The 230686-nt window shown below is 51.6% G+C and carries 218 protein-coding genes and 6 pseudogenes (2 of these 224 only partly in view); 45 read left to right on the forward strand and 179 right to left on the reverse strand.

Features of this window, described 5'->3' with window-relative positions:
* The 7 genes from FLT43_RS02490 to FLT43_RS02525 form a co-directional block, all read right to left on the reverse strand.
* A protein-coding gene (locus FLT43_RS02490) for a cobalamin adenosyltransferase (protein WP_087443492.1) crosses the window boundary here: on the reverse strand, window positions 1-221 show its 5' portion. It extends 484 nt beyond the left edge of the window; only the first 221 of its 705 coding nucleotides appear in the window; the start codon lies at window positions 219-221; its stop codon lies off the left edge, out of view.
* A 110-nt stretch (window positions 222-331) separates the two neighbouring features.
* On the reverse strand, window positions 332-685 hold the full coding sequence (locus FLT43_RS02500; RefSeq protein WP_087443491.1) for a BMC domain-containing protein: 354 nt from the start codon (window positions 683-685) through the stop codon (window positions 332-334).
* A 78-nt stretch (window positions 686-763) separates the two neighbouring features.
* A complete protein-coding gene (gene cutD, locus FLT43_RS02505; protein WP_087443490.1) occupies window positions 764-1726 on the reverse strand; it encodes a choline TMA-lyase-activating enzyme in 963 nt (320 codons plus the stop codon).
* Between the two features lie 88 nt (window positions 1727-1814).
* On the reverse strand, window positions 1815-4373 hold the full coding sequence (gene cutC, locus FLT43_RS02510) for a choline trimethylamine-lyase (RefSeq protein WP_244194257.1): 2559 nt from the start codon (window positions 4371-4373) through the stop codon (window positions 1815-1817).
* 30 nt (window positions 4374-4403) lie between these two features.
* Window positions 4404-5546, reverse strand: a complete 1143-nt coding sequence (locus FLT43_RS02515) for a 1-propanol dehydrogenase PduQ (RefSeq protein ID WP_087443489.1) — start codon at window positions 5544-5546, stop codon at window positions 4404-4406.
* Window positions 5547-5582: 36 nt separating this feature from the next.
* Window positions 5583-5876: a BMC domain-containing protein gene (locus FLT43_RS02520; protein WP_006677931.1), complete on the reverse strand. Its 294-nt coding sequence runs from the start codon at window positions 5874-5876 to the stop codon at window positions 5583-5585.
* A 23-nt stretch (window positions 5877-5899) separates the two neighbouring features.
* Window positions 5900-6196, reverse strand: a complete 297-nt coding sequence (locus FLT43_RS02525; protein ID WP_087443488.1) for a BMC domain-containing protein — start codon at window positions 6194-6196, stop codon at window positions 5900-5902.
* A 317-nt stretch (window positions 6197-6513) separates the two neighbouring features.
* Here FLT43_RS02525 and FLT43_RS02530 point away from each other — a divergent pair, with 317 nt between their 5' ends.
* Window positions 6514-7461 carry a choline kinase family protein gene (locus tag FLT43_RS02530; protein WP_087443928.1) on the forward strand — a complete coding sequence of 316 codons (948 nt, stop codon included), beginning with the start codon at window positions 6514-6516 and terminating at the stop codon, window positions 7459-7461.
* 557 nt (window positions 7462-8018) lie between these two features.
* Here FLT43_RS02530 and FLT43_RS02535 read toward each other — a convergent pair.
* The 13 genes from FLT43_RS02535 to FLT43_RS02595 form a co-directional block, all read right to left on the reverse strand.
* Entirely contained in the window at window positions 8019-9539 is a 1521-nt protein-coding gene (locus FLT43_RS02535; RefSeq protein WP_087443487.1) for a thiol-activated cytolysin family protein, read from the reverse strand.
* A gap of 432 nt (window positions 9540-9971) precedes the next feature.
* Entirely contained in the window at window positions 9972-11174 is a 1203-nt protein-coding gene (locus FLT43_RS02540; protein ID WP_087443486.1) for a macrolide family glycosyltransferase, read from the reverse strand.
* A gap of 177 nt (window positions 11175-11351) precedes the next feature.
* Entirely contained in the window at window positions 11352-12248 is an 897-nt protein-coding gene (locus FLT43_RS02545) for a LysR family transcriptional regulator (RefSeq protein WP_087443485.1), read from the reverse strand.
* Window positions 12249-12399: 151 nt separating this feature from the next.
* Complete coding sequence (locus FLT43_RS02550; RefSeq protein ID WP_087443484.1) at window positions 12400-13938, reverse strand: acyl-CoA carboxylase subunit beta; 1539 nt, start codon at window positions 13936-13938, stop codon at window positions 12400-12402.
* 31 nt (window positions 13939-13969) lie between these two features.
* Window positions 13970-14752 (reverse strand): enoyl-CoA hydratase, encoded by a 783-nt coding sequence (locus FLT43_RS02555; RefSeq protein ID WP_087443483.1) that lies wholly within the window; start codon window positions 14750-14752, stop codon window positions 13970-13972.
* 36 nt (window positions 14753-14788) lie between these two features.
* Entirely contained in the window at window positions 14789-15697 is a 909-nt protein-coding gene (locus FLT43_RS02560) for a hydroxymethylglutaryl-CoA lyase (protein WP_087443927.1), read from the reverse strand.
* 22 nt (window positions 15698-15719) lie between these two features.
* Window positions 15720-15932, reverse strand: a complete 213-nt coding sequence (locus tag FLT43_RS02565) for an acetyl-CoA carboxylase biotin carboxyl carrier protein subunit (RefSeq protein ID WP_087443482.1) — start codon at window positions 15930-15932, stop codon at window positions 15720-15722.
* A 58-nt stretch (window positions 15933-15990) separates the two neighbouring features.
* A complete protein-coding gene (locus FLT43_RS02570; RefSeq protein WP_087443481.1) occupies window positions 15991-17337 on the reverse strand; it encodes an acetyl-CoA carboxylase biotin carboxylase subunit in 1347 nt (448 codons plus the stop codon).
* Between the two features lie 13 nt (window positions 17338-17350).
* Window positions 17351-18490, reverse strand: coding sequence for an acyl-CoA dehydrogenase (locus tag FLT43_RS02575; RefSeq protein WP_087443480.1), 1140 nt, complete (start codon window positions 18488-18490; stop codon window positions 17351-17353).
* A gap of 17 nt (window positions 18491-18507) precedes the next feature.
* Entirely contained in the window at window positions 18508-19683 is a 1176-nt protein-coding gene (locus FLT43_RS02580) for a dihydrolipoamide acetyltransferase family protein (protein ID WP_087443479.1), read from the reverse strand.
* Window positions 19684-19701: 18 nt separating this feature from the next.
* Window positions 19702-20685, reverse strand: a complete 984-nt coding sequence (locus FLT43_RS02585) for an alpha-ketoacid dehydrogenase subunit beta (protein ID WP_087443478.1) — start codon at window positions 20683-20685, stop codon at window positions 19702-19704.
* Window positions 20686-20697: 12 nt separating this feature from the next.
* Window positions 20698-21711, reverse strand: a complete 1014-nt coding sequence (locus tag FLT43_RS02590; protein ID WP_087443477.1) for a thiamine pyrophosphate-dependent dehydrogenase E1 component subunit alpha — start codon at window positions 21709-21711, stop codon at window positions 20698-20700.
* A 254-nt stretch (window positions 21712-21965) separates the two neighbouring features.
* Window positions 21966-23093 (reverse strand): NAD(P)/FAD-dependent oxidoreductase, encoded by a 1128-nt coding sequence (locus FLT43_RS02595; protein ID WP_087443476.1) that lies wholly within the window; start codon window positions 23091-23093, stop codon window positions 21966-21968.
* A 134-nt stretch (window positions 23094-23227) separates the two neighbouring features.
* Here FLT43_RS02595 and FLT43_RS02600 point away from each other — a divergent pair, with 134 nt between their 5' ends.
* The gene (locus FLT43_RS02600) at window positions 23228-23872 is read left to right on the forward strand and encodes a hypothetical protein (protein WP_087443475.1); all 645 of its coding nucleotides are present in this window, start codon (window positions 23228-23230) and stop codon (window positions 23870-23872) included.
* A gap of 63 nt (window positions 23873-23935) precedes the next feature.
* On the opposite strand, the gene FLT43_RS02605 is transcribed toward FLT43_RS02600, so the two are convergent.
* From FLT43_RS02605 to FLT43_RS02650, 8 genes are all read right to left on the reverse strand, one after another.
* Window positions 23936-24379, reverse strand: a complete 444-nt coding sequence (locus tag FLT43_RS02605) for a hypothetical protein (protein ID WP_087443474.1) — start codon at window positions 24377-24379, stop codon at window positions 23936-23938.
* Between the two features lie 122 nt (window positions 24380-24501).
* On the reverse strand, window positions 24502-25065 hold the full coding sequence (locus FLT43_RS02610; protein WP_244194256.1) for a hypothetical protein: 564 nt from the start codon (window positions 25063-25065) through the stop codon (window positions 24502-24504).
* Between the two features lie 3504 nt (window positions 25066-28569).
* Complete coding sequence (locus tag FLT43_RS02625; protein WP_127510931.1) at window positions 28570-28779, reverse strand: hypothetical protein; 210 nt, start codon at window positions 28777-28779, stop codon at window positions 28570-28572.
* A gap of 38 nt (window positions 28780-28817) precedes the next feature.
* A complete protein-coding gene (locus FLT43_RS02630; protein WP_087443469.1) occupies window positions 28818-29042 on the reverse strand; it encodes a hypothetical protein in 225 nt (74 codons plus the stop codon).
* 73 nt (window positions 29043-29115) lie between these two features.
* Window positions 29116-30495: an XRE family transcriptional regulator gene (locus tag FLT43_RS02635; RefSeq protein ID WP_127510932.1), complete on the reverse strand. Its 1380-nt coding sequence runs from the start codon at window positions 30493-30495 to the stop codon at window positions 29116-29118.
* Between the two features lie 454 nt (window positions 30496-30949).
* Window positions 30950-31345: a nuclear transport factor 2 family protein gene (locus FLT43_RS02640; protein ID WP_087443468.1), complete on the reverse strand. Its 396-nt coding sequence runs from the start codon at window positions 31343-31345 to the stop codon at window positions 30950-30952.
* 35 nt (window positions 31346-31380) lie between these two features.
* Window positions 31381-31983 (reverse strand): nitroreductase family protein, encoded by a 603-nt coding sequence (locus FLT43_RS02645; RefSeq protein ID WP_087443467.1) that lies wholly within the window; start codon window positions 31981-31983, stop codon window positions 31381-31383.
* 56 nt (window positions 31984-32039) lie between these two features.
* Entirely contained in the window at window positions 32040-32690 is a 651-nt protein-coding gene (locus FLT43_RS02650) for a DsbA family oxidoreductase (RefSeq protein ID WP_087443466.1), read from the reverse strand.
* Between the two features lie 282 nt (window positions 32691-32972).
* Here FLT43_RS02650 and FLT43_RS02655 point away from each other — a divergent pair, with 282 nt between their 5' ends.
* The 3 genes from FLT43_RS02655 to FLT43_RS02665 all read left to right on the forward strand — a co-directional run bounded on the left by FLT43_RS02655 (window position 32973) and on the right by FLT43_RS02665 (window position 35542).
* On the forward strand, window positions 32973-33479 hold the full coding sequence (locus tag FLT43_RS02655) for a DoxX family protein (protein WP_087443465.1): 507 nt from the start codon (window positions 32973-32975) through the stop codon (window positions 33477-33479).
* A gap of 282 nt (window positions 33480-33761) precedes the next feature.
* The gene (locus FLT43_RS02660; protein WP_087443464.1) at window positions 33762-34379 is read left to right on the forward strand and encodes a winged helix-turn-helix domain-containing protein; all 618 of its coding nucleotides are present in this window, start codon (window positions 33762-33764) and stop codon (window positions 34377-34379) included.
* Window positions 34376-35542 (forward strand): MFS transporter, encoded by a 1167-nt coding sequence (locus FLT43_RS02665; protein ID WP_087443463.1) that lies wholly within the window; start codon window positions 34376-34378, stop codon window positions 35540-35542. The genes FLT43_RS02660 and FLT43_RS02665 overlap by 4 nt, the downstream gene beginning before the upstream one ends.
* A 63-nt stretch (window positions 35543-35605) precedes the next feature.
* Here FLT43_RS02665 and FLT43_RS02670 read toward each other — a convergent pair whose 3' ends face one another.
* Complete coding sequence (locus tag FLT43_RS02670; RefSeq protein WP_087443462.1) at window positions 35606-36217, reverse strand: YqaA family protein; 612 nt, start codon at window positions 36215-36217, stop codon at window positions 35606-35608.
* Between the two features lie 487 nt (window positions 36218-36704).
* On the opposite strand from FLT43_RS02670, the gene FLT43_RS02675 reads away from it, so the two are divergent.
* The 3 genes and pseudogenes from FLT43_RS02675 (at window position 36705) to FLT43_RS02685 (ending at window position 40979) form a co-directional block, all read left to right on the forward strand.
* Window positions 36705-37388, forward strand: coding sequence for a response regulator transcription factor (locus FLT43_RS02675; protein WP_164776449.1), 684 nt, complete (start codon window positions 36705-36707; stop codon window positions 37386-37388).
* Window positions 37385-38698 (forward strand): HAMP domain-containing sensor histidine kinase, encoded by a 1314-nt coding sequence (locus tag FLT43_RS02680; protein ID WP_087443460.1) that lies wholly within the window; start codon window positions 37385-37387, stop codon window positions 38696-38698. Before FLT43_RS02675 ends, FLT43_RS02680 begins: the two co-directional genes overlap by 4 nt.
* Before the next feature lie 1079 nt (window positions 38699-39777).
* Window positions 39778-40979: pseudogene (locus FLT43_RS02685) on the forward strand (IS256 family transposase).
* Window positions 40980-41517: 538 nt separating this feature from the next.
* Here FLT43_RS02685 and FLT43_RS02690 read toward each other — a convergent pair.
* The gene (locus FLT43_RS02690; protein ID WP_087440478.1) at window positions 41518-42756 is read right to left on the reverse strand and encodes an MFS transporter; all 1239 of its coding nucleotides are present in this window, start codon (window positions 42754-42756) and stop codon (window positions 41518-41520) included.
* A gap of 481 nt (window positions 42757-43237) precedes the next feature.
* Here FLT43_RS02690 and FLT43_RS02695 point away from each other — a divergent pair, with 481 nt between their 5' ends.
* The gene (locus tag FLT43_RS02695; RefSeq protein ID WP_087440479.1) at window positions 43238-44836 is read left to right on the forward strand and encodes a M2 family metallopeptidase; all 1599 of its coding nucleotides are present in this window, start codon (window positions 43238-43240) and stop codon (window positions 44834-44836) included.
* Between the two features lie 61 nt (window positions 44837-44897).
* Here FLT43_RS02695 and FLT43_RS30440 read toward each other — a convergent pair whose 3' ends face one another.
* The 8 genes from FLT43_RS30440 to FLT43_RS02730 form a co-directional block, all read right to left on the reverse strand.
* Window positions 44898-45029 (reverse strand): hypothetical protein, encoded by a 132-nt coding sequence (locus tag FLT43_RS30440; protein WP_255321644.1) that lies wholly within the window; start codon window positions 45027-45029, stop codon window positions 44898-44900.
* Between the two features lie 16 nt (window positions 45030-45045).
* Window positions 45046-45672 carry an FMN-dependent NADH-azoreductase gene (locus FLT43_RS02700; protein ID WP_087440480.1) on the reverse strand — a complete coding sequence of 209 codons (627 nt, stop codon included), beginning with the start codon at window positions 45670-45672 and terminating at the stop codon, window positions 45046-45048.
* 152 nt (window positions 45673-45824) lie between these two features.
* Window positions 45825-46478, reverse strand: a complete 654-nt coding sequence (locus FLT43_RS02705; protein WP_087440481.1) for a response regulator — start codon at window positions 46476-46478, stop codon at window positions 45825-45827.
* The gene (locus FLT43_RS02710; RefSeq protein WP_087440482.1) at window positions 46475-48121 is read right to left on the reverse strand and encodes a GAF domain-containing sensor histidine kinase; all 1647 of its coding nucleotides are present in this window, start codon (window positions 48119-48121) and stop codon (window positions 46475-46477) included. Before FLT43_RS02710 ends, FLT43_RS02705 begins: the two co-directional genes overlap by 4 nt.
* A gap of 187 nt (window positions 48122-48308) precedes the next feature.
* The gene (locus FLT43_RS02715) at window positions 48309-49169 is read right to left on the reverse strand and encodes an MSCRAMM family protein (protein WP_087440483.1); all 861 of its coding nucleotides are present in this window, start codon (window positions 49167-49169) and stop codon (window positions 48309-48311) included.
* Window positions 49170-49181: 12 nt separating this feature from the next.
* Entirely contained in the window at window positions 49182-50033 is an 852-nt protein-coding gene (locus FLT43_RS02720; RefSeq protein WP_164776648.1) for a carboxypeptidase-like regulatory domain-containing protein, read from the reverse strand.
* A 259-nt stretch (window positions 50034-50292) separates the two neighbouring features.
* The gene (locus FLT43_RS02725) at window positions 50293-51006 is read right to left on the reverse strand and encodes a VanW family protein (protein ID WP_087440485.1); all 714 of its coding nucleotides are present in this window, start codon (window positions 51004-51006) and stop codon (window positions 50293-50295) included.
* A gap of 595 nt (window positions 51007-51601) precedes the next feature.
* On the reverse strand, window positions 51602-51892 hold the full coding sequence (locus FLT43_RS02730) for a TFIIB-type zinc ribbon-containing protein (protein ID WP_087440486.1): 291 nt from the start codon (window positions 51890-51892) through the stop codon (window positions 51602-51604).
* Window positions 51893-52331: 439 nt separating this feature from the next.
* Here FLT43_RS02730 and FLT43_RS02735 point away from each other — a divergent pair, with 439 nt between their 5' ends.
* Window positions 52332-53552 carry a GNAT family N-acetyltransferase gene (locus FLT43_RS02735; RefSeq protein ID WP_087440487.1) on the forward strand — a complete coding sequence of 407 codons (1221 nt, stop codon included), beginning with the start codon at window positions 52332-52334 and terminating at the stop codon, window positions 53550-53552.
* 52 nt (window positions 53553-53604) lie between these two features.
* Here FLT43_RS02735 and FLT43_RS02740 read toward each other — a convergent pair whose 3' ends face one another.
* The 5 genes from FLT43_RS02740 to FLT43_RS02760 form a co-directional block, all read right to left on the reverse strand.
* Window positions 53605-54414, reverse strand: a complete 810-nt coding sequence (locus FLT43_RS02740; protein WP_244194017.1) for a M15 family metallopeptidase — start codon at window positions 54412-54414, stop codon at window positions 53605-53607.
* 173 nt (window positions 54415-54587) lie between these two features.
* Complete coding sequence (locus FLT43_RS02745) at window positions 54588-55193, reverse strand: 50S ribosomal protein L25 (protein ID WP_087440489.1); 606 nt, start codon at window positions 55191-55193, stop codon at window positions 54588-54590.
* Window positions 55194-55354: 161 nt separating this feature from the next.
* The gene (locus FLT43_RS02750) at window positions 55355-55597 is read right to left on the reverse strand and encodes a hypothetical protein (RefSeq protein WP_087440490.1); all 243 of its coding nucleotides are present in this window, start codon (window positions 55595-55597) and stop codon (window positions 55355-55357) included.
* Window positions 55591-55920, reverse strand: coding sequence for a heavy metal-binding domain-containing protein (locus FLT43_RS02755; protein ID WP_087440491.1), 330 nt, complete (start codon window positions 55918-55920; stop codon window positions 55591-55593). The genes FLT43_RS02750 and FLT43_RS02755 overlap by 7 nt, the downstream gene beginning before the upstream one ends.
* A gap of 214 nt (window positions 55921-56134) precedes the next feature.
* Window positions 56135-57595 (reverse strand): aminotransferase-like domain-containing protein, encoded by a 1461-nt coding sequence (locus FLT43_RS02760; RefSeq protein WP_087440492.1) that lies wholly within the window; start codon window positions 57593-57595, stop codon window positions 56135-56137.
* A gap of 176 nt (window positions 57596-57771) precedes the next feature.
* On the opposite strand from FLT43_RS02760, the gene FLT43_RS02765 reads away from it, so the two are divergent.
* Complete coding sequence (locus tag FLT43_RS02765; protein ID WP_115057882.1) at window positions 57772-58386, forward strand: LysE/ArgO family amino acid transporter; 615 nt, start codon at window positions 57772-57774, stop codon at window positions 58384-58386.
* 333 nt (window positions 58387-58719) lie between these two features.
* Window positions 58720-60468, forward strand: a complete 1749-nt coding sequence (locus FLT43_RS02770; RefSeq protein ID WP_087440493.1) for an alpha-L-fucosidase — start codon at window positions 58720-58722, stop codon at window positions 60466-60468.
* Window positions 60469-60513: 45 nt separating this feature from the next.
* On the opposite strand, the gene FLT43_RS02775 is transcribed toward FLT43_RS02770, so the two are convergent.
* The 3 genes from FLT43_RS02775 to FLT43_RS02785 are packed head-to-tail and all read right to left on the reverse strand — an operon-like array spanning window position 60514 to window position 63126.
* Window positions 60514-61410: a hypothetical protein gene (locus FLT43_RS02775; RefSeq protein WP_087440494.1), complete on the reverse strand. Its 897-nt coding sequence runs from the start codon at window positions 61408-61410 to the stop codon at window positions 60514-60516.
* A gap of 43 nt (window positions 61411-61453) precedes the next feature.
* On the reverse strand, window positions 61454-62131 hold the full coding sequence (locus FLT43_RS02780; protein WP_087440495.1) for an AlkZ-related protein: 678 nt from the start codon (window positions 62129-62131) through the stop codon (window positions 61454-61456).
* On the reverse strand, window positions 62128-63126 hold the full coding sequence (locus FLT43_RS02785) for a helix-turn-helix transcriptional regulator (protein WP_087440496.1): 999 nt from the start codon (window positions 63124-63126) through the stop codon (window positions 62128-62130). The genes FLT43_RS02780 and FLT43_RS02785 overlap by 4 nt, the downstream gene beginning before the upstream one ends.
* A 298-nt stretch (window positions 63127-63424) precedes the next feature.
* Here FLT43_RS02785 and FLT43_RS02790 point away from each other — a divergent pair, with 298 nt between their 5' ends.
* Complete coding sequence (locus FLT43_RS02790) at window positions 63425-64525, forward strand: nitric oxide synthase oxygenase (protein WP_087440497.1); 1101 nt, start codon at window positions 63425-63427, stop codon at window positions 64523-64525.
* 208 nt (window positions 64526-64733) lie between these two features.
* Here FLT43_RS02790 and FLT43_RS02795 read toward each other — a convergent pair whose 3' ends face one another.
* A complete protein-coding gene (locus tag FLT43_RS02795) occupies window positions 64734-65174 on the reverse strand; it encodes a VOC family protein (RefSeq protein WP_087440498.1) in 441 nt (146 codons plus the stop codon).
* 237 nt (window positions 65175-65411) lie between these two features.
* On the opposite strand from FLT43_RS02795, the gene FLT43_RS02800 reads away from it, so the two are divergent.
* A complete protein-coding gene (locus FLT43_RS02800; protein WP_087440499.1) occupies window positions 65412-65834 on the forward strand; it encodes an AbrB/MazE/SpoVT family DNA-binding domain-containing protein in 423 nt (140 codons plus the stop codon).
* A 144-nt stretch (window positions 65835-65978) separates the two neighbouring features.
* Here the strand turns inward: FLT43_RS02800 and FLT43_RS02805 are convergent, their stop codons facing one another.
* The 9 genes from FLT43_RS02805 to FLT43_RS02845 form a co-directional block, all read right to left on the reverse strand.
* Window positions 65979-66392, reverse strand: coding sequence for a thiol-disulfide oxidoreductase DCC family protein (locus FLT43_RS02805; protein WP_087440500.1), 414 nt, complete (start codon window positions 66390-66392; stop codon window positions 65979-65981).
* A 280-nt stretch (window positions 66393-66672) separates the two neighbouring features.
* The gene (locus FLT43_RS02810; RefSeq protein ID WP_140399026.1) at window positions 66673-67110 is read right to left on the reverse strand and encodes a hypothetical protein; all 438 of its coding nucleotides are present in this window, start codon (window positions 67108-67110) and stop codon (window positions 66673-66675) included.
* A gap of 234 nt (window positions 67111-67344) precedes the next feature.
* On the reverse strand, window positions 67345-67542 hold the full coding sequence (locus FLT43_RS02815; protein WP_087440502.1) for a hypothetical protein: 198 nt from the start codon (window positions 67540-67542) through the stop codon (window positions 67345-67347).
* A gap of 124 nt (window positions 67543-67666) precedes the next feature.
* A complete protein-coding gene (locus FLT43_RS02820) occupies window positions 67667-68068 on the reverse strand; it encodes a VOC family protein (RefSeq protein WP_087440503.1) in 402 nt (133 codons plus the stop codon).
* Between the two features lie 239 nt (window positions 68069-68307).
* A complete protein-coding gene (locus FLT43_RS02825) occupies window positions 68308-69447 on the reverse strand; it encodes a hypothetical protein (protein WP_087440504.1) in 1140 nt (379 codons plus the stop codon).
* A gap of 260 nt (window positions 69448-69707) precedes the next feature.
* Complete coding sequence (locus FLT43_RS02830; RefSeq protein WP_087440505.1) at window positions 69708-70397, reverse strand: LrgB family protein; 690 nt, start codon at window positions 70395-70397, stop codon at window positions 69708-69710.
* Window positions 70394-70768 (reverse strand): CidA/LrgA family protein, encoded by a 375-nt coding sequence (locus tag FLT43_RS02835; protein WP_087440506.1) that lies wholly within the window; start codon window positions 70766-70768, stop codon window positions 70394-70396. Before FLT43_RS02835 ends, FLT43_RS02830 begins: the two co-directional genes overlap by 4 nt.
* 174 nt (window positions 70769-70942) lie before the next feature.
* Window positions 70943-73522: a flippase-like domain-containing protein gene (locus FLT43_RS02840; protein WP_087440507.1), complete on the reverse strand. Its 2580-nt coding sequence runs from the start codon at window positions 73520-73522 to the stop codon at window positions 70943-70945.
* 100 nt (window positions 73523-73622) lie between these two features.
* Complete coding sequence (locus FLT43_RS02845; RefSeq protein ID WP_087440508.1) at window positions 73623-74591, reverse strand: tyrosine-type recombinase/integrase; 969 nt, start codon at window positions 74589-74591, stop codon at window positions 73623-73625.
* 282 nt (window positions 74592-74873) lie between these two features.
* Here FLT43_RS02845 and FLT43_RS02850 point away from each other — a divergent pair, with 282 nt between their 5' ends.
* From FLT43_RS02850 to FLT43_RS02865, 4 genes are all read left to right on the forward strand, one after another.
* Entirely contained in the window at window positions 74874-75410 is a 537-nt protein-coding gene (locus tag FLT43_RS02850) for a superoxide dismutase family protein (protein WP_087440509.1), read from the forward strand.
* Between the two features lie 401 nt (window positions 75411-75811).
* Window positions 75812-76459, forward strand: coding sequence for a phosphatase PAP2 family protein (locus FLT43_RS02855; RefSeq protein ID WP_087440510.1), 648 nt, complete (start codon window positions 75812-75814; stop codon window positions 76457-76459).
* Complete coding sequence (locus tag FLT43_RS02860) at window positions 76456-77028, forward strand: class I SAM-dependent methyltransferase (RefSeq protein ID WP_087440511.1); 573 nt, start codon at window positions 76456-76458, stop codon at window positions 77026-77028. Before FLT43_RS02855 ends, FLT43_RS02860 begins: the two co-directional genes overlap by 4 nt.
* Window positions 77018-77629: a DedA family protein gene (locus tag FLT43_RS02865; protein ID WP_087440512.1), complete on the forward strand. Its 612-nt coding sequence runs from the start codon at window positions 77018-77020 to the stop codon at window positions 77627-77629. Before FLT43_RS02860 ends, FLT43_RS02865 begins: the two co-directional genes overlap by 11 nt.
* Here the strand turns inward: FLT43_RS02865 and FLT43_RS02870 are convergent.
* Window positions 77609-77890: a hypothetical protein gene (locus FLT43_RS02870; RefSeq protein ID WP_115057881.1), complete on the reverse strand. Its 282-nt coding sequence runs from the start codon at window positions 77888-77890 to the stop codon at window positions 77609-77611. The genes FLT43_RS02865 and FLT43_RS02870 overlap by 21 nt on opposite strands.
* Window positions 77891-78082: 192 nt before the next feature.
* On the opposite strand from FLT43_RS02870, the gene FLT43_RS02875 reads away from it, so the two are divergent.
* The 3 genes from FLT43_RS02875 to FLT43_RS02885 are packed head-to-tail and all read left to right on the forward strand — an operon-like array spanning window position 78083 to window position 82586.
* The gene (locus FLT43_RS02875; RefSeq protein ID WP_087440513.1) at window positions 78083-81214 is read left to right on the forward strand and encodes a DNA polymerase III subunit alpha; all 3132 of its coding nucleotides are present in this window, start codon (window positions 78083-78085) and stop codon (window positions 81212-81214) included.
* Window positions 81215-81216: 2 nt separating this feature from the next.
* On the forward strand, window positions 81217-82002 hold the full coding sequence (locus FLT43_RS02880) for a DUF72 domain-containing protein (protein WP_087440514.1): 786 nt from the start codon (window positions 81217-81219) through the stop codon (window positions 82000-82002).
* Window positions 81999-82586 carry a uracil-DNA glycosylase gene (locus FLT43_RS02885; RefSeq protein WP_087440515.1) on the forward strand — a complete coding sequence of 196 codons (588 nt, stop codon included), beginning with the start codon at window positions 81999-82001 and terminating at the stop codon, window positions 82584-82586. Before FLT43_RS02880 ends, FLT43_RS02885 begins: the two co-directional genes overlap by 4 nt.
* Window positions 82587-82658: 72 nt before the next feature.
* Here the strand turns inward: FLT43_RS02885 and FLT43_RS02890 are convergent, their stop codons facing one another.
* From FLT43_RS02890 to FLT43_RS02935, 11 genes and pseudogenes are all read right to left on the reverse strand, one after another.
* Window positions 82659-83312: an HD domain-containing protein gene (locus FLT43_RS02890; protein WP_087440516.1), complete on the reverse strand. Its 654-nt coding sequence runs from the start codon at window positions 83310-83312 to the stop codon at window positions 82659-82661.
* A gap of 53 nt (window positions 83313-83365) precedes the next feature.
* Window positions 83366-84385, reverse strand: coding sequence for a Gfo/Idh/MocA family protein (locus FLT43_RS02895; protein ID WP_087440517.1), 1020 nt, complete (start codon window positions 84383-84385; stop codon window positions 83366-83368).
* Between the two features lie 32 nt (window positions 84386-84417).
* A complete protein-coding gene (locus FLT43_RS02900; protein WP_164776379.1) occupies window positions 84418-85512 on the reverse strand; it encodes a serine hydrolase domain-containing protein in 1095 nt (364 codons plus the stop codon).
* Window positions 85513-85641: 129 nt separating this feature from the next.
* Complete coding sequence (locus FLT43_RS02905) at window positions 85642-86151, reverse strand: tetratricopeptide repeat protein (protein WP_087440519.1); 510 nt, start codon at window positions 86149-86151, stop codon at window positions 85642-85644.
* A gap of 98 nt (window positions 86152-86249) precedes the next feature.
* Window positions 86250-87305 carry a serine hydrolase domain-containing protein gene (locus FLT43_RS02910; RefSeq protein ID WP_087440520.1) on the reverse strand — a complete coding sequence of 352 codons (1056 nt, stop codon included), beginning with the start codon at window positions 87303-87305 and terminating at the stop codon, window positions 86250-86252.
* Window positions 87306-87498: 193 nt separating this feature from the next.
* Window positions 87499-87771, reverse strand: a complete 273-nt coding sequence (locus FLT43_RS02915) for a CD3324 family protein (protein ID WP_087440521.1) — start codon at window positions 87769-87771, stop codon at window positions 87499-87501.
* A 719-nt stretch (window positions 87772-88490) separates the two neighbouring features.
* The gene (locus FLT43_RS02920; RefSeq protein WP_087440569.1) at window positions 88491-89360 is read right to left on the reverse strand and encodes a carbohydrate ABC transporter permease; all 870 of its coding nucleotides are present in this window, start codon (window positions 89358-89360) and stop codon (window positions 88491-88493) included.
* Between the two features lie 66 nt (window positions 89361-89426).
* Window positions 89427-90410, reverse strand: coding sequence for an ABC transporter permease (locus FLT43_RS02925; RefSeq protein ID WP_087440522.1), 984 nt, complete (start codon window positions 90408-90410; stop codon window positions 89427-89429).
* A 540-nt stretch (window positions 90411-90950) separates the two neighbouring features.
* Window positions 90951-92087, reverse strand: a pseudogene (locus tag FLT43_RS02930) (extracellular solute-binding protein); the annotation flags it as partial.
* A gap of 137 nt (window positions 92088-92224) precedes the next feature.
* A complete protein-coding gene (locus FLT43_RS29920) occupies window positions 92225-92740 on the reverse strand; it encodes a helix-turn-helix domain-containing protein (protein WP_244194018.1) in 516 nt (171 codons plus the stop codon).
* On the reverse strand, window positions 92709-94571 hold the full coding sequence (locus FLT43_RS02935) for a PDC sensor domain-containing protein (protein WP_244194019.1): 1863 nt from the start codon (window positions 94569-94571) through the stop codon (window positions 92709-92711). The genes FLT43_RS29920 and FLT43_RS02935 overlap by 32 nt, the downstream gene beginning before the upstream one ends.
* A 186-nt stretch (window positions 94572-94757) precedes the next feature.
* Between FLT43_RS02935 and FLT43_RS02940 the strand changes: the two genes are divergently transcribed.
* Window positions 94758-96833: a class I SAM-dependent methyltransferase gene (locus FLT43_RS02940; RefSeq protein ID WP_087440524.1), complete on the forward strand. Its 2076-nt coding sequence runs from the start codon at window positions 94758-94760 to the stop codon at window positions 96831-96833.
* Between the two features lie 167 nt (window positions 96834-97000).
* Here FLT43_RS02940 and FLT43_RS02945 read toward each other — a convergent pair whose 3' ends face one another.
* Window positions 97001-97873 carry an SDR family oxidoreductase gene (locus FLT43_RS02945; RefSeq protein ID WP_087440525.1) on the reverse strand — a complete coding sequence of 291 codons (873 nt, stop codon included), beginning with the start codon at window positions 97871-97873 and terminating at the stop codon, window positions 97001-97003.
* Between the two features lie 165 nt (window positions 97874-98038).
* On the opposite strand from FLT43_RS02945, the gene FLT43_RS02950 reads away from it, so the two are divergent.
* On the forward strand, window positions 98039-99001 hold the full coding sequence (locus FLT43_RS02950; protein ID WP_087440526.1) for a helix-turn-helix transcriptional regulator: 963 nt from the start codon (window positions 98039-98041) through the stop codon (window positions 98999-99001).
* 109 nt (window positions 99002-99110) lie between these two features.
* Entirely contained in the window at window positions 99111-99623 is a 513-nt protein-coding gene (locus FLT43_RS02955) for a DUF1572 family protein (RefSeq protein ID WP_087440527.1), read from the forward strand.
* A 118-nt stretch (window positions 99624-99741) separates the two neighbouring features.
* Here FLT43_RS02955 and FLT43_RS02960 read toward each other — a convergent pair whose 3' ends face one another.
* From FLT43_RS02960 to FLT43_RS03045, 20 genes and pseudogenes are all read right to left on the reverse strand, one after another.
* Window positions 99742-100821 carry an undecaprenyldiphospho-muramoylpentapeptide beta-N-acetylglucosaminyltransferase gene (locus FLT43_RS02960; RefSeq protein WP_087440528.1) on the reverse strand — a complete coding sequence of 360 codons (1080 nt, stop codon included), beginning with the start codon at window positions 100819-100821 and terminating at the stop codon, window positions 99742-99744.
* A 274-nt stretch (window positions 100822-101095) separates the two neighbouring features.
* A complete protein-coding gene (locus tag FLT43_RS29925) occupies window positions 101096-101386 on the reverse strand; it encodes an ATP-binding protein (protein ID WP_244194021.1) in 291 nt (96 codons plus the stop codon).
* 3 nt (window positions 101387-101389) lie between these two features.
* Window positions 101390-102073, reverse strand: a pseudogene (locus FLT43_RS02965) (response regulator transcription factor); the annotation flags it as partial.
* Window positions 102045-102176 carry a hypothetical protein gene (locus FLT43_RS30445; protein WP_255321579.1) on the reverse strand — a complete coding sequence of 44 codons (132 nt, stop codon included), beginning with the start codon at window positions 102174-102176 and terminating at the stop codon, window positions 102045-102047. The gene FLT43_RS30445 and the pseudogene FLT43_RS02965, both read right to left, overlap by 29 nt.
* Before the next feature lie 196 nt (window positions 102177-102372).
* Window positions 102373-102840, reverse strand: coding sequence for an NUDIX domain-containing protein (locus tag FLT43_RS02970; protein ID WP_087440530.1), 468 nt, complete (start codon window positions 102838-102840; stop codon window positions 102373-102375).
* Between the two features lie 142 nt (window positions 102841-102982).
* Window positions 102983-103884: pseudogene (locus tag FLT43_RS02975) on the reverse strand (pyridoxal phosphate-dependent aminotransferase).
* Between the two features lie 163 nt (window positions 103885-104047).
* Window positions 104048-104437, reverse strand: a complete 390-nt coding sequence (locus FLT43_RS02980; RefSeq protein WP_087440531.1) for a hypothetical protein — start codon at window positions 104435-104437, stop codon at window positions 104048-104050.
* Window positions 104438-104624: 187 nt separating this feature from the next.
* Window positions 104625-105278: pseudogene (locus FLT43_RS02985) on the reverse strand (metal ABC transporter permease); the annotation flags it as partial.
* 12 nt (window positions 105279-105290) lie between these two features.
* Window positions 105291-105578 (reverse strand): DUF5316 family protein, encoded by a 288-nt coding sequence (locus FLT43_RS02990; RefSeq protein WP_087440532.1) that lies wholly within the window; start codon window positions 105576-105578, stop codon window positions 105291-105293.
* Between the two features lie 115 nt (window positions 105579-105693).
* On the reverse strand, window positions 105694-106206 hold the full coding sequence (locus FLT43_RS02995; RefSeq protein ID WP_087440533.1) for a DUF6886 family protein: 513 nt from the start codon (window positions 106204-106206) through the stop codon (window positions 105694-105696).
* Between the two features lie 31 nt (window positions 106207-106237).
* Window positions 106238-107032 (reverse strand): arylamine N-acetyltransferase, encoded by a 795-nt coding sequence (locus tag FLT43_RS03000; RefSeq protein ID WP_087440534.1) that lies wholly within the window; start codon window positions 107030-107032, stop codon window positions 106238-106240.
* A 376-nt stretch (window positions 107033-107408) separates the two neighbouring features.
* Window positions 107409-107603 carry an immunity 22 family protein gene (locus FLT43_RS03005; protein WP_087440535.1) on the reverse strand — a complete coding sequence of 65 codons (195 nt, stop codon included), beginning with the start codon at window positions 107601-107603 and terminating at the stop codon, window positions 107409-107411.
* A 51-nt stretch (window positions 107604-107654) separates the two neighbouring features.
* Window positions 107655-108947, reverse strand: a complete 1293-nt coding sequence (gene murC / locus FLT43_RS03010; RefSeq protein WP_087440536.1) for a UDP-N-acetylmuramate--L-alanine ligase — start codon at window positions 108945-108947, stop codon at window positions 107655-107657.
* 223 nt (window positions 108948-109170) lie between these two features.
* Window positions 109171-109923, reverse strand: coding sequence for a class I SAM-dependent methyltransferase (locus FLT43_RS03015; RefSeq protein WP_087440537.1), 753 nt, complete (start codon window positions 109921-109923; stop codon window positions 109171-109173).
* Window positions 109924-109968: 45 nt separating this feature from the next.
* The gene (locus FLT43_RS03020; protein WP_087440538.1) at window positions 109969-111606 is read right to left on the reverse strand and encodes a nickel ABC transporter substrate-binding protein; all 1638 of its coding nucleotides are present in this window, start codon (window positions 111604-111606) and stop codon (window positions 109969-109971) included.
* Entirely contained in the window at window positions 111603-112418 is an 816-nt protein-coding gene (locus FLT43_RS03025) for an ATP-binding cassette domain-containing protein (RefSeq protein ID WP_087440539.1), read from the reverse strand. Before FLT43_RS03025 ends, FLT43_RS03020 begins: the two co-directional genes overlap by 4 nt.
* Complete coding sequence (locus FLT43_RS03030; RefSeq protein WP_087440570.1) at window positions 112394-113257, reverse strand: ABC transporter ATP-binding protein; 864 nt, start codon at window positions 113255-113257, stop codon at window positions 112394-112396. Before FLT43_RS03030 ends, FLT43_RS03025 begins: the two co-directional genes overlap by 25 nt.
* Window positions 113258-113283: 26 nt before the next feature.
* Complete coding sequence (nikC, locus tag FLT43_RS03035) at window positions 113284-114108, reverse strand: nickel transporter permease (RefSeq protein ID WP_087440540.1); 825 nt, start codon at window positions 114106-114108, stop codon at window positions 113284-113286.
* A gap of 52 nt (window positions 114109-114160) precedes the next feature.
* Window positions 114161-115099, reverse strand: coding sequence for a nickel ABC transporter permease (gene nikB, locus FLT43_RS03040; protein ID WP_087440541.1), 939 nt, complete (start codon window positions 115097-115099; stop codon window positions 114161-114163).
* A 530-nt stretch (window positions 115100-115629) separates the two neighbouring features.
* Window positions 115630-117069, reverse strand: a complete 1440-nt coding sequence (locus FLT43_RS03045; RefSeq protein ID WP_087440542.1) for a GNAT family N-acetyltransferase — start codon at window positions 117067-117069, stop codon at window positions 115630-115632.
* A gap of 203 nt (window positions 117070-117272) precedes the next feature.
* Between FLT43_RS03045 and FLT43_RS03050 the strand changes: the two genes are divergently transcribed.
* On the forward strand, window positions 117273-117503 hold the full coding sequence (locus FLT43_RS03050) for a hypothetical protein (protein ID WP_087440543.1): 231 nt from the start codon (window positions 117273-117275) through the stop codon (window positions 117501-117503).
* Window positions 117504-117594: 91 nt separating this feature from the next.
* Here FLT43_RS03050 and FLT43_RS03055 read toward each other — a convergent pair whose 3' ends face one another.
* Together FLT43_RS03055 and FLT43_RS03060 are read right to left on the reverse strand one after the other, a co-directional pair.
* Window positions 117595-118383 carry a class I SAM-dependent methyltransferase gene (locus tag FLT43_RS03055; RefSeq protein WP_087440544.1) on the reverse strand — a complete coding sequence of 263 codons (789 nt, stop codon included), beginning with the start codon at window positions 118381-118383 and terminating at the stop codon, window positions 117595-117597.
* 253 nt (window positions 118384-118636) lie between these two features.
* Window positions 118637-119215 carry a helix-turn-helix domain-containing protein gene (locus tag FLT43_RS03060; RefSeq protein WP_087440545.1) on the reverse strand — a complete coding sequence of 193 codons (579 nt, stop codon included), beginning with the start codon at window positions 119213-119215 and terminating at the stop codon, window positions 118637-118639.
* Between the two features lie 148 nt (window positions 119216-119363).
* Between FLT43_RS03060 and FLT43_RS03065 the strand changes: the two genes are divergently transcribed.
* Window positions 119364-120074, forward strand: coding sequence for an AzlC family ABC transporter permease (locus FLT43_RS03065; RefSeq protein ID WP_087440546.1), 711 nt, complete (start codon window positions 119364-119366; stop codon window positions 120072-120074).
* A complete protein-coding gene (locus FLT43_RS03070; protein ID WP_087440547.1) occupies window positions 120071-120388 on the forward strand; it encodes an AzlD domain-containing protein in 318 nt (105 codons plus the stop codon). The genes FLT43_RS03065 and FLT43_RS03070 overlap by 4 nt, the downstream gene beginning before the upstream one ends.
* Window positions 120389-120452: 64 nt before the next feature.
* Here the strand turns inward: FLT43_RS03070 and FLT43_RS03075 are convergent, their stop codons facing one another.
* The 3 genes from FLT43_RS03075 to FLT43_RS03090 form a co-directional block, all read right to left on the reverse strand.
* The gene (locus tag FLT43_RS03075; protein WP_087440548.1) at window positions 120453-121103 is read right to left on the reverse strand and encodes a Type 1 glutamine amidotransferase-like domain-containing protein; all 651 of its coding nucleotides are present in this window, start codon (window positions 121101-121103) and stop codon (window positions 120453-120455) included.
* Between the two features lie 324 nt (window positions 121104-121427).
* A complete protein-coding gene (locus FLT43_RS03080; protein ID WP_087440571.1) occupies window positions 121428-121826 on the reverse strand; it encodes a GNAT family N-acetyltransferase in 399 nt (132 codons plus the stop codon).
* 682 nt (window positions 121827-122508) lie between these two features.
* Entirely contained in the window at window positions 122509-123036 is a 528-nt protein-coding gene (locus FLT43_RS03090) for a GNAT family N-acetyltransferase (protein ID WP_087440549.1), read from the reverse strand.
* Window positions 123037-124006: 970 nt separating this feature from the next.
* On the opposite strand from FLT43_RS03090, the gene erm reads away from it, so the two are divergent.
* Complete coding sequence (erm, locus tag FLT43_RS03095) at window positions 124007-124861, forward strand: 23S ribosomal RNA methyltransferase Erm (protein ID WP_087440550.1); 855 nt, start codon at window positions 124007-124009, stop codon at window positions 124859-124861.
* A 75-nt stretch (window positions 124862-124936) separates the two neighbouring features.
* Here the strand turns inward: erm and FLT43_RS03100 are convergent, their stop codons facing one another.
* From FLT43_RS03100 to FLT43_RS03135, 8 genes are all read right to left on the reverse strand, one after another.
* Window positions 124937-125965: a LacI family DNA-binding transcriptional regulator gene (locus FLT43_RS03100; protein WP_087440551.1), complete on the reverse strand. Its 1029-nt coding sequence runs from the start codon at window positions 125963-125965 to the stop codon at window positions 124937-124939.
* Between the two features lie 105 nt (window positions 125966-126070).
* A complete protein-coding gene (locus tag FLT43_RS03105; RefSeq protein WP_164776375.1) occupies window positions 126071-127327 on the reverse strand; it encodes an ABC transporter substrate-binding protein in 1257 nt (418 codons plus the stop codon).
* A 65-nt stretch (window positions 127328-127392) separates the two neighbouring features.
* Window positions 127393-128226, reverse strand: coding sequence for a carbohydrate ABC transporter permease (locus FLT43_RS03110; protein ID WP_244194020.1), 834 nt, complete (start codon window positions 128224-128226; stop codon window positions 127393-127395).
* An 8-nt stretch (window positions 128227-128234) separates the two neighbouring features.
* On the reverse strand, window positions 128235-129137 hold the full coding sequence (locus FLT43_RS03115) for a carbohydrate ABC transporter permease (RefSeq protein ID WP_087440554.1): 903 nt from the start codon (window positions 129135-129137) through the stop codon (window positions 128235-128237).
* Window positions 129138-129658: 521 nt separating this feature from the next.
* A complete protein-coding gene (locus tag FLT43_RS03120; RefSeq protein ID WP_087440555.1) occupies window positions 129659-130882 on the reverse strand; it encodes an FAD-dependent oxidoreductase in 1224 nt (407 codons plus the stop codon).
* A 71-nt stretch (window positions 130883-130953) separates the two neighbouring features.
* The gene (locus FLT43_RS03125; protein WP_174818179.1) at window positions 130954-131502 is read right to left on the reverse strand and encodes a YeeE/YedE thiosulfate transporter family protein; all 549 of its coding nucleotides are present in this window, start codon (window positions 131500-131502) and stop codon (window positions 130954-130956) included.
* 34 nt (window positions 131503-131536) lie between these two features.
* On the reverse strand, window positions 131537-131764 hold the full coding sequence (locus FLT43_RS03130; RefSeq protein ID WP_087440556.1) for a sulfurtransferase TusA family protein: 228 nt from the start codon (window positions 131762-131764) through the stop codon (window positions 131537-131539).
* A 72-nt stretch (window positions 131765-131836) separates the two neighbouring features.
* Window positions 131837-132526 carry a YeeE/YedE thiosulfate transporter family protein gene (locus FLT43_RS03135; RefSeq protein ID WP_087440557.1) on the reverse strand — a complete coding sequence of 230 codons (690 nt, stop codon included), beginning with the start codon at window positions 132524-132526 and terminating at the stop codon, window positions 131837-131839.
* Window positions 132527-132697: 171 nt separating this feature from the next.
* Here FLT43_RS03135 and FLT43_RS03140 point away from each other — a divergent pair, with 171 nt between their 5' ends.
* Window positions 132698-133582 carry a LysR family transcriptional regulator gene (locus FLT43_RS03140; RefSeq protein ID WP_087440558.1) on the forward strand — a complete coding sequence of 295 codons (885 nt, stop codon included), beginning with the start codon at window positions 132698-132700 and terminating at the stop codon, window positions 133580-133582.
* A gap of 127 nt (window positions 133583-133709) precedes the next feature.
* On the opposite strand, the gene FLT43_RS03145 is transcribed toward FLT43_RS03140, so the two are convergent.
* Together FLT43_RS03145 and FLT43_RS29180 are read right to left on the reverse strand one after the other, a co-directional pair.
* Window positions 133710-135116: an S-layer homology domain-containing protein gene (locus FLT43_RS03145; RefSeq protein ID WP_115057880.1), complete on the reverse strand. Its 1407-nt coding sequence runs from the start codon at window positions 135114-135116 to the stop codon at window positions 133710-133712.
* Between the two features lie 84 nt (window positions 135117-135200).
* Entirely contained in the window at window positions 135201-135401 is a 201-nt protein-coding gene (locus FLT43_RS29180) for a hypothetical protein (RefSeq protein WP_143800445.1), read from the reverse strand.
* Between FLT43_RS29180 and FLT43_RS29185 the strand changes: the two genes are divergently transcribed.
* Window positions 135393-137114, forward strand: a complete 1722-nt coding sequence (locus tag FLT43_RS29185) for a hypothetical protein (RefSeq protein ID WP_185974558.1) — start codon at window positions 135393-135395, stop codon at window positions 137112-137114. The genes FLT43_RS29180 and FLT43_RS29185 overlap by 9 nt on opposite strands.
* A gap of 151 nt (window positions 137115-137265) precedes the next feature.
* On the opposite strand, the gene FLT43_RS03155 is transcribed toward FLT43_RS29185, so the two are convergent.
* Window positions 137266-137682 carry a hypothetical protein gene (locus FLT43_RS03155; RefSeq protein WP_087440561.1) on the reverse strand — a complete coding sequence of 139 codons (417 nt, stop codon included), beginning with the start codon at window positions 137680-137682 and terminating at the stop codon, window positions 137266-137268.
* Between the two features lie 11 nt (window positions 137683-137693).
* Window positions 137694-140057, reverse strand: a complete 2364-nt coding sequence (gene secA, locus FLT43_RS03160) for a preprotein translocase subunit SecA (RefSeq protein WP_087440562.1) — start codon at window positions 140055-140057, stop codon at window positions 137694-137696.
* Window positions 140058-140192: 135 nt separating this feature from the next.
* Here secA and FLT43_RS03165 point away from each other — a divergent pair, with 135 nt between their 5' ends.
* Window positions 140193-141128 (forward strand): tyrosine-type recombinase/integrase, encoded by a 936-nt coding sequence (locus FLT43_RS03165; protein WP_087440563.1) that lies wholly within the window; start codon window positions 140193-140195, stop codon window positions 141126-141128.
* Between the two features lie 352 nt (window positions 141129-141480).
* Here the strand turns inward: FLT43_RS03165 and FLT43_RS03170 are convergent, their stop codons facing one another.
* The 6 genes from FLT43_RS03170 to FLT43_RS03195 all read right to left on the reverse strand — a co-directional run bounded on the left by FLT43_RS03170 (window position 141481) and on the right by FLT43_RS03195 (window position 158485).
* Entirely contained in the window at window positions 141481-141696 is a 216-nt protein-coding gene (locus FLT43_RS03170) for a sulfurtransferase TusA family protein (protein WP_087440564.1), read from the reverse strand.
* A 152-nt stretch (window positions 141697-141848) separates the two neighbouring features.
* Entirely contained in the window at window positions 141849-142364 is a 516-nt protein-coding gene (locus FLT43_RS03175; RefSeq protein ID WP_087440565.1) for a C39 family peptidase, read from the reverse strand.
* A 63-nt stretch (window positions 142365-142427) separates the two neighbouring features.
* Window positions 142428-142982: a GNAT family N-acetyltransferase gene (locus tag FLT43_RS03180; protein ID WP_087440566.1), complete on the reverse strand. Its 555-nt coding sequence runs from the start codon at window positions 142980-142982 to the stop codon at window positions 142428-142430.
* Between the two features lie 355 nt (window positions 142983-143337).
* Window positions 143338-156765 carry a non-ribosomal peptide synthetase gene (locus FLT43_RS03185; protein WP_244951381.1) on the reverse strand — a complete coding sequence of 4476 codons (13428 nt, stop codon included), beginning with the start codon at window positions 156763-156765 and terminating at the stop codon, window positions 143338-143340.
* A 942-nt stretch (window positions 156766-157707) separates the two neighbouring features.
* Window positions 157708-158121: a hypothetical protein gene (locus tag FLT43_RS03190; RefSeq protein WP_087441222.1), complete on the reverse strand. Its 414-nt coding sequence runs from the start codon at window positions 158119-158121 to the stop codon at window positions 157708-157710.
* Between the two features lies 1 nt (window position 158122).
* On the reverse strand, window positions 158123-158485 hold the full coding sequence (locus FLT43_RS03195) for a YybH family protein (protein ID WP_087441221.1): 363 nt from the start codon (window positions 158483-158485) through the stop codon (window positions 158123-158125).
* A 130-nt stretch (window positions 158486-158615) separates the two neighbouring features.
* On the opposite strand from FLT43_RS03195, the gene FLT43_RS03200 reads away from it, so the two are divergent.
* Window positions 158616-159122, forward strand: a complete 507-nt coding sequence (locus FLT43_RS03200; protein ID WP_244194085.1) for a hypothetical protein — start codon at window positions 158616-158618, stop codon at window positions 159120-159122.
* A gap of 63 nt (window positions 159123-159185) precedes the next feature.
* A complete protein-coding gene (locus FLT43_RS03205; protein ID WP_087441220.1) occupies window positions 159186-159770 on the forward strand; it encodes a putative ABC transporter permease in 585 nt (194 codons plus the stop codon).
* Between the two features lie 95 nt (window positions 159771-159865).
* On the opposite strand, the gene FLT43_RS03210 is transcribed toward FLT43_RS03205, so the two are convergent.
* From FLT43_RS03210 to FLT43_RS03220, 3 genes are all read right to left on the reverse strand, one after another.
* Complete coding sequence (locus FLT43_RS03210) at window positions 159866-160711, reverse strand: DNA alkylation repair protein (protein WP_244194084.1); 846 nt, start codon at window positions 160709-160711, stop codon at window positions 159866-159868.
* Between the two features lie 94 nt (window positions 160712-160805).
* Entirely contained in the window at window positions 160806-161501 is a 696-nt protein-coding gene (locus FLT43_RS03215; protein WP_087441219.1) for a Crp/Fnr family transcriptional regulator, read from the reverse strand.
* A 51-nt stretch (window positions 161502-161552) separates the two neighbouring features.
* A complete protein-coding gene (locus FLT43_RS03220) occupies window positions 161553-161960 on the reverse strand; it encodes an Lrp/AsnC family transcriptional regulator (protein WP_087441218.1) in 408 nt (135 codons plus the stop codon).
* Window positions 161961-162118: 158 nt separating this feature from the next.
* Here FLT43_RS03220 and FLT43_RS03225 point away from each other — a divergent pair, with 158 nt between their 5' ends.
* Entirely contained in the window at window positions 162119-162874 is a 756-nt protein-coding gene (locus FLT43_RS03225; protein ID WP_087441217.1) for an MBL fold metallo-hydrolase, read from the forward strand.
* 142 nt (window positions 162875-163016) lie between these two features.
* Here FLT43_RS03225 and FLT43_RS03230 read toward each other — a convergent pair whose 3' ends face one another.
* The 5 genes from FLT43_RS03230 to FLT43_RS03250 all read right to left on the reverse strand — a co-directional run bounded on the left by FLT43_RS03230 (window position 163017) and on the right by FLT43_RS03250 (window position 167929).
* Window positions 163017-163799, reverse strand: coding sequence for an alpha/beta fold hydrolase (locus FLT43_RS03230; protein ID WP_087441216.1), 783 nt, complete (start codon window positions 163797-163799; stop codon window positions 163017-163019).
* Between the two features lie 123 nt (window positions 163800-163922).
* The gene (locus FLT43_RS03235) at window positions 163923-164126 is read right to left on the reverse strand and encodes a hypothetical protein (RefSeq protein WP_087441215.1); all 204 of its coding nucleotides are present in this window, start codon (window positions 164124-164126) and stop codon (window positions 163923-163925) included.
* Window positions 164123-165226 carry a GerAB/ArcD/ProY family transporter gene (locus FLT43_RS03240; protein WP_087441214.1) on the reverse strand — a complete coding sequence of 368 codons (1104 nt, stop codon included), beginning with the start codon at window positions 165224-165226 and terminating at the stop codon, window positions 164123-164125. The genes FLT43_RS03235 and FLT43_RS03240 overlap by 4 nt, the downstream gene beginning before the upstream one ends.
* On the reverse strand, window positions 165207-166424 hold the full coding sequence (locus tag FLT43_RS03245) for a Ger(x)C family spore germination protein (RefSeq protein ID WP_087441213.1): 1218 nt from the start codon (window positions 166422-166424) through the stop codon (window positions 165207-165209). The genes FLT43_RS03240 and FLT43_RS03245 overlap by 20 nt, the downstream gene beginning before the upstream one ends.
* Before the next feature lie 5 nt (window positions 166425-166429).
* The gene (locus FLT43_RS03250) at window positions 166430-167929 is read right to left on the reverse strand and encodes a spore germination protein (protein WP_087441212.1); all 1500 of its coding nucleotides are present in this window, start codon (window positions 167927-167929) and stop codon (window positions 166430-166432) included.
* 268 nt (window positions 167930-168197) lie between these two features.
* Here FLT43_RS03250 and FLT43_RS03255 point away from each other — a divergent pair, with 268 nt between their 5' ends.
* Window positions 168198-168920, forward strand: a complete 723-nt coding sequence (locus FLT43_RS03255; RefSeq protein WP_087441224.1) for an MBL fold metallo-hydrolase — start codon at window positions 168198-168200, stop codon at window positions 168918-168920.
* Between the two features lie 63 nt (window positions 168921-168983).
* On the opposite strand, the gene FLT43_RS03260 is transcribed toward FLT43_RS03255, so the two are convergent.
* From FLT43_RS03260 to FLT43_RS03290, 7 genes are all read right to left on the reverse strand, one after another.
* Window positions 168984-169439, reverse strand: coding sequence for an SgcJ/EcaC family oxidoreductase (locus tag FLT43_RS03260; RefSeq protein WP_087441223.1), 456 nt, complete (start codon window positions 169437-169439; stop codon window positions 168984-168986).
* A gap of 286 nt (window positions 169440-169725) precedes the next feature.
* Entirely contained in the window at window positions 169726-171186 is a 1461-nt protein-coding gene (locus tag FLT43_RS03265; RefSeq protein WP_087441211.1) for a sensor histidine kinase, read from the reverse strand.
* On the reverse strand, window positions 171183-171866 hold the full coding sequence (locus FLT43_RS03270) for a response regulator transcription factor (protein ID WP_164776659.1): 684 nt from the start codon (window positions 171864-171866) through the stop codon (window positions 171183-171185). The genes FLT43_RS03265 and FLT43_RS03270 overlap by 4 nt, the downstream gene beginning before the upstream one ends.
* Before the next feature lie 48 nt (window positions 171867-171914).
* Window positions 171915-173087 (reverse strand): ABC transporter permease, encoded by a 1173-nt coding sequence (locus tag FLT43_RS03275; RefSeq protein ID WP_087441209.1) that lies wholly within the window; start codon window positions 173085-173087, stop codon window positions 171915-171917.
* Window positions 173084-173779 (reverse strand): ABC transporter ATP-binding protein, encoded by a 696-nt coding sequence (locus FLT43_RS03280; RefSeq protein WP_087441208.1) that lies wholly within the window; start codon window positions 173777-173779, stop codon window positions 173084-173086. The genes FLT43_RS03275 and FLT43_RS03280 overlap by 4 nt, the downstream gene beginning before the upstream one ends.
* Window positions 173776-175113: an efflux RND transporter periplasmic adaptor subunit gene (locus FLT43_RS03285; RefSeq protein ID WP_244194083.1), complete on the reverse strand. Its 1338-nt coding sequence runs from the start codon at window positions 175111-175113 to the stop codon at window positions 173776-173778. The genes FLT43_RS03280 and FLT43_RS03285 overlap by 4 nt, the downstream gene beginning before the upstream one ends.
* Window positions 175114-175294: 181 nt before the next feature.
* The gene (locus FLT43_RS03290) at window positions 175295-176350 is read right to left on the reverse strand and encodes a phosphatidylinositol-specific phospholipase C (protein WP_087441207.1); all 1056 of its coding nucleotides are present in this window, start codon (window positions 176348-176350) and stop codon (window positions 175295-175297) included.
* Between the two features lie 431 nt (window positions 176351-176781).
* Between FLT43_RS03290 and FLT43_RS29650 the strand changes: the two genes are divergently transcribed.
* Both FLT43_RS29650 and FLT43_RS30450 read left to right on the forward strand, forming a co-directional pair.
* Window positions 176782-177543 carry a transposase gene (locus FLT43_RS29650; protein WP_221936173.1) on the forward strand — a complete coding sequence of 254 codons (762 nt, stop codon included), beginning with the start codon at window positions 176782-176784 and terminating at the stop codon, window positions 177541-177543.
* On the forward strand, window positions 177543-177947 hold the full coding sequence (locus FLT43_RS30450; protein ID WP_340162471.1) for a transposase: 405 nt from the start codon (window positions 177543-177545) through the stop codon (window positions 177945-177947). The genes FLT43_RS29650 and FLT43_RS30450 overlap by 1 nt, the downstream gene beginning before the upstream one ends.
* A gap of 187 nt (window positions 177948-178134) precedes the next feature.
* Here the strand turns inward: FLT43_RS30450 and FLT43_RS03300 are convergent, their stop codons facing one another.
* The 10 genes from FLT43_RS03300 to FLT43_RS03345 all read right to left on the reverse strand — a co-directional run bounded on the left by FLT43_RS03300 (window position 178135) and on the right by FLT43_RS03345 (window position 185435).
* Entirely contained in the window at window positions 178135-178380 is a 246-nt protein-coding gene (locus tag FLT43_RS03300; RefSeq protein WP_087440918.1) for a hypothetical protein, read from the reverse strand.
* A gap of 11 nt (window positions 178381-178391) precedes the next feature.
* Window positions 178392-178928 carry an RNA polymerase sigma factor gene (locus FLT43_RS03305; protein WP_087440919.1) on the reverse strand — a complete coding sequence of 179 codons (537 nt, stop codon included), beginning with the start codon at window positions 178926-178928 and terminating at the stop codon, window positions 178392-178394.
* A 593-nt stretch (window positions 178929-179521) separates the two neighbouring features.
* Window positions 179522-180520, reverse strand: coding sequence for a hypothetical protein (locus FLT43_RS03310; protein ID WP_087440920.1), 999 nt, complete (start codon window positions 180518-180520; stop codon window positions 179522-179524).
* 481 nt (window positions 180521-181001) lie between these two features.
* A complete protein-coding gene (locus FLT43_RS03315) occupies window positions 181002-181568 on the reverse strand; it encodes a GNAT family N-acetyltransferase (protein WP_087440921.1) in 567 nt (188 codons plus the stop codon).
* Between the two features lie 19 nt (window positions 181569-181587).
* The gene (locus FLT43_RS03320; protein WP_087440922.1) at window positions 181588-182349 is read right to left on the reverse strand and encodes a YfjL-like protein; all 762 of its coding nucleotides are present in this window, start codon (window positions 182347-182349) and stop codon (window positions 181588-181590) included.
* A 34-nt stretch (window positions 182350-182383) separates the two neighbouring features.
* On the reverse strand, window positions 182384-182848 hold the full coding sequence (locus tag FLT43_RS03325) for an aminoacyl-tRNA deacylase (RefSeq protein WP_087440923.1): 465 nt from the start codon (window positions 182846-182848) through the stop codon (window positions 182384-182386).
* Between the two features lie 25 nt (window positions 182849-182873).
* Window positions 182874-183236 carry a VOC family protein gene (locus FLT43_RS03330; RefSeq protein WP_087440924.1) on the reverse strand — a complete coding sequence of 121 codons (363 nt, stop codon included), beginning with the start codon at window positions 183234-183236 and terminating at the stop codon, window positions 182874-182876.
* Between the two features lie 347 nt (window positions 183237-183583).
* Complete coding sequence (locus FLT43_RS03335) at window positions 183584-184123, reverse strand: hypothetical protein (protein WP_087440925.1); 540 nt, start codon at window positions 184121-184123, stop codon at window positions 183584-183586.
* 81 nt (window positions 184124-184204) lie between these two features.
* A complete protein-coding gene (locus FLT43_RS03340) occupies window positions 184205-184696 on the reverse strand; it encodes a GNAT family N-acetyltransferase (protein ID WP_087440926.1) in 492 nt (163 codons plus the stop codon).
* A gap of 295 nt (window positions 184697-184991) precedes the next feature.
* Complete coding sequence (locus FLT43_RS03345) at window positions 184992-185435, reverse strand: Hsp20/alpha crystallin family protein (RefSeq protein ID WP_244194055.1); 444 nt, start codon at window positions 185433-185435, stop codon at window positions 184992-184994.
* A 197-nt stretch (window positions 185436-185632) separates the two neighbouring features.
* Between FLT43_RS03345 and FLT43_RS03350 the strand changes: the two genes are divergently transcribed.
* The 5 genes from FLT43_RS03350 to FLT43_RS03370 all read left to right on the forward strand — a co-directional run bounded on the left by FLT43_RS03350 (window position 185633) and on the right by FLT43_RS03370 (window position 187364).
* Entirely contained in the window at window positions 185633-185833 is a 201-nt protein-coding gene (locus FLT43_RS03350; RefSeq protein WP_087440927.1) for a spore germination protein GerPB, read from the forward strand.
* A 24-nt stretch (window positions 185834-185857) separates the two neighbouring features.
* Entirely contained in the window at window positions 185858-186487 is a 630-nt protein-coding gene (gene gerPC / locus FLT43_RS03355; RefSeq protein ID WP_244194056.1) for a spore germination protein GerPC, read from the forward strand.
* Window positions 186468-186650: a hypothetical protein gene (locus tag FLT43_RS03360; RefSeq protein WP_087440929.1), complete on the forward strand. Its 183-nt coding sequence runs from the start codon at window positions 186468-186470 to the stop codon at window positions 186648-186650. The genes gerPC and FLT43_RS03360 overlap by 20 nt, the downstream gene beginning before the upstream one ends.
* Before the next feature lie 5 nt (window positions 186651-186655).
* The gene (locus FLT43_RS30755; RefSeq protein WP_087440930.1) at window positions 186656-187009 is read left to right on the forward strand and encodes a spore germination protein GerPE; all 354 of its coding nucleotides are present in this window, start codon (window positions 186656-186658) and stop codon (window positions 187007-187009) included.
* Window positions 187010-187127: 118 nt separating this feature from the next.
* Window positions 187128-187364, forward strand: a complete 237-nt coding sequence (locus FLT43_RS03370) for a spore germination protein (RefSeq protein WP_087440931.1) — start codon at window positions 187128-187130, stop codon at window positions 187362-187364.
* Between the two features lie 76 nt (window positions 187365-187440).
* Here the strand turns inward: FLT43_RS03370 and FLT43_RS03375 are convergent, their stop codons facing one another.
* The 14 genes and pseudogenes from FLT43_RS03375 to FLT43_RS03435 all read right to left on the reverse strand — a co-directional run bounded on the left by FLT43_RS03375 (window position 187441) and on the right by FLT43_RS03435 (window position 201411).
* Window positions 187441-187917, reverse strand: a complete 477-nt coding sequence (locus tag FLT43_RS03375; protein WP_087440932.1) for a hydrogenase maturation protease — start codon at window positions 187915-187917, stop codon at window positions 187441-187443.
* On the reverse strand, window positions 187914-189320 hold the full coding sequence (locus tag FLT43_RS03380; RefSeq protein ID WP_087440933.1) for a nickel-dependent hydrogenase large subunit: 1407 nt from the start codon (window positions 189318-189320) through the stop codon (window positions 187914-187916). Before FLT43_RS03380 ends, FLT43_RS03375 begins: the two co-directional genes overlap by 4 nt.
* A 3-nt stretch (window positions 189321-189323) precedes the next feature.
* Window positions 189324-190220, reverse strand: coding sequence for a hydrogenase small subunit (locus FLT43_RS03385; protein ID WP_087440934.1), 897 nt, complete (start codon window positions 190218-190220; stop codon window positions 189324-189326).
* Complete coding sequence (locus tag FLT43_RS03390) at window positions 190217-190747, reverse strand: cytochrome b5 domain-containing protein (protein ID WP_244194057.1); 531 nt, start codon at window positions 190745-190747, stop codon at window positions 190217-190219. Before FLT43_RS03390 ends, FLT43_RS03385 begins: the two co-directional genes overlap by 4 nt.
* A 42-nt stretch (window positions 190748-190789) precedes the next feature.
* A complete protein-coding gene (locus tag FLT43_RS03395) occupies window positions 190790-191050 on the reverse strand; it encodes a hypothetical protein (RefSeq protein WP_087440935.1) in 261 nt (86 codons plus the stop codon).
* A gap of 19 nt (window positions 191051-191069) precedes the next feature.
* Window positions 191070-192071: a hydrogenase expression/formation protein HypE gene (hypE, locus tag FLT43_RS03400; protein ID WP_087440936.1), complete on the reverse strand. Its 1002-nt coding sequence runs from the start codon at window positions 192069-192071 to the stop codon at window positions 191070-191072.
* 15 nt (window positions 192072-192086) lie between these two features.
* Window positions 192087-193205, reverse strand: coding sequence for a hydrogenase formation protein HypD (gene hypD, locus FLT43_RS03405; RefSeq protein ID WP_087440937.1), 1119 nt, complete (start codon window positions 193203-193205; stop codon window positions 192087-192089).
* On the reverse strand, window positions 193202-193426 hold the full coding sequence (locus FLT43_RS29190; protein WP_164776275.1) for a HypC/HybG/HupF family hydrogenase formation chaperone: 225 nt from the start codon (window positions 193424-193426) through the stop codon (window positions 193202-193204). Before FLT43_RS29190 ends, hypD begins: the two co-directional genes overlap by 4 nt.
* 40 nt (window positions 193427-193466) lie before the next feature.
* Window positions 193467-195776, reverse strand: a pseudogene (gene hypF, locus FLT43_RS29930) (carbamoyltransferase HypF); the annotation flags it as partial.
* Window positions 195737-196393: a hydrogenase nickel incorporation protein HypB gene (gene hypB, locus FLT43_RS03415; protein WP_164776277.1), complete on the reverse strand. Its 657-nt coding sequence runs from the start codon at window positions 196391-196393 to the stop codon at window positions 195737-195739. The pseudogene hypF and the gene hypB, both read right to left, overlap by 40 nt.
* A 4-nt stretch (window positions 196394-196397) precedes the next feature.
* Window positions 196398-196640, reverse strand: a complete 243-nt coding sequence (locus FLT43_RS03420) for a hydrogenase maturation nickel metallochaperone HypA/HybF (protein WP_087440939.1) — start codon at window positions 196638-196640, stop codon at window positions 196398-196400.
* A gap of 157 nt (window positions 196641-196797) precedes the next feature.
* Entirely contained in the window at window positions 196798-198567 is a 1770-nt protein-coding gene (locus FLT43_RS03425; RefSeq protein ID WP_087440940.1) for a proline--tRNA ligase, read from the reverse strand.
* Window positions 198568-199093: 526 nt separating this feature from the next.
* Window positions 199094-200521, reverse strand: a complete 1428-nt coding sequence (locus tag FLT43_RS03430; RefSeq protein WP_174818153.1) for an MFS transporter — start codon at window positions 200519-200521, stop codon at window positions 199094-199096.
* Entirely contained in the window at window positions 200518-201411 is an 894-nt protein-coding gene (locus tag FLT43_RS03435) for a saccharopine dehydrogenase NADP-binding domain-containing protein (protein ID WP_244194058.1), read from the reverse strand. The genes FLT43_RS03430 and FLT43_RS03435 overlap by 4 nt, the downstream gene beginning before the upstream one ends.
* 501 nt (window positions 201412-201912) lie before the next feature.
* On the opposite strand from FLT43_RS03435, the gene FLT43_RS03440 reads away from it, so the two are divergent.
* Window positions 201913-202671, forward strand: coding sequence for a class I SAM-dependent methyltransferase (locus FLT43_RS03440; RefSeq protein ID WP_087440941.1), 759 nt, complete (start codon window positions 201913-201915; stop codon window positions 202669-202671).
* A 130-nt stretch (window positions 202672-202801) separates the two neighbouring features.
* Here the strand turns inward: FLT43_RS03440 and FLT43_RS03445 are convergent, their stop codons facing one another.
* From FLT43_RS03445 to FLT43_RS03480, 8 genes are all read right to left on the reverse strand, one after another.
* A complete protein-coding gene (locus FLT43_RS03445; protein ID WP_087440942.1) occupies window positions 202802-203197 on the reverse strand; it encodes a DUF6508 domain-containing protein in 396 nt (131 codons plus the stop codon).
* Between the two features lie 357 nt (window positions 203198-203554).
* On the reverse strand, window positions 203555-205300 hold the full coding sequence (locus FLT43_RS03450) for a CotH kinase family protein (RefSeq protein ID WP_244194059.1): 1746 nt from the start codon (window positions 205298-205300) through the stop codon (window positions 203555-203557).
* A 19-nt stretch (window positions 205301-205319) separates the two neighbouring features.
* Window positions 205320-206012: a DUF4956 domain-containing protein gene (locus FLT43_RS03455; RefSeq protein WP_087440944.1), complete on the reverse strand. Its 693-nt coding sequence runs from the start codon at window positions 206010-206012 to the stop codon at window positions 205320-205322.
* Complete coding sequence (locus FLT43_RS03460; protein ID WP_087440945.1) at window positions 206012-206725, reverse strand: polyphosphate polymerase domain-containing protein; 714 nt, start codon at window positions 206723-206725, stop codon at window positions 206012-206014. The genes FLT43_RS03455 and FLT43_RS03460 overlap by 1 nt, the downstream gene beginning before the upstream one ends.
* Before the next feature lie 113 nt (window positions 206726-206838).
* On the reverse strand, window positions 206839-208311 hold the full coding sequence (locus FLT43_RS03465) for a sensor histidine kinase (RefSeq protein WP_087440946.1): 1473 nt from the start codon (window positions 208309-208311) through the stop codon (window positions 206839-206841).
* Entirely contained in the window at window positions 208308-208991 is a 684-nt protein-coding gene (locus tag FLT43_RS03470; RefSeq protein ID WP_087440947.1) for a response regulator transcription factor, read from the reverse strand. The genes FLT43_RS03465 and FLT43_RS03470 overlap by 4 nt, the downstream gene beginning before the upstream one ends.
* A gap of 331 nt (window positions 208992-209322) precedes the next feature.
* Window positions 209323-209976: a helix-turn-helix transcriptional regulator gene (locus FLT43_RS03475; RefSeq protein WP_087440948.1), complete on the reverse strand. Its 654-nt coding sequence runs from the start codon at window positions 209974-209976 to the stop codon at window positions 209323-209325.
* A 25-nt stretch (window positions 209977-210001) separates the two neighbouring features.
* On the reverse strand, window positions 210002-210616 hold the full coding sequence (locus tag FLT43_RS03480; protein ID WP_087440949.1) for a superoxide dismutase: 615 nt from the start codon (window positions 210614-210616) through the stop codon (window positions 210002-210004).
* 228 nt (window positions 210617-210844) lie between these two features.
* Between FLT43_RS03480 and FLT43_RS03485 the strand changes: the two genes are divergently transcribed.
* Window positions 210845-211339 (forward strand): hypothetical protein, encoded by a 495-nt coding sequence (locus FLT43_RS03485; protein WP_087440950.1) that lies wholly within the window; start codon window positions 210845-210847, stop codon window positions 211337-211339.
* 20 nt (window positions 211340-211359) lie between these two features.
* Here the strand turns inward: FLT43_RS03485 and FLT43_RS03490 are convergent, their stop codons facing one another.
* Both FLT43_RS03490 and FLT43_RS29195 read right to left on the reverse strand, forming a co-directional pair.
* A complete protein-coding gene (locus FLT43_RS03490; RefSeq protein WP_087440951.1) occupies window positions 211360-211929 on the reverse strand; it encodes a YdcF family protein in 570 nt (189 codons plus the stop codon).
* 519 nt (window positions 211930-212448) lie between these two features.
* The gene (locus FLT43_RS29195; RefSeq protein WP_164776278.1) at window positions 212449-212604 is read right to left on the reverse strand and encodes a hypothetical protein; all 156 of its coding nucleotides are present in this window, start codon (window positions 212602-212604) and stop codon (window positions 212449-212451) included.
* Window positions 212605-213008: 404 nt separating this feature from the next.
* On the opposite strand from FLT43_RS29195, the gene FLT43_RS03495 reads away from it, so the two are divergent.
* Entirely contained in the window at window positions 213009-213611 is a 603-nt protein-coding gene (locus FLT43_RS03495; RefSeq protein WP_087440953.1) for a manganese efflux pump, read from the forward strand.
* 124 nt (window positions 213612-213735) lie between these two features.
* Here FLT43_RS03495 and FLT43_RS03500 read toward each other — a convergent pair whose 3' ends face one another.
* The 18 genes from FLT43_RS03500 to FLT43_RS03580 form a co-directional block, all read right to left on the reverse strand.
* Window positions 213736-214764, reverse strand: a complete 1029-nt coding sequence (locus FLT43_RS03500) for a Gfo/Idh/MocA family protein (RefSeq protein WP_087440954.1) — start codon at window positions 214762-214764, stop codon at window positions 213736-213738.
* Window positions 214765-214962: 198 nt separating this feature from the next.
* Window positions 214963-215460, reverse strand: a complete 498-nt coding sequence (locus FLT43_RS03505; protein WP_244194061.1) for a GNAT family N-acetyltransferase — start codon at window positions 215458-215460, stop codon at window positions 214963-214965.
* 2 nt (window positions 215461-215462) lie between these two features.
* Window positions 215463-216344, reverse strand: coding sequence for a GNAT family N-acetyltransferase (locus tag FLT43_RS03510; protein WP_087440955.1), 882 nt, complete (start codon window positions 216342-216344; stop codon window positions 215463-215465).
* 96 nt (window positions 216345-216440) lie between these two features.
* Complete coding sequence (locus tag FLT43_RS03515) at window positions 216441-216794, reverse strand: helix-hairpin-helix domain-containing protein (RefSeq protein ID WP_115057874.1); 354 nt, start codon at window positions 216792-216794, stop codon at window positions 216441-216443.
* A 738-nt stretch (window positions 216795-217532) separates the two neighbouring features.
* Window positions 217533-218300: a hypothetical protein gene (locus tag FLT43_RS03520; protein ID WP_087440957.1), complete on the reverse strand. Its 768-nt coding sequence runs from the start codon at window positions 218298-218300 to the stop codon at window positions 217533-217535.
* Window positions 218301-218336: 36 nt separating this feature from the next.
* Window positions 218337-219143, reverse strand: a complete 807-nt coding sequence (locus FLT43_RS03525; RefSeq protein WP_087440958.1) for a DUF2705 family protein — start codon at window positions 219141-219143, stop codon at window positions 218337-218339.
* Entirely contained in the window at window positions 219140-219868 is a 729-nt protein-coding gene (locus tag FLT43_RS03530; RefSeq protein ID WP_087440959.1) for an ABC transporter ATP-binding protein, read from the reverse strand. Before FLT43_RS03530 ends, FLT43_RS03525 begins: the two co-directional genes overlap by 4 nt.
* Window positions 219869-219888: 20 nt before the next feature.
* Window positions 219889-221259, reverse strand: coding sequence for a lanthionine synthetase C family protein (locus tag FLT43_RS03535; protein ID WP_087440960.1), 1371 nt, complete (start codon window positions 221257-221259; stop codon window positions 219889-219891).
* A 30-nt stretch (window positions 221260-221289) separates the two neighbouring features.
* A complete protein-coding gene (locus FLT43_RS03540; protein ID WP_087440961.1) occupies window positions 221290-223122 on the reverse strand; it encodes an ABC transporter ATP-binding protein in 1833 nt (610 codons plus the stop codon).
* The gene (locus FLT43_RS03545) at window positions 223119-226265 is read right to left on the reverse strand and encodes a lantibiotic dehydratase (protein WP_087440962.1); all 3147 of its coding nucleotides are present in this window, start codon (window positions 226263-226265) and stop codon (window positions 223119-223121) included. Before FLT43_RS03545 ends, FLT43_RS03540 begins: the two co-directional genes overlap by 4 nt.
* A gap of 594 nt (window positions 226266-226859) precedes the next feature.
* The gene (locus tag FLT43_RS29660) at window positions 226860-227039 is read right to left on the reverse strand and encodes a gallidermin family lantibiotic (protein ID WP_115057873.1); all 180 of its coding nucleotides are present in this window, start codon (window positions 227037-227039) and stop codon (window positions 226860-226862) included.
* A gap of 392 nt (window positions 227040-227431) precedes the next feature.
* Window positions 227432-227605 (reverse strand): CPBP family glutamic-type intramembrane protease, encoded by a 174-nt coding sequence (locus FLT43_RS30760; protein ID WP_369124657.1) that lies wholly within the window; start codon window positions 227603-227605, stop codon window positions 227432-227434.
* A complete protein-coding gene (locus tag FLT43_RS29935) occupies window positions 227548-227766 on the reverse strand; it encodes a hypothetical protein (RefSeq protein WP_087440963.1) in 219 nt (72 codons plus the stop codon). Before FLT43_RS29935 ends, FLT43_RS30760 begins: the two co-directional genes overlap by 58 nt.
* A gap of 34 nt (window positions 227767-227800) precedes the next feature.
* Entirely contained in the window at window positions 227801-228460 is a 660-nt protein-coding gene (locus FLT43_RS03560; RefSeq protein WP_087440964.1) for a VOC family protein, read from the reverse strand.
* Between the two features lie 215 nt (window positions 228461-228675).
* Entirely contained in the window at window positions 228676-229164 is a 489-nt protein-coding gene (locus FLT43_RS03565; RefSeq protein WP_087440965.1) for a CBS domain-containing protein, read from the reverse strand.
* Between the two features lie 19 nt (window positions 229165-229183).
* Window positions 229184-229687 (reverse strand): MarR family transcriptional regulator, encoded by a 504-nt coding sequence (locus FLT43_RS03570; RefSeq protein WP_087440966.1) that lies wholly within the window; start codon window positions 229685-229687, stop codon window positions 229184-229186.
* Window positions 229688-229992: 305 nt separating this feature from the next.
* A complete protein-coding gene (locus FLT43_RS03575; protein WP_087440967.1) occupies window positions 229993-230556 on the reverse strand; it encodes an NUDIX hydrolase in 564 nt (187 codons plus the stop codon).
* Window positions 230557-230568: 12 nt separating this feature from the next.
* A protein-coding gene (locus FLT43_RS03580) for an ABC transporter substrate-binding protein (protein WP_244194062.1) crosses the window boundary here: on the reverse strand, window positions 230569-230686 show its 3' portion. 473 nt of this gene lie beyond the right edge of the window; 118 of the gene's 591 nt are visible here — the last part of the coding sequence; its start codon lies off the right edge, out of view — the gene reads right to left on this strand; it ends in the stop codon at window positions 230569-230571.

The following is a 230686-nucleotide window of genomic DNA, read 5'->3' on the forward strand; positions in this document are numbered from 1 at the left end:
CGCCGCCAATCCCGCTTTTCCGCCTGTTGCTCCGGATTTGGGAGCGGCTCTTGCTTTTGTTCTTGATTTTGCTCTTGCGTACTATAGGACACGGCGATCTGGCGATCCGTCAAAAACTGGCGCGCCTCCGGCGTCAATCGGCTTCCATGCTCCACCATGTAGGATGTAAAAGGCTCTATCCTGTACACATTGCGCAATTCCATTTCGGTAATAAATTTCATGGTATCAACTCCACTCTTATTACCCGAACAAATAACGTTTCAATTCCCCGATTCCCCTTCCCACGGGAAGACTAATGCGGAAAAAGGGCCGATCAGCAAAATACGTTTTTTCATGTCCGTGTAATTTCCGCCGTCGCAAAACCCAGACTATTGCAGAACGTCTCAATAATGGCTCGCAGCGCTGTATCCACACTGGCTATATCTCCGGTGAGAAGCACCGAACCAGTAAAGCGATCCAGAAAGCCGATTTCCACATCTGCTACCTTGGTGGCGATATCGGCGGCAATAATGGAGGTTTCGCTGGGCGACAGTGTTAATATGCCAATAGCCCCCGCTTCATCGATGCCCAGTCTTTCATACATGTCAGGCACGGGTGAAGCAATCATATGGGCCAGCGTCACTTGTTTGCCCGGCACCGACTCCTGAATCATCCGACCGGGAGCTGGCCCAGCAGGCTGTTGCATATAAACGTCCTCCTAAAAGTTTTGCGAGTTTGAAAAGCGGCAGCTTTACCGAACATAACTGGCTTCGAAAGCATCCGCTTAATGTTTGACTACCCGAACCGGGAGATCGTATTGGCTGATCTGACGTTCAATACGCTCCAGATCGGCTTCATTCAGGCTTAAATCGCGGTCAACGCTGTAAACCATATCCAATTGTCTGTATTTGTTAATTCCAAGCTTGTGATACGGGAGCAAATCGATGCCTTGAAAATTCCGGTATTCCTTATAGGGAAGCAGAAACTCCACCGTTTTGCGAATGGTGTCCGCATCATCATTGAGCCCCTTCATCAGCGGCATCCGCACCATCACGTTATGTTTGCGGGTAATCAGTTCCCGCAAATTTTCGAGAATGCGCTCGTTGCGTACACCCGTCAATTGATAATGGCGGTATGAATCCATATGTTTCAGATCGTACAATATCAGATCGGTAAATTCGGCCATGGCCAGAATCGCTTCCGGTTTGGCATGCCCAGAGGTTTCAATGGCCGTATGGATTCCGGCGCGCTTGCACTCCTTGAGCAAATGGACCGCAAATTCGGATTGCGAGCATACTTCGCCCCCGCCCAAGGTGACGCCGCCGCCGGACGTCGTGTAGAACAGCATATCCTGCTCTACAATTTCCACAATTTCCGATACTGTCATATTCATCCCGGCGATAGAGAGCGCCCGCGCGGGACAAACCTTCTCACATTTCCGGCAGCCTATGCACTCGATTTTCCGGTCAACCACATGCTGCGGCTTGGACGGCTCCTGAGAGCCGGAAGTGTCCACACGGTGGATTTCCCGAGGACACGCCGCAACACATGCGCCGCAATCGTTGCACAGATCCCGTTGGTACATCACCTGATATTTCTTTTCCAGACCTTCCGGGTTCGCACACCACTGACAGCGCAGGGGACATCCCTTGAAGAAAATAAGCGTCCGGATACCGGGGCCGTCGTATATGGAATATTTTTGAATGTTGAAAATACGTGCCTGCCTTTCCGGCATACCTGACTCCATAGCTGTGGCTCCTTCCTTTGCCGCATATCTAAATACCAGTATGTCTCTTCCCCGGCGTGCACCGCCGGAGAAGAGGCACAGGGTTATTTTAGAAATGCTCAATCATCGTTCTGCTGATGATTTCATCCTGCACTTCTTTACACAATTCAACAAAGTATGCGCTATAGCCGGCGACCCGAATAATCAAATCACGGTATTGATCGGGATTTTGCTGCGCTTTAATCAGCGTTTCATTATCCACATAACTGAACTGCATTTGGCCGTTGCCGAGAATGGAGGCCGTCCGGAGCAGATTAATCAGTCCGTTCTCTCCTTCCGGTGTTTCCAGCAGACCGCGCAAAAGCTTGAAGTTATGCACCATGCCAATATTCATGGCCTCGACATCTATTTTGCTTATCGATTTGATGATAGCCGTCGGTCCCTTCTTGTCATGGCCCTGGGTAGGGCTGATACCGTCGGACAGCGGCAACCAAGCTTTACGCCCATTGGCTGTAGCACCGGTCATCTCGCCGAAAGGCGTATTGTTCGAAATAGAAAGCGTGCCATGGCTGAAGGTAGAGTACAGCGTTTTAAATTTGCGATGATAGTTCTCAGTCCATCCCGTGATATCGGCGGCGATACGATCGGCATAATCGTCGTCATTTCCGAATTTTGGCGCGTCCAGACAATCCCTGTGGATCTGCTCATAACCTTCGAAATCGGCCAGCAACGCGTCACGGATTTGCTCGAGCGAATATTTTTTGTCATCGTAAACCAGCTTCTTGATGGCAGCCATCGAATCGGCGTAAGTTGCCAGACCGGACCAAATCAAGCCAGGTCCCCAGTTATACATGGCGCCGCCGGCGGACACGTCGCGGCCGCTCTCCATCGTGCCTTCATACATGATCGACATAAGCGGCTTCGGCGCATAATCGCGGTGAACGCGCTGGCTGATTACCGTACCCACTGCGGACAGCTCGGTGATGTATTCTACCTGCTTCTTAACCGCCGCTTCAAATTCCTCATAGGTCTTGAAGTTGTTCAAATCGCCCATGTCCAATCCCGGCGTGCTTCCGTGCCAGAGCATTTTGCCGCGGTTAAGGACGAACTCAATGGCAATCGGCCACTGGGTGTATCCAGTGGAGGTCCACTGATACAAGCGTCCGGATTTTTGCGGCTCCACACAGCCCATCAGACAGTAATCGCGGGCATCTTCGATACTGCAGCCCTTCATCAGCATCATCTTGATGTGGGAATCGTCGAAATGGCAGGCCGGGAAGCCCAAACCCGCACGGACGACATCCACAATCTTCTTCAAGTATTTCTGAGGAGAACTATTGTGGATACGGCAAGCGAGTGAAGGCTGATAAACGCCGACATGACGTACTGCATCCATGAGCAGATAAGTCAAGTCGTTGCAGGCGTCGCCGCCCTCCCGTTTTTGCCCGCCGACACACATATTGACGAACGGCTGGTAGCCGGCGAAGAACTTGGAGCCGCCCGCGCTGGAAACCCACATCATTTCCGAGCATTTGATAAGGAAACAGCCTGCAATCTCGAATGCTTCAAACTCTGTTAGACGGCCGGCTTTTCTGTCCGCCTCATAGAAAGGATACATATATTGATCCACACGGCCGACAGACATGCCTGTCTGATTTTCTTCCACCACGAGCAAAGATTCTACGGTCCAGACCGATTGCATTGCCTCATGGAATGTAGTCGGCGCATGAGCCGGTACGCGTGCGTTGATCTCGCCGATTTTTTTCAACTCTGCCTTGCGCTTCGGATTTGTTTCTTTAGCGGCCAGCTGGTATGCGTATTCAGACATCCGTTTGGCATACGCCATCACGCCTTCCGTCGTATCCAGCACGGATTTATAGTAATAGATTTTGTCGATGTCTTCAGGGTTTTGCATGGACAGCTTCGCAAGATGCTCCTTGGCATCCCGCTGGATATCCAGCATCCCTTTCTTCATTAAAATGACATCGTAGCCTGGGTTGGAGTCGCCGCCGCCGTTGATCTGATGATAGGAAAGATCGCTGACGAATGCTTCGCCGGAAAACTCCCAAAGACCAGCATCCCGGTATTGCTGTTCACATATTTCATCCACCGATTTGCCTTCCCAGAACGGGAACAGCTCCTCGCGCATAATCCGCTTGTCTTCCTCGGAGATGTAGAACGGATCCTGAGGACGGTTGTGAATGGTATCGAGCTCATCCCGGGTCCAGCGCCAAGCTATGTCAGGCGAGAAAGCGCCCGCGCGCGGCGCGCCGCAAGGATGACCAACGATCAACTCGTTGTCCTGGATGAGCAGCGGAGCCTCTTCACACGCTTTGCGGAAAGCCTTGGCACGCAGCATAATCGCTGGCAGACCTGGATTTTCCTTGTATACCTGAGTAAAGGCTCTGGCACGATAGGTTGTAATGCTTGGCGTAGCGGTCAAATAATGTTCTTTCAAAGCCCGCAAACGCTCGGTCATTCCTTCCGGGTATGCGCATTCTTCCTTATGAAGCTGGCCGAGGCCGTTTTCAACCTGCGGCTTAGCCCCTTTATCCGAAAGCTCCTTTGAAATCCCCTGGAACAGCTTCATGATCGCTGCTCGTTCTTGGGGAGCCATGGCCTTCGTTGCTTCAGCAAATTTGCTTGAAAACTCGTGAATGTTCAACATTATTCCCTCGCAATCTTGTGAGATTATCATTTAAAAGCTTTTACGATAAATGTGCACCAACTCTTCTGCTGTTGGTTGACGAGGATTGGTTGGCGTACAGCGGTCAGCCATCGCGGTCTGTGCCATGCGGGACAACGCCTCGTCAAAAGCATCCTGGTCAACCCCAAGCTCACGAATTCCGTGTTCGATACCGATGGAACGCTTCAGCTTCCCAATTGCCTGGATCAAACTTACGGTTCCTTCACGGGCGGTCCGTGCCGGCAAGTGCAGCAGCGAAGCGAGCCTAGCATAGCGTTCGCAAACCCTGTCTATGACTTTTCCGCCCAGGTTGGCGTTATACTCCATTACCGCCTCTAGAAGCAGGGAATTCACCCGTCCGTGAGCAATGTGAAACGTTCCGCCAAAGGCGTGGGACATACTGTGAATGATACCAAGACCAGCGTTAGTAAATGCCATTCCCGCCATACAGGACGCATTCTGCACCCGATCCCGCGCCTCAGCATCTGCCGGATCATGGTAAAGCGTTTCCAGATGAGCAAATACCAATTGGACGGCTTTTTCGGCTAACGCATCGGTAAAGTCGGTCGCTTTGGCAGAGACATAAGCCTCCAGCGCATGGGTAAGAACGTCCATTCCGGTGTCCACCACTATTTTGTTTGGCACTTGCTTGGTAAGGGTGGAATCGAGAATCGCTATGTCCGGTGCGATATAATCGTCCACGATAACAATTTTGTCTCCATCCACAGTAATCACCGAAAAGTCGGTCACTTCCGATCCGGTGCCGCTGGTGGATGGAATGGCGACAAACGATGGTTTGACAAAAGGCTCGTCTTTCTCCTGCGCATATTGCCGGGCGAAGTACAGAACACCTTTCGCTGTATCAATGACGGAGCCGCCGCCCAGCGCCAGTAACACATCAGCGCCGCTTTCCCAATACACTTGAAGCGCTTCAGCCACAATACTCACGCTCGGATCGGGCTTAACACCGCTAAACACTGTAGTGGAGATTCCACCGCTTTGCAGCAGATCAACCACCTGACCCAGATACCCCAGCTTCTCCATCATCTGATCGGATACGATGCAGGCTTTCGTGCCTTGGATTTCCGCTAGTTTTTTAAGTGACTGTTCGCCTGAAAATACCTTCGATTTCATAACAAAGATGTCGTTTATCACGGGCACCTCCCTTGAATTTCTGCAGATAACCTGCCCCTAAGATGGAAGGGCATAGCGGGCAATGATCTTTTCGATGTCTGGGTGCGGGTTGGGAATAACGTTTGAAGAGTAAACCTCAGTCCCCATCGCCTGTACAGCGGCGACACCAGCATCTACTGCAGCCCTTACAGCCCCTACATCTCCACGAACAAGGACAGATATATAACCGGACGCCACGTTTTCGTAACCGATCAAATCTACATCGGCCGCTTTACACATGGCATCCGCCGCTTCCATGACGAATACAATTCCAAAGGTTTCAATGAAACCCAGTGCATCATGCTTGCTCATGAACCTATCTCCCCTCCCGGCAATTATGTGTTAATTGCATGCGCTTTCACGATTGCTGCAATAGAACTGAGCGGACGCGGCATCACATTATGGGCAGTGACTTTGCCAATCTTCGCTGCCGCTTCAGCGCCAGCCTCTACTGCCGAACGAACCGCCGCGACATCACCTTTTACCATTATCGTTACGAGCGTGGAACCAACATTCTCGTAGGATACCAGAACAACATCTGCTGCTTTAAGCATAGCGTCCGCCGCTTGGATGGCAGGAACCATGCCCAAAGTTTCCACAAGCCCGAGAGCTTCTTCTCCCCGGTATTCCATTCGAACCTCACCTCACCTGGGTAATTTTTATTTATGAATCCGCTGTAATATCAGATACTCAACTCCTACTTGCAGGTTAACATAGGTTCACCCCGTTATTATGGAAGATTCGGTAGCTGATTTTAGTATTCTAATGCCCCTTTTACCAACAATCTGGTACAAAAACGTCTTTCTTGCATCACAAGTACCAGAATACCCTCAAGCTCGTTCGTTTCATTGAATTTCTCCGCCTATCTTGCTATAATTGTGGCAAAATCTGTGCGGCGAATGTGTGCCATGTTTAACGCATGCATATGGAATGCCGAGAAAAGGTCATCATGAAACCTCTAAACGACTTTTTATCCAAACAAATGAATATGGAAGACCTGGTGCAGCAAAAACTACGTCTTTTTTTTGAAGATGATCGTATTGTTTTTGACAAATCTCGTTTTGCGGGCGGGTTGACCAATTATAACTACATTATGAATATCCACGGAACGGAGTATGTGATTCGTAAGCCCGGTAACCTGACGGATCAAATGATCGACCGCAGGATAGAACGTGTGAACAACGGCATCGCTTCGGAGTTTGGCGTGAATTCGGAATGTATATATTTTGATGAGGAAAGCGGCATTAAGATCAGCAAGTATATTCCCGATAGCAAAACGCTAGCCGCGGCAGGCCCCTTGGCTTTGCAAAGCTTGCAGGCCGTTTCTTCTTTACTGAAGAAGATTCATGGCAGTCCCAAGCACTTCCCTAACCAGTTCGATTGGCTCAGTGAACTTGCCAAATATGAAGCCATTGTCACGCAAATCAACGGAGAATTGTTTTTTGACTACGCCTCCTTAAAAGAGCAATTGCTTCGTTTTATGGAAGAGAATGTTAATAATGTCATTTCCGTACCTTGCCATAATGATACGGTTCCCGAGAATTTTCTCGTAGATGGGAATGGCAGTGTCTATTTGATAGATTGGGAATATTCCGGAATGAACGATCCGGCCTTTGATATTGCCGCGTATATCATCGAATCGCGTTTGACAGCAGAGGCGATTGACCAACTGTTTGAAGCCTATTACGGCAATGCGTTTACGCAGGATGATCTGATGAAGGTCAAATGTTATATGATGGCCCAGGATTTGTTATGGACGGTATGGGCCCTGCTGCGCCATTATACGGGGGATGATTACCTGGATTACTGCTCGCTGCGCTATAACCGCCTGCGTCGAAATATTCAAGTATTAAGCATGCAGCCGGATTACCCTATTGCCGACATGGTGATGCGTTAGCACTAGTCGTTGCTTGCTCTGGAATGAGAAACTTTCGGAGGTTTAACCAATCCCTTTCAAAACGAGGCGAAATCCGCATAACTGCGCGATCGTTCCAGACACGCCGATTCGGTAAGCTTGTTCGGTAGCTTGTTCGGTAGCTTGTTCGGTAGCTTGTTTGGTAAGCAAAATTCCTGCTAAAATACAGCAATTCGATATGGACGTCTTCAGCAGAAAGGGAATCCTGCACAACGGCAGCAATTTCACCCGTTTCCCTTTAACTTTGCTCAAAAGGGCCTAAATTGATGCAGCTGTGCAGCAATTTCTCCCAAGGTGGACTCATTGAGCTGAAATTCCTGTAAAATCGCATCAATTCCCTACCTTAGATGGCGAAAGACCCGCTTCCACCCCCGAAAACTTATAAATTGTATAATATTAAGAAAAAAACCGCTTAGCCGTGCTGCTAAGCGGTCCTTATGCTACATCCGAATCGTGTGCCGGTGTTCAGATACATTCGGGAACGATTTTTTTCCAAAAAGAAAATCTCCCCTAATGAATGGGAAGATTTTCTGAAATGACTAGTCATGAGTAATGGATGCTGATGGATGTAACGTTGTTCCCCAAATCGAAACTTTTATATTGCTGGTTAACGGAACGTTAGGTTCATCTAGAATTGTTCTCCACCATTCCCAGGCAAGACCTGTACATTCTCTTGCAAAAATTTTGATGTTCTTGGCATTAGGCGGAAGTGGAATCTCTGTCGAGAAATGCGCTGTTTTATCTTGCCAATTTCCTCCCCAATTTTTATGAGTAATGATTTCTTGGCCATTTTCATCAAAGGTAAACTCGTCCCAAGACACTTCAAACTGAGCTACATATGCACCGCTATGATCAAGCGTTATTTTACCTTTCGTATATTCAGTCGTCTTCGTCTCGATATAGTCTGTATTGTTGTGAACCGCAGCTATGGAATTGTCTTTCAAGAAGACACTGGTATAAGAAATAGGGTAACCTGGATTCTTACTGCTAAATTCTGCATTGTCCTTGATTACATTTTGGATGACATTGAAGTCTTTCGTGACGACCTGGTTATGTGTTTGTGCATCGCCGCCTAATACAACAGCCGTGAACGAGCTGTTTTCATAAATATCTTTGTACTGTCCGCTAGCTTGTATGCTCGGATTATTGAGCAATAATTTAAATGCGGTTTGTACATCGCTGCTCTTTGAGGTCGTCTCCAATTTCACGTAAATGGTTCTGCCATAAGCTACATTAGATACCATCAGTGGCGGAGCCTCATTACTTACCCCTTTACGGACTAATTCAGCAAACGTCACACTGTCATCAAACAAGTCAGATGGATTGTTAGGAAGCGCTGCGCTTACGGTATAAAAGATTTGCTTATAAGCGGCAACCATCACTTTTTTCTCGCCGCTTGCGACCGCGTTAAAGTCGATTCCGAGCGTACCGTTAAGCACTTTAGAATTCACATTCAGTGCAGTCGCAATTTGATTTTGACTGTAAACCATCGATTCTGCGTACTGTAATCTCGCAGGCAGTGTATGCGTGTCGGAATACTTCTCGCCCCATGTCGACACGAGCTGATCAACGGCGCTAGAAACACTGCTGTAAGTTGGATTTTCAACGGTAATTGTATTCTCACTCTTCAATCCAGGCAGATCAATTGTAATATCTAATGGTTTTCTCGCGGCCATAACCAGACCAGGCTGATTATCCGCAAAATCCTTATTTGCAAGCTGTATGGCGCCTGGATAAGTACGATTCGTGATCGAATCAATAATTGAAATATCTACGGGCGAGGTTGTGAGTGATTTTTTCTCCCGTTCAACCACGATAAATTTACCATTGGACTGGACGCCTTCTTTGGGAACATAACTACTGACTTGATCACCAGTTACGGCCAAAACTTCATTGCGATCATAATTTAGGCCTGCGATCCCGGCATCAATGTCATTCAGTTCACTTGTAGCAGCATAGGAAATACTTGAATAAGTAAACACTTGTAAACCAATTAATAGACTTAAGAGAACTTTTACTCCTTTCGCATGTTTTGTTTGCCTCTGTTTTGATTTCCTCATAAAGATCTCCTCCTTTTATGTAAAAATTGTATCGGTATTTTGGTATAAAATTATGAGATTTCTAGAATAATTACAATGCTCCGTAACTTTTATAACACTACTTATAATGTTTTGAGTCTAAATAAGAATCTTGTGTAATATATGCCTATTCTTGGGCTTTCCTAATAATTCTGATATCGTATATGCAACACGATATTTCCGAAAAATACTTAGACTGAATGGATTGCGAATTTCCATTTTTATAAATTAGAAATGGAAATTTACTCGGTAATCCATCCGATCCGACGTAATTCGGTATACCTTTCCCCTAGAAATCATAATGTCCAATTGGCGAGCCGGCCTCTTGTAAATGTAAAGCCGATTTTTCCTGCTCTAAGGAAGGAAGAATCGGCTTTTGTTCATTTCATATGCTATCGATGTAAGTTACTTCCATCAATTATTCAATCCTAGACTTCGTTTATATGCGAAGATCTCCTCGACGGCTTGATGATACCCGCCCGCAGCTCGGAACGAATCGCCAATTTCAACACATGCCCTTCGAATTGACGCATCTTGGAGCACACGTTGCGCCGCCTCTCTGAGATCTCCCGCGAGTAAGCCTTCTTGATTCAGGTAAATGCCTGTATTGCTTTCAGCCACACGCCGCGCCACAATCGGTTGGTCAGCGCTTTGAGGAAATACAATCAGCGGCACTCCATAATAAAGGCCCTCACTGGTGCTGTTCATGCCGCCGTGTGTGATAAACAATTTGGCATGTCGCAGTACTTCGAGTTGCGGTACGTAGTTCCGAACGATAAAATTCGCAGGAATGTCTCCCAATTCCGCAATCTGGGTTTGTCTGCCGACGGATAAAATCACGGTGTATTTCGTTTCGGCGAACGCCGCAAAACAGAGCTTGTAAAAATCATCTGCTTGATTGAAAACCGTACCGAGTGAGATGTAAATCAGGTGATCCGTGTCCACATCAGAGAAATCAAATGGACTGTGAGAACGCGGCACGATTGACGGTCCAACAAACTTATACGTCTCATCGAAGCTTTCTCCATCGGGTTGGAAGCGTTTCGACGTGTAGACGATGGTCAATGGCGCGGGATTGCAGAAAACCTCGTAGCCGGAGCTAATCTGCACCTTGTATCTTGATTGCACGTTACTGACCAGTTGTTGAAACTCTTGTTGTGAACGTTCATTCACGTCTGCTGGAAAATGGCGCGAGAGGTGATCTTGCAGATTGTCAAAGCTGTTTTGTTGAATTGCAAAACTCGTGCACGAGTTGATTGCTGGCAGGTCGAGTATTTGTGCAAGCAAACGCCCGCAGCCGAACATCGAGTCATGAATGATGTAGTCAAAGCGCTTTCCATTAATTTGCTCCAGGACACTGGGAATGACGATGTCGGCGGTACGCAAAAGTCCACCCACTCGTGCCCAAGGATCTCTTCCTCCGGCAAGGAACGCCTCTACAAATTTGCCGCCATCGAATGTGATTACCTCTGCGCCCGTTGGCTCGACGCGATCACGATATTGGTCGGCGATAAAGTAAACCACCTCTTCGCCACGACGGATAAGCTCTTGAACCACACCAAGGGTTGGATTGATATGTCCTTCGGAACCTCCATTGATTAGCAAAACACGTGCCATAGTCATCACCTTTCCTAACAAAGTACACCGCACTGTACACCCGGCAGTGACGGTTGATCGGAGCTTGTCCAACCGATGCCGAAGCCGGATCAGAATGTACTGCCTTTTAATTGTTTTTATTATATCAAAAGGATCATTTCGTTATAAAAAACATCACTGAGCAGATCGATCACATGTTCATAATCCCGGCTGATTCGGGGGATTGGCCTGGATATAGGCAATTAACTCCCGGGATGCATAAGACAGGTATTTATCCCGGGGATAAATAAGCGCCAACTCCCAAGCAATCTCCGGATGGGAAATCGAAACGGCATGAACGGCAAGATGATGCAAACGGTTCGCCATCGATCGGGGGATCAATGAAATTCCTAATTGAGACGCCACCATCTCACAGCAGAAATCCCACAGGGAGGTCATATGAGCGACCTCGGGTTCGAACCCGGCCTGCAAGCAGGCTTGCCACACGACGTCATGAAGGGCGAATTCCTTGGTGAACAGGATGAACGGCTCATTCTTTAATTCAACCAAACTGACGGATTTTCTTCCGGCAAGCCAGTGGCGGCTGCTTACAATCACAACCAGCTCTTCCGTTAACAATGGAACCGTTCGATACATTCGAGTGTTCACCGGCAGCACCGTAACCCCAAAATCGATCTTTCCTTGCTCCATCTGCGTCTCTACCTGTTTCGCGCTGTATTCTACCATTTGAATCTCAATCCGGGGATATCTTTTCTTGAAGCCGGCAATTATTTTTGGGAAAAGCAATGCGCTGATTGTAGGCATGATTCCCATCTTCACTTTTCCCCTTTGTACTTGGACCAGCTCATTAACAGAAGAAGACAACTCCTCTAGCTGTTGCAAAATTTTCAAAGCCTTCTCGTTAACCAGCTGTCCTGTATCCGTGAGTACAACCTCCCTTTCGGAACGATCAAGCAAAATAACTCCCAATTCGTCTTCGAGGCTTTTGATCATCTTGCTGATGGATGGCTGAGAAACAAACAGGACCTGCGAAGCTTTTGTAAAATTTTTATGTTTGGCCACTTCTGTGAAATAATGAAGCTGTCGAATATCCATCTGATCCGGATCTGCCTCCTTCCCCTATAGGCAAAGTGGTAATCCATCCAAACCATTCATCCTCTGGCTCAACATTATGATATGCTGTCAACGCAAAAAACAGCACCGGTGCGCCGCTAAACGCTTGGTGCTGTTCGGAAATGCCAGCCAATTAAACCGGATATACCGGATGCTTCCGCTCAGAGAAGACGACAACCTTTGATGAATAAGCCTCGAACCGATTCACTACCTCGTCACGCAACGAATTGGCCGGGATAATCCCGTCAATAATCATTTCGGAGGCCAGCCGGTAAATATCAATATCCTGCTTATATTTCTCCCGCTCTTGTGCAATAAAAGAGGCCCGCTCGTTTTCCGGAAGTTGAGCAATTTTATTCGCATAGACGGCGTTGACCGCAGCTTCCGGCCCCATCACCGCGATTTGAGCCGTAGGCAACGCGAGACAGCAATCCGGTTCAAACGCCGGACCAGCCATCGCATACAGGCCTGCTCCGTATGCTTTACGGACGATCACCGAGATTTTGGGCACGCTCGCTTCGGACATGGCCGAAATCATTTTCGCGCCATGGCGGATAATTCCTGCCCGCTCCACCTTGGTGCCGATCATAAAACCAGGAACGTCGGCGAGAAACAGAAGCGGGATATGAAACGCGTCGCAAAGAGTAATAAATCTGGCTGCCTTATCCGCCGAATCGTGAAACAGCACGCCTCCTTTCACCCGCGGCTGATTGGCAATGATCCCGACCGGCTTACCGTTCATTCGGGCCAATCCCGTAATCAGTTCGGCGGCAAACAGCTTCTTCATCTCAAAGAATGACCCCTCGTCAATAATCCGGTCAAGCAGGTCATACATATTAAACGGCGCATTCTGATTCGACGGGATGATTTCTTCTAATGATTGCTCAAAGGATTGTGGTGCCGCTGCTTCCACGACCGGCGGTTTTTCGGAAAAATTGGCGGGAAAATAGGAGAGATACTGTCGTGCCATCGAAATGGCTTCTTCTTCGTTGTTCGCCAGCACATCACCGCATCCAGATACCGAGCAGTGCATGCGCGCCCCGCCCATTTCTTCTAACGTCACCTTTTCTCCGATAACCATCTCCGCCATCCGCGGGGAACCGAGATACATGGATGCATTTCCGTCCACCATAATCACGATATCGCAAAATGCCGGAATGTATGCTCCGCCTGCAGCCGAAGGCCCAAAGAGCAGGCAGATTTGAGGAATTTTACCCGACAACTTGACCTGGTTGTAAAAAATACGGCCCGCCCCGCGCCTGCCGGGGAACATCTCGACCTGGTCCGTAATACGAGCGCCTGCAGAATCCACGAGGTAGATCAATGGCACTCTCATTTTCTCTGCCGTCTCTTGTATTCGAATGATCTTTTCAACCGTACGCGATCCCCAAGAACCGGCTTTTACGGTGGAATCATTGGCCATCACACAGACGATTCTCCCGTTAATCTTGCCAATCGCCGTAACCACGCCATCCGCCGGAAGGTCATCGGCCGCGCAGTTGGCAAATAACGCATCCTCCAGCTCGAAACCCGGATCAAACAATAGCTTCAGACGGTCGCGAACAAATCGTTTTCCTCGCTCCGCATTCTTTTGATGATAAGCCGGCGTCCCCCCTTGGCGGATCCGTGAAACACGTTCCTGCAGCTCCTCCCGATTTATTTCCATGGACATCCCCTATTCCTCCTTATCTCCAACATGCTTGTTAGTCGCCCTTGAATATGGGGGGACGCTTCTCTTTGAACGCCTGCAGTCCTTCCAAGCGATCCTTTGTCGGAATCGTGACGTCATAGGCATGCTGCTCAATCGCAAGCCCGGTGCTCAGATCCGCATCATATCCCTTATCGATGGCGAACTTGGCCTGCGCCACGGCAATAGGAGCATTTCGAACAATATGGCCCGCTATTTCCAGTGCTTTATCGAGAAGGGATTCAGGCGGCGTCACAACCTCTGCCAACCCCATGTCCCCTGCCTCGTTGGCATCGATTTTTCTTGCTGTGAAAATGAGTTCTTTGGCGCGCCCCTTCCCGATCAGCCTCGGCAACCGCTGCGTTCCGCCTGCCCCGGGAATAATTCCTAGCGAAGTCTCCGCAAGGGCGAATGTGGCCGTGTCGGAGGCGATCCGAAGGTCACATGCCAACGCCAATTCCATTCCCCCGCCCACAGCGGCTCCGTTCACGGCGGCAATGACCGGCTGGGGCAAGGCTTCTACATCATTGATAGTCTCGCGGATCATGGTCACCGTCCTCCGCACCCGGTTCATGTCCATTCCGGCGCGCTCTTTTAAATCGGCGCCTGCGCAAAAAGCTTTCTCTCCAGCCCCTGTGACTACGATACAGCGAACAGACCGGTCAAATTGACATGCCGCAGCCGCAGCCCGCAATTGTTCCAGCATCTGGATCGATAGCGCATTGGCAGCTTCCGGCCGGTTTAACGTCATGAGCACAATTCCATTTCCCATATTAGAGACCAATACGGCTTTTTCCATGCTCCCCCTCCTTCCCTGAACCGAATCATAAGCCGCCTATCCGTTCACGTTCGAACTGCCGACGTGCAGATTGCGGCTTGGCAGCTCTCTGCCTATCTTTTCCTGAATAAAACGGGCCGCGGAGAGCAGCTTTTCCTGATTTACCCCCGTGTGAATCCCCATCGCTTCGAGCATGTAAAGCAAATCGTCCGAAGCCACATTGCCCGAGGCCCCTGGCGCATATGGGCATCCGCCCAAGCCGCCGGCAGAGGCATCGAATGTCGTAATCCCCATATCCATGGACACCAGAATGTTTGCCAGAGCCGTCCCGCGCGTATCGTGAAAGTGGAGGGCCAATTTATTGGCATCAAAACGCTGCAAAAGAATATCCAATACCTCTTGCACTTGCTTCGGATTTGCAATGCCAATCGTATCCCCGAGAGATAACTCGCCAATCCCCATTTCGAACAACGTGTCCGACACCCGGATCACCTCGTCGATGGACACAGGACCTTCATAGGGACAACCGAAGACGGTTGACACATAACCGCGGACTGACTTTCCTGCAGCAAGCGCTTCTTGCGCCACTTCTCTTAGCATGGGTAAGGTAACGCGAATAGACTTGTTTATGTTCCTAAGATTATGGGTTTCGCTGGCAGACATAAAGACGGCTGCTTCATCCACATCGGCTTCCAGCGCTCGTTCCAGACCTTGACGATTCGGAACGAGAGCTGAATAACAGATGCCAGGCATCCGTTCAATTCCTGCCGCAACTTCGGCGGCATCGGCCAGCGCCGGGATCCACTTGGGATTCACGAACGAAGTGATTTCAATGGATTTGAGTCCGGTGCCGGACAATTGGTTGATCCAAGCGATTTTATCCTCTGTTGGCACGAAGACCTTCTCATTCTGTAATCCATCCCTCGGACCAACCTCTTTGATCGTCACACTTGCCGGCCAGTTCATCTCCCCAACCCCCAGCATACGTTTACTCGAGCTCGATCAATAGATCTCCTTCATTAACAAAGTCGCCTTCGCTCACGATTACATCTTTTACCGTCCCGCCGGAACCAACCGTAATCGCGATCTCCATTTTCATCGATTCCAACACGACCACATTTTGTCCCGCTTCGACTTGATCCCCAGGCTTGACAAGAATTTGATACACATTCCCCGCCATAACCGCCACGATTTTGCTCATCTGAATAACCTCCTGTTCTACAAATAGCCTTCCGGAAGCTCGCCGAGGCTCCGTAATGTCATGTCTTCTCTAGTACATACTTCGCAACGAAACTCGTTGTCGTATCGCCTGAACGGAATGCGGGATGCGCGATGACTTCTTGCAGCATCGGGATGTTTGTTTTGATGCCCTCCACCTGATAGTCGGCCAACGCCTGTTGAAGCCGGTCAATCGCTTCGTCGCGATCCTTCCCTTTGACTATGAGCTTAGCAATCATCGGATCATAGAAAGGAGTGACCATGGAACCGTCATGTACAGCCAACTCATGGCGGATTCCGTCTCCTTCAGGTATAGCCAACTTCGTAATCACTCCCGGAGATGGGAAGAACGTCTTCGGATCTTCCGCATAAATCCGCACTTCAATCGCATGACCGTCGCGTGTCACATCGGATTGACCAAAGTTCAAGGAATGTCCGGCCGCAATTCGCAATTGCTCTGCAACCAAGTCCAAGCCGGTAATCTCTTCTGTAATCGTATGCTCCACCTGTAGACGAGTATTCATTTCAAGGAAATAGAAATTTTTATTCCCGTCAACTAAAAACTCTATAGTTCCTGCATTCCGGTATCCGATGGATTGAGCCGCCCTTACCGCCGCTTCTCCCATTTTGCTTCTCGTGAGTTCATCCAAATAGGCAGAAGGGGCTTCCTCCACTACTTTTTGATGACGGCGTTGAATGGAGCATTCCCGCTCCCATAAGTGAACTGTATTTCCATAGGAATCGGCCAAAATCTGAATTTCGATGTGCCGGGGATTTTCCACAACCTTCTCTATATACATGGCCCCATCTCCGAAGAAATCAGAGGCGCGTTTCCGGTTCCCTTCAAATGCTTGCTTCATTTCCGATTCGTTATCAACGATCTGCATGCCGATCCCGCCGCCGCCGGCCGAAGCCTTGAGCATGACCGGATAGCCGATACGATGGGCTTCCCGTGCCGCTTCTTCCGCATCCGCTAACGGATAGGCAATGCCGGGGACGACAGGCACGCCCGCTTTTTCCATGCTGTTCCGGGATTCAATTTTACTGCCCATGCGGGAGATGACATCCGCGGATGGTCCGATGAATACGATGCCGGCCTCCTCACAGCGGCGGGCAAATTCGGCATTTTCCGAGAGAAGGCCGTATCCGGGGTGAATCGCATCTGCTTTTGAAAGACGGGCGATTTCTAAAATTTTGTCGATTTTCAAATAGCTATCTGTTACTCTGGGATTTCCGACCTCGTAGGCCTCATCCGCCATGTTGACATGAGGGGCTTCCTTATCCACTTTCGAGTATATGCTGACGGTGGCAATGCCGAGCGATTGGCAAGTACGAATCACTCGAGCCGCAATTTCGCCCCGGTTGGCGATTAGAATCTTCTTGAACATAGGTACAACCCCTTTAACAACCGATCTGGCGTGCAATCACCATTCGTTGCACTTCCGAAGTTCCTTCCCCGATCTCTAACAGCTTGGCGTCCCGGAAGAACCGCTCCACCTGGTATTCCTTCATATACCCATACCCGCCATGGATCTGAACGGCCTGATCGCACACCTTCATACCTATTTCCGAAGCAAATAATTTGGCCATCGCCGCTTCCTTCTTAAATCCTCTTCCTTGATCCTTAAGCCATGCCGCTTTATAAACCATGTTGCGTGCGAGTTCAATATTCATGGCCATGTCGGCCAGTTTAAATTGGATAGCTTGAAAGGCGGATAAGCTATGGCCAAATTGTTTTCTTACTTTGGCATATTGGAGCGATTTTTCGTAAGCGCCTTGGGCGATCCCGACCGCCATGGCCCCGATCCCGATTCTCCCTCCGTCAAGCGTCGCTAAAAATTGCTTGTATCCATTTCCTTCTTTCCCCAAGAGATTTTCTTTGGGAACGGTTACATTTTCCAACACTAACTCCGTTGTATTCGAAGCGTGAAGACCCATCTTTTCATAATTGCTAAGGACCGTAAATCCTGGCGCATCGGTAGGCACGATAAACGCACTGATTCCATCCGTCCCCTTGGAGCGATCCGTTACGGCCGTGAGCGCCAGGCTTTTGGCAAAACTTGCATTGGTAATAAAGCATTTGGAACCGGAAATGACCCACTGATCCCCATGCAGCTTCGCTGTCGTTCGGGTTCCGCCTGCATCGGAACCGGCATTCGGTTCCGTCAGCCCGAACGCCCCCAAGTATTCTCCTGTACACAAGGGAGTTAAGTATTTTTCCTTTTGCTCGTGCGTTCCGAACAAATGGATGGGCGCCCCGCCTAACGAAATATGGGCGGAATAGGTGATACCCGTGGATGCGCATACCCGGCTTAATTCTTCTACAGCGATAGCAAAGCTTATTGTATCTGCTCCCCCGCCGCCATATTGTTCGGGAAAAGGCAGACCCATGACTCCCAGCTTCGTTAATTTAGCGAATACCGCCTCCGGAAATTGCTTTGTGCGATCCCGTTCATCTGCGCCCGGGGCAACCTCGCCTTCCGCAAAATCACGCATCATCTTCTTGATCAACGCTTGTTCTTCGGTTAAATCAAAATGCATGATTATCCCCCTTTCCTTTAATCGAGTCCGGTGTCCGCGCTGTAACTCTCAATCTTGTGCTTGACTCTATTCAAGAACCGGCCGCACACCAGACCGTCCAACACCCGGTGATCCATGGAAAGACAGATGTTCACCATATCGCGAACAGCAATCATGTTATCGATGATGATCGGACGTTGTACGATGGCTTCCACACTTAAAATGGCCACTTGCGGAGGATTGATGATTGGGGCGGAAAGAACCGAGCCGAAAGAGCCTGTGTTATTAACGGTAAAAGTTCCTCCGGTTGTATCCTCTGGCGTTAACCTGCCCTCCCTCGTCTTCTTGACCAATTCATCCACTGCTTTGGCAAGGTCGAAAATGCTTTTTTGGCCGGCGTCCTTAATCACGGGAACGAATAACGCTTCATCCGTGGCCACGGCAACCGAGATATGAACTGCTTTTTTGACGATAATGCGATCATCTGCCCACTGCGAATTTAAGATGGGGAATTCCTTCAAGGCTTCTACAACCGATTTGATAAAGAATGGCAAATAAGTTAAATGGATTCCTTCTTTTTTTTGAAACTCCTCTTTGAGTTGGCCGCGATAACGTACCAGATTGGTGACATCGCATTCGACCATAAGCCAGGCGTGGGGGATTTCCTGCTTGCTTTTTCGCATTCGGTTCGCAATCGTTTTGCGGATGGCGGTAACCGGGATCGTCTCGTCGTCAACCGAACTCTTTCCTTGCAAAATCTCCAAAATGTCTTTTCTCGTGATACGTCCAGCAATGCCTGATCCTTCGATCCGGGAAAGATCCAGGTTGTTTTCTTGCGCCAGTTTTAGCACGGCCGGCGAATAGCGTTGGTTCGTAGCTGCTTGCGCTGTCAGATCATCGGTTCCCTGCGGTGCCGCATCATCGGCTTCCTGATATGGAGCGGAGGCCTTGGATTCAACCGGCGTGATCGCATTATCTTCCGCGGCAATACAGCAAATCAAAGCTCCTACCTCTACCGTTTCTCCTTCTTTAACGACAATTTCGGATACCGTGCCGCTAAAAGCAGATGGAACCTCCGCAATGACTTTATCGGTAATCACTTCGCATACGGGATCATACTTTTTGACTTTATCCCCGATGTTCACGAGCCACTTGGAGATGGTTCCTTCCGTTATACTTTCCCCTAACTGGGGCATGACGATTTTCTCAGCCATATTCTCCTCCCGATCGGATCATAATTGCGCCAATTCTTTCATCGCTTGGTATACTTTATCCGGATTGAGCATGAAGAATTTCTCCATTGGCAAGCTGTAAGGTATAGCGGGAACGTCTGGACCGCAAAGGCGTTTGATCGGAGCATCCAATTCGAAAAGGCATTCCTCTGCGAGCACAGCCGCTACTTCAGCCCCAACGCCTCCCTCTTTGTTGTCTTCATGAATAATCAGCACTTTACCGGTTTTACGAGCAGCCTCTACAATAGATTCCTTATCCAGAGGATAGAGGGTACGCAAATCGAGAATGTGAGCGCTGTAGCCTTCTTGGGAGAGTTTTTCGGCCGCTTCCAACGCAAAATGCAAGGCAAGTCCGTAAGAAATAACCGTGAGGTCTTCTCCTTGCCGCTTAATATCCGATTTCCCGATGGGAACAATGTAATCCGAGTCCGGCACTTCTCCTTTGATCAATCGATAGCATCGCTTGTGTTCAAAGAAAAGAACGGGATCTTCATCGCGAATGGCTGCTTTTAGCAGTCCTTTGGCATCATAAGGAGTGGAAGGTGTGACCACTTTTAGACCGGGTATGTTGCAAAACATGGCTTCGACGCATTGCGAATGATAGAGGGCGCCGCGAACTCCTCCTCCATAAGGAGCACGAATGACCAAGGGACAGTTCCAATCTCCGTTCGAGCGGTATCTCATTTTGGCTGCTTCATTCACAATTTGATTGACGGCCGGCATGATATACTCGGCGAACTGAATTTCTGCTACCGGCCTCATTCCATAAGCGGCTGCCCCAACCGATACACCTGCAATGGCCGCTTCGGATAGGGGCGTATCGATAACCCGTTGTTCCCCGAACTCCTCATAGAATCCCTGGGTAACCCGGAACACTCCCCCGCGTACCCCGACATCTTCTCCTAGTACAAATACCTTGGTATCCCGCTGCATTTCCTCCCGAAGAGCTTGGGTCACTGCATCAATATAAGAAATTACGGCCATTTCTCACTCCCCCTATTCTGCATACACGTGCTTAAGGGCATCTTCCGGAGCCGAATCCGGGGCAATCTCCGCATAGTCCGTGGCCTCATCGACCTCCCTGAGCATCCGGTCATGGATTTCCTTCTCTCTCGATTCATCTAATAGCCCCGCATCTTTCAGATAATTGCTGAAGGTTACTAGCGGATCCTTCTTCCTGGCTTCTTCCACTTCTTCCCGGGAACGGTAGGTTCGATCATCGTCGTCGCTGGAATGAGGGACTAAACGATAGACGACCGCCTCGATAAGCGTTGGCCCTTCTCCTCTTCTTGCCCGATCGGCCGCCTCTGTCGTGACCTTATATACTTCCAAGGGATCATTGCCATCCACACTGATGCCGGGAAACCCATAACCTTTTGCCCGATCCGCGATACTGTCACAAGCCGCCTGCTTAGAAAAGGGGACAGAAATGGCATACTTGTTATTCTCGCACAAGAAAATGACTGGAAGCTTGTGCACCCCCGCAAAGTTCGCCGCTTCGTGGAACTCCCCTTGATTGCTGCCCCCGTCCCCAAAGGCCGTTAACACGACAAGATTTTCCCCCTGCATTCTTCCAGATAAAGCGATTCCAACACCATGCGGAACTTGACTCGATACGACGCTGGAGCCCGAAAGAATATTCAGTCTTTTGCTCCCGTAATGCCCTGGCATTTGGCGTCCGCCACTGTTTGGATCTCCCGCCCTGGCAAAGGCGGACAGCATCAATTCCTTCGCCGTCATCCCGAACACGATGGCCATACCCATGTCCCGGTAATACGGACAAAGAAAATCTTTCGTTCGATCCAACGCATAAGCCGCTCCTACTTGTGCTGCTTCATGACCTTGGCAGGATACGAGAAAAGGGATCTTTCCCGCACGATTTAGAATCCACATTCGTTCATCTACTTTGCGCGCCAACACCATATGCTGATACATTTCAAGAACCTGCTGATCCGATAAACCTAGTGCTTGATGCCGGTTCTTAACTTGACCAATTTCGGCTTTATTCATATCGTATCCCTCCGACAATTGTACCGCTGCATACTGCGGCTTCCTTAATTTTACATACCCTCATTCCCATCGTGAAATATATATTGTGCATAGAAACTATGCCTAAAAAATATAGGCCGTATATCCATGCCGGCAGTCGTAAGCCTCGGATTGCTCCGAGGCTTCATATTGACAACAAACTCCCGCGATATACTGCATCCGCGGGAGTTCTGTATGGCAAGGTTCGGTTGAAGATGCTGCCGACATGCATTCATCTAGCATTCATCCATTGCTGTACGAATATCATAATCATGGATATCAATATCCAGATCCATTCCCAATGCCAGCTTTGCGAGCTGCAATCCAATAAATGGGCCCATCGTCAATCCGGACGCTCCAAGTCCGTTGGCCGCGATCAGGCCATCCCAGCCAGGAACAGCCCCTATCACCGGAAGAAAGCCGGGCGTAAAAGGACGAAAACCGACTCTTACCTCTTGAACCGTGCTGTTGGCTAAGCCCGGCGCCAATCCCAACCCTTTATTCAGGATTTCCTGGATTCCGCCTGCGGTTACCCTTGTATCGTAACCTTCGATGTCATCTTCGTGCGTCGCGCCCATCACGATCTTTTGTGCGTCAAAAGCAAGCAGATATTGATCAGACGGCGGCATCACCACAGGCCACGTCCCCGTGTCTAATCTACCCGGAACCTGCAAATGCATGATCTGCGCTTTTTGATAACTTACCTTAAAGTGAATGCCTACAGGCTGCAGCAGTTGATTGGCCCACGCCCCTGCACACACGATCACCTCGTCAGACGGGAAGCTTTCAGCTCCGACAGCTGCTCCGGTTACACGGTTCGCTTGATAGTGAAGCGCAGCATCCCCCTCGATCAGGACGGCTCCCTTTCTTTGTGCCGATCGGATCAGCGCATCGCGCAGCGCACGGCCATCGATACGGGCTGCCCCGCTAATATGTACTGAATGATACCCTTCCGCCAACAGAGGAAACATCTCCTGGGTTGCTTGTTCATTCAGCCGGGTAATGTCACCGATTTCCGGCGCACCCGCCTTTCGCAACTGTGCCCGCTCCTCAATCTTGCTGATTTTCTCCATATCGTCATGAATACAAAGTGCGCCAACTTGAGCATAGCCGGTTTCTGTCTCGCCCTCGCTGGTCAGTTCTTGAATCAATTCGGGGTAAAAACGTGCGCCCGCTGTAGCCAGCCGGTACCAAGCCTGATTGCGCCGCTGCGAGAGCCAGGGGCAGATAATGCCGGCCGCGGCATCCGTGGCCTGCCCTGTATCTTTGCGGTCTATGATAAGGACATCCGCACCCATTTTGGCCAACTGATAAGCTGTCGCTGCCCCAAGAATCCCTGCCCCGATTACGATGACTTTCTTCATAGTTACATTCCTTTCCTCAATCACTGTCTCCATTATAGCGAATCCTGCCTGCGTTCCTCTACTCCGAACGATGGACGGTATAAATCTCCCCATAATATGTAAACTAACAGCAAATCGAACAAGGAGCTGCACACATGAATACGAAGATTACATCGTTAATGTTGTTCGTCATGATTACATTTGCTGCTGTAACGCCTCCCTCTCTGTCCTATGCGCTTGCTCCAACTTGTACACAACAATTAGAAAACCTTGAACCGCCATCTCCCGTTACATTGCCTAATCCGCCCTTTCATCAGTCACCGGTACCCGGAAATTTACTGCCAATCTCTGATGTAATGAAGACAGGAACACCACTGGCCTATGACGTGATCGCAGATCTTCCCCAATGGACAAGACCGTCCTATTTGCCTTATTGGCATAGCACCTATGAACGCTGGTCGTATGTCCCCAATCGAATACACTTCGCCAAGCATCGGTTATTTACGTCCCCCACGAACGCTTCCGTTCTGTATGACTTCACTCATAATGTGGGCATAGTGAAAGAAATGGAGAACGCATATCACAGCTTAACTGCATTACAACTGGATAAAATCCTTGTCGTGATTATGAATACCGATGTGAAGAATATGAGATATCGCAACCAGCAGGTCGTCATTGAAGGGAAACCTGTGCATTCCGGCCTGAAAATCGTTACGATCGATAACCCGGCACCTGGGAAACCAATTTATTTTCAGCTGTCTACATCAGCCGGTGACGAGATTGACTACAGTATTTTTTAACGACAAACGCCGCTAGGCTTCCATACTTGGAAGTCAGCGGCGTTTGTAAGCATCTGAACTGCCTTAGTCAATTACAGTATAGCTAAATTTCTTCTTGCCGAATTGAATGGCAGCCTGATAATTGGCTGTAGAATACTTCCCGAAATACACATCCACCCATCTGTAGCTAAGCCCCTGAGTATTGTTCAGATCGCCTGTATCCTCCACAATAAACGTGTTCAAGGAGGAGCCGTCGGGAGTCACAATCCGGTTATTCCCGGTTAACACCAACATGGTCCCGAAGGGATAAATGGGTTTGTTCCAGTTGCTGCTCCCCCAGGAGTACGGATGCACGGCGACCCCTCCAATATAGGCAGAAGCGCCGCTGGCGAACACGGGCTTACTCACTCCGGACGGACCCAGATAAGCTGTGAAATCTTGATTCGTGTAAGTCGTAGCAGCAGAGGCTGAAGTTGGTGCTAAGGTTACAAGAGCAACGAGAAGAATGGCCATAAGACTTTTTTTCATTGGCTTACCTCCAAATAAAAATGAATATTGCACCCTGGTTCGATAACCTGTTCCTCTAGAGAGACAAATTCCTGTCGCTTCATTCGCCTTTTATGTAGACACCACCACCCTACAAGAAAATGTTAATTCATCGTTACGCTTGATGAAGATTCAAATACTATCTTTTGTTGATGTAACGCCTGATCCAAGCCAATCACCGTAATGGTTGATTTGCCGTCCAACACTTGCAAGACAAAGTGATACCCGTTAGCCCAATCCTTACCCGGCAGCAGATCATGCTCTGTCTTGCTCCTGGACAATAATTCGGGGCTATCGAACACAACCTCTTCCCTATTGATGACATGAGTTTCTACAAATGGTCCGACACCTGGATACAGTCCTTCAATAGCGCCCTTGCGAATCGCAATAACCGCCCGCTTGTTATCCGGAGTTCCTACTTGCAAATTCCATCGTTCTCTTTTACCCTGATGTCCGCTACTTGGGCCCGATTCATCGTCTACGCTGGTCAAATAAAATGGCACAGCGGACGAATCCCATTCCCATGCTGTCGCCATGCCAAGCTCAAGGGCCTCTTGTAAGGTTATCTCTTCCGAGCTAGAAGACGTGGGGCTGCTAGCTTGCAAGTATACCGTGGTGATAACTGCTGCGATGAAAAGAATGATCGGAACCATGATTTTTTTACTCAAGATCATCACCAACCTTATGATCTAGTAAATTTTACTAGTACTAGATTCAATTTACCATTTCTGTTCGCTAGATTCAATAGCTAAAAATGTTAGATTTCGTCGGATTTGATTTTTCTATATAGTGATCCTGGGCAATGGAATATCTAATAGACAAGGAAAATGGAAAGACGGGTTGGCTTGTGGCCGCATTCTTGGGATGGGGTAGTGCCCCGAAAGTGTTCCTTTTTTATGTTTGCCGAACCTAAGTCGTTGTATTAATGGTTTTTCGCCTATTTGGCTCCCGCGTAAAGAAGCAACCTGTCTACGCCACGCCCCAACATTAGGTTTAATTATGATTGCTCGATAGGCTCCGCAAGTTATAATAAAATACGCTCGCTGCCGCACTCCCTACGGAATAAGGAATAAGATTACGGACACAGTAAAGCAAATTGCAAAATTGATAAAGTTGCCCATGTCTTTAATTTCAATCATTCTTATGAAGAAAATGAGTGACACTAAAAGAAAAAACCAAGAAAACTGGAAACCATCAGGACTTGCAAATGAAATTACTATAAAAACAACCACGCCCACAGTTATGATTAATTCCAAGGTGAGATAAGATTTTTTTCGGTTTTTGTACGGGTTAAAAAACACGACACATCCCTCCTTCTTGAACATCTCTTAAAGGAACACTCAAAAGGTGCCAAGGACACCGGAGTATGGAGCAACTCTTCGCGGAGCGAAGAAAGAGAATCGGTTCGTTCCCCAACCTCCATAAGGCGGATTGTCTCCTTTTGCACGTCGTCTAGTGCTTCAGTGCACCAGGATACATTTTTACATCTCAGTCTGGAAATCAGCCCGGGTTTTTTGGTAGTTCACTTGTCATATTATCAACAAAGGTTTTTCGTATGCTTTGCCGGTATAAAAATAAATTGAACGCATGGACAGCCAATTTGTAGTACAAAGTGATTCTATCTTCGATGCTTAAGAAGTTCGTGTATTGTACAATATGCTTACCGCTTTCATAAATGTTCCGAAGCCGGGTGAAATCGTCCCGTTCACTTAGGTAGACCTGGCATAACCCTTTCGCTAAGAACGGCATAATGCCATGGTCGTGAGAATAGTCTACGTTCCGTTAGTCACAGACCCCTCAGGGGTCGAGGATTGCGAGTGTTTTAAAAATTTTCAGAAGGATAAATATAATATTTTTAATCAAATAAATATCCTAAAATAATCCAAACTATCAAAAGTAAAATGATAATTGAAATGATTTGTCGTAATTTCATTTGGATTCTCCTTTTCTACGTTTTCTATAACACCTGTTGATTATCAATATGTTTTCAATAATAAGCGAACCTTCTCTATTAATCTTTCAGAGAAGGTTCGATTATTATATTAATTAATTTAGTAAGTACTGAAGGAATCTCCATCGACTAATCCACCTGCAAAAACAACCACGCCCACAGTTACGATTAATTCCAAGGTGAGATAAGTTTTTTTTCGGTTTTTGTACGGGTTCATAAACACGACACATCCCTCCTTCTTGAACATCTCATCCCTAAAGTACGAGATTTCCTTCCTATGATTGTAGGAGAACTCGTGGATGCTTTACTGCCAATTATACCCTAAGCGGGCATCACTGAAAATGAAAAAGTCGAAATCACTTCCGTCAACAGAAGTGAATTGCGACACAAATATATTAGCCAAATACAATAAACGCAGGAGCGTTTGTTTTATAATTTAGACTTCCATCCATCAATCCACGCAGGCTCGGTAGTAGAAATAATTTTATTGTAACTAGGGCCATCGTAAAACATTAAGACTGGTTTTTCGCCTTTACTATTTTGATGCAATCAATAAAGGCCCGCAAGCTGATAGAGATGATTGGTTCCCGTGTAAAGAAGCAACCTGTCTACGCCACGCCCCACCAGGGTTTAATTATGATGCTCGATAGGCACCGCAAGTTATAATAAAGTACGGCTCGCTGCGATACCTCCTACGGTATAAGGACGCTTCATTCTAAGGATATTCACATCAAATCCGTTAGCCTCAAAGGTTTATCTAAGCATTTTCCCCTCTAAATAGGTTATCGATTTGTCACTTACCTTGAGTACATGCTTGTTCTTCGAGAGACAATCTCATTCTTTCTCGTTAAATCGTTTCTTACTCATATGAACTCCCCTTACTGCTTATCCCAGTATACAAAAAGGTACCCACAGCCTAAACACTTTTTTCAAAGTGCAGTCTATGGGTACCAGTTTACTGTTTAGCGTTTCTTTTTTGTTCGTGAAATAACTATAATCATGGCAAGAATAATCAGTGGATATACAGTCAAACTGTGTCGGACTTGAACTCCATATAGCAGGGACTGCATAATACCACCAATTGCTAAAGCTATTACAAGGTAGGCCAATTTGATTGCAGTGTGAGTTTTTTTAAAAAAGAATTTTGAAAGGAATAGGACGATAAACGTTATAGCAGTGATGGCAGTCAATATAATCAGATAGGGTATTAACATTTATTCGCCCCCACTTCGTTTATGAATTTGAAGTCACATTAACCCATGGCACAGGGAGCCAGTGAAAATTAAACGTAATTCCCTTGCCATCGTTTTTGTAGGACAAAACCATAAAGCACCGACCTGTAACCGCCGACCAAAATGATACGATGTGTCCTCCAGAAAGCAGTAATTACAAAGCAATTTAAAAGGAACACTTTTTTGGTTCCTTTTTGGTGTTCCTTTTTTATGTCTGTAAAACGCATGCTAGATAGTATTAAGACTAACATACCGGATTACATCACTTCTTACTCCACAAAAATGTTTTTAGTGCAACTAAGAACAAGACAACCGTCAGAGCAATCGAATAGTATAAGTTTCCGGGGTCATATGAGATTGTATAATTCCACGACATGATGACCAGAAGTACAAACAATACCATTACAGTTTGATCTGATTTAAAAATGTTCTTTTTGAAAACGAAGCTACCTACAAGAGCGGCTATTATAAAAACAGCAAATACAAGTAGTAAGATATTGTGCATAGCCCCTCCTTTCTGTTGGATCAACTATTTGAGGTTATAACAAAATATGTCCAAGGGAGCCAATGAAAATTAAACGTAATTCCCTTGCCCTTGTTTTTGTAGGACAGTTCATTCGAAGACCATGCTGCAATGATCATAATAATAAAAGGAGCACCCGTAGTAAGTACTCCTTTTATTCATTCATTTATTCTTCTTCCTGTAAATCAATTGTTTTCTGACAAGTCCAGCAAAAATACCCGTAAAGAGTATAGACTGATACAAATTTCTTCCGTCCTTGAAAATCGTATAGTAATACGTTATTCCTAACAAAACTGCCAAAAGCCCCAAAAAAACATAATTCCTTATCAATATGTTCTTTCTAAAGATGAAGTGAATTCCTAAAACGACTACTAATGTGTATAGAGTAAGAAAAGAAATGGTAATTAAGAACGCTTCAATTTGACTGCTCTCCATGACTCTCCTTCACTCCTCTGCGTTAAATCGCTTACTGGTTTGTTGTAACTTCGTAATAAATAACTGGCAACCAATGGACGTTAAGCGTTACGCCATTCCCGCGATTGTGGTAATCAAAATCATTAGCAATTGAGTTTCCTGCCCACGCCCAAAAATAACCTGGTACAGCTGCAAGCCATCCTCCCGGAATAAATTGAGCAATGGCTGCAAGCAAACCGGCTGTATTACCTGATTGTCTCATTGCAAGGGCATGCACTTTTGTTTCTGCATCGTCGAAAGTTATAGCGCCCCCCACCAATAAGTGTTGCTGAATGCGTTTGTGGTAAATTCATTAGCATTACCTCTTTTTTGCCCTTTTTCCATAATTATAAAGCCTTCATGTATTGCATTATTCAGTTTATCCACTCCAGCTTTAAAATGTTCGTAAATTTTAGGCTCAACAACATTCTTTGCCGTAGGATCAATAACGAACTTGTCTTCTATTATGCTGATGTAACTATTCATGGTTGGGACTGCATTTAACACTTCTTTTGAAAATTCATCTTTCCCTATTTCAATTGTGTCCCTTTGACTTAGCTCACCTTGTGCTATTATAGGACAATCTGTGTCTACTACTCACTTTAACTTCGTACTTTTGCAGTTCAAGTATGTAAATATCTAACTGTTGGCTAATCTGAACGACTTCGTCATCGGTAAGTTTGCCTTTTTGATTAGCAATGTGGATTAATTTTTGTTTAAGTTCCTTGACTTTGGCTAACAGTGTAGCATGTAAATTATCTATTTTTGTTATGCATTCTTTTTCATTGTCAATATCATTAACCTTAGAGAAGTACCATGCACTTTTTTGTAGATCTGATACTCCTTTTTGGATGTCGCAAACTGTAATAAAATATTCGGCTCTATGATAATAATATTCAGCCAGTTGTGAAATCAGGTTGGGATTGTTATGGTTGATCTGTTGGGGGTCGATAGGGTAAGAAAGAGTTTTTTCAGCTTCAAACAGTCGGCGTTCTTGCAGATAGATATCCATTAATTGATTCAAAGCTGACAGAGCTATACTCTGATCGCATGTTTCCAAAATTGAGGTAAGCTGGAGTTCTGCTATATCTGTCTTTCCCCTTTTTGCATTAAGCAATGCGTTCGTTAGTAGAACATTTTCTTTGATGTAAGGGCCATCATATTGCGAGTAGAGATGATTGTAATATTCACTTTTTTCGTAATGCCCAATACGAAAGTATGCCTCCCTTAATATACCAAGAGCGTGAGCGTAGTACTTATTGTCAGGCTTAGCTTCCTGAATCAATTGAAGGGCAAGCTCGATGCTCTTCGGATACAGAAATAAATTATAAGCGTGAATACCCAGCTTGTAGTAGAACGTAATGCGGTCTTCCGCACTCAAAAAATCTGCATACATTATGATATGCTTGTAACTATCGTATGTATCCCGCATCCGAGTAAAGTCGTCTCGCTCGATAAGATACACCTGGAATAACCCTCTAGCCAAAAAAGGCATGATTCCATGGTCGCGAGAATAGTCAACAATGACTTGGTACAGGGCTAATTTAATCTCCTTATTTTCCACGTGGCCCGCGAAGTCATAAAGCCTTTCCACTAAGGCGTGACTATCGTCACTGGGGGATTCTAAAAATTTTCTCCCTACTTTGGTCACCAACTCGGCAGTACCGGAATGCTGAATCACGTCCTGCAACACGAAGAGGAGGGTGTCTGCTCTCTTTTCCACAGTGATGTGCAGTTCGACCAAAGTCTCTAACGGTATCTGCAATGTGTCTGCAAGCGGACGGATGGTCTTATATTCCGGCCTTTTAACGTCCCCGATTTCGATTTTTGATATCGTACCTTTATGTATGCCTGTCAATTGAGCTAATTGAGATAAAGTCATGTCCCTATTGTGTCTGTAGCTTTGTATTAATTCCCCAATGGACAATACTTGTGCCACCCTATACGCACCTTCTCCCATTTTTCAATAATTTACCACCTAGATTTTACCACGTCCTTTGCAAGATGTACACATTCCATAACAAAACAACCATTTTACGTAAAATGGTCAACCAGCCATTTCCAACTTATCAATAACTTCCACAAGAACCTGCCCGCCGCGCCCCGAGACCTTTCTCTCGCACAACCCTAAGGCCACGAGACATTCCACATTATATAGTATCTCTAACGCATCAAAGTTCGCGAAAAATTCCCGTAGATGTCATGGCACCCTGCGCTGATTAAAAGATTGCAAATAAACCCGCGACACTGGGGAGGAGTACAAATTTAGAGCCTGAACAAAGAAAAAAGAATAAATACCTCTCGCCAAAAGGCTGGTAAACAGTTTGCATCGCAGTTTCTTGCGAATGCACAGCATGCCGCTCAATAAATGAGCGGCATGCTGCACACAAGAGTTATTCCGATGTCATCGCTTGAACGACGATGTGGCTGTCTACGTATTGCTTGAACCTCACGATCTTCCCGCTCTCCAGCTCCCATATATGGACGAAGTCAGCGCGGATGGATGTCCCCGTAGCCTTATAGACGCCGGTATAGATGCCTTCCGCAATGACGATTTCCTTGTCCTTCACCTCATGATACGTATGCACGGTGGCCGTAAAGCCATCCCATTCCGTACCGAGGCGTTCGAATACATTCGCCTTGATGCTGTCCACGCCATAGTAAGTGCCCCCATAGGGATACCCTGCGGCCTCGGTCCACTCCGTACGGTCGCTCAGAGCGGCCAGCAAATGCTCGGGCCCGTTATAGGTAACGCGAATAATATCAAGATTGTTCGGTTGATTAGACATATTCAATACTCCATGAATTCGGTATATTCTTGCCCTTATTGATGGAACTTCACGACATCTTCGAACGGCAGGAAGCTGCGCTCGCCCGGCTGTTCGTCCGGCTCGCCGAATGGCATTTGCGCGATCAAGCTCCATTCTTGCGGAATCCCCCAAGCGCGCTTCACTTCTTCATCGATAATCGGGTTGTAATGCTGCAGGGAGGCACCGATACCGTCGGCCTCCAACGACATCCATACCGCATATTGCAGCATGGCGCTGCCTTGATGGGACCAGAATGGGAATTGCTCCTTGTAGCTAGGCGCATTTTCCTGCATGCGCTGAATCGTAGCTTGATCCTCGAAGAACAAGATTGTTCCTGCACCATCGCGGAAGCCCTGCAGTCTTTGCGCCGTTGCTTCAAAATTCTCGGCCGGAACGCGGGGACGAAGCGTCTCCTTGACGATATCCCACAATTTCTCATGCTCGCCGTCCATCAGGACGGCCATGCGCCCGCTTTGCATATTGAACGAGGACGGAGCATGCAGCGATGTCTTCAAAATGTCAGCGATGCGCTCCGAAGTGATCGCGGCATTTTTCTTCACTTTGCGGATAGAACGGCGGTTGATAATAGCATCTTGTAACGTTGCAGCTGTTGTCATTGTGAATTCCTCCAATAGAATAGGTGTAAGTTTAATGCAGGCAAAAATTGATATGATTAACAATGTTCATCTAGATTGCATTGCAACCCCTCGCTGAATTGTGCCGGCTGCTTCGCTGCTTCCCGCTCAATGGCTTGAGCCAATCGCTCCTTGCTGGCGAGCCCTTGAATGACTTGGTCGCCGATAATGAAGGTCGGCACGGCCGAAATTCGGGCTTCCTCATAGGCATGCTTGATCGCTTCCTGGTGAGCTTCACGGTATTGGCGGGAGACGAGAGCCTCGCGGAATGCGTCGGTGTCCAACTCCACTTCCCCTGCCAGCTTCGTCAGCACATCGATATCTTCAATGTTTTGCTCCTCCCGGAAAAAGGCCGCGAACACGCGATTCATATAGGCGTTGCCTTTCCCCTGGTCTTTCGCAAATTGGTATCCTTCAAATGCCACGTAAGTATACGGATGCGGAGACACGCGAGGCAAGCGCATTTCAAGCCCAAGCTTCTCTGCGGTCGGCAAAATAAAGGCATCCCATGAGCCCAGCTTATCCGGCTCGTTCCAAGGATCGATCTTGGGATAAGGCGCCGGGCGCAGCTCGAATGGCATCCACTCTACCTCGACATCCTTCTCTTTCACGATTTCATCCAACGGGCCTTTTCCCAGATAACAAAATGGACATATAAAATCGGAATAAGCTTTGATTTTCACCGTCATTATCGTTCCTCACCTTCTGAGCATTCCATGGTGTAATGCAGATAGTTACAACGTACTGAAAAAGATTCTCCGTCATTCACGGCTTGATGTAACTATTATAGTTACAACGTGATGAAAAGTCAACCTCTGTGAATCATGTTCAGCAACGATGAATAAAAAATACATTTGGACGTATTTTTTTGCAAAAATAGCCTTCTTTAATCTTGAAATTTTGACACTTGCGCTTTAAAGTGTTTATGTAGCCTTATTATGGCATATTCCCACAAATTGAAGGAGGAATTATTGATGATCGACTTTTTAAGGAGGAACGTGTGGGCTTCCGTGCTGCTTTTGGTAATCCGCATATATGTGGGCTACACCTGGATATCGGCCGGCATTCACAAACTATTCGCCGGAGGCTTTGATGCGAGCGGATTTTTGAAGAGCGCCGTGGCCAAAGCCGGCGGAGAAAGCCCCGTCGTCCAAGGCTGGTGGGCGTCGTTCCTGGAGCATGTTGCGCTCCCCCATGCCAATATGTTCAGCCTCATGGTGCAATGGGGAGAGCTTCTCGTTGGCATCGGACTCATCCTGGGCGTTCTGACGCGAACCTCAGCATTCTTCGGTATCATGATGAATACGGCGTTTTTGCTAAGCGGTTCCATCAGTATCAACCCGGTCATGATGCTCCTAACCATGTTCATCCTGGTCGCCTATACGAACGCCGGCCGCTTCGGTCTTGATCGCTACTTGCTCAGCAAGCTCAAGCCGGCTCGAAGCCAATCACCTCATAGCGCCGCACCATCGGCATAACCCGGCCACGAATGTCCGTAACAGGCAATCGATCCACCTCAGACCTTTTTTCGGCGCATAAATTAAAGCGTATATACTCCTGTCAAACATAAGCCCATCATACCATACGCGGTTCACACTCATCCAGTCTTAACCGAACGACCCGTGAAGGAGCACTTTGATTCACCAAAGTGAGCTTCTTCACGGGTATTTTTATGAATGAAAGAAGCTTGCTTCCCATGTAGTTGTATGTTATTTTTGAATGGTCAAATAAATTTGAACGTTCAAGGAGGAGTGAATGCAATGCCCCAACAGGACCTGTTTATCATTGATTCGCTGGATAAGCTGAAGATCATTAGCGATCCGCTGCGCACCAAGATATTAATGAATCTGATCAAAAAAGAATACACCGGGCAGCAGCTGGCGGAGCTGCTTCAAATCCCAAAAACGAAAATTTATTTTCATCTCAAAGAATTGGAGAAGCATGGGATTATCGAAATCGTGAAAGAAGAAGAGAAAAACGGGATTATGCAGAAATTTTATCGTTCGATCGCCCGACGATTTATTCCAAGCGACGACCTGCTTCCGAGTCACGAGTTGATTGAGACGTCCCGTCAAGTGTTTTTGGAGACGGTGCTGACGACCCGCAATGAGATTGAGCAAGCGCCGCCCGAGACATTTCAATTGACTGCAAGCAATCAGGATGTCCGGAAAAATATCGCATCCACCTATCATTTCCATGCGACGGAAGCGCAATTCACCAGCTTTATTCAGGAATTTAAAGCACTGTATAAGAAGCATTTCAAGGAAAGTGAACAGATGCCAGAATCGGATGCGAAGCCGTACATGATGACGCTCCTTGCGTTTCAACGGCAAGACAGCAGTCCATCTGTGTTCGGAAAGGAAGAGGAAGATTCATGACATCCAGCAGAAACATGTGGCTCCTTCTCAGCGGCGTGTTCGTATCCGAATCAGCCGCTTGGATTGGCACCATCGGCAGCCTGCAGTTTTTAAGCGAAACGTTGGATTCGCGCTTTTACCAATCCGCAATCTTGGTGTCGGGAGCCATATTCGGGATCTTTCTGTCCCCCTACGCGGGCAAAATCATTGATAGCTTTCATCCCAAGCGAATCTTGCTGTTCAGCGGGATCATCCGAATGCTCGCCATCGCGTTTATGATGTGGGCCATTTGGAGCTCCAGCGTCTGGTTTATGGTTGCCTTTCAAATGATCATCGTCATCGCGTCAACGTTTTATTTTCCGACAATCAATGCCGTAATCCCCGCTCTCGTGCCGGAACGGCAGCTCATGCGAGCCAATATGCTCAATTTCAACTTGGCTACCGTGGCCAGAATACTCGGTACCGCTCTGGGTGGAGTTCTGATTACGTTCATTACGCTGGAGGATATCTTTATCCTGTCCGGCCTAATCTATCTATTATTAATTGCATTAACTTTGATGCTGCGCATGGAGCATGCTCCCCATCCGCTAACGAATAAAGACCGCCCAAAGCCTGCGTTCTCCGAGCTGTTTCAACTCATGCGGGCAGAGCCTGCTGTACCGAACTTATTAATTCTTACGTGCATTCCCTTTTTGTTCATCGGCGGCCTGAACTTGTTCACGATAGAGATCAGCGAACAGCATCAGATGGATAGCTTAAAAGGCATTATCTATGCGGTGGAAGGCGCTTCGATTCTCGTAGCGGGGTTATTTATGAAGAGGCTTACCGCAAAATGGGGAAAAAGCACTGTATTATTCGCCGGGGCCTTTGCGGTCATTGTCAGTATGCTTGCCCTGATTCCTGCGAATATGCCGCTTCAGCTGGCCGCGTTTTCGCTGTTTGGACTAGCCTCCGGGTTATTCATACCGCTGTCCAACATGGAAGCCCAGGTCCTGATCTCAAAAGAAGCGTTAGGCCGATTCTTCTCCTTCAAGCGCATGATCGAGACGACGACAATCCAAGTATCGCTCATCTTCACGGGGATGACATTGGATCTGCTGTCTCTGCCCGCTTTGATGGTCATCTATGCGGCCCTGAGCATGGCAGCCGTTCTGATCGCGCGCCGCCGCTTCCGGGCGGCCTAAGCCCTCCCCACACAGCACAAAAAACAAGCCGGCTTCCGATAGACATTCGGTGCCGGCTCTGTTTCATCCGATATTATTGCTCGATTGTTCGATATTTTGCGCTGTAGCCGCTTCCTTTCTTTTGAGATACCTTTTGCGAAGCAGCAAGAATACGACAATGATCGGGATGGCGATAAGGCAAATATAAAGGGAGACCTTGTGAACCATCCCTTCTGCCGAGCGGCCATAGAGGTAGAACAAGATGCCGATGGCATAGAACTTGACCGCTCTTCCCAGCGCAGCATAAGCGATAAGGCGCCATAAAGGGAACTTCAGGCAGCCGGACAAAATGGTGAACACTTTAAAAGGAATCGGCGTGAATGAACCGATGAGGATGGCCGCCTCTCCCCTCTTCTTGAACATCTCGGTGGCGGAATCGACCCATTCCTTTTTGAGAAATTTGTACATAATGGAATGGCCGAGCCCCTTGCCAATCAAATAGCCTAACGGCGTGCCGAGCAGACAGGCGATATAGCCGATCGTCGCCAGCCACAGTGCATTAGACGGATCGAGCAAGCTGAGCGACACCTGCAGGAAAAATGCGGGTATCGGAAAAATAACCGCATCGGCGAACGCGTGGATGAACAATCCCCAGGCCCCATAATCCATAAAGAAATCAATGATTTGCTGAAACATACTTTGCTCCTATCCGGAAACCCACTTATTTACGCTTGCATCCTTCCCCGCCCTTTCCTTCCTCTCTAAGCTCTATTCAGAATGAAAAGGAAACAACTTCAACCTAACGCGGATCCGGGGCGATCGAATGAATAGACGAATCCGAAAGACGGCTCCCCTTCACGATGACGATGACTTATCCCACCGATCCGATCGTCAGACTACCAGCATGCCAGTTCTATTTAAAAATAACATTAATGCAATCAGAAGAGAACCGTTTTTACGAGAAATGGTCAGGTGCCGCAGGGCAGTCGCTATCCCCTTCCCGTTGAGGTACAATACAACAATAACAACTTTTTCTGAAGCCCGAATAAAAGAAATGTGAAAAATTATGAAGGCTCGACCGCCTCCCGTTTCACAATTCTTCATTAACGCTTTATTGTTTTTATAGTTTTTTCGCTTACAGTAGAAGGGGAAAGGATAGCTGCAAAGTGAGGAATATCAAATGATGAAGCCATGCGTTTTAATTGCCGATGATGATAAGGAGATCGTCGATTTGATTGCCGACAGTCTGGAGGACGAAGGCTTCGCTGCCGTCAAGGCGTATTCCGGGCAGGACGTGTTGGAGCTGACGAGGGAGCGCTCCTACGCCCTGCTGCTGCTCGATATTATGATGCCGAACGGGAGCGGGATCGAGATATGCCGCACTATTCGGGACCGCGTGACGGCCCCGATCGTATTCATCACGGCCAAGAGCCGCGATCTGGATAAGGTCGTCGGGTTCGAGATCGGCGCGGATGACTATATAACGAAGCCGTTCAGCATCGATGAACTGGTCGCCCGGGTGAAGGCCCATATCCGAAGAGACCATCGCAGCCAGACGCGCCGTCAGGAGCGGATTTACGGAAATCTTATCATTGACAAGGATACCTACGAGGTGATCAAGGACGGCGTAAAGATCGATCTGTCGACCAAAGAGTTCCAAATCCTGTCTTACCTTGCGGACCATCACAATAAAGTGCTGTCCCGGGAGCAAATCTATGACGCCGTATGGGGACAGAGCGAATTGGGCGATATGAATACCGTCACTGTCCATATCAAAAATATCCGCAACAAAATCGATCCGGAGAACCGGCTCATCGTTACGGTCTGGGGTGTAGGCTATAAATTTACGGGAGGACTGGCTCCTTGAAATTCAGCATCAAAACCAAAATCGTTCTCGCCTTTTTCATTGTCGCCCTGCTTAACGGCGCTTTCGTCTTCGGCTATTATCAATTCTACTTGGCGGATAAGTTCATGGAGAGCACACAGGCCATCGGCAAGGAAAATGCCCAATATCGGCAGCAACTGATAGAGGAGATCGTGGCCCTCTACCCCGATGAGGGGGCCATCACCGCCTTAATCCGGACGGAAGCCGAGACTCAAGGCATCCAGATGACGGTGACCGATCTCGATGGCCATGAAGTAGCGGCAACGGCGGAACACAGGGAAGGCAGCGCCCTCTTGCAAACCAAGGAAGTCGTGCGGATTCAAGGCGAAGCCATTTATCTGATCGACTTCCAATACCCGGACTGGTACGAGCAGGTCAAGCCGATGAAGAGCCTGCTCCTGCTGGTCATTGCCGTACTTGTACTCTCGGTAATCGGGCTCATCTTTTATTTGCAGAGCCATATCGTGAAGCCGCTCACGTTGCTTCATACCTATATGAAGACGTTCCATTTCCAGAATATGAAGCTTCCCAAGCTGGAGCGGCGCCAAGACGAGATCGGAGAGCTGATGAAGGATTTCGCGGAAATGGGGCAACGATTGGAAACGTCGCATAACGAGCAGGTTGATATGATCGCAGCCGTCTCCCATGATATTAAGACGCCGCTCACCTCCATTATCGGTTACGTGGAGCGGCTGTCCGGAAGCAAGACGCTGACCGAGGCCAAAAAAGAGGACTATTACCGGATTATTCACCGGAAAGCGAAAGATATCGAAAAGCTGGTCGAGGATTTCTCCGCCTTCAGCGACATGGAGCATGATACGCTCAAAATCGCGACGGAGCGCGTCCATGTACGGAGCTTTATCCAGAGCATCTGCACGGAGTATGAGGAAGAGCTGCAAGCGCACCAAGCCCGGCTGGAATGGACCTGTCAGGTGCCTGAGGATGTCCATGTGGAATTGGATATGAAGAAAATAAGACGGGTGTTCGCGAACATCGTGCATAACGCGCTGGTCTATGTCAGTCCACCGGTCCATCTCCGGTTGAGCTGCGAGCTTGAGGACGGCAGCCTGTGCATCTCTTTCGAGGACAATGGCGAAGGCGTGCCGGACGAGGAGCTGGAACGGATATTCGACAAGCTGTATCGTGTGGATCCAGCCCGCTCCCGCGCTGGCGGCGGCAGCGGACTGGGCTTGGCGACATGCAAGAGCATGATCGAAGCTCACGGCGGCAGAATTCACGCGTACCGCAACCCGCTGGGAGGCTTAGGAATCTATTTCACCCTTCCGCTGTAGCGCCCCCTCCGACATGCCCGGACAAAGCAACAGCTCCCTGGATCCTTCCAGGGAGCTGTTTGTTGTTCTCGGCCACGTCGAATATCATATCTATCGGACGGACCGTATTTTGTTTTGTCACGCCTTGCGTTTAACCATTCTGGAGCGCAGCGCGGGCGTAGTTCCGGAATCCAAGCAGATTGGCGCGATTCCGGGCATGCCGCGACTTTCTCCAGCGAACCTGCGGCTGCGGTTATGCTGGCATCAACGAGCCTGCTTAGCAGCGCCAGCTGCCGCACCTCCCTCGGATGACGCCGATGGAAGGCTCCACCTGCACTTCGTAGGTATGATGCATCGCCGGCCGGCTTAATTGGGCCGCCGGCTTGAAGCGCTGCGGTGAGCCGGCAGAGCTGCCCCCAACCTCTGTAAAACAGGAACGACTTGTGCTGGACATACCCAAGTCTATATGATTTCAATTCTTTGATGTGGAAGGTAGGTTCGCTTTGCTCGTTCCGCTTGTCTGGTGCAATCGGCTTCCACGATGCTTCCTCCATTGCTCGACTTGCCGAAAGCTGCGAAAATGCAGTTTTCCCTTATGACGTTTATTCGTTTGGAGGAATTCCTGCAAAACACAGGCTGTTGAGAAAGTGCAGGGGAATTTTCAGCACTTCATTTTTTGTGTGGTGGATCTCGTCTCGCAGAAGAAAAAATCGATTTAAAACGCTCTGAGTACCAAGTTTTGAGTAGGAAAATGGACAATCTCCACCCCTTTGTAAAAAACAGGGGGGTTCCAACGGCCTGAAAACTGCACCATTTCCCTAGAGACGTCTATCCGGTAGTCGAAATCCGCAAAACGGCACAATTCCTCCAGATACGCCTATTCGGTAAGCGAAATCCTGCGAAAATACAGCAATTCGATATGGACGACTTCACCAGAAAGGGAATCCTGTAAAACTGCAGCAATTTTCACCCGTTCCTCTTTGACTTAAGCTAAGTCCATATAATTGTGTAAAAAGCAAATGGCAAAAAAGAAGAGCCATAGCAAGGATCCTCGTATAGAATGAGGTTGTCGAGACAACATTCCGAAGGAGGATCTAGCTATGACTCAATACCAGATTACCCTAGATTCACAACTTTTGCATCAACTGTTTTTATCCGAATCAAGAGATGCCGGGATTGCGGCCCTATTAGAGTCCATCTTGAATCAAGTGTTGCAGGCACAAGCAACGGAACAGCTGAAGGCGGGGCACTATGAGCGCTCAGAAGAACGTGCAGGTTACCGTAATGGATCATACCCTCATCGGCTGACAACACGGGTGGGCCAATTAACCCTGCAAGTACCGCGTTTCCGCAACGGTCAGTTCTCTATGGAACTTTTTCTCGGTACCAACGCAGTGAGCAAGCCCTTGTCTTAGCCATGATGGAGATGGTGCTCAATGGGGTGTCAACGCGAAAAGTAAGCAATATTACCGAAGAACTGTGCGGGACGGAGTTCTCTAAATCGACCGTTAGTGAGCTATGCAAACAACTGGATCCCCTCGTAGAGGAGTGGAATAACCGAAAACTGGACAAGGCCTATCCCTTTCTTATTGTCGACGCCCTGTACGTCAAAGTCCGGGAAGACGGTCGTGTGCGCTCACGTGGCGTAATGATTGCAACAGGGATTAATGCGGAGGGCTACCGGGAAGTGCTTGGACTTACCGTAGATGATACCGAGTCAGCTGCAACGTGGGGAGCTTTCTTTACGCACCTCAAAAGTCGCGGGTTGCACGGTGTTGATGTCATTACCAGCGACCATCACGGTGGTTTGGTAAGTGCGATACGGCAACATTTCCAAGGCGTAACCTGGCAACGGTGTCAAACCCACTTTATGCGTAATATTCTGGACGCTGCTCCTAAAGCATGCCGTGATGAATTGAAGGCCCATGTGAGGGCCATCTACGAAGCCGCGGACGAGACCAGTGCCCGTACACTGCTGAAGCGGACACAAGAAGCATTTGAAGACAAAGCTCCAAAGGCCATGAGGGTCTTGGAAGAGGGTTTTGACGATGCGACAGCGATCTTGGCACTTCCGGCTGCCTGTCGGATACGTACGCGCACCACAAATGCTGTAGAACGTCTAAATGGCGAGTTGCGGCGTCGAGAACGCGTCATTCGCATTTTTCCCAACCGAGCCTCTGTCCTTCGTCTTTTTGGAGCCTTGTTAATGGAGCAGGACGAAAAGTGGTCCGCCGGGAAAAAGTATATCGAGATGAAAGAGTACCATGAGTGGCGGAAGAAGCTCAACAGGCCTGCAGCTTAGGCATCTTTTTGCTCTGGCAATCTCATCGAGGATTTTACACATAAATTTGGACTTGACCTTGACTTAGCTCAAAAGGGCCTAAAATAATGTAGCTGTGCAGCAATTCCTCGAAATGTGGACTCATTGAGCCGAAATTCCTGTAAAATAGCAGCAATTCCCTCCACACGTTAAAACCCCAGGAGATTATGATGTCTCCAGAAGGCGATGACGCTCTGAATGCCAAGTTGCGATTAGGTAATCACCCCTCCGAAAAAAACAGGGGTTTTCCAACAGCCTGCGTTTACGCAGGATTCCGGCAGTTCTCGGGGATATTCAGCGCTCAGGGAGTCTTGGCCGGATCCGGTACAGTTCTTCGCACGCGCCGCGAAGAGCGGAATCAGGAGCATGGCGCCGAGGAGGACTAGCAAGACGCTGCAGGCCGCTTGCACGCTGCAAGGCGCGTCAAGACGGTGCCAGCGCTGCAGGCAAAGACGCCGAACAGCGACAGCAGCTGCTTCAACGGCCCGATACGGGCATCCCGATAAGAGCTGGACAGGATTCATATACCGCGCTTACTGCTCGTATTGCTGTCATGGCTCTGGACCTCTCCCCGCGTTTCCTCCTTTCTCAATACGATAGGAAGCAGCAACATCGCACCGGCCATAATCAGACCACCGCTGATCACATATACCGCCAGCAGGGAAAACGTATCCTTCAGATAGCCGGATATGAACAAGCCAATCACCATCATCCCCATAAAAACAGGCGTGATCGCCCCGGATACCCGGCCAATAAATGCCCCTTCCGTATTCCGTACAATGAGCGTCTGGATTCCGCCGTGAATACAAGGGTAAAACAAACCGCTGATCGCCAAAAGAACAATGGTCAGCCAAATCATCGTAGACGCGCCTATTCCAATCGTACAGACGGCAGCGACAAGCAAACCTAACATGAGCAGCAACTGCGGCTTCACCTTTTTGGCTATCCCCATTACGGCAACTCCGCCTGCCAACATCGCTGCCCCATTGGTCATAACAAACCATTGCAGGGATTGTTTTTCTAGTCCTAATTGCTCGATGACAATAAAGATCTGAAGCGGCTGAGTCAGTCCTGACGCCAAGCCGACAGCCGAGAAAGTCACGCTAAGTGTTCTTAAGATTGGATTGGACCCGATATAGCGCAGCCCGGCCATCAACTCCTGTATGAATCCGCCGGCATCGCCAGACCGTGGTTCCTCCGCGTCGCGGGGAAGCGACGACAATACAAGCGAAGACCCTAGGAACAGGGCGGCCGTCAGGATCAAAGAGACTTCGATTCCTAACTGTATGAAAATAAACGTACCGATGACCGGACCCAAAACCATAAAGACAGCGACAAGAGTTTGGGACATCGCCATCACGCCCTGCAGTTGTTCAACTGGTACATGCCGCTTGTACAATTTCATGGCCGAAGGCTGAGAAAATTGGGACAGGCTGGCGGACACAAAGGAGCCGATGAGAAGCGCAGTCCATCCGCCGTCCATGAGGGCAAGCAGCACAGCCACAACGGACAAGGCAGACAACAGATCGCTCCATACCATGGTCCGCTTCGGCCGCGAGCGGTCGGCAAAGGTACCGCCAATAAAGGCGAATAGAAAAATCGGAGCGAATTCCGCAACCGATATCAGTGATACATAAATCGGATTATTATTCGTCAATTCGGTCACATAAAGAAGGATCGCATAATTCCGGATCCAGATTCCCAACTGCAACAGCGCCCGGGAAAAGAGAATCGTTCGAACATAACGATTGGAAAACATTTTTACTACCCCATATCCATTAATATTTTGATAACGTCCTTAGACGTCCGTTAACCTGCTCATCGTTTTCTGACACGACAACAGACTTGTGTTTTAAAACAGCTGGTACATTTTCTTCCCCTCTCCTTATCAACCTCCCCCCTTACCAACTTTCTCGTTTACTTATTTACTGATTTACTAAATTACTAAATCACTGCTCCAGTTTAGCTTGCTTTTCACCGTTAGTCAATCCGTTTTTTTGACATAAGGCCCCAATCGGTTCTTGCGTACGCTATAGCCGGATTCCTTAGCATTCGGAAAATATCGATTAGAGACCTGTTCTCTTTCACACAAAAGTCAAGATTCAGCAGGCAGCCCTCGTCCTTCGTATGATATAAGGGAAATATTGTCGTTCTGATCATGTTTCGATCAGGATGCTTTTCTCCCCCGGATGTGCAACAAGGGAGGCACCCTGCTTATCGCTCGAATGGAGGTCTATTAGATGGAGTTAGAAGCTTTTTTAAGACGACAGAACGAAGCGGTGAAGGAGCGGCTTGCCAAGATTGACGAAATGGGCTGGAAAGTCACATCTACCGGCGAACAGGAATGGAATGACCGGCTGGGGCAAGCTCAGAATGAATGGAGCCGTTATTGTTCGGACACAGACCAATTCCAGGAAGTCAAGATGTACAGAGCCCTTCCGAGCCTGTCCCCGCTTCAGCGCCGCCAGCTCGACGAGCTGCTCGCCATGTTCGGCAAGCAGCAGCTGGATCCGGAGCTTGCCGCCCAATCGGCGGATATGACAAAAAAGCTCGTCGACGTATTCAATAACTACCGTCCCACAATGGACGGCAAGCCGGTCTCGAACAACGATCTGCGTTCGATACTGGAGAACGGCGCGGATACGGAACTGCGCAAGCGGGCCTGGCTGGCCACCAAGCAGATTGCGGTCCGGATTGAAGACCAGCTGCTTGCGCTCGTGGAGCAGCGCAATCGGGAAGCGCGCTCCCTTGGGTACGACAATTACTATCAGATGAGCTACGCGCTGCAGGATCTGGATGTGGAGGAATCGTTCGCGATCTTCAGCGAGCTGCTGGAGTTAAGCGAGGAGCCCTATAAGGAAGTGAAGCGGGAGATTGACGAAGACACCTGCCTCCGGTTCGGCATTCGCGGCGACCAGCTTCGGCCATGGCATTATACGGATCCTTTTTTCCAGATCGCCCCGCCCCAAGGCCAATGGAGCATGAACGAAGAACTGCAGGAGCGGCGGTTAGAGGATATCGTCCTGCACACTTTCCGCGATATGGGATTGGAGATCGCCGATATTATGGCCATAAGCGATCTGTATCCGCGGGACAAAAAATACCCGTTCGGCTATTGCACAAGCATGGGCCGGGAAGGCCAGCCCCGCATCATGATGAGCATCGATGCGAGTGAGTTCTGGCTGAGCGCGATGCTGCACGAGTTCGGGCATGCGGCGTATGACAAATATATCGATCCGTCGCTGCCGTTCCTGCTGCGCAAGCCTGCCCATACGCTGACGACCGAAGGGATCGCGATGCTGTTCGGCAGAATGACGAAGCAGTCCGAATGGATGCAGCGGTATATTTTCGCAAATCGTCCGCATGCTGCGTTCATGCAGGAGGAAGCTTCGGTTAAGCAGGCACTGCGCCGGAATATGCTGGTCAGCATGCGATGGTATCTCGTGTTCACCATGTTCGAGCGCGAGCTGTACGAGCATTCCGGCAGCGGGAAGGAGCTGAATGAGCGCTGGTGGCAGCTCGTCCGGCGGATTCAGCATCTCCAGCCGCCCGAGCATACCCATTATCCGGACTGGGCGGCGAAAATGCACTTCTCGCTCGCCCCGGTCAGCTATCAGAATTACATATTGGGAGAGCTGACTGCATCTCAATTGCAGCATTATATCGAGGCCAACATATCGCGGCCTATGTATACCCCGGAGACCGGCGCTTATTTGAAGGAGCGATTTTTCTCCTCCGGTGCGGCGCTATCCTGGAACGAGAAGCTGCGGGAGGCCACAGGAGAGCCGCTCCAGCCGCGTTACTTCGTGGAGCAGTTCGTCCGCCACTCCCGCGCGTAGCTCCCCCAACAGCAACAGAGCCTTCATGACGGATCATGAAGGCTCTTCTCCTTATTTCGGACTAATACATGCGATGATAGATTCCCATCTGTGCGACATCTCTTGCAGCCAGCATGTTTCGGGGCACCGGCTCATTTTCCCTGCCGAGCTTCAGCAGAAGCCAGAGCAGTGAATCGTCCAGGTATGCCATCATATTTCTACTCCTCCTCCTAGAAGGCTGCCGCCGTCTTCATCGCGGCCGCTATGCCTTGGTCAATCATGCGCTCCCGATGCTCCGGATATTGATCATGCCCTTCCACGATGACGGTGACGATGTCTTGAATACCCAACAGCTCCAGATTGTGCTTCATCCAGCTCACGGCCATTTCCTGCTCCGCCGCCGGACCGCTGGAATAGACTCCCCCGCGGGCATTCAGCAGCGCTGCCTTTTTGTTGCCGAGCATGCCGACAGGGCCACCGGGCGTGTAACGATAAGCGATGCCCGGCTGGCTCACATAGTCGATATACGTATGCAGAACGGCAGGAACCGTGAAATTCCACATCGGAAAAGCAAACACAATCTTGTCCGCCGTCACGAACGGATCCAGGAAACGCATGACTCGGCCGGCCGCTTCCTTTTCCGACGATGACAGCTCTGCTCCTGTACGCCGCTTGGCCATGCCGTCCAGCATCACATCGTTGTAATAAGGCAGATCCTCCTGGTATAAATCAAGCTCAATCACCCGATCGGACGGATTGGCTTTCCGGTACGTTTTCAAAAACGCATGATACAGTTTTACGCTTACCGATTGATCGAGGGAACGGCAGTTGGCTTTGACGAATAAGACTTGATTCATTTGACATTCTCCTTTTGCGCATCTCTGCTACTTGAACTTCCATCTTCAGCATAACAAGACTCCGGACGTAGCGCGTCGGCAGGAAGGCGCGGACGAGCATACCAAAAAAGCCCGATCAAAATCGGGCTTTTCTACGACTTTAGATGTAGTTGTCACTCGGCCAATCCCCGCTTGACCGCGTATACCGCCGCCTGCGTCCGGGCGTTCATTCCCAGTTTGCCCAACAGATTGCTGACATGCGTCTTCACGGTCTTCTCCTTGATATTAAAATGGGCCGCAATCTCCTTATTGGTGCGGCCCCGGGCAATCTGCCGCAGCACCTCCACCTCGCGGCCGGTCAGCAATTCCAGCGGCGGTTCGCCGTCCTCCGGCGCTTCGTTCGGCTGTGCCGAGAGATGCGACATCAGCTGCTCCGTCACATTCGGATGAAGCTTGACCTGCCCTCTATGAACCTCGATGATGGCTTGAACCAGCTCATTCGGCATAATATCCTTCATGACGTAGCCGTTCGCGCCAGCCTGGACGGCGGGCACGACGTAATCCTTGTCCACGAAGGACGTGAGGACGAGCACCCTCGTGTCCGGATGATGCCGGCGGATATGCCGGGTCGCTTCGATGCCGTTCATCTGCGGCAGCATCAGGTCCATCAGCACCACGTCGGGGTGCAGCGTCTCGACCATCCGGATCGCCTCGGCTCCGGTCATGGCTTCGCCGACGATGTCAATATCCGGCTGCATTTTCAGAAAAAATTGGAGCCCGCGCAGCACGACCGCATGATCATCCACGAGCAGCACCTTGATACTCATGCTCCCTCTCCTTCCTTCCCGCAGGGCAGTTGAACGCGAATGACCGTTCCCTTGCGCGGCACGCTCTCCAACTGGAACGTACCGCCGCATGTCCCTGCCCGCTCCCGCATCCCGATTATGCCCAGGCCGGCATTGTTCCGCACCTTCGCCATGCCGATGCCATCATCGGCTATCTCCATCCGCACGGACGCTTTTTCCTTGAACAGACGAATTCGGACGGCATCGGTCTTCGCATGCTTGCGGACATTGTTGATCGCCTCCTGTCCGATGCGGAACAGCGTCTCCTCCATGTGGCGGGGCAGATCCAGCAGACTGTCCGCCCCCGTCTCGACCGAGATCCCTTGTGTCATGCCGTAGCGGACGAGACCAGTCAGGAGGCCTTCTTCGAGGCCGGCCGGACGAAGCTGCCAGATGAGCGATTTCATCTCGCATACCGCATCCTTCGTCAGCTCCCGCATCTCGGACAGAGCGGCGAGCGCGTCCGCTGTCCGGGAAGAGGCCAGCAAGCTCTCCATGCCATGCGCGGTCAACTGCAGCGCGAACAGCTTCTGCGAGACCGAATCATGCAAGTCCTGGGCCAACCGGTTGCGCTCCTGCCACATGGCCAGCTTCAACTGCTGTTCACGGAACTGCGCAGCCTCAAGCCCCCGGGACAGCAGTTCTGCGGCGCGATGCAGCATGTCCATTATGACCGGGTCGAAATGCTTCGCCTCCGTGCTGTCTGCATACAGCACGCCAATCGCCCGATCCCGCAGCAGAATCGGAACGGCAGCAGCCGCCGCGATTCGATCCGCCTGGCCGGGGCGGTTCCGGCGCTTACCGGGAGCAGCGGCGGCTGGATTCCAGCGCTGGCCGGCCTTCTGCGCATAGACGCTCCCGATTCGCTGGCGCGTGAGTGCGCTCGTCCGCCGCATCGCTTTGCACGAGAGCCGGCCCTCCTCCCAATAAGCAATGCAGGCCAGTTCCCCGCCCTCCGCCATATGCACCGCCGCGCTGCGGCAGTTCAGCAGCTCGCCTGCGGCACGGGCAATCCGCTCGGGAATGTCCCGATAATCGGCGATTCCCGCCAGTTCGCCGGATAATTCCCCCATCCGCTGCAGCAGCTCGGCCTGCTTGAGGCGGGATTGGTACAGCAGCGTCCGCTCGATCGCCGTACCAATCTGATAAGCAACCGATTGCAGCAGCGTCAGCTCGTCCGGAGCGTAATGCGTCTTGCCCGGCGCCGCGACGTTCAGCACGCCGTACAGCCGATCGCCCGCATGCAGCGGAATCGTCGCATGATGCGTAATGCCGGCCGTATCTCCCCACGCATACTTCACGGCATCATCCAGCCGCTTGCAATGCATCGTGTTCTCGGCGCGGAAGTTTGCCCCTTGGCGGTACCATTCGATGCACCAGCAGCTTCCCTGCTTCAAGCGCCGCTTCTCCTCGGCCTCCAGGGCAGGCGGAAGATGGTAATCGGCCGCCAGGGTATAGTCCGGCATAGCTTCCACAAGGAAAATCCACCCGGTCTGAAGCCCGGTAATCTCCACCAGCGTGCGCAGCACATTGTTCAGCAGCTCCGGCAGATCGGTCGAGCGGTTGATCGTCTCGGCAATGACTTGAAACGCATGCCGCTCATCCACGTGAATCGGGTTCCTCACGTTCATTGCCTCCCTTGGTCTTGTCAACGTTATCCATATCATAACATGAATCCGAACCAGCAGGAGGCTTGGACCGAATACAGACCTCGCCCTGTGCCCAGAGTGAAGTCTGCATCTTGGTTATATCTATCCTATTCCGTTCGCTTGGAGCGGTCTCTCTCTAATCTCCTTCATACGTTCCCTCCCATTAGGGGCCTTCCTGCTGCAGCTTCGACTTCACGATATAACAGCCTTCCGGCAATCCAGTGAAGCAATAATCGCCCGAGCGGTTCGTATACTGTATCCGAACGATCTCTTCTTGTCCGTCTGCCCGGATATGATACAGAAATACCGGGATTCCAGGCTGCGGTTCGCCACGATAGACGATGGTTCCTGTCACGGCTCCCTCTTTGGGCCTGCTCACAGGCGTAAGCAATATATCCTGCAACACGCGGCTGCGGCAGGTTACACGCAGGGCGATGAAGTCGCTGCGGCGATATCCGATTCGTTCGGCAGACAGCAGATAAGCGCCCGGTTCCAGATCATAGATGAGGAACTGGCCGTTCCGGTTCGTCATCGTCTCGGCAACAAGACGGTGCGGCGAGGCATAGTACCGCAGCGTAACCGCGCAGTTCTCCAGCGGGCCGGCTTCTGTCTCATCGAATACTCGGCCATAAATCGTGCCGAGGCTATAATCCGCACACGGCGCCAACCGCAGCGCCACTCGCGTCTTGACCGCTGGCTTGACCTCGATGCGAAGCGGCTCGGATAAGCCATATCCTTCGGCAGCCGCCCTGATAAGGTAGCATCCCGGAGGCACAAGCCGCTCTAGCGTGAATCGTCCCTTGCGGTTCGTCTTGACCTCATAGCGCTTCTCTCCATCCCTCGAATAAATAATGACCTGCGCATGAGCCGCCCGGTGCCCGCATTCGTCGAATACTCTGCCTTTGATGCGGGTGTCCGGCCTGCAGGGGGACCGGACAAGCTCCAGATTAACGTTCGCCTCCTCCGCTAACTTCAGACAGAACGGAAAGCTGCTGGCCAACGCATACTTGTCCCGGATCGGCATCTCGGACTCCGGTTATACGTTCGACTGGACTGTTGCCTTGACACGATAATTGCCGGGTCCGACATTCCCGAACAAATATACGCCCAATGCATTCGTTCTCGTCATGTTGACGATTCTCTCCGTCTGACCGGTCATTAAATACAAGGCAACAATAGCATTGCCGACAGGCTGCCCTGTCAGATGATCCTTGACGACGCCGCTTACGGTTCCGGTATTACCATTCGGGTCGGGAGCGATAGCCAGGTCGACAGCTTGGAAGCCGGGTGGAGTCAACGCGCCCACCCAATTCTCTACCGGCAAATATCCGAATTTGCCGGCGACAATAATGTAGGTGCCCGCCCCAAGCTCCGTGAACAAATACTGGCCTTGCGAGTTCGTGATTACGGAACCGACCGCTACGCGGCCGCCATCGGTCTGCATGAACAGGTCAACGCTGGCTCCTTCGACCGGATTCCCGAATGTATCGCTGATAATGCCGTAGATCGTAAGGGTACTAACGTTGGGATCGGGCTGCATCGCAATATTGACCGTCGACTGCCGCTCGGCGATAACCCCAACCGGAATGTTGTTCGGAGTCAAATACCCTGTCATCGATGCGGTAATCGTGTAGTTGCCTGCCGGAATCTGATCGAATAAATAAACGCCGCTCGCATTCGTATTGGTATGCTCAAAAGGAACGTTATTCGCCGTGAACAGCTTGACGGTCGCATCCGCGATCGGATCGCCGTTGGCATCCGTTACCGTTCCGGTAACGGATCCGTAAGTGGGGGAACCATACAGCTCCAGGCCCTGATCCGCCTCTTGGCGTCCGTTGATATTGAACTGATTGCTCGGCTGAAGAATAAATTGATCCTGTATCGCCATTTCACATGCCTTCCTTTCTACCATTTTTCTACTATCTCTGCATTCTATGGGATGCGGCAATGGAGCGTGTCCGATGTTCGTCTAACGATATTCAATATCCGCGAACACTTTGCAGAGAATCGACCCCAGTCATTCGAACGCCAAAAAAGGCATAGGGTGTATTCCCTACGCCGCAAGAAGATTCCATCCTATTTTCCACTATGCGCTTCATATGCGCTCCATTCGCTTGCTCATTCTGTGCCGCAAGCCGCCGCACGGGTCACCCGCTATTGCCGCTGCGCGTCTCCGCATCAGCCAGCAAGGGAGAGTACATCATAAGCGCATGATTCTCGGCCACATCTTGTTCCGCGATCTTGTCCCCGTTCCCGTTGAACTGGTGCCGGCAGATCAGATTATGCCGGACGTAACCGCCCCAATGCTCCTGGGTAATCCGATGATCTTGCTCGACAATTTCGTACCGGTACGGATGAGGCGCCCCGCTTCGCCACCTTCCGACAAGCATATCCTTTTCCAGCGCAAGCTGGAGCTGATAGGGCTCTGTCGTCCGATTGTAGATTTGCAGGTCCAAATAATTATAGACACAGGTCGCACCGCTGCCGAACGGCTGTGTCCGGTTCGAATCGGGAAAGACATCGTAGCTGTGCCGATGCCTCTCCGTCACCTCGAGCGGCGTGTGCAGCGCAGTCCAATAGATGAGGTTGGACAACTGGCACAGACCGCCGCCCACACCGGTCTTGAATCCGCCATAGAACAGGACCATGCCGTCCACATATCCTTTTCTGCGGGTCGGCTTCCCGATGAGCCTCCAGTAAGAGAAGGTCTCGCCGGGTTGAATAACAATTCCGTTCAGCCCCGGAAATACATCATTCCCAACGTGATTCGCAGCTTCGATCTCGGCTTCGGCCGGGTTATCATCGATTCCCCTCCCGCTTCTGCATGGTTCCCGTATCGCCTGCTCAGGCAACACCCACATTTTAACATATAACCACTATCGGCGTAAAAATCTTATTAACCGGAGCGCCGTACAGGATACAATCTCCATGTACGAATGAGCACGGTTTATTAAAAACTACACGCCTCATTCCTTGTGGACGGATATCCATACCATCGTGTCTGAACAGCACAAAGGGGGTGTCCCAAAAGTAGTATTTCACTACAGTGAGACAGCCCCCTCATTCTCAAAGCTCGACTCGCGGAAAAACTCCAAAAATGCACTTTTCCTTTATGACATGTACTCCGTTACACAGAATCCTGCAAAACGGCATCAATTTATAACCATCCAATCAATAAAAGCAAAAATCGGATGAACATAACGTACTTTTGCAGGAATTTCATCAAATAGCGCCTTAAAGAGCAGAAATTGATGCATCCACGCAGCATTTCACTGCTTCATCCATCTTCCACCGTTGTGCGCGCCGCCATTTTTCGATCTGTACAGTCTCTATGCGAGCATTTCCGTTTTTCCCGCATCCACATTCTCTGTTGACTCGTTATCTCCATCATTTTGCAGTGCCTGTGAGACACTTCCTCTGCCGTTCCGGGACGATAAGCCGGAGCGAGGAAGCTGCTCAGTCGAACAAATCGCCCAACCGGTCGAGCACCGTTTTTTTCTTGTACGGCTTGTAGGATGGCGGGCGATGGCCCGAATCGTAATGGCCGTAATCTCCCTTATGCGGACGATGGTCGCGTTCGTCGTACCATTCCTGATATTCCTTGCGTTCTCTTCGCACGTCGGACATCAGCTTCTCCAGCTCTCCCCGATCCAGCCAGACGCCCTTGCAGCTCGGGCATACATCGATCGCTACGCCTTCCTTTTCCACTTCGCGCATCCGGACATCATTGCAGATTGGACAATTCATGTGTCATCCCTCCAACAGATTTTAGATAGGTATGTCGTGTATCTTCTGAGTTGACATTCATCAAGCTGATAAGCCATCGCCGTAAGCTGTGCGGATCACCCCCCAACAGAATCTAGAATGAAAAAAGACCTCTACCGATAGACGGTAAAGGCCTCAATGTGTACAAAAAAGACCTCTACCCTGCACATGCGGTAAAGGTCTTGCTTACAACGCTGGCGTTGCCAATAAAGCCGGGGCGATAAGCCCGAAATGACGACTTTATTGTAGTAGCTACTCCCCTTCAATGAAGAAAGCGCTATTCGGTTACTCCGATTATATAGGTACGCGGGAGGGCATGTCAACTAGCGTTCACGGCCGCAGTCCATTCCCGTTTGCATTCATAAGCATGCTTGGATACACTACATAATAACGGGAAAGACAAAATGTGGAGGGACATGCGATGAGCCGCCAGAAGCTCCAAGACAGACTGAAAATGAAAAAGGTCGAACCGAAGCATGGAGACCAATTCAATGACCTGCTTCGCTATGTATTTCAAGTCACCAACCATGATCTGCAGACGTTCGGCTGGGAGAACCGCGAGATTGCGCAGGCGAAGCTGCCTGTACTGAAGGAGGCCGATGTTCTCGGCTGGTTCGATGGCGACAAGCTGATCTCCCAGTTGGCCGTGTATCCGTTTCAGGTCAATATTTTCGGAGAGATCTATGATATGGGCGGCTTGACCGGCGTAGGCACTTATCCGGAATACGCCAATCTCGGCCTGATGAGCCAATTAATGCGCCAGGCGCTCGCGAACATGCGCGAACGTGAGCAATCGATATCGTATCTGTATCCGTATTCGATTCCGTTCTACCGCCGCAAGGGCTGGGAGATCATCTCCGACAAAATCTCGTTCGAGGTGAAGGATACACAGCTCCCGAAGCTCAAGACGGTGCCCGGCAGCGTGGAGCGTCTCTCGATTGATCACCCGGATATTCGCGACGTATACAGACGCTTCGCCATGGCCCATCACGGAGCGATGCTGCGGAGCGATCTCGCATGGGAAGAATATTTGCGCTGGGATCTAGACGATCTGACGGTGGCGGTCTATTATGACGAGGATCAGAAGCCGCAAGGCTATCTGCTCTATTGGATTGCGGAAGAAGTGTTCCACATGAAGGAAATGGTGTTCATTGACGGAGAGGCACGCGCGGGGCTGTGGAATTTCATCAGCGCCCATTTCTCGATGATTACACGGGTCAAAGGCCATATTTACACAACTGAGCCTCTCGCCTTCCTGCTCGAGGACAGCGACATCAAGGAGACGATCTCCCCATACTATATGGCGCGAATCGTCGATATTCACCGCTTCGTGAAGCAATATCCGTTCCTGCCCCAGGCGGCGGCATGCCAACTGACCTTCATGCTTCACGACCCGATGCTGGAATGGAATCAGGGCAAATTCACGCTGAAGGTGGATGAGCAGGGCCGCGGCCACTTGAATGAGGGCGGAGGCGTCCCGGCAGCGGCCTTCGATATTCAGACGCTGACGACGATGCTGATGGGCTACAAGCGTCCCGCTTATTTGGCGCGGGCAGGCCGCTTCCAGGCGCAGCAGGCGACGATTGAGCAGCTAGAGAAGCTGATCGATCGCCAGACGCCTTATTTTTCGGATTACTTTTGAACGGCTGCGCTATTGGCCCCCTGCCTTTCGGGTACGGGGCCAATGCTTTTCCTTATTCGCCTTCGCCGTTATCCACCCCATAATACTCTTCCAGCGTCATCCCCTCTGCCTCTAACCGTTCGGCCAGATCCCGGCCGACATAGCGGAGATGCCACGGTTCATACTGATACCCGGTTATCTCCTCCTTCCCGCGCGGATAGCGGATAATATAGCCGAAGCGGTGCGCATGCTTCGCCAGCCACTTCGCTTCCTTCGTATCCGCGAAGCAGTCCTGGACCGCGCACCGGCCGTCGCTGCCGGACAGATCGACCGCCAAGCCAGTCTCATGCTCGCTGTGGCCCGGGGCAGCGCTGTATGAGCTTGCCCGCCGGGAACCTTCGGTATGGACATATTGACCGTAGACCGCCGCCTGCGCGGCAGACGAGCGGTAAGCCGAGACGCTGGCCAGATATACATCTTCCCGCTCGGCCGCGGCGAACAGCCGCTCCAATGCCTGGGCCGCTTCCCGGCGCAGCAAATACCGCTTCGACTTCATTCCCGTAAGCGTCCGCACCTTCGGGAAGGTCAGATCGCGCGGCGCATAACCAGGGGGAAGTCCGTGCCGCTTATTGACGAGAACCCCCGGGCTGTCCGCCCCCGGAAGGGGGCGCCTGGCCTGCTTGCCGGCTAGCTTGTCCCGCTCTGCTGCGGATGGTGCAGCTTCCCGCGAAGGCGACGAAGGCGCCTCTCCTTCTCGAATGCCGGCTTGGCCGGCCGCAAGCTGCTCCGTTGCTTGCGGCAGAGCCGAGGGAGCCCTGCAGCCGAAGCATATTGTGCAGAACAGACTGCAACAGAGGATGCATATGAAAGCTCTACCAGTCACGTTCAAGGCTCCTTCCTGCTTTGGCAACGCTCTACCATACGAGCATAATGATGTCATTAGGTAGTGTGCACCATTTTGCCGGAACCATGAAATCTCTTATACAAAAAAAGCACCTAACAATAGCTGTCAGGTGCTGTGTTCTACTCAATATAGATAAGGGCTGATACGCTAACCTACTTCGCTGCGCCCTCGACGGAATCTTCTTCCGTCTCCGCCGCCCCGGCGCCGCGCGGAAGAATAATGGAAGCCAGCAGCTCGGTGCCCGTTCCGGTCAGCTGGATGCCTGCCGGCAGCTTCAATTCGCTGGCCGTCAGCTTGTCCCCCACTTTCAGATGAGAAATGTCGACGGGAATCGAGGTAGGCAGAGCGGAAGGAAGACCTTCGACTTCAAGCTCCACTTCCTGGGTCTGCAATACGCCGCCCACCTTCGTGCCGGCTGCGACCCCTTGATAATCCAGCGCGATCTTGACACGCAGCGGCTTGTTCTCGGACACCTCCTGGATATCGAGGTGGATCCAGTTGCCCCAGCGCTCTTGCACAGCTTTGATAACGGCAGGAATGGTCTTGCCTTCGACCTTCAGGTGGAACAATTCGGAACGACTCGTACGCGCGAACTTATAGACTTCCTTCGCATCCAGATGTATTGGAATTCCCTCCATGGACGGACCGTAGACAACGGCCGGAATCCGCCCGCCCTGGCGCAGGCTGCGGTTGGAGGAACGCTTGAAATCCGTTCTCCGTTCAGCGGTAAGTTGAGAAGTATTGCCCTGTGCACTCATGACATAACAACCTCCTTCAATGTTCCCTATGCTCACAGAAGATGTGAAGTATAATAGGGTTATAGATCAACTTACCCAATGCGGAACGGAGTGAAACAGCTTTTTTCTAAATTTTCTAAATATTTGATCCTTCCGTTATTTTCTCGAAGGGATGACCGCCTTCACAGCTTCGATTTCGCGGCCTCATGCAGGTAATACCGCTTCCCTGTCGCCGGATCATAGTACACGGTAACGATCTGCCCGGTCGTCGGATCGCGGGATACTTCCCGTGTCGGGATGCAGCCGTCCGGCACCTCCTCCGCCTGCTCCAGATGCAGTCTGCGGTCCTTCTTCCTGGCGACCAGCAGCAGGATCAGGAACAAAATGAGCTGGAAGCCGAAATACGCCAGTATCCACTTCAGCATGGCGTCTCCTCCACCAGGATCACCGCTGTACCATAGGCGACAATCTCGCTCATCCGGTTCCCCGCCTCCCCTGAATCGAAGCGCACCATCACGATGCCGTTGGCGCCCATCGTCCGGGCGTTCGCCACCATCCGATCCAGCGCCTGCTTGCGCGCGTCTTCCAGCATCTCGGTATATTGACGAATCTCCCCGCCGACCAGGCCTTTGACGGCGGCGGCTATATCTTTGCCGATGCCGCGCGATCGGACCGTCAGTCCGAAGACGGGGCCGATCGCCTCTTTCACTTTCCAGTTCGGGGGACACTCTGTAGTCACAATAATCATGGGTTAGCTCTCTCCTTATCTTCATGGCATGGTATAGATGATACGAGAGAGCCGGGGGAATCGTTCAATTCAACGGAGCGGATTATAATTAATGTCATTAATTAGTTGTAAATGCTTGCTATTTAGACTTTTAGGAGGAAATGTCGAATAGAACCACACTTAGTTTACATAATATATATTATGTCGTACTTAATGCGTTCCATTTACCGGTCGCTTACCGGCCGCGAATCAGCTGCGGAAGCAGCTTCAGCGCATGCTCCAGCTCAGGCACCGACGCATAGGCATAGGACAAGCGCAGCTGGCGGACCGCAGAACGGTCATACAGCACCCCGGGATTCAATAAGATGCCATGCTTCAACGCCTGATTGAACAGCCGCTGCACCGGAACCGGCGACCTCAGGCTGACCCAGACATAGAAGCCCCCCTCCGGCTTCGACCAGTCGGCAATATCCGGCCAGTAGACGTCCAGCAGCGCCAGCATGGCGTCGCGCCGCTCCCGCAGCCGTTGGCGTATCTCGTTCAGATGAGGCAGATGCATGCCGGAAGCGAACCACATTTTCGCGGCCTGCTGCGACAAAGAGCTGGAGCCGTAATCGGTTTGCATTTTAATATCGGCCAACCGCTCGATAACCGGCTCCGGGCCGGCAACCCAGCCGATCCGCAAGCCGGGACTGACCGATTTCGACATCGTGCCCACATGCAGGACGATGCCATGCTCATCGCGTGACTTCAACGGCGCCGGAGGCTCCCGATCAAGCCATAATTCCTGGTATGCGCCGTCTTCCAGCACTGGCAGCCCGATCGTCTCGCATAATGTCAGCAGCTGCTGACGGCGTAAGTCGCTCATCACCGTTCCGGTCGGATTGTGGAAGGTCGGAATCGTATAGAGCATCGAGGCGCGATAGGTCCGCCAGCACCGCTCGAGCTCGGACAGACGAAGCCCTTCCTCGTCCACCGGCAAGCCAATCAGCTTCATGCCGGCCGATTGGAACGCGTGAATCGAATATAAGTATGACGGCTTCTCCAGCAAGATGGCCGACTGGCGCCCCAGCAGCCCGGCCGAGATGAGCTGAAGCGCCTGCAGCGCTCCGGAGACGATGAGGATGGCCGACGGCGACGCCTGGATTCCTTGGCGGGCTAACTCCCGGCTCAGTAGCCGCCTTAGCTCTTCATCCCCTTGCGGGTGCTCGTAGCCAAGGGAGACGGGCCGCTCGGCCAAGGAAGCGAAGAGCTCCCGGATCTGTTCCTGTGGCAGAAGCTCGGGCGATAACTCGCCTGTGCCGAGCCGGATGATATCCGGATCGAATTCCAGCCGGTTAATGCGCTGGATCATCGGCAGATTCGGGTAATGCGCCCCTTCTTCGACGTATGCGTTCCAATCCGGCAGATTCATCGGGCGCCGGGCGCGCTGCTCATCGGGAATGCCGATGACCCGGGTGCCGCCTCGGCCCCGGCCTTCAATCCACCCTTCTGCCATCAGCGCTTCCATCGCGGTAACGACCGTGCTTCGATTGACGCCGAAGGCTTCGGCCAGCGTCCGCTGCGGCGGAAGCTTCATGCCGATGCTCCATTCGCCGCTGCGAATCCTCGCTTGAACATATTGCTCGATCTGTCTGTAGATGGGCAGCGGAAGCCGGAGATCCGGCTTCCAATCCGCCTTATATATATTCGGCATCGGCCGCTCTCCTTCCCTGACCGTCCGCAGGCCGGAAGCCTGCGCGTCGCAGTTCCATTATAGCTTTTGGTTGGGCTCGGACACAACCAAATGGTCGGTGACAACCCGAAGCCGGGCAGGTATGCTTGACCTTGTCCTGCGCAAGACGCAACAAGCAACAGGAAGGAAGAGAACAGATGTGGGAACCTTTTGTCCATGGAATATTGCTGGCATTCGGACTGATATTGCCGTTAGGAGTTCAGAACGTATTCATTTTCAATCAGGGAGCGCTGCATTCCCGGCTGTGGAAGGCGGCGCCGGCCGTCATCACCGCCTCCTTGTGCGATACGCTGCTCATCGTGCTCGCCGTTCAAGGCGTATCGCTGCTGCTTCTCCAATGGATCTGGCTGAAAAATGTGCTGTTCGCCGCCGGATTTCTGTTTCTCCTCTATATTGGGTATAGTCTGTGGAAATCGGCCGGAGACGGCGTTCAGCAGCACCATCGCGCGGATACGATCAAGCGGCAAATGATCTTTACGGCTTCGGTGTCGCTGTTGAACCCGCACGCGATTATGGACACGATCGGAGTCATCGGCACGAGCTCATTGCAGTATGCGGGAATGGACCGGGTTATATTTGCCGCCGCCGCCGTGCTCATATCCTGGTTATGGTTCATCTCCCTGGCGATCGCCGGCAGGGTGCTGCGCAAGCTGGATACGACGGGCCAACGCCTGGCTTGGCTGAACAAAGGATCGGCCGTCTTGATATGGGGAATGGCCGGATACATGCTGCTGACGTTGCTGAAGGGGTAGCGGACAGCTGCATCAGGGGAACCGTCGTCTGGAAGGAGCTGAATACGAGTCCGCGGCGCCGTGCCGTTCCGCGGTCCCGTCACCGGTCTGGCCAGATCGATGATTGACAGAATGCTTTCAGATGACCGCAGCCGATCGGTTTTGCCCCAATAAGCCAGCCGTTCAGAAGATGAACTGCGCAAAAATTGTGGAGGCAATCGAGCCAAATAGTCCGGGCATAGCGACGCAGCAGTGATGATACAGGCAAAGAGCGAATAATTATGAGGGAAAGAGGCATCACAACTCGCCATTCATGGCCATACGGTGCCTAATCCATGTCAAGGAGGCGGTGGAATGAATGTAGCAGGGGCGGTTCAACAAGCGAAACGCATGCAGGCAGAGCGGATGAGCTGGTGGACGGAAGCGAAGTTCGGCATGTTCATTCATTGGGGACTGTATGCCCTTCCCGGAGAAGGCGAATGGCATATGTACGGGTCGAAAATCCCGGTTGCCGAATATGAATCGCTGGCAGAGCAATTCAATCCCGTGCGCTTCAACGCGCGGGAATGGGTGCGGCTGGCACGGCAGGCGGGCATGAAATACATCGTGATTACCGCCAAGCATCACGACGGATTCGCGATGTATGGTTCCCAGGCCGAACCGTTCAATATCGTCGATGCGACGCCATTCCAGCGCGATCCGATGAAGGAGCTGGCGCAGGCCTGTCAGGAGGAAGGCATCCGCCTTTGCTTCTATTATTCACATGTCATCGACTGGCACCATCCGCACTCGGTGCATCAATCCGCCAACAACATATGGGATTACAAAATGGAAGAGAAGCAATTCGATCTGTATTGGAATGAGCTTGTGAAGCCGCAACTCAGGGAGCTGCTCACCGAATACGGTCCGATCGGCCTCATCTGGTTCGATACGGCGGGCGGGTTGTCGAAGGAAGACAGCGAGGATATCGTCGCCCATGTGCGCCGCCTTCAGCCGGATTGTCTCATTAACAGCCGGGTCAGCCATTACCGGGGAATGGGCGATTATCAATCCAAGGGTGACAATGAGACGCCAATGTACGGAGAGGAGTCCCAGCCGTGGGAGACGCCGATGACATTGAATGAGACATGGGGATATTGCCCGAAGGATCAAGTATGGAAGACGGCGGACTCCCTCATTCGCAAGCTCGTGAACATCGTGAGCAAGGGAGGTAACCTGCTGTTAAATGTCGGTCCGTCGCCAAAAGGAACGATACCGGAGCCGGCAGTGGAACGGCTGCGCGAGATCGGGACGTGGACGGAGCGGAATGCGGAAGCGATCTACGGCACTGCAGCGAGCCCCTTCCCATACGAGTTCGATTGGGGTGCCGTGACGGCGAAGCCGGGACGCCTCTTCCTTCATGTATTCAATGACAAGTGGCCGCGCGGCCACTTGAAGCTGCAAGGGATGCGCAGCCGCGTACTCAAGGCGTACCTGCTCGCCGATCCGTTGAAACGAGTGCTTCCCCTCACCCATACCTATCATGGCGGCACGGAACGCCATACTTTATCCGTCTCCCTGCCGGACACGGCCCCGGATCAGTCGGTATCTGTGATCGTGCTGGAAGTCGAGGATGTGAACGATCTCGATACCGGATTCACGGTGCTCCCGTCCGGCATGCTGAAGGTTGACGTAACGTCAGGAGAGGTGACGAAGGCGGACGGCCTCGGCGATGGAACCATGGCGGCGCGGCGTGCGGCCTGGGACATCGCGATCACCGAGCCTGGCACCTATTCGCTCTCACTGATTAGCTTCAAGCGCGCCGACGGGGCGCTCGCCGATTCCTATGCCGAAGGCATCCGGCTAACGTTCGCCGGCGAGACGATCGAGACGGTGCCGCAGGAAGATTCGATCATCGCCGAATCCCCGGCATGCCAGCATCCTTACAAGGAGGTCCATTCCCGGCTCGCGAACGTCTTCATTCCGGTACCCGGCACCTATGAGCTGACGCTTACCTCCACCCTCATCAAGGATCGCAATCCGAGATTCACCGAGATCTGGCAGGCGGACAAAGTAAAGCTCCGTTCCGTCATGCTGGAACGGGCCGATTCGCAGCAGCGATAGCATCGTTCGTCCCCTGCCCGTTCAAGGCAGGGGACGCCGTAATGATTAGGAGCGGGGCAATCTGCCGTAGCGGCGAAGCGTCAGCAGGCGGTCGACCGTGACGCCGCCGCGCCATTCGAGCTCGCAGGCGGGGCTCACTGCCGGCCAGCTGATCGTCCAGCCGCCGTCCTCTCGCTGCCCCTCCTCCAACGCATCCAGATGCCGGCGGATGTCTTCCGGGCTTATGAGCCGGGCGCAGTAGCTCTCCGGCGATGGAGCCCAATCCAATGCTTTGTGCACATAGCCTTCCGCATGCGGGTCCAGCTCGATGATGCCCGGCTGCTGCAGGACGCGGTTCAATTCCTCCAGCAGCGGCTCGGCCCTGTCCCGATCCGGGACATGTTCAAGGAAGGTGACACACTGAATCAGATCATGGAAACCGTGAAGATCGGGCTGTCCAATGCGACTCCATACGAACTCGGCCGCTTGACGGAACCATGCTTCTTCCTTGACCTCTTCCAGACCGGGCTGCTTCATGAGGAGGCCGATAATCCGTCCCGTCGGGTTCAGCGAAGCGCGGCTGTCATCCTCAATCGTCCACCACGGAGCATGCGGATAATCATTCACCGGAAGGAACGCCAGCGGGAAGCCGCCGGTGTCTGGAACGGCTATGCTCCGCAAGTACCGCACGATGCCCGCCATGATGTCCGCATCTACGACGCCGATCTCGTCCATCATCGCCAGCGCCATCTCCGTCGGCACCGGCTGGCTGTGCGGACAGCGGATATCGGGCTCCAACGCATGACCGAACCCGCCATCCTCATTCTGATAGGCCCGCAACGCGGCCAGCACATCCTCGGCGCGGCCGCCCGCAAAATGATACTCGAATCGGCGCTGGTCCAGCAGCCGGCCGTTGGCATAAAGGAATGAGGCGGCAGCTTCCAAGCGAGATTGTTTCTCCATCCTATTAAACCCCCTTAATATTTAATGTGATTAATAATATAAGTCAGAAGCCGAATAATTTCGCGAAGGAAGCCATCGCCTGCGGACTGCTGTTATGCTGCAGCCGGGCTTGCAGACGGCTTGCCGCCTCGTCCGCGGTCATTGATGCGAGCGGAATTCCTGCCTCCTCCATCCAATGCTCCAGCGTCTCGAAGCAGGTGCTGTTCCAGCCGTTCACCTCGCCGGCCTCGTTCCGTGGGGCCCTAACGCCGGAGATGACGATATCGAGTCCGGATTGCAACTCCGCCAATGCCTGATCGAATACCTTCTTGTTCTCCTTGGCCTTCATGCCAGCCGCCGCGCGCAGCGCGCGGGTCTCGATCCCCTGCTCCTCCTCAATCCTGCCGTATACCTCCTTGGCGGCCTTCGACAAGAGACCGTCGCCGTACCGCTCCGCGATACTGCGGTTGCTTCCGAGCAGCGCCTTCACCGAAGGAATCAGATCGCTGGCGACCAAGATCGCCTTCTTCTTCACGAACTTGCCGTACGCCGCGACGCCGTCGCCCGGGAACCGGACGCGCCAGCGCCAAGGATCCAGCTCGGTGTCGGAATGCCAGCGCTCAGGCAGCGTAATGCCGGAGAGAGAGGGATAATCCGGAATTAAGGGCGCCAGCGGCAGGATGCCGTAGGCGCGGACGACTTCGATCGCTTCTTCGTATGTATCAATCATTGGCTGCTTCATAGTTCATCCTCCTTCGATATCTGTCGAACACCGAGCTCCCCTGCCGGCTCATCCGCCGCATATCGTTCGCACATGCGTGCCGCCCGCTCACGGATTTCCCGGCGGAGCGCTGCCGGCGCAAGCACCTCTCCGTCGGGCCCCAGCCCGTAGAAGAAGCGGACCGCCCACGCCCATTCGCTTCGCGGACAAGCAAATTCGACCGCCCACTCCTCTTCCCCGATCTGGAGCACCTGATCGCCAATATGCTCGTCCTGCTCGGCCAGGAGCGCGCCGCGGTACGTCAAGCGGGCACGGACAGGTATCTCGTCCCCGCCGGCATCCCGCGTCTTCTTGGTGCGGCTGCGCTTCAGCCGGGCCGCTTCCAGCTCTGCGGCATCCTCAATCCGTTCAATCTCCTGGAACCGATCGACCCGGAAGGTGCGCTCTTCCTCATGATCGAGCGAGAATGCTTCGCAATACCAGAAGCCATGCGCGGTCACGATGCGCAGCGGGCGGAGACGCAGCCAGCGCGCCTGATTGGCGGAGCGGTAATGAGCCCGGATCCAGATGCCTTCCGCCGCACAATCCATGAGCCGGTTCAGCATCGGGACCCGGTAATTCCGCTTCGGCATCGACAAGATCAGCTTGTCCATTACCGGCTCGATTTCACTCCTCACCTGCTCGGGGAGCGCCTGCTTGATTTTGTCCAGGGCGCTCCACCGCTCCGCGTTGAACGGTGTATCGGCAAGCTGGGTCATGCCCTGGAGCGCGCACAAGACCGTCATCGCCTCCAACGGACTGAACTGCAATGGCGGGAGCTTATAGCCATCCATCAGCCGGTACCCTCCGACAGGCCCGCTCGATGCATAGAAGGGAACCCCTATCTCGCTCAGAGCCTGCATGTCGCGCAAAATCGTTCGCTTCGATACCTCGAACTTGTCGGCCAGCGACTGGGCGGTCTCCGTCCCCGTTTGCAGCGCCATCACAATGGCGGCCAGACGGTCCGAACGTTTCATGGCGGACTCCTCCTTCCGATTCTTGGTGTGCTCTTTTCAGTTCTGATGTCTGCATTATATCACGCTATTGGTGACAGCTTGCATGTCACCAATACGATGAATTCCTTGACTGCTGGGCCTATGTCCAGATGCGCCTGCCGGCGCCTTTCTCCCAATGGACTTGCCGTCTGGCCGCGGGCAGGCCATCTGCCGACTCAGAAGCCGTAAAGAAAATGTCGGAAACGGTCCCCGGATCGGGATTGCGGGTATGATATGCTGAAGGTATTGACGACGGATTGAAGGAAGGACAGCAATAGATATGACGGGAACAGATAGACAGGAAGACAAGCTTATCGCGGCTGCGGCCAGCTTCATCGCACGCTGCTATCACGAGCTCGGCAAAGACGGTGCCGCGGTGCAGCAGCGTATGAGCGAGATTGAGCGGGAGATCGCCGCCCGGGGCACCTATGCCCATACATTCGAGGAATTGGAGCACGGCGCCAAAATGGCCTGGCGCAACAGCAACCGGTGCATCGGCCGCCTGTTCTGGCCGTCCCTGCAGGTCATCGACGAGCGGGAGGCGTCCACGGCCGAGGAAGTGCTGCAGGCGCTGCGCAGGCATATCGCCTTCGCTACCAATGGCGGCAAGATTCGTCCGACAGTGACGGTGTTCCGGGCGGACGAGCCCGGCTGTGAGCCGATTCGGATTTGGAACCACCAGTTAATCCGCTATGCGGGCTATGACAGAGGCGGCCGCCGCTGGGGCGATCCGCATTCGCTCCCCTTCACCCGGATCTGCGAAGCGTTGGGCTGGCAGGGCGCCGGAACCTCATTCGACATCCTGCCTCTGGTCGTGCAAGTCGGCAGCGAGCCGCCGCAATGGGTGGAGCTCAAGCCCGAGGAAGTGCTGCAGGTCCCGCTGACGCATCCGGATTTCGGCTGGTTCGCAGAGTTGGATCTACGCTGGTATGCGGTTCCGATCATTGCGGATATGCGGCTTGAGATCGGAGGAATTGATTACAAGACGGCACCGTTCAACGGCTGGTACATGGGCACGGAGATCGGCGCCCGCAATCTGGCGGATGAGCAGCGCTATCATCAGCTGCCTGCCATCGCGGCGCGGATGGGGCTGAACACCGCTTCCAATACGACCCTATGGAAGGATCGGGCTCTGGTCGAGCTGAATGCGGCCGTGCTGCACTCTTTTAAGGAAGCCGGCGTCAGCATCGTCGACCATCATACCGCGGCCCAGCAGTTCAAGCGCTTCGAGCAGCAGGAAGCGGAGGCGAACCGTCCGCTTACCGGCGATTGGACGTGGCTGATTCCGCCGATGTCGCCTGCGGCGACCCATATTTTCCATCAATCGTACAGCAATGAACATGTATCCCCTCTATTCGCCTATCAGACGGCGCCATATTAAGCCTTTCCATGCGATATAACCATGAACAGGCCCGGAGAACCGTTCTCCGGGCTTGTGCGTGCCGGTAGGCCGGGCAAGCTTGACAACCCGGACATAGCCACGCATCTGGTTTACGTAATGTTTATTATGTAACCAATTCAACCGAACATGAGAAATTTTCATCCAAGCACAAATCACGCTTTATCAGCGTATGTACTATCCCCTTCGTTCAGGAAGCGGGATGCTGCGGCAGGTCCAACTGCCAGCGAATGCCGAATCGGTCCTCGACCACCGCGAATTTCGATTGCCAGAAGGTGAGCTGCAATGGCATCAGAACCCGCCCCCCTCCAGACAACCGTTCGTATAGCCGGGTTATCTCCTCCTCGCTGCCGCAGGCGATCGTCAGATGGACGCGATGCTCCTCCGCATGCTGCCCATGCCCGGGTCCCGTGCTGTCAGCGCAGTAGATCGTCTGGCCGCCGACGATGAACTCCCCGTGAATGAGCTTGTCGTAGTCCTCCTCCGCGATGCTCCACTCCACATTGCTCCTGGCATCGCCATAGCGGTTCATCCTCACGATCTCGCCGGAACCGAACGCATCGATATAATAGTTCATCGCTTCTTCCGCCTCCCCCCGGAACATAAGATAAGGGGTAATCTTTGCTTTCATGCACATAAGCCTCCCACTTGTTGTGAATAGGATTAATTTACCCGAACAGCCATCCTCTCATGCCCGCTCCCTGCCTTTCTCTGATACGCTTCTTGCACATGGAATCGGACTCTTTTAATACGCTCTATTGTTCTTTTTCCAAAATGGATCTTTTTGACAGGATAATAAGCCTTTTTTTTCCATCATTTATTTGTTATACTATTTAAAAATGATAGCCAGAAGCGAGAGGGGTGCACAATGAAGGATACGGGTATGATTCGTAGCTTAGATAGCCTTGGCCGCATTGTTATTCCGGTTGAAATTCGCAACGCGCGCAACATTGAGATTGGAGATGCAGTGGAGTTTTTTGTGCTTGATGATCATATCCTCGTGCTGCGAAAATATACTTCGACGGAATGCACCTTCTGCCGAAGTATGGAAAGTGTATCTTACTACAAGGACCAGTTCATTTGCTCTACCTGTCTGAAGGAACTCGCCGGAGCCCAAGACTTGGCACCTATTGCCCCTCAACCCCAGGCCAAGAAGCGAGCCAAAACGTCCGAACTGATTCAGCGTCTGCGAGAAGCATTCGAAGAACATCCTGGAGCAAGTCAGAAGGAACTGGCCAAACTTCTTGGCGTTAGCCAGGGAAGGATTAGCCAATTAAAAAAGGAAATGTAAGTTGCACTGAAAAGAAAGCGTTATCTTCCATTAATGACTTTACTGCGCGGCTCCATGCCTTCTCTATGCTTACGCAAGGAGTGCGTCTGGAGCCGCCGCCTTATCTCTCCGCTCACCATGGCCCTCCCGCCTGACGGCAGGGGCTTAAGGAGATATCCTCCGTTCCAGTTCACAGCCATCCTCCAGGCATCCGCCTGCAGGCACAATCATCCTGCGGGACGCGATCCAATCATACATTCGCTCGCCGAAGCCAAGCTTGATCGTCAACCAGATGCCCGGACATAGCATCATAAGCAGCGGCACGCGGGAGCATAACCGGAGTACCGCGGCGATTCCCGAATCGATCTCCCCGCTCCCGGTGCATCGGACATGCATTCGCGCCTCCAACGCATCCGGCGAGATTCCCCTTGAGCTCATCTCGGATACCGCCTGCCCGTCGCGTATCGACCGGAACCGGAGCGCATGCAGCCAGTCCCATCGTTCCAGCCGGCGCCGGATCGCGGCGCATAACGGACACCATTCATCGTAATATACTTCTAGCTGCTTCCGTTGGCGCATCGGAATCCTTCCTTTCGTTGCTCTTCTCCTTCTTTTATTCAGGCTGTTGAGAAGTCCAAGGGATTTTGTGGCACTTCATTTTTATGTGGTGGATCTCGTCTCTCCGTAGAAAAAATCGACGTAAAACGCTCTGAGTGCCAAGTTTTGATTGTGTAAATGGACATCTCCACCCCTTCGTAAAAAACAGGGGGATCCAACGGCCTGAAAACTGCACCATTTCCCTAGACACGCCTATTCGGTAGGCGAAATCCGCAAAACTGCACGATTTCTCCAGACACACCTATTCGGTAAGCGAAATCCTGCGCACATACAGCAATTCGATATGGACGACTTTCCCAGAAAGGGAATCCTGCAAAACTGCAGGAATTTCACCCGTTTCGCTTCGGCTTGAAGTAAAAGGGCCTAAAATGATGTAGATTTGCAGCAATTCCTCGGGATGCGGACTGATTGAGCCGAAATTCCTGTAAAATAACAGCAATTCCCTCCACACGTTCAAGCCCCAGGAGGCAACGATGCCTCCAAAAGCCAACGATGCTTCCTGAAGGCAACGATGCCACCAGGATCCGACGCGGTCTCTTGGATCCCGTAAAATCAGGCCGTTGAGAAGTATGTGGTAACTTTTGCCACCCCATTTTTTATATGGTGGATCTCGTCTCTCCGTAGAAAAAATCGACGTAAAACGCTCTGAGTGCCAAGTTTTGATTGTGTAAATGGACATCTCCACCCCTTCGTAAAAAACAGGGGGTTTTCCAACGTCCTGTTCTATTGTACCACTTTCTTCAATATGTTCGCCATGCCGCAGCCGCCCGCCCTTTCCCCATCACACGGTACAAGGCCAATCCTCTGGCGGAAGCGCAAAGGTTGGCCTTTAAAAGGGGTGAACCGCAATTGGAAAGTTATTCTTTTCACAAAGTTGGGTATTCAAAGCTATCATTTCTTGATTCAGCCTCGATTACGCATAGTAAGCTTGCAGCAAATCGCGAGTGTCGTCTTGTTGCTCTGGATCGGCTCCATTCTCTTCCCAACACTGTTTGCACTCGTTCTCCGTCGTGCAGCGATGATTGTCGTCGCACATATAGCACAGTTGGAGGTAGTTGCGGGTTACGTTATTGGTATGCTTATGAATGTCGAATGTTTTGAAGGTTCTCATCGTTCTCACTCCTTCTTCTTTATGGTTCTACTATAACATGAATTTGCATTATAATATGTGAAATAAATCACAATATGATTAAAAAGAGATCGGAGATAACCGCCCCTATCTCCGATCCCGCTTATTATCCGTTGTTGGCCAGGTTCAACTGCCAGGAGACGCCGAATTTGTCATTCACCCAACCGAATTTCTTGCTAAACGGTGAAGGACCCAGCGCCATCAGCACTTGCCCGCCATCCGACAGCTTGGCGTACAGCTCATCAATTTCCTGCTCGCTCTCGCAGTCCACGAACAGCGACATCGAAGGCGTGAAGGTGAACTCATGCATTATGCTGCTATCGATGCACATAAATGTCTGCCCATTCAGCGAAAAGACCGCGTGCAGCACCTTTCCTTCCTCGCCTCCCCCGCTGCCGTCATGGCGAACGAGACTCACAATCTTACCGTCAGCGAACAAAGAGGTGTATAAATTCATCGCCGCTTCAGCCTGTCCTTCGAACATAAGAAAAGTCGTAATTTTTTGCATTTCAAGTCATCTCCATTTCTGAATCGGGATTCATTCTAGCTTGCGAAAGGCCGGAGCAATTCATTCCTCCGCGGTTTTCATATCATTCTGCTGCGCTATTATCATACTGTAAAATGTCCCCGCCAGTAAAATTAAGCCTGACTGTTCCGGCATCGAGATCGCGAACATGCTGCCCTATGCCAAAACGCCCCAACCACGTTGAGGCGTTCGTTCATCCAATGTGCCGCTTCAATGCCCCTTCATAATGGAACTTCTTGAACCAGAACCGACTTGTAACCAATCTTGGCGATGATCTCCGGCGTAATATAAAGCGCTCCTTCCTGCAGCAGGCTGTTGCCGCTGTTCAGCACGATCGACTTGCTTCCATTTGTCAGCTTGTACCGGTAATCGGGAGCCTTCGCCGGCAGCTTCGCAATGCTCCAGCCGAGACTCTCCGCGAGCTCCTTCACCGGAATGCGCATCTGGCCCTGCTCCTCGAACGCGACAGGCACGCCGGCCTCCGCATCGTCAAGCTTCACCGTATAAGCCGCGCGGACCTTCACTGGCAGCTTCTCGACCGGAATCGCATCCAGATCGAAGTCTTCCGGCAGATCGGCCGTCGCATCTCTCGCTTCCGCCGGCTCAGGCAAATATGTCTCCGCTTCCGCCCAATCCTTGATCGGCTTCGATTCGCCCGTGTTCAAGTTGTACAGGAACAGCGGCCGCTCTGGCTTGTTCTCGGAGTATACGATCAGGCCGGAATCCGGATGAATTCCCTTCAGATTGCCGAGCACCGCTCGTTCCGTCTTGCCGTTCGCCGGGTTATAGACGAGAATTTCTTCCTGCTTCGCCTGATCGCTGATGCGGCTGTATACAATGCGGTTGTCATGCAGCCAGGTGGCCTGCGCGTCTTGATTCGTCTGCAGCCACTCCTTCGTCGCGCCGGTTTTATTGTTTTTCAAGAGATAGCTGTATACCGGTTTTCTTCCGCCCTGTTCGCCGGTCACGGTATATTTGCGCTGATGCAGGCCCCATGCGCCGTTCGGCGAAGGCTCGAACCATTTGCCCTTCACCACTTCCTGATCATTCGGATCGAACGCATACTGCATGCCGCCTTCGACATTGTCCTGATATGTAGTCTCCAGCAGCGGCTCGTTCCGTTCCGGCGCCATATACATGCGGCGAATCTTCTCGTCCCATTGCTTCCATTGTCCATCCGTCGTCTTGACGACGACGCGCTGATCGAAGCCCTTGACGTCCGCACGCGTTACATTATAATAAATCGCTCCGGTATTCGGGTCCCGGAACGCTTCTTCCGCAGAATAGGTGCCGGCTGCCCCGGCGATCGTAGGGAGACTTAATCCGAGCAGAATTCCCCATGCCCATAGCGTTGCTTTCATTCAGCTTCAGCTCCTTTATGTACCATAGTACGAATTACTTTCCGATCAGTTTCTGGTATTTTTTTATAAAAAGATGATAAACCACTTCCTATTTACCCTGCGCCGCCACGATAGAAACATCCGCCCTGACACAAGAGCAGCTTCTTCATGCGAGCGCATAGCTTCCCATCCAGGCGCACATAGCCTCCCGGTCATATAAAAAGAGAGCCCTCACAGGCTCTCTGCAATGTGAAGCGGTACGCGCTTCGGTCCTATTCGAATTACAAAAATAAATAGAGCGGAATGAACAGTACCGATGTAATCAGACCGGCCAGCCCCATTGCCAGGCCGCTGAATGTGCCCTGCATCTCCGATTCAGCCAGGCTGCGCGAGGTGCCGAAGCCGTGTGCGGCCGTTCCCATCGCCAAGCCGAGCGAGACATTGTCCTTGATCCCCGTCCGCCGGAGGAACAGCATCCCGAACATGCTGCCGATGACGCCCGTGAAGACGGTGAAGACGGCAGACAGCTCAGGCATGCCGCCGAGCGCTCGCGAGATCTCCACAGCGATAGGAGAGCTGACCGACTTCGGAAGCATACTCAGCACGACGTCGCGCGCCCCATCGAGACTGACCATCAGCGCCGCCACGCTGACGACGCCGACGAGAGAGCCGCATGTAATCGAGAGCACGATCGCCTTGAACTGCCGCTTCACGATATGCCGGTGCTTGTAAATAGGAACCCCAAGCGCGACGGTGGCCGGCCCGAGAAGAAGCGACAGCATATCGGCGCCCACCTGATAATCGGTCAGCGGAATGCCGCCGATCCAGAGGAATCCGATTAGGACGACGGAACAGAACAGAATCGGATGCACCCAGGATACCCGGGAGTGGATCAGCCGGGCCAGCGCATAGACGACGATCGTGGCGGCGATGCCGAACAACGGTTGCTGCGACCAGATCACATCGGTCATGCCGTCTCCTCCTTCCCATTCACTCGAACTTCCTGGCGGGTGGGCTTCTGCAGCTTCGCGGCGGTGAAGCCGGTCACCCACAGGACGAGCAGCGTACTGCCGACAATGCCTGCGGCAATGCTCCATCCATGCGATTCCAGCACGGGAAGGAAGGCGATGACACCTACGACATAAGGTATGAAGAATAAGAGCATATGGTCAAGCAGGAACTGGGCCGACTGCTCCACCCATTCAAGCTTCACCCAGCCGAAGCCGAGCGAGATCAAAAATAAGATGAGACCAATGACGTTCCCCGGAAGCGGCAGATGAAGCAGCGCATGCAATCCGGTCCCCACAAGATGAAAACCAAGCAAAATCGCAAATCCAAGCATACAAAACCACCCTTATTAAGTCTACCGATGATGTCTTTTCCTTACCATTGTAGCAAAGCAGCCCCGAACCGCCCAGAGGCAGATGCGGGTGGAAAGCGGCGTTGTAAGCGGTTTTCTCCATAAAAAAAGACCGGGAGGCGCTCCCAGTCCTTTTGAGTGATTTTCATAAAGGTTTCATTTCCTGATGCCGGACGGTCCCTTCCGCACCTGGCTAAGCGAGCGCGTGATGCGCCATATCGTCCAGTTCAACTGCCGCTGCTTCAGGAAAGCGATATACTGCGGCTCCCAGACGACCGGTCCGAACGCTTCCCACAAGGCGCGCTGCTGAGACAGCGGATACAGATCGCGAATGCGGCGGAATATCGCGGTCGCGGCCCGCTCGGACCAGAGACGCGGAGCCCGGTTCGTCTCCACATGGGAGAGCGGGATGAGACCGGATACGAGCCGGACGCAGTGATGGCGCTGCCCCTGCCACAGCAGCAGATCGCGCAGTTGGCCGAGCGGCTCCTCATGTTCCGGACGCGCCACGCTGAATCGGGTGCGGATATCCTCGACGATCATCGCCTTCCCGGCCGGGTGAATGCGGTAGACGGCATATCCGATGCAGCGATCCGGTTCACCATGCAGCAGAAGCAGCCGCAGATCCGGGTCCTCGGTCGACAGCAGGCGCCGAAGCGAAGCCAGGTAGCCCGGCGGCACCGCCTCATACTGATGCTGGACGACATGCGTCAGCTCCCGGAGGCGCTGCCCATCCAGCGGCAGCGGCAGCAGCTCATGCGGCGCATGGGGCAGGCTGATGCGTGTACCGGGAATCTCGAGGCGCGCGCTCTCCCCCATCTTGAAAAAATCATTGCCGAAATCATGCAGCATCGGCATCTCTTCGACGCCGGCCTGCAGGAAGACGATATCGAGGCCGTAGCGATCCGCCTGCTCGTACAGGTCGGCGAGCGATAGCTGCATCGCTTCCGGATGACGACGGGACGGCGGACATCCGTATAGAATCGCTCTCCGGTTCCGGATCAGGAACGGAAGCGGAAGCTTGCCAGTGCTGGCATTGAAGACCCGCTTGCCGGGCAAGCGGCGGTACAGCCAGCCGTTCGGCCCCTGGAGGAGCGCATCATCCTCCGGTATCCAAGCTCGCCCGAGCGGCTCCCGCTGATGGCGCTCGAAGGCGAAATACGCCATTGAATACAAAAGCAGCGCGGTCGCGATCCCCGTCAGCAGCGTCGTCGTAAATTCCGCATAGCTCAATGTCGAGCTCGCATACGCCGGCTCGAGATGGATCTCGCCGAGCAGATAGCCCATAAACGCATAGCTGAGCAGGAACAAGGTCATCAAGATGCTAGTGACAATGATCGTCGCCTTCGTGAGCGGGTAGCGGTAGCGGTTGAACTGTGAACGCAACAGCACGAGGACAAGGAGCATTCCGACCAGCCACAACGTATGCCGAATCGTCGTCCCGAGCAGGAACGTCATTATCGTGCATAGGCCGAGCGACAGCAATGTCACGATATAGGCGCGGATCGTCCGTTCGAACAGCCCCTTGAGCATGAGCATAATCAAGAGGCTCGCCCCCAGCACGATTCCGTTCACCAGCGGGTAGAAATCTCCGTGATCCCCGTAGATCAGCGGGAGCAAGAATGCGCTTCGCTCCCATTGCGGCACGGTGAGCGTGTAGAGCGTAAGAAAAAATGATGTCATGAACATCAGAATGACGACCGACCAGGCGGACAGCGAATTCCACAGCGAGCGCTGGATGAACCAGATGATGCTTCCGGTTTCTATGTAGGAGCCGATCGTCGGATGATCCTCGAATCGCTTGACCGCCACGCCGCCGAATTCGAAGGCGGCGAAGATCAGCCCCAAGGCAAAAGGAATGAAATAATAGACAATCCGGTACAACAGCAAGGCCGTAAAGACGGTGCTGTCGGCCACGCCAATCGCCTGGAGCCCGATGAGATAAGTAATATCGAAGGTCCCGAAGCCGCCGGGAACCATGCTGATCAGGCCGGCGATCGCGCTGACCGTGAACACGCCGATCACCTCGGGATACGTAACCTCGCTGCCCAGCATGTACAAGATCAGATAAGCGACCGAGCCCGCTGCCAGCCATTCAGCGAACGACACGATCGTATAGCCCAATGTAATCTTCGCATTGGCATGCCGCCGCCCCTTCCATTGTGAGAAGAGGATATACGCCGGGAAGAACAGCGCCACCCCGATCAAGGTGATCCAGAGCCATCCTTTGACGGCGAGCAGACTGAACGCGGGAAATACGCCGAACATTACGAGAATGCCGAGAATCGACAAGCCGCTAATCATCGACGGAGCCATCCAGGCGATCGCCAGCAGCAAGCGTCCTGCTTCTCCGACCGACTCACGATAGAGTATCGTCCGCACGCCGACCCCGGCAATGCCGCCGAAGCCGAAGATGCCGTTGAACGTATTGGCGATCCAGGAAACGCGGAACACTCTTCCCCAACGGAACGGTACCCGGATGGAGCGCAGCAGCAGCACATCATAGAAAAACATGCAGGAAACGGCCAAGCCGCCAGCAACAATTAATCCCGTAAAATAATCACCGGACAACAAACGGATCGCATGCAGCGATTTTTTGATCGAGAAATGCGCCAATTCCTTTTTACCCTGGAAAATAACAAAAACAATAACGGCGATCGGGAACACTATTTTAATGAAATGCATCAGTCTTTTATTCCGAAGCAAGGCTTGCGCGCGCAGCTTGATCGAATTCATCGTGTTCCTCCTCCCGGATAATAGTTTACATAATATACATTATGTTTATCATTAGATGCGAAGGCAGAATCCGGTGCGGAGCGTTCCATTTCTCTGTTCCTTATCCATTATTTCCATCATGCTCGATTTCAGTTCCCTTCATTCTTATATAAGGAAGCAATCGCTCGACCGCTTCTTGCTTCTGCTTGTCAGATACATGCGTGTAGACGGTCGTCGTCTGAATCGAGGCATGTCCGAGCATATCCTGCACGGTACGGATATCCGCGCCGCTTCGCAGCAGCAAGGTCGCGAACGAGTGGCGCAGCTTGTGGCAGGAATAGGATCGTCCGCGCCCCGGTGTTATGACGCCCTCTTCCGCAGCCAATCCTTCGAACGCCTGCTCGGCGATATATTGAATGTTGCGGATGGACAGGCGGCGTCCTTTTTGCGAGATGAACAGCGCTTCCTCGCCCGCTCGCCACGGCGACAACCGCTCTTCCATAGCGAGTTGAAGCTGCTCCGCAACCGCCGCCGGAAGCGGGACGGTCCGCCATTTGCGCCCCTTCCCGAGCACCTCCAGTGTGTGCCGCTCCGGATGATAATCGCCCACATTCAGCCGATGCACCTCCCCTACCCGCAGGCCGGCATAGGCCATCAGCATTAAAATAGCGAGATTCCGGTTATAATATTTGCCCCCTGCATGCGTCAGCACCGTCTGCAACTGCTCCGGCTCCAAATAGACGGGAGCCCGGTTCATTTCCGTCTTCGACTTCTTCACGCCGAGCGCAGGATTGACGCTTGTCCATTCCAGTTCGTTCAGCGCCCGGTAGAAGCTGGTCAGCGCGCAATGCTTGCGGTTCCGGGTCGCATCGCTGACGCCGGAAGCCTTAACCTGCGCGAAGAAGGCCAGCACCTGCATCTTCGTCACTTCCTCGACGGGCTTGCCGTTCAGCGTACGCAGGAACTGCCTCACATCGCCTATGTAATTGCGCTGTGTGTATTCGGTATACCCCGCATTGGCCATCCATAAGCGGAATCCTTCGAGCGGCTCTTCATACAGCGCGGTTAACTCATGACGGGTCAGATTCATTGCCAATCTATACTCCTTTATCGTCATTCCGCAGCGCCAAAATAACTGCGTATAATGAATATTATACGCAGTTTCTGTTCAGAAGCGCAAACTTCGACAAGCAAAGACAAAGGATCACGAACTTTCGGGGTCGATTATTCCTTTTTTTATAAAGATCCTATATTTCTTGCCGTGACGTAATAAATGAACAATTATAGATGCTGATGCGTATGCGATTGTTATCTTTTTCTAATTATTGTGACACACTACTATATAACGCCGGTTACTAACAAGGAGGTCACTATGAAAAAAATTGCGTTCGTATGTATGTTGGGTAGCGCGCTTATCATAAGCGCCTGCAGCTTCCAAGCGGCAGCCGCCGACGACAATTCGCCCGCTGCAGACGTAAAAATCATTAACACCAAAGGCGAGCAAATCGGAATGGCTAAGCTTATGCAAATCGGGGATAAGGTGCAGGTTACCATCAAGGCGCACAAGCTGCCGCCGGGTCTCCATGGCTTTCACTTCCATTCCGCGGGCCGATGCGATCCGCCGGATTTCAAGACAGCCGAGGCTCATTTCAATCCGCATGATAAGCAGCACGGCTTCGACAATCCGAAGGGCTTCCATGCCGGCGATCTGCCGAACCTCGACGTGGACGCGGACGGCAAGGTTGAAGTGACCATGTCAACCACGGCCGTTACGCTGGAGAAGGGCAAGCCCAATTCGCTTATACGTCCTGGTGGCACAGCCTTAATCATCCATACGCAACCGGATGACTATGTTACCGACCCGACCGGCAACTCGGGCGACCGCATCGCCTGCGGAGCCATTAATTAGCGAGTCCGATACCCGTCACACCGCGAAGGCGCATCCTCGACGATGCGCCTTCCGTGCTGCTTGCCTCTCTGCTCTAGTAGCGGCGAGTCTGTCCTATCCTTTTCCACAGTTCCTCCTTCCTTTCAGAAATAACACTTCAGCGAGCGCAAGCGGGACATTGCCGGATCCATGTCTTCAGGCTGCGTTTTCTTGGGCTGCCGTCCGGCGCAGCTTGCATCTTTAGAAATCATTCAGAATTTCTTCAGAGGGATCTTACTTCTGTCGGATACGATAAGAGCATCAGGAAGTGAGGCAGAGTACGGCCGGACTCGCCTCCCCTTCCTTCATTAGGGAAAGCTTGGATGATCCCCGCTTATTCGGGGAAGATTAGGATATATCATACAAGTTAGGAAGGGATTGTTATGAGACAGAAGATAACTTGGACCCAATACAGGCCCTTGCTCTGGATGCTGGCCATCCCCGTTTTGAATATTTTCTACGGAATTCAGAACCGGCCCGGTCCGCAAACCTATTCTCTATCTACCAGTTGGGATGAACACATTCCTTTTGTCCCGGAATTCATCGTTCCTTACATCGTTTGGTATCCCTTTATCGTGCTAACGATGATTTTTCTGTTCCGCAGACGGCCCTCTGTCTATTATCGAACACTGCTGGCGCTATGTCTTGGACTTGTCATTTGCTATATGATCTACTTTTTCTTTCAGACTACGGTTGCGCGTCCAGACATTGAAGGCTCGGGATTGTTCGATACGTTAGTGAGGATCATTTATTGGACGGATATGCCGTACAACTGTTTTCCCAGCATTCACGTTTTGACGAGCTGTCTCATGCACAGAAGCTCATTTGTGTTCCGGGCGAGGACGCGCCATTTCATCCGCTTCACCGCCGCGGCCATAATATTGTCAACGCTTTTTGTGAAGCAGCATGTGATAGCTGATCTGCTCGCCGGCTGGCTCGTCGCCGTCTTCACGTACTGGATCGCCGGAGGCATCCTCGCCTCATGGGCGAACCGCAAATTACTCAATAAAAGGAGACAAGAGCAAGCATGATACACGAAAAACAGTTATTTTTGCAAAAATTCATTCATCAGCCAAAACAAATCGGCAGCATTATTCCAAGCTCAGTGCTGCTCGCCCGCAGCATGACCGCTGCAATTCCATGGGAGCAGGTGCGGTATGCAGCGGAGCTGGGAGCCGGCACAGGGGCCATTACGGCTCGTATCCAGCAGGTTGCGGCTCCTTCCGCGAAGGTGTTTTTATTCGAGCAGGATCAGATTATGCGTGATCTTCTGACCAGCAGCTATCCCGATTTTTTATGCTATCCGAGCGCGGAAGAGATACTGACGGTTATCCGCACGCATGGTGTCTCTCATCTGGACTGCATTTTGAGCGGCCTGCCCTTTTTCAATTTCCCGCAGACGGTGCGCGATCAGATCCTCAGCCAGATCGAGGCCTCGCTAGCGCCTGGAGGATGGTTCGTCGCCTTTCAATATTCGCTTCAGATGAAAAAGCAGTTGGCTGCCCGCTTCGACATCGAAGATATTAAGTTCGTTCTGCTTAACCTGCCCCCTGCCTTCGTATATGTGTGCCGAACAAAGGGCAATCTCCATGAATGCTGATCTCCTGCTGCATTGGATCGGGCAATTCGGCTATGCCGCCTTATTCCTCGCGCTCTGGCTCGGTATTGTGGGAATGCCTGTTCCCGACGAAGTGATCGTCATGACGGGCGGAGCCGTCTCGGGCATGAATATTTTGCACCCGCTGCCCGCCTTCGTCTTGACCTATCTCGGCGTCGTGTCCGGCTTGTCGGTTGGATTCATGATCGGAAGAGGAATCGGCGTCCCGATTCTCGAACGGCTGCGGCGCAGAAGCCGAGTGGAGCGTTGTCTTGAGGTTGCCGAAGGCTTGATTCGCAAATACGGAAGCCTTGCGATCTGCCTCAGTTATTTCCTTCCGGTCGTCCGGCATGTCATCCCGTATCTGGTCGGCGTGAACAGGATGACATTCAAGCGTTACGCCCTGTATGCCTATTCGGCCGGCTTCATATGGACGCTGCTGTTCTTCAGCATGGGGTGGGCATTGGGGAGCCGGGTGGAAGCCGTCGGTGAGCTCTTGTACCGATACGGCCTCTATGCTGCGGCCTTGATCATCGTGGCAGGAGGTGTATATTGGGTTGTGAAAAATGCCTGGACCAAGAGGTTAAATGATCCAGGCGGTTGAATAGCTAATAGGGGGGATACGCGGGTCGCGGGAGAGGCGGCTCCGGCGGCAATAGCGGCTTGTCCGTTCGTTCGCCCCATGATGCCGGACGACGGCCACACTTGCGCGAACAATCCACAGGCGGATCTGTTCCCGCAAGTGAGCCAGATCGAGCGGTTCCGCGTTCGCTTCATAACCTCGCCGAAATCGATGATATAGACCCGTCCCTTCCGCGTAAGCAGGTTCCATGCCCCCACAGCCGAGCCGGGAATCCACTCTCATATGTAATGAACACCTCCTGATAAAGAATGCAGCCGTATCGAGTCCAAATATCTGGTCAGGCATCCTGTTCGATCTCGGATTGGCCGGTTCACTACGATCGGGAGCTCTTTTATCGGAAATAACCTCCAATGGACAACAACCGCTCCTAACCGTATGATAGAAACAAACGTTCCCTTTTAAAGGAGTGCTGTCATGGGAAAGCTGGGGACTAGCTTCGTACATCTTCACGTTCATACGGAATATAGCCTGATGGAAGCGACCTGCCGCCTGGAAGATCTGCTGCAGCGGGCGGCGGCGTGGAATATGGATGCACTGGCCATCACCGATAAAGGCGGAATCAACGGGATGATTCCCTTTTGCCAGCTTGCGGAGGAATACGGCATTCATCCGATTATCGGCTGTGAAATGCAGGTCGGCGAGTCGGGAGACTCGCTCGTCTTATTGGCCGCTACCAACCGCGGCTACGAGCACATCGTCGCGCAATTGAACGGCGCTTCATTCCATCCCCCAGCCTGCCATGGCGATATTATTGCGCTGAGCGGCGGCTCAACCGGCAGCATCCATCGCCTGCTCGCAAGCGGACGGGCGGATGATGCTGCCAAGCAAGCCCTTCAATATATACAGTGGTTCGGCAGCGGGAACTTCTTCTTGGAGGCACAGCATCACGGTCTGGCAGACGATGATGCGGCGCTTGCGCGGACCGTTCATCTGGCCCAGGCAATGAAGATTCCGTTAGCGGCTACCCATGACGTGCATTACCTCGATCCCGAAGACGCCCCTTTGCTTCACCTGATCCGGCAGCGAAAAACAGAGCCGAATCCGGCTGCTCCCGATGCCACAGGACCGTATTATCTCCCTTCCCCTCATGAAATGAAGGCGAAATTCAGCCATCTGCCGGACGCTGTGGCCAATACGGTCCGAATCGCGGAGCGGTGCCGTTTCCAGCCGGAGCGCGGAAATAACAGGCTGCCAGCCTTCCCCGTGTCCCAGATATGGAGCGCAGATCGCCCTTCATGCTCACACCCCGATCCTGAGGGGACTTACTCTGCCAATCCGCCGCGAAGCGCGGACGAAGCGCTGCGCCAGTTATGCCTGGATGGGTTGCGGCACCGGTTCGGTTCGTCTGGTCAGACGCTTGATCGTCCGGGTGGTACTCATACTCTTGAGCTTGAGCTTAAGCGAATGGACCAAGAGTTGGAAACCATTACGGCGCGAGGGCTCGCCAACTATTTCCTGATTGTGTGGGATATCGTGCGGTATGCGCGGAGCCGGAATATTCCCGTAGGCCCGGGAAGAGGCTCGGCCGCCGGAAGTCTGGTGGCATATCTGCTCGGCATCACCGAGGTGAATCCGATCCTGCACGGCCTGTCCTTTGAACGTTTTTTGAGTCCGGATCGGGCCGACCTGCCGGATATCGATATCGACGTCTGTCAGAGAAGGCGCCACGAGCTGCTGCAATACGTGAAGGACAAATACGGAGAAGAGCGGATTGCTCATCTTGGCGTATTGAACACGTTCGGCGCGCGCGGAGCAGTGCGCCAAGCCGGGACCTATTTGGGCTTGCCCAAAAAACAAGTCGATGTGCTTGCCAAGCTGCTCCCCTCTTTTAGCGGAAGAGGCGGTATCCGCCACAGTCTGGACACCCTGCCGGAGCTGGCCAAGCTGCCAATCGGCAAAGAGCCGTTCAAATCGCTGTTCCAGCTTGCCGAGCGGCTGGAAGGGCTGCCTCACCAGCACGCAGCTCACCCTTCAGGAATCATACTCGGGGATGAACAATTAGCCAGGACCGTTCCTCTGCAGCGGCGGCCGAATGGAGAACCGATGACTCCTTTTACGAAGGAAGATATTAAAGCGATGGGTTTATTGAAAATCGATCTCCTCGGTTTGCGCAACCTAACGATTATTCATGATACACTCGCTTCGATACGCGAACGTACGGGCAAGCTGATCGATTTGAGCGTTACCCCTCTTGACGATCCGGATACGTTCCATGCCGTCGGCAGCGGCAATACCTTGGGCTGCTTTCAGCTTGAAAGTATGGGAATCCGCCGTTTACTGCGCCGAATGCAGCCGTGCAGCATCGGTCATTTAGCCGATCTGCTCGCTTTGTACCGTCCTGGCGCATGGAATGAAGGAATCGTGGACACGTATTTGCGCCGGCATCGGGGCGAAGAGGATTACAAGCTGCTGCTTCCTGTATTGGAGCCCATTCTTGCGCCGACATATGGCTTGATCTTGTACCAGGAGCAAGTAATGGCCATTGCTCAAGCGGTAACAGGCTGCTCCATGGGGGAAGCCGACTCGCTCCGGCGCGCCCTATCCGCGAAATCAGTCGAAGCGCTGTCCCGTCATCAGGAGCGGTTCCTTCAGGGAGCGGCGGCACAAGGCGTGGCGGACAAGCAAGCACTGGCCGTCTTCGACTTTTTGGTGCGTTTTTCCGGGTACAGCTTCAATAAAGCCCATAGCGTGTCCTATGCTTATCTGGCCTATTGGACCGTTTATTTAAAAACGCATTTTCCGAAAGATTATATGGCCTCTTTATTAAGCATGGAGGGCGGGTATTATGATAAAAAAGTATATTTGCGGGAGATCTCCAAAATGGGCCTCTCCCTGCTGGGACCCGATATGAACCGGAGCGGGCTCGGGTTCCATGCGGAAGAGGAAGGGATACGCTGCGGGCTGGATGCCGTTCACGGCTCGGGGCCCGAATCGGTGATTGCGCTGCTGCGCTGCCGTCTCCGCAGCGGGGAATTTCGCACGTTTCCCGAATGGCTTGAGCGGATGCAAGCGAGCCGGATCAAGAGACCGGTGCTCGAAGCCTGGATTGCCGCGGGGGCCTGCGATTGTTTTGGCCTCCACCGCAAGGAGATGATCGCCTATGTGCACGAATTGACGCAGGCAGCAAGCATCGGTGCTTCGGCTGCAGCAATTCCCGATTTTACCGAGACGGAAAAAAGAAAGATGGAAAAGGCATTGCTTGGTTTTTCCTTGCAGCCATCCTCATCGAGGAAATGGAATGATTTTGTGCAGCGCTTCAACATCGTTCCGATTCGGGCGCTATCCGAATGCAGCGATAACGCGCGTGTCCGCATCTGCGGAACCGTCATTCACAGCCGGCGGTATCCGACCCATTCGGGAGAATACGTGCTCACGCTCGTCCTGCAGGATGATACGGATATGATCGAGGTCGTACTGTATCCCGCAACGTACAAGTCTTTCTTATACGAATTGAATCCGAAGGGCATATTACTGGAAGGCGATGTCCGGAAGCAGAACGGGCAGGCGCGCGTCGTAGCAGACAAAATCAAGGCGCTTGGAGGATAACAATGCTACTCATCGGAACGGCTGGCTACAGTTATGAGGATTGGAACGGGGTCTATTACCCGGAAGGCTTGGACAAAAAGGAACGGCTTTCTTTTTACGCCCAGGAATTTCCGTTTACCGAGGTGAACTCATCATTTTATGCAATGCCCAACCGGTTCATGCTCTATCATATGCGGGAGAAAACGCCCGAGCACTTCCAGTTCGTCATCAAAGCCTACCGCGGCATGACACACAAACGGGAAGATAACGAACAGCATTTTCACGATTTTAAGGAAGCGTTGAAGCCATTAATCGAGGTTGACAAGCTGGGATGCGTGCTGGCTCAGTTCCCTACCAGCTTCCGGAACCGGGATGAGAACCGGGATTATTTGAAGGAATTCAAGGAATTGATGGGCGACATTCCGATCGTGGTCGAGTTCCGGCATGAAGAATGGATCGACGAACGGATTTTCGATCTGTTGGAGGAAGAGCAATTGGGTTATGTGTGCGTGGACGAGCCGCAGTTCAAAACGCTTGTTCCGCCGATTATTCGAGCCACCGGCCCAATCGGGTATATCCGGTTCCACGGACGGAATTATAAAAAATGGTGGCATCACAAAGAGACGCATGAACGGTACGACTATTTGTACAACGAGAAAGAGCTTGAAGATTGGGTTCCGAATATTCGCAAGCTTGCCGAGCGGACGGAAAAGACATTCGTTAGCATGAACAATCATTACCGGGCACAGGCCGTCATCAACGGGCGGATGCTGCGCGAGATGCTGAAGGAGGAGGTCGTGCCCACATGATCGCCGGAACCGCCATACCGGAAGATTTGCACACAATCGGTAATCTGGACGCGTTGCATGCCGTCTGTGAGCGTGTCTTTGTGCCGGAGCCCGGAGAACGGCTTGTATTCGGCGAAGGACCGGAGCACGCCCGTCTCCTATTGCTCGGGGAGGCCCCCGGTGCCAATGAAGCTGAGACCGGCCGGCCATTTGTCGGCAACTCGGGAAGACTGCTGAATAAATATTTGCAGAAGGCGGATATTCTCCGGGAGAACGCCTATGTGACGAACGTCATCAAAGTAAGGCCGCCCGGTAACCGGAAGCCAAAAACCTCGGAAGTTACCGATGCGCTGCCGATTCTGCTGCTGGAAATCGAATTGATCGATCCGGCCATCATCGTATGTCTCGGGAGTATAGCGGTACAGGCGCTTGTCGATCGCAAAGCGAAAATTACGGAAATACGCGGAACGTGGGTGGAGAAAGACGGAATCCGGATCATGCCGACCTATCATCCGTCCGCCGTATTTCGCGATGAACAGAAAAGAGAGCTTCTGAAGCAGGATATCTTCTCCGCCGCAGAGGCCCTGAAAAAGCTTGAGCCATAACTGTCAGCAGCCGCTTATGGCTCCTTGGGATTTACTTGCGGCTCTGCTGCAGAATGCCCGTTATTCGAGTCATCACCCATCCTCCGCTTCCCATTCTTTATGGAATTGCTCCAAATAATCGACCATCACGCGATGCCGTTCTGTGGCCAGGGCTTTGCCGCTGTCCGTATTCATGAGGTCTTTCAACTTCAGCAGCTTCTCATGGAAATGATTGATGGCAGTGCCTGTATGGCTCCGGTACTCCTCTTCCGACCGGAACGCCGCTGGCGCCTCCTCCGGATCATGCATCCGATGGCCGGCCCAGCTGGCATAGGCGAACGCGCGCGCAATTCCGATCGCGCCCATCGCATCGAGCCGATCGGCGTCCTGCACGATCTGCCCCTCCAACGTCTTCATCGGCGAATGATGACCGCCGCTGTAAGACAGGTTCGCCACGATATCCATGACATGGGATACCGCAGCCGCGTCAGCGCCGTTCGCCACAAGCCATTCCTTCACCTTGGCGCAGCCCGCCTCCTTCGACGGATTGAACTTGGCGTCCGCCACATCATGCAGCAAGGCGGCCAGCTCGCATACCCCGGCATCCGCTCCTTCTTCCTTCGCGAGCCGGACCGCTAATCGCCGGACACGATGAATATGCCACCAATCATGGCCGCTGCTGTCGGACTCCACCTGCTCACGCACATACGCTTCAGCGCGCGCGATCAGCTCCTGACACGCATCCAATCGCTATCCCTCCCCTGCATAATGGACCGGCGTCTCTACACATCGGCAGCGGCTTAGCTATACTGCGGCCGAATATCCACCCACTCGATAGAGGCCGGATGACGAAGCGCTTCCAGCACGACCTGCGCATCATATCCGTCCTGGAATGTAAAATAACGGGCCGGCTTGCCTTGAATTGCATGGATCACCTGTCTTAACACCGGCAGCGCAGCGGCCGAATCTTGAACTTGCACTGGCTCTAGCGGTTGACCAACCGCTCCCGTAAACAGCTGATCCCAGTTCTCCAACGCAATCGTTCCCTCGGTCCCATACAGAATGAGAGAGACCCGTTCCTCCCCTGCAAATCCGGAAATTCCGTTCACATGAACCGGAATTCCGCTGTCCAGCCGCAAGCCTGCACGGATTCCCGTCTCGCAGCGCCCGTTCTCGGACGGCAGCTCCAGCTCGCTCTGCACATGCGTAATGCGGCCTAGCAGCTTCTGAATGACATGAATCCAGTGGACGCCGACCTCCAACACGAAGCCGCCCTGCTGCCGTGTCCCAATCCATGAATTGTGCTGCCATGACCGCGGCCACTGCGGGAACTGCAGAACCAGATCGAGCTTCCGGATCTCGCCGATCGCCTTCTCCTCCAGCATGCTCCGCACCCGCTCCACCGACGGTTCATCCGGCATCGAGAAGTGAATGGCGTGAACGACTTGCGCCTCGCGGGCTTGCTGCAGAAGCTCTCTCGCTTCCTCCACGCTGTTCGCCAGCGGCTTCTCGCAGAAAATATGTATCTTCCTGCGGAGCGCTTCCATGGCGATCTCATAGTGGAACGCGGGAGGCACGGAGATATACGCCAGATCGACGTCCGTCTCCTCCAGCAGCGCCGCGTAGTCCGAGTACCATGCCGCATGCGGGAAGCTGTCTTGACAGGTATGTTGGAAATGCTCGCGAGCCTGCTCGTTCGCTTCGCAGATGGCCGCAATCTCTATCGCTTGCGCGAATTCCGGCTGAGCCGCCAGGCGCAGCATATATTGTCCCATATGGCCCAGTCCGATGACCGCCATTCTGATTTTCTTGCTGTTCATTGTTCTCTCTCCCTGTTGCATAGTGCAATTATCTATAGTCCCGGCCAGCCACAGGGCTTCCCGATCCGGCGAATCAAGTCGCCTGTCAACGCCTCGTCTTGCAGCTTGCCCGGATCGCAATTGGTCATGACGACGATGCCGCTTCGCAAGCGAGGATACGCCAGCAGCTTGCACTGGAAGCCGACTCCCCAGCCTTGGGAGATGGCACACGGCTCTCCTGCGGCAGACGGAACGAATACCCCCAGTCCTGCCTCATCTGCGCAGCCGCTGCCCGCCAGCATCTGCCGGGCCAGCTCCGGCTGCAGAATCGAGGCCGTGTCCCCGTTCCAGGCTGCCATCACTTCCAGTGCGAGCAGGGCGAGCTCCGTCGGCGTCGACCATAGGCCGGCTGCGGCCAGACAGGGGTAATACGCCCGTGATCCCTCTACGACATGACCCGCTTGATCATGTCCGGCCGAAGCGCTTGCTTTCGCCTTGATTTCTTCCGCGCGTCCAATTTTCGAATCATAATAATTCCAGTAAAACGTCCGCTTCAAGCCCAGCGGCGTCATGACGAGCCGCTCCATCGCAACGGCGAACGGCTCTCCTGTCACATCCTCGATCAACTGTTCAATAACGCAGTAACCGGCATCCGAATAAGCGAATCGGCTTCCCGGCACATTTTGGATATGTACGTGTTCAGCATGATACGGGGTAGCGCCTGTCAATATTTCCTTCACGGCAGGCAGCGGATCGGCCGCGCGGTAGATGCCGAAGCTCCCCGGCGGGTCTACGATCCCGGACTGATGCGAGAGCAGATGACGCATCGTGACCTTCACATCTGCCGTATACGGACTGTCCGGAAGCCGCCACGTCCGCAAATAACGGTTCACCTCAGCGTCCAGCTCCAATACGCCTGCCTGCACTAGGCGGAGCACGCCAACCGCCGTAACCATTTTGCTTATCGAACAGGCATGGAACAAGCTATTCGCGGTTACCTTGCGCGCCGTGCCGGCTTCCAGTTCCCCATAGCTGCCGCTCCATTCCAACCGCCCATTACAGATCAGGGCGATGCCCACGCCCGGCACCTGGTGCTGCCTCCTCAGTGCCTCAATCCCATTGTCGTCCCTATCGATGATGCGCTTCATGGACTCAGCTCCCATTCATCTCGGAATGCAATGCATTGCGCTCCTGACGTAATGCCTCCGCCCCTGCCTTCTGCAGGCATTGGCTATTCCCTCGGCAGGCAAGCATTCCGCCATGGGCGCATACTGACTTCAATTTGGCGATTGCTGGCCGCCTTCATCCCACACCTGGTCCAGCTTGTCGGCATAGAAGCCAATCGCCCGGCTGTAGGCGCGAATGCCTTCGTCTTCCGAAGTGTTCGCCAGCGCAGTCAATAACAGCCGCATCGCCTCCGCGTGCTCGCCCAGATTATACAGCGCCATCGCGTAAAACACGCCAAATTCCTTGCGATCAGGATATTCGCGCATGCCCTGTCCGAGCGTCTCCTTCGCCTCGGCGTACCGCCCCAGTGTACGGTAGGTGCTGCCCAGGCCAAGCAGGGCTCCGGTGCGGTGCTCATCGTTGAGCGGACAGCGCAGCGCCTGTTCGTAATACGGTACTGCCTCCCGTTCCCGGCCGAGATGATCATGCGCCCAAGCGAGCTGGCATAGAATCTCCCCATTGTCCGGTTCATGCCCCAGCAAGTCGGCCAGCAGCGGAATCGCTTCCTCCGCCCGTCCGGCCGCTCTCAGATCGATGGCACGCTGCAGTGCATCATTCATCGGTCGTTCATCCTTTCATCCTAGATCGCACGACTTGGCGCGCTCATCCATTATACCACCTTCTTCCACCCTAGTCAGGCTGTTCTTCTGCCTTTGCTTCACTCTCCCTTCGAATCAGAAGCGACTTCTCCTTCATGAAATAACATCTCATCAAATTTTCTTGCGATCGCCCCGGCCCCCTTCCCGTTATTCGACAATACATGCGCCTGTGCATTCCGTTTAGGATAGAGGGAGGATTGCATTTCAACCCCTGGATCGCTTCCCATCACAAAATATTTGAACACCTCGTTATGAAAGATCAATATCCATACACCAATCCCGTAATATATGTGGTTATCTTCTTTCTGATGAGGAAAGAGCATGATGTCGGTCAACCTTTTCGATAATAGCAAATGATTCATTAGCGCACTCCAGAATTTCTCCAAATCATAAACCGTCGTAAATACGCCTCCATCCGGTCCTCCGATCACAGGCACCGAGTAAATATTGGAGCGCCAGGTATCCCCTTCTTCGATATAACCAACCGCTGTTCGGGCTGGCAATTGATCTAGCCGGTAATACCCAGAATCATGCATCCCGCAAATATTGAAAATATTCAACTCCACATATTCTTGAAACCCTAACCCGGTTATATGCTCGACTATCAGACCTAGAAGGATATACCCCGAGTTGCTGTAGGAAAAGCGCTCTCCCGGAGAAAACTTCATCCGTTTATTTTCGAACAAAGGCAGAAATGATTGGAGCGAAGTTATCGTATACATCGGCAAATTTGTCCACAATTCCTCATATGCGTTTATTTCAGTCATAGTCTCTTCGTCAAAATAATCAGGTATCCCCGAGCTGTGCGTTAACAAATGACGCACGGTAATGCCTGAATGAAATGAAGGAACCGTGTCGGCTATGCAATCGCCTATCAGCGTATCCAACTCCAGGAGCCCTTTTTCCACGAGCTGCAGGATGGCTACGGCCGTAAAAATTTTCGCCCCTGAAGCGATACCGAATCGCGTACTGGCTGTATTGCTCAGCTTCTCGCTGCGATTGGCATAACCATATCCTTGTTCAACAAGTACCTTGTCTTCGCTTTTCATCAGAATAGCGCCGTTGAACGTGCCGTTATCCTTATTGCAGGATTCAATGATCTCTTTCATATTCATGTCAGTAACCTCTCTCTGTTCCGATTTATATCCGTTACCGCCTTATGCCCTACGTCCTTACACCCTTCCCGGCATGCCGTTCTATAAGTTGATTCTATGTCGTCATAACCGATAAGAATAGACTCCAAACAATTTATAACTATTTTCTGCATTCAAAAAGGCTCATCTGCGTATAACAGACGAGCCTGCTCATTTAGGGTGATTTCTTCGAATAAACTATTTTTTTAATACTTTCGCAAGAGAGCGAATAGTAGGTCGAAAGCTCCTCAATGGTTGCTCCTTCGGAAAAATGTTTCTTCATTGCTTCATTTCGACGTGCAAGATAACTTCTATACCCGGATTTCTCTCCCCATTTTTTTCTGACTCCCCTCTGATTAGGGATGTATAGTAAGGTGCCTTGCGCATATTTCTGAATTTCAGCGATCAATGCCTCAGGGAGAATATCATTTGCATTTACATATTTCATTGAGCTCCGCTCCTTAAAGTAATTTAAGGCAGCAAATCCGGCATAACAGTGCCGGTGTTTGCTGTGGGAGCTCTTAATTTTTAGCATAACATATGCATGTACATCACTCATTTCCATTCAAATAGACGACTTGATGCCTGAGTCTAGAATAACCAACTCAAATTCCAATATCAACCACATCATGATTGCTGAAGCTTCTGTGCACAGTCTCGAGGCGCCGTGTTTATGGAACTCGCTTCACCGGTTTTACTTACAATGTCATTGGCGCTGAGATCACGAGCCGGCATTTTTGACAACAATTGATCCTGAGCCAACGGGAGAGTGCGAATAAGGAGCTTAGCATGTACATGCTCCCTGAGCACATGGGTGATTGGTGTCAAGGAATTCTGCATTGTAACCGCTTCTGACCGAAGGGGAGAATGGTACTAAGAGGCTCTGCATATACCTGCCCCTGCCCAAAAGGAAGAACGGTGCCACGAGATTCTGCTATTCCTGTCCTGACCAATCCTATAACACACGTGCTGATTAATTGGGACAGTGCTGCGAAGTAAACTCAACATCCTCACTCTCCTGACCGGATGGGAGAATGCTTGTAAGGCGCCTTCCCCCTAGCCTTCCATCCTGCCGGGCAGCGAAAAAAAGCCCGATGCACAAGCATGCATCAGGCTGACAGTCAAGCCAGGCCAAGTTAAGTCTGATTGAAGCGACAGCAACTCGCCTTATTCCTTAATGGCGCCGATCATGACGCCTTTGACGAAATATTTTTGCAGGAACGGGTACAGCAGCAAAATGGGGACGGTGGCGACGATGATGGTCGCGTACTTGATCGTCTCCCCTATCGGCATCTTGTCAGCCGTCCCCGCCGATGTCAGCATGCTGTCCGTGCTGTTCGTAATCAGAATCTCCCGCAGCACGAGCTGAAGCGGATACAATTCGCGATCGCGAAGGTAGATCATGGCGCCGAACCAGGAATTCCAGTGCCCCACGCCATAGAACAGGATCATGACGGCAATGACCGGCATCGAGAGCGGAAGGATGATGCGGATCATGACGGTAAAGTCGTTCGCACCGTCCAGCTTGGCGGATTCCTCCAGGCTGTGCGGAATCGATTGGAACGCCGTCCTCATAATAATCAGGTTGAAGGCGCTGACGGCTCCCGGGATAATGAGCGCCCACAAGCTGTCCAGCATGCCGAGCCCCGTTACGAGCAGGTAGCTTGGAATAAGCCCGCCGGAGAAAAACATCGTGAAGACGATGAAGAACATGATCGGGTTCTTCCACATGACATTTTGCCGGGACAGGCCGTAGGCGCCAAGCGCCGTCATGAAGACATTAAGGAAGGTGCCTGCACTGACAATGAACAGCGTGTTCAGATAACCGCTCGTAATCATCGGGTTGTCGAACACGAGCCGGTACGCTTCCAGGTTCAGCCCGGAAGGATGCCAGATCAAGCCGCGCTGTTGGACGACCCAGGCCGGCTCGCTGAGCGAAGCGAACAGGACGTAGATGAAGGGATACAGCGTGACGAGACATAACAAGATAAGGAACAGAATGTTGAACACTTCAAAGATGCGTTCGCCGAGCGACATGTTGTTCACCGCATAACCTCCTTGGATCGGAATGAATCGGCGCCATCTGCGCCAGCCCGCTGGCCGTCACCACAGCTTCGAATCGCTTGTCCGGCGGCTGACCGTGTTCGCGAGAATGAGCAGCGCGAAGTTGATGACGGAGTTGAACAGGCCGATCGCGGTGCTGTAGCTGTAGTTCGCTTCGAGAAGCCCTTTGCGGTATACATAGGTGCCGATGACGTCGGCCGTCTCATAGGTGGACGAGTTGTACATCAGCAATATTTTGTCGGTGCTCACGGACATAATGCTCCCCATCTGCAGAATAAGCAGAATGATTACGACAGGCATGATGCCCGGAATCGTAATATGGACGGCCTGGCGCCATTTGGAGGCGCCGTCCACCTTTGCCGCTTCATACAGGGACGGATCGATATTGGAGATTGCCGCCAAATAAATAATCGTCCCCCAGCCGACGCCCTGCCAGATGCCGGAGGAAATATAGAGTGTCCGGAACCATCCCGGCTCCCGCAAATAAGCAACCGCCTCCACGCCGAACCAGCTCAGGATGTTGTTGATTAGACCGTCCCGGGCGAGAAAGTCGACCATCATCCCGACAATGACGACAATCGAGATGAAATGCGGAATGTACGTAATCGTCTGCACCGCCCGCATGAACAATTGATGGCGAAGCTCGTTCAGCATGAGCGCGAGGATAATCGGCGCCGGGAACGAGAAGATCAGCTCGTATAGACTAATCAGCAATGTATTGCGGACGATGCGCCAGAAGAAATGGCTGTTGAAAAATTCTTCGAAATATTTGAGACCGACCCAAGGGCTGTCCAGGAAGCCCAGCGCCGGAGAGTAATCCTTGAATGCGATCTGAATGCCGTACATCGGCCCGTAATGGAAAATCGCGTAATAAGCGACGACAGGCAGCAGCATCAAGTAGACATATTTGTTCAGCTTGGCGTCGCGGATGACCCGCTGCAGGAAGCTCCGGTCCGCTCTCGCGTCCGGACTGCGCTTCGCACGGGAGCGAGGACGCGCCGCCGCTTGCTTGGGGGTAGGCATGCCGATTCCTCCTTCTCTGAACGGTTCGTGCCCCTCGATTACTTGTCCCGGCACGAACCAGCTGCTTTATCGCTTATTGAACCGATCCAGAGCGGCTTGCTGAATTTGGATCGCCTGCTCAATCCCCATCGATTGAATCGTCTCGGCAAAAGCATCGAACCGATCCAGCGGCTCGGCGCCCATGATGAATTTATTGAACATTTCCGATTTGTACGTATCGATATCGGCCATGATGGAAGCGTAAGTGGAGCTCTCATCCGACGTCCGCGTCAAAGGAGGCAGCAGTTTGCTCCGGTCCGCATCGAGCCAGTTCTTCATGGCCTGCTTCTGCTCCGGCAGCTCGATATACTGCTCAATATAGCGTTTGTCCTGCACGAACGGCCCGGACCAGTTCACCGGCATATATTTGGCCATCGCTTCCGCGACCGGCAAGCCCTCCGGATTTTTCATAATCTCGTCCGTATATTTCGGGTACCCGTTCTCCATCTGATAGCTCACGCCTTCGACGCCGAAGTTGAACAGGAGATGCCCTTCCTCGCCGTATTTATAATCCATCCATTTCACGATCTGCTCTGGATTCGGCGCAGTCGCCGAGACGGCGGCGCCAATGCCGGCGAACGGCGAATCGGCTTGGCCAAGCGCCTTCTTGCCCGGAATGGCAGTCGGATAAGGCGCGCCGGCCAGCTCGAACTCCGGATGGGAGCCCTTCATCAGATTCGTATACCGCCCGACCCCCGACCCATTATACGTAACGAGCGAGCCAAGCACATTGCTCGTCATCTTCGCATCCTGCAGCTTGCCGTCAGTTGTCGCGTAATCTTTGTCCAGCAGTTCTTCCTTGTACCAGCGGTTCAGCATCGTCAAGTAATCCTTATATTCGGGCTGGATCGGCCCGTACTTGATCTCATTGCCTTCCCGGTAGAATCCATCGGTAATGCCGAACGCGCCCACGAACGCGACATTGATATCGCGCAGCAGGAACGGGATCTCATCCTTCTTGCCGTTGCCGTTCGGATCGCCGTCCCGGAAGGCGATGAGCATCTTCTCCCACTCCTCGGTCGTCGTCGGCACCTGCAGGCCGAGCTTGTCGAGCCAATCCTTCCGGATCGTCGGCCCCATGAACGTCAGCAGCTCTTCATCCGGGCGCAGGAACGGGAAGACGTAAATGTTGCCTTCATCGGTCGTGACCAGCTTTTTCAGATCGGGCCGCGCATCCAGCACTGCCTTCAGATTCGGCGCATGCTGGTCGATGAGCTCATTCAAGCGGAGAATGCGCTTCTCCTTAATCGCCTGATCCGGCCCCTTCGCGACACCGCCCCATGTGTACTCGATGACATCCGGCAGCTTGCCGGAAGCGAGCATCAGATTGAACTGATCGGCTTCCTGCCCGGCGGGCGGATGCTGGAATGTGACCTTCGTTCCGATCCGCTTCTCCAGCTCCTGATACGCCCCCATATCGCTGAAGCTCTTCATTACAGTGCCGGCATTCCCGATCGGAGCCCAGTACGTTAAGGATGCGGGATACGGTACTTCACCCGCCAGCGCATTGGCCACAGGCTCCGCCGCCTGCTCCGTCTTCCCGCTGCATGCAGCCAGCATCCCCGTCAGCATCACGAGAGACAGCAGCGTCAGCATCGTTCGTCGCCATAATAATTGTTGCATGACATGACCTCCCATCGAATGTGTAATTCCAATTTCGGTGATTGGCGAAAGCCTGCTTCCACTATAGCGATCCGTTCAGCGGTCGGTAAGTAAACGTTTTCAATATCGGTTAGCAAATGGTACGATTCCGGGTATACCGTTGTTAAGATCGGTTAACCGTTCTTCCGATCGTCTTGTCCGGCCAGCATCTCGCGGTATTTGCCGGGCGTTACGCCCTCGTGCTTTTTGAAGAACCGCAGGAAGCCGACATCGCTCGCATAGCCGACCCGCTGCGCGATGTCCGAGATCGTCAGCCGGCTGTCCGCCAGCAATTGCTTCGCCTCCTCGACCCGCAGCTTGGCGATATATTCGGTGATGTTGCGTCCGCCGTATTTTTTGAAGCAAGCGGAGATGTAAGGCGAGGTCATCTCGAACTCGTCCGCCATGACGTTCAGGCTGAAGTTCGGGTCCCGGTAATTCGCCTCGATATAGGCCGTCATTTTGCGGAGCAGCCGTTCGTGATAATCGCTGCGTTCTCTCCATATGTACTGGCAGAGCGTATTATACTGCCGCATAATCCGCTCCTGCATCTCCTCCCCGGCCACGGGCCGCGCGGTCAGTCCCACCGGGTCGATCGGCGAGCCGAACACCTCCCGATCATCGACTTGAATGCTGTTTGTGATTTTCATTAATGTCGTTAATAACTCGATCGTCAAGCAGCGGATCCGGAGTCACCTGCTTCCACTGCCAATTCAGCTCGAAAATATGCTGCAGCAGCTTCGCCGTCTGTTCCGCGTCGCCGCTCTTGACGACGTTCATCAGTTGAATCTCCGTCTCAATCGGATAGTGATAATGCGGAGATTGGCCCGCGTCAATCTGTTCATACATCATCGTCGATTCCGTCCCGTGCACGATCCGGTAATCGAGCGCCATCAGCGCCTCGCTGTAGGCGGCCGCAATCCGATCGATCCCGCGGTGAATTGCGCTGACGCCGCAGGCGACGGACAGCTTGAAGCGAAGCTGTGCCGTCTCCTTCAGCGGCAGCAGCAGATCGTCCCGGATCGCGCTGACGGAGGCCGACGATGCCGGCACATTCAGCAGCACGGCCAACCGATCGCGCTCCAGCTCGACGATATAGCCCCGCCCCTGCAGCAGCTCATGACCCAGATTCGTCAGCACGAACCGGACCAACCCCCATTCGCGTTCGGTGTCCCCCTGAATGAATTGCGAGCAATCGGTGATATCGATCAGAATGATGCCGAAGTAGTCGTGATCGAGCCGGATGTCCATGAAATCGAGCGTCTCGTTCATCCCGTAAGACAGGTCGACATGCCCGCGAATGAGGCGCGACAGGAAATTCGCCCGCAGCACGGGCGCTTGCTCGGACAGCGTATGCCGCAGCTTATCCTCCTCCTCCAATGTCCGGATGACCGATTGCTTAATCAGATCGAATTCGTCCCGGTACATCCCTGAAGATGACCGTTCCCGCTGCGCCAACACCTTCACCACGCTCTTGATCGGCTGATAGTAACGGTAGGCCATCGCATAGGAGCCGCCAAGCCCCGCCGCCAGGCAGCCCGTCAGGAGAATCAGTGCCCAGCGCTTGATGACGAGCACCTCCTGCAGGACCACCTTCTTCGGAATGACCGAGACGTATTCCCAGCCGCTGCTTCCCTTGACGCGCGACAGAACCATCGGCTCTCCGTCGATCCGCATCCCGTTATTGCCGGTGTCCTGCTGCAGATAACGCTGAATGGCGAAGGCCTTATCGCCGTGAACTGTTGACATCAGCACCTCCTGCTTATCGTTCAGGATCATGAGCGAGCCGTCATTGACGCCTTCAATCTGCGTCAGCATCGCTTTAAGCTGCTGTTCGTCGATCTGAACGATCAATTGCCCCTTAATATCTGATACATACTCATAAGGAAGAGATTGAACGAAGGTGATCATGTTGGACTGGACATTCTCCCGCCTGACGGGTTCGGAAGGCAAATAGTGCTTCGGATGGAGCCCCGTCAGCAGTTGATGGCGGACCCATTCGCCGCTGCGGGAGGTATAAATGGCGATGCGCGAGAAATAAAGAGAGGCATCCGTCTTCATCTCGGGGGTCAGAATCATATCGCTCCCTTGGAAATAAACCGCAAAATCATGAATGAAGCTGCTGATATTTTTGTATTTACTCAGCTCCTTCAAGGCGTCAATGACCTTCAGTTGCTTCTCCAGTCCTTCGCTGCCCGCATTGTTGAGCAGCCATCTGACCTTGGGATTGAAAGCCACCTGGGCCGTAAGCTGCTCCACTTCCTTCAATCTCGAATCCGTAATCTGGTTTAACTGCTTCAAGAGACCGATGTTCGTTCGGATCGCGTGATTGATCATAATTTCCTCCATGCGGTAGTAAAAAACGCCTGCCACCGTCACCGGCAGCAGCAGAATAGCCAGGTACGACAGCAGGAGGGTCAAAAAAACGCTCCTCCTCGTCATGCTTCCTCTCCAGACGCGGATGCTCCAGCGATCCTTCACCCCTGTTCCCCCTTCCCTTTTCTTCAATAATGTGATGGCTTAAATATAAGAGAATGTTCAAAAACCGGACTTTTTGAACTTGTACTATAATCATTTACCATAGTAGATGAGAAAAAGATGCGCCATTTCCAATATGGTAAAATAACAGATACTTATCGCATCAATCCAAGGAAATGAGTGAGGGCCATGCTGACATCATTAGAACATATCCGCATGTACAGGGAAGGACGCGACGATCCGGCGCTGCTGTCGGACAATCGCTGGCTGCAATATATCGTTACGGCCGAGGAGCGCATCGTCAATCTGGAGCGGATCCAGTCGCTGCAGCAGCTGGCGAACTCCAATCCGGTGCTGGATTACGTAGAGCGCACCTTGCAGGTGCTGGATGGGCTGCCGCTGTCGTTCTGGATTAAGGAGACGATCGAAGAGGTATTGAAATGGTCGGAGACGGCCAAGGGCGGGAGCGTCCGTCAACGCATCGCCTGGCAAGAGCAAGGGATCTCGTTGTTCGCCCACAATGTAGGCTCGGCGCAGTTATACGGCCAGCATACGCGGAATCAGCGGCAGGAACGCGTGCTGCTCACCCACACGCTCATTTTTACGCATGGCCTGATCGGCCAATATTTGCGCGGCGAGGTTCCGCTCGCGGAGAATGCCCCGCTCTATCATCTCATCGAGCGGGGCATCGTCTCGGCGCAGGAGATGCGGGATCTGCTCCTGCCGCTGAACCAATGCATTATCGAGGCGGTATCCCCTGAGCTGTGGGATATGCTGAAGGCCGATACCAAGCTCGTCATCGACCAGATCGTAGGCGGGCGCTTCGCAGAAGGATTCACCCTTCCGGAGCGCATTCGCCGGCTGCGGGCGATGTCCGAACGGCGCGGCGAGAACCCAGAAGCGGAGCTGAGGAAGCTGGCGGAGCAGCCGCGGGCGCTGGATTCGCTCCGGGAGTTGGAGCCGAAGACGCTCTGGTATGTGGAAGCCGCGCTCCATGAATGCACGTTCGAGGAATTCGTGAAGATTTTCTTATTAGCGCTGGCCGCTCCGGAGATGGACGCCCACATCCGGCATATCAGCTTCGAGCGCCTGATGAATGGCATGTATTATGATTACCGGGGCCGGAAGCATTTGAACGTCTATAAAAAGCGGATGATCGAGCAGGCGCTCCGCTCCTTGACCTACGATGACATCGCGAATGGCGCGAAGCCGGACAGCCCGCATCTGGACTTGCGCATCGAACGGGCGGACGGGATGGCCGACAGCGTCTACGTGGACTTTGTTTTCTCCCAAGCCGCAGAGAAGTTAATTGAGTTCTGCATCGAGGCCGAGAAGACGCCTCTCTACGAGCGGGCCATTCTGATGCTGTTCGATCTGTTCGAGCTGCGGCGCGACGCCTATGACCGCTTCCATAACGAGGAGGCGTATCTGTCCGATATGAACGGGTCGGCCGATTATAAGCAGGTCATCCTCGACTACGTGACAGGGTCCCGCGTCATCGATATCGGGCCCGGTGGCGGCGTCATGCTCGATCTGCTCGAAGAGCGGCTGCCGGAAGCGGAAGCGATCGGAATCGACATTTCCCAAAATGTCATTGAGGCGCTGGAACGGAAGAAGCAGTTGGAGAACCGGCGCTGGCGCGTGATGAAGGGCGATGCCCTCGATTTGAAACGGTTCGTGGCTCCACAGAGCATCGAGACGGTCATTTTCTCTTCCATTCTGCATGAGCTGTATTCTTATATTGAATATGAAGGACAGCGGTTCAATCCGAAGACGATCGCCGCCGCCCTCCGCAGCGCGTTCGACGTGCTCTCCCCGGGCGGACGCATCATCATACGCGACGGTATTATGAGCGAGCCGGAAGAACAAATGCGGATAATCCGCTTCCGGAACGCGGACGGCCTGCCATGGCTGGAGCGGTATGCCAAAGACTTTGCCGGACGGCGCATCGCGGTCGAGCGCCTGTCTCCTTTCGAGGCGAAGCTGCCGATCAATGACGCGATGGAATTTCTGTACACGTACACCTGGGGACCCGAAGCGTATGTGCATGAGGTGCAGGAGCAGTTCGGCTATTTCACGCCGACGCAGTATGCAGAGTTCATTCAGCGCACCCTTGGCGAGCGTGCGGCAATCCTCCGCTGCGATCATTACTTGCAGGACGGGTATACCGAGGCGCTGGCGCCAAAAATCAGCTTGCTCAATGAACACGGAGAGCCTGTCCGCCTGCCGGACAGCACCTGCTTGATCGTGATTGAGAAGAAATAACGCGGAAATAGCGGGCAGGCCGATATCCTTCTCCTGCGCGGGAAGGCATCAACCGGCTGCAGCGGATGTTAGCGGAACTTCCGCGTTGAACCAGCGGCAAGAGAAGCCATGAACCGAGAAGAGCCGGTAACCGGCTCTTCCTTCACGGCTGTCTTGAGTCCTGCCGCTTATCCGATGCCCTGCTCCTTGGCATAATTGCCCCAATGCGGACGGCTTCCGTCGGCATCGGTGAACGGGTACCGCTCCGACAAGCCCCATGTGCTGAAGCTTTTTCCCGACAAGTCCAACTTGTCCGGATCGGCGGCCAACGCCGCAATCGCCCGGCCGATATAGATCGGCGTCTCCGACATCAGGAAATGCGGCTCCTTCTTCCCGGCTTCTCTCCAATTCTCCGCCGTCACGCCGAAATGATCCAGCATCTCCTCGGAACGAAGGAAGCCCGGCGTAACCGCGACGGCAGTTACCCCATGCGGACGCAGATCCTCCGCCATCGCGGCGGCGAGATGAATGGCGGATATTTTGGCCAGACTGTAATACAGATTGCCGCGGTAACGATAATCGATGCCATCCGTAATCTCAATGATGATGCCCTGCCCCCGGTTCACCATGAGCGGTGCGCCGTAATAGCTCGTCATCATATGGGAATGCACGGCCTGCTGCTGCATCCGCAGCCCGTTGGCCAGCGAATGCTCCCAGAAGGCGGTTCCCCACTCGGTCAGCGACTCGCCTCCCCATACGTCGTTCACCACTATATCCAGCTGACCGTCCTGCTCGGCCCGAATCCGCTCGAACAGCGCCTTCACTTCCACCTCGACCATATGATCGACACGAACCGGAATACCCTTGCCTCCATGGGCCGTCACCAGTTCCGCCGTCTCCTCGATCGTCTCGCTCCGTCCCATGTCGGACTGCCGGCCGCGAACCGAACGGCCCGTGCAGTATACGGTGGCGCCGGCCTCTCCCAGCATCGCGGCAATTCCTCTGCCCGCTCCCCGCGTTGCGCCAGCTACGACGGCCACCTTGCCATGCAATGGCTTCATCTTCTCATCATCCTCTCACATTCTTGACTACAAACCCAGTGTACCCGACCCTATATGACATCTATTGTCATATTGATATGATAAGATGAGATTAAATGAGATTAGATGAGCACGCTTCAAATGAACTGCGTTAGAAATAAATTACACGGGAAAGAGGATGATAGGATGCGGGCGGATCGGCTGTTATCCATTGTGCTGCTGCTGCAGAATCATGGCAAATTGACATCGAAGGAGTTGGCCCGGCAGCTGGAGGTATCCGAGCGGACCATCATGCGAGACATGGATGCGCTTAGCGCCGCCGGCATTCCGGTGTACGCGGATCGGGGATCGTATGGCGGCTGGATGCTGGCGGAAGGATACCGTACGACGTTGACGGGAATGAAGGCGACGGAGCTTCTGTCGCTGCTGCTGATCCCCTCCACCCTGCTCGATGATCTCGGCCTTCGGGAAGAGGGAGACAGCGCTCTTCGGAAGCTGCTCGCCTCCACGACCGCCGAGCAGCGGCGGGATGCGGAGATTGCCCGGGAGCGCCTCCATATCGACGGAGCGGGTTGGCATGAGACGACGCAGGATTCGTCGCCCTTTCTGTCTCTGCTGCAAGAGGCTGTATGGGAAGAGCGGGCGGTTCGCGTGGACTACGAACGCGAGGATGGCGTCGTGACCCGGACGCTCCAACCGCTCGGGCTCGTGGCGAAGCGGAATGTGTGGTACGTCGTCGCGGAGACCGCCGATGCCGCGCTGCGCACGTACCGCTTGTCGCGGCTGCGGCATGCCGAACTGCTGGACGAGACCTTCACGCGCCCCGCTGGCTTCGACCTTGCGTCCTACTGGGCGCAATCGACGGCCCAGTTCACCGCAAGCCTGCCGCGCTACCCGGCGCGTATTCGGCTGCGCGACGAGATGCTGGAGCGCTTGTCCCTGGACCGGTACGTGCGGGTCGGCCTGGTCCGGGTGGCAGGCGGCGGGTGGTCCGAGGCCGAAGTCGAATTCCATACGCTGGAATCGGCCGCCGAGACGATTCTCCGCTTCGGGCCGCGGATGGAGGCGCTTGCGCCGGCCGAGCTGCGCGCCGCGGTCATTGCGGAAGCGAAGGCGCTGCTGGCGCAATACGGCGAGGAGCAGGCCTGATGCCGCTTTTTCGAATGCCGCCTGTGTACTTTTTTTCTTCCATCGTATAGGTGGCCGTGTTATTTACAGGTATACTGGAAGCAATTCCAATGCCGGAGGTGCATGTATCATGCCGCAAGATTCGAAGGAGAGCGTGGCTCAGCATTATTTGCGGGTCGTCATCGACAAATTCACGAGCCTGAAAGCGGACGCCGAGCGGGCGATGGCTCAGCTTCAGGAGCAGGATATCCATTGGGCGATGAACGAGGACTCGAACAGCGTCGCCGTTATCGTCCAGCATATGAGCGGCAATATGATATCCCGCTGGACCGATTTCCTGACGAGCGACGGCGAGAAGCCAGATCGGAACCGCGACGATGAATTCATCGACTCGATTCGTACCAAGTACGACCTGCTGCGGGTATGGAACCGCGGCTGGGACGTCTTCCTGAATGCGCTCCGCTCCTTGACCACGGACGATCTGTTGGCGACGGTCACGATCCGGAACGAGCCCCATTCCGTTCTCGAAGCGATCGAGCGCCAGATGTCGCATTATTCGTATCATGTCGGCCAGATCGTCTATGTCGCGAAGCAGATTCGATCCGGGGAATGGAGCACCTTATCGATTCCCCGCCAAAAATAAGGCTCCGGCACAGGGCAGGCCTGTCATCAGCAGATCTGCCCTTCGTTCTGGAAGGTCTCGCGTCACAAGCCATCTTCCGAGGCGTTCCCTCATAGGAGAACTTCCCTGACCGCTCCATCTACCGCTTGGCATATCGCTCGATCATGTCCGCCAGCTTCTCTGTCGTGCCGATCGCATCGCCAGAGTGCGAATCCATCCGCTGCACATACTCGACCGTTTTCTCCGCTAGCGTATGCACCATACGCAGGAAGGCGTCCGACGACACGTCCGCATCATCCAACACCTCGGCGAAACCTCTGTCCGCGAACGATCTGGCGTTCAGAATCTGATCGCCGCGGCTGGACCCCTTCGGCAGCGGAATCAACAGCATCGGCTTGCGCAGTGACAGCAATTCAAAGATCGCGTTCGATCCGGCCCGCGAGATGACGACATCGGACATCGCCATCAGATGAGGCAGCTCGTCATGGACGAATTCGAATTGCTTGTAGCCCGGATGCTGCAGAGCCTCATCCACCTGGCCCGCGCCGCAAATATGCACGATCCGGAAGTTGTCGAGCAGAGAACGCAGGTTGGCCCGGATCGCCCCGTTGATGCTTTTGGCGCCCAAGCTGCCGCCCATGACGAGCAGGACCTTCTTCCCCGACGGGAATCCGCAATGCAGCCGGCCACGGGCGGCATCCCCCTGGCGCAGCTCCCCGCGAACGATCGCGCCGACGTATTCCGCTTTGCCGCTGCGGATATGCTGAAGCGTCTCCGGGAACGTCGCACAGATCCGGGTAGCGAACGGAGTGGCGATACGGTTCGCCAAGCCCGGCGTCATATCCGACTCGTGGATGATGGCCGGCACGCGCCGCATCCATCCTGCCGCCACGACCGGCACGGACACGAATCCTCCCTTGGAGAAAACGATCCGCGGCCCAATGTGCCTCAATAACGCATAGGCTTGGCCACAGCCTTTTAAGACCTTGAACGGATCCTTCACATTGTTCCAATCCGCATAGCGCCTTAGCTTCCCGGTCGAGATGCCGTGATAGGTCACCTCAGAGTAGGCGGACATGATCTTCCGTTCGATTCCATCATACGACCCGATATAGTGAATATCCCAATTCCGTTCCAGCATCTTCGGAATCAAGGCGGCATTGACGCTTACGTGCCCTGCCGAGCCTCCACCGGTCAGGACTATCTTTTTAATCTTCATCCGCTTCCCCCATACCCGCGCCCCGTTGTCCGGTCATCCCAATGCTCTGCTGACAGGCTTCGGACATGCGAATTTCCTGTCCAAACGGAGTCGGATGGAATGCCTGTCAGCCATAGCGGACATATTGGTTTACATAATATTTATTATGATAACCACAAATCTTGCTCTTACTGGACCTGGATCATTTCGCATAACGAGGAATACCGCGGTTCCACATACTCTTTACTTGCCTCATTGTATTCTACCGCTTCCCGTATTGGCAAATTGATCTCGTTTACCTGTTCGGCAGCCGTACCGTGAAGGTGAAGTGTCCGTCCTCATGCCGGAGCCTGATCGTGCCGCCATGCAGCTCGAAGATGTTCTTCGCGATGGACAGCCCCAGACCGGAGCCGGATTGAATCGCATGTGCCGTACGGGAATCATCGGCCTTGTAGAAGCGTTCAAACAGATGCTTCTCCTGCTCCGCCGTAATCGGATTGCCCTCGTTCTCGATCGCAACGGTCATATGGCCGTTTCCTGATTGGAATGAGACATGAATCTGGCCCGGCTTAATCGAAAATTTCAAGGCGTCAATTTTATAACCTACTCCCCAGACGGTCTTAATATATTGCGGGCTTCGAGGGTTCAGTTCAAGCTTTTCGCGCAGATTACGGATATGCACCATGACCGTGTTGTCCGAATACCCTGGAGGCTCATTCCAGACGAGCTCATAGATCTGTTCGGCATGGTATACCCGGCCGCGATGCTTCGCCAGCAGCTCCAGGATCGAGAATTCAATCGGTGTCAAGATGACCGTACGCTCCCGCACCGTAACCTCGTGTTGAATCCGATCGATGACGAGATCGCCGACGCGGATAATCTCCTCGTTCATCGCCTGGGATTTCGCGTATTTCTGGCGGCGCAGTTGGGCCTTCACGCGGGCCATCAGCTCCAGCGGATTGAACGGCTTCGCCACATAATCATCGGCTCCGGTCGCCAGCCCGTTGATTTTGTCGATATCCTCTTCTTTGGCGGATAGCATAATAATCGGGACACTTGAAGTCTCTCGAATTTTCATGCAGGCCCGAATCCCGTCCATTTTCGGCATCATCACGTCCAAAATAACGACGTTAACCGGTTCGGTATTCAATCGTTCGAGCGCTTCCAAGCCATCGGATGCTTCGCGAACTTGATAACCTTCATTGCGCAAATATACATGGATGACATCCCGAATCTCCGGATCATCATCCACGACTAATATCGTCGCCGTCATGGCTCATCCCATCCTTATGCTTCATAATGAACATCACGCTTCCCAATACGAATATGATCCAGGCAACCTCCAGCCCATAGGACAGATCGAGTGCCATGCTCATCTTCACTATCCCCCCTCTATCCTTTCCCTCCTTAACTTATCGCAAAAAATTGAAGTTCTCCCCGCAGAAAAACTAAAGAAATTCTAAAGACGACCGATACGAAGGTGCTGCGTTCTCGATCGGCGTACGGCACGGTAAATCTGCGGCCGGATCAACAAAGCCATCCAGCATGCACGCCTGGATGGCCTAAAAATCCTTATTTTCGAAGCAGAACGTCCTTCTTCAACAGCAAGTCCTCGAAGACAGGTCTCTGGACGGTACTGATCTGTGCGGTATCGATCTGCTCCAGACGCTTGAATTCCAGCGCCGCCGATTCCCCCGCCTCGTCCCGAAAGAGCAGCGTCTTGCCGTCTTCCTCTAGCTTCCCTTCCAGATTCACTGCCGCATTGAACAGGAACATGACGAACACGACTTCATTGCCGTCCGGGTATGTATAATGCATCCGTTCGCCGCTGTAGATCGAGTACAGCTCATAGCGCTCGACCACAAGCCCCGTCTCTTCATAGACTTCCCGAATCATGGTGTCCTCGATCGCTTCTCCCGGCTCCATGCCGCCTCCTGGCAGGCCCCAGTTGCCGTAATCCGATCGCTTCTGCAGCAGCACTCTGCCGGCACGATCGCGGATGATCGCTCCCGCGGTCACGATGATTTTGGTTTTTGCCACATTTTCCACCCTTATCTATGTATATTTCGGCGTTGCGCAGCGCATGCGGCAACCCGTTGCCTACCGATGCCTGCAAGCGCTCCGCCCAGTCGGCATCAAGCCGCGCCTATTAATTAACCACATTCATGATTAATATCATTAATTATATTATACCGCCTATTTTTCGCACCGCATCGACAACTTGCTTCATTTCTTCATTCGTCCCGATCGATACTCTCACATAGTTGTCGATTCTGGGCTGAGCGAAGTACCGGACCAATATGCCTTGCTCGCGCAGTTCCTCAAATAGCCGCTTCGCCGGAATCGCGGGATGGGTCATCATGACGAAGTTCGCCTTCGATTCGATAACGGAGCCCCCCAGTTCTTCGAGCCGCTTGACCGTCCATTCCCGCGTCCGGATGACGTTCCGGCAAGTCTCCCGGAAGCAGTCCTCATCTTCCAGCGCCGCCTTCGCGCCCGCGAGCGCGATCCAGTCCAGCGTATAGGAGTTAAACGAGTTTTTGACACGTTCCAGTCCTTCGATCAAGTCTTCCTGTCCGAAGGCCATGCCTACCCGCAGGCCGGCCAGCGACCGCGACTTGGACAGCGTCTGAATGACAAGCAGGTTCGGATACTCATTGATAAGCTTAACCGCGGATTCCCCGCCGAAATCAATATAGGCTTCATCGAGGATGACAACATGCTCCGGATGAAATGCATCCAGCCGCACATGAAAATCATCATCCAGGCGATTGTCTCATACGGCAGGCCATATAAATTCGCATATACTTTGTAGAAGCTGTATGTAGCATCCGGGAACAGGACCGGGGCTCCGGCGCAAAAAATGCGGCGAAGGAGAAAGCCAGTATTTCATCGGAGCCGTTGCCGATGAACACTTGCCGCTCGCTTAGCCCGAATCGTCCGGCCGCGGCCTGCCTCAGCTCCTGGCATGCCGGATCCGGATTTTCATTTTGTATTCAGTTTGATATAGCTTTTGTCCTTCGGCTGCTCCCCAGGCACATAGGGGACAAGCCTCTTGGTCAGGTCGCTCCAATATTTGCTCATGCTCTTCTCTCTCTCCTTTCTGCGTTGGATTGTCTCACGATGTACTCACAACGCGTGGTACGAGCCCCATCTCGAACTGTAACGCATATAATTAATATCATTAAATAGTACTAGACCACAGCCTCTCTCCCCGGAAAACAGGCGCCTAGCCAAACGGCTCGAATCAATGACCCTCCCGCCCGATGTCATGGGAATACGTCTCTTCCTGAATAGACGACCGGGCCGGATCCAGCAAAGTAAGGAACTTTTCATAGAGCAGGTCCAGTTCCGGATCCCGGTACAGAGGCCCTGCCGCTTCCCGGTAGGCTTGTTCGCTTGAAAAGATCTGAATCTCTATCCATAGGCCGGGCTCATCGGAGCTTGGAGCATAATGCAGCGTATAATCGATATGTGCCCGGTATACGGCATCGGCACATGCCATTAGCTGATGATAGGCCTGCGTCTGCGACGATTGTATGTAGTAGCGGAATATTTTGTAATACAGAGTTATCCCTCCCGAGTCCGCATTTTTGATTCGAGATCGGCCGTACCCCAAAAAATGACGTTCGAGCATGATTTCGCCTTCTCCACTTTTTCCCTGTCTTCATCATAGAATAGTAAACGTCTGTCTGCAATCCCGGATTCTGAGACATTTGGAGCAGGACGAACGAATCATCCAGACGCACAAAGCCAGAGAGCCTGACGCCCTCTGGCTTATCTTCTTCTATTTTGATCAGACCAAAGTCGCAAACCTGCTCTACCTACCGGGATCCATCAACCGCATCGGGACGCACATACCGCGAGAGCAGACCGTGCCTCGGCGAGCCGATAAAGCTAATCATGAATACAATGCCGGTGCCGAAGGCCATCGAACCAGAAATCGACGTGTCCAGCCATACCGCAATATAGTAGCCTCCGGCTGCGGAGAGAATCCCGAAGGCCAGAACCCTAGCACGAGCATGACGGCCAAGCTGTCGGTCCACAAATACGCGGCCGCCGCCGGTGTAAGCAGCATAGCTACAACCATAATCGCTCCGACCGTATCGAATGAGGCGACGGCAGTCACCGAGACCAGCCCCATGAACACGTAATGCATGAGCGCCACGGGGATTCCGATGCTTGCTGCCAGCGCCGGATCGCAATCAGCACACTCAGCAGTACGATGCCGGGAATCAGCGTCGCTTCCGGTATTGAACCGAGCCCGGGCAGGTCAACCGAAGTCCACGGCACGAACGTAATCTCCCCCATCATCGCGTGCTTCACGTCCAGATGGGCATTGCCCCCTGCGTCGCGATCAGGTTCACGCCAATCGCGAACAGCGTCGTGAAGACGACGCCGATCGAGGCGTCCTGCTGCACGCCCCGGGAATGGAACCACTGCACCAGCACGGCGGTCAGCAGTCCAGCAATATTCGCATAGCGGATTGCCTATTTCGTTACAAAATATACAATGGTCACCACTAAAAACGGAATCGAGCATAGGAACGCGCTCCCAGACCATTGAGTACGGGCGCGCAGTTCTTCTGTTGAGCTGGAGTGGAAGTTGGCTCGTGACCGATCCCCGCTTACGAGCGTACCGGATAGGATTGCCGCGAGAATCACCAGAATTCCCCCAGGCCACGCATTCGCTTGGGCCGCCAGTTCCCAGCCCCCCCTCGCATACGCAAGTGCCGTAATTAGCAGACTTATAATACATGCCAATCCGAAATATTTCATTCCCGCATCCCTCCTCTGCCTTGATGCCTGTCGTCCATCTGTCTCGGCAATATTCACCTTTTATAGTGTAATACGTTACAGAGCGGATTCGGTTCGGCCTATATTTATCGAGCAGTCATGGCTTGGCGGCCTGATTGAAGCGGTGAATGCCGAAGCTCTGGAAGGAGGAGCGGAGAATCGCGTCGCGCAGCGGATATAGATTCGGCGTTACGCGCAGCTCGACTCCCAGTTCCAGCAGCCTGTCGACGAGTCTATTCACAGGAGTACAGCCTGCAGGAATGATCGTATGAGGGGAAATATAGTACCCCGCCGTCTTATCATACAACTCGAACAGATCTTCCTCAAATGCATACCGGTATATCGTACAGTCCGCGACGCGGGCGTACCACCGGCTCTCTATCGTAATTATCGTATTTGCCAGCGAATAACCCAAAAATTGTTCCCGCTCTTCCTTGCTCATATCCGGTGTAGCCCTGATGACAATCCGGGGACAGTTCCTCGGAAAAAAATAAGTAAATTGATGCTCTTCATCAATCGCCCATACGACCGGAGGAAAGCCTTCCCGATTCTGGTTCTCCCTCGGGGCGAACCGCTTAATGCCGGGTTCTTCGCTGAAATGGTACAGCATTGCGTCCCTCCTCATACACTGCTGGTCATTCTCAATGCCTGTCTCTGTCCAGTTGGGCGCGTCTGCGCCGGAAGATGCCGCTGGCTTGCTCGTACAAGGCAAAGTCCATCCCGAACTTGTCTGTTATCCAGTGCCTAAGTTCATCCGGCTCCAGTTCCCGCTTGATCTTCCGATCCGGGAAATACTGCTTCAGCGTGCCATTCGTTAACGAAGTCGGGATATCTTCGACATTACCGAATATGAGCAGCTCCTGCAAGACAAACGAGGTGTTCCAATCATTCGATCGATTGATGATCGGAAGCAATTCCTCCAGCTCGACCGGCTCTGGGTTCAATGTTTTGGTCGGGCCCGGCCGCCGCACAATGGTAATCCCGTCCGCCGCAGCGGTATAGGTGAATGTCTCCCTGTCGTCCGCCGCAACGAATGACTGATGCAGCGGATAGGCTTGAAACAAAGGTGCGCAGTAGCCGAGATCGACATAATACGGCTGATCCAGATCCACGCGCAAGCAGAGATGCCCCGGGTCCATGTAGAGATAATGCGCGCTATATCCAAGCTGCCGCAGCAGCCAGTGGAAGCCGATAGCAATCGTCCAGCAGGTGCCGCCATACCCTTGCGTCACCATACGATTGACATAGACCTCGATAGGAGGAATGAACTGCTTCCTCGAGGCGCCCGCCTCGTAATCGATGATCTTGGTCAAGTTCTCCCATCGCACCTTCCGCTGGAACCGATCGATCAACCTGTTCAGCAGAGCCAAATCCGCCTTCCCCCGCGGCACCTCCATATAAGCCAAAAACCGCTCCACAAGCGCTGCTGCTTCCATTCTACATCTCCCCCTTCGATTGTTGACTTCATTTCGTCATTCCGAATCTTGCGCCGGGGCCGCTCCCAGCCTCTCTAATTCAGCTGGCGCTCCGGCATACCCGGGCGGCACTAGATCTCTTACCGCTTCTCCTCAGCTTCGTCCTATAGAATATCCCATTTTACCCCTCCTGTCCCGTTATCTGTATTGTAGAGGAGCGGAGGAATAATTCAAGTCTGTTCTTACGCCCGTGTTCAGGAGCATAGGAAAAATATTCTGATCTGCCGGCGCGGCCCGGGTTAAAAGGAACTACTCCTTGAGAAGAATCTCAAGATCGCAAAAAAGACTCTTCCATCCCCTGCAAGGGACAAAAGAGTCTGGATGCCGCCTAGGTCATTCATACCGGACGCCGAATCACTTCCTCCTCATAGGAACAGCCTGCCAGCAAATCTGCCAGCCCGACGCCGGGACTATCTGCGAGATACGCTTCCCGGAAATCGCCGTCGAAATAAAAGATGCGAAAATCCTCGGCGAACGGAGGCTCGATGCCGTCTCCGTCCTCCGTATATGTATACGTCAAGTAACGCTCCAGCTCCTCTTCCCCTAAGGAACCAGGGCGGAGCTCCCTATCCGCCCTGCTTCATCACAGCTCCACAAGCCGTCTCTGATACTTCTGGATATCGCCTGCCCCCATGAAGACGAGCACCGAATCCTCATAGGATCCGAGTTGGCCAATCGAGCTTTCAGACAGAAGCTGCGCACGCGGAATCCGATCGCGCAGATTTTCAATCGATACGCTGCCGACCCGCTCGCGCGCCGAGCCGAAAATCGGACAGAGGAACACATCGTCCGCGGCGATCAGCGATGCGGCGAAGTCATCAATCAACCGTTCCAGGCGAGTGAAGGTATGCGGCTGGAATACGCTGACGATGCGCCGATCCGGATATTTGCTGCGGGCCGCATCCAGCGTCGCCCGAATCTCGGACGGATGGTGAGCGTAATCGTCAATTACGATATTGGTCTTCCATCCCGATTCCGTGAAGCGCCGCTTCACACCTCCAAAGGAAGAAACGCGCTGCCGGATCGCGGCCATATCCAGCCCGAGCACGAGCCCGACGCCGATGACAGCGAGCGTATTCAGCACGTTATGGCGCCCATAGACCGGGATCGTGAACCGATCCAGCTTGGCCCCCTGCCAAATAACATCGAAGCTGACGCCTTCGCCATGTACGGAAATGGACTCAGCCCTTAGTTCATTATGATCTCCGAATCCGTAATAGAGAATGGGCTTCGCGGACTGAAGCAAGCGCACCTGGTCGTCATCTCCGCAAGCGACGATCTGCTTGCCAACGGTGGCGGTCATCTGCTCGAAGGCATGTCTCACATCGTCTACCCCCCGGAAGTAATCCGGATGATCAAAATCAATATTCGTAATTATGGCGATATCCGGCTGATAAGCCAGGAAATGCCGCTTATATTCACAGCTCTCGAAGACGAAGAATCGGGCGTCGGCCGTACCGGACCCGGTCCCGTCGCCGATCAGGCTGCAGGTCGGCCAGGAAGAGCCGAGCGCGTGCACCAGCATCCCCGTCGTCGTGGTCTTGCCATGCGATCCGGTAATGGCGATGCTCGTATAGTCCTTCATCCAAGCCGCCAGGAAATGATGGTATCGCTGGATGGGCAACCCCTGTCTTCTGCATTGTTCCAAGCTCAAATGCGCATCATCGAAGGCATTCGATGCAATTACGATCATATCGTTCGCCAACGGCGCCTCACCGAAAGCGTATATTGGGATATTCCTTGCCTCCAAAGGAGCCTGTGTAAATATCGCCTCCCCGACATCTTCCCCTTGAACCCGATGTCCGAGATCATGCAGCAATTGTGCTAACGCACTCATTCCGCTTCCTTTTATCCCAATAAAATGATAGCTGCCCATTGTGACCTCCCTATAACGATTACACGATGTTGTACAGTATATGTATTTATACAAAATATGCGCTTGCCTATGTGTGCGCATACAGACATTATACGTAATTATGCCCCCGTTTCCAATGTATTCCCTTCATTTGCCAATCATATGCAAAAAAAACACCGGCAGGATGCCGGTGCTCAGCTTGTCGTCTTATTCTGGATGACACGCCTGTTCTTTATCTATGCTGTCATGCCTTTCGGGCGACAATCATAAAGCGAACATCCGTTTGATACCCATATTTCCAATATTGCAGTGATTGCTTATACCCGGGAAAATAATCGGTCCGGACGATGTCGATTGTAAACCCTGCCTGCTCGAGCGCTTCGATATCGGCCTCCGGCCGAGCGGCCTGCACGAACGGCAGCCGTTCCAGCGCCCGCTCATCGTGGCTCGCCCGTGTGCTTATTCTCCGCTCGGTCAACAGGATGAGCATCCAGGCCATCGCACGCCGCAGAAGGTACCTGAGGCCTCGCTGCTTCTGGTACAAATAGTTGCCGTCAAATAGGAGCAATCGTCCGCCCGGCCCAAGCACCCTGAACCATTCGTTGTACGCACCGGCCGGATCCGGCAGCGTCCAGACGACATCGCGGGATACGACCGCATCATAGGATTCATCCTCCTCGCGCTCCAAATGGGCCGCGTCGCCTTCATACACCTGAATATCCAGTCCTGCGGCCTTGAAGTTGCGCGCGGCGGTATCCACCATGCCGGGCGAAGCATCTACCGCAGTCAGATGATGGCCCATCTCCGCAAGAAGCAAGGAGAAAAATCCGGGTCCGGTCCCTGCATCCAATATGCGCTGCGGCTTGTGTTCGCTCAATCCTTCCTGCAATAACGCCTTCCATCTTTCAACGGTCCGCCGGCTGCGGAACTGCGCCTGTACGACCTTGTTATAGCCGGCAGCCCCGGACGTCCAATAGCGGGAAATTTCTTGTAGCAAACTTCATCACTCCTCCATTTCGATTTCACGGACAAGCACCCTCCGTCAGTACTCCACCTGAAGATCGTTCCACGCAATTGGCGCATAAGTCGTATAGCCCGGCTTGAAGTTCCGGACTCGCTGGTTCACCACAAAAATATCGTCCGGGTAATAAATAGGCGCGTATATCGCCTCTTCCTTAGCCCTGGCAAACCACTGATCATACAAGGCCTGCCTGCGGCCGGTGTCCGTGGATACAAGCGCTTGATCAAGCAGCGTCTCTAACTTCGCATCCGACCAGGCAACGGCAGGCGTGCCGCCGGTCTGATGAAACAGCGACAGCAAAAACGCATGCGGATTGTAGGCATCCGAATAGGTTCTGTACAGAATGAGATCATATTTTCGGCTTTTCCACAACGTATCGTAGTACGCATTCGGTTCAAGCACCTGAAGCTGAACTTGGATGCCAACTGCTTGCAATTGGGACTGAACCGCTTCGGCAATCGGCTTCCACTCGGGATACTCTGCCTGCTGCAGCACGAGCTTCAGCTCCAGCTTGCGGCCGTCCTTCTCTAGCGCCCCGTCTCCATCGGAGTCGGCGTAGCCCGCTTCCCGGAGCAGCCGTCTGGCCTCATCAAGGTCATGTCCATACCAACGGTTATTGCGTTCCGTGATGTACGGGACGGTCAGCGGGAACAAGCCTTGAGCTTCCTTGCCGGCGCCGCCGAGCAACTGCTCGAGGATACTTTGTTTGTCGATGGCAAGATTGATCGCCCTGCGCACATTCACATCCTGAAGCATCCATTGGTTCTCGTTGAAAATAAGAAAATGAGAGCTTGTCCCTGCCGCTTGTTGAACCGATAACTGCGGGTCCGCCCGGAGCAGCTCCAGATTGTCAAAGGGGATTGTGCCCGCTTCGCCGCCGGAAATGTCGACTGCGCCGCTCTGTAACGCAAGAACCCGCGACTGCGCGTCCGGAATCACCTTCAGAACAATCTTCTCCAGCTGCGGCGCATCCCCCCAATAAGCCGGATTGCGAACAAGGACCGCTTCTTGATCCTTCGTGTAACCATCAACCATCCATGCTCCGGTGCCGATCGGCTTCGTGAAACGTCCGTCCGGATCGCCGAACGGCTCAACCGCCGAAGGGCTGATGATGCGAACGGGACGGGCAAAGGCCATTTCCGTCAACAGCGGGTAAAAAGGCTCCTTAAATGTAAATTGAATTGTCGCCCCATCGATGACCTTGATGTTCTGAAGCCCGGTGGCGACATTGAGCGAAGAATATGCCGGATCCCGGTACCAGCGCTCGAACGAAAATTTCACCGCCGCCGCGTCCAATGGCGTGCCATCGGAAAAAACGACGCCCGATCTCAGGTGAAAGGTATAGATCCTGCCATCGTCCGACAGGTCCCATGACTCGGCCAGCGACGGGACTATGCTCCCTTTGTCTCCGTATTCCACCAGACTGTCGTACACCATCGGATGTACCATAATCGAGCCTCCATAGGTGCCCGCGTCCAGTTGATCCAACGCCGGATCCGAGGCGACAGCCACCACAATCTGCTTGCCGGCGCCGCCTTCGCCAGATGACGCGGGTCGTGCAGCCGGACCGCACCCAGCCGCCAAGACAAGGACGAGCGCAGCCATTGCCGCGCAATACCAACGCATTTGTTTTTTGATTCTGGTCATTCGTTTTCTCATAAGCTGTTCTCCAACTCCTGGTGTCTTTTTTTCCGGTGATGAGGATCTTGAGCGGGAACAGCCTCTAGCAGCTGACGCGTATACGGATGCCTGCACTCTTCCACAGCTGCCGCCGTCTCGATCACCCGGCCGCGGCGCATAACGGCGACCTGGTCACACAGTTCGGGAATGAGCGATAAATCATGGGTAACAAACAAGTAAGTCAGGCGCAATTGCCGCTTCAATCTCTGAAGCAGATGCAGCATCGATCTGCGGAGCGTAAAGTCCAGGCTGGAGAAGGGCTCGTCGCAGATGAGCAATTCCGGTCCCGGCGCAAGCGCGCGCGCAATTCCGACTCGCTGCTGCTGGCCGCCGCTCAGCTCATCCGGATAGCGCTTCAAATACCGCTCGTCCAGCTCCACGAGACTTAGCAGCCTAAGCACCTCCCTTCGGCGTTCCTCTCCCGACAGCTTTTGATAATAATCCAACGGCTCGGCAATGATCCGTTCTACGGTTAGCAGCGGATCGAAGGAGGCGAAGCTGTTCTGGAACACCATCTGCATCCGCGATCTCAATGGCCGCATCCGCCGCGAGCTCCATCCGGTAATGTCCGTCCCCCGGTAGAGGACACGCCCCGACGTTGCGCGCTCCAGCCCGAGCAGCAGCCGCGAGAGCGTGCTTTTGCCGCAGCCGCTCTCCCCGACGAGTCCGATCGCCGTCCCTTGCGCGACCTGAATCGATACCCGGTCGACCGCCACGACTTCCTCAGCCCTGGAGAACCACCTCCGGTCCTGGCGATACATTTTGGTCAGCAGCTCCGTTTCGATAAGCATGTTCCCCTCTGTTCTCCTCCCCTCGGCATCGCCGTCTCTTCTATCGCATGCGGCCGCAAGCAGCGGCTGTCCAGCAGCATCCTTGTATAGTCATGACGGGGCCGCTCGAAAATGTCATACACATCGCCCGCTTCCACAAGGCGGCCTGCCTTCATTACATAGACGCGATCGGCAATCTCGGCGACGACACTCAGATCATGCGTAATCAGCAGTATCCCGATGCCGCTCTGGCGCAACCGGCTCAATTCATCCAAGATCTGCGCCTGGCTCATGACGTCAAGCGCCGTAGTCGGCTCGTCCGCGATCAGCAGGCGCGCACCCGAGACAAGCGCTAGCGCAATCATGACACGTTGGCACATCCCTCCGCTTATCTGGAAGGGGTAGCGTCTCCATAATCCCGCGGGATCGGGCAGTCCGACGCGTGCGAGCTGAGCGAGCACGAGCGCTCTGGCCTCCCGGCGCGACACACGCCTATGGCGGCGAATCGTCTCCATCATCTGGGTGCCGACCGTAAGCACCGGATTCAAGCAATTCGCCGGATCCTGGAATATCATCGCCATGTCCTTCCCTCTTCGTCTGCGAATCTGCCGCGGCTTCAGCCGGAGCAAGTCCGTACCATCAAGCCACACTTCTCCGGCTGTTACCCGGCCGGACCGCTCAAGCAGACCGAACACGGAGCGCGCCGTCACCGATTTCCCGCTCCCGCTCTCTCCAATCAGAGCGACGATAGAGCCTGACCCCACGTCAAGACTAACGTCCCGTACTGCCTCAACAGCATGCTCCCCCGACCCGAATTCAACCGCAAGCTGTCTGATACACAGCAGTTCACTTTTCTCCATATGCAGTCCTCCCTTCCGCTCCATCATCATTGATTGTCCGTTCGCTCCGTTCCCCGCAGTCCCTCGCCAAGCAAGTTGAAGCCCATCGCCACCCCCATGATCGCCAACCCGGGATACAGCATGAGATGCGGCGCCGTCTGCATATACGAACGGCTGTCGTTCAGCATGGCGCCCCATTCGGGCGTCGGAGGCTGCGCCCCCAATCCAAGAAAGGAAAGCCCCGAAATGGCCAGCATAATCGCCCCAATCTCGAGCGAAGCGAGCACCAGCATCGGTCTGGCTGCATTGCGGATAATATGCCGCAGCACGATTTGCAGATGTGTCGCGCCTGAGGCGCGGGCAGCGCTAATATAGTCTCTCTCCTTGATCTGCAGGACGAGGCCGCGAATGATTCGGGCATATCCCGCCCACCATACGAGGACGAAGGCCAAGAGCAGGTTCGGCAAGCTGGGCCCCAATACCCCCGCAATGGCCAAGGCTAAAATGAGACTGGGAAACGCCAGCAGAATATCGATGATCCGCATTATGAAATGATCGGTCCACCCGCCAAAGTATCCCGAGACCATGCCAATCGGCACGCTGATGAGCAGGACGGCCCCCAACACCATCACGGAATAGAACAGCGACACCCGCGTTCCGGCAATCAACCGCGACAATATGCAGCGCCCCAAATGATCGGTTCCGAGCGGGTAATCCAGCGAAGGGGGGCTCAACCGGATATCCAAATGAATCTGGAGCGGATCCGACGGCATGAGATAAGGTGCAAACAGTCCCACAAATGCCGCTAGTCCGACGATTCCGGCTCCGGCCCAGAAGGATACACTTTTTGGAAAATATCCAGAACGAGACATATGATCGCTCCTTTACATGCGTGTTCAAAAGCGGACTGTGGGGACAACCTCATCACACTGGCTTGCCGAGACGAATTCTCGGATCTGCCATCTGATAGCCGATGTCGACCACGAGGTTGACGATGACAACGTTCACGGCCATGAACAGAACATAGCCTTGAATCACAATGTAGTCCTTCGCAAAAATGGCATCGACGGCAAACTTGCCGAGCCCCGGCCAAGCGAAGATCGTTTCCACGACGACCGCTCCGCCAAGCAAATGGCCGAAATGAATGCCGAACAGGGTCATGACCGGCAATAGTGCATTACGCAAGGCATGCGACCCGACGATAATATGCTCGGCCAGCCCCCTTGCTCTGGCGGAGCTCACATAGCTTTGACGGAGGGCATCAATCATGCCGGCACGAATCAGCCGGATATAGGTGCCGGCCAGCCCGAAGCCAAGCGTACAAGCAGGGAGCAGCACGCCGGAATAGCCATCTGTCCCGGTTACCGGGAACCATTGCAGCTTGACCGCCCCGTAATAGAGTAAGAGCATCCCCAGCCAATAACCGGGCATGGTGACGCTGATCATCGCCACTGCCCTGCCGATGCGATCGATCCAGCCGTCAGGAAATACCGCTGAAGCGATGCCAAGCGGCAGCGCGATCAGCAGAAGGATGACGATCGCTACCGCGGCTAGCAGAAGCGTAGCCGGAAGCCGGCCCAGCAGTTCGTCGATGACGGGTCTGCCGCTGCTCACAGAGACGCCCAAATCGAGGTGAAGCACGCGCCACAGCCAATGTCCGTATTGGACATAGAACAGCTGATCGAGGCCCAATTCGGAACGCGCTGCCGCGACCGCCTCCGGCGACGGCTGCACGCCGCCGGATCGAAGCATGATCTCCGCCGAATCGCCAGGGGTCACATGCATCAAACCGAAGGAAATGAGTGAGATGCCGAACAATACAGGCAAGGTCTGCAGCAGCCGCAGCACAACATATTTGATCATGACCACGCTCCCCAGGTTCAATGAAGCGACCACAGCATAAGAAAATGGATCGCCCCTTGATCTTATTCGTAATATTTACGAATAGAGACTTTGCTATTATTACTCATTGCTTCCGGCTCTGTCAATTCTTTTTTTTGAAAAAGGAAAAGGGCCCATTCCTTCGTTCGGAATGGACCGCTTTGGTATAAGATAGTTTTCGAGTGCCGTGATGCAACGCTAAGCGTACGCGGCGATCTGTGCTTCGATGTAGCGCCAGGCGCTCTCCCTGTCCCGATGAAACCATTCGAACTTGTCGAGCGAATCGGTGCTGTGAAGGCCCAGCAACAGTGTTCTGATCTCTTCCTCGCCATGCGGTCCGACGATGACGGCCAGCGGAAATAGCTCATCCGGGACGGTTCGCCGCCGATCCGATGTAATACTTTATCTCGATGCCGCTCATGTCCGCAAGCTGCACTTCGCTAAGAGGCAATGTCATTTTCCTTCCTCCCTTATGCTTCCGTCTCCCTTATCGCGGTGAGCGGACTTGACGCTCATCCCTCATTCGCTTGTCCAAGATTAGCCGCAATCGTATAAAAATGGAGCCGGTGCAGCTCACGGAAGCCCGCATTGCGATACAAGCGCAGCGCCTGCTCGTTATCCGCTCGAACGCACAGCGTTATCTTTTCGATCCGGGGGTCTTCGAACAGATAACCCAACCCCCGCTGGAGCAGCGCCGACCCGATTCCTCTTCCCCGAGCCGAAGGAGCGACGGCAATGAACTCAATCCGGCCTTCGCCGAACTCCGGCTCCTGCTCCACGTAAATATACCCTTGCAAGCCCTCTTCGTCTTCAAACATAAATACGCAATAATTCTCGTTGATTCGTTCCAAAATGTCCGGGCCGCTGCAGTACGTTCCGGGAAATACACTCTCATGCAAGCGAAGAAATTCTCCGGAGCGAAGCGATGATAATTCCCGCACGGATGGGTGCGCATGCCTGATATGGAGCGACCGCTCTCCCTCAAGCACCACCTCCGTGCTCTTCAACTCGGCCCCAAGCTGCATCATCCATTGCTGGGCATTCCCGTTCATCTCGTTATAAAAGCCGTAAAACGTATCCACCCGATACGCCAGCTCGTTCCTCATTCGGTGCCACAGCTGCATGGCGCGCTGCTGCCATTGTTCCTCCGGACAGCTTAGGAACGGCCCCCATATCTCCGCTGACCGCCCGCCCGCATCGATATCCAGTCCAAGCGCTCCAACCAGCTCGCCTCGTTCCACTTGTACGGCGAAGGCTTCATCCAGAGCAGAGAATTCATGCTCAAGCGCATGCTCGATCTCGTCCGGCTCCTGACCGCAATAGCCGACATGATGCTTCAAGTCCCGATTCAAGCCGGCGATGAACGAAGCGAGCGCACGCTTGTCCGGGAACGCGCTGGCACACTCAGCCGCGGAAGATTCGTTAACGGATTCAGCGCCGGTCTGGTCTACCTGATCCCATACCATTGCAATCTCGGTATGCTTGGCGTCTCCAATCTGAATCTCCTTCGTATTCCGGGCCCAGCCTCCCATCCTCTCGTAAAAGGCAATGGCCGGATTCCCTTCCAGCACCCATAAATACAGCGAGGTATGTCCCTTCTCTCTCAAATCGGCAACCATCCGCTCGAACAGCATCCTGCCCCAGCCTCTTCCCTGGACTTCCGCCAATAAATAGACGGCGTAGAGTTCATAGTCACACCCCATCTCCGGCTCCCGGCTCTTGCCGGCATGGAGGAAGCCGACAATCCCCTGCTCCTCCGTCTCGGCGACAATGAGCGTCTGATCGGGGGGCAGCTGGGCCAATATGCTGTCCCACATTAGCTTGCGGCGCTCTACGCGCAGGGATTGTAGAAATTTTTCCGGCACCAAGCCCGAGTATGTAGTCAGCCAGCTGTCCACATGAACCTGGGCGATGGCTGCCGCATCGTCTGCGGAAGCAGTTCTTATCCTCATAGCGCAACGAACCTCCTGATCGTGGAATGCACTGCGAATCCGGAAGCAGAATCATTCCTTCATTTTATTTAACTAGATCGATCTCATTCTCAGCGCCACAAGCGCAATCAAGCCCTCCCAATATCATCCACAAGCCGGGCGTAAATTCGCCGTGCCTTCCCGGCACGAACATCATAGTGTAATGATAAAGGAGGGGAGCACCAATGGAAGCTTATCATAATTGCTTATATTGCATGAACAAAAAAGTCCGCATTCTGACAGTGGACCGCAAAGAATATGTCGGAACGATTGTGAATGTGGATAGAGAGAATGTCTATTTGCGGCCTGAAGCGAGAGGCGGCAAAGTCAAGACTTCCGGATTCTACCCCTACTCTTCCAGCAACGATATTATTACACTCAGCTTATTCGTCCTGCTTGCTATCGCATTGCTGTAACGCGACTAGGCCCGGCATGCTGCCGGGCCAGTTGCTTGCCCTTGCCCTACGAAGAAGCTCTGCGTGAAAAGACATGGATGCGCTTCCGACGTTAGAGCTTATCCGCCACGATGATATAAGATTTCGGTATACCCTTATCAAAACCGTCGCACGAAAGGTTCGGCAATTCCTCCAATGATTTCACATAAAGCCCTTCCGCCGCGATCGAGGTCACGATTTCGCCCATTGTCCAGTTCCGCAGCCGCACCTTGCGGGCTGCATTCGGGACAGCACACCTATCCAGATATTTGGTATAGGCAACTTCTTTTTCAATGAGCGACGTATCGAAGTAGTCTCCCGTCACTTTATGCTTTCGAATATTCGCCGTCGTTCCTCGGGAAGAAATCAGCTTCGTCGATACGGGATGAAAATCCTGCAAAATCAACCTGCCTCCCTGGATCAACAGGCGGGAGACCACGTCGAACAGAGGGCCCAGCTCCTGAAAATAATGGAGAATCCCCTTCTCCATCAGCACGATGTCATATGATTGCGTTAACTCGCATGCGGGCAGCTGCAGCACATCAGCCACGATATATTGAATGCGAACGCCCGCTTCCCCTGCCAGCTCCTTCGCATAGCACTCGTTAGCGGCCGAGAAATCCACGATCGTGACCTCCGCCCCCAGCAAAGCAAGGGCCACGGCCTTGCTGCCATTTGAACCGAGAAGATTGATAACCCTCTTCCGTCGTACATCCCCTGCATATTTATATAATTCTCCGATCCGCTTCGCCGGGTCTTTTTTGATCCGGGCCGCTGCTTCTTCCGGCTGGCCGAAGCGATTCAGCCACGCTTGATATGCATTGGCATTCCATGATGCTTGATTCCCTTGTATCGTCTCCATTCGACATCCTCCATCCTATTCCGTTCGATGTTATGCGGTTGCGGAGATAGAATTGAACAATGGAATCACCTCGGCCTTCCGATTGGGTAGTGGTACGGTAACATATAGTAACATATAGGATATCTGCATGAATGGAGACACAGCTTCGTTATTCCCTGCCTATCGATTAATCAAGTACTGCGCCGCCTCCCAAAGATCAGCGGCGGCTTGAAGCAGCATACCTATGCCCGGCTTCCTGCAGGCGCAGCCCGCCCTAAATGGAAGACTTGGGGCTAGAGACGTTAGAATATAGAATTGATACGGCGATCTCGCAGATTTCATCGGTGTTGTTTTTGTAAATATGTCCGGTCTCCGCCGAGAAGGAGATGGCATCGCCCTTGCTTAACGTGCTCGTCTCCGGCCCGATCTCGATCGTCAGCGTTCCCTCAAATACGGTGATCGACTCGATCACCCCCAGACCGTGCGGCTCCGATTGATAGGAGCAGCCCGGAAGCAGCCGGGCCCGGAACGTCTCCAGCGAGACGCCAGGCGCCGCATATGTGTTGTACGCCTCGAAGCGCTTGTTGTCTTCTCGGAACTGGGGCTGCTCCTCCGCCCGCACCACCTTCAGGGACGGATTCTCGAATATGAACGCCGTGAGCGGCACCTGCAAGCCGGAAGCTATCTTCCACAGCGTAGCGACCGTAGGGTTCGAGCTGCCGCGCTCAATCTGGCCAAGCATCGGCTTGCTTACGCCCGTAAGCTCCGCCAGATCATCCAGCGTCAGGTTCAGCTGCTGCCGATAGTGACGAAGACGCTTGCCGATCCGGTCTGAGATTAAATCTTTTTCCATAGTTCCTCCCAGATGCAGAGATGTTCAAAATTCAAACACTTTCACAATAACATGACAAAAATTAGACATAAAAGTAGTTGCTTCCGTCTGTCGGTATGTTATATTATATCTCGGGACTTACGATAACATATTAGAGGAGCATACCGGAATGTCGGGCTATGTATCATCCACAATACCAAAGACTATACCACTGCGAAAAGGGTTTACGAAAGCCGTTTTCGATGTATTTCCGCTTGCGGTGAGCGTGTTCACGTATGGTCTTGCGTTCGGCGCGCTGGCCAACAACGCTAATCATTTCACATGGTTGGAGACGATTGTGATGTCCTTATTTGTCGTGTCTGGCGCGGGCCAATTCACGATCCTGTCCTTACTCCAGCAGGATGCGGCCCTGTGGACGATCGCCCTTAGCACGTTTCTAATCAATGCCCGTTATATCATCTATACCTTGTCTGTGGGCCGCGAGCTTGAATCATGCCGCCGGGGACAGCCGCTCTGGCTGTGCCACATCATTACGGACGAGAGCTACAGCGTGTCCATGATGGAGGCGCAGCGCGGCAAGCTCAGTGTCGCCTACGTTGCAGGCGCTGGCTGCACCGTATTCCTGTCATGGGTTCTGAGCTCGGCTGTCGGGTACCAGATCGGTGGATTCATCCAGGACCCTGCCCGGTTCGGCCTGGACTTCGCCTTCACGGCGGCCTTCCTCGGCCTGCTTGTCGTCATGCTTAAGCGACGCAGCCACGCCGCCGCAGCCGGACTCGCGATTGCCGCCTCCGTGCTTGCTTATCCTTGGTTCGGCACGTCCGGAGCGGTGTTCGCCGGAGCGGCGGCCGCATTTGCCGTAGGAGTGTATGCCAGATGATCTCGCTGCCAATCCTTATCGTCATCTGCGTTGCCGCCGCAGCGACCTACCTGACCCGGTATCCGAGCATGGCGCTCGCCCGGTACATCAAGATGTCGCCCAGCATCGAACGCGGCTTCCGCTATGTGCCGATCGGCGTATTCGCCGCGCTCGTCGCTCCAGCCATCTTCTACCACCCGACCGTCGACGGCCGGATCGAATGGATGTATTATGTAGCGGTCGTCGTGACCAGCCTGACCGCTTGGCTTAGCAAAAGCCCGCTCTGGGCGATGGTCGCCGGCGTGCTCGTCATTGCGCTGCTGCGGCTGATCTAGTTCAGCGGCCGCGTTCCGATTGAAGCGCATTCCAGCAGGAATGCGCTTGTAGCCATTCCTACGATTACAGCTCCTGTCGGGCGAAGCGGTACAGCCCCTCGCCTTCCGTTTGCACAAGCTCTTCGTTCATGAAATACACCCCCGTACCGTCATCCAGCCCATACCCAATGGATACCCCGGTCCGCAGAACTGCCGCCTTCAGGTTCTCCTCCTCACTCCATTGCGTGTAATGGACGCTAACTACGGCATCGCGGAGCAAACCCAATCCTTGAAGGAACAGATTCGTATTGCTGGCATTATCGATTGCCGGAATGACGCAGTCGGCCGGGCTGATCAAGGCGCCGGCGGAGAAGCCTGCCACCGGAACGCCCTTGCCATACATGTCCTGGATAACGCTCCCCAGCACCGTATCGACAATATGACTCCGATACCGCTCCGTATCCCCGCCGCAGATGACGATTCCGTGGCAGCCGAGCAGCTGCTCAATCGCCGTCCGCGAAGGCTGGGGAGTTAGCGCCAAATACATAAATTCGGTCAATCCGTTCCGTTCCAGCACCTCTGTGCAGGTCGGCATATACTCTCGCCATCCGTCTCTCTCGATGAATAATATCGCTGTCTTCCCCTTCCTGGCTGAAGCGATTGCCGCGAACTTCCTTCCCAGCTCTTCCCCGAACGGCGGTCCCCCGCCAAATAGAAACAGATGACGATCCTTCATTCGATCTACTCCTTCCTTGTACGAATGATAATTACAATATTATGGCTCTTCGCGATGATGCCGCTTCCCGATTCCGGCTGCGTTGGACGGCAGCTTAGGAACCGCATCGAGAAGGCAGGCGTCGGTAATAAATAGCTTGACTGTCCGGCCCGTATATCCCTCCTCCCCCTTGCGTGCAACCGCTGTCTTTCTTTACCATATCAGAAAAAAGAGCGTATTAGAAGGCTCTCATTCAACATGATATTCGCTCCCCGGCGACGACCGCTGGACGCATCCCGTCCGGAGCGGCGCCGGGATGAAGCCGCTGACCGCCATGCGCCATTGTTAGCAGGCCCGCTTATAATAGATAATCTCCGGGTCCCCTTCATCCAGATTGTCAATCATGCCGCTTCTCACGAAACCGAGCGATTCGCAGACACGCTGCATCGCGATATTGGATTCGTTCGTCGAGGTGAACAACTTCGGCGTCGGACTGCAGCGCTCGATATATTGAATCATGCTCCGGGCAGCCCCCCGCCTCCGGAATCGGGGAGCGACGATGACGAGCGCGATGAAGCAATGGCCGAAGAAGGAGTTCTCGTACACGGCGAAGCCCGCAACCTCCCGGCCGCTTCGGGCCACGATGCAGGTGCCGTTATAGATGGCCTGCGCAATATAATCCCGCCGGCTGTCATTACCGATTACGCTCTGATCGATCCGGCACACCGCCTCCCGATCCGCCATGTCCGCCGGTTCAACGACGAGATCCTGCTCTCCCGCCGGGACATCGTCAGACCAGCGGCTCCGCACCCATTGCGCGATACGCTCCGCCACCTTGGAAGGCGGTTCAAGGCCGGTGTCTATCGCGTGCGTGTGCATGGGAGGCTCCTCGAAGGTATCCCCATGGGAAAGGAGCCAAGGTGCGAAGCTGCGCTGCTCCTCGATCATGTCTTCATCCCGGTTCATCGCCTGCAATCTCTCCTCACGCCCCGCTTCGATGCTGTGCAGGTTCAAGAGGTGAATCCGGCTGAACTTATCGGCGCAGTCGCATTCCTCCAACTTCTCCGGCGTTATCGCGCCGCACAGCACGGTCCCTCTGCCGCCCTGAGCGATGCTGTATGCGATGCGCAGCCAATTGTTCGTGGCAGCCAGCCCGTCTTCATGCTCGAGAATGTCCATGTCGAACACATCGAACTCGGGCAAGAGCTCACGGATGATTGGAGCTGTGGCTGATTTTCCCGTGCCGCTGGCTCCGGTTACGATAAATAAAGGGAGTCTCATGGCTTCGTCTCCGTTCAATTAATACGATTTCGTTTTTGCCGCCGGATCGCATATTTCCTTCACCGTCTTCACGACGGCATCAGGCTGATAAATAGAAATGGCGGCTTCGCCTTTATCCGCCTCGCCTCTAACCCAACATGTTGGGTTAGAGCGCAATAATCATATGAATATCAAGAGGCTCTTTCTGGAACAGCTCGGGATCTTTGTCCCGGGTCAGCTTGCTGCCGCAGGATTGATAGAACTGAACGGCAGATTCGGTCTCCGTCGAGGAAATATATAAATATTTCGCTCCGCGGCGCCTCGCCTCCTCTGAGAGCAGCTGAATAATCCGCGTCCCCATGCCTTGCCGGCGGTACGCCCTGGAGACATACATCAGATCGACCTGTATTCGATCGTTGTCGGGACCTCTTAATCGATGAGCCAATACACCGAATCCGGCAAGCTTTTCCCCGTCAAAAGCGCCAATCGCCAGACCGCCATGCTTCAGCTCATACTGGAATCTCTCCTCCAGTTCCTTCAATTCAGCCTGATTCCATGTCGGGCATTCATGGCCCGCCGGTTGTTCCACGATCGAATCTCCCTGATTGACATATATCAAGTTAATTTGTTCCGAACGGTCGATCTCTTTAATTTTGTTGTATTCCTCAAGTTCCATCTTTCTGATGCTAATCATGATGTGCATCCTCCTTTGTCTTTCTCTCTTCTCTTCATGAACATGAACCTGACTCCTGTTCATTGCAGAATGCAAATCAACTCCTTCACGAAATAATAGCTGCAGTAACAGCAATCCATGGCGCCGTATATGATAAGCAGGACGAGCATGTCCTGCTCGTTCCTATAGATTACAGCGTGATTGGCTTATATTGGAACGGACTTCTTCATCTTACCACGGCCCCCTGCCGAGAGAACAGCATCAAAAAGAATTGCCAAAACCTAATTAATATGATAAGTTGGGAGTAATTTCAAGAATGGAGGGTTACGTGTGGTAGATAATAACCGAGTTTTCTTTGTGCATCTAATTGGATAATGCAAAGACTCTGCCTGCGGCGGAGGACTCGGGATTGGTCTGCCCTTTTGAAAGGTAACCCCAATCGTAATCTCATACAGGATGAACAGGAGCGTTGATCGGACAGGTGAGCCTTGATCTCCCTGCGGTTAGATCGCCGATCTATGCACATCCGATGATTCGACTGCGCACCAACCGTCAAGGAGGCATCGCTTCCTTGCGGCTTCTTCCCTTGTCCTCCTCAGGATACTAACACAGGCAGATGTCCCGCCTGTGTTTTTTTGCGTTTCGCGAGTCATGTATTGGCCCGCCATTTTGAGGGAAGGAGGTCTACATGTGGTAGATCAGGTCAACTGAGTTCAACCTTTGCGCACACTACCGATTTTTGCCAAAGGCTCTGCCGGCGTGCAGAGGACTCAGGACTGGTCTGCCCATTTTCCGAGGTACGCTTCCACGTTGCGAAGCCTTCCGATCCGCTTATCCGGATGGATTCATCCGGGAACGGGCGATCATGCGGCATGCCCTTTTGTCGGCAGGGCGTCTTATCGCTTGCCCATCCCTAGCTGAGCCCTCTTCGATTGCACGCATACGGCAGCAGCCGAACGATTGATTTTTGCGGGTAACGGAGGGACATCGAATGACTAGAAATAGACAAGATAAGCGGCATGCCGGCAGACGGGGTACGGGACCCGATGCCAATTATTGCGGGAAGCACCTGCTTCTGAACGAGCGGATCGTTCGTGAAATGATGGATAAGGCCAAGATTCGTCCGGCGGACACCGTGGTCGATCTCGGAGCCGGAACCGGTGCGTTCACCTTCGTCCTGGCCGAGAAGGCCGGCAATGTGATCGCGATTGAGAACGATCCGGAATTTGCGAATATGCTGCGGCGCAAGTCGAAGGAGCATGACAATATTACGATCGTGGAAAGGGATATCCGGAAGGCTTATCTGCCGAAGCAGCCCTTTTGCGTTGTGTCCAATATTCCGTTCTCCATTACGACGCCGATTCTCAACATGCTGATGGATGCGCCTGCGGCCTCCTTCCAGCGAGCGGCGCTCATTCTGGATTACGGCGCGGCCAAGGGCTTGACCGCCCGGCTCATACGGCATCCTCGCCTGCTGATATGGCGAACGGGGTTCGATATCGAACTCGTTAAGTTGATCCCGAGGCATCATTTCGCTCCTCCGCCAAGCGTGGATACCGCGATGGTCCTAATTCGGCGAAAAGCGCGGCCTCTCGTCGCGCCCAAGGACAGCCATACGTTCGCGGCATTGGCCGAGTACGCGCTGAAGCGGCCCGATCTTCCGCTGCATGCGGCCTTGCAAGGCATATTTACGCCGCCGCAGATGAAGCATCTGGTCAGATGCCTCGGCATAAGCCGCGATATCCCGGCCTGCGCGTTGAATGAGCGCCAATGGGGCATCGTGTTCCAGACGATGCTGGAACGAGTCGAGCCGTACCGCTGGCCCCGGCGGCAGAGGAAGAAGTAGTCCAGTGCAGCACATATGGACAAAAATATAAGCAGAAGGCACGGTAAGCATGAATAAGAAGCTTACCGCGCCCGCTTATACCAATTGACCGACCCAATTACATACTCCGGTAGATTCTCTGGGAATCAAGGTTGTTGGCAATAAAATTTCCACAAATGGCTGGTCCCGATTCTCCATTCGCCAAGTTAATTGTTCAACCGCTTTAAGCGCGAATAATGACAAATTAACCTCGATGCTTGTCGTTGGCGGAGTGCTTATACGGGAAAGCTGTCCATTATCGAAGCTGCATACGGACACATCCTCCGGTACACTCAAGCCTAACTTCTGAAGTCCTGAATTGAGCAGAAGCCCGAGGGCATCGTTTACGCAGAACCAGGCGGTCGGCTGCCGTTTCAATAGAGACAATTGATGGAGCAGCGCATCCATATCTTCCTGCGCGTCATTCAAGATAATATCCGGATTCAGGGCCAAATGATGATCTTCCAATCCCATCAAATATCCTTCAAGCCTTTCATAATAGCTCGGAGAGAAACGGATATTTCCGGCGAACCCGATGTCCCGATGACCCAGTTCAACCAAATGTTGAACGGCATCATAAGCCCCGAAGCGATTATTCGTCAGAATGCAATCCGCTTGAACTCTCGGATGATGATGATCAATAAGGACGGCAGGAATACCGGTTTGTATGACGGCATTGATATAATCCGTACTGAGATGTGATAGAATCAATATTCCCTCCATCTGCCGCTCCTCCAGAAAAGGGGGCAAAAGCAACCGGTCAATCGCTTCTTGATTAATGGATTGAATCCGCAGATTCATCCCTTTCTTCGACACCTCTTGCTCAATCTCCAAGTAAATCTCACCGAAAAAGTTTTTCTGGGCAAAAGCAAAATCGGAAGCAATCAGCGCAATGCTGCCGCTTCGCGTATTCATTTTGTTCATGCGGGCTTGCGGATAAATATAGCCCATTTGAAGAGCCGTTTCTGAGACTAATTTTCTAGTTTCTTCGCTCACGCCGCCTTTTCCGGATAGCGCTTGGGACACCGAGTTTTTCGATATTTGTAATGCATCAGCAATATGCTGCATCGTTACCTTTTTTTTGATGTTCGCCGGACCTCCTCTCCTATGCCCCTATATGAGTGAAAGCACCTCCTTCGCAAAGTCGGTGCTTTTCAACTCAACTATATGATCAATAATAACGGGCGCAGCTTACTTTTTAATAATGTCATGGAGTCTGGCTATCGTCGCATCGACAGCCTGGCCGACGTCTTCGCCTTTCTCGAGAGGTTGGATCAGCTTCTCCCAGATGACCCCGTCAATTTCTGCTTGCTGAGGCTGGTTGTTAAAGCCCCTTGCAAACTCGGATGCTTTCCGAATCGTGTCTACCGCATAGTCTTTGTCGGGACGGATCGTGGAAATCGCATCAAAGGACGACTTGGTAGGAGCGACCACTTTCCAATTATGCATCGCTTTCGTCATGTCCTGCAGCGCTTTCGCGGCAACTTCCGGATTTTTTGTCGTTTTCGACATCGCCGTAACCCCTATCCAACTGAACGTGACTTGTTCCGTGCCTTTTGGCGCCAGCGTCATCCCGACATTAAATGTTGCAGTCTTCTCGAAATCGTCTCCCGCACCGCCTACGAACATGGCGACTTTGCCCGTTTTGAACATATCGGCGCCGCCCATGGAATCCGCTTGCGCTCTCTCCGGCAGCACGCCCGACTTCGCGATTTTTTGATACATCTCCAAGCCTTGCATCGCCTCGGCGGAGTTCAACGTGATGTTGCCTTCCTTATCAAATACGTCGCCGCCATAAGACCACAGGAACATAGGCAGCGGCATATTGTAAATAAGTCCTCCCCATTGCCCGTCTTTCGTCAGCTTTTTACCCGTGTCAATAAAATCATCCCAGGTCCAGTTTTCATTCGGCAGCTCAATTCCCGCTTCCTCGTACATATCCTGATTGTAATAGAGCACGTAGGGCTGTGAAATCCATGGCAGCGCGTAGATTTGGCCCTGATTGACCCCTACATCCAATGCGCCTTGAAAATAATCGTCTCTATTAAAATCCGTCTTGGCTAACTCTTCATCCAATGGCTTGATCGCCCCTAATTTAGCATACTGAGCCACATACTCTTGAGACAGCCACATGAAGTCCGGCGCCTGCTTGCCTGCGATCATCGCCTGCAGCTTTTGATAATAGTCGGCTGGAATACTTTGGACTTCAATAGTGTATTCACTCGAAGCTTCATTCAATTGCGCAATGAGCTCTTCAAACTCTTTCAACTCGGAGGCACCGGCCCAAGTCGCGACCTTCAATTTCACCTTTTCTCCCGGCTGGCCCGATTCCGCAGCTCCTGCCGATCCGCTGACGCCTTGTTCTCCAGTGGAAGTCCCGCAGGCGCTTATAAGCATCGTTACCATCGCTAACACCAGCAATAAAATCGTGATTCTCCGCTGTTTCATGTTTACGTCCCCCATCGGTTTATATTGTCATTGCCTCTGAAAAACTTGCCTGAAGGATAGGAAGATTATCCTTTGATCCCGCTGAGCTTCACCCCCTCGACGAAGTGCTTTTGGGCCACGAAAAATACCGCAAGAACGGGCAGCAGCGCCAGGATGGAACCTGCCATGAGCGGCCCCCATTCCACTTTCATCATACCTTTGAACATGGACAGACCGAGTGTAAGCGTAAATTTGTCGGTATCGTTCAAATAAATCAGCGGGCCCATCAGATCGTTCCAGCTGCCTTGGAACGAGAAAATTCCAATCGTAATTAATGCAGGAACAGAAAGCGGAATAAAAATTTTGTAAAATATTTTAAAGCTGCCCGCTCCATCCACGACCGCAGATTCTTCCAATTCCTTCGGTATCGAGAGGAAGAACTGTCTTAATAGGAAAATGAACACCGGCGCGCCGCCAAAAAAACCGGGGATAACCAGCGGCTTAATCGAATTGGACCAGCCCAGCTCGCTGAAAGCGATAAACACAGGGATCAACGTCACTTCTCCCGGAATCATAATGGTAGAGAGCATCAGCATGAACCAGAAGTTTTTCCAGCGAAAATCGAATCTGGCAAATCCATAAGCGACAAATGCGGACACGAACACGTTGCTTAACAGCTGCAAAAACGTAATGATTGCTGTGTTTTTGAACAGCACTAAAAAATTGATTTCCTCGATCGCCCGCGTGTAATTTTCCCAGTGGAGCCCGTCAGGCCAGAGCCGCGGAGGCATTTCGAAAATAATATCGCCCGATTTCAACGAAGTGGTAATCATCCACAACAGCGGGAATAAGGTGGTCAGTGAAAACAGAGCCAAGAAAAAATAGAGAAGGATATTGCGGCGTAATTTCTTGTGCTTCATCTTGCTCCCTAACATGGCGCTCCCTTACCTTTCTTTGCTTTTTTCTTGACTTCAGCCGAGTAGAACACCCATGCCGAAGAGGACTTGAATACGAGCAAGGTCAATACGAGGATAATAACGAATAAGATCCAGCCCATTGCTGTCGCGTACCCCATCTTGAGATAGTTGAACGCATTCTCGTACAGGTACACCATATAAAATCGGCCTTCATTTTCCGCGCCGCCAATTATATACGCATCGCTGAACTTGCGCATTGCGCCAACGATACCCATGACCAGGTTATAGAAGATAACCGGCGTAAGCATCGGCAGCGTAACCGCTTTAAATTTCTGGAACATATTCGCTCCGTCAATTTCGGCCGCTTCATACAGATGGCTAGGAATATCCTGCAGCCCTGCCAAATAGGTCAGCATGCCCCCGCCGGCTCCCCAGACGACCATCATTAAATAAGACGGCAGCACGAGATCCGGATCGGATAACCACCCGAGAGGAGCAATCCCGAACTTGGACAGCACCAAATTAATCAGACCGAAATCTTTGTCTAAAATCCATTTCCACAGCAAAGAAATCGAAACGCCGGAGACAACGGCAGGCAAATAAAGCGCGGTTCTAAAAAAGCCGACGCCCCTAACCTTGCTGTTGACCAGACAGGCGATCAGAAGGGAAGTCGCGATTCCAAGCGGCACCGAGATGACCGCAAACCGGATCGTGACCCAAAGCGCTTTGAGGAAGTTTTCATCCTTGAACAGTGCAATGTAATTATCCAATCCAACGAACGTAGGACTGTTGAACGTGTCCCATTCCGTCAATCCGATATAAAAAGCAAACCCCAGCGGGGCTACGGTAAAAATAAAAAAACCGAGAATCCAGGGCATAATATAGATGTAGCCCATGTTTTGCTTCAAGCGCATCGGCTCTCCTCCTTCTCGGAAGCAAACGCTTCCACCACCACAAGTTCTAAATACAAGCGACCTGTTCTAATCCAACACTTAACATTACAAGTCACAATGAACAACCTTATTATTATATGTTTAAATACTCATGTCAACATTATATTTTCGAATTGTCACGCATTTTGTAATTATTTGTAATCGTTCCAACCCTAATTCACTGTATAATTACCTATCTTTGATCTAAAAATTAGTACTACTTTACTTAGTAAAAAGCGAACTCCTTATCTCCTTCCATTTTTGTAACGTTATTTATTTTTTATTGTAACGTTACTAATTGAGTGTTTCTGGAGGAATGGAAAGCCTGCAAGCATTGATTAATCCGCTTAAATAATCCCTTGGAGGCTTTCTTCCAAGGGATTAAAAAAGGCAGCCTGGAACAGAATCGTTCCAGGCTGCCGCTTGACCGTCGCTTATACCGTTAGCCGCAAGCCGCAGGAAAATAAAAAAGCGGGGGTGGTGAGCCTCCGCTTTCCCAACGATTATGTTAAAAGTCCAGCCAACGACGCTTCGTTGATATTTTCGGTAATTACCTGTTGAATCTTCCCTTCCGTTACATAGACGACGGCCGGGACGGCATCAATTCCCAATCTGGCCGCAAGTCCAGGCGATTTGTAGACATCGACCTTGGTCACTCTGAACTCCGATGAATGCGCCTGCTCGAATGCCTCCATGACCGGCAGCAGCTCCCGGCACGCCGCATCCGTCGCGTTCCACAGGTAGACAACCGAGGGCTTGCCATGATTCAGGATCTGATTCTCATATACTTCACATTCCGATAAATATTTCTCCGCCCCATATCCCGCTATCGCTCCGTCGCCGACGGCCGTCGCCACCTGCTTGAGGAATTTGTCGCAGACGTCGCCCGCAGCGAAGACGCCGGGCACGTTCGTCTCCATTCTGTCGTTGATGCGGATATAGCCGTTCCGGTTCATCTCGATCATGCCGTCGAAAATCTCCGTGTTCGGCACATAGCCGATGAACAAGAAGCAGGAATCGACCGGAACCTTCTGCAGCTCATTCGACTTCACGTTCCTCAGCACGACGGTATCCAGCCTCTCCTCGCCTTCGAAGGAATGGACGACCGTATTCCAGATGAACTCCATTTTCGGATTTTCGAGCGCCTCGGTTTTGGCGATTTCGTTGCAGTCCATTTTACCGTGATCATGCATGACGGAGACGATTACCCGGTCCGCGAACTTGGTCAGGAACATGCCTTCCTCAATAGCCGCATCGCCGCTTCCGACCACCATGACCGTTTTGCCCGTATTCGAGGCAGCGTCACAGGTCGCGCAGAAGGAAATGCCTTTGTCATACAAATATTTATCCTCGTTCTGGGCTCCGGTCAATCTTGGCTTGCCCCCGCTTGCAATAATAATGGCTTTGCATTCGTACCGGATGCGGAACGTCTCGACGATTTTGACATCGCCGTCAACAGATACCGATCTGACATCGGTCATTTTGAAAGCAACGCCGAACTTCTTCGCCTGCTTGTGGAACAAGCCCATCAGCTCCGTCCCGGTTGCGCCCTCCGGAAATCCGGGGTAGTTCTCTATCTCATTCGTGTAGGTGGCGAGGCCGCCTACGAGCGATTTCTCCAGAATAAGCGTCTTCAATCGCGCGCGTCCGCAGTAGATTCCCGCAGTCAAGCCCGCGGCGCCTCCACCAATAATGACTACATCATATTGTTCCGTTTTCTTTTCCATTGCCTTCGGTCCTCCTATACTGGCGTTGTTCGTTTATGAAAAGAGGCTGACTCTCGTCAGCCCTCTTGTTCCTACATAAAATATTTGGCCAATAGCTTGCTGCCAACAAAGGCTCCGGCGAACAAGAACAGCCAGAAAATCCAGCCGGACAGCGACAGCGAAGAAATGGAGGTGAACAACGCGCCGATGTTGCACCCGTTGGCCAATCTCGCGCCGTAGCCCATCAGGAGGCCGCCCAATGCCGCTGCAAAGATTTGCTTTTTGGATTTGATTTTCTTCAATTTGAATTCGGATGCGAACAGCGTAGCCAGCAGCGCACCCAAAATAATACCAAGATTGCGTATCGAGCCGCCGTCGTTCATGAATCCGCCGGATAATGTTTTTTGCGCCTTTTCCGAGCTGAAATAAGCCCAATCGTCAACATTGCCGCCCACGAGCTGATACAGCCACGCCCCCCAGTCCGCGAACGCGCTCGTGACGCCCCATCCTTTGGAGAAGACGGCCAAATGCGCGATGGCGAAAATCGCGAGCAGCACAGCTCCGGTCACATACGTAAACGGTTCTTTCAGCAGACGTTTGTAAAAGCGGTTCGATGTGATTTTCAACCAAAATGCATTCACCGCTTTCACCCCCTCCTTTCTTCCTCAGCGAAGGCTATTTGGTCTTCTCGATGACGATTTCCCATTCCCCGTCTTCGATCTCTTCGATTTCCACGTTATGCCCCTGCTTTCTCGCCCACTCCGGCACATTCTTCATCGCGCAGCTATGGTCGATCGAGACAATCAGGACATCGCCGGCATTTAGTTCAGCCATTTTCTTCTCTGTTCTCATCAGAGGTACCGGACAAGCTTCTCCCATGCAATCAAGTGTAAATTCAGCCATCTTGATAACCACCTTTATCATGTTATTTTTATGAAAAGAAAAACATTGTGAACAAAATCACTTAATTCCGCATTATTCAGCACTTCCCATCTTCTTCTCCTGCCATTTGACCGAAGCGATATAGAGCAGCAATATAATGAGGAACTGGACGATCAAAGCGCCAAGCCATCCGAATACATCCGGCAGGAACACCGCTGGCGCATCCTTGATGACGTGGGCCCGCCACCAGCCCATATCATGCGCTCCCCAGAGAGAGCCAAGAACGAAGAAAAACAGTGAAATCATCTGCATCGTGAAGCCTTCCCCTACACGCATCAGCGTTCCCGAGGCACAGCCTCCGGCGATGACCATTCCGATGCCGAACAGTACGGCTCCGATGACGAGGGCGAAGCTGATCGGCCCGACATTATCCATGCCAGGAATCGGATTCCCTTGCATGTAGGCCGAATATTTGATGGCCGTGAATCCAATCGTGGCCAAGGAGCAGGCAACGAGTACCGCTCTCGTTACCGACGTGCTTCCCGTAATGCACGGGTCCCTCATCGAAGCGGTGAAGCAGAATCGCGATCTTTGCAAAATGACGCCAAACGAAAGACCGAACAGCAGATAGACGACCATATTGTCATTGTAACGATTCAAGTAGAAACCGAAGGCAATGACGAGAGCGGTTGCCAATAAAGCATAGGGCAGTTGACTCTTCTTAGGCTTTCTAGGTGCCCGGATTCGGGTCGATTTCGTCGCGGGACTCGGAGTTTGTCCCATCTTGCAGCACCTCCAGCAATAAGATTATTTAACTTTGTGAAAATAGTAACATACTTATCGGTACCGTGGTTATATGCTTTGTTTATACTGTATAAGTTTTGCTAATGGCACGACAGACAAACAGAAGGGCTTTCAACAAGTTCTAAGCGGGTAAACAGGAGGTAGTCACGCATGAATGTGGAAACGCTTAAATTGTTCCTGGACATCGCGGCGCTCAAGAGCATCTCGAAGGCGGCGCATAAGGCTCACATTACGCAATCGGCGCTTAGCCAGCAAGTCAAATCATGGGAAACGTTGTTGGGGGCCGAGCTTCTTCAACGAAGCAACAAAGGTGCCCAGCTCACCGAAGCGGGACAGATCGCTCAGAAATACGCGGTTCAAATTTGCAAGCTGTATGATGATATGCTGATGGAAATGAAACATCTGGAGCACGGTCCGCACCAGTTGTCCATATACGCGATTCCGGAAGTGTGCAATTATGCCCTTCCCTGCACGCTGTATGAAGTGAAGAAGCATTTTCCCGACTTTTTGATCACCTTGAATGAGGGCTTTTCATCGGAAATCGAGAAGCATATTTTGCTTGAGGAAGGCAATATCGGATTTATCTCGGGGCCTTCGACCAATCCCGAATTGGACTCCTGCAAAGTATTCTCGGATAAGGTCATGCTCGTCACCAGCACCAGCGCCCTGCGTCCCGACACGATAGCATTAAGCGAGCTGCCGCGATTTCCGCTGATCTGGTCCGCCCAGCTCTCCTGCGTGCAGCGGGCCTTGAATGCGATGACGGAGGGCGAGCCAAGCCTGAACATTCTCTATAATCTGGATTCGATCGAAGCCGTCAAGCTCGCCGCCATCAAAGGACACGGGACCGCCTTTCTCCCCTATATGTCCATCAAAAAAGAGCTGTACACCAAACAGCTCCGAATCATCGATATCGATAATTTTCAAGTATACAACGAGATACACATGATCAAAAAACAGAACCGGCGCGGCGACATGGAGACCCGTCAATTAATTCGCTATATCGAGAAGAGACTGGTCGACACGGTGTGTTGAGGGGGTGGCCGCACCCGCAAGAAAGAAGACGCTTCCGTCCCCGCTTGTTTCGCGGTTTTGGAAGCGTCTTGGTTCATTGATCAGCTTCGTCTAGGCCCCGATTGCTTCGGGGAACGTCTGTCGTTGCCTATAGACCTAATGCATTGGCAACGACAGTGACGGCTTCTGCTCTATTGGCGTTCTCTTGCGGGTTAATGTTATTGTTGTAACCACTCAAAATGCCTTGAGCGATTGCCGTTTCTACCGACTTCACAGCCCACTTGGATACTTTGTCTTGGTCTTTAAATTTTGCATTCGGTTGATCATGCTTCAGATCGAACGCTTTGACAACCATGGCGGCCATTTGTTCTCTTGTAATCGGATCGTTAGGTCCGAAGGTCGTTGAATCATAGCCGTTCACAATGCCATGCGCGCTCGCGATGGCGATGTTATCTTTCGCCCAATGTTTCTCCGTATCCTTGAATCCTTTGCCGTCGCTGCCCTTCAAATCGAGCGCTTTAACGAGAATCGTGGCGAATTCAGCTCTCGTAATTTTATTTTTTGGCTTAAACGTGTTGTCTTGATATCCGGCAATTGCGCCTCTTTGAACCAACGCGAGAATGTTCTTCTCTGCCCAATGTCCATTAATGTCCTTCAACAGGATTTGTGGAGATTGTGGTTCTTCTGCCTTGGCTTCTTCTTTGGCTTTGGCCAACACGGCCAACTTCGCGAATTGGTCCACCTCGCCGCTTACCGTCTTAGCGGAGGCGTTGAGAGAGATGTTCTCCAATGCAATCCATTCTTTTTTATCTGCGTCCAACCGGTATACCGCCAGCTCGTATTTATCCGGATGGAACTTGGAGCTGTCGAATGGGAGCGCGATCGTCATGTTTTTCACAAGCTTCTCTTTTGGGCTGACCGTGATTTCGAACACTTCGCTCGCCAGTTGCAGATGAGCCGGAATATTCAGTCCGGAAGTACTACTTACTTTTTCCACTTTGAGCTGCAGCGTTTTTGCTGCCGCGCCCGCTGGGATGTCGAACTTTACGCTGTTCAACGTAAAGGAAGCGCTGCTTGCATTGATAGTTCGACCATTGGATGGCGTTGTCGATGAAGGTGTGGAAGTGCTGCCTCCACCTCCACCGCCTCCGCCGCCGGAGCCGCCGGAACTGCCGCTACCTGGGGTTCCGCCTGGCGTGCCGCCGTTATCCTCTTTGGCCGTTACGTTAAATGTTCCGGAGGCCGATTCCGAGCCTTGCCCTGCTATCGCCGTATACTCGCCGAGATCAGCGTCGGAAGGAAGATGGAAGGTGACCGCAAAAGCCCCTTCTGCACCGGTGTCGGCCACATCTACATAAAGTATCGTCTTGTTCGGACGAAGTACTTTAACGCTCACTTCTTTTAATGTTGATTTTCCCTTCAGTTCGACCGCTTCCCCAGGCTTTTTATTCGCTATCTGCTCCAAAGTGATTGGCTCTGAAGCAAAGACGGACAAAGGGAAAATTGTCAAAAGTACCGCCATTATCGTAATATTTCTTAGCATTCCTTTTATCACGAACTGCTTACCTCGCTTTCAAGTATAATCGAATCCGGAACTCTCCGGATTCGATTATGAGCATGATATCAACTTATAGAGTCCTTAGTTCAACATGACAGGCTTCGCCAACGAGGTTAGGGCTTTGCCCGGATCGCTCGTGAACTCGTCAAAGACGAACACCTTAACGGAATAGCCTGAACCGTCCACATTAAAATGAGCGGTTACTTTTTCAAGCTCGGAAATGTTTCTTTCCAAAGCAACAATGCTTACCGGCGTCGTATCATCCTTAACCAATTGGAACACGACGACGACATTTTGTCCTTCTCCTTGCGGAGCGATATCGACAGAAACGGTTATGCCACCATCCTTAACGAGCGCTCCATTTTCGATGGCGTAAGCCTTATCTTCGTCACCTGGTTCTTCGCCATCGCCTGGTTTTTCACCTTCGACTGGGTTCTCACCTTCGCCCGGGTTTTCGCCCTCACCTGGGTTTTCACCTTCGACTGGGTTTTCACCTTCGACTGGGTTCTCACCCTCGACTGGGTTTTCACCTTCGACTGGGTTCTCACCCTCGACTGGGTTCTCACCTTCGACTGGGTTTTCTCCCTCGACTGGGTTCTCACCTTCGACTGGGTTTTCTCCCTCGACTGGGTTCTCACCTTCGACTGGGTTTTCTCCCTCGACTGGGTTTTCTCCCTCGACTGGGTTTTCACCTTCGACTGGGTTTTCTCCCTCGACTGGGTTTTCTCCCTCGACTGGGTTCTCACCCTCGACTGGGTTCTCACCCTCGACTGGGTTCTCACCTTCGACTGGGTTTTCTCCCTCGACTGGGTTTTCACCTTCGACTGGATTTTCTCCCTCGACTGGGTTTTCTCCCTCGACTGGGTTCTCACCCTCGACTGGGTTCTCACCTTCGACTGGGTTTTCTCCCTCGACTGGGTTTTCTCCCTCGACTGGGTTCTCACCTTCGACTGGGTTTTCTCCCTCGACTGGGTTTTCTCCCTCGACTGGGTTCTCACCTTCGACTGGGTTTTCTCCCTCGACTGGGTTCTCACCTTCGACTGGGTTTTCTCCCTCGACTGGGTTCTCACCTTCGACTGGGTTTTCACCTTCGACTGGGTTTTCTCCCTCGACTGGGTTCTCACCTTCGACTGGGTTTTCTCCCTCGACTGGGTTCTCACCTTCGACTGGGTTTTCACCTTCGACTGGTTTTTCTCCCTCGACTGGGTTTTCTCCCTCGACTGGGTTCTCACCTTCGACTGGGTTTTCTCCCTCGACTGGTTTTTCTCCCTCGACTGGGTTCTCACCCTCGACAGGGTTTTCTCCCTCGACTGGGTTCTCACCTTCGACTGGGTTTTCTCCCTCGACTGGGTTTTCACCTTCGACTGGGTTTTCTCCCTCGACTGGGTTCTCACCTTCGACTGGTTTTTCTCCCTCGACTGGGTTCTCACCTTCGACTGGGTTTTCTCCCTCGACTGGGTTCTCACCTTCGACTGGGTTTTCACCTTCGACTGGGTTTTCTCCCTCGACTGGGTTCTCACCTTCGACTGGGTTTTCACCTTCGACTGGGTTTTCTCCCTCGACTGGGTTTTCTCCCTCGACTGGGTTTTCTCCCTCGACTGGGTTTTCACCTTCGACTGGTTTTTCTCCCTCGACTGGGTTCTCACCCTCGACTGGGTTCTCACCTTCGACTGGGTTTTCTCCCTCGACTGGGTTTTCTCCCTCGACTGGGTTCTCACCTTCGACTGGGTTTTCTCCCTCGACTGGGTTCTCACCTTCGACTGGATCCTGTTCATCATCGGTGCCTGGATCCTCTTCATCGTCGGTGCCTGGCTCCTCTTCATCATCGGTTCCTGGCTGCTCTTCGTCGGTACCTGGCTCTACTCCATCACCGTCCAGCTCTGTCCCCGTTTCAATATCCTCTACGGGAATCTCTTCCTCATCGATTCCCTCCGCAGAGACCGTTCCTGGCACAACAGCAACAACCGGGGCGATGGCCATCGTGGTGGCAGCTAATACTTTGGTTGCTGCCAGTACGCCAGCTGTTACTTTGCGGCTTCCCGGCGCTTTCAACTCATTAAGCTCTTCATTACGTTCTTCTCTTTTACGTGTCATTGAAATATTTTTCTCCTTCCTATTCCTTTTTTGGTTGATGGATTCTACTCTATTAACATGGCATCACCTCTTTTACCTGGAATATGCGCCACGAATCCCCTGCGAAGCGCACCAGACTGACCAGATACGCCGCTTTCTTTTCACCTGATTGATGTTGATAGAACACTTCCATGTTGCAGCGGTAGACCGGATCTTCGTCTTGCGTGACGAACACTTCATTAAGCAAGGCAAACCCTTTGAACCAAGCAGGATCAGGCTTGATATTCGGATATAGAAACTCCTCCGCATACTGATTGACCAAGGCGATAATGCGGAGCTGTTCGCTTAACTCAATGACTTCTTTGTTCTGCACCGTTTCATTTTCCTGGGGCTGTTCCGGCTGTTCGATCAAGGTGTCGTCCTCAGGAACTGTTTCTCTCTTAAAGAGCTTTTGACGAAGAAGAGAAAGAAAATGATATGTTTGCTTCATAACCAATTTAGCTATCCTACCTTTCCGTTGACCTGCTGCCCTTCACGAATCCTCTCCTTCAAAACGGCATCATATACCTTCTTTCTCACTGTTTCCTCCATCTGCCCATATAACTTCCAAGCATCTTCCTTAAAGGCTTGCACCGGATCTTGTTTTCCGTATTTCCGAAACTGAATTCCTAACTTTAACAGCTCCAACTGCTCCAAATGACGCATCCATGCTTTGTCGAGAATTTGCAAATAGGCGCTTCGCCATTTTTTGCAGCATTGGCTTCGATTCTCTAATGGGAACAAGTCCTCAAGCTTCGCATCCCAATATGCATTGATGGTATCCATGAGCTCGGACCGGTCGGCAGCCTTATTTTCAGGAACAAGAAGAGTGGACGGCAATCGAAACTCGCGAGACAATACGGAAATATCCCATTCATCAGGTGCTTGTTCACGAGGAGCATGCGTCTCCATCCATTGCCGAACATAGCGTACAAGATGCCCGCGCAGAAAATACTGAATATCCTGCCCGTCAACGACTTCTTTTCGATGCTCATAGAAGCTTACTCTTTGTTCGTGCACAACCGAATCGAGCACATAGACGAAGGTCCGAATTTCATAATTTTGCTGTTCAATCCTCTTCTGAACTCTTTCAATCCAGCGCGCTAACGTTTGTTCCCTAATCCCGCTCTCTCTCCATTGGAATTTGCCGAACCATTGCACAGCTTCTTCAGAAGCGAATCTATCAATCAGTTCATCTTCCATCGAAATATAAAAGCAGGAGGAGCCCGGATCTCCCTGTCTGCCTGAACGGCCTCTTAATTGATTATCAATTCTGCGGCTCTCGTGCCGCTCCGTCCCGATGACATGCAGCCCCCCAAGCTCTGCTACCCCCGGTCCCAGCACAATGTCCGTACCTCTGCCCGCCATATTGGTCGCGATCGTTATCGCTCCCTTCAATCCAGCAGCAGATATAATAGATGCTTCTTTTTCCTCCTCTTTGGCGTTCAGAAGCTGATAGGGAAGCTCTAATGCCTGCAGACGAGAGGCAACCTCCTCAGATTGTTCAATCGACGTCGTTCCGATTAACACCGGTTGTCCAATGGCATGCCGTTTTTTGACTTCACGCATGATTTCGCTGTACTTTTCTTGTCTCGTCATGAAAAATACATCTTCTTCATCGATGCGCAGAACGGGCCTATGCGTTGGAATGGCGACGATATCCAATCCGAACAGATTCTGTACTTCTTCCGCTTCACTTCGGATGGTTCCGGTCATCCCGGTCAGGTATGTATACAAACTAAAAAACTTTTGTATCGTAATTACCGCATGTGTCACGTTTTCTGGACTTAACGGCACATCCTCTTTCGCTTCGATCGCTTGCTGCAAGCCGTCATTATATTGCCGGCCTTGCAAAATACGTCCGGTAAAAGCATCAATAATGGCTACTTTTTCATCCCTAACAATGTAATCCACATTGCGCTTCATCAATGCTTTGGCGCGCAGGCTTTGCAATAAATAATGATAGACGTTCGTATTTTCCAAATGGTATAAATTATCAATCATGAAGACCTTTTCAATCGATTGAATGCCTCTGTCCGTAAACGTAACCTGATTCAGCTCGCGATCCACTTCATAATCCCGCTTCTCCTGCAACCGTTCGACAAACCGGGCGCAAACATAATACAGATCGGGCGATGCCTTCGTTTTTCGAGCTATGATTAACGGCGTGCGCGCTTCATCGATTAAGATGCTGTCGATCTCATCAAGCAGCGCATATGCCAGGGGCCGTTGAACCCGTTCATCCGGCTCCCGTGCCAAGTGATCCCGCAAATAATCAAAACCGAATTCGCTGCACACACCGTAAGTCACATCTTTTTGATAAGCCTCTTGCTTCGCCTTGATACCCAAGCCTGCGAGATTTAATCCGACACTGATCCCAAGAAATTCAAAAATGGGCTTCATCTCCGCATAATCCCGTCCTGCCAAATATTCGTTCGCCGTAATGAGATGCACGCCATGCCCCTGTAATGCGAACCAATAAATGGGTAGTATGGAAGTCGCGGTTTTACCTTCGCCAGTCGCCATCTCGGCAATATTGCGCTCGGTCATCGCCCAGCCGCCCATCAGCTGTACGTCATGCAGGGTCTTCCCGGATATTCGGCGAATCGCTTCTTTAGCCAGCGCGAACGCTTCGACTTTCATAAGAGGCGAACCCCTCTCCTCTTCCGCTTTGGAGCGCAATTCCTTGGATAGCGACTGCAGCTGCTCATCCGAAGAAGAGGACAGTTGGCGATAGTGGCGGTCGATGTGACTGACAATGCGCCGCAATTTTCGTATCTCCGTTGACTGGCGGTCAAATATCCGCTTCGCAAGTCGGAACAGCAATGCTTGACCTCCTTTGCAACCAACTCATTTGGCATAATAACCATTTCCAGGTTTTGCTTCTTCTGATTTTTCCATTACAATTTAAATTCGTACAATATGTGTTGTTCGCAGAAACAATAAGGAGGAATTCACACGATGCTTCAGACAGTCTTACGGTTACTGCCCAACTATTCCGAAACGATTGCCCCTTGCTCCGATGAACAAATTATCAATATGTTTTTGTCGTCAAGCAGCCGTTCTCCATATACAATTCGCAATTATCGGAATGCGATTAACAAATTCTGCCTATTTATTGGGAATAAACCGTTGAAGGATGTGACGTGGAGAGAAATCGAGGTCTATAAAATCAGCTTGGCTCAAGGCTTTTTAAGCCCAAACAAAAAATCGCTGGCGCCCGCCACGATCGCTGCTCATATCGCTCCGTTGCGCTCGCTATACAATTGGGGAAGTGACGAAAATAGAGGCTTCTTTCCCACGAATCCGACAACATGCGTTCGTGTGCCGAAGATCGCGGTGAACAGCAAAAATCATTATTTAACAGCGCGTGAAGTCCGCCTTCTGCTAGAACAATTAAAAATTCAGGGATTCCGCGACTATGTGATCGGGATGACGCTTGTGCTGCTCGGGGTGAGGGTATCGGAATTAATCGCATTGGAGTGGGATGACTTCCATACGGATCCAGAGGAGACATCGATGTGGGTGACGATATCCGGCAAAGGCGATAAACAGCGTGAAGTGAAGGTTCCGCAACTGTTATGGCGGTTACTATGTGAACTCCGGGAACAAAATAGGGATATGGACGGCCAGCGGATTTTCCCTATTTCCGTAAGACTTGTTGAGAAGATCATCCAGAAAGCACGCGAAGAAAGCGGCTTGAAGAAAAAAGTAACGCCACATTGGCTTCGACATACCAATGCGACGCTGGCCCTGCTCCGCGGCGCTTCCTTGCAGCAAGTTCAGGAATCTCTTGGACATACGCATATCAATACGACGCAACGGTATCTGCATACCGTGCAGCAAATGAAGAAGGCCGCTCCCGACTTCGTTGCCGATTCGATAATGATGAAATGAAGTGAGGGGTTGATCAAATGGTTAATTTTATCTATACTATTTTTTGGGACCCAAATGTAGAATTGAATAATATATTAGCAAAACATGTCGAACAACACATATTGTACGAATTTAGTTTACCTTCCACATCATAGAACTACACTAGTGTTTTATTTCCTACATATGATGAATTACCCATTTTTATTTTTTTCGACAATACGATCGCAAATTTCAATACAAGCCTGCGTAATTTTTTGCGCAGGCCTTAATTATTTTCTGTGCCTAACGCTTCAGCGGCCTTCTCCTCAACCCAAAAAAGAGTTGTATGCGAAATACATACAACTCGAACTCAACATTTCATATAAGGGACTTATTACGCCTCTATCGTAATTTCCCACACGCCATTGATGACTTCGTGAACCAAGCATTTCAACTTATTGCTGCGGCAGTAATCGCCGATCGATACTTTGGCGCAACTATGATCAGTCACGAGCAGCACCTTCTCTCCGCCGCGGATCGCTTCCTGATGCTTCTTCAGCATCATCACGGGCACCGGACAGACTTCACCCAAGCAATCGATCTCAATCATTGATACCGCCTCCGTCCATCGGGATGTACTCCTATGCTCCGCTACCGAGTATACGCCGTCTGACGGTGAAGCACAAGAGCTCTTTCAGACGGCGTGCGTCCCCCACAATCTGCAGTTCATAGCTCGCATGATCTTGGCCGGATACAGGTTAATCAGAAACCCTGACCCTTCTGAATAATTTGACATGCGCAGCCCGTGAAGCAATCAAAAAATGCCGCTTCCTCGATCTGCCTTACATTTTCTCCGCTGTCACCCTTATACCAAGGATCCAAATAAGTAAATACCGGGCCCTTCTTGTCCACGACGACAACCCAGTGCCCGTGCGGCTCAAATTCGTCTCCATCGTCTCTCATCAGCACCATGATAGGCCCGCCCAACAGACAAGTTTCCCACTCATGCTTGAAAAAAGACACCCGGAACAAAATCTTCCTGTCCACTAAAAACCGGTACACGTCCTCCGGATATACGCCAATCGGAGGATCGGTTGCTTGATAGCCTTTGATGGCTGGCGGTTCAGTCAACCGCAGCTCTTGGGCCAATTGAAAAAACGTCAGCTCATCCGCAAGCTGATGATAACGCAGAAGCATCAATAGGCTCGCAACCCCGCAAGCAACCTCCGGATGATAATCCTGATCATGCTGGCTTACAAAAAATGAATGATACATCATACCTATATATCCTTCCTCTCGAAAAAGTAGATTAGATTCCCCATGCCTAACTCTTCCTGCACTCTACCGAGTTTTGCCTTGTGCGGCATATTCCGAATACAAGATCGAATAGAAGAACTGATCCGTCCAACGCTCATTCCAGTACAGTTCTTCCTTGAACACGCCTTCCCTTCTCATCCCAATATGCTCCATCAGCGCTGACGAACGATGATTATGGGCATTGCACATGCCGACGACCTTATGTGCACCCAGCTTGTTGAACGCCAATGCCAGCAGCAGCTCCGTCGCTTCACGTCCGTAACCGCGTCCCCCATATTCCGGCAATATCGCGAACCCGATTTCCCAGCTTTTCCGCCAATCGACATAGCTCCATATCTGTGCTATCCCGATAGGGCTGGCTGCCTGATCCGAAGTCAGCCTTACGACAAAATCATAGCTTGCCCCTTCTTCATCTTCGTTTATAGCGAATTTCTCCAGAAAATTCTCCCTTGCCTCTTCCTCACTCGGAACCGACTCCTCAAAATGCCATAAATCCTTATCACATTCCATGCGGCACAGAAAGTCCAAGTCTTGTTCTGCGATCAAAGTTAATTCGATTCTTTCACCCTGTAGTTTCACGACGAGCCTCTCCCATCACATCATTCAATTTACCTCGCATAAAAATGATTCAGCCCACTGCCTTCCAATATTGTACCAAGAAAGAGGTTTCTTTGAAATATATTCCTCCGACGGCTTGCACAGCCTCCTTCCTCTTTTCATCGGGCTCCCCGCTTCTTCCTCTAGAGGCAGCACTTTCATCATTTTCGATATCACCTTGAGAGCGCTATGCTTTAGAACGATTCGTTCTAGACACTCATACCCAGATAGTGTTGACGCTTCGCCAGCAATCGTACCATTGTTTGTATTCGTCTACAGAAAATGGCGCCAAAGCGGAACAATCAGCCCGGCGCCATTTTGCGATCTTCATTTTCCGCTAAAAACGATATACCAAATGGTTTTTTTCGAATATTTCATTTATGATGCGTTGAATGACCTTCGAGTTCTCCTCGACACAACCAGGTACAAGCACCTCCATGTGTTGGCCATACAGTTCATACTCGACATAACATTTTGAGGTTGCCTGCTTCCATAATAGTACATCGTGATTTTCAGCTTCCCTGATTGTTGAACTTTCTGCAACCAAGCCGTAGATGTTCGCTTGGACGACCCCTGTATTTACGAGTTCATTCCAATACATGTGGTAAGCACGCATTTTATTTCTCACTTTTTCCCTTGTAACTGGTGCATTTAGAACTTGTTTAAAATGCTCAGGAACAACCTCCAATAATTGAGTGATCTGTTGGTCTATTTCCCCGGGCGATTCTTCTTTCCGGCTCTTTCGTTTCATCGAGTCTACCATAATGATATCCGATACTTTGTACCCTCTTTTTTCCATTGCTTTAGCAACTTCAAACGCCAGATTGCCTCCCGCAGAGTAACCCAAAAATACATAAGGCCCTTTCTCTTGAATACTTATAATAGAATTCACATATTGATCCAGCATATCTGTGTGAGCATAGTTACCTTCTATAAATTCGATCGCGTAGACTACACAGTGATCTTCAAGATGTTTGGCCATTTCGGAAAAAGCAATGCCATACCCCAGCGCAGGAGGAAAGCAGAAAACATTCATTAGCCCATTTTTGTTCAGTTTTATGATATTGCTTCCATTCTGCTGTTCAAACTTGTTAAACTTTCGTTGTAAAAGCTCAATAGCCATTTCTTCTATGGTAGGCATCTCAAATACGACACGAAGAGGAATATTCATTTCCATCTCTGCATGAATCTTCTGAATCAATTGCAGCACTTTTAAAGAGTGCCCCCCAATGTCAAAGAAGTTGTCCTTCACGCCAATGCGTGAAAGCCCAAGCACCTCTTGCCAGATTTGCGCGAGCTGCGCTTCCATCGCTGTGCGCGGAGCCACGAAGTTGGCTCCGGCTTGCATGCTTCCGTCGGGCGCCGGAAGGGCTTTACGGTCAATTTTTCCGTTTGGCGTCAGCGGCATGTGCTCCAGCTGCACAAAGCAGGAAGGCACCATATAGCCCGGTAGTTTCTGAGAAAGCGCGCTTCTCAGTTCGCCTGCCGTCAGCTCTTTGTCCGCTACGATATAGGCGCATAAATACGGCTGTCCGCCTCCATCCTCCCGAGCGATCGCGACCGCTTCCTGAACCGAAGTTATCTTCAACAGCTGCGCCTCCACCTCGCCCAGCTCGATCCGGTATCCCCGAATCTTCACCTGATGGTCGATTCGGCCCAGATACTCGATATTCCCGTCCGGCAGCCACTTGGCCAGATCACCCGTCCGGTACATCCGTGCGCCCGGTTCGAACGGGTTGTCCACGAACCTCTCCTCGGTCAGCTCCGGATGATTCAAGTAACCGCGGGCCACACCCGCGCCTGAGATGCAGAGCTCCCCGGGTATACCGATAGGCAGCAATTGATCGTTGGCCCCCAAGATATACACCCGATGATTCGGGAGCGGACGGCCGATAGGCACCAGCTTCCCAGCCGGAGCGATAACATTTCCGGCCGTGGCGACACCATTTCCAGCGGCAGCATTCCCAGCGGCAGCAACAGTCGTTGCCGGCCATATCGTGGTCACAATCGAGTCTTCTGTCGGACCATAGGCGTTGAAATACAACACGCTGTCCTGCCACTGCTGAACCAAATCCACGGAGCTGGCGGACCCTCCCGTGATCAATTTCTTCAAGCTTGGCAGGTTGCCCGGGGTTAAGGCTGCCGCATAGGTCGGCGGTAAAAGTGCGGCCGTAATGTGATGACACCTCATATAGTCTTCAAATAACCGCGGATCCAAAATCGTCTCTTTCGCAGGAATATACAACGTCGCTCCCGTAAAGAGCGCCTTGAATATCTCCCAGCACGACGCATCAAAGGACAAGCTGGCGAATTGGACCACGTGGTCCTGCTCTCCGATGTGCAGCGTGTCATCGAACAGGGGCTTCAGATTGCACAGGCCGCGATGCTCGACCATCACCCCTTTCGGTCTGCCCGTCGTTCCCGACGTGTAGATCACGTAGGCCAGATGATCCGGCCCGGCAATCGGCTTCAAATTCGCTCCCTCCGCGCTGTACATTCGTTCGTCATCCAGCATCAAGCGTTTTCCCCCAAAGGAGTCTCCCTTCTGCAAATGGCTCTGTGTCAATAACAGCTTCGCTCCCGAATCCGTGAGCATATACCCAAGCCGTTCCTCCGGATATTCCGGGTCCATCGGCACATAGGCGCCTCCCGCTTTCATGATCGCCAGCATGCCCACGATCATCTCCAGCGAACGCTCGGCCAAGAGGCCGACGGGCTGATCCGGCCGAACCCCTTCAGCTCGTAACGTTCGCGCCAATTGATTCGCTTTTGTGTTCAATTCACGGTACGTCAGTTGGCTTCCCTCGTAGACGACAGCCGCTTGATCCGGCGTACGCTCCGCCTGTTCCTCAACCAACTGATGAATCGTCTTGTCGCGCGGATAGTCTGCCGCCGTCTCATTGAAGGTCTCCAGAATTTGCGCTTTCTCCTCCAGGCTGATGATCTCGATCGACGACAGCTTCCTGTTCGGGTCACTTAGAATGGTGTCGAGCACCTGCTTGAAGTGCCCGGCCATCCGCTCGATCGTTTCTTCCTTGAACAGCGAGCAGGCGTACTCGATGGTGCCTTCGATTCCTTCAGCACCCTCTGTCAAGCTGAAGGTCAGGTCGAACTTGGCGATGTGATGTTCGTGCGGGTAAAGCTTACAGATCAGCCCATCGAGGCTCACTTCGCTTTGCTCTATGTTTTGCAGAACAAACATCGTATCAAAGATCGGATTGCGGCTCACCTCTCTTGCCACATCCAGCTTGCTAACCAATTCTTCAAACGGATAGTCTTGGTTCTCATAAGCGCTCAGCGTATTTTCCTTGACTTCCTGCACATACTCCTGGAACGTCTTCTCCCCCGCCGGCGCATTGCGCATCGCCAGCGTGTTCACGAACATCCCCACAAGCGGCTCCAGATCCGCATGCGCTCTTCCCGCAATCGGCGTTCCCACGATAATATCTTCCTGTCCGCTGTACTTGGACAGCAAGGTGGTATAGGCCGCAAGCAAGACCATGTACAGCGTCGTTCCGGTTTGCAGGGCAAGCTGCCTTACTTTCTCCCTTCTCTGCTGGTCGATGACAAATTGAAACGTATTTCCGGTAAAGCTTCTGACCAATGGCCGGGTATAGTCCGCGGGCAGATCGAGCACCGGAACTTCTCCGCCGAACACCTCCAGCCAATACGCTTCCTGCTTGCTCATCCGTTCACGCTGCATTTCTCCCTGCTGCCATGCCGCATAATCCTTGTACTGTATGCGAAGCGGCGGCAGCTCCGCTCCCTCGTACAACTGCGCGAACTCCCGAAGGAACAGGCCCAGGGAAGCTCCATCCGAGATGATATGGTGCATGTCAAAGAGCAACAGATGGCGATCCGGCCGCAGCTCGAGGAGTCTCGCTCGCAAGAGCGGCGGCTGACGAAGATCAAACGGGCGCATGAATTCCCGAAGGTGAGCATTCGCTTCCTCTTCCTTCACCTGTACGTGCTTCACCGCAAATGCCACGTCCCGGTGTACCCGCTGCACCGCTTCACCGCCGACCAGTTCAAAGCCGGTCCGCAGCGTCTCGTGACGGCGAATAAGTTGGCGGAACGCTTCCTCCAGCCGCTTCCGCTCCAATGCCCCTTCTATCTCCAGCACGCCCGGCATATTGTAGCTGAGCTCTCCGCCTTCCATCTGGCTCAAAATGTACAAGCGTTTTTGGGCGGATGAGACAGGGTAATAGGCGCTCTCCTGCGTGATCGGGATCGACCTATACGCGGCCTGGTGTTCCTTGTCCGTTATAACTTCCGCCATTTGCTCAATCGTCGGGGATTGGAAGACCTCCCTCAGCGGCATCTCGATCCCCATCTCTTTGTGCAGCTTGGCCACCAACGCCGTTGCCCGCAACGAATGTCCGCCGATGTCAAAGAAGTGGTCCTTCACGCCGATGCGCGGAAGCCCAAGCACCTCTTGCCAGATTTGTGCGAGCTGGCCTTCAACCGCTGTGCGCGGAGCCACGTAATCGGCTCCGGTTTGCATGCTTCCGTCGGGCGCTGGCAGGGCTTTACGGTTAATTTTTCTGTTTGGCGTCAGCGGCATGTACTCTAGCTGCACAAAGCAGGAAGGAACCATGTAGCCCGGTAGTTTCTGAGAAAGCGCACTTTTCAGTTCGCCTGACGTCAGCTCTTTGTCCGCTACGATATAGGCGCATAAATACGGCTGACCGTCTCCATCCTCCCGGGCGAGCGCGACCGCTTCCTGAACCGAAGCTATCTTCAACAGCTGCGCCTCCACCTCGCCCAGCTCGATCCGGTACCCCCGAATCTTTACCTGATGATCGATTCGGCCCAGATACTCGATATTCCCGTCCGGCAGCCACTTGGCCAGATCACCCGTCCGGTACATCCGCTCGCCTGGTTCGAACGGGTTGTCCACGAACCTCTCCTCGGTCAGCTTCGGACGATTCAAGTACCCGCGGGCCACACCCGCGCCTGAAATGCAGAGCTCCCCGGGTATACCGACCGGCAGCAATTGATCGTTCGCATCCACGATATACACCCGATGATTCTGAATCGGACGGCCGATCGACACCAGCTTCCCAGCCGGAGCCATTACACTTCCGACCGGAGCGGCAGCATTCCCGGCCGTAGCGATAGGATTTCCAACGGCAGTATTCCCTGCGGCAGCAACAGTCGTTGCCGGCCAGATCGTGGTCACAATCGAGTCTTCCGTTGGACCATAGGCGTTGAAATACAACACGCTGTCTTGCCACTGCCGAACCAAATCCACGGAACTGGCGGAGCCCCCCGTGATCAACTTTTTCAAGCTTGGCAAGTTGCCCGGAGTTAAGGCTGCCGCGTAGGTTGGCGGTAAAAGAGCGGCCGTAATGCAATGACGGCTCATATAGTCTTCAAATAACCGCGGATCAAAAATCGTCTCTTTTGTCGGAATATACAATGTCGCGCCTGTAAAAAACGCCTTGAATATCTCCCAGCACGACGCATCAAAGGACAAGCTTGCGAATTGGACCACGTGGTCCTGTTCTCCGATGTGCAGCGTGTCTTCAAACAGGGGCTTCAGATTGCAGAGGCCGCGATGCTCAACCATCACCCCTTTCGGTCTGCCCGTCGTTCCCGACGTGTAGATCACGTAGGCCAGATGATCCGGCCCGGCCATCGGCTCCAAGTTCGATCCGGCTTCACTGTACATTCGTTCGTCATCCAGCATCAAGCATTTTCCGTCAAATGATACACACTTCTGTAAATGACTCTGTGACAATAACAGCTTCGCTCCCGAATCCGTGAGCATATACCCAATCCGCTCCTCCGGATATTCCGGGTCCATCGGCACATAGGCGCCTCCCGCTTTCATGATCGCTAGCATGCCCACGATCATCTCCAGCGAACGCTCGGCCAGGAGGCCGACGGGTTGATCCGGGCGTACCCCTTCGGCTCGTAACGTTCGCGCCAATTGATTCGCTTTTGTGTTCAATTCGCGGTACGTCAGTTGGCTTCCCTCGTAGACGACAGCCGCTCGATCCGGCGTACGCTCCGCCTGTTCCTCAATCAACTGATGAATCGTTTTGTCGCGCGGATAGTCTGCCGCCGTCTCATTGAAGGTCTCCAGAATCTGCGCTTTCTCCTCCGGGCTGATGATCTCGATCGACGACAGCTTCCTGTTCGGATCACTTAGAATGGTGTCGAGCACCTGCTGGAAGTGCCCGGCCATCCGCCTGATCGTTTCCTCCTTGTACAGCGAACAGGCGTACTCGATGGTACCTGCGATTCCTTCAGCTCCCTCTGTCAAGCTGAAGGTCAGGTCAAACTTGGCGATGTGATGTTCGTTCGGGTAAAGCGTACAGGTCAGACCTTCGATGCTCACTTCGCTTTGCTCTATGTTTTGCAGTACAAACATCGTATCAAAGAGCGGATTGCGGCTCACCTCTCTTGCCACATCCAGCTTGCTAACCAATTCTTCAAACGGATAGTCTTGGTTCTCATAAGCGCTCAGCGTATTTTCCTTGACTTCCTGCACGTACTCCTGGAACGTCTTCTCCCCCGCCGGCGCATTGCGCATCGCCAGCGTGTTCACGAACATCCCCACAAGCGGCTCCAGATCCGCATGCGTTCTTCCCGCAATCGGCGTTCCCACGATAATATCTTCCTGCCCGCTGTACTTGGACAGCAGAGTGGTATAGGCCGCAAGCAAGACCATGTACAGCGTCGTTCCGGTTTGCAGGGCAAGCTGCCTTACTTTCTCCCTTCTCTGCTGGTCGATGACAAATTGAAACGTATTTCCCTCAAAGCTTCTGACCAATGGCCGGGTATAGTCCGCGGGCAGATCGAGCACCGGGACTTCTCCGCCGAACACCTCCAGCCAATACGCTTCCTGCTTGCTCATCCGTTCACGCTGCATTTCTCCCTGCTGCCATGCCGCATAATCCTTGTACTGTATGCGAAGCGGCGGCAGCTCTGCTCCCTCGTACAACTGCGCGAACTCTCGCAGGAACAGGCCCAAGGAAGCTCCATCGGAGATGATATGGTGCATGTCAAAGAGCAACAGATGGCGATCCGGCCGCAGCTCGAGGAGTCTCGCTCGCAAGAGCGGCGGCTGACGAAGATCAAACGGGCGCATGAATTTCCGAAGGTGAGCATTCGCTTCCTCTTCCTTCACCCGTACGTGCTCCACCGCAAATGCCACGTCCCGGTGTACCCGCTGCACCGCTTCACCGCCGACCAGTTCAAAGCCGGTCCGCAGCGTCTCGTGACGGCGAATCAGTTGGCGGAACGCTTCCTCCAGCCGTTCCCGATCCAACGCTCCTTCCATCTCCAGCACGCCCGGCATATTGTAGCTGAGCTCTCCGCCTTCCAGCTGGCTCAAAATGTACAAGCGTTTTTGCGCGGATGAGAGAGGATAATAGGCGCTCTCCTCTGTAATCGGAATAGGCCTGTACGCGACCTGGCGTTCCTTATCCGTAATAGCCTTGCCCGTGATCACTTCCGCCATTTGCTCAATCGTCGGGGATTGGAAGACCTCCCTCAGCGGCATCTCGATCCCCATCTCTTTGTGCAGCTTGGCCACCAACGCCGTTGCCCGCAACGAATGTCCGCCGATGTCAAAGAAGTGGTCCTTCACGCCGATGCGCGGAAGCCCAAGCACCTCTTGCCAGATTTGCGCGAGCTGCGCTTCCACCGCTGTGCGCGGAGCCACGTGTTCTGCTCCGGTTTGCATGCTTCCGTCAGGTTCCGGCAGGGCTTTACGGTCAATTTTTCCGTTTGGCGTCAGCGGCATGTGCTCCAGCTGCACAAAGCAGGAAGGCACCATGTAGCCCGGCAACGCTTGAGATAACGCATTTCTCAGTTCGCCTGACGTCAGCTCTTTGTCCGCGACGATATAGGCACATAAATACGGCTGTCCGTCTCCGTCCTCTCGGGCGATCGCGACCGCCTCCTGAACCGAAGCTATCTTCAACAGCTGCGCCTCCACCTCGCCCAGCTCGATCCGGTACCCCCGAATCTTGACCTGATGATCGACTCGGCCCAGATACTCGATATTCCCGTCCGGCAGCCACTTGGCCAGATCACCCGTCCGGTACATCCGCGCCCCCGGTTCGAACGGGTTATCCGCGAACCTCTCCCCGGTCAGCTCCGGACGATTCAAGTAACCGCGGGCCACACCCGCGCCTGAAATGCAGAGTTCCCCAGGTATACCGATCGGCAGCAATTGATCGTTGGCCCCCACGATATACACCCTATGATTCGGAATCGGACGGCCAATCGACACCAGTTTCCCATCCAGAGCGATAACATGTCCGACCGGAGCGGCAGCATTCCCGGCCGTGGCGACAGCATTTCCAGCGGCAGCAACAGTCGTTGCCGGCCATATCGTGGTCACAATCGAGTCTTCCGTCGGACCATAAGCGTTGAAATACAACACGCTGTCTTGCCACTGCTGAACCAATTCCACGGAGCTGGCGGACCCTCCCGTGATCAATTTCTTCAAGCTTGGCAGGTTGCCCGGGGTTAAGGCTGCCGCATAGGTTGGCGGTAAAAGTGCGGCCGTAATGCGGTGACGGCTCATATAGTCTTGAAATAACCGCGGATCCAAAATCGTATCTTTTGCCGGAATATACAACGTCGCGCCTGTAAATAACGCCTTGAATATCTCCCAGCACGACGCATCAAAGGACAAGCTGGCAAATTGGACCACGTGGTCCTGCTCTCTGATGTGCAGCGTGTCATCGAACAGGGGCTTCAGATTGCAGAGGCCGCGATGCTCGACCATCACCCCTTTCGGTTTGCCTGTCGTTCCCGACGTGTAGATCACGTAGGCCAGATAATCCGGCCCGGCAATCGGCTTCAAATTCGCTCCCTCCGCGCTGTACATTCGTTCGTCATCCAGCATCAAGCGTTTTCCCCCAAAGGAGTCTCCCTTCTGCAAATGGCTCTGTGTCAATAACAGCTTCGCTCCCGAATCCGTGAGCATATACCCAAGCCGTTCCTCCGGATATTCCGGGTCCATCGGCACATAGGCGCCTCCCGCTTTCATGATCGCTAACATGCCCACGATCATCTCCAGCGAACGCTCGGCCAAGAGGCCGACGGGCTGATCCGGCCGAACCCCTTCGGCTCGTAACGTTCGCGCCAATTGATTCGCTTTTGTGTTCAATTCACGGTACGTCAGTTGGCTTCCCTCGTAGACGACAGCCGCTTGATCCGGCGTACGCTCCGCCTGTTCCTCAACCAACTGATGAATCGTCTTGTCGCGCGGATAGTCTGCCGCCGTATCATTGAAGGTCTCCAGAATCTGCGCTTTCTCTTCCGGGCTGATGATCTCGATCGACGACAGCTTCCTGTTCGGATCACTTAGAATGGTGTCGAGCACCTGCTGGAAGTGCCCGGCCATCCGCCTGATCGTTTCCTCCTTGTACAGCGAACAGGCGTACTCGATGGTACCTGCGATTCCTTCAGCTCCCTCTGTCAAGCTGAAGGTCAGGTCGAACTTGGCGATGTCATGTTCGTGCGGGTAAAGCTTACAGGTCAGCCCATCGAGGCTCACTTCGCTTTGCTCTATGTTTTGCAGAACAAACATCGTATCAAAGAGCGGATTGCGGCTCACCTCTCTTGCCACATCCAGCTTGCTGACCAATTCTTCAAAAGGATAGTCTTGGTTCTCGTAGGCGCTCAGCGTATTTTCCTTGACTTCCTGCATGTACTCCTGGAACGTCTTCTCCCCAGACGGCGCATTGCGCATCGCCAGCGTGTTCACGAACATCCCCACAAGCGGCTCCAGATCCGCATGCGTTCTTCCCGCAATCGGCGTTCCCACGATAATATCTTCCTGTCCGCTGTACTTGGACAGCAAGGTGGTATAGGCCGCAAGCAAGACCATGTACAGCGTCGTTCCGGTTTGCAGGGCAAGCTGCCTTACTTTCTCCCTTCTCTGCTGGTCGATGACAAATTGAAACGTATTTCCGGTAAAGCTTCTGACCAATGGCCGGGTATAGTCCGCGGGCAGATCGAGCACCGGAACTTCTCCGCCGAACACCTCCAGCCAATACGCTTCCTGCTTGCTCATCCGTTCACGCTGCATTTCTCCCTGCTGCCATACCGCATAATCCTTGTACTGAATGCGAAGCGACGGCAGCTCCGCTCCCTCGTACAACTGCACCAACTCCCGAAGAAATATCTCCATGGAAGCTCCATCGGAGATGATATGGTGCATGTCAAAAAGCAACAGATGGCGTTCCGGCTCCAGTTCGAGCAGTCTCACTCGTAAGAGCGGCGGCTTACGAAGATCAAACGCGTGCATGAACTCCCGAAGGTGAGCGTTCGCTTCCTCTTCCTTCACCTGTACGTGCTCCACCGCAAATGCCACGTCCCGGTGTACCCGCTGCACCGCTTCACCGCCGACCAGTTCAAAGCCGGTCCGCAGCGTCTCGTGACGGCGAATCAGTTGGCGGAACGCTTCCTCCAGCCGTTCCCGATCCAACGCTCCTTCCATCTCCAGCACGCCCGGCATATTGTAGCTGAGCTCTCCGCCTTCCAGCTGGCTCAAAATGTACAAGCGTTTTTGCGCGGATGAGAGAGGATAATAGGCGCTCTCCTCTGTAATCGGAATAGGCCTGTACGCGACCTGGCGTTCCTTATCCGTAATAGCCTTGCCCGTGATCACTTCCGCCATTTGCTCAATCGTCGGGGATTGGAAGACCTCCCTCAGCGGCATCTCGATCCCCATCTCTTTGTGCAGCTTGGCCACCAACGCCGTTGCCCGCAACGAATGTCCGCCGATGTCAAAGAAGTGGTCCTTCACGCCGATGCGCGGAAGCCCAAGCACCTCTTGCCAGATTTGCGCGAGCTGCGCTTCCACCGCTGTGCGCGGAGCCACGTGTTCTGCTCCGGTTTGCATGCTTCCGTCAGGTTCCGGCAGGGCTTTACGGTCAATTTTTCCGTTTGGCGTCAGCGGCATGTGCTCCAGCTGCACAAAGCAGGAAGGCACCATGTAGCCCGGCAACGCTTGAGATAACGCATTTCTCAGTTCGCCTGACGTCAGCTCTTTGTCCGCGACGATATAGGCACATAAATACGGCTGTCCGTCTCCGTCCTCCCGGGCGATCGCGACCGCCTCCTGAACCGAAGCTATCTTCAACAGCTGCGCCTCCACCTCGCCCAGCTCGATCCGGTACCCCCGAATCTTGACCTGATGATCGACTCGGCCCAGATACTCGATATTCCCGTCCGGCAGCCACTTGGCCAGATCACCCGTCCGGTACATCCGCGCCCCCGGTTCGAACGGGTTATCCGCGAACCTCTCCCCGGTCAGCTCCGGACGATTCAAGTAACCGCGGGCCACACCCGCGCCTGAAATGCAGAGTTCCCCGGGTATACCGATCGGCAGCAATTGATCGTTGGCCCCCAAGATATACACCCGATGATTCGGGAGCGGACGGCCGATAGGCACCAGCTTCCCAGCCGGAGCGATAGCATTCCCGGCCGTGGCGACAGCATTTCCAGCGGCAGCATTCCCAGCGGCAGCAACAGTCGTTGCCGGCCATATCGTGGTCACAATCGAGTCTTCCGTCGGACCATAAGCGTTGAAATACAACACGCTGTCCTGCCACTGCTGAACCAAATCCACGGAGCTGGCGGACCCTCCCGTGATCAATTTCTTCAAGCTTGGCAAGTTGCCTGGAGATAAGGCTGCCGCGTAGGTCGGCGGTAAAAGTGCGGCCGTAATGTGATGACGCCTCATATAGTCTTCAAATAACCGCGGATCCAAAATCGTCTCTTTTGCAGGAATATATAATGCCGCGCCTGTAAATAACGCCTTGAACATCTCCCAGCACGACGCATCAAAGGACAAGCTGGCGAATTGGACCACGTGATCCTGCTCTCCGATGTGCAGCGTGTTCTCGAACAGGGGCTTGAGATTGCATAGGCCGCGATGCTCGACCATCACCCCTTTCGGCTTGCCCGTCGTTCCCGACGTATAGATCACATAAGCCAGAGAATCCGGACCGGCCATCGGCTCCAAGTTCGATCCGGCTTCACTGTACATTTGTTCGTCATCCAGCATCAAGCGTTTTCCGTCAAACGATTCACACTTCTGCAAGTGGCTCTGTGTCAATAACAGCTTCGCTCCCGAATCCGTGAGCATATACCCAAGCCGTTCCTCCGGATATTCCGGGTCCATCGGCACATAGGCGCCTCCCGCTTTCATGATCGCTAACATGCCCACGATCATCTCCAGCGAACGCTCGGCCAAGAGGCCGACGGGCTGATCCGGCCGAACCCCTTCAGCTCGTAACGTTCGCGCCAATTGATTCGCTTTTGTGTTCAATTCACGGTACGTCAGTTGGCTTCCCTCGTAGACGACAGCCGCTCGATCCGGCGTACGCTCCGCCTGTTCCTCAACCAACTGATGAATCGTCTTGCCGCGCGGATAGTCTGCCCAAGTGTCATTAAATACGTTAAGTATCGTATTTTTCTCTTCCTCACTAATCAGAGATACCTCAACTATTTTTTCTAATGGACGATGAATCATATGTTCGGCAATCGTGATGATCTGCTGCAGCATTTGCTGTATTTCATTTTCTTCAAATATGTGCGTGCGATAATGCACATCAAGCACAAGCTGCTGATCATTCGACATTTCTTTAATATGAAGTACGCAATCATTCCCCTCATGTCCGCCAAACTCAACTTTCGTTCTTACACTTAAGTTATCAAAATCGAGAAAACGTATGGCTTGATACTCTACTGCAAGACCGAACAGCCGTTGAATATCTTTGTTATTATGCTTCTCCCTCAAATCTTGAATTAATTGATTATAGGGATATTTTTGATGACGCAGAATCGTCTTCTGTTCTTTGGCCACCCTTTGAAGAAATGAGAGCAGCTCCAGTTCCGGTTCTACGGACATCCGCCCCGCTACTGTACTGGCGAACATACCAACCGTATCTTTTTCTTTCTTCGTTGTTCGGTTTGCATAAACGCTCCCAATCGTTATGTCATTCTGGTTGCTTGCTTTATGTAAGTAAATATACATAGCGGATAAAAAGAAAATAAACACACTGATTTTATTTTCCCGAGAAAATGTCATCAATTTGTGATAGAGAGCACTGCTTATTGTTAAGCTTTTTCTTTTTGCAGCTGTACTTGTCACCAGAGGATTATAGGACTTCATGCCTATTATCTCAGGGAGAGACTGGAACTTCTCCAACCAATACGCTTTATCCTTTTGGTAGCGCTCTGACTTCTCATAGTCCTGTTCCGTGTCAATGTAATCGGTGTAAGGCTGTTTTTCATCCCCTGCGGATAAAGTTCCTTCTGTCAGCTTTACATAATTTTCGGTAATCTGGTTAATAGCGAGGTTCATGGATATGCCATCAGATACGATGTGATGCACTTTGAAGCTGTATCGGTATTCCTCATCGTTAATTTTTAAAATAACAAACTGATATAAATCCGAATGAAGCAGCTTTATTGGCTTTCTGTTATGAAGATTCAACCATTCCTCTATATGCAATTCATCGTATTCTGAGAAATCCAAAAAATCGATTGGTTTATGTACATAGGGATCGACATATTGCATTGGTTCGCTGTTCTTCTGCGTTATTTTTATTCGAAAAGCTTCGTTTTGTTGAATGACTAACTGGATGGCTTGCTCCAAAAGCTCCCGATTTATCTTCCCTCTTATCGTAATTGTACCGGAGAGCATACATGTCGTTGTATTCGGATATAGCAATTCCGTATACCATATTCTTTGCTGCGCATGAGTTAAAGGGAACAATTTGATCACATTCTCATTCAATATTCATGACTCCTTTGGATATTCTGTTTCAGGTTCTTGGGACTACCGCTCTATCCTGTATTTCGTCAATCCATAATTCAAAAAAAATCGAGCACTGGGTCTCGCCGAAGTCGTTCCTGCGTGCGGCCACGCTTTGCTGCTACTAAGCCGCATTGCTAGTTCTGGTTGCTTTTAAAGCTGCTCCTTTCACTTCCGTATTATCTCAAATGACGTTTTTAATAGGATTGTTGCTGTTTATTACCAACGTTGGCCTTGTTTATATTTCTACCTCCTTTTTCCTCATTAGTCAAGTTATTACGTATTCAGAGAGTATGTACACGCATTCGAACGGCACCCATGTGGATACTGGAAATAATCAATACTCTTGAGGATTCGACGGCTTAACATCGCCCTCGCTGAGATTCACTCTCCCAACTGGTCCGGTTCCATATACTTTCACACTTCCTCCTCTTTCCCAGCCAGTCAAATCCGAACTTCCTTCACTCTTTGCGGCATTATCTCAATCGGTCAGCACCACCCTTTTGGCCCTTTTCACCAACATCCCAATCGGTTAGGGACTCATGCTTCCTTCTGTACCATCTTCCTGGGGACCGGGGATTCCTCCACTTGTTGCGCTATTCTGAGCCTCGGAAGATTCTTCATAAGAAGCTCCATACAATAATAAAAGAAGCCCGTTCGCTATCGGCGATACGGGCTGGCTGTCCAAACGGGTATAGCAGCATAAATCTAGATTGTTGCAGAGGCGAATCGCTCCAGGTACGCAGGCATATGAACGACCTTGCCGGTGACTCTCGCCGGTTCTGCCGCAAAGGCCATCATATGATTCCAGAAGCTTGTCCTTCACCTGCAAGTTCAATCTTTTCACCTATACACAAATAAGCCACACTGCACCTTCTTGTACAATGTGGCTTCCCTTCATGGCTATAGCTCCTACTCTTCTGCCGCGGCTCCCTCCGCTTCCGCATCATCGGTCTCATAGACGGATCGGTTGCAGCAGACCGTAGGATTGAAGTTGATTTTGACGAACACTTCATCCTGATCGGATCCCTTAATGAACCGCTGCTTGAGGCTCCCTTCCCCGCTCTCGTAGATGAAGGAAATCTTCACGTCCTTATAGCCGCGCACATAGCTATACCGAAACTCCTCCATCTCATAGGAATGAATCCTCGTCTCGGATTCCGCCTTGGCTTCGGCCAGCCAATCGTCGATCAACTCCTCATGCTCCGGTTCAATGGAATTGAATTCATAGGAAAATAAAAAAGGCGGCTCGCCGCTTGCGCGGCATCCGGCCACAAGCAAGACCATTCCGACGATCAGCAGCTTCATGAAGCGTGATGAGTTCATCCTACTTGTTGCTCAGATGCTCGTGAATGATTTTCCACCCATCGCCGCGCTTCACCAAGACGTTCGTCCCGCGTCCCTTGCCGGAAGCATGCCGGCCATCGATGAGCCCTTCCCAATGATACGAATAAATACAAGCAGCCGAATTCTCATCCTCCGCGATCCAGACCACATCTGTAACCGAATATTTCTCCTCCTTCACGATGTCCCATGCGTTCTCAAAATAACGCCGGATTTCTCCCGGCGTCGTGCATGTCTTGTCCGAGAACCAGTATACCGCGCTGCTGTCGACCCATGTACTGACATTCGAGAAATCATGAGTGTTGGTCGCGTCAATGTATCGATCTAGCGCATGTTTGTAGCTCATGAACGTCTTCCCTTCATTTTATAGTGTCCCTAGTATACAACATTTCCCATTCATCTGTCCCCTGCCTAGTTACTGCTTTCTTATATGCTGTGTTAAACTATGAAAAGGAATTGCTCAAAAAGTCTTTGCAATGATACAGCGAGAAGCCGGTCCGGTAACGAACAATTCCAATCCGCGCCAGCAGAAAAACGCAGCTTGCTGGGTACTCTATGCCCTGCATTTGCTGCTTGCCATCGGAGCGGTATTCGGAGGAACGGCGCTTGTCATCGATCCGAGCGGCCGCTTGTTAGGTGTGACCCTTTCGATTTTGAACACTTCGCCATTCACGAATTTTCTGATTCCCGGCCTCATTCTGCTCATCATGCTCGGCATCGGGCCGCTGCTTATCTGCTACGCCTTAATCAAAAGAACCCATTGGAAGGTTCCAAGCAAGCTTAACGTGTTCAAGGATACGCACTGGTCATGGGCATTCTCCCTCTATTGCGGATTCGCGCTCATTACCTGGATCACGCTGCAGACCTATTTCATTCAAGGTGTCGCCCTAATTCATGTTGTGTATGTTGCCTGGGGAATCGCCATTCAGATCGCGACGCTGCTGCCTTCCGTGCGCCGCCATTATTTGCTGGATCATGAATAATTCCAACATATGGAGCGAAATCTACAGCATAGAGAAAACGATCATGAGAGGTGGTTTCGCGATATGTTTTATCCGGCAGGGGAGCTGGTGCCGCATTCATCATTGCTGCATGAGGCGGCAGCCGTAGTGTTTTACTTTACCGTCTATTCGTTGTTAGGCTGGTTGTTGGAAAATATGTATAGTCTGGCTACGACGCGCGTCTTTTTCAAGGATGGGTTTCTATGGGGGCCATTCAAGCCGATGTACGGCTTTGCGCCGCTGCTCGTGGTCTATTTTGCCGCGCCGGAGACGCATTGGACTGTCGTACTCTTGCTCTGCTTCCTCGTGCCCACCTGCGTGGAATATGTGAGCGGCTGGCTGTTACAGACCTTTTTCCGTCGCCAATGGTGGGACTACTCGAACCTGCCGCTGCAGCTTCACGGCCATATTTGCCTGTCCTATTCCATATGCTGGGTCTTCCTCTCCTACCTGTGCCTACGGTGGATCCATCCCGTCCTGGTCTCCGTCTATCAGGCGGCGGAACCGTACTGGCAATGGGTGTTCCCTGCTGCAATATTGTATTTCGCCTTGGAATTGCTATACGCCATCCGGCGCCACTCGCCGCAGGACGAGTCTGCGGAGGATCACCAGCCAAGCCCGGCCCCGTAGATGGGCGTCGCGCCTGGCGGCCGGCTCGCTTTTATGCCGCGAATCGGCGCGAGCGGAACATGCGAACGGCCTGAAGACTTCACAGGCATACAGCTTCATCCCTTCGTGATACTTCTGCTCGCCTTCGTTACAATACGCCGCGTCGCCTTTGTATCCGAAGCCTTGAGCCAGGCGTCGCATACGTGAAGCACCCATTCCGGCTTCGTCTTGGATGCGTCGTTCAGCCAGTTCCCGACCGAATCCTGCACATACTTGGCCGGGTCGGACTTTACGGCTTCCAGAAGCGGCAGCGCTTGCGCAGGATTCTCCTTCAATGCGGCAATATGCTTTGCCCACACCCCGCGAGGGCGGGTTGATTCAACAGCGAATCGGCGGAGGTTCGCATCTGCGTCTCGCACCCACTCGCGCAGCAGGCCGATGGCCTCCTGCAATTCATGAGCGATGGACTCCCGCACAGCCATCCACGCGATCTCACGGACGCCGAAGTGGGAATCCGCAGCGAACGGGCGTATGCCCGCCAGCTTGTCCTCAAGGCCGAGCCGCTCATCCAGGCCAATCACATAAGCGGCCCAGCAGCGGACGCTGTCGGATCGGTGTCCGGCCAGTTCGCCGAAGATGCCCGCTCTATCTTGAACGGATACCAGCTCCATCAGATCAAGCCAGCCTGCCGCAACCGCCGGGATGACGGTCATCATCTTCCTCTCGCTCAGTCGAGCCAGAGGAGACATGATCGTCTCACGCTCATCCTCCAATCCAAGCTCTCGAACGATCCGCCCCAGCAGCTTCTCTTGATCGACCGCAAGCCATTCTGTCAAGTTGACGGTCTCAAGTTGGCCGCGGTTAAGCAGCTCGATCACCTGCGCCGGGATTGCGCTTGCCCGGCTCGCTCCGGTCCGCATCATCATTGCCTCGTCTACAGTGCCATTCTTGTCTTGCTTCATCGGACTTGTCCTCCATCATATCGTAATCGATTCCATATCTTTACGATACGTGTTCTCGACTCCTAAAAGATGTAATGCAGCTTACAACTGCCGCTTACCCGCGCTGCCTCTCCCGAAGCTTCTCGCGATGAAGGAAGATGGTCTTGAACCCCGTCTTGATGACTCCGGCTGCCGCGAGTTCCTGCAGCGTCGCTGTAACGGCTTCTCGGCTGGCGCCGACGAGATTCGCAATCTCCTGATGCGAGATCGAATAGTCGATCCGGTAATATTCATTATCCTGAATCAGACCGAATTGATCCGCCAGCTTCAGCAAGGCGTATATGATTTTGTCCTGCAGATTGCCAAGTGCCAGATGCTGTGCCAGATCACTCATCCGGATGATGCGCTCGCTCATCACTTTGATGAGATTCAGCATGAACCGGGACCGATGGATGATGAACGATTCGAATCGGTCTGTATCCATCAGGCAGATGTCGCATTCCTCCAATGTCTCGATATACAGATATCTCGTTCCGAACGAGATGAGATCCACCTCTCCGAATACATTGCCCTCACGCAAAATATCGAGTGTGAACTGCTTGCCCTCGGCTGTCAGCTTGAACAACCGGATCGTTCCCCTTTTCACGAAATACAGCCCTTGCGGACTCGAATCCGGTGTCTGGATAAATGTATTTTTCCGGATGGTCGTAATCACGGTTAATTGATCCATCTCGATCAAGTCTTCCTCGGACAGGGAATGCAAAAGATTGAATTGTGATAAATATTCGATCTTCTCCTGGTTCGGCTTCATCCCCGATACCCCCTATATGATTCTCTCCCTCTCGTGGCCTCATTTCTCGTTTTACTTAATCACAATCGAGAGTTTATAATTCACATATTTATTTAACTTGGTTAAGAATCCATCTAATTCTTCAGTAGACGGAAACTTGCACTCCAGCAGATAACAACCTTCTCCGCTGATTTTGAAGTTATGAATGATATAGTCATGCTGTGTTTTTATAAAAGAGAGATAGGGTTCATGTTGAATGCTTTTGGTATAGATATTGATAAAAGCGTGAACCGTGTAGCCCATTTTTTTGTCGTTCAACTTAAGCGTATAACCTTCAATGATGCGTTTCTCTTCGAGCTTGATGACTCTGGCCGACGCTGCTTGCCCGGTTAAATGTACTCTCTCTCCCAGCTCCTTCATCGTCATGCGGCTATTCTTCGATAGCTCCTCAATTATTTTTTGGTCGACCTGATCGATCATCGCTCCAAATCCTTTCACATTTCAAGTAAAAACCGATAAAGTCTTGATTTAAGCTCTGTTTGCCCAGCCGCCCTACACACTATACTTGTAGTGGTAGTTCAAAAAGCCTTTTTGAACACGCACTTTAGATTAGATCTTGCAATTGGGAGGAACATTAGATGGATATTAGACTCGTACGAAATGCAACACTGGTTTTGCAATATGCTGACAAGAGGTTTTTAATCGATCCGTTTTTTGCCGCAAAAGGAACGCTTCCTCCGTTCCCCAATACCCCCAATCAAGATACGCCGAACCCGATCGTCGATCTTCCATTGCCGATAGAAGAATTGACTCAGGTTGATGCGGTTATCGTCACCCATCTGCACCCCGATCATTTTGACGAAGCCGCCAAGGCAGCTCTGCCTAAAGATATCAAAATATATGCGCAAAATGAACGAGACGCCGAGTTAATCAAAAAGGAAGGGTTTCACCAAGTCGAAACCTTCCACCAGGCCAGCATGGGAGACATCCTGCTGACCAGAACGAATGGATCACATGGAATTGGTGACATCACCCAGTTTACCGGTGAAGTATCCGGTCTCGTCTTGAGTCACCCCGATGAGCAGAAATTATATATCGCAGGAGATACCGTATGGTACAGCGGCGTTCAAGCGGCTATCGACACGCATCAGCCTGAACTTATCATCGTCAATGGAGGCGCCGCCCAATTCCTGGCAGGCGGCCCAATTACCATGACGGCCGATGATATTTATAAGACACATCAGGCAGCGCCCCAAGCCAAGATTATCGTTGTTCATATGGAATCTCTCAACCATTGCTTGCTGACAAGAGAGAAATTAAAACGCTTCATCAATGAGAAACAGATATCTAGCCATATTATGGTACCTTGTGATGGCGACATCATTTCGCTGTAAAGGAGGATGAAACAGCGCGCAGCACTACTCGTGAGACGGTGTGTGCCATTCCTTCACAATTCAAAAGGACGGCACTGCGGCATTTGTCGCGCGTACCGTCCTGCTTGCATATTACCGGATGCCAGTCTCCCGCTCTTCCGCATCAAGAGTTTATTTCGTTGCCGAGAATGTCATAGAATGGGTGCGAAGCGTGCCGCTCCTTCCACGGAGTATGCCCGCACCGAGGCAGCAGAATGCAGGTTATACCGTTGAGCACATCCGTCAGCGGGGCGAATACGCCCTGATACGGGTGCGGGTCATGCTCGCCGTGGATGGCGACGACCGGGCAGGCGATGCCCTTCCCATACTCCAGTAGCTGCCCGGAACTCCGCAGCGCGCTTGCCTCAGCCCAGATGCGTTCGTGCTGCTCGGCATTGACGGCAAGCGGCTCCGCCTGCGCCGCATCTTCCAGCGGCTCGTATGTATCGGCCTTGGTCATGAGCTGGTCCAGCCGGGTCAGATCCGGCAGGGCTTCCCCTGCCCCGAGTCTCGACATCATATCGTTCCATTCGCCCCGTTCCTCGCTGGACAAGCGGTTCATTCTCGTACTCATCATTTCCTTGGCATAAGCGTCTTCGAACGGTCCGCTGCCTATGAGGATGAGCTTGCGCACAAGCTCGGGATGGCGAGCGGCGAAGAGGAAGCCGAGCCAGGCTCCCCAGGAATACCCGATGACGGTTAGGGGAGGATGGCCGGATTCCAATAGCTGCTCCTTCATTTCCGTCACGAGTTCATCGATACTGTACTTCGTCTGATGCAGCTCCAATATTCCCGCGTGCCGCGATAACGCCGCTGCAACGGGAGCCATCTCTCCCGCTGCCCCGGGCCCGCCATGCACCAGGGCGACCGAATAAGGGGCGGAGCCATGGATGCGAATCGAGTTCATTTGCTCACCGCGTTTCGATTAAAGTTCGCCTTGAAGTTCGCCGAAGCGATTCTCTGATGCATAAATTGTACCCAATCGAGCAAATGTTCGCAACTTTTCCCAACTTACAGACTCATGACAGGCCTACCATCCTATCCGATCCACCAGCCAGGAAATCCATGCCGTCGGGTTAATCTTGCGATTCATGAATATGCTGATCCACACGGTGCATCCAAGGAGGGACAACGCCACGAACATTCCGATCTCCCGGAGCGGCGTGCGCCTGCGCACTTGAATGGCAAGAGCCCCGCCACCGGCCGCCACAAAGAACAGCAAGAACCAGATCATGCCGGCGTCTCCTCATCTTGCTTCCACCGCTTCTGAATCCAGGTCAGGAAGAGAAGCAGCAGCGGGAGCAGGATCCCGAACAGACTGTTATATTGGAAGTTATATTTTTTTCCCCAGGTGAAGGTCTGCACGATATTGTCACTAAATGTGATTGCGAACCCGGAGATGAGCAGGATAAGCGGGATGGCCACCCACGTTCTGTCCTTCAAGCGGAACAACTGGCAGATTCCCGCCACGGCGCAGTAATAGGAAATGCACAGCTTAATGAAGATCCACACGAGCCAGATAATCACGATGGTGGTCTCTATCCGTTCAATGAATTCCGCAATGCGCACCTCCTGCACGAGGATGAACAAGGGATAAATGAAATGAGAAGCTCTCGTTACGCCAAGCACGCCGATGATCACGAAAAGAACTCCGCTCAACAAGACGGTGGCCAGCGCGATGCCAAGGAGCAGAGCGTACTTGACCCTGCTCTTGACATAAGGAACAATCATCATAAGAGAGATAACCTCAAGATAGGGAAAGCCCAAAAACGATCGGGTCTCCTTTATTGTCTTCAAGAGGTTCATGGTGAACATCGGCTCGAATCGTTCCCATTTCCATTCCGCCAGCGAGAACAGGCAGATTACGATCAAAAGAAGCACGACGATGGGGGTCAAAAACTCCGTCACGCGCGCGATGCTCTCGATTCCTTTGATCGCGGCGTAGCAGGCGACGGCCAAAAACATCAGGTGAAACATCGACAGCGGCGTCCGGGGCATGAGCACTGTCTTCATGAAAGTGCCCAGATTGCGCGTCACCCAGCTTGCGGTCTCGATAAAGAAGGAGATATACAGCACAGCGAAAAGCCCTCCGATTTTATTGCCGGCCACTTTGGTGCAGATTTCGATAATGCTTAGCCCGGGATTGCCTCTCGCCAGCATTAACCATAAGCAAGCGATCAAGACGGTGGCGCTGCCCGTCCATAACGGAATGATCCATGCATCCTGCCCTGCCGCTATTATAAGTCCGCTGAGACTGAGAAATATAGCGGTTCCGACCGTAAAATTGAACACCAGTAAAAAGAACTGCCATCCGCTAATGCGTACGCTCTCCATCGCTACCCCTCTTCCTGTATGGATTAATCGTGTTCCCAATCGTGCTGACGGTGCCTTGGACCGACAGCTCCAGCTTTGTCTTCTTCCACAGTTCCTTATCCCGCTTAGCCGCGGCCCACTCTTTGCCTTTTCTTCTCTTGATTTCCGCTTCAATTCCAAGCAGGTCCCAACCTTTTTCCTTCTCCTTCTCAAAAAAATCGGATGCCTTCTTCTCCACCGTCTGCTTGAAGTTTCTCTCGATCTTATCCAAGTTCTGTAGTGTCAACGGCTCATCCTGGCTATTATTCAGAAGCTGTATCTTCGTGATAAGCTCAATCCGGAGAATGGGCTCCCCGTGTACGAGTGAGAGCTTCCGCCGCATCTTTGGATGGGGCATCTCAACATCGACGTGCTGATCATGGATGGTCAACGATTGATACAGGGTGCCAATCTCGCCTTTCAGCAAATAGTACCAGGCCAGTTCCGCGTCGGTCAGCTTCCCAACCATCCGATCCGTCTCAAATACGGCACCTCCGCTCAACAGAAAATTGCCATGGGTGGCATCGATATGTTCGAACCGGTTCGTCGTCAGCTCGGACGGCAATTCGGACAGCCTTATGACGGGCAACACAGTCATCTTGAAGGTTTCCATGTTTTCGACGAAATCCTTCACCCTCGCCTGCTTGCTGGACTGGTCCGAATATTTGGATTTGAGTTCAATAATGGAACGAGCCGCCCGGCCCGGCAGCCGTTCGATCGGGATATACGTGTTCATGATTTCCGACAGCGGCGAATCCGTGACGAACAAATAGATAGTAGACCGGCGATCCGGCTGTTTTTCGAAAAAATTGATTAATTCAAGCATGCCCGACTCCGCAAGCCGCTCCGTCACGATCAGTCCCTGGTAATGATCGTAGAACGGCCGCCTCGGGATGATGTCGTACAACTTGTCTCCAATATCTCCCAGGGTATATGCTTCGATCCGGTAGGTGTATACAGGAGCTTTCATGCCGGCCGATTTCTGGGAAGCCGTGCCCCCCGGATTGATCACCTGATAGTAGGTCGTATATTTTCCGCTCTCCGGCTCCTTGTCCAATCCGACCAGATTGACGATCGCCAACTGATCGATTTCCGCCATGTCCCAGCAGCCGGGCAGACAAAGACAGCAGATGCCGATAAGGAGCAGCTTGCCTGCCCGATAGATTGCCTTGAACCTCATAGACCTCACCTTTTTTTACGCTTAGTTTTATTCATGCGGGGGAACGTCGTCATCCACGTCCGCGGCACGCGAGCGAGCACATCCTTCCAGTCCGAGGTGAACGTCGGCGCCACCGGAGCGAGATAAGGCACGCCGAACGACTGAAGGGATGCGAGGTGAACAAGGGTGAACAGCACACCGCATAGGATCCCGAAGCCCCCGGAGAAGGCGGCCAATATCATGTAAAAATATTGAAGAAAGCGCTGGGTGATGCCGAAGTTGTAGAATGGCGCGACAAAATGGGCAATCGCCGTAATCGCGACGACGATGACCATGGCGGCGGACACCAGGCCTGCGCTGACGGCCGCTTCGCCTAGCACGAGCGCGCCCACGATGGAGATCGCTTGTCCGGCGACCCGCGGCATGCGCAATCCCGCCTCCCGCAGCACTTCAAATATAATCATCATAAGGAACGCCTCCACGGAAGAAGGAAACGGCACCCCCTCCCGCTGCGCCGATATGCTGATAAGCAGCGCGGGCGGAAGCAATTCATGATGATAGGATGTTACGGCAATATAGAGCGCGGGAATAAATACCGCCAGCAAAAAAGCGAGAAACCGGATCCAGAGCAAAAATGTGGCGATATCCGCCCGCTGATAATAATCCTCGGGTGACGTGAAGCTCTGCAGGAAGGTGTAGGGGCCGACCAGAGCCAACGGGCTGCCGTCCACCAGAATCGCTACTCTCCCTTCCAACAGGTGAGATGAGACGACGTCAGGCCGTTCCGTTCGCATCAAGGTGGGAAAGATGGTCAGCGTCTTATCCTGAATCCATTCCTCGATGTAAGTGCCCTCCAAAATGCTGTCCGAATGAATGCGGCTTATCCTTGTCCGGAACTCTTCGAGTACTTGATCGGGAACAAGCGATCCCATGTAGGCAATAATGACCTTCGTCTCGGTTGCCTTGCCGATTTTCATTTGCTCCAGCCGCAAATCCGAGGTGCGGATTCTTTTGCGCAGAAGTCCGATGTGGGTCGCAATATCCTCATTAAAGGCCTCATGCGGTCCACGCACCGTCGTCTCCGTCTTCGGCTCCGAAAGGGGGCGGTGATAGAACTTCGATACATCCAGCACAAGGATACGCGGCGCTCCCCGGATGACAAGCAGCGCTTTTCCCTCCAGCAGATGCTGGGCGCACGAATGCAAATCCGGGGCAGCCGCAATCGAGGCGATTGGGATTCGCCGCTTCACCATGTCCTCTACATTCGAGTCTCCGTCCGGAAGATGAGACAGCGGCTGCTCGGCAAACATGCGAAGCACGTTGTCCTCAATTTTGTTCTTGTCGACCAGCGTCTCGAGAAATAAGCATCGCCCTTCTAACTCGGGCTGCTGAATAACGAATGAATGATTGACAAGATCGGGCGGATCTCCAATCACGCTCGTCAGACACTGAAGAAATTCGTCCGCGCGGCCCGGATCAAATACAAGGTTGCCGGAACTCTCGCGGAGATGACTGCTCTTGCTCATGGGACTGGCCTCCGGGTAGTGATATTCGGTTTCAGTTATTTCCATACGTAGACAAAGAAATACCCGGAACCCAAGAGGGAGAATTGCGGCGAGGATTATCTGATCTGCTGTTGTGCTTGTAGACAACAAATATACTATTGACAAAATATTATTTTTGTGTTATAATTAAATATTTTGTAATTTACAAAGAATGTTTCATCTGATACGATGTGTATGAACATTGAATTGGAGGGGATATCATTTGACGCACAGCAAGAGTGAGCTTCGCATGCTCACGGTTAGCGCGGACATGATGGGCCGCACCGTGACGATTCATCCAGCCGTGCTCTGGGATGAGGACGATATGGTATTGGTGGATACGACTTACCCCGGTCAGCTTCCGCTGTTGACTGCCGAGTTGTCTCGCGCCGGCCTGTCCTTCGAGCGATTGAGCAAGGTCATTATCACGCATCAGGATCTCGATCATATCGGGAGCCTGCCGGCCATCGCAGCGCAGTTCGCCGCCCGGGTCGAAGTGCTGGCCAGCCTGATCGAGAAGCCGTTCATCCAAGGAGAACAGCAGCTGCTGAAGCTGACTCCCGCAGCGATAGCGGAAGCAGTCAGCTCTCTGCCTGCCAACGTGCCGGAACAATGGAGGCTCGGATTCAAGCATACGCTGGAGAATCCGCCCAAGGGTCCGGTGCATGCGACCCTATCGGACAAGCAGCGCTTGCCGATCTGCGGCGGAATCATCGTCATAGGCACGCCGGGACATACTCCCGGACATATCAGCCTGTATCATGAACCGAGCCGCACCCTCATCGCGGGAGACGCCTTAATCGTAGAAGAAGGGCAACTATACGGACCTGATCCGCGATACTGTATCGATTACGAATTGGCGCAGCAATCTCTCGCCGCCCTGCTGGATTATGATATTCAACAGGTCATTTGCTTTCATGGCGGACAGTATGACGGAGATGGCCAGCGGCGGATTGCCGAACTGGTGAAATAGAAGCGGCAGCGATATCAAGAGTTCACGCCAGGGCCCGCGTGACTCTCCCCTCGTTATGCCCTGTTATGTCCGGTTCAGCACTTCCGTCAATTCTTCCGTCATTTGCCGGACAAGCTCCGGCCGGCCGTGGAACTGGGCCGGCGTATTCTGAAATAATTCAATCCGCCATGATTCTCCGGCGCGAACCGCAACCAGCGTGTGATGGGTATTCACGTTCGGGTTCAGCTCCGATTGTCCGGGCGGCACCATGCCGGCAATCGCCCGCAATAAGGCGGTATTCGATTCAAGCAAGCGGACATATTTTACTTTGGTCGTAAAAGGAGCCGTCGGATGATGCTCAAAGATGGGCTGAAGATGCCCAAGTATGTCATCCTGGCCGCTTGCCAGACTGCCGTCGAAGCCGATCAACTCGCCGTCCGCGGCGAACAGCTCCGCCATCCCGGCAGCACTGCGGCTGTTCCATGCGTCTATCAGTTGATGATACAAACTCTCTACTTCTGTGGTTGCCTGTTCTTGCATAGCGATTCCTCCTCTATCGTTCGGCAGCTTGCCTCCATTCTGCTTCGGCACGACCTGCTGTCTCATCCTGCCTGTCATCGGTCTCATTATCGGCTCGATCGCTCTTCGTCATTCATCACTCGAACCTTGAATCTCGCCTCTATCTAGTCCAATCTCATTTTCCCGTAACAGATCACCCCCTTGTCAACTTACGTCTTGACTTTCCCGCCAAATGGAAGGTGTGACAGGATAACGGATACATCATACCAACGGAACCAAGGCAGCCATGAATGCATGGCTGCCTTGTTCATTCGGAGCGCTGCCGCCCCTTCGTCTGTTCAGGCTCCAGCTCTGTTAGCGGCAGCCTGAACAGGAAGGTCGTCCCTTGCTGCGGAATACTGTACACTTCGATCGGCGCCCGATGCTGATCGAGAATCGCTTTGACGATGGACAGACCGATGCCGGCGCCGTTCTTCCTCGTCCTCGCCTTGTCCGTCTTGTAAAACCGCTCCCAGATGCGTCCGATGTCTTCTGACTCCATGCCGATGCCTTGATCGGAAATGCCGACAACCGCATGCTTTGCATCCGCCTTGGAGATCCTCACCGTTATCCGGGTGCCTGGCCGGGAGTACTCAATCGCATTTTGCAGCAGATTGACCACGACCTGCTCGATCCGATCGGGGTCGGCATGCACCCACAGATCATGATCGGCATCCGCTTGGTCGAACACCACTTCATGCTTGCTTAACTGCGGATCCATCCGGGCCAGTACCTGGCGAACCTTCTCTGTCATATTGAAGGTCACCGGAACGATCTGGAACTGTCCCGCTTCAATTTTGGCGATATCCAGCAGATCATTCACGAGGCGGATGAGCCGCTTATTCTGTTCCTGCACGATCCGGATATATTTCGCCATCCGCTCGGGCGGTATCGTGCCGTCCAAGATCGCTTCCAAATACCCGTTCATGGACGTTAATGGGGAGCGCATATCATGGGATACATTGGCAACGAATTCTTTGCGCATCCGATCCAGGCTCCCCAGGTCTTGCGCCATCTGTTCAAGCGCCCGCGCCAACCGCCCGAGCTCGTCCCGGGAATGAACCGGAATCTCGATCTGGAACTGTCCCTTGGCGATGGAGCGCGAGGCGGCTTCCAGCTTCTTCACCCTTCGCGACAGATGATTGGAGAGCATGAACGCGAACAATGCCCCGCACGAGAGCATAATGCCAATCCCGATCCAGAGCGGCTTGTTCCAAATGCGGACATCCCGCTGGAATAGATTGGAGGCCGTGAGCAGGACGAAGTCCCCCTCACCGTCGACGCGCAGCGTCTGCCCGACGAGCACCGCCTTGCCCCGGCCGAATGTCTCCTCGCCGAAATAACGGCCGTCGGCAATGCCGGCAAGAACCTCTTGAATGCGGGCTTCATCCAGACGATAGGGCCCCGTCTCGGCTTCCAGCTTGTAGCGGACGTTCCCGGTCGCCTGATGAATAATGTACAGGGAGCGGACATGTCTCGGTACGGTCAGCTCCAGTCCCGCCACCACCATCTCGTCATTCCAGCCGTTCTGCTTCGCCTCGGTCAGGAAATGTCCGATTCGGTCCAGCTGCATGCGGTCATCCAGGCGCTGTCTTTTCATCAGATCGCCCTTGAAGAATAATCCGGAAATGAAGCCGAACAAGCCGTAAGAGACCACCAGCATAATGAGGAGCAGCACGAAAATCTTGACGAATAAGCCGTTCGCATGCCGCCATCCGTTCCGCCTCATGACGCTGCCTCGAATTTGTAGCCGATGCCCCAGACGGTCACGATGCTCCAATAAGCGGACTCGCCCAGCTTCTCCCGCAGCCGCTTAATATGCACGTCCACCGTGCGGGCATCGCCTTCATAATCGGCGCCCCAGACTTGCCGCAGCAGCTGTTCACGCGTGAACACCTTGTTCGGATGTCCCGCCAGCACTTGAAGGAGCTCCAGCTCCTTCGGGGCCAAGGCCACTTCCTGATCGCGGACGGACACCTTCTGATCCTGCGGCGTGATGCATAGCTCCGGATACTGAATCGAAGCCTTGAACAAGGCAGGGTTGGTGCGCCGCAAGACCGCTTGCACACGTGCGATTAGCTCCTTCGGATCGAAGGGCTTGACAATATAGTCATCCGCTCCGCTGGAAAATCCCTTCAGCTTGTCATAGCTCTCCCCGTTCCCGGTGACCATAATAATCGGAATATCTCCCTCGGCGCGGATTTCTTTGCATACCTGCCAGCCGTCCAGCTCCGGAAGCATAATATCGAGCAGCACGAGATCAGGGGGCATCACATCCAGCAGCTCCACAGCTGCCGCTCCATCCTCCGCAATCGAGTACGTATATCCGTGCTTGTCCAAATAGAGGGCAATCAATTCCGAAATATACGCATCATCCTCAACGATTAAAATATGCGGTGACTTCTGCACTGCTATTCCTCCTCTGACTCTGCCTGTGCCTTAACGGCCGTTCTCCTCTTAATCGTAACGCAGAGCGTCGACCGGTTTCAAATTCGCGGCTTTGTTCGCCGGGAACAGGCCGAACACGATCCCGATCGCCGCGGAGAAAGTGAACGACAGCCACATCATGTCAGGCGCGACCGCGAACGGAATGCCCATCGCTTTGCTCCCTGCATACGCGCCGCCCAGTCCGGCTGCAATGCCCAGCACGCCGCTGATGCTGCTGATCGTGACGGCTTCCAGCAGGAACTGCTGCATAATATCGCGCTTCTTCGCGCCAAGAGACTTGCGGATGCCGATCTCGCGCGTCCGTTCCGTCACCGATACGAGCATAATATTCATGATGCCGATACCGCCGACGAGCAGGGAGATTGAAGCGATTCCCGCTAGCAGCAGCGTCATCGTCTGGGTTACGCTTCCGAGCGCTTCGAGCATATCCGCCTGATTATACACGTTGTAGCTGTCGTCGGACCCGCGGAATTTTTTAGATAATCGGGTCTCCAGCTCCGCCATAATCGAATCGGCCTGTTCCGCGTCCGCGAACTTGACGTAGACTGTCCGAATCCCTTTCGACTGCAGGAGCCGCTCGCCTCTCGTTAACGGAACCCAGATCTTATTGTCATTGTTTCCGCCCAGCGAGCTGCCTTTCGATGCCATGACGCCAACGATGCGGAAAGAGATTCCGTTCAGCGAGAGCTGCTGTCCAAGCGGATTCCCTTGCGGGAACAAGGTCTTCGCCGCATCCGCTCCGATGATGGCCACCCGCTGATAGAGCTCGACATCTATCGGGAGGATGAAGCGCCCGCTCTCCACGTGATTGTCGCGGACCGCTTCATATTCCGGCGTAATGCCTTCTACTTGCAGGTTCGTGTTGTTCGTTCCCGCCTTCGCCTGGACGCTGCCGTTGATGAACGGAGAGACGGCCTCAACGCCGTCAATGTCCTCGAAGGCCAGCGCCTCCTCTAACGTGAGCGACGATACTGCGCCCCTTCCCGTTATCGTGACCGAGATCAGATTGGACCCGAGACTCGCTACCTGGGATTGCACTTGCTTGGCCGAGCCTTCTCCCACCGACACCATGATAATGACAGCGGCCACTCCGATAACGATGCCCAGCATCGTCAGCAGCGTGCGCATCTTATTCGCCAATATGCTGCGCCAGGCCATCTTCCATGCTTGCATCCATGTCACGGGGCGAACCTCCTTACGACTTGAATGCGCCCATCCTGTATGCGCACGACGCTCCCGGCTTCCTCGGCCACATCCGGATCGTGGGTAATCAAGACGATAGTGTGGCCTTTCCGGTTCAGATCCTTCATGATGGCGAGCACCTCATGTCCCGTCTTCGTATCCAATGCCCCGGTCGGCTCGTCTGCGAGGATGACCGGCGGCTCTCCGATCAGCGCTCTCGCAATCGCGACCCGCTGCTGCTGACCGCCCGACAGCTGCCGCGGCAAAAAATTCAGCTTGCTCTCCAGCCCGACCTGCGTAAGCGCCTGCATTGCCAATTCATGCCTTTTTTTGGCTGGCATGCCGCGGTAAATAAGCGGAAGCTCCACATTTTCCATCGCGGTAAGCGCAGGCAGCAAGTAAAAGCTCTGAAAAATAAAACCGATCTTCCGGTTGCGAATATCCGCCAGTTGATTGCCGGATAACTTGCTTACCTCTTGGCCGTCCAGCCAGTAGGTTCCGCTCGTTGGCGTATCGAGGCAGCCCATCATATTCATGAGCGTCGATTTGCCGGAGCCGGACGGCCCGATAATGGCCATCATCTCGCCCGCATAGACGGTCAGGTTAACCCCGTTCAGAGACAGCATCTCTTCGCCGCCCATCCGGTAGGCCTTGGACATGTTCTCGATATGTATGACCGCCTGCTTGCTCATCGGCCGCCCCCTGCAGGCATGCGGGTGGCGCCGTCAGGTATGCGGGTGCCGCCGCTCGGGTAGCTTCCGTTTCTTCCGGCGCTGCCGCCGAAGCCGCCCATTCCCCCGAACGAGGATTGTTGGCTGCTGTTCGCGGATGCGCGAACGGTAGGCAAGATGACCATCTCCCCTTCCTTCAAGCCGCTGACGATTTCAAAATAGCTTTCATTATTAATCCCCGTCGCCACCTCGGTTAACTTGCCGGCGCCTGCACTCGGAACGCCCGCCTGACCCCGGCCGGCCCAAGCGGCCGCATCTCCGTCAGGACGCTCCGTTCTATTGGCGCTATCCGCTCCGCCGGCTTGATTCTGCCCCGCTCCCGACTCGCGCTGCCGTTCCGGCCGTTCCTGCTGCGGCGCTTCGTCGCCTGCACCGCCGGCTTGGTCCGCCCAGACCGTGACATACGACTTGCCGCTGCGCTGGGTAACCGCTTCGATCGGCACTAGCAGTACATCTGACTTGCTGTTCACGTCGATCTGGGCCTGGACCGACATCCCGCTTTTGACCCCTTGGCTAGACGATAATTGAATCGTGACATCGAATACGGATACCCCGCCGGAAGCCGTGCCTTCATCGGCAATCGCGCTTACTGTTCCTTCGATCGACGTGTCCGCCAGCGCGTCGAATGTCAACGCCGCCTGTTGCTTCAGCTTGATGCTCGGTATATCCATTTCATCGACTTGAATCACGGCCTGAAGCTGCGTATAATCCACAATTGTCGCTATCGAGCCGCTTTGGTTCAATTGCGAGCCTTCGTTAATGTTCAACGCCGTCACGGTGCCGCTGATCGGAGCCTTGATTGCCTTTTCCTTGGCCTGATCGGCCCGCTTCTGCTCCAATTCCTTTTGCGCCAGGGCGAGATCCAGCTTCATGTTTTCAATTTCGACCGCGATGGACGGTCTCGCTTCCTCACCCGCTTCTTTATACTTTGTTTTCAGATTTTCGAACTCCAGTTCCTTCTTCTGAAGCTGAATCTCCTGCTTCTCGATTTCGTTCGTCAGATCTTCTTTTTCGAATGTCGCAAGCACCGCTCCTTTCTCGACCCGGTCGCCGACATCGTACAATATTTTATCAATCTTGCCCGCGTCTCCCGACCTCACCTCCGCGGTATTGCTGGGCGAGACCGTACCCGAGCCGCTTACGGTTACCTCCAAATCTCCCTTCACCACTCTCGCCATTGACGGCAGAGCGGCGGTTTGATCTGTCTTCGGCTGCTTGTACCACCAATAATATCCTGCCATACATAGCGTGATGACAACGACGGCTGTCAGCAGCAGCTTCCATTTGGATCGCATATTCCCTCTCCTGTCTCCCTTCTCATGCGTGCGGCGCGCTTCTGCCGCGTTCCGTTCTTGCCGCAAGTCTTATTGCCGTATTAGTGTAGCAAAAAACTATGAACAACCTATGAACGCCAAAAAGCCCCCCGATGCCGGGAGGCCGCACAAGTGACATGTTCACAGACGGGAGGAAATAGGCTTATTTTAATAGGCTCTTATTCGCCCGAATAATATTTTCAATCAATCCTTTTCCCGGAAAATCTGCAGCAACAATGCCGGTATACTTAACATTGTTATTTGCTATATAATCCGTTGTCAAAACATTAGTCCCTTCAAATGCAATGGTGCATATCCCGAGGAAGCAATCCGTTCTGGGGAAATCCGGATAGGAATCTGACCAGCCGGGAGTAGTCAGCCCCGTAGCAAGCCGGGGAGCCGATGTTCCTGGGCTGCTGTGCCCGCTTGCAACAAAGTAGGGATACGCGATATTCCCGCCGCTTAAATAATTGATGAATTTGGTTTGAGATCCTTTTTGATGGCTTTCATTGGCCTTCTGCAATTGTTTTTTTACATCCAGCCATTTTTGGTATAAATCCCAATTCGTTGAGACCGTATAATTATCTTGAATATCAAATTGATGCGCATAATCGATACCGATATTCGACCCGGCAACGTTACGGAGGATAACAATTTTTCCTCTCATCTCTCCTAGAGTAGGGTTGGTTATCGAGCCGTTTTTGCTGTCCCAAAAAAAGCCAGGATAGCTATCGATATATCTCTGAAGAGTATCATTGAACACGCGGTCGGGAACAGAACTGTGTTCTTGTTTGATGCGCATCAGAACCGTTTCGCTCGGATTGCGCTTAAAAAAGTCAGTAACTTCATACAATACGTCCCCGAACATGGCATCTAAATAGTAGGAACCATGATGTAGCGAAAACGAACCGTCAACATAACGGCAACGAATGTCCAAAAAGCGAATTCCGGAATTTAATTGCGTGTTGAGCGGCATAGATTGAGTATACACATGGTCAGTTGCAGGCTGATTCGTCCGGTAAGCCATGCTGTCATGGGTGCCTGGAATGGATAAATCACTTAATCTAGCATCATCTCGAATCAAGCTCATCCAGTTTGGATTGTGATATCCTATGGTTGCGTCATGAGAATATCCAGGATGCCAATGTGCGGACGCAGGCTGCGCATGAACTCCCAGCATCGAAATTGCAAGAATGGAGTAGAGAATGATCTTCTTCATTACCTATCGGTATCCTTTCTTAGCGTAATTTAAAAAAGTTTGCACCTTAACGAACTCCCCCAATGCTCCCTCTTTTTGAAGCAGCATACTAAGTATAGTATGGATGTAGCGATGATTTGAAATAAGCATAGTTATTTTGTGTTTCAATCATGTGAAAAACGTGAATCCCTCGATCCCCAGCCCTGTTACGACTGGCTTCACTTTGCAAAGAGTGAATCTCAAGCTGGCTGTGCCGTCTGGATTGGCATGGCTTAACGAAAAAAGCCCCCGCTGCCGGGCAATGTCATTAAGATAAGGCGTGGAAACCATAATCAAGCACAAGAGCAGGTTATCGAAAAGATAGCCCGCTCTTTTTTTGAAAGAAAATCAAGACTTAACAGGTAGATGGATATGTGTGGCGAAGACCCTTGAAACACGAGGAGGCCACGTCCATGAATGAGTATGCGAATTCGCTAAAAAAAACGCTGACATCCCTCATACGAGAAATGGCAGCCGCACCAGCTCCTTATGTCAAAAACCCTGAAAAAGATTTTACCCGAAAGAAAAAGCTGCCCTTTGAAACGGTGATGCAACTCCTGATCTCCATGGGAGGGAACAGCCTATATAAGGAACTTTTGGAATCACAAGGCTATGACGTAAACACCGCAACCACTTCCGCTTTTGTCCAACAGAGGAATAAAGTGCTGCCGTCTGCTGTGGAATTCTTGTTTCACGCATTTACGCAATCGGTTACGGATATCAAGGACTACCGAGGGTATCGGCTACTTGCCGTTGACGGTTCGGATTTGCATATCGCAACTGACTCTGCGGACACGGACACCTATTTTCAAAGTCAACCGAACACGAAAGGCTATAACCTTCTGCATTTGAACGCTGCCTATGACTTGTGCAACAGACTGTACGTGGATGCCATTGTTCAGCCACGAAGGTTATGCAACGAGGGAAGGGCGCTGGCTGCTATGGTTCACCGTTCTCCAATCAAGGGCAAAACCATTGTGATTGCCGATAGAGGTTATGAAAGTTACAACAATTTCGCGCATCTTGAACGCAAAGGGTGGAACTATGTCATACGGGTAAAGGATTTGGATTCCAATGGTATTCTTTCGGGCTTGCGTTTGCCCTCTAGCGGAGAGTTTGATAGGAACGTTCATCTGACACTCACCAAAAAAACAAACCAAAGAGGTCAAGGCTAATCCCGAGATTTACAAGTTCGTTCCTTCCACGTCAACCTTTGATTTTTTTGGATTTGCATGAGAACTTGTTTTACCCGATTTCCTTTCGGGTGGTTCGTTTCGTCCTGCCGAGTGGCGCTTTTGAGACCGTCATTACGAATCTTACCGCCACGGATTTCCCACCGGGTGAAATCATGTCAATGTATAACATGCGATGGGGCATTGAAACCTCATTCCGGGCATTAAAGTACACTGTCGGTCTGACGAATTTTCATGCAAAGAAACGAGAGTCCATCACCCAGGAGATATTCGCAAGAATGATCCTGTACAATTTCGCTGAAATGATAACCTCGCACGTCGTCATTTCCCAAATGGAGAAACGGCACCCCTATCAAGTTAACTTCACGGTTGCCGTTCACGTGTAGACACTTCCTGCGCTCAAGGGACGATGAACCCCGCCTGATGTTGAAGCGCTGATTCGCAAAAACATTTTGCCGATTCGACCCATTCGCCCAGGGCAGCAGAATACGCGCAAAATACGCTACAAATCAGTGGTTAGCTTCGTCTATAGAGTAGCATAATTTGTTTCATATGAACATTTTTTTAAGCGGATCATCCCTCCGCTTTGTTTGCTGTACACTTTTTTCCTTGCTTGTATACAAAAAAGAAACGGCACAGGGCTTTTTCCCATGCCGTTTCGGATTCCATTTTTATTTCCGCTCTTGTCTTGGAGCTAAACTTAATGACATTGCGCTGCCGGGAGGCTTCGTTCGTCATTCTCGTTGTTATATACCCATGATGTCGTTCACCCGCAGCTTTGCGGCCATTCCCATTCGATGTCAACATACTTCTTTTCATCTTCCGGTCTCCTAGTCGCAGCATGTTCCCATGCTCTTCCGCAAAATCGCCTTGGCCCGCTTCAAGCGCGTTTTGACCGTGCTCTCGTTCGCATTGGTGGCGGCGGCAATCTCCGCATTTTTCATATGATGGATATACTTGAGGATGATCACCTTACGGTACTCCGGCTTCAGCTTTTTCAGATAAGAATAGATCTCGTCGACAATGATCTTCAGCTCTACCTTTTGTTCCACCGACAACTGACTATCGAAGTCTTTGGCTAATTCGATATCGAGAACCGTATCTTCGGACGCGATATCATTCCACCGGTTACGCTTGCGCAAATAATCGAGCGAGGTTCTTGCCGCGATCGATTGCAGCCATGCGCCCAGCTTGCTGTGATCATGCAATGTATGAATTTGCGTAAAGGCTTTCATAAATGTTTCTTGTGTGATATCCTGAGCCAAATGGCTGTCTTTGATAATCATATACGCCGTAGAATAGACGCGTTCATAGAACATTTCGAACATCGAGCGTTGATTTTCTTGCACCAGTGCTTCCGAGGACATTACTGAGCCTCCCGCTATCTTATAATACAGAACGCAGATTTCTGTTCATTAATATCTACCATTCATCAAAAATAACTTCATATCCCCTCCTCTGAATCCTATAAATCATTATTTATCCTTTTTCCGCATATGCCGGGATGTAGCATATCCAGATTTCACGAAAAGCGGGGCCGCGATGAAATGAAAAAACACCGCTCCCCTAGAAGATTATAGCAGATGTTGCACCGCTGGTCGCATCTCGTAAATATACGAAAAGTCCTTTCCCGGGAAAGGACTGTCGATTGTAAACTACTCTTTGCCAGCAAACAAAAGTTATTAACCCATTTTGCGCCTCATGAATCAGCATTTTCTCAGCGAGATAGGATCTTCTGGATAAAAGCAAGGGAATTTTCCACGAAATTGTGCTTGTACCAGGTCGTAAATCTGGATACTTCCTCATCCGAACATTAACCAAACATGTCATGTGCATCCTGCTCGGTTATTTTCCGCAAAAAGGGAGGCTGCATCATTCCCGCAACCTCCCTCTCGTCACGCATTTGCCCAATGCTAGGGCCAGATCCCCTCCCTACCGTCTTCTTCATAACTGACGATACTTAATCTCCCAAAGCTGCTAACCACCCCGATTCAATGTGCACCACGTTTTTATCGGCATCCAATGCGGCTCTCACCTTCGTAACTTTATTTTGAATGAAGCGGTAATATCCAATTCTGTTGTCCCATTTAACTTCAAATCCTGTAATGTCGATATTGAATAATTCCTTGGCAAGCGAAGCGACCGCTTCTTTCGCCTCTTTTTCTGTAATTCCTTTGTTAGTCGTCACCTTTTTTCCCTGTTGATTTTCAATGCTGATTACTTCCCCTGTCTTGAGTTCCACACAAATACTTACCTTGTCATCCCCAAACCGCCACTCAGGTTTCGACATACTCCCATTCACAAGCGTAGCTTTCGTCACGTCAATTTGATGATCGAACGCTGTTTTCGCCGCTTCCGTTACTGTTTTTAACAATTTCGGATCAAGCTCTTTCTTTTCAAAATCGATCACTATAAAACCTACGTTCGTCGATGAATCATTTTTGGTCAGAGAGGCAGAGAAGTCTTTTCCTCTCAACAAATAACTTACGCCATCTTCAAGTTTTTCCTTTTGATTATCATAAGACTGTGACATGGGAACTTCTTTATTAAATACGTATTTTTTCTTAGGATACAGCTCTTTCAGCTCTTTCAGTACTTTATCTTGATCCTCTTTGCTGATTTTGTCGATTGTCGTTTCGCTTTCTATGCTCATTATTATCCCGTGTTCAGGTACAAATTTAACATTATATTTTCCATCTATGGATTTAACTTCTACTATATTGGCCGCTGGATCTTCGGCAACCTCCTTAAGCTTAATCTCTTTCCCCGCAAATTGACTTACCGCTTTATGCAGCTTGGCAGCCATCTTCTTGTCTATTTCAACCTTCTTCCCATCCGATTGCTGCTTCTCTTGCTGCTTCTCTTGCGCTGCCTCGGCGCCTGCAGGAATCGGGCCTGCCAATGTTGACAGCATGCTGGATACGATCAATGTTGCGAAAATAGCTTTTTTTACATTCACGTTAACCCCTCCTTAGTAGTTCCTTGAATATATTCCGGCTCTCATCATTTTAGCGAAGGAATTGGAAAAAAAACCACAAAACGTTCTATTAATTTTAATTAAGAAATCGTTAATAACTCTAAGAAAATATTAAGAAAATCAAATGTGTTTCTTCACGTAATCCGAACCAAAAAAACATTTTCTTGGCAGTTAAATAAAATTGCCGTCCCCGAAGTTACCTTCACCTTTTCAATCGGATCAGTCTTCAAATGATTATCCGGTTCCTCGGCTCGCCCTTCCAATCAAGCTATCTCTTCTTGCACTTAGTTCATAATCCAAAACTAAAATTATGTTCATGAGGCTCGCGGAAGGGTTCATTATTTTAAACAAAGACAGCCCTGCAATTCAATGCAGAGGCTGTCAATTCACACTTGGTCGGACTAGTTCTCATGCGTTACTGCCCGGTTCATCATTGCGTTCAGGCATCAGCTGTAGACGCCTATCAATGCGCTTCATATTCATTTCTTAGTAGCGAGTACATGGCGATATCGACGTATCTTCCCTTTTCGAACTCCTGTTGCCTCATCACGCCTTCTTTTTGAAAACCGAGCCGGAGCAATAATCGCTCAGATGCGATATTTTCCGGATCAATTTTCGCTTCGACCCGATTCACGCCGATATCGCGGAAGCCGAACGCCAGGACACGCTGCGCGACCTCCGTCATGACTCCACGCCCCCAATATGGAGGCGCCAGATCGTAGCCAAGCTCCACTCGGCGATGCGTCTTTTCATATTGAAGAAAACCGCATGTCCCGATAACTTTGGCAGATGATGTATCCTCAATAACCCAGCGCACTCCGCTCTGTTCAGCGAATATACTCTGGTGCCAATTCCATTCCCGTATGACATCCTGAAGCGATTGGAACGGTTCCAGCGGCGTGTAACGGACCACTTCCTCATCCGAGTAAAGGTCCATAATGTCGCTGCAATCCCGTTCCTCCATGGCCCGTAATAGAAACCGCTCCGTCTGCAAGCGGGGAAATTCCTGAAATGTAAAAACTCCACTCATTCTCGCTTCTCCTCTATCGTTAATACTCCCTGACTTCCTTCTTCATCTCTTCGATGCTCGCTATATGCTCAAGCTTATCGTAAGGCAGAGACAGCACCATCGTCTTGTACATGCCCCCGGTTCCCGCGCTGTCTTCCTTGGTATCCTTGTCTCTGCCCCTGACAAAAATGTTGACCTCCCAAGGCGCTGCCGCGAGGTCCGGTACGACAGCATATAATTCCTGCCACAGCGCTTCAGAGATCGAATCTGTCCCGAGGCGCATGTCCAGCGTATATTCATGCTTCGGCTCCAGCGGGATAGCCACACCATTGTCATCTGCGGCAGGGCTGGTGCCGCTATCTATCGGCATCAGAGAGTAGATGGTCGTTACCGCGATGGACTCGATGTCTTCCTGCGCATAGAGCCTTGGATACCGCTTGCGAAGCTCATCATCGATTCGTTGCTCCCAGTAGACCATACTATAGTTATCTTCCAGCATCTCCCCCCTGCCTTGAGCCGCCTTATTATAAAAAGCATGCATGGTCACATCAATTATCCGCTTTTCGGTATCGTGGATGTTGAACACCTTGGCCGTATAATCACGGAACTTGAACCCGTAAGAGCTCCCGGCAACCGCGACGTCCATATTGTACTTGGCCTTCATATATGCGGCCGCTTCCCTCTTCACTTCCGCATGCTTCCACGGATATCCATTGAACTCGGCATATGTGTAAAAAGCGAACCATCCTGCCAGTCCGATCATCATGCTCGACAGGATCAGGAGAATCTTCTTTTTATTCACGAGCCTTCTCCCTCCCCCATGGCAGATCCTTAGTCTATTTCCGCACTCTCACTACTTCTCCTCCGCTTGCGCGCAGCAATTCGGTTACAGCTAGCTTAATCAGGGAATGAGGAGATCCGCCTCCCGTGTATACCACGTCCTGCTCGGTAACCTTGGGATCGATCAGGAACAACGCATCGAATCCGAACGACGGCACCCCGCCGGCCGGATACCCTGTCCGCTCCAGCACCTCCGTCTCATTCGCGAGCCGCGGCTTGACGATTTCCAACGCTTTGCCGACTCTCGTCGTGCTCGCTCTGTCTTCGCCTTTGACAATCGCGACGATGAACCGGTTCTGTTCGTCAATCATACAGATGTTCTTGACGAATTGTTCGGCTGAGCCCTGAACGGCGATGGCCGCCTCCTGAACGGAGTGACAGGATTGCTCCAGGACGAGATGCTCGGCTTGGATATGATGCAGGGACATATACTCTTTAATTTTCATTTCATACGCATTCATTTCTATCTTCTCTCCACTTTCTGATTTAATTAGGTTGAATAAATTCAACTCGGTTGCCGAACGGATCCCGGAATTCGAACCGTTCATATCCCGGAATCGGAACCGATTCCAGAATTGTAATCCCATTGCTAAGTAATCGCTCTCTCATCGAATCGATGTCCTGCACCTGATACGCCAGGTGGGCTTTGGTCACTGAACGATCGACGCCATCTTCGGTCCCGATATGCAGCTCCTGCGTGCCGACTTGGATCCAAAATCCCCCTCTTCCGGCTAAAGAGTCGGGCTTGGCGATTTCCTTTAACTGCAGCACGCCGCAATAGAAAGCTTTGGCTTGTTCTTCTTCGCCTCTCGGTATCGTAATCTGGGCATGATGGAAGCGGGTAATCATTGTCAATCCCCCTTTTTCTCACCGATGAACGTGATGATTTTTCCGATATTCGTATCGTTGCGGCCGCAAACCATATAGTTACTATACCACAATTTGGAATGAACGCCGTACGCAGCTGCATTTCTTTTTCCAGAACATAGCACTCCTGATTCATTCACGAATGGTTAACCCGATTCCGCGGTTCTTATAACACCTTGTTATCCATTATTGCTTTGAGATCGTAAATTCTCAAATCTATTGATAAATGTGAAAAAAAACCGGTAAAGCCAACCGGTTTTCGTTCTCTTCTCGTTTTGGTTCCGAGTAATCTGCCTGATCGTATGTCGTGGATATAACGAATCCGTCCACTATGCCTTTACTTTCTTGGGCCAAATAAAATTGGAAATCGCAACAATCAGATCAATGCCCACGATGACCGTCCAGATGCGCGTTACCCCACTCAATGCTTCGGTCCGGGAGGCGTCATCAATAAGATAGATTAGCCCCAACAACATCCCGGCGCCAATCAGATAGGCCAGCACATGCCTGATCCAACCTTTCAAGTAATGCTTCGCATATTCGATGCCGTACCGTGTCGGCGGCTTCGCTCCTTGCTTGGCGACATAGTACCGGAATCGTCCATCTGCCCACGCAATCATGTCTTTGCCGAATGCGATTGAGACCCCAATATATATCGCAGCGAGAGCATGCGCCGTTGTCGCCGTGGCTCCGCCGTATAGATCGATGCTAGTCGTAACTAACAGGATCAGATCGATAACCGGGGTAAGAGCGAGCAGAATCAGACCCAGCTTCTGTCTCTTAAGCACATAGCGAGCGAATAAGCCGAGCAGGATGACGACCCAGAAGCCAATCTCGCTGGCTACAATGGCCCATGCTACAACATTCAAAGTCACACGTCCTTTTTATTCGATTCATTACTGCATGGCTTTATTATTCTTTAGCTGCCCCACACGGTAGCTGCCCGGGAGCTACATTTCTTTTTCCAGAATATAGCACACATCCTCCCGGCTCATCGGATTTTGGATTTTCACAATTTTAAATCCGCATTTATTGACATAAAAATGATGATTTCTTTTGGAATATCCGGGAGTTTCCGTCATCCATTTTTTCGTGTCTGGGTACTTCTGCTCTATGTATCTCCATATCGTAAGCCCAATTCCGCGATTCTCCAACAAGGGATCAAGAAATATACACCCTAAAACGTTTTCATTGTTTTCGTTAATCCACACAATGACCGCTCCTATCACCTTGTCATCCAATGCGACCTTATAGGAGTGAGTCGGTGAATGGAGCGCCCAACGTCTTATAAATTCGCCGGTGTCATATCCTTCAGGACCTCCCTTTTCACAGCCCAGAAATTGCTTCGTATCCGTGTCAAAGGCGCGTGTCATAATTTCTGTCAAACCGGCCACATCTTCTTCACAAATAGGTTGAAACATCAAATTTTCATACGTTTCCATCTTATGCCTCCATTGTTGAATTCAATCTCACTGAGCAGTCATATTTTTGCTTCTACAGGGGCTGCATAGAGATGTGATCTGACGGTTACAGGAATAATTTAGCTGCTATCATCTCCATTCTATCTCTTTTTGTTCATATCGTTCAATACCAAGCAGCAGGATTTTAATAACAAAAAGAAATCGTCTTTTAGATGAGACCGCAAGCCCCATTTACTCAAACGATTTCTTTGGAAGCCTTACTTGGTTCATCCCTATCCGTACGCTGTCTGATCCATAACAGAGTTATGCGTCCAGCTTATTCATAGCGAATACCTACATTATAGAAATCCAAGTCATCATCATTTTTCCTCACTTTAATTTGCAATACACCGTCTTTATAGCTAGCTCTGCATTCCCGGGCCTTGACTAATACGGGGAGTTGGACTACAAATGATTGATTTTCCGGCAAGCCCTCGATTTTAAGCTGATTGGAACTTACCGATACCTGCATATCTCTTTCCCTAATCGAATCGGGAACTTTAATTTTGATAAATACAAAATGATGGGTCTGAAAGATTTCATGACTCAACGCTTGGTTTGTATTCGATACTCCAGGGACGTTCTTCAAAATCCGTTGCACATAGTTTTCGACCCAATTATCCGTGAGTTTCCCGCTGTTCTTATCTACAAAAGGAAAATTTGTGCCAAAAAATTGTTCGAATTTCTTCCAATCCATTGTACCTTTTGATGCTTCGCTCAACTTCATCACCTCGTTGATCCGATGTTGCTATATCCTATGAAGCGGCTCCTCTAGGTGTTCACCTAGTGTGAGGTAACAAATGGGCATCTGCCTGCATACGATGCGTTATATGTAATAAGAGCACGGAATAAAATGCTTTTGGACTTGGGTATTCATGTCATCCAGGAAAAATCGCATGAGGATTAAGGTGGTATCGTATGAACCTGATTGTCCACCAAAGTATTACGATTCAAAACCTATGTGTGAACACGATATCCAATTCTTCTGTATTGCAAATCGGCAGTGCAGGGGTGATTCAACCGCTATCCAATCCACCTAGCGCTCCCGAACCGGTCCAATCGGTTCAGGAAGCCGCTGAAACGGGCACTTCTTTGGTCCCTTTGCCACCCCCGGCTTGAGAATAACAATGACAGGAGGAACCAATGATGAATCATGCTTCACATGAATGTAACCATTACTGGAATCAACTTCATACTTATATTCAGTGGCAAGCAAGTAAAATTGACAATTTAGAGAAAAAGCTCGAGGAAGTAAATAAAGAACTTGCTGGCCTACAAAATAAAAAACCAATATCGATTGACAAAATCGAGTATCGCTTTGACCAGTTAAAGATAGAAAATCTGAATGGAACATTAGTGATCGGGGTTACTCCGGAAGGGGTGAAATCTATCGAGGATATGGCGGCCCAGGGGTGCAACTGGACACACAGCGCTAACGATAAATCTTCCGACCTTCATCGTTCCGTCTCCAAAATCATTGACCAGTATGTTGACAGCAGCGTCCCGGATCTCATTGATTCCACTGCCAAATTACACCAAACGATGGTAAACCACGAGTATCGCCAACATATGATCAGTGATCTAAAAAAACAAATGAATGGCCGAATTCAGTACTATATGGGTCAAATGGATGAATATTCGGCAAATCACCCGGCACTTGCTAGAGATCAAATCGTAGATAAGGTAAAAAATGATATCCATATTGCCATCGATAAACATATCGGAACGATAACGAAGGGAGCGCAGCATCCTCATGCAAATGACAGTCATTAATAAAGAAATCAATGTAAATATGATCCGGGTGCTTGGTGTGTCCAGCTCGTCCGTATTGATGGTCGGTGATACGAATGAAATCCGATTGTTTTCTCTTTCTGAATCTCCGCCTGAGGAACCTGCAACGACCGAAACTACCGTTCCTCCCAAAAAAACACCGTAACTTTTATGAGGATTTCATGCGTGCAGATGCTCCGGGTGGACAGTATTTCATTGAGTTCCATCCTTCTTGTTGGAGATGCCCTAAGGGTAAAATCGAATTCAAAAGATTTAATCATCCAAAGTAAGGCTCCCTTCTACCTGGGACCCGACAGAGATTTTAGCGAGTTTCCGATCTTTGCCAAAGAGATTCCTGAAACAAAGGCGCCTGTCCACATCCAAATGAACGTGAGGAACGAATCGAAGTGTATAAAAGTAAGGGAGATAGACGTAAATTCAGCAGCAGACTCATCGGTTATTCAAATTGGATCAACCTGTTCGCTTGCGTGTGAATCACGAATAAAAAATATTAAAGAGTCCTAATCAGTAAGTAAGCATCGCGCGTTGCAATAGAAACAATAGAGCCTTCACTGGACTCATGTCACTTAGGCAAATAAATGGCATATGATGAATTTATCTTATGTCAATTGAGGTGTGCAGCATGCCCTCCATTGTTGGAAACATTAAAGTCGTCAGCGTTACATCAGGCGGAGTTGTTCAAATTGGCGATTCGATACAAGTATCACCAGCGAGCACCTCGAAAAGTTACGGCGGTGCAGGATCATTTAATACAGGCGATTTTATGAACGCCAACAGTGCCGCAAGTGCTACAAATACAATAGATCCTGATGTAGCAGACTCGAATATTCCATCTGCTGGCAACAGAGGGGTCGTATAGACTTGGATGCAGATGTCGTAGCAAAAAACCGGGGAAATCCGCCCGGTTTTTTTGCCTCACTATTGAACCCGGCCATTCAATCATTTTTATTGGACCGGACTGAATACACATGCATGCAAAAATATATGAAGCTGGCCGTATATTCCACGATACGCTGAAACTGGTCAGCCAACGCTGCGCTCATTTCCAGCCCGAAGTCAATCTGATCGGCCTCGATTCCGATAACGCATGTCTGAACATCGGGGTACACTATTGGAATCATATGAAACAAATGAAGATTATGCGCTGAAATGCCTCGTTCCTGTGCTTGGAAGCGGTCTAACGGGAATAACGAAACTTCACCGGCCTTATTTCCGCTAACCGCAGCGTCGACGATGATGAGGAGCTCCGCACCCGCGATCACGTTCAGACAATAGTCAAGATCCGTCTCGCCTGCCATGAATCTGATTCGTTGATCCGTCATCTGATCTTGCAGCGCTTCAACGACGTACACTCCAATTCCGTCATCCCTCATCAACCGGTTGCCGATGCCTAGCACGAGCACGTTCATCATCCGAACACCTGAAACGTCTTTGATTCATAACCGGGGCGATGAATATGGGTTGCGCAGGACATGCACGGATCGAACGATCTCAGAATTCTTCCTAATTCCACCGGCTCGTTGGGGTTGACGATCGTTGTTCCGATTAACGCTTGTTCGGCTGTTCCTTTGCTACTAGAGGTGCTTGCAGAGAAATCCCACGCCGAAGGGGTAATGATTTGGTAAAAAGACAGCTGTTTATTCTGAATTTTCAGCCAATGGCCAAGCGCCCCTCTCGTCGTATCGACCAGACCCGCGCCCCGGGAAGATTCAGGCACCTGCCACGGTTCCTGCACGTCCGTGCCGGGAATGATTCGATCCAATAGTACCTCCATCACTTCGATGACTTTCTTCACTTCCAGTACACGGGCAATGATGCGGTCCATGGTTGAGATGCCGTTCCGATACTCTCCGGTTATCCAGAGCCTGGCCAGAGGCCCCACCTCAAAAGGAAGATCGTTATAGCGGGGCGATTTCACCCATGAGTAAGCGTCCGGCTTCTCGATATCCGGTTCCGGCATCGTGTCAAAGGGACGGTAGGAGCTTGGACCCCGGTACCATGAATGATCAAGGTGTTCGGTTATTTTTTCCCGGTCAAAAGCCTGGAATGTCCCGTCCCGATAGATGCCCGGCCTTGCATAAAGCGTGCCCAGCTCTGCATAATCAGTGAACACGCCGTACGTCATTAAATTACGGTGTCCGACACCGATATGAAAATAATCCGGATAATAGTTCGCCAACGTATACACATCCGGAATCATTTTGCCGGTAACGAAAGCAGCGATCTGCCGTAAAAGCGATTTTGCTGTGACAATCTTGTCTGCGGTGGCGGGGGCCGTAAATCCCCCGGCAAAAATACCATGATTGTGCGGGGCTTTGCCCCCAAATACCGCCAACAATTCATGAGCCATTCTGCTGACAGGCAGGGAGTCGAAATAATGAGCGGCCAGCAGCTCATTGACTTGGGGGGGAAGGCGATAGTCGGGATGGTTGGCTGCATATATCGTGTTGACATCCGGAAGCTTCACGAAATCGGGAAGCCCGTATTGGTAAAAATGCCGGATATGATTTTGCAAAAACTCGCAGCCGTGGATGACGTCCCGCAAATAACGGCCTTGCTCGGTGGGAATAATGCCAAGCGCGTCCTCCAAAGCCAAAGAAGCAGCGACAGAATGCGCAGTGGAACATATGCCGCAAATCCGCTGCGTCAAATAGATCGCATCGAATGGACTTCGGCCCACCATCATCTGTTCGAACCCTCTGAACATAAGTCCTTTCGTTCTCGCTTCCGTCACCCGCCCGCCGTCCACGACCACATCCATCTCCATAAATCCGCTTATACGCGTCAAAGGATTGATCTTGATTCTTTTAACCATCCCTTACTCCTTTGCCGTCTCGTACGAGATGAACGGCGCCATTTGATCAGGAAATCCGAACTGCGAGCAGCCGATGCACGTGCTTGCCCCGATAGGCCAATTACCGCTGTTATTCCACCGTCTTGTCGGACAATCGACCCGGGTTACCGGACCGCGGCAGCCCAGCTTGAACAAGCAATACGGTTCTCCCAGCGTCTTGGAGAAAATGCCTTTATTGAAGTAATCCAGCCGCGGACAACGGTCATGGATCAGGGTGCTGTAGAAGAGAAGCGGCCGATCTCTCTTATCCAGCGCCGGTTCGCCATACATCAGCAAGTGGGACAACGTTCCGAGGAACCAGTCGGGATGGCATGGACAACCCGGCAGCTTGATCACCTTGCGATCAAGAACGCTCTGCAAGCCAACGCTGCGGGAGAGATTCGGCTTGGCTGCCGAAGGACCGCCGTCCACGGCGCAGGCGCCTACCGCAATGACATGTGCGGCCCTTGAGCCAAGCATCTTGGCAGCCTGCAGTCCCGTTAACGGCTTGCCCTCGTAGCTTCCAACCAACTGATACATGCCATTGTTCCTTTGCGACACCGCGCCTTCCACTGCAAGAATAAACGCTTCGCCCGATGTTACCAGCTCCATCAGCTTGTCGAGGGCCTGCTCCCCCGCGGCAATCATCAAGCTGTTGCTGTACACGAGATCGACCATGGATGTGATCATATATTCGAAGCTGGGATTGCCCCCGTTCAATAATGAAATAATGTTCCCCGAACACCCGTTTAGCTCAAGCCACACCAGCTTCGGCTTCTTGATTTCGCCGCTGTTCAGTTTTTGTTTCGCCTCTTCGAACAACCGTGTAGCAATGGCCTCATTCGTAAGCGGTTCAGGCGGCAGTATGATCGGTTCTGTCAATTCATCAACCTCCCAACCGGGGGTAATGTATGGAGAATCCACTGCTCCGCCGCATGGCACGAAGCAAATTCCCGCGTCCAATCCCGCCCTGCAGAGAGCCCGAAATGTGTTGCGGCGGACCAGGCTGCGTTATTCGTGACATCGTATACGATCCCGTTCACGGCCACATAAGCGGGCCAGCCGTTTTTTCCGTTATACTGGGCTAATTGTTCGCGGTTCATCGTCTGTTGGTATTGCGGCTGCTGAGTTCCGGCCGAGTGCTGTGCGGGGAGTGTCTGAACAGGGGCAGAGGGAAGCCCCGTCTGCATCTGAGGCGGCTGCGGCTGCATCATTGGCTGCGGAGGCTGTACGGGGACAGTCTCAGCCAATTGGACCAGGAACTGCAAGTGGGCAATTTGATTCCACAGCTGGTTCAACGTTAGGCTTCTCATATGTGCATCCTGCGGCACATACAATAAACGAATTAAATACTGCACTTCCGAGAAGGCAGCATGAATTTGCTGTCTGACCAGTTGGCTATTCGTCACCGCTCATCCTCCCACGATTGCTCTTCGGCGCATCGGATTTGCCTAATCGAAATACGTGATCATCGTCTGCCGGGACTGACCTTCCCCTTCGCGGCTCTCCAATTCCCGCATGAGCTGTTCAAGCTGATCGCATAACTGTCCGGCGGCATGTTCCGCCTCCCGCAGTGCTGCGTTCAACCGGCTGTCTTGCTCTGACAGAGCTTCCTTGCAATGACCGGTATTTTCTTGGACATGATGCATGAGTTGACACATGGACTGCACCAAAATCCGCAAGGGAACTTGATGAAATGTTTTTTGACACATGAGCGCAAAACCTCCTGACTTAACATATTCGAGGCAAAGGGGTTCCAGTCATCATACCAAGTTCGCGTGTTCCGCCAATGGCCGTTCGGAGCAGCAGCCTTCCGCGCCCCGCGCGGACGGTTCCGATTTCAGCGGCCATTTCGTTCCCGGGAATCGCTCTTAAGCAGCGGACAAGCCCGGCCGACTCTTCCTCGGAGACGAACAGCAATACTTTCCCTTCATTGGCCATGTACAGCGGATCCATCCCCATCATCTCCAATGCGCCCTGCACCTCCGGCTGAATCGGAATGTGTTCCTCGTCCATGACAATGTCGAGGCCGGTGCTGCGCGCGATTTCTGTAAGCGAGGTTGCCACTCCGCCGCGCGTCGGGTCTCTCATGAACCGTACAGTATGGAACCGCCCCAGAAGCTGATCAATGACAAGATTAAGAGGGCGGCAGTCGCTGCGGAAGTCGGAAGCAAACTCCAAACCCGCGCGTTCCGCCAGAATAGCGACCGCATGCTCGGCAATGCCGCCGTTAATAACGACCCGGTCTCCGGGCTGAATATTCCGAAGCCCTATTCTTCCCGGTACTTCCACAAATCCGATTCCGGTCGTGTTAATCATCATTCCGCCGCAATTCCCGCGCTCGATGACTTTCGTGTCGCCTGCTATAATGCGAACTCCCGCTTGCATTGCGGTATTTGCCAAAGACTGAACAACCCGCCTCAATACAGCAAGCTCCAGGCCCTCCTCCAAAATAAAGCCGGCCGTAAGGTACGCCGGAACGGAGCCGCTGACGGCAAGGTCATTCACGGTTCCGGCGACAGCCAGCTTGCCGATGTCCCCTCCCGGGAACTCAAGCGGTTGAATGACAAAGCTGTCCGTGCTTACCGCCATATGTCCGGATCGGGCGGGGAGTAATGCAGCATCGTTCTGCTCATGCAAGACGGCATCCTGCAGCAACATCTGAAAGACCTGCTCAATCAAATCCTGCGTCAATTGTCCTCCGTCGCCATGAGAGAGCATAATTCTTTTCAATCTGGCCGCCTCCGCTCATATTTGTACCGTTTCTTTATTCCGTTCGTATTGAAAATAGGTGGAGCAAGCTCCCTCCGATGAGACCATGCATGGACCAAGCGGGCTAGCCGGTGTGCAGGCCTTGGCGAAAAGCTTGCAATGGAGGGGAGTTTCTTTTCCTTTTACGACTTCTCCGCAGCGGCAACCCTTGATAACGGCCGTGACAGGCTTGTCGGTCTGAATCCGGCATGCGGCGTCCAAATCCGCATAATCCGGGTGAATACGCAATCCGCTGTGCTCCATCGGGCCGAATCCCCTCCACACGGGAGAGGCTGTCTCGAAGCATTCGGTCAGAATGCGCTGTGCCGTAAGATTCCCTTCCTCTTGTACGACGCGAGGATAAAGATTACGGACATGACGCCTCGTTCGGCTCATCTCTCTCGTCAGCGCTCCGATCGCAAGCAGCAAATCCATGGCATCAAACCCGCCTATCACGGCCGGAACATTCTGTTGTTCCAGATGAACCCAACCCTTTCGCCCGATAATGACGGACACATGCCCAGGCAAGACGAACCCGTCGAGCCGATGCGCATGATCCGCAAGCAAGACATCCAGTGCAGGCGGAGTCAGCTTATGCGCCGAATAGACGAAAAAGTTTTGAAGCCGATCCTCCTTTGCTTTTTTTAGGCTTAAGGCAATGCCGGGCGCCGTCGTCTCGAAGCCTACGCCCAAAAACACGATCTTGGAGGAAGGATGCCGCCTGGCGATATCAACCGCATGGGAAGCGGACTTCACCACCCGAACATCCGCGCCGTTCGATTTCTCCCGCTCCAGATTGGAACGGGAACCCGGAACCTTCATCATATCTCCGAAGGTAACCACGATCACATCCTTCAACCCGGCATAAGCAATCATTTGATTAATGTCGCTCTGGTCCGTCACACAGACCGGACAGCCAGGGCCGCTGACGAGTTCGACATACGGGGACAGAAGATCCCTGACTCCTGATCGGCTGAAGGCCACCGAATGGGTTCCGCATACTTCCATGAACCGGATTTTTCGCCCCGTCCTTTCTCGCGCGCGGGCAAGTTGAGGTTCGATAAGCTGCAGCAGCCGCTGAAATGCAGCGCGGTCTCGATAAGCCATAAGATTCATGGTTCTGCCAGCATCTCCTTCCACAGAGCGAGTCCATCGAGCGCCTTCTCCTCATCCACGATTTGAATCGCCTCGCCCGCGTGAACCAGTACATATTCGCCCGGGTTCACTTGCTCCAGCAGCCGGATGCCTACCATAAATCTCGCGCCAAGGTAATCCACTTTGGCCTCCCAATCCTTCGGATATACTTCCAGCACTTGCGCTGGCACCGATAGGCACATGCTCGCTAACCCACCTCCATAATCCGCAGACAGCCTGCCCCAACGCAATTCCGCCGTCACCGGACGGAACTTTCTTATGCGTATACACAGAGAAGCCTTCTTGCGCTAGTAATTGTGTGGCCGCGCGCTGCAAATATCGATTATTCCATGCTCCTCCGCTGAACACGACGGAAGACAGCCCGAATTGGCGGCGAGCTTGTGATACGCCTTCGAGGATCATGGACGCCACAGTATGGTGACACTTGCGAGCGATCGCAGACACATCGAGACGATGACGCAGATCATGCATCATCCCCCTGATCATGGGCGTGACATCCCATTGATCGCCTGCCAACCCGTATGAATAGGCGTCGAAGATGCCGATGCCGTCGGCACGCGAACACTCCGCAAGCTCGCTCACACGGATTGCCGCTTCCCCTTCGTAGGTGCTGTCCATGCATACATTCAAAATGGCTGAAATTCCATCGAAAAGCCTCCCCGCGCTGCTTGCGCTTGGAGAAGGAAGCCTTCCGCAGAGCTGAGCGGCAACGATGGGGAAATAAGACGCGTACCGGGGGAATCGCTCCGCAGCCCATGCTTCCAGTTCGCTGCGATCTGCGGCGGCACCATGCAGCAGGGAGAATCCCGTCATCCAGGGATGACGGATCGCCGCTTCTCCGCCCGGCAGCACAATGGGCCGCAGATGCCGGACGCGTTCAAAGCCAATATAATCTCCGGCCAGAATCTCACATCCCCAGAGCAAGCCATCCGGTCCATAACCGGTCCCGTCCAGGATGCATCCGATGACCGGAGCATCGATCCCATTCTCGGCCATGCAGGCAGCCATATGCGCATGATGATGATAGACGGGAATCGCGGGCGTGCCGGCGCTATGCCTCACTTCCCGGGAAATCAAATAATCCGGGTGCGGGTCAAAAGCGATCAAGCGGGGGGCCGTCTGCAGCAGTTGGCTGAAATGTTCCCGGGCCGCCAACTGGGAGCGCAGGCACTCCAATGTATGGAGGTCGCCCATATGCTGGCTCAGGAACGCTTTGCCGTTATGGAGGAAGCAAAACGTATTTTTCATTTCCGATCCGATACCCAGAACCGTAGGCCACTCTGTCGTTGCCATCCTAGGCAGCGGGACAGGAAGAGCTTCGGGAACATACCCTCTTGAACGCCGGATAATCTGAAATTCGCCAGCTATCGCCTGGCCCACCGAATCGTCGCACCACATCACAATATCGCGGTTATGCAGCACAAACAGATCGGCAATCCCTTGCAATTGAAGCAGAGCCTCCTCGTTGTCATAGGCGATAGGAAATCCGCTTCGATTGCCGCTGGTAGCGACGATCCAATCGATCCCCTCGGCGAACAGCAACTCATGAAGCGGGGCATACGGCAGCATGATTCCGATGCGCCCCAACCCCGGCGCAATGACTTCAAGCGGCAGCAGCGCGGCAGCTTCCGGCTTCGGCTTGACCAATACAATCGGGGCGGCCGCGCTTGTCAATGCTTCCATTTCGGCATCGGAAATGTCGAAATAAGCACCCACAACGCTACAATCCTTCGCCATAAGGGCAAAGGGCTTATTGGGCCTTCGTTTCCGCAATCTCAATTGCTCTACCGTGTGCTTCCGCTTCGCGTCGCAGACGAGATGAAATCCCCCTATGCCCTTGATAGCCAGAATGGCTCCCTCACGCAAAGCTGCCTGACATGCCGGCAGCGGGCTTCCGGAGATTACCTTCGCTTCCGCATCTCTTAATTCCAGGTGCGGACCGCATCGGGGACAAGCGATGGTCTGAGCATGGAACCGCCGATTGGACGGACATTCGTATTCGGCTTCGCAATCCGTGCAGGATTGAAAATTTGCAAAGGAAGTGGAGCACCGGTCATATGGGAGGGAACGGATAGCCGAAAATCGTGGACCGCAAGACATGCAGCTAATAAATGGGTATTGATAGAATCGCGATCCGGCCTGGCCGAGTTCGCGCAGACAATCCGGGCATACGGCCAAATCCGGGGGAAACGCGGGAAAAGTTCCGCCCCCATGACCTTCTTCCTCGCTGGGCAAAATAATGAACCTGCTATCGCCTGCTGCAGGAACCGCCTCTACTTCCAACGCATCGATGCGAATGGGCGTTGCCGAATGGAACCGAAGCTGATGGACAAAGGCTTCAATCGCAAGCGGACGGCCCTCTATCTCCAGGATGACCTCGCCTGCGCGGTTTCTGACATGCCCGCTTAGTCCAATTCGGTTAGCCAGCCGAAATACATAAGGGCGAAACCCGACTCCCTGCACGATCCCGGTCACATATATTCTTACTCTGCTCACCGGTCCTTCGCTTGCCGCAGCAGCCAATCGGTCCATGCCGTCAGTCCCTCCCCGGTTATGGCTGACACTGGAAATACGGGAGCCGCCGGATTCAAAGCGGACACCGCATGCTGAATTCGCTTGATATCGAAAGCAAGGTACGGAAGCAGATCGATTTTGTTCAACAGAACGGCATGCGCGTTGCGAAATGCGGAAGGGTATTTTTCTGCTTTATCCGCTCCTTCCGTCGTACTGATCACCGTGATCCTGCAATCCTCCCCAAGATCAAAATCTGCGGGGCAAACCAGATTGCCTACATTTTCAACCAGCAACAAATCGATCTGAGCTAGCGGCAATTGCGCAATGACATCGTTAATCATCCTGGCGTCCAGGTGGCACGCCCCGAGCGTATTGATCTGTGCAGTTCTGACACCCAGCCGCGCAATGCGCTCCGCATCCAGCGTCGTGCAAACATCACCTTCAATAACGGCCACCCGAAGCTGTGTTTGCAATGAAGGAATGACGCTCTCCAACAAACTCGTCTTCCCGGCGCCGGGGGAACTCATCAGGTTCACGACAAAAGTTCGATGTGACTTGCAGGCTGAACGGTTGCGCTCCGCCCATTCCCGGTTCCCTCGCAGCACGTCCTGATGCAGCGATACACGAGCCGCCATCGATCTACTCTCCTTCAATATAAGTAACTTGCAACTCCCTTCCGGCCCCGATCTCCCAACGTAACTCCGCTTTCTCCAAGAGCGGTCCTGACGTCATATAGCGGAATGCGAATTCCAGCGCATCCGGCATAATACATAAATGTTCGCCGATAATCAGTTCGATCGACGTTATTTTGGATAAGCCCTCGGCTTCAGCCGCCTCCTTGGCGATGACTAACACCTCGTGGACAAGACTTGCCTCATGCATACGCTCCCCTTATCCGTTGAATTAATTTAAGGTATGATTCAAGTTCGTACAATATGATGAAGGGGACTCCATCCTTCCGTTCCCGGTAAATCCGGCATGGCAAAGCCCTTCTCCACATACCGGCAGAAGGGCTCGGGCACATTTCATATTCCGTTTCCTATCTTTCCACGATCTGCTCATGAGATGAATCCGGCCGTTCCGCCCAATCCTGTACTTTGTCCGCGCACTGACCAACCGGAACCGTCTCGGCTTCTGCGCTCGCCCGTTCCTTCCACTCCACCATGCCTTCGGCAATCGATCTGCCAATGACGATGCGGAGCGGCGTGCCGAGCAGATCCGCATCGGCCAGCTTCACGCCTATCCGTTCATCACGGTCATCGAGCAGTACGGAGAGGCCGGCCTGCTGCAGCTGCTCGTACAGCCTCTCCGCGGCCTGCCGCTGCGCCGCATCCTTCCACGCCACCGGAATAAGGTGGACCTGGAACGGCGCAATGGCCAGCGGCCAGATGATGCCGCGCTCATCGTGGTGCTGCTCGACGATCGCCGCCAGCAGGCGCGATACCCCGATGCCGTAGCAGCCCATGAGCAGCGGCTGCTCGCGGCCGTTCGGGTCGAGCACTGTGGCGCCGAGCGCGGCACTGTACTTCGTGCCGAGCTTGAACACGTGACCGGCCTCGATGCCGCGATGGAACTGCAGCTGGCCCTCCCCGCAATGCGGACAGGCTTCGCCTTCGATGACGTTGCGGTAATCACCGACCATATCGAGCGGGATATCCCTGCCTGGAACGACATGCTTCACGTGAACGTCCGCGGCATTGCCACCCGCAATGCCTTCGCTCATCGCGGCGGCATCCCGGTCGACGAGCAGCCGCACATCCGCCCGAAGCCCGATCGGGCCGGCGAAGCCTGTCGGCGCGCCCGTCACGGCGGAGACCGTCTCCTCGTCCGCCAATTCAACCGCGTCCGCGCCAAGGCAGTTCTTCACCTTGACCTCGTTCACTTCATGGTCACCACGGACGAGCACAGCGATCGGTGCGCCGTCCGCCGTATAGATAAGCGTCTTAATCAATGCAGACGGGTCCAGCTTCAGACCGGAGGCCAACTCCTCGATCGTCCGCATCCCCGGTGTAGGGAAGCGTACCGGCGCAGGACGATTCCCGTCCTGGCCGGCTCCTTGCTCGCTGTCAGCTCCATTCCTTGCGGCGCCCCCGCTCTCCGCCCGCTCCAGATTGGCCGCATAATCGCATGCCGTACAGGATACGACCGTGTCTTCGCCGACATCGGCCAGCACCGTGAACTCATGCGTGGCCCCATCCCCGCCGATAGCCCCCGCATCCGCCTCGATGGCGCGATAGCGCAGACCCAATCGCCGCATAATGCGATGATAGGCACTGAACATGGCGCGATAGCTGGCGTCCAGTCCTTCCGCATCGATATCGAACGAATAGGCATCCTTCATCAGGAACTCGCGCCCGCGCAGCAGGCCGAAGCGCGGACGCCGCTCATCGCGGTATTTGGTCTGAATCTGATACACCGTAAGCGGCATGCGCTTGTAGGACTTCACTTCGTCCCGGATAAGCGCCGTAATGGCTTCTTCATGCGTCGGGCCCAGCGCGAATTCCCGCCCATGGCGATCCTGCAGGCGGATCAGCTCAGGTCCGTACACGCTGTACCGTCCCGATTGCTTCCACAGCTCGGCAGGGAGCAGCGCAGGGAGATGAAGCTCCTGGGCTCCGGCCCGCTCCATTTCTTCCCGAATGATGTGCTCCAACTGGCGCATCACTCTCCAACCAAGGGGCAGGTAAGAATAGACGCCCGACGCCAGCGGCCGGATGTATCCTGCCCGCACGAGCATCTGGTGGCTTGCCGCCTCGGCATCTGCCGGAGCCTGCCGCAGTGTTGGAGACAATAATTGAGTTTGACGCATAAGTCCATAACCTCCCTTTTTGATAGAAAAAGCATGCCTTCCATCTCGCACGAGCACTGCACTGGATAACGCTTTTGCAGTGCCTGTCCGCTTCCACCGCACCTCAGAACGCTGCCGCCATCCGGCGTGCGGATTGCGCTCCCGCTTCGATGTTCCGCAGGCGGGCCGGAAGTAAGCAAAAAAACGCATCCGCCCCCAAAGGGACGAATGCGTCGTGGTACCACCCTAATTCGAACGCCTGCCGAAGCGGGTATTCCTCTTCTACGCATAACGGCGTAACCCGGCGGCAACCGGCAGCTTGCCGGGGTCCGCAGCTGCAAAGGAGGAAGTGATCACCCGCAAGAGGAGCCTTCCAGCCCGTGGGCCCCCTCTCTGTGCATGCGTTCCGTAGCGCTCATGTCTTTGGTCTTTGCTTTTCCTGCTTTTCCAGTCTTCTGCATTAGATTTCTCCTGACCATACCGCGATTTCCCGCGCAAGTCAAGAGTGACCGGGAGTACAGCCGCATGACAGGGCCTCCGCCTGCTGTCACTTCTCTGCACTGACGCCATGCCGCCTCTTCATCATCCTTCTTCCCGCGTACCAGCTATATCCGAGCGGCAGCAGGCTGGCAGCGCCGATCCAAGCGCCGAGACCGAAGATGTTCAGGTAAGCCTCGAGCGGCTTGGCGGGATCGCCGTCGTCCATCAGCCCCAATCCCAGCGCGGCGCCTAGCACCAAGCCCACATTACGCGTCAAAGCGATCATGCTGCCGATCGAGCCCGCGTCGCCCTTCATGGCATAACTCATAATAAAGCTGTTGTTCGGCGAGGCGATCAATCCCATCCCTGCACCGATCAGAGCCATCGTGCAAATGATCCCCCACAGCGGCAGCTCCCCGAATGACCCGGAGAACAGCATGAACCCGCTTGCCATGGCACACAGCCCAAGGCACATCAAGCGCCGCGAGCCTATCCGATCCGAGAGGTGCCCCGCGATCGGACCGATAACGGCCAGGAGGAGCGGATACGCCAGCATGACATAGCCGATATCCGCCGCGGACACTGCCGTTGTCTCGGAGATATAGAACGGCATAAGGACCAGCGCAATATTGGCCAGCAGGAACGATGCGCAGCTGATAAGCAGGCCGCAGGCCACGGCTGGAATGCGGAAGGCCGCGAGCGGAAGAAAAGGCTCTTCTTGCCGGGACTGCCACAGCCAGCTCAACGGCCAGACGATCAGCAATACAACGTAGAGCATGAGCATGCTCGGGGAGCCCCACCCTAAGGCGCCTCCGTCCACAATGGCGTAGATTCCAGTACCGACGCCGCCCATGAACAGGATGGCCCCGACGAGGTCCAATGAGGAGTTCCTCTTCTCCTTCTTCTGGTCCGCAGGAATAAAGCGTACCGCCAGCCCGGTGGCCAATACCGCAACAGGCACATGAATCAGGAACGCCCACTGCCAGCTCAGCCAGGCCGCGGTGAAGCTGCCGGCCACTGGTCCCGCCATGCCGCCCAGGGCAACCGCGGTGCTTACGAACCCGAGAGCCCGCCCTCTGTGCGCTCCCGGCATATGGAACGTGATGATCGCCATATTCGTCGCCTGGAACATCGCCGCACCTGTCGCTTGCACAATGCGCATCACGAGGAGGACGGCGAGGTTCGGCGAGAGCGCCACCAAGACAGAGCTGATCGTGAACAAGGCAATGCCCCAGTTATGAATGCGGCGATGCCCCCAACGGTCGCCTAACCTGCCCATCAAGGGAAGAAGCGAGGTAATGGCGAGCAGATACCCCGTCGTCATCCATTGCACGGTCCCGATATCCGACTGGAACACGGTAATGAACCGGGGAAGCGATACGTTGACGACCCCGGCGGTAAAATGAGACAGAAAAGCGCTGAGGCAAATGGCCGTCATCATCCACGCCCGATCCTTGCCAGCTGTTCCGGGCATGCCGTGTGCGGAAGCACTCAACAGGCTTCCCTCCCTTCCGGCGGAAGATCAGATCGCCGGATATAGCACGTGATGTCCGGTCCTAACTCCTTCAGCATGCTTCCCATCCCGGTCAGCTGCTCGATATGATAGACCCCGCTCGGGCAGAACGAATTAACCAGCATCGCGGCAGACGCCGCCGCGACCTTGGCCGTCGCGGCGGATTGATCCCTGCCGTGGAGGAAGCACTCTGTCAAGGTAAGCTTCCCGTCTCTGCTTCTTCCCTGAGCTTCCGCCTTGACGGCGAACCGGTGTCCGCCGAAGCGAAGCGCTCCGAGGCTGCGAACAATCCGCCTGCGCAGCCGGCCCGGTTGCAGCAGACGGACTGCCCCCGTCCTGCTAGCCCCGGCCAGCAATCCGGTGACCATGGCGGAATCGAGGCAGAGGCGCGTAGCGGCGGACGGAACCTCCAGTGTTCGCGGTAGGGTCATTTGGCCGGAGAACGGGAAGCGGCAGGCTTGGCTGCGGCCGAAGTCGAAGGTTTGGCCGTCCGTGAAGCTCAGCGCCTCCCCATGAGCGGCCGCCCCATGCTGGAATTGCTCCACTTGGCGGAGAAAAGAGCCGTTCGCCGACACATCGATATAATGCGTGCCCGTGCGGAAGCACGCGCGGACCAAGTCCGTGTCGATCCGATCCAGGCACATGATACCGAGCTTTACGCCGTTAAGGATGTCAGGCGGCAGCGGCTCCCGGATATCGATCTCCAGTGGTCTGATCTTGCCTCCGGCGGATTGGCAGAAACGTTCGGTCCGTTCGCGGCTGCGCCCGGCCGCATTCACCTTGCCCGGGTAACACTCCCCCATTATCCCGCAAATGGTCCTCCCTACATGGCCGCAGCCGCCGACAACAACAATCTTCTCTTTGGTATGCATCTCCATCACCATATCCTGTATAATGAATTGGGAATTAAGAAACATTCTCAATTATACAGGATCAGGATAATTTTACCATCCCATATTTCTAGGATTCCTGTCCGATTTATTTATTTTATATCATTAAATATTAGTCATATTAATAGTAATGCTAAGGAGCGCCTCTATGACAACCATTCACCAGATGAACTTGATACCACGGCAGATTGACAAGCTCGGCGCTGCTTATGCCACCTCTCCCGATGGCCGTTCCTCCCTGCTGTCGCTATTGCGGGTAGCGGTCCCCTTCGATCGGGCTGCTGCACGCATGTCGATCCAAAGACGCTGCAGTTGCATATAGCTTCTGAACGTGGTAGTATTTGGATTAATCTAAATGAAAGAGGCGATTACAATGACAGTCAGCTCTACTAAACTCACCACAAAATCAGAGGTACGGAAGGCATAATATCGATTAATCCATACTGCCATCTTCCGTATCCTACGAAACGGGGGACAAAGTGAATGTTCAGTTATTACAGCAATCTATGCACGGAAGTATATGATCTTACCAAGCCTGTCGGGCACTCCGTCGGCGGCGATATCGAGTATTATCTTGATAGACTCCAATCTTGCAGCGGTAGAATTCTAGAAGCGGCTGTAGGCTCAGGGCGCATGCTCATCCCGCTTCTTGAAGCAGAACTGGTTGTAGACGGGATTGATTATTCCCCTGCAATGTTGGCTTCTTGCCATCAACGCTGTGAAGAGCGAAACGTAAAGCCAATGTTGTATGAAGGAGAATTACAAAATTTTACGCTGCCCCATAAATACGATGCGATCATTATTCCAACCGGGTCTTTCTGTCTGATTGATAATCGCGAAGACTCGATTAATGCACTTAAATGTTTTTACGAGCATCTGAATCCCGGAGGACGGGTAATTATTGACCTTATCTTGCCCGAACGCATGGAGATAGGGACGATTTCTACATCAACCTTTACGTTCTCTTCAGGAGATGTCATTACTGTAGAAGATAAGCTCGTGGAATTTAATATGATCCATCAATATTCGGTTTCCTATCTAAAATACGAAAAGTGGCGCGAAGGAGCTTTAATTCAATCCGAGCTGCAACGTTTTGCGCTTCGCTGGTACGGCAATGAGGAATTCAAGCTCGTATTAGAAAGCATTGGCTTCTCAGACATCGTATGCTCTACCGATTATGTATATGGAAAGCAGCCGACAGATGGTAGTCAAATATTCACTTTTGAAGCTGTTCGAAAGTAAAATTTCTCATTCATCAGGTCTTGGCGTTATATGCCAAGACCTTTTTTGGCGTTCGGCAGTGATATACGGGAGATAGGATCAATTGACTTTACTGGGATGAACAGCGGCAGGACGAAAATACGATCGCGATTTACTCCACGGTGAGATCCTGCAACCGCGCGAGCACCTTGCCAACCCATCCTCTCCTCATCACGTCAGCGAGGAAGCCTTCGCAGAAGCGTTCCTGCCGCACATAAGCCGTCATCAGCTTCCGCAACTCCTCGATGCCGGCCCGCTCAATAAAGCAGCCATGCTCATCGACGCTCTGGAGCTGATTCTCTATGATCCAGGCTTTCCAATCCAGTCCGGCAATCAGAAATCCAGTGCCGCTTAGAACACCAAGAAATTCGTTGACCGGATCAGCGTATTTAAAATAATGCGAAAATGTAATTTCAAAAAACGGCTGGTCCGTGCCGCGGAAATAATCGCCGTAGGACAGCAATTGGTCTCGCGCGGACATTCCATTCTTCATTTTGTTCAGGTCCATATCTGGCCTCTCTTTCTTTGTATCAGGATGAGCCCATCCCATTCCGCGGTCAATCCGAGATAGCGGTACTTTCCATCTGTCAAATCCGCCGCCATAACGATAAGAACAGGTCCCTGAACAATTATACTTCAATTTGGAAATGGGCGGCAGGAGACTGTCGTTCCCTCCCCCTTCACGCTTTGAATGTTCAATCCTTCCCCATATTGAACAATAGATCACCATTACGGACTATACCAAAATGATACATCTCCCCTGCAAGCGGAAATAGCTAACCAACGGAAGACAATCGCCTCCCTACAGACCTTCAAGGAAAAGCAAGAGCGCCCTACGGATGAGGGCGCTCTGCAGAGCATGGTTTTATAAGCTTCTCTTTTTATAATTCCGGACAAAGAAGATAGCTCCGATAAGCAGCAGCAGGACGATGCCGACCGTTATCGCTTCGTTTACCCGATCGTTCATCGCAGCGGCATCGTCTTGCTCGCGATTGCCTCCCGGTCTGCCGCCGCCGAAGTTCGGCATCTGGCCATTGCCCATATCCGGCCTGTTCCCGCCGAACTCTGGCATTGCGCCGCCGCCCGGGTTCGCCTGACCGCCTCCGCCGGGATTCACCGTCGCACCGTTCTGCGCATCCTGCCCTTCTCCGGCGTTCGGCGGCTGACCCGCGTCCGGCATTGCGCCGCCCCCCGGGTTCGCCTGCCCGGCACCGCCGGGATTCCCCGGCGCTGCGTTCTGCGCTTCCTGACCTTCTCCGGCGTTCGGCGGCTGACCCGCTCCCGGCATTGCGCCATTGCCGGGAGGAGCTCCCATGCCGCCCCGGCCCGGCATTCCTCCCTGGATGCCTTCGCCTTGATCATAGGAAGGAAGCGTGCCGTCCAGCTGCTGCTTCAGATTGCTGACCCGAGCCTCGGCAAAGGTAAGGAGGCCGGGAATATTTTTCACGTCGCTCGTGAGCGATTGCTTGAATTCTTCATACGTATAGAACTTCGTCGGATCCTGCTCGACATACGTATCGATCATATCCGCGATCTCTTGCGCCCTCGCCTTCAGCCGTTCCGGCGACAAATATCCTTCGATAATCTGCTGAATGTACTGATGATACCGCTCCTTGTACGTGTCGTTCTGCAGAAGCTTATCGACCAGCGGGTAGTTCGAGACCGCGCCCAATGTCGGTTCATCCATCAGCATGCCGATCAGGCTGTCTTTGCTCCCGCCGAATCCGCCGAAGGACATGTTCATATCCCAAGGAATGAGCGAGAAGACGCCGTTCTCTTCATACAGGTAATAATTATGATTGAAATTCCCCTGGTAGCTGTCCATGTTGACGGCCGCCGTATTGACGGCCATATACCGCAAAATGCCGTCGACATTGAGATATTTCTCGTAATCCGTCCCATTGTTCAGCTCGTCCAGCATCTTGATCGTAAGCTCGTCATCGGATGATTTCGATTTGCGATTGAGCCCGTTGTAGGAAGATATGTCGTCCCCGCGCCAGCTCAGGTCGCTGCCCTGCCCGTCAGGCTTGTACAAGACGCCATATGACGTCTCGAAATTCCGGCTCAGGAACGATTCGTTAATTTGCTCCACGGCTAGAAATAATCCCGCTGGTTCGCCGTTGATCGATACGTTGGCGAAGGCGAATTGCGGCGTAGGCAGCCCCATCTCCGCCAACAATTCATACGTCAAGTATTCTCTGATGAACGATGGATCGCTGTAGCCGTTGTTCAGGTTGATGCTGGTCACACCGAGCAGATTCTGACTATCGATATATTCATTAAGCAGCAGCTTGAGACTATACCGGTCCGAATCCGATGAAGCGACGCCGGTCAGGCTGGAATTCCCCTTCGTACGAACGCCGATATTGTCCACTTCATAGCCGTTGTATTGAACGGAGGCCGCCTTCACCTCCTTATCCGTCGGATGCTCCAGCATGTCGCTGTAGTCATCGGCATCGATGGTGATGTTCACCTCGGTCACCTTGTCCTTCGGGAACAGTTCCCCCGGGAGCTTCACCACGTTCGAATCCGATGCCGTGCTGCATCCGGCGAGCAGCATCATCCAAGCGAGCAGCACGATCCCCAAGGGAACGAATGATCTTCGAATCATGTTCATCCACCTCCCGCGGTTAAGATACATAGTCTCCGTTATAGCTGATCAGGACCGCATTTTTAACGCCATTAATTTCCGTGACGCGGTTCACGAACCGCGGCTCGCTGTCTGCCAGTCTCAGTTCCAAGGTCAGCTCGATATTGCCGGGCGTCACGGTCTTCTGCTTCACGCTATGTCTCTTCACAGACTTGGACATGCAGCCATACAGCTCGGATTCCGCCTGTTCGCCTTCGCAGTTGACGACGAGCAGATAAGGCGTCTCAAGCGACGTCTTCTTCGAGAACAGGAACAGCACAAGGCCGATAACAATCGAGCCGACAATCCCCAGCGTATAGAATCCGGCCCCGGTTACAATCCCGACTGAGACGGACCAGAACAGGAAGATCAGATCGGTCGGATCCTTAATCGGCGTCCGGAACCGCACGATGCTCAACGCGCCAACCATCCCGAGCGACAAGATCAGGTTCGAGTTAATCGCCATAATAATGAGCGCCGTAATCAACGAGAGGCCTATCAGCGAAATATTAAAGCTTTTGGAATAAAGCACCCCGCTGAATGTCCGCTTATATAGCATGTAAATAAATAGGCCGATCGCAAAAGCTATGGCCAACGTCAGCACCATTTGCACCACGGTGATATCGGAATCGAAATTTTTGAGAACACTGTTTTTTATCATATCGGAAAACGTTATTTTCGTCGTTGAATCCATTACTGATCCTCCCATATACTTGTTTTGATGAACTTCCTGCAGATCACATATTTGGATGCGGATTGCCGCTTCAAGCCTTCCAGTTGCAAGGCGGCGTGCACATACTCCGGGAGATACTCGTCATACTTCACTTCCATGATGACGAAGTTCTCATCGAACGCCGGGATGACAGCCACATCCCGGCTTAACAGATCCGTGGCATTCAGCCCTGTCTTCAGCTGCTTATCGAACGTGATTCGAACATTGCCCGTCCAGGCGATGTATGCTTCTCTCACATAATCGACGATGACCTTCGGCCGGAGAAGCCGATGCTTCATCTCCCGGTACATCTCATAGAGCAGCGGTCTGTCCGGCTGGTTGAGCGCCTCGATATCGCCCTCCATGATCGATTGAAGCAGGCCGGGCGACAGTTCTTCCTTCACCTTCGCGATATAATCGTCTCTCTTGATTTTCTTTTCCAATTGAATCCGATTGCCCTGTAGATTATAGATGCGGATCCGCCACTTCTCCCGATTCCGTATGCCGCCCAGCTTGTCATGGAGGGCTTTGTTGTTAATATCGTCGAAGTACAGGCTCCGAATATGATATTCGCCCGACGGCCCGGCATGCGGATCCGTCTGCATTAAGCTCTTCAGCCGCTGCCGGATGACCATGTATTGATGCGCGTTGGCGTAGAACTTCTGCTCTTGGCGGTATTTCAATGCAGTTCCCACTTCCTTCACCTCCTTGTCTGTATAGGGCAAGTATAGAGAGGCCGTTTGAATTTCTTGTGAAGGGCGCATGAATTTTACGAGAAAGATAAAAAAGACCCGGATATCCGAGTCTTTCACATGAAATGGATGTCGAACCGCACGCCTTCCGGCACATTGCGGATGTGATAGCGCAGTCCATGCATATCAAGTATTTTCTGGACAATGTACAAGCCGAGGCCGCTGCCTCCGGTTTTGCGGTTTCTTGATTTTTCTACCCGGTAAAAAGGCTCGAAGATGCGCTCAAGCTGGGAGAGCTCAATATGCGCACCGGTATTCAATATACTCAGCAGCAGGCCATCCCTGCCGCTCCGCCGCAGCGAGACGCCGACCGTCTGTCCATCCCCGGAATATTTGACCGCATTGCTTAACAGATTGGCTACCGCCCGGGAGATAAGCTTCTCATCCGCTTGAATATACAGATTCGGCTCGATGTCGATATCGAATTCCAGTTGCTTAATGTCACGGAAATAAAGGAACTGGTCGAGACTGCGCTGAATCAGGGCCGACAAATGAACCTTGCCGATCCGCGGCTTGAAATCAAAGCTCTCCAACTCGGAAATGTTCAAAATCTCGTGAACAAGCTTCTCCATCTCCTTCATAATCTCATACGACTGCTGCAAATATTTATCCCGATCCTTGTACGAGCCGATCTGATGCAGCATCCCCTCCAGCTGGCCGGATACGGCGGTGATAGGCGTCTTCAATTCATGAGAGATCGTGGCGACGAATTCCCGTCGCTTCTGCTCCTGCTCCCGCTCCTTCTGAATATCATCCCGCAGCTTCTCATTAGCTTGCTTCAGCTCGCTCATGCTCGTCTGCAGATTGCCGGCAAGAATGTTCAGATTGGAGGACAGCTCGCCCAGCTCGTCCTTGGAACGAATGGTGGACGGCAAGGTGAAATCCAGCTGCGCCATTTTGGAAGCCACCTGGTTCAGATGGATCAGCGGCTTCGAGAGCAGCTTCGAATAGATTGCCGCGCCAATCATCGCAATTCCGAGGATGACAATGGACATATAGGGCAGGAACATCAGAATGACCTGGGATGCTTCATCGATCGGCTGAACGGGAGAGTAGACGGACAGCTTATAGTCCCCTGCCTGATCGGCGAACCGCACCGTCTCCTCAAGCGAAATAAAGTTCGTCCCGCCGCCATCCTTGCTGCCGTGCCCCCCGGGCCGGAACGGACCGTCCGGACGGAAGGGGTCTGCCCCGGGCGGCTTCGGCCCACGCATCAATTCATCAAGGTACGCCGGATCCATCGAGCCAGGACTGCCCGGGTACGCTACCTCTCCCGCCGGATCGTGCAGCACGACGCGCACGTTGTTGGCGAATTCGAATTGAAGCAGCAGATCGGCCGCCTCTTCCGCATTCACGGCATACAAGCTCTCGATCAGAGACTGGACCTTGCTGCTCACGTTCGCTTCCTTATACTTATAGTAATAATTGGGCAAGAGGAAAAACAGGGTCAAATAAAGTATGAGCGCGGATATAATTAGCAACGCCGACGTGATGCCGAAAATTTTGAAGGCGATTCCCTGCTTCCTCATCCGTTCTCCCTCTCCATCATATAGCCCAGCCCTTTCACCGTCTTAATATAGGGCAGCCCGATTTTTTTGCGAATGTTCTTAATATGCGCATCCACGATTCGGCTGTCGCCGTAATAATCGTAGCCCCATATTCGCTCCAGCAGCATCTCCCTTGTCATCACGCGGCCGATATTTTCCAGCAGCGCCTGCAATATTTCGAATTCCTTCATCGTCATATCGATCCATTCCTCATCGACATACACTTTATAGCTGTTCAAATCGATGCGCAGCCGTTCAAACGTCATATCGTTAACCGGAAGCGCCGGATTCCCGTTCTTGGCTCTTCTTAGAACCGCCTCGACACGCTTGACCAGCACGTTGAAGGAGAAGGGCTTGGCAATATAATCGTCCGCTTCCAGCTCGAATGCCTTCAGCTGATCCTTCTCTTCACTTAATGCGGTCAGCATAATAATCGGAACTGCAGATTGGGCGCTCCGGATCATGCGGCAGAGCGAGAAGCCGTCGATATTCGGAAGCATCACGTCCAGAATCACGAGATCGTAGACGGTCCGCTCCATCATCTGCCAAGCCTCCAAGCCGTTGTCCGCAACATCGACCAGATAGGAATGAGCAGTGAGAAATTCCTTGATCAATTCTTGAATATATCCGTCATCCTCAACGACAAGAATGTGATATGACATGGCGTGTACCTTCTTTCTGCATGCTAGTGGCGGCGGTAGCGGCATGGTCCGATGCGCGCCGCCGGATCGCTTCCATTATACGATCGCAATGTGAAATTCAGATGAATTATGGGCGGGAAATGGACTGATTTCCTTCTTATTATTTCCCCGGCAACCGCAGAAATTGACAGGAGATTCACAGCCATGACAGCATTCAGCCGACATCATGATCCACCCCATGACAAAAAAAGCAACACCGGCGTTTTTTCCGGTATTTCTATGGTAAAAAAATCACGCCATGCGCAAAAAAGACCCGGCATCAAGCCGGGCCTAATCTGTGGCAATCGCAATCTTATGAATCTATTGGCTTTTCTACGATCCGGTAACAGCATTTTACATCCCCGTCCGCCATGCACTCCAATCGCTCCACCTGGGCATCCAGCACTTCCTGGAACAAGCTCAGCTCGCACTGGCATGCCTGACGGTACCGGCACGCTATGCGGGCAATGGGGCAGTTCGCTTCCTCGAACAGGAACGAACCGTCATCCAGCTTGTCGACCGTGACCATATATCCTTCCCGGTTCTGGATGGCGGCCAGTCCGGCAACCCGTTGCTCCAAGCTGTCTCCGGACATCGCAGCGCGGTGCTTCTGCTCCAGCTTCTCCTGCCTTCGTTCGAACAACTCGCGGATGACGGATTCCCCGAACATCTCATTCATCTCGTCAAGCAAATCGGCGGCCAGCGCATCGTATTGATTCGGGAACAATGCCTCGGCGGAGAGCGTAAGCCGATATACGTGAATCGGCCTGCCTACAGGCTGGCGCTGCACGGCAGCCTCAATGAACCGCTCTTCCTGCAACGCATAGAGATGCTTCCGGATGGCCATCTCCGTTAACCCGAGGCGCTGCGATATGTCCTGGACCCGGATCGAGCCATGCTTCTTCAACAGCAGCAGTATTTTCCGTCTCGTCTTCTGTTCCCGTTCAGGAGCTTGATGTTGTCGCATCGCTTTCTCCCTTCTGCAGGCGGAATTAGCGAACAGCTTCGTTATAGCGGCGGTTCACTTCTTCCCAGTTGACGACGTTCCACCAGGAAGACACGAAGTCCGGCCGTCTGTTCTGATACTGCAAATAATAGGCATGCTCCCATACATCTACGACCAGAATCGGGGTCTTGTTCACTGCTAACGGCGTATCCTGATTCGGCGTGCTCATCACTTCCAGCTTGTCTCCATTGACGACGAGCCAGCCCCACCCCGAACCGAAGCGGCTGAGCGCAGCCTTGGTCAAATCTTCCTTCAATTGCTCAAAACAGTCGAAATGCTTCTCAATTCCCTTGGCTATATCCCCCTTAGGATCTCCTCCGCCCGTAGGGCTCATGATGGACCAGTACAGGCTATGGCCATAATGCCCTCCTCCGTGATTGCGGACAGCGGTCCGTATGTCTTCCGGGATATCGTCAAGATGGCTAATTAATTGTTCGGCCGTGGCGTTCTTGAATTGAGAGGAACTGCTCAGCGCCTGGTTCAAGTTCGCGACATAGGCCGCATGATGCTTCTTATGGTGAATTTCCATGGTTCTGGCATCCAGGTAAGGCTCGAGTTCATCGTATCCATAGGACAGTTCCGGCAGAGTGAATTGCTCCATTCACTTCGTCTCCTTTCCCTAATTAACAGAATTCACCTCTGATTATATAGCAAGGGAAATATTTTGTATACATCTAAATATTTTTACCTTGTGCAACTTTGAAGGCAAGGGCCTTCCTGTGAGCCAAGAGACAATGTTCTTTTTACTTAATGAAAAAAATTGTTGTAAGGGAAACTTTTTTTCGATTATCATGAAACTATACAACGAATTGGGAAAAGGAGTGACGCCATGCTGGATTTGCCGCACATCTTGATCGAGGGGGCGTTATTGTCTGCCGTCTTTTTGGCTATCCTGCTTCTATCTCTAGCCTATAACCCGCGAATATGGCTTCAGGATTATCCGCAAGATATTCAACGGGCGGCCCCGCCCCGTACCCCGATGGAGCAAAAGCAGTTTACGGCAGTCGGAACCATCGTCATGCTGCTCATTTTCGTTCCGTTTGCCACTTCGATTTATATCTACGGAAATGAGATTACGTTCTGGGGCGCTTTTCTGCATCTCTATCTTGTCTTCAACATCGTCAGCTTGACAGATTTGATTATTCTCGATTGGATTATTTTTTGCGTGGTTACACCGAACTTCATTGTCATTCCGGGCACACGGGGAGCGGCAGGCTATAAAGATTACGGGTTCCATTTCGTCGGCTTCCTGAAGGGGGCGGTCATGTCAGCGGCGCTCTGCCTGCTGCTTGCGGGGCTGCGAGTGGCCATAACGTATTGGTGAACAGATCAAGGAGCGGCGGGTTATCGTGATGATTCCTGCCGCTCCACCCATCTCGGGATATGCGCTTCGAAGTATGTCGCAATTTTCCGCGCCTCCGTTAGGACCAGCTTGATACCGGCTTCCTTCTTGAACCAGTCGATTCTGTTCACGCGCGTGCCGTCTTGCTGGACACAGAACTGGACCGTCGGGGGAAAGACAGCCTGATATGTCATGAGCGCTCTTCTCGAGAAATACGCTTTGCACACGAGGATGGCCCGGTTCACCTCCAGCTTGCGCTCCTGAATCACGCTCCAGGAATTTCGCGCATTGTCGAACGTATTTTTTGCCTTGTCTTCCTGCAGGATGGCATGCTCGGGAACCCCTAGCGAGAGGCCGATCTGCTGCAGATGCTCCCACTCGGTCCGATCCAGCTTCGGATTATAACCTCCTGACGGCAGCAAGTAAGGAGCATACCCCTCGTGATACAACTGGGCGGCGATCGCCATCGGCTGCGTATGGCTGCCCCCCGGAACCAGTATGATATCGGCAGGCCGGGGCTCTTCTTCCGGAACGAATACAAGCTCGGTGAGACAATCAAACGGATAAGTCAACCTGCGTCACCTCCTGTAAGGTCATTTCAATATTGAACGCCATGGGAACGGAAGGCAAAGAGACAGAGCAAATACATTAGATTAGTAGCGCCGAACAACGAAAAAACACCCGGATTCAGCACCATATACATGTATACGGGAAACTCCCGGCGAAGGCGATAAGCGGCAGCGAGCTTCGGAGCCGGAGCAAGCCTGCCGCGCACCCATAGAATGATAGAAAGCGCACATGCTCCATAGCCTATCCTCTGAGCCCTAGCAATACTAATCTTATTCATCTTATTCATCACTCGATTCATGGGGATACGGATGCGTATCCTCCTTGAAGTATTTTTATTGTCCGCAACATCGCTTGATTCCATCATAGAAAATAATGGTGTCAAGAACAAGTCCAAGGAGTAAACCGTTGACCCGAGCGCAGCAAGTGCCACGATCAAGGCAAAGCCCCGACCCAAAGTAACTCTGTCGGGGCAAGATTTGAAAGAATACGATATTGCCGCATTATGCCCTAAGGGTATAGGCTCACTGCTGCTCATCGTGCTGAAGATCCCACAGGTGCAGCCTCCCCGCCTCCCTATACTTCTCCTCCATTTCTTCTACGACACTGTGAATGAACAGGAACGGAATCAACCCGATTCCCATTACACCATAGCCGAGCCACTTCAATACCGTCATCATCTACTCCATCTCCTTCCCGCACGGCACCAACCGGAATCCCCAGTCTACGATTCCTCTTCCCGCCGCTTTCACCTCGGATTTGCTTTGTTCTTCACCTTATTCAACTGTTGAGAAATGGTGCCCGCCAATCATCAAGTTGTTGAGAAAATATCAACAGATGATGAATTTGTGCGTGAGCCCGCTCCTGCTCGCCGTAAGGGAAAGAATACATCTGTTTCATTTTCTTCAACAAAATTTTGAGCAGGCAAGCACATTCTGCAGCAATGTGAATTATAATGCTCATAACTGGATGGAAACGGCTGGGGGGTGTTGAGGAACATAAAGTAAAAGCTTTTTTTCACCGATAACAGGAAAGGTGTGGTGAGATGAGAACGTAAAGCAAGCTTTGCTTTGATGATGACTACATGAAAAAAGGAGCTAACAAAATGACATCATGGCTTATGATTGCCGCGTTAACCTTTTCGTCGAGCATCGATAATTTGGGAGTCGGCTTATCCTATGGCGTGCGGAATATTCGCATCAATTTTCTCTCGAATCTCTTTATTGCAGTAATCTGTTTTCTTTTTAGCATGTGCGGAATCTATTTCGGGATGTTCATTGCCACCGTACTGCCCGGTATCCTTCCGGTCGTGCTCGGCGCCTTCCTGCTCGTGGTGATCGGACTGCGCATTATATTAATGGCCGTTCCGCGCAAGAACCAAAATCCAAACACCCCCTCGGAAGCAGCCAGTCCCAAAAGCATTGGCTTCGTTGAATCCACGGTGCTCGGCATCGCCTTGTCAGCCAATGCGTTGACCAATGGTATCGGAGCCGGTCTGCTAGGTTTTTCCCCGCTATTAATCTCGATATTGGCGGCGGTCGGCAGCTTCGTTACGGTATGGGCCGGGGTGGCCTTCGGCATCAGGCTGACGCATGTCCGCATCGGCAAATTTACTGTCGGGCAGTTCGGGACCTTGATTAGCGGGATGCTCTTATTGCTGGTGGCCTTTGGCGCGTTTCTAGACTAGCAATCTCCCGATAGACATAGACAGCGTGTTCCTGCGGGCGGAAGCCCGCTTTCCTGCTTCAAACTCAATAAAAAAGCCAAAGGCTTTGCGTAACCAATGCCTTTGGCTCTTATTTGGATCTGCCTTAAAATTTAACTTTTTGCCCCGTTTTCCCGGACTGGTAAATAGCCGCAACCATTTTCTGCGTCTTCAATGCCTCTTCCCCGGTAATATGCAGCGAAGCGCCGTTGACGACCGCATCATAGAAATTCCCGATTTGATGAATATGGCTAATGCCCCAATACGATTTGACCCCTTCGCCATAATCGATCAGGTTGGTGCGATCCGAATCGCGGCTGATTTCCGTGCCGTCGTCATAGAAAATGCTGCCTTTCTCGGCCCGGATATACGCTTTCCCCTTCTCACAATGCAGTTCAATCTCGACAGGAGCATCGTAGCTATGATAGTTCATGGCGTAGAAGGAGGCCATGACCCCGCTTGTAAACTGGATCACTCCGTCAGCCACGTCTTCCACGTCAATATTTTCGTGCGTACGGTTCTCGATATGAGCGGAAATGGCCGTAATATCGTCGCCAATAAACCATCTCATCAAGTCGAGCGTGTGAATAGCCTGGTCAATGATGACCCCGCCGCCTTCCTTATCCCAGGTGCCCTTCCAATCGCTTAAGCTGTAATACTCGTCCGTCCGCTTCCATGTAACTGAGCAGCGGGCTCCCAGGACGCGGCCCAGCTTGCCGCTGTCAAGCGCTTCCTTAATCAGCACCGAGCCGGGATTGTAGCGGTTTTGGAAGATGACGCCAAATGTAACGTTGTTGCTGCGGCATGCTTCAATCATCGCTTCCGCATCTTCCACGGTAATGCTCATCGGCTTTTCCGTGATCACATGCTTGCCTTTCGCGGCCGCATAAATAACGACTGGCGCATGCATATGATGCGGCGTGCAGACATGAACAACGTCCAGACCCGCTTCATCAATCATTTGTTTATAGTCCACATAATAGTCACAGTTGTATTGCTTCGCCGCTTTTTGCGCCCGCTCCTCTTTGAGATCGCATACAGCCACTAATTCCGCGAGATCATTTAACTCTACAGACTTGGCATGCATCGGAAAAATATTGCCGCAACCAACGATGCCAACACGTTTTTTTGTCATGAATCGTCCCTCCATCCTTGTATCGCATTCGACGAGAACGCTTGCAACCAGATGATTCACCTCTATCATATCTCGGCATGGCGGAACTGCCCATGAATGATATCGGTATAACCTGAACTATTTTGCTGCAATTTGAAGCTTGCGCCTCCCCTTCAGCATTGCTCATGTATCGTCTTGCGATACCCCGGTATGACTTCCTCATCCCTCTGTTCGTTTATCTAATTTTTTCTCATAGATGAGTATCTCTTTGTTGTTGCCGTTTGTTTTCGAGTCGATCCTCTTGAAGCCTTGCCGCATCCAAAAAAGATGGGCCCGCGTATTTTTCGTAATGACTCCGATTCTATACTTGCCGATGCCTTGGCTCTCCATATGCTCTTCGAATAGCTGCACGGCCTGCGCGCCGTATCCCTGCGATTGCAGCTCCCCGCTTATCACCAGGAGCCCCAACCATGTGCACTGATCGGCTGGATTCATCGGTAAATATTCCAGGATGCCAATATAGTCCGCATCATCTTTTACTAGCACACGCTGAGCGCCGATTCGATTAGCCTGCTGAATATCATCAAGCACTTCTTCCCTGGATATGATCTCTTTATTTCTGGATAGCAGGTTAAATAAAGGGTTGGAATTGATTATGGCTTCTTCGACATCGATTAGCTTCGCCGATGTTTTCTCGAACGATAACATGGTCTTCATCTTCATCCTTTCGAATGCATGCTGCATATCATATCTGTCAGTTCATCGCCGGATAAAAAACCAAGACTCGAGTACAGCTTCTCCGCCGCATTGCCGGATGTGACAAACAGGCGCAGCACGGAATAGGTATCATTCAACTGATGAACCGCTCTGCGTAACATATACTTGCCCAATCCCTGCCCCCGATAGGCAGGCTTGACGGCAATCTCGTAAATGAGCGGGAGCTCTTCCCACGAAGATACGAGGCAAAGTCCAACGATCTCATTCGTCTCCCGGTTGATGAGTATGGAGGAAGCTGCTTGCAGCGCCTCCTGCGCAGCATGCTTGAAATAATATTCGGTGTCTTCCTTATATTGAGCATCCGAGCGTTCATCCGTTCCGTGCCGGTAGGCCTCCTTCATCAGATCGGTCAGCATCATGCTCTGGCTGGACTGCGGCGGGATGCATAGGTACGGGCTTGCTAGCGCGATGTCCTGCTGCTCCGTAGGCCGGATCATGCATTTTCTGGCCGGGAGCGGCTGGAAGCCTTCGGCTGTGAAGGCGGACAGGTGCTCGGGAAGCACGTTATAAGCATAAATAGGTCCGGAGAATGATGAGCGGCCGATGAGATGTTCCTTGAGAAAAGCGACCAGCGAAGACGACCATTCGTATGGCGGGAACATGAACAAGGAGCAGATCGCTTTATCGGTCAGCGTAACCCCGGCCACCCTGGCCCCATCGGCAATGATCCAATAGCAATCCGTCGCCACCTTCATCATTTGCTGCAAAGTATTCCAGCTCGGTCTGAACCATACATTTTTCCGGTAGGTTGCGAACTGCTTGGAGTACATTCCAGCATCGGCAGCGATTAGCTTGTACCCCGTCGCATCCATGGGCTGTGTCATACCATCACCATCTTTTCATGTCGTGTTTGATACTACTTTGTTACTCACTGCGATCCAGCGGCCATCCACATCCTCGAATACGAAGTCATGATTTGACTACTCCTTTTGCGGCCGATTCGGCGGATATCCATATTGGTCTCTGTATTGCTTCCGTTCTTCAGTAAAATCCCACCATTGCCTTGAATGATTGCGATGTCGGGCGAAGTCGACGATCAGTCGGCATTGATCCTCCACGCATGGGTCGATTTCAACGCCGTACAATTGTTCCAAGGCGTCAAATAAGTGTGCCCCATCCTGCTTCTTCAGTTCATCCAGCGAGTCATATCCTAACTCTATCATATCACGGGCGAATTTCGGACCAATGGACTCCATTCTTCTCAATGCAGCGTATTGATTTCCTATAATTCCGGCAAGTCCCACGATTAGAATAATCACAATCAAAATCGTCATGAGGAGCATCCCCTCCTATTATCTTGGCAAGGGGCGGGCCATTTCCTTTATCCCCGGATATTTTTAGGGGCTCGTATTTCTGGCAAACTTCGAAAGGTGCTCATTAAGTCCAATTTTCTATGCGCCCTATTCCTGGTGCTTACAAAGTCATCAGTAAACCACTATTTATTTGTCCTCCGTGCTGATAACACCATAAGTCGTTGTATGCTTCAATCAATTCGGAGAAATTCACATCAAAAAGAAGGGTATAGTAAATTTTGTTCATTCTTATTTAGCTGAATCTATATAATGCCGTTTTTTACTATCTCTCCAATTTACTTTCCATTTTTCTTGGTCTTTTCTATACCAATTTGCACCTACTGATCGCTCATAAAATTGCATTGACTTTCTCATAACGTTCTAGTATTCCTGACGTCGATTTCCCTACCTAAGTAAAGTAAGCGTTATTGTCATCAAGAGCGCCGTTAGGCAACATTGCACGGATTGCATATCACGTTTATGTATTCACGAAAATACCCAACCTTAGATAGCTCATATCTTAGGCTGGGTATTTTGTTGTCCGAGATTTACCTCTACCTACCGCACTTTTTCTATGAGTTTCATCCATTACTTCATACGTATGCTTTTCATTTCATCAAAATGGCGGCTGCCTCTAGCAAGCCGGCCAAGAAACTTTGTAAATCTCCGATTTACAAAGTTTCTTGGGTTCTGGATTTTAATCTGCCCGTCTCTTTCACATTAAATCATTTTTTTCTTCCATCCCCAAAAGCTTAAAAATGAAAAAATGACTATAGAACCGAAAAGATAATACCAAAATTCTCTATTTCCCTGTTTTCCGATAGCTAAAAGGATTTGTTGAAAAGGATCGGCGAGGAAGACCAATTTTTTAGTCACGAGCATATATAATCCAAAAGAACTGGCAAACGTAACAAGGTATGCAATTAGAGGACGTGACACTAATAAGCAGATAATACTGCTTAACAATAACTTAGAGATGCAAGTAAGCGTGAAAACGATGTAAAAGTAGGTTGTATACTGGATAGATTCCATTGTACCATAACTGCTTGTATCCAGATATTTATGGAATGTGTCAGCAGATGGGAAGAAGATCCAGGCACCCGCCATAGTTATAGCATAAGTAAGCATGTTAATGATAACAATGGTTGTTATCAAAGCCAGTAACTTCGCGAGCCAGAGCTGCCCCCGACTCTTGGGACACAGAACGTACAACCGGTATGCTCCGGAATGAATGTCACCGCTTATCTGATCCACAAATATTACCGGTAATAAGGCCAACGTGGCAATTAGAGTTAAACCGTTCATGGCAAACCAGGATGCGTTAAGCTTTGTCAAGGTAATAGAACCTTCCCCAAACCGATAAGTACCCGATCCTTCGCTTAACATCAACCACATATTTAGAATGACTACAATCATATAAATCCCGACTACTGTATAAGTTGTTTTACGATTCCATATCCGTTCCATTTCACTGGCCCAGGCACCCAAATGTAATCACTCCTTAAGCTCAGAATATTTCGGTCTTTAGCTGAAATAGTCAGCTCTAGTAAATTTCTTAAAGGATAAATAGGTAAAAACAGCCACGTGCAAAAGAACTAGGGTTACCATAGCTGCAATGCTGTTACTGCTTCCAGCAAACAGGATATTCAAATTTGAATACTGCATATAAGGAATTGTTATATTTCTAAATAGTTCAAAAAAATAGGAGGAGGGCGGAAACAAGCCAGCAAGGGACGTGTTCACTCCGTCCAAAAGCAGCGAGAACAGTATATAGATCATACAAAAACCTAGTGCATAGGTAACGTTTTTACTATACATCGCTAAAAAAACGAACAAGCTGCAAATCGCGATTAGCGTGACATAAGCCATAAAATAAACACTCAGCGTTTGAAGAGCAGAACCTACTATGAGCTGCTGTTTGTTAGCGTAGCCTTCGATAGGAATTTGAACGTATCCGGCTGCGCAGAGAACGATTCCGTAAAAAACAAGCAAAAGAAAAAGAAGAAAGTAAATAGTTAACAATTTACTAACAAAAATTTTTGTTTTAGAGAATCTTCGCAGAAAAACGAACCGTAATTGTCCATTCCGAAATTCATCAGTATATATGGAGGCTGCTAACACAGCGACAAAAATGTTGCACCAAAGATATAAATTTGAACTGATCCCGTAAGTCATCAAGCTTTCAGAAAAAAAATCTGGATGGAGCGTAGACCGGCCTTGCATAAAAAAAGAGACATCCGTATAGCTGATAACCAATATACCGAGAACGATGAGCCATAGCCATTTTTGTCGATAAATTTTGCTAAGTTCATTAATTATTAAAGCGCTCATGATTGCATCATCCGCATAAAAGAATCCTCCAAACGTTCGCCCTCGTTAACCAAATCAGCCGTTTCTCCACTCCAAACGATTTTCCCTTCTCGAATCACAATTAAATGGTCACAAATATGCTGAAGTTCATCGAGTAAATGGCTAGAAATAAAAAAAGTATAATTCTCTGTTTCGCGCAAATGAATAATAATATCCCGCAGTTCTCTCATTCCCATCGGATCAAGGCCATTGGACGGTTCATCAAGTAAAAGAATTTCAGGATGTCCAAGCATGGACTGTGCAATCCCAAGCCGTTGTTTCATTCCTAGCGAATAGGTTTTTACACTTTCATCAGCTCTACCTTCAAGCCCTACTCTTTGAAGCAGCTCGGTAATGTGTTTTTCACGTTCGCTTTTTTTAATCGTCTTATGTAATCGGGATAGATTACGAAGTACCTGCCTTCCTGTCATGTAATCAAAAAATACGGGAGACTCAATAATTGCTCCAATTTTTGAAATGGCTTCTTCGCGTTCCTTTACGATAGATTTTGAATCGATAAGAACCTCCCCCGTTGTTGGTTGAATCAACCCCGTCATGATTCGCATTAAAGTCGTTTTCCCCGCCCCATTAGGACCAATAAATCCATAAATTTTACCCTTTTCTAACTTAAAAGAAGTTTTATTAATAAGAAGACGTTTACCAATCGTTTTGGTTACCCCGTTTACTTCCAAAATGGGATGTAACATTTACTCCACCTCTTCTAAACTTATTGAAGCAGCAATGCAGCGTCCCAGCTTGGGCTCTTCGAATCAAGTAATGACGCCAAAACTACTGCTATTCCCGCTGATCCATTTAAAAAACCCGCTTCATCCATTTTAACATATTTACCATCAATAACCTTTTGATCATAATATCCAAACAGTGAATTTGAGTCGTAACTACTGATCAAGTCTTCTACAAGGGTATCCCTGATATATTTCATTTGTTCATCCCCTGTTTCTGAATATATGCGCTGAATGCACTGCAAAAGACCTGAGGTTCCATGGCACACTATATCTGATGTTAACCCATAATTATGAATCATTCTGCCCTCAACATCTAAAAACATCTGATGACTGGAAGTAAGCCAGTGCTTATTATTTAATGCCCTGCCCGCCAGCCAGATTGAACGAGTGATACCAGGAACCCCATAACACCATGAGTCTCTGTATCCTTCAATCGTCGTTTTCACAGAACCCTCCAGAAATTCCTCTAAGGAAACCCTTCCAGGAAATATCCTTCCTTGGTTTCCGGCAAACTCCCAACTCGATAACCACTCAACCATTTTGCGTATGTCACTAATACTATGGCTACTACTTATATTATTCATTACAGCTAGGCTTAGAAAGGCCAACGGACCTGCAATACCATGTGATAGACTTAGATTAAAATTACCGTTAGGATATTTAGAACGTTCTTTTTCCAAAAACTGTTCTTCTGACTTAATATGCCACCTCGGAATTTCAGTCGCTTGATATAATTTGTCAATACACAGAATATGAAATAACTCGCATATCTCCTGCACTACCTTCTTCCCTTTAGGTCTATGTGAAAAATTTAAAGCCGCTCGCCCAATACCGGCAAACCCGGAAATGACATCATAATCGCTAATTTTAACATTTCCTTCAAGCCACTCTTCTTTATAAAATTTAATCCCCCTAAGCACCTCTTCTTCAAAAAAAGTAAGCAAGCTATGTAATAGCCCTTGATATCGCGTTCTCCCCCTCGATAGTGCTTCAATACCAATGAGAATCCCTGCTAATCCATCGAACAGAGAAAAATCAGCGATACCGTTTTGTTGAATTAAGGACTGCATCTTTTTTAAATATTTATGTCCAACTAAATCCCAACCTTCGTCCGGAAATAACTCATCTAATTTCCCTAATAACAAACATATTCCTGGAAAACCGTTCCCCAAACTAAGCGGTGACCAGTTATTAATCGTAATTCCATCAACTTCTTGCTTAGGAACATGGATCATTTGATCTTGTACTTCATCTGGGTCTACGTACCGTGTGGCAATCGAACGAACAATATCAGCTACGTCATCTCTTTGACTACTATCAATTGGAACCCATGACGCAAGTTTATATAGCACCTTCTATCCCGCCTTTGTTAATACAGATTGTTAGCTCATAGCAATAGTTTTCTGTACAAAAGACTCTGCTTGTACTCTAAACATTCGGTTGTAGTAACCTCCCAAATCCATTAATTGAGCATGAGTGCCTTGCTCAACTACTTCTCCATCTCTCATAACGAGTATATAATCTGCTAAAGCAGCGGAAGAAATTCTATGAGTAATAAAGATCCCTATTTTATCCTTCATTAAATTTTGAAACAGCGTCAATAACTCTTGTTCCGCTATCGGATCTAGAAATGCACTGGGCTCGTCCAATATATACATATCTGCATTTCTCATAAAGGCGCGAGCAATTGCTATACGTTGCCATTGCCCTCCAGAAAGTTGATAGCCTTCCTCAAACCAACGCCCTAATTGTGTTTCCAGACCATAAGGTAATCGCTCTACTACTTCTTCCAACCCTGCATATTCGATAGCCTTATGAATCTCTGTATTTTCAGACAACTGATTTATCGAACCGAAACCAACATTATGCCTAGCTGACATCTCATATTTCAAAAAATCTTGAAAGACAACTCCTATTTTACCTTGAAAAACCTTTATATTATAATTATATATATTTTTGTCATTTATTTCTATTTTTCCACCATAGTCATTATATAACTGCATAAGCAATTTAACAAGCGTAGATTTCCCTGATCCGTTTTCACCGACTATCGCTAATACTTGGCCCTTAGAAAGAGAAAAACTAACTCCATTAAGCGCGTTCTTTTTCTGCCCCGGGTAAGTGAAAGTAACATTTTTAAAAGAAACTTTTTCTATATTAAAATCTACAATTTCTTTTTTTTCTGCATTTGTCGATCTATAGGCAGGGTCTGAGGTAGGCAAAGCTAAGAAATCGAACATCTGATTTAAATAAAGATTATTTTGAGAAAACTGCAGCATCCCTTGAATGATTGAGCGAATTTGGCTTTGAGAGAGTGTAATTGCCTGGATGTATCCATATAAGCTCCCCAATAGCAAACTATCTTTTAAGGTATCCCTTACAGCAATCCATATAAGTCCTAACACCACGCCTAGTTCTAAAATCCCGTATAGTAAATTATATTTCGTTCGCTTTAGGAGAATTGCCCTATCAACCCTATAGAATTCATCCATGAAGTTTCTATACCTATCCAGCAAGTAGGGTCCCAACTGGAATAGCTTAACTTCCTTCACAGCTTGATCATTAGTAAGAAGATATGTCATGTACCACGATTGCCTATATAATGGTGTACGCTTCATAAAAACCTCAAACTGTTCACGATTCACTTTGATTGTTGAATATATCGATGCAGTAGAGGCAATAATCAATAAAATAACAACCCACCATTTCCACAACACAAGAATGGCTGCGGAAGAAATTAATGTTACACAATTGGACATCATATTTACTAGTTGTGTATACATTTGGTATGGTCTATAAGCAGCTTCCGAAGAGGCCCTCTTTAATTTATCGTTAATGGAAGAATTCTCGAAATCTTCCAATCCCAAATAGGTTGATTTTTCGCAGACCAGTACATTTAGTGATTTAGAAACCCGAGCTTCAAGATTGCCTTCAACAAAACCTTGAATTGTCCCTATAATATTTTTCAAGAAAATAATGAAGGAAAAAAATGCAAATTGTGAAATAACCGATGAAGCAGTAGCTCCGAAATTGGAAGATATCGTATTTAAAAGCCCTTGCATAGCCATAAGAGAGAGTACGGGGATAAATCCCTGAATAATATAAATAAGTATGCTTAATACGATATATAGCTTGTTTAATTTGAACATTAAATGAAGCAGCCTTGACCCTTGAAACAAGGTATTCCATAGTATAGTTTTTTGTTTCATGATCATTTGCAGTTCCTCCGATATTGGATGAAACTGTTTACTGCATGTCGTACTAACGTCATGATTTTGTTTTCTAGATCTCGATCTAGTCCTAGAAGTCGATTTAAGTGCATGTGAATAACACTGAATACAATGTCGTCGAAAGTATTCATTAGTTCACCATTTGATTTTAATTCGTCTATTGCCCTTTTGTAATTCTTAACAGAATCACTCCTACTATTAAAACTTTCAAGTAAAGGTGCATATGGCTGTTCCTTATACAATTCTTTTCGTACAAACATTTTTAGCAGTTCACCTTTGCGATTTCTAAACTCCGGTAAATGATCTTTTAACTCAAAATATTTATTCAGCTCTAATAACATATTTTCATTTGTGTATTCAAACTGATGAAATAACTCTATTACACTTAAAATTGCAATAGTTTCTATATCTAAATTAGTTTTATTAAACCTAATCAAATGAACCAACTGTGCTGTTAGCAAGCTGTCAATCGCAAAGAGTTCTTCCGCTAACCGCATCGACTGATAACCTCCATAACGTTCAATTTCTGGTTCATACGTATCGAATGTAATTTTGGTTATCATTCCATCTTTTAGTAATTTCACGCTCCACTGGTTAATATCATTCATTAAATCTTTATAATATTCTCCTTTTGAAATTTTAAAGCGAATACGTAAATGCTGCTGAGGATCAGCATAGCGGATAAAATAAGCTAATTGACTATAGCCATTAATTAGTTCAAGGAATTCCTCCCAATGACGCCCAATAAACTCGTCCTGCCTGTTGCCTAAGCCATACAATTTAAAGTAGACCCATTCCCCCCCTGGCGGATAAACCCTCTCATGCAAGGTGAAATTTATTTTCTTAATTTTTGCAGTCTTTTTTTCCTGATGAGTTTCTTCTTGTCTTTGAGCTGTACGGACCATAGGGAAAACAAATTCTGCTGCCACTGTACCTGCATTTATTTGCTGTAATGGGCTTCTCTTCAAAACTTCAAAACATTCTGTAAGGATGATATGTCTGTTTTTCTGTAACTCTCTACATAACATTTCGAGATGCAGAGGATTTTCAATATCTAATAAAATTTGATTATCAGCATCAGTTAAATACACGTATCTAGGGACCTTCCATTTATCTTTGTAATAATGGAAAAATTCTTCTATCGTCCCTTTTTGGTCTTTAGTTACTTCGACATTTACATTCCATGTTGCAGGACTCAAAACAATATTATCGTAGCGCAATCGAGGTATGTATGGAGAACTGTTCATTTTTCCCCAATGAATGTTTGACCAATGTCTAAATTGATTTTGTCCCACCTCTATAAGAAATCTGTAAATGTTGGAGGCTAGCTCATAATTCAGCATATGTGCAGCAGTTGGAATAACTTCACAATTGTGTCGTATAGATTTTATATAGAAATGGTTGTTCCTCACTCCTACCAATAGGTCAGATACTAAAATTTGTCTATCCTCTGGAAAATAGGAGGAAGTTCCTAATGGTATTTCATACATTCTTTGATTTTCAGTTAAAATTACATTAGTAATTCTGCCTGAGCTGGGCAAGTAAGATATTTCCGCAAATATTTTACTGGGTTCAAGATTTTGTTCTTCCTGATACACAGTTCTTAACTTTTCCTGAAAATCCTTACCTAATATATCAATAAACCTGCCAAATGACTTACCTGCTCCCTCAGACCCAGGATTCCGTCCAAGTATAAGATTGTATTTTCCATTTGATAATTTTTGAATACTATCTGATACTAATTTAAAATAAAGCTCCATAGAGGGGCTAGTTTTATCGTTCATCAACAACTCATCTTCACCAATTTGCTCCAGCATTTCATCAGTTAGTATAATTTCCTCTTCTCCTGAGCGAATACATGTGATTGACCAATTGAATAGTAATTCTTCAAGCTTAGCTTCATATTTAGATTCCTTCCTTTCAATCTTTCGTTGATTACTTCGAGGATGACGATATGTTGCCGGGGGCCCTAGTCCTGTTTCCTCATCAAGGAGCTCAAGCAACGGCACTTCCCGATAAGGCCCATACTTTTCTATAAATTCATTGCAATATTCTGCAAGATGCTGATTTTTGCTTGGTGCCATTCGGCATAGTATATTTGCTGCCTTCCCCACGTCCTCTTTTACCCTTTTGGGTAAAGTTAACGATTTATCTTCTAAAGATAAGTCAACTTGCAAGACATTATCTGCGGTTTCTATTTTTTTCATTACTTCTTGCAGTTCAAAAAAATTCATTTCGCCTGAGCCTATCTCAGTTTCATTGTATTTTTTTATCATTTGACTTATTTTCTTCAAGTCTGCAACTAATCCATCTATTCCTTTGATATCGTTCAGAATGCTTAATATTTTCTCAAATGGTTTTATTGTTGTAGAGGGCATTCGCAACTCAGAAATAATAAATTCTTGTTCGAATAAGTTCCATATATACTGATCTATTGCGTCAAAATCCGCATCACAAAATTTAGATCTCATCAAATGAACTAGCTCTGAATATAGAATTGGCTCTTTGCTTGACTCCATAACGAAATGAAATGCTTCGTTAATGCGTACCGAAACACTATCATTCTCATTAAGTTTAAGCTTTCCATAACGCATCGCAGCATCAATTTTTGCTCGACTTCCCCTAATAAACACTAAGAAATTGAATTGAACTCTAAGTTGGGAGACAATTTTTTTGTCAGCCTCAATTTTCTTAACAACTTTTAATAGCCACTGCATATCAGGTCTCGCTCGTTTACGGTATGAATTTACTTCACATATATTTAATTGAGGTATATCACTAAAATGTCCGTAGGTTACTCCAGAAAAGAGACCGAATGGAGTTGGACGAGTCATCATTCTTATCATGTAACGAAGAAAACTATTTAGTACTTGATCTTTTTTTTTGGTAACGATATTTGGTTCTTTTAAAATTGATAACGAATTATAAAGACTTTCACTTGATACGGCAATTGCTTCTCGAACACAGCTATTTTCAGTTAAGGTAATTACTTTTTTTAATGTCTCCTGTTTGATTAAGTCTTTATCGGAACATTCTTCAGGAAACAAGTTAATAAAATTATCAATAGATATAATGGGAGTGCGAATCATAAAAAAATCCAAGACTCTATATTGAGCCTCTTTTATCATTTTTGTTCTCCTCCAATGAAACTATGTAATATTAAACAGTCTATCTTTGTCATTGTAGATGATACGGAGTGTGAGAAAACAAGGCCTTCGACACGGGTGTTTCTTCGATCGAAGGATCACCCTGTATCCATTTGTAGCGGAACGTTATGAGTCAGGCGATAAAAGCAAAATTGATCTGGCTTGCGACATCATTAAGCAAGTACCTATTTCCAATCAAATGACGTATGTATTTCGAAGTCTGATACCGATCTCGTGACCATCGGAGCAGACCATTATCGCGTCTATCGTTATGAAGGAAGGCTCAATTTGCTTGACAATGGAGTCGTTCTTTTCTGCTGGAAAGAAGGAGAAGCGCTTGATCGTGAGAAGGTGACAGCTTTTTTAAGTACAGATATTTCTCTAACGAACGAGCAAATTATGAGCTATTACAGAAAGCGCTGGTCGATGAAACGTATTTTCGAACGGCGAAAGTGAACCTCGGCTTGGATCGATGTTTATTGGCATGTACAGTTTATAAGCAATAACGATAGAAAGAAGAGGAACGGACATCTCCCCTTCTTTCTTTTTCTTACCTAAACATTACGTTAATAATTTCTAGCAAAGTGATCCTATGTTTGTAAAGCAGCTCTTACCTGCAGTTGCGACGCAAGTGGCAGAAGTTCTTCCATCATCACTGCATCCACCGCTACATCTCCAAACACTAAGCACCTGAGGTTCAATATTGTCAGAGGATTTCTTAACTTGGATGTCTAAATCAAATAGGTTGTTTTCCATTTCTTACTCTCCTTTCGATTTTACCATTACCTAGGCATTATGGGAAATTCGTCGACACCTATATATATATATCAAAATACATTATTTTGCAATATTATTATGAGTTTTTCTATATTTAGAATATTTTCTCTTTATTTTAATTGAGAACCAGGATCGATCTTTTTGATTTCGCTTAACTTCTCGTACACCTCGAGCACACATCCTTGTACGCGCTGTAGTGATACTCGTTCAGTTTCCCTCTTACGTCTCCCTCCATAAATCCAAAATAAAACTTCGGGGTTCCGAATACAGTTACCGGAATAAGCCCGGCATAACAAAAAACCTTGAAAGGTATTGTGCCCGTCAAGGTCTTCGCAATTGATTTTCAGGTAAGGTCCGATACGTACGAATTTTCACCAAAATGGATACTTAGATACAATCGCTTGATATCCGCTTATCGCATCAATGATGGAATGAACGAATACGGGAGCAATCAGGTTATTCGTTCTCAACCACAGAAAGCCAAAAACTAATCCCGTTCGAAAAAAGAATATTGAATAACCATGAACGGACTCTTGGCCTTCCACGTAAATAGGGCCAAACAGCCTATCATGACCGTGACAAAAAGAGCCATCGCCACGCTTTTGGACAAGGATGCTTTCTGATAATAAGTCTCCAGCACCCACGCTGAGCTGAAAAAAGCCGCTGTCAGGACATAGAAGTATCCGTTTCTGCATAGCACTGCCATGTTTATGTTTCCTCCAATATACGTGCTGTTTGGCCTAAAAAATAATCTTCGAAGCATCTGCAAATGTAATCCATCCGATCCCGCTAACGAGCACTTTGACCGGATAGAATTGCGCTTGCTTCTGATTCGAGAAGTACCATTCTCTGTCTGTCTTGACGACGATGAACAGCCCATGCTCATCGCCAACCGGAGTAAGGCCTTCATCATCCGCTCTCCAGTTCGGCACGCCCATGTCATTCAACGCCCTGACAAATGGAATCACCTCATTGGCAACGACTCCGACTTCACTGACGCCATGGATATCGCCGCTGCCGAACGGGTGCGAGATCGCGTTGGATAAATTATGCCGGGCGATGAATTCGACGATATTGCCGGAAGGATCTTCAAAATAGACGGAGTGAGCATTCCAGGAGGTAAAAAAGACTTCATCCTCCCCGTCTTCTTCGATTAAAGTTACTCGTGCTTGAAGCCAGCTTTTGGCTTCGTGGAACTTATTCTCCGGAATGTTCATGGCAAAATGATAAAATGGGCGGGCAAACTCCGTTGTCTTCTGAAACGTTACCTGGGTAGCCCCCGCCCGTATAGTGAAGGAATCATCCCGTTCCTCTACAATTTCAAGTTCCAGCACATCGCGATAGAACGATTTCGTTGCCAACGGATTGTCCGTCAAAAAGATGACGCGCTCCATAATCATTCCCTTTCCCCTCCTATCGAATGGCTAATTCCGGCCTGGTCGGCCAAGCGTTATAACATCCGTTCATTCGCGAACCCTAAAAAGGCAATGACGATGTATGTATCTAATTATATGATAACAAATGGATATAGCTTTACATAGCAACAAAAAGAGCTAGACAAGAACTCTATCGTTCCTTACCTTGCCCATCTCGAAATATTGCTGCAATCATTGGTTCACAGGCCGGACATCCCCTTTTCAGCGAGGGCAGAGGAACGATCCGCTAAATACCGAATAATATCGCCACGGCTGATCATTCCTGCCAGTACCCCGTTCCTTTCCACGATGACTTTTTGGACCCGTTTATTGCAAAATAACGTGGCCACTTCTTCAATTTTGGAGTCTACTGGCACCGTTGTCACATCACGCGCGGCAATTTCCATAACATTGCGGCCGGCCAAGCGCTGCCATTTCGCTCTCATGGCTTCCTCATCGATATATACGGGCAGAGGCATATACATCTGGAACATCCAAAAATTAATATCAAACTTACGAATATACTGCATCACGTCGCGTTGGCTGATTAACCCGGAAATCTCATTACGCTCGTTAACAACGGGCAGAGCGCTAACCCGATAACCAGCAAATCGCTCGATTGCTTGTTCGACCGTATCGGTTTCCTTCACTTTGATAACCCGCCGAACCATAATATCGGAAGCGAACATAGCCAGATCCTACTCCCTTCTAACCCTCTACACCTTCTGTCAGTTTCTGTTCATAATACTCAACCAGGTCTCGCGAGAACTCCTTGATGCAATCCAACTGTTCCGGCGTATACCGATCAAGAAACCGGAGAAAGCGATTCTGCTCGGCCTGGTGCAGATGCTCGTGCAGGTCGAAGAGTCTCCGGCCTCTCGGAGTTAGGCGAAAATATACTTCTTTTTTGTTGTCATTGAGCTGCGTGCGCTTGACGAATCCCTCATCGAACAGCTTCGACGTCATCTTCGTAATGCTTGCCTTCGACAGCTCCATCTTGTCTGCAATCGATGTCGTATTGATGGGCTCATAACGGCCGATGCAATCAATGACGTGAATCATGCTGAAGTTGTATGACCCTTCCCTTAACCCCTCTTCTAATGCTTTCTTGCGAAATGTTGCGATCTCCCAACTCTCTTCTTGCTCGAGCAAATGCATCATTTTCCAGCGAAGATCATAAATTTGTTTTTTTACTTGATCGAAATGCTCCATTTCTGCAAGTGCCCCCTTTCCCTTTAACCCGCTATATCGATGACGAAGTCATTTTATTTACTCAGGTAACAAAATGGGCTGCAGTCAATAAACTTGGACGACTTCCCGAAGCCCTTCAACAAGGCATGCATACAAGTGAACAGCAAAACTTCATCATTTCCACACGAAACAAAATTATTATAACTCAATTGATAATGATTATCAATATCAAGGATAAAAAAAGCCCTCTATTTTCCCTTGAGAGAAATAAAAGGGCTAGTCATCCATTCGAGCAACAATCGGCGCATATGAACTTTTGTGATCTATTATATTGTCGTTGCCGCGGCTTCGGGAATGCTGCTTATATACTTCATGATATACTCCATCCTTGCCGCTTCATCGTATTCGATGCTCGGATCGACCGGTGTCGTTATTTGCTTGCTCAACGAACCACCTACAAAAATACAATGGTGATTATAGCATTGCTTATCATGCAGCACCTGTTCGAGACAACTCCGAATATTGGAGGCAACCCCGGCGTTATCGGGATGCATAATCCATCGGATCTCTTTCCAATCCAATATCCCTTCCGCTGTCTTGACTGGTGTCGGGTACCGATGCTCTTCCGGAATAGAAGCCACATAGAGATAGAGCCCGCCAAAATCTCTTCTCTCCCCGGTAGTCCATGTCATTAAGCCTTTAAAAGTAATATGAAGAGCTTCAAGACCTGTTTCTTCCCTGATTTCCCGCAGCATGGAAGCCCTTGGCTGTTCATCCTCCTCAATCTTCCCTCCGACTCCATTCCAACAGCCCATCCATGCCGGGTTCTCGCGGTTTAACAGCAATATTTTGCTGCCTTGCTTGATTAAGCATAATGTGTATTTCAGCATAACTGCTCCTCGCTATTTCCTGGACTTTCTTGATTCACCATCGCCTATTATTCTATTATCCACCACGATGAGCCGGCACTCAATAGAAATGAAACAAAAGCAAGCCATCATTGCGAAAAATGACAGCTTG

The sequence above is a fragment of the Paenibacillus thiaminolyticus genome (assembly GCF_007066085.1).
Classification (GTDB): domain Bacteria; phylum Bacillota; class Bacilli; order Paenibacillales; family Paenibacillaceae; genus Paenibacillus_B; species Paenibacillus_B thiaminolyticus.

Coding starts and splice junctions, on each gene's coding strand:
- FLT43_RS03280 (WP_087441208.1), bottom strand. CDS start 173,779: ATGAGCAAGCAGGCGGTCATACATATCGAGAACATGTCCAAGGCCTAC.
- FLT43_RS03575 (WP_087440967.1), bottom strand. CDS start 230,556: ATGCTGAAATACACATTATGCTTAATCAAGCAAGGCAGCAAAATATTG.
- nikC (WP_087440540.1), bottom strand. CDS start 114,108: ATGTCTCGTTCTGGATATTTTCCAAAAAGTGTATCCTTCTGGGCCGGA.
- FLT43_RS03350 (WP_087440927.1), top strand. CDS start 185,633: ATGAACCTGATTGTCCACCAAAGTATTACGATTCAAAACCTATGTGTG.
- FLT43_RS02770 (WP_087440493.1), top strand. CDS start 58,720: ATGAATGTAGCAGGGGCGGTTCAACAAGCGAAACGCATGCAGGCAGAG.
- FLT43_RS29660 (WP_115057873.1), bottom strand. CDS start 227,039: ATGGAAAACAACCTATTTGATTTAGACATCCAAGTTAAGAAATCCTCT.
- FLT43_RS02660 (WP_087443464.1), top strand. CDS start 33,762: ATGCCCCAACAGGACCTGTTTATCATTGATTCGCTGGATAAGCTGAAG.
- FLT43_RS02550 (WP_087443484.1), bottom strand. CDS start 13,938: ATGTCCATGGAAATAAATCGGGAGGAGCTGCAGGAACGTGTTTCACGG.
- FLT43_RS03135 (WP_087440557.1), bottom strand. CDS start 132,526: ATGGGACAAACTCCGAGTCCCGCGACGAAATCGACCCGAATCCGGGCA.
- FLT43_RS03530 (WP_087440959.1), bottom strand. CDS start 219,868: ATGTTACATCCCATTTTGGAAGTAAACGGGGTAACCAAAACGATTGGT.
- FLT43_RS02880 (WP_087440514.1), top strand. CDS start 81,217: ATGCTACTCATCGGAACGGCTGGCTACAGTTATGAGGATTGGAACGGG.
- FLT43_RS03315 (WP_087440921.1), bottom strand. CDS start 181,568: ATGAGTGGAGTTTTTACATTTCAGGAATTTCCCCGCTTGCAGACGGAG.
- nikB (WP_087440541.1), bottom strand. CDS start 115,099: ATGATCAAATATGTTGTGCTGCGGCTGCTGCAGACCTTGCCTGTATTG.
- FLT43_RS03235 (WP_087441215.1), bottom strand. CDS start 164,126: ATGATCTGGTTCTTGCTGTTCTTTGTGGCGGCCGGTGGCGGGGCTCTT.
- FLT43_RS02820 (WP_087440503.1), bottom strand. CDS start 68,068: ATGCAAAAAATTACGACTTTTCTTATGTTCGAAGGACAGGCTGAAGCG.
- FLT43_RS02945 (WP_087440525.1), bottom strand. CDS start 97,873: ATGAAGCCATTGCATGGCAAGGTGGCCGTCGTAGCTGGCGCAACGCGG.
- FLT43_RS02885 (WP_087440515.1), top strand. CDS start 81,999: ATGATCGCCGGAACCGCCATACCGGAAGATTTGCACACAATCGGTAAT.
- FLT43_RS03105 (WP_164776375.1), bottom strand. CDS start 127,327: ATGAAACAGCGGAGAATCACGATTTTATTGCTGGTGTTAGCGATGGTA.
- FLT43_RS03080 (WP_087440571.1), bottom strand. CDS start 121,826: ATGGCGGATCGGGAGGCGGTGTGCCGGATCGATCAGAGCGTAATCGGT.
- FLT43_RS02715 (WP_087440483.1), bottom strand. CDS start 49,169: ATGCCGATCCGGGACAAGTATGCGTTGGCCAGCAGCTTTCCGTTCTGT.
- FLT43_RS03285 (WP_244194083.1), bottom strand. CDS start 175,113: ATGCGATCCAAATGGAAGCTGCTGCTGACAGCCGTCGTTGTCATCACG.
- FLT43_RS02870 (WP_115057881.1), bottom strand. CDS start 77,890: ATGAGAGTGGATTCCCGGCTCGGCTGTGGGGGCATGGAACCTGCTTAC.
- FLT43_RS29650 (WP_221936173.1), top strand. CDS start 176,782: ATGAATGAGTATGCGAATTCGCTAAAAAAAACGCTGACATCCCTCATA.
- FLT43_RS03190 (WP_087441222.1), bottom strand. CDS start 158,121: ATGAACTCATCACGCTTCATGAAGCTGCTGATCGTCGGAATGGTCTTG.
- FLT43_RS02775 (WP_087440494.1), bottom strand. CDS start 61,410: ATGGAGAAACAATCTCGCTTGGAAGCTGCCGCCTCATTCCTTTATGCC.
- FLT43_RS02665 (WP_087443463.1), top strand. CDS start 34,376: ATGACATCCAGCAGAAACATGTGGCTCCTTCTCAGCGGCGTGTTCGTA.
- FLT43_RS03215 (WP_087441219.1), bottom strand. CDS start 161,501: ATGAAGCCGAACCAGGAGAAGATCGAATATTTATCACAATTCAATCTT.
- FLT43_RS02810 (WP_140399026.1), bottom strand. CDS start 67,110: ATGTCCATTTACACAATCAAAACTTGGCACTCAGAGCGTTTTACGTCG.
- FLT43_RS03340 (WP_087440926.1), bottom strand. CDS start 184,696: ATGGAAACGTATGAAAATTTGATGTTTCAACCTATTTGTGAAGAAGAT.
- FLT43_RS29195 (WP_164776278.1), bottom strand. CDS start 212,604: ATGATGACGGTATTGAAGTGGCTCGGCTATGGTGTAATGGGAATCGGG.
- FLT43_RS03505 (WP_244194061.1), bottom strand. CDS start 215,460: ATGAAGACCATGTTATCGTTCGAGAAAACATCGGCGAAGCTAATCGAT.
- FLT43_RS02730 (WP_087440486.1), bottom strand. CDS start 51,892: ATGAATTGTCCAATCTGCAATGATGTCCGGATGCGCGAAGTGGAAAAG.
- FLT43_RS03450 (WP_244194059.1), bottom strand. CDS start 205,300: ATGATTCGAAGATCATTCGTTCCCTTGGGGATCGTGCTGCTCGCTTGG.
- FLT43_RS03165 (WP_087440563.1), top strand. CDS start 140,193: ATGCTTCAGACAGTCTTACGGTTACTGCCCAACTATTCCGAAACGATT.
- FLT43_RS02900 (WP_164776379.1), bottom strand. CDS start 85,512: ATGAAGCGCATCATCGATAGGGACGACAATGGGATTGAGGCACTGAGG.
- hypB (WP_164776277.1), bottom strand. CDS start 196,393: ATGGCGGCTCGTGTATCGCTGCATCAGGACGTGCTGCGAGGGAACCGG.
- FLT43_RS02990 (WP_087440532.1), bottom strand. CDS start 105,578: ATGAAATATTTCGGATTGGCATGTATTATAAGTCTGCTAATTACGGCA.
- FLT43_RS02565 (WP_087443482.1), bottom strand. CDS start 15,932: ATGAGCAAAATCGTGGCGGTTATGGCGGGGAATGTGTATCAAATTCTT.
- FLT43_RS02860 (WP_087440511.1), top strand. CDS start 76,456: ATGATACACGAAAAACAGTTATTTTTGCAAAAATTCATTCATCAGCCA.
- FLT43_RS02845 (WP_087440508.1), bottom strand. CDS start 74,591: ATGAATCTGACCCGTCATGAGTTAACCGCGCTGTATGAAGAGCCGCTC.
- FLT43_RS02580 (WP_087443479.1), bottom strand. CDS start 19,683: ATGGCTGAGAAAATCGTCATGCCCCAGTTAGGGGAAAGTATAACGGAA.
- FLT43_RS02670 (WP_087443462.1), bottom strand. CDS start 36,217: ATGTTTCAGCAAATCATTGATTTCTTTATGGATTATGGGGCCTGGGGA.
- FLT43_RS02855 (WP_087440510.1), top strand. CDS start 75,812: ATGAGACAGAAGATAACTTGGACCCAATACAGGCCCTTGCTCTGGATG.
- FLT43_RS02840 (WP_087440507.1), bottom strand. CDS start 73,522: ATGAATTCGATCAAGCTGCGCGCGCAAGCCTTGCTTCGGAATAAAAGA.
- FLT43_RS02745 (WP_087440489.1), bottom strand. CDS start 55,193: ATGAGTGCACAGGGCAATACTTCTCAACTTACCGCTGAACGGAGAACG.
- FLT43_RS03380 (WP_087440933.1), bottom strand. CDS start 189,320: ATGGTTAAAAGAATCAAGATCAATCCTTTGACGCGTATAAGCGGATTT.
- FLT43_RS02520 (WP_006677931.1), bottom strand. CDS start 5,876: ATGAGCAAGCATGATGCACTGGGTTTCATTGAAACCTTTGGAATTGTA.
- FLT43_RS02925 (WP_087440522.1), bottom strand. CDS start 90,410: ATGCCTACCCCCAAGCAAGCGGCGGCGCGTCCTCGCTCCCGTGCGAAG.
- FLT43_RS03075 (WP_087440548.1), bottom strand. CDS start 121,103: ATGAAGGATCGTCATCTGTTTCTATTTGGCGGGGGACCGCCGTTCGGG.
- FLT43_RS03470 (WP_087440947.1), bottom strand. CDS start 208,991: ATGTCATATCACATTCTTGTCGTTGAGGATGACGGATATATTCAAGAA.
- FLT43_RS03070 (WP_087440547.1), top strand. CDS start 120,071: ATGATCTCGCTGCCAATCCTTATCGTCATCTGCGTTGCCGCCGCAGCG.
- FLT43_RS03525 (WP_087440958.1), bottom strand. CDS start 219,143: ATGAGCGCTTTAATAATTAATGAACTTAGCAAAATTTATCGACAAAAA.
- FLT43_RS03300 (WP_087440918.1), bottom strand. CDS start 178,380: ATGAAAAGAAGTATGTTGACATCGAATGGGAATGGCCGCAAAGCTGCG.
- FLT43_RS02530 (WP_087443928.1), top strand. CDS start 6,514: ATGAAACCTCTAAACGACTTTTTATCCAAACAAATGAATATGGAAGAC.
- FLT43_RS03560 (WP_087440964.1), bottom strand. CDS start 228,460: ATGATTATGGAGCGCGTCATCTTTTTGACGGACAATCCGTTGGCAACG.
- murC (WP_087440536.1), bottom strand. CDS start 108,947: ATGGGCAGCTATCATTTTATTGGGATAAAAGGAAGCGGAATGAGTGCG.
- FLT43_RS03195 (WP_087441221.1), bottom strand. CDS start 158,485: ATGAGCTACAAACATGCGCTAGATCGATACATTGACGCGACCAACACT.
- FLT43_RS03515 (WP_115057874.1), bottom strand. CDS start 216,794: ATGACGATTTTGATTGTGATTATTCTAATCGTGGGACTTGCCGGAATT.
- FLT43_RS03260 (WP_087441223.1), bottom strand. CDS start 169,439: ATGCAAGAACAGGCAACCACAGAAGTAGAGAGTTTGTATCATCAACTG.
- FLT43_RS02600 (WP_087443475.1), top strand. CDS start 23,228: ATGAATACGAAGATTACATCGTTAATGTTGTTCGTCATGATTACATTT.
- FLT43_RS30755 (WP_087440930.1), top strand. CDS start 186,656: ATGAGGATTTCATGCGTGCAGATGCTCCGGGTGGACAGTATTTCATTG.
- FLT43_RS02995 (WP_087440533.1), bottom strand. CDS start 106,206: ATGCTGTACCATTTCAGCGAAGAACCCGGCATTAAGCGGTTCGCCCCG.
- FLT43_RS02905 (WP_087440519.1), bottom strand. CDS start 86,151: ATGAATGATGCACTGCAGCGTGCCATCGATCTGAGAGCGGCCGGACGG.
- FLT43_RS03200 (WP_244194085.1), top strand. CDS start 158,616: ATGATACAGCGAGAAGCCGGTCCGGTAACGAACAATTCCAATCCGCGC.
- FLT43_RS02920 (WP_087440569.1), bottom strand. CDS start 89,360: ATGTCGCTCGGCGAACGCATCTTTGAAGTGTTCAACATTCTGTTCCTT.
- cutD (WP_087443490.1), bottom strand. CDS start 1,726: ATGGAGTCAGGTATGCCGGAAAGGCAGGCACGTATTTTCAACATTCAA.
- FLT43_RS02780 (WP_087440495.1), bottom strand. CDS start 62,131: ATGAAGCAGCCAATGATTGATACATACGAAGAAGCGATCGAAGTCGTC.
- hypD (WP_087440937.1), bottom strand. CDS start 193,205: ATGAATCTTATGGCTTATCGAGACCGCGCTGCATTTCAGCGGCTGCTG.
- FLT43_RS03030 (WP_087440570.1), bottom strand. CDS start 113,257: ATGGAGAAAAGTGAACTGCTGTGTATCAGACAGCTTGCGGTTGAATTC.
- FLT43_RS02850 (WP_087440509.1), top strand. CDS start 74,874: ATGAAAAAAATTGCGTTCGTATGTATGTTGGGTAGCGCGCTTATCATA.
- FLT43_RS02750 (WP_087440490.1), bottom strand. CDS start 55,597: ATGCTGAAGTGGATACTGGCGTATTTCGGCTTCCAGCTCATTTTGTTC.
- FLT43_RS03055 (WP_087440544.1), bottom strand. CDS start 118,383: ATGGAGACGATACAAGGGAATCAAGCATCATGGAATGCCAATGCATAT.
- FLT43_RS02785 (WP_087440496.1), bottom strand. CDS start 63,126: ATGAAACGTTCGGACCGTCTGGCCGCCATTGTGATGGCGCTGCAAACG.
- FLT43_RS02525 (WP_087443488.1), bottom strand. CDS start 6,196: ATGGAATACCGGGGAGAAGAAGCTCTCGGGCTTGTGGAAACTTTGGGC.
- FLT43_RS02800 (WP_087440499.1), top strand. CDS start 65,412: ATGAAGGATACGGGTATGATTCGTAGCTTAGATAGCCTTGGCCGCATT.
- FLT43_RS03545 (WP_087440962.1), bottom strand. CDS start 226,265: ATGATAAAAGAGGCTCAATATAGAGTCTTGGATTTTTTTATGATTCGC.
- FLT43_RS03510 (WP_087440955.1), bottom strand. CDS start 216,344: ATGACACAGCCCATGGATGCGACGGGGTACAAGCTAATCGCTGCCGAT.
- FLT43_RS02590 (WP_087443477.1), bottom strand. CDS start 21,711: ATGAATAAAGCCGAAATTGGTCAAGTTAAGAACCGGCATCAAGCACTA.
- FLT43_RS02790 (WP_087440497.1), top strand. CDS start 63,425: ATGACGGGAACAGATAGACAGGAAGACAAGCTTATCGCGGCTGCGGCC.
- gerPC (WP_244194056.1), top strand. CDS start 185,858: ATGATGAATCATGCTTCACATGAATGTAACCATTACTGGAATCAACTT.
- FLT43_RS03115 (WP_087440554.1), bottom strand. CDS start 129,137: ATGCGCTTGAAGCAAAACATGGGCTACATCTATATTATGCCCTGGATT.
- FLT43_RS02795 (WP_087440498.1), bottom strand. CDS start 65,174: ATGAAAGCAAAGATTACCCCTTATCTTATGTTCCGGGGGGAGGCGGAA.
- FLT43_RS02765 (WP_115057882.1), top strand. CDS start 57,772: ATGTGGGAACCTTTTGTCCATGGAATATTGCTGGCATTCGGACTGATA.
- FLT43_RS03420 (WP_087440939.1), bottom strand. CDS start 196,640: ATGCATGAGGCAAGTCTTGTCCACGAGGTGTTAGTCATCGCCAAGGAG.
- FLT43_RS03175 (WP_087440565.1), bottom strand. CDS start 142,364: ATGATGTATCATTCATTTTTTGTAAGCCAGCATGATCAGGATTATCAT.
- FLT43_RS03440 (WP_087440941.1), top strand. CDS start 201,913: ATGTTCAGTTATTACAGCAATCTATGCACGGAAGTATATGATCTTACC.
- FLT43_RS03290 (WP_087441207.1), bottom strand. CDS start 176,350: ATGAAGAAGATCATTCTCTACTCCATTCTTGCAATTTCGATGCTGGGA.
- FLT43_RS03455 (WP_087440944.1), bottom strand. CDS start 206,012: ATGGATTCAACGACGAAAATAACGTTTTCCGATATGATAAAAAACAGT.
- FLT43_RS03120 (WP_087440555.1), bottom strand. CDS start 130,882: ATGGAAAAGAAAACGGAACAATATGATGTAGTCATTATTGGTGGAGGC.
- FLT43_RS02825 (WP_087440504.1), bottom strand. CDS start 69,447: ATGAAAGCAACGCTATGGGCATGGGGAATTCTGCTCGGATTAAGTCTC.
- FLT43_RS03425 (WP_087440940.1), bottom strand. CDS start 198,567: ATGCGTCAAACTCAATTATTGTCTCCAACACTGCGGCAGGCTCCGGCA.
- FLT43_RS30445 (WP_255321579.1), bottom strand. CDS start 102,176: ATGAGCATGGCACTCGATCTGTCCTATGGGCTGGAGGTTGCCTGGATC.
- FLT43_RS02980 (WP_087440531.1), bottom strand. CDS start 104,437: ATGCTCGAACGTCATTTTTTGGGGTACGGCCGATCTCGAATCAAAAAT.
- FLT43_RS02695 (WP_087440479.1), top strand. CDS start 43,238: ATGGAGTTAGAAGCTTTTTTAAGACGACAGAACGAAGCGGTGAAGGAG.
- cutC (WP_244194257.1), bottom strand. CDS start 4,373: ATGTTGAACATTCACGAGTTTTCAAGCAAATTTGCTGAAGCAACGAAG.
- FLT43_RS29190 (WP_164776275.1), bottom strand. CDS start 193,426: ATGTGCCTATCGGTGCCAGCGCAAGTGCTGGAAGTATATCCGAAGGAT.
- FLT43_RS02805 (WP_087440500.1), bottom strand. CDS start 66,392: ATGCGCCAACGGAAGCAGCTAGAAGTATATTACGATGAATGGTGTCCG.
- FLT43_RS03500 (WP_087440954.1), bottom strand. CDS start 214,764: ATGACAAAAAAACGTGTTGGCATCGTTGGTTGCGGCAATATTTTTCCG.
- FLT43_RS03255 (WP_087441224.1), top strand. CDS start 168,198: ATGCTCACGGTTAGCGCGGACATGATGGGCCGCACCGTGACGATTCAT.
- FLT43_RS03130 (WP_087440556.1), bottom strand. CDS start 131,764: ATGGCTGAATTTACACTTGATTGCATGGGAGAAGCTTGTCCGGTACCT.
- FLT43_RS02955 (WP_087440527.1), top strand. CDS start 99,111: ATGCCGCAAGATTCGAAGGAGAGCGTGGCTCAGCATTATTTGCGGGTC.
- FLT43_RS02555 (WP_087443483.1), bottom strand. CDS start 14,752: ATGGAAAAAGCCGTATTGGTCTCTAATATGGGAAATGGAATTGTGCTC.
- FLT43_RS02830 (WP_087440505.1), bottom strand. CDS start 70,397: ATGACCGATGTGATCTGGTCGCAGCAACCGTTGTTCGGCATCGCCGCC.
- FLT43_RS03210 (WP_244194084.1), bottom strand. CDS start 160,711: ATGAAGCAAGACAAGAATGGCACTGTAGACGAGGCAATGATGATGCGG.
- FLT43_RS03375 (WP_087440932.1), bottom strand. CDS start 187,917: ATGATGAACGTGCTCGTGCTAGGCATCGGCAACCGGTTGATGAGGGAT.
- FLT43_RS03220 (WP_087441218.1), bottom strand. CDS start 161,960: ATGATCGATCAGGTCGACCAAAAAATAATTGAGGAGCTATCGAAGAAT.
- FLT43_RS03020 (WP_087440538.1), bottom strand. CDS start 111,606: ATGAGAAAACGAATGACCAGAATCAAAAAACAAATGCGTTGGTATTGC.
- FLT43_RS03240 (WP_087441214.1), bottom strand. CDS start 165,226: ATGGAGAGCGTACGCATTAGCGGATGGCAGTTCTTTTTACTGGTGTTC.
- FLT43_RS30440 (WP_255321644.1), bottom strand. CDS start 45,029: ATGATGGCATACCTGGACGATTCACTGCTCTGGCTTCTGCTGAAGCTC.
- FLT43_RS03475 (WP_087440948.1), bottom strand. CDS start 209,976: ATGCGACAACATCAAGCTCCTGAACGGGAACAGAAGACGAGACGGAAA.
- FLT43_RS03305 (WP_087440919.1), bottom strand. CDS start 178,928: ATGTCCTCGGAAGCACTGGTGCAAGAAAATCAACGCTCGATGTTCGAA.
- FLT43_RS03540 (WP_087440961.1), bottom strand. CDS start 223,122: ATGATCATGAAACAAAAAACTATACTATGGAATACCTTGTTTCAAGGG.
- FLT43_RS02500 (WP_087443491.1), bottom strand. CDS start 685: ATGCAACAGCCTGCTGGGCCAGCTCCCGGTCGGATGATTCAGGAGTCG.
- FLT43_RS02535 (WP_087443487.1), bottom strand. CDS start 9,539: ATGAGGAAATCAAAACAGAGGCAAACAAAACATGCGAAAGGAGTAAAA.
- FLT43_RS02690 (WP_087440478.1), bottom strand. CDS start 42,756: ATGTTTTCCAATCGTTATGTTCGAACGATTCTCTTTTCCCGGGCGCTG.
- FLT43_RS02570 (WP_087443481.1), bottom strand. CDS start 17,337: ATGTTCAAGAAGATTCTAATCGCCAACCGGGGCGAAATTGCGGCTCGA.
- FLT43_RS02815 (WP_087440502.1), bottom strand. CDS start 67,542: ATGAGAACCTTCAAAACATTCGACATTCATAAGCATACCAATAACGTA.
- FLT43_RS02545 (WP_087443485.1), bottom strand. CDS start 12,248: ATGGATATTCGACAGCTTCATTATTTCACAGAAGTGGCCAAACATAAA.
- FLT43_RS03225 (WP_087441217.1), top strand. CDS start 162,119: ATGGATATTAGACTCGTACGAAATGCAACACTGGTTTTGCAATATGCT.
- FLT43_RS02645 (WP_087443467.1), bottom strand. CDS start 31,983: ATGACAACAGCTGCAACGTTACAAGATGCTATTATCAACCGCCGTTCT.
- FLT43_RS03570 (WP_087440966.1), bottom strand. CDS start 229,687: ATGGAGCATTTCGATCAAGTAAAAAAACAAATTTATGATCTTCGCTGG.
- FLT43_RS03250 (WP_087441212.1), bottom strand. CDS start 167,929: ATGAGCAAGAGCAGTCATCTCCGCGAGAGTTCCGGCAACCTTGTATTT.
- FLT43_RS02910 (WP_087440520.1), bottom strand. CDS start 87,305: ATGAATATGAAAGAGATCATTGAATCCTGCAATAAGGATAACGGCACG.
- FLT43_RS02625 (WP_127510931.1), bottom strand. CDS start 28,779: ATGAGACAATCAGGTAATACAGCCGGTTTGCTTGCAGCCATTGCTCAA.
- FLT43_RS29920 (WP_244194018.1), bottom strand. CDS start 92,740: ATGAAAATCACAAACAGCATTCAAGTCGATGATCGGGAGGTGTTCGGC.
- FLT43_RS03445 (WP_087440942.1), bottom strand. CDS start 203,197: ATGGACCTGAACAAAATGAAGAATGGAATGTCCGCGCGAGACCAATTG.
- FLT43_RS02915 (WP_087440521.1), bottom strand. CDS start 87,771: ATGAAATATGTAAATGCAAATGATATTCTCCCTGAGGCATTGATCGCT.
- FLT43_RS02940 (WP_087440524.1), top strand. CDS start 94,758: ATGCTGACATCATTAGAACATATCCGCATGTACAGGGAAGGACGCGAC.
- FLT43_RS03495 (WP_087440953.1), top strand. CDS start 213,009: ATGAAAAAAGGAGCTAACAAAATGACATCATGGCTTATGATTGCCGCG.
- FLT43_RS02725 (WP_087440485.1), bottom strand. CDS start 51,006: ATGTGGGTGTTGCCTGAGCAGGCGATACGGGAACCATGCAGAAGCGGG.
- FLT43_RS03485 (WP_087440950.1), top strand. CDS start 210,845: ATGCTGGATTTGCCGCACATCTTGATCGAGGGGGCGTTATTGTCTGCC.
- FLT43_RS03265 (WP_087441211.1), bottom strand. CDS start 171,186: ATGAGGCGGAACGGATGGCGGCATGCGAACGGCTTATTCGTCAAGATT.
- FLT43_RS03230 (WP_087441216.1), bottom strand. CDS start 163,799: ATGAACTCGATTCGCATCCATGGCTCCGCCCCTTATTCGGTCGCCCTG.
- FLT43_RS03245 (WP_087441213.1), bottom strand. CDS start 166,424: ATGAGGTTCAAGGCAATCTATCGGGCAGGCAAGCTGCTCCTTATCGGC.
- FLT43_RS03325 (WP_087440923.1), bottom strand. CDS start 182,848: ATGAATGCGTATGAAATGAAAATTAAAGAGTATATGTCCCTGCATCAT.
- FLT43_RS03090 (WP_087440549.1), bottom strand. CDS start 123,036: ATGATTAGCATCAGAAAGATGGAACTTGAGGAATACAACAAAATTAAA.
- FLT43_RS02595 (WP_087443476.1), bottom strand. CDS start 23,093: ATGAAGAAAGTCATCGTAATCGGGGCAGGGATTCTTGGGGCAGCGACA.
- FLT43_RS03330 (WP_087440924.1), bottom strand. CDS start 183,236: ATGATTACCCGCTTCCATCATGCCCAGATTACGATACCGAGAGGCGAA.
- FLT43_RS03155 (WP_087440561.1), bottom strand. CDS start 137,682: ATGAAGCAAACATATCATTTTCTTTCTCTTCTTCGTCAAAAGCTCTTT.
- FLT43_RS02960 (WP_087440528.1), bottom strand. CDS start 100,821: ATGAAGATTAAAAAGATAGTCCTGACCGGTGGAGGCTCGGCAGGGCAC.
- FLT43_RS03480 (WP_087440949.1), bottom strand. CDS start 210,616: ATGGAGCAATTCACTCTGCCGGAACTGTCCTATGGATACGATGAACTC.
- FLT43_RS02540 (WP_087443486.1), bottom strand. CDS start 11,174: ATGGCACGTGTTTTGCTAATCAATGGAGGTTCCGAAGGACATATCAAT.
- FLT43_RS02720 (WP_164776648.1), bottom strand. CDS start 50,033: ATGGCGATACAGGATCAATTTATTCTTCAGCCGAGCAATCAGTTCAAT.
- FLT43_RS03360 (WP_087440929.1), top strand. CDS start 186,468: ATGCAAATGACAGTCATTAATAAAGAAATCAATGTAAATATGATCCGG.
- FLT43_RS03465 (WP_087440946.1), bottom strand. CDS start 208,311: ATGAGGAAGCAGGGAATCGCCTTCAAAATTTTCGGCATCACGTCGGCG.
- FLT43_RS02865 (WP_087440512.1), top strand. CDS start 77,018: ATGAATGCTGATCTCCTGCTGCATTGGATCGGGCAATTCGGCTATGCC.
- FLT43_RS03140 (WP_087440558.1), top strand. CDS start 132,698: ATGAATGTGGAAACGCTTAAATTGTTCCTGGACATCGCGGCGCTCAAG.
- FLT43_RS02835 (WP_087440506.1), bottom strand. CDS start 70,768: ATGCTTGGATTTGCGATTTTGCTTGGTTTTCATCTTGTGGGGACCGGA.
- FLT43_RS03565 (WP_087440965.1), bottom strand. CDS start 229,164: ATGTTCGCTTCCGATATTATGGTTCGGCGGGTTATCAAAGTGAAGGAA.
- FLT43_RS02895 (WP_087440517.1), bottom strand. CDS start 84,385: ATGAACAGCAAGAAAATCAGAATGGCGGTCATCGGACTGGGCCATATG.
- FLT43_RS03025 (WP_087440539.1), bottom strand. CDS start 112,418: ATGCTTATCGAAACGGAGCTGCTGACCAAAATGTATCGCCAGGACCGG.
- FLT43_RS03110 (WP_244194020.1), bottom strand. CDS start 128,226: ATGAAGCACAAGAAATTACGCCGCAATATCCTTCTCTATTTTTTCTTG.
- FLT43_RS03045 (WP_087440542.1), bottom strand. CDS start 117,069: ATGAGGATAAGAACTGCTTCCGCAGACGATGCGGCAGCCATCGCCCAG.
- FLT43_RS03170 (WP_087440564.1), bottom strand. CDS start 141,696: ATGATTGAGATCGATTGCTTGGGTGAAGTCTGTCCGGTGCCCGTGATG.
- FLT43_RS03065 (WP_087440546.1), top strand. CDS start 119,364: ATGTCGGGCTATGTATCATCCACAATACCAAAGACTATACCACTGCGA.
- FLT43_RS02675 (WP_164776449.1), top strand. CDS start 36,705: ATGAAGCCATGCGTTTTAATTGCCGATGATGATAAGGAGATCGTCGAT.
- FLT43_RS02705 (WP_087440481.1), bottom strand. CDS start 46,478: ATGAGTATCAAGGTGCTGCTCGTGGATGATCATGCGGTCGTGCTGCGC.
- FLT43_RS02760 (WP_087440492.1), bottom strand. CDS start 57,595: ATGCCGAATATATATAAGGCGGATTGGAAGCCGGATCTCCGGCTTCCG.
- FLT43_RS02700 (WP_087440480.1), bottom strand. CDS start 45,672: ATGAATCAAGTCTTATTCGTCAAAGCCAACTGCCGTTCCCTCGATCAA.
- FLT43_RS03435 (WP_244194058.1), bottom strand. CDS start 201,411: ATGCATACCAAAGAGAAGATTGTTGTTGTCGGCGGCTGCGGCCATGTA.
- FLT43_RS02575 (WP_087443480.1), bottom strand. CDS start 18,490: ATGCATTTTGATTTAACCGAAGAACAAGCGTTGATCAAGAAGATGATG.
- FLT43_RS02605 (WP_087443474.1), bottom strand. CDS start 24,379: ATGAAAAAAAGTCTTATGGCCATTCTTCTCGTTGCTCTTGTAACCTTA.
- FLT43_RS02735 (WP_087440487.1), top strand. CDS start 52,332: ATGAGCCGCCAGAAGCTCCAAGACAGACTGAAAATGAAAAAGGTCGAA.
- FLT43_RS03060 (WP_087440545.1), bottom strand. CDS start 119,215: ATGGAAAAAGATTTAATCTCAGACCGGATCGGCAAGCGTCTTCGTCAC.
- FLT43_RS02630 (WP_087443469.1), bottom strand. CDS start 29,042: ATGAATAGTTACATCAGCATAATAGAAGACAAGTTCGTTATTGATCCT.
- FLT43_RS02560 (WP_087443927.1), bottom strand. CDS start 15,697: ATGAACTGGCCGGCAAGTGTGACGATCAAAGAGGTTGGTCCGAGGGAT.
- FLT43_RS03050 (WP_087440543.1), top strand. CDS start 117,273: ATGGAAGCTTATCATAATTGCTTATATTGCATGAACAAAAAAGTCCGC.
- FLT43_RS02650 (WP_087443466.1), bottom strand. CDS start 32,690: ATGACGGTGAAAATCAAAGCTTATTCCGATTTTATATGTCCATTTTGT.
- FLT43_RS03000 (WP_087440534.1), bottom strand. CDS start 107,032: ATGGAAGCAGCAGCGCTTGTGGAGCGGTTTTTGGCTTATATGGAGGTG.
- FLT43_RS03395 (WP_087440935.1), bottom strand. CDS start 191,050: ATGTGTCAAAAAACATTTCATCAAGTTCCCTTGCGGATTTTGGTGCAG.
- FLT43_RS02875 (WP_087440513.1), top strand. CDS start 78,083: ATGGGAAAGCTGGGGACTAGCTTCGTACATCTTCACGTTCATACGGAA.
- FLT43_RS02585 (WP_087443478.1), bottom strand. CDS start 20,685: ATGGCCGTAATTTCTTATATTGATGCAGTGACCCAAGCTCTTCGGGAG.
- FLT43_RS03205 (WP_087441220.1), top strand. CDS start 159,186: ATGTTTTATCCGGCAGGGGAGCTGGTGCCGCATTCATCATTGCTGCAT.
- erm (WP_087440550.1), top strand. CDS start 124,007: ATGACTAGAAATAGACAAGATAAGCGGCATGCCGGCAGACGGGGTACG.
- FLT43_RS02640 (WP_087443468.1), bottom strand. CDS start 31,345: ATGTCTAATCAACCGAACAATCTTGATATTATTCGCGTTACCTATAAC.
- FLT43_RS02950 (WP_087440526.1), top strand. CDS start 98,039: ATGCGGGCGGATCGGCTGTTATCCATTGTGCTGCTGCTGCAGAATCAT.
- FLT43_RS02755 (WP_087440491.1), bottom strand. CDS start 55,920: ATGATTATTGTGACTACAGAGTGTCCCCCGAACTGGAAAGTGAAAGAG.
- FLT43_RS03370 (WP_087440931.1), top strand. CDS start 187,128: ATGCCCTCCATTGTTGGAAACATTAAAGTCGTCAGCGTTACATCAGGC.
- FLT43_RS29935 (WP_087440963.1), bottom strand. CDS start 227,766: ATGGCAGTGCTATGCAGAAACGGATACTTCTATGTCCTGACAGCGGCT.